The following is a 229021-nucleotide window of genomic DNA, read 5'->3' on the forward strand; positions in this document are numbered from 1 at the left end:
TTTTTTTGCTGCATTCTGATACCCCCGTGTTGGGGTGTGGCTTTTGTGATGCCAGTTTTGGTGTCGTTTTTGTTAGGTCAGATTTTCTCTGATTGTGAATTCGCCTTCTTTGGGAGGGGTTTTTGTTTGGAGAGTTTGATCCTGGCTCAGGACGAACGCTGGCGGCGTGCTTAACACATGCAAGTCGAACGGTAAGGCCTTTCGGGGTACACGAGTGGCGAACGGGTGAGTAACACGTGGGTGATCTGCCCTGCACTTTGGGATAAGCCTGGGAAACTGGGTCTAATACCGAATACACCCTTCTGGCTGCATGGTCTGGGAGGGGAAAGCTTTTGCGGTGTGGGATGGGCCCGCGGCCTATCAGCTTGTTGGTGGGGTGATGGCCTACCAAGGCGACGACGGGTAGCCGGCCTGAGAGGGTGACCGGCCACACTGGGACTGAGATACGGCCCAGACTCCTACGGGAGGCAGCAGTGGGGAATATTGCACAATGGGCGCAAGCCTGATGCAGCGACGCCGCGTGAGGGATGACGGCCTTCGGGTTGTAAACCTCTTTCAATAGGGACGAAGCGCAAGTGACGGTACCTATAGAAGAAGGACCGGCCAACTACGTGCCAGCAGCCGCGGTAATACGTAGGGTCCGAGCGTTGTCCGGAATTACTGGGCGTAAAGAGCTCGTAGGTGGTTTGTCGCGTTGTTCGTGAAAACCAGAGGCTTAACCTCTGGCGTGCGGGCGATACGGGCAGACTGGAGTACTGCAGGGGAGACTGGAATTCCTGGTGTAGCGGTGGAATGCGCAGATATCAGGAGGAACACCGGTGGCGAAGGCGGGTCTCTGGGCAGTAACTGACGCTGAGGAGCGAAAGCGTGGGGAGCGAACAGGATTAGATACCCTGGTAGTCCACGCCGTAAACGGTGGGTACTAGGTGTGGGTTTCCTTCCTTGGGATCCGTGCCGTAGCTAACGCATTAAGTACCCCGCCTGGGGAGTACGGCCGCAAGGCTAAAACTCAAAGGAATTGACGGGGGCCCGCACAAGCGGCGGAGCATGTGGATTAATTCGATGCAACGCGAAGAACCTTACCTGGGTTTGACATGCACAGGACGTCGGCAGAGATGTCGGTTCCCTTGTGGCCTGTGTGCAGGTGGTGCATGGCTGTCGTCAGCTCGTGTCGTGAGATGTTGGGTTAAGTCCCGCAACGAGCGCAACCCTTGTCTCATGTTGCCAGCACGTTATGGTGGGGACTCGTGAGAGACTGCCGGGGTCAACTCGGAGGAAGGTGGGGATGACGTCAAGTCATCATGCCCCTTATGTCCAGGGCTTCACACATGCTACAATGGCCGGTACAAAGGGCTGCGATGCCGTGAGGTGGAGCGAATCCTTTCAAAGCCGGTCTCAGTTCGGATCGGGGTCTGCAACTCGACCCCGTGAAGTCGGAGTCGCTAGTAATCGCAGATCAGCAACGCTGCGGTGAATACGTTCCCGGGCCTTGTACACACCGCCCGTCACGTCATGAAAGTCGGTAACACCCGAAGCCGGTGGCCTAACCCCTTGTGGGAGGGAGCCGTCGAAGGTGGGATCGGCGATTGGGACGAAGTCGTAACAAGGTAGCCGTACCGGAAGGTGCGGCTGGATCACCTCCTTTCTAAGGAGCACCACGAGTATCAGGCCCGCCCACATCGTGTGGGGGTTCGGTGTTCTGGTCGATTCGTTGGATGGCCTTTTGCCTGTAGTGGGTGGGGGTCTGGTGCATGACAAGCAAAGTAGCCGGAGACGGGGAGTTCCCTGTGGGGGCTTTTCTGGTGCTGCCAAACACACTGTTGGGCTTTGAGACAACAAGCCTGTGCCTCGGTTTGCGGGGTGGCCTCGCGGTGGTGGGGTCGGCGTGTTGTTGCCTCACTTTGGTGGTGGGGTGTGGTGTTTGATTTGTGGATAGTGGTTGCGAGCATCTAGCACGCATGCGAGCGTTCCTGGCCGGGGTCTTTGGACTGTGGTGGGGGGTTTGTGTGGGTGTTGATGTGCAATTTCTTTTGATATTGGTTTTGTGTTTGTAAGTGTTTAAGGGCGCATGGTGGATGCCTTGGCACTGGGAGCCGATGAAGGACGTAGGAGGCTGCGATAAGCCTCGGGGAGCTGCCAACCGAGCGTTGATCCGAGGATGTCCGAATGGGGAAACCCGGCACGAGTGATGTCGTGTCACCCAACGCTGAATGTATAGGCGTTGGGGGGGAACGCGGGGAAGTGAAACATCTCAGTACCCGTAGGAAGAGAAAACAAAAGTGATTCCGTTAGTAGTGGCGAGCGAACGCGGAGGATGGCTAAACCGTGCTCATGTGATACCCGGCAGGGGTTGTGGGTGCGGTGTTGTGGGGTGTGTCTTCTCAGATCTGCCGGTCTGGGCGTCAGTGAGAAAAGAATGTGTTAGTCGAAGTGGTCTGGGATGGCCTGCCGTAGTGGGTGAGAGCCCCGTAGACGAAAACGTGTTCTCTGTCGTGACATGTCCCCGAGTAGCAGCGGGCCCGTGAAATCTGCTGTGAATCTGCCGGGACCATCCGGTAAGCCTGAATACTTCCCAGTGACCGATAGCGGATTAGTACCGTGAGGGAATGGTGAAAAGTACCCCGGGAGGGGAGTGAAATAGTACCTGAAACCGTGTGCCTACAATCCGTCAGAGCCCTCGCTTGCGTGGGGTGATGGCGTGCCTTTTGAAGAATGAGCCTGCGAGTCAGGGACATGTCGCGAGGTTAACCCGGGTGGGGTAGCCGTAGCGAAAGCGAGTCTGAATAGGGCGTATCCACACAGGAGTGTGTGGTGTAGTGGTGTGTTCTGGACCCGAAGCGGAGTGATCTACCCATGGCCAGGGTGAAGCGCGGGTAAGACCGCGTGGAGGCCCGAACCCACTTAGGTTGAAGACTGAGGGGATGAGTTGTGGGTAGGGGTGAAAGGCCAATCAAACTCCGTGATAGCTGGTTCTCCCCGAAATGCATTTAGGTGCAGCGTTGCGTGTTTCTTACTGGAGGTAGAGCTACTGGATGGCCGATGGGCCCCACAGGGTTACTGACGTCAGCCAAACTCCGAATGCCGGTAAGTCTAAGAGCGCAGCAGTGAGACGGCGGGGGATAAGCTCCGTTCGTCGAGAGGGAAACAGCCCAGATCGCCGGCTAAGGCCCCTAAGCGTGTGCTAAGTGGAAAAGGATGTGCAGTCGCAGAGACAACCAGGAGGTTGGCTTAGAAGCAGCCACCCTTGAAAGAGTGCGTAATAGCTCACTGGTCAAGTGATTGTGCGCCGATAATGTAGCGGGGCTCAAGCACACCGCCGAAGCCGCGGCAACGACCTTGTGTCGTTGGGTAGGGGAGCGTCCTGCATCCAGTGAAGCCGCCGAGTGATCGAGTGGTGGAGGGTGTGGGAGTGAGAATGCAGGCATGAGTAGCGATAAGGCAAGTGAGAACCTTGCCCGCCGAAAGACCAAGGGTTCCTGGGGCAGGCCAGTCCGCCCAGGGTGAGTCGGGACCTAAGGCGAGGCCGACAGGCGTAGTCGATGGACAACGGGTTGATATTCCCGTACCCGTGTGTGGGCGTCCCTGATGAATCTATTCTGCTAACCGCCCAAATGGTCGGTGAGTGTTCCCTTCGGGGGCCACCGCTGGCTGGCTGCGCGGGACCCGGGTGGGTAGTAGTCAAGCGATGGGGTGACGCAGGTAGGTAGCCGTACCAGTCAGTGGTAATACTGGGGTAAACCTGTAGGACGAGATATAGGCAAATCCGTATCTCATATGTCTGAGAGGTGATGCATAGCCGAGTGAGGCGAATTCGGTGATCCTCTGCTGCCAAGAAAAGCCTCTAGCGAGCACACACATGGCCCGTACCCCAAACCAACACAGGTGGTCAGGTAGAGAATACCAAGGCGTACGAGTGAACTATGGTTAAGGAACTCGGCAAAATACCCCCGTAACTTCGGGAGAAGGGGGACCTCCTACTGTCATCACCCTTGCGGTGGGCAGCGGTGGGGGGTGGCACAAACCAGTGAGAAGCGACTGTTTACTAAAAACACAGGTCCGTGCGAAGTCGCAAGACGATGTATACGGACTGACGCCTGCCCGGTGCTGGAAGGTTAAGAGGACCCGTTAACCCTTGGGTGAAGCGGAGAATTTAAGCCCCAGTAAACGGCGGTGGTAACTATAACCATCCTAAGGTAGCGAAATTCCTTGTCGGGTAAGTTCCGACCTGCACGAATGGCGTAACGACTTCTCAACTGTCTCAACCATAGACTCGGCGAAATTGCACTACGAGTAAAGATGCTCGTTACGCGCGGCAGGACGAAAAGACCCCGGGACCTTCACTATAGCTTGGTATTGGCGTTCGGTTCGGTTTGTGTAGGATAGGTGGGAGACTGTGAAACTCACACGCCAGTGTGGGTGGAGTCGTTGTTGAAATACCACTCTGATCGTATTGGACTTCTAACCTCGGACCGTATATCCGGTCCAGGGACAGTGCCTGGTGGGTAGTTTAACTGGGGCGGTTGCCTCCTAAAATGTAACGGAGGCGCCCAAAGGTTCCCTCAACCTGGACGGCAATCAGGTGTTGAGTGCAAGTGCACAAGGGAGCTTGACTGCGAGACGTACATGTCGAGCAGGGACGAAAGTCGGGACTAGTGATCCGGCACCCCCGAGTGGAAGGGGTGTCGCTCAACGGATAAAAGGTACCCCGGGGATAACAGGCTGATCTTCCCCAAGAGTCCATATCGACGGGATGGTTTGGCACCTCGATGTCGGCTCGTCGCATCCTGGGGCTGGAGCAGGTCCCAAGGGTTGGGCTGTTCGCCCATTAAAGCGGCACGCGAGCTGGGTTTAGAACGTCGTGAGACAGTTCGGTCTCTATCCGCCGCGCGCGTCAGAAGCTTGAGGAAACCTGTCCCTAGTACGAGAGGACCGGGACGGACGAACCTCTGGTACACCAGTTGTCCCACCAGGGGCACCGCTGGATAGCCACGTTCGGACAGGATAACCGCTGAAAGCATCTAAGCGGGAAACCTTCTCCAAGACCAGGCTTCTCACCCTTTTAGAGGGATAAGGCCCCCCGCAGACCACGGGATCGATAGACCAGACCTACACGCACCGCAAGGTGTTCAGGGAACTGGCACTAACCGGCCGAAAACTTACAACAACCAATCAACACCAACGGTTGAAAGAGACGCACACGCCCGCAACCACACCACAACCACACCCCACCACCAAAACACAGATTCACACTCACAAACGAGTGAATAAAGTTACGGCGGCCATAGCGGCAGGGAAACGCCCGGTCCCATCCCGAACCCGGAAGCTAAGCCTACCAGCGCCGATGATACTACCCAACAGGGTGGAAAAGTAGGACACCGCCGAACACAAATTGATGGAACGCCCCCCGAGCAATCGGGGGGCGTTCCTCTTTTGTCTCGCTTTTATCTTGTTCTCTCTTTCTATTTGGTGCCCGCTATCCGAATTGCACATTGCGCATTCCGAATTCGAAGTCCGAATTGTGGCCCTCTCGCCGCTGGCCGTATCATTTACGGGTGGTCGATGACAGGCAAGGCAAATCCGGCGGGCGTCCGCCGCGGCGTCCCGCAGGGGCCGGCGGCGGGAACCGTGATCGCCGCGGTGCCAACCCGCCGCATCGATCGGGCCCCGGCCGAGCCCGACCGGCGCAGCCGCAACCCGCCGGTGACGGTGACGCCACACACGCAAGGCCAAGCGGTCCGGCCATCCCGCCGACCATCGAGGCCAAGCAGCTCTCGCCCGAAATCCGTGGTGAGCTATCGACTTTGGACCGCACTACCGCTGACATGGTGGCCCGCCACCTGGTGGCTGCCGGTGAGCTGCTCGACGAGGATCCGCAGGCGGCTCTCGAACACGCTCAGGCCGCCCGGGCCCGTTCGGGGCGCATCGCCGCGGTGCGCGAGGCCGTTGGTATCGCGGCCTACCAGTGCGGTGACTGGGCGCAGGCCCTTTCCGAATTTCGGGCGGCCCGCCGAATGGGCAGTAAATCTCAGCTCCTGCCGCTGATCGCCGATTGCGAACGCGGTGTCGGGCGCCCCGAGCGTGCCGTCGAACTTGCCCGCAGCCCGGAGGCTGCCCAGCTCACCGGTGACGACGCCGACGAGATGCGGATCGTCGCCGCCGGTGCGCGCGCCGATTTGGGCCAGCTGGAACAAGCCCTCGCCGTGCTGTCCAGCCCCCAGCCGGATCCCAGCCGCACTGGCTCCACCGCCGCCCGGCTGTTCTACGCCTATGCCGACACATTGCTCGCTCTTGGCCGCAGCGATGACGCGCTTCAGTGGTTCCTCCACGCTGCCGCGGCCGACATCGACGGCGTCACCGATGCCGAAGACCGGGTCGGCGAGCTGGCCTGACGTGACCACCCTTGCGCAGCAACATGATTGCCTGCTGCTCGATCTCGACGGCACGGTGTTTCGGGGCCAGGAGCCGACTGCGGGGGCCGTCGGTGCACTGGAGTCCGCCGCAGCGCCCCGAAAGCTGTTCGTCACCAACAATGCGTCCCGGGCCGCCGAGGAGGTCGCCGAGCATCTTCGTGAACTCGGCTTCAGCGCCGATGCGGCGGATGTGGTGACCAGCGCGCAGAGCGCGGCGGGTCTGCTCGCGCACCAGTTGCCGGCGGGCGCCAAGGTCCTGATCGTCGGCACCGATGCGCTTGCCGACGAGATCTCGGCCGTCGGACTGGAGCCGGTGCGGACGTTCGACGACGATCCCGTCGCCGTCGTGCAGGGGCACTCGACCGCCACCGGATGGCCGGATCTGGCCGAGGCCGCGCTGGCCATCCGGGCCGGTGCTGTGTGGGTGGCGGCCAATGTCGACCGCACACTGCCCACCGAGCGAGGTCTGTTGCCCGGCAACGGGTCGATGGTTGCCGCCCTGCGCACCGCCACCGATGCCGAACCGCAGGTGGCCGGGAAACCAGCACCCGCCCTGATGCGGGATGCTTTGGCGCGGGGCACGTTTCGTTCGCCGCTGGTGATCGGCGACCGCCTGGACACCGACATCGCCGGTGCCAGCGCGGCCGAGCTGCCCAGTCTGATGGTGCTGTGCGGGGTCAGCACCGCCGCGGAGGCGGTCCACGCCGCGCCGCGCGAACGGCCCACCTACATCGGCGCCGATCTTCGCGATCTGCACACCCCGTCGGACGATCTCGCCGTGGCCGAACACCCGGCCTGGCGGGTCGAGGTATCCGAGGACACCGTCACGATCACGGCCACCGGCGCAGACCCCGGACCCGACGGACTCTCGATCGTGCGTGCCGCCGCGCACGCCGTGTGGTCGCTGAGCCGCGGCGCCGCGGTTCGGGCAGGCGACCACACCGCCCGCGCCGCGCTGCAGCGTTGGTCGCTGCTCAGCACCGACGATCCTCGCTGACGGGAAGTCGAGTCGGCCAAAATGATGTCGTCGACATCGCCGGTGCTGGTCCATGCGCAGGACGGCGGATCGACTAGCGTGAACGGCGAGATGAACACCGATCCCGCACAGATCCGCGCCGCCGTCGATGCCGCGCTGGCCGATCTTCCCAGCGTCGACCCTGGCGACGTCGACGTCGACATCGACGCGGTGGGACGCCGGCTCGAAGAAGCGCACCAGATCTTGGTGGATGCGCTGGAATCGGTGGAGAAGGGCTGAGTTCCCCCATGACGCGGCGTGCCCGGGTTGATGCTGAGCTGGTCCGTCGTGGACTGGCCCGATCGCGCCAGCAGGCGGCCGAACTGATCGATGCGGGCCGAGTGAGCATCGACGGCATGCGGGCGGTCAAACCGGCCACGGCGGTGTCGATCACCGCCAACCTGACCGTCGAGGCCGGCGACGAGCGCACCTGGGTCTCCCGTGGTGCACACAAGCTGATTGGCGCCCTGGACACCTTCGGTGTCGACCCAGAGGGACGGCGCTGCCTGGACGCCGGAGCGTCGACCGGTGGTTTCACCGAGGTGCTGTTGGACCGCGGCGCTGCCGAGGTGGTGGCCGTCGACGTCGGCTACGGGCAGCTGGCCTGGTCGCTGCGCTCGGATCCCCGGGTGACGGTCATCGAACGGACCAACGTCCGAGACCTCCGCCCGGACGCTATCGGCGGACCCGTCGGCCTCGTGGTCGCCGACTTGTCGTTCATCTCGCTGGCCACCGTGTTGTCCGCGCTGACCGCCTGCGCGACAACCGACGCCGATATCGTTCCCATGGTGAAACCACAGTTCGAAGTCGGCCGCGAGCAGGTCGGCTCCGGCGGTGTGGTGTCCGATCCGGACCTGCGGGCCAGCGCGGTACTGGGCGTGGCCGCCCGCGCCGAAACCCTAGGGTGGCAGACCGTCGGAGTCACCGCGAGCCCGCTTCCCGGGCCGTCGGGCAATGTCGAATACTTTCTCCTGCTGCGCGCCGACACCGGACGCGGGCTGCACGGAGACGAACTGGACGCCGCGGTGCGCCGCGCCGTCGCGGAAGGACCGCAATGACTGGTGAGCGGGTGATCCTGCTCGTCGTACACACCGGCCGTGACGTGGCAACAGAGACCGCACGACGGGTCGAGAAAGTGTTGGGCGACAACGGCATCGGGCTACGTGTGCTCTCCGCCGAGGCCGTCGACCGCGGCGCCACGCGGCTGGACCCCGCCGACATCCGGTCTCGCGGCGTCGATGTCGAGGTCGTCGACGCCGAAGCCAACGCCGCCGTCGGGTGCGAACTGGTGCTGGTGCTCGGCGGTGACGGCACCTTCCTGCGCGCGGCCGAGCTGGCCCGCAACGCCGATATCCCGGTGCTGGGGATCAACCTCGGACGCATCGGCTTCCTGGCCGAGGCCGAAGCCGAGGCCCTCGACGCCGTCCTCGAACACGTCATCGCCCGCGACTACCGCATCGAGCATCGGATGACGTTGGACATCGCTGTGCGCGTCGACGGGCAGGTGGTCTCCCGCGGCTGGGCGCTCAACGAAGCAAGCCTGGAGAAGGGCGCCCGGCTCGGCGTGATCGGTGTGGTTCTGGAGATCGACGGCAGGCCGGTGTCGGCGTTCGGCTGCGACGGCGTGCTGGTGTCCAGCCCCACCGGGTCCACCGCCTACGCCTTTTCCGCAGGCGGCCCGGTGGTGTGGCCGGACCTGGAGGCCATCATCGTGGTGCCCAACAATGCCCACGCGTTGTTCGCCCGCCCGATGGTGACCAGCCCGCACGCCCTCATCGCTATCGAGATCGACGCCGACAGCCACGAGGCGCCGGTGTTCTGCGACGGACGACGGGAGATGCGGGTGCCCGCCGGTGGTCGCCTCGAGGTGACCAAGTGCACGACGCCGCTGAAGTGGGTGCGGCTGGACAGCGCACCGTTCACCGATCGCCTGGTCCGCAAGTTCCGCCTGCCGGTCACCGGCTGGCGAGGGCAGTGAGCCGGCGATGCTGGCTGAGATCCGGATCGAATCGCTGGGTGCGATCAAGGCGGCGACCGCCGAGTTCGACCGTGGGCTGACCGTCCTGACCGGAGAGACCGGCACCGGCAAGACCATGGTCGTGACCGGGCTGCATCTACTGGGCGGAGCGCGCGCCGACGCCACCCGGGTGCGCTCCGGCGCGAACCGCGCCGTGGCCGAAGGCCGGTTCGTCACCGCCGAACTCGACGCGGCCACGGCCGCCCGGATCGACGAGATACTGGACTCCTCGGGCGCCGAGCGCGACGACGACGGCAGCATCATCGCGCTGCGTACCGTCAGTCGCGACGGACCGTCGCGGGCCTACCTGGGCGGGCGCAGCGTGCCGGCGAAGTCGCTGAGCACGTTCACCGCAGAGCTGCTGACCCTGCATGGGCAGAACGACCAGCTGCGGCTGATGCGCCCGGAGGAACAGCGAGCCGCACTCGACCGCTTCGCCGGTGTCGACGCCAAGCTGGAGCGCTACAAAAAGGTCCGCGACCAATGGCTGCTGGCCCGCCGCGACCTTGTCGACCGCACGAACCGTGCCCGCGAGCTGGCCCAAGAAGCCGACCAGTTGAAGTTCGCGCTGGCCGAGATCGACGGCGTTGATCCCGCACCCGGGGAAGACCAGGCATTGGTGGCCGACATCCGCCGGCTCTCCGAGCTGGACGCGCTGCGTGAGGCGGTCGCCGGCGCCCGCAGCGCCCTGTCGGCCGCCGTCGACGACCTCTCCGGCGGTGAGCCGCAGTCGGCGACGGACACCCTCGGCCGGGCGGTGTCGCTGCTGGAATCCACGGACGATTCTGCGCTCGCCGCCCTGGCCCGCCAGCTCGCCGACGCGCTCACCGTCGTCGGTGACGTCGCTCGCGAACTCGGCGACTTCCTTGGCGACCTGCCCGAGGATGCCAGCGCGTTGGAAGCGAAGTTGGCTCGGCAGGGCGAGCTGCGCAGTCTCACTCGTAAGTACGCCGCCGATGTCGACGGGGTGCTCGCGTGGGCACGACAGTCCAGGGCGCGGCTGGAGCAGCTCGACGTCTCCGAGGATGCGCTGAGCGGGCTAGCCCGCCGCGTCGACGAGCTGGCCGCGCAGGTGGCCGCCGCCGCCCTGGAGTTGTCCAAGCTCAGGACGAAAGCGGCCAAGGGACTGGCCAAAGCGATTACCGCCGAACTCAACGGGTTGGCGATGGCGCAGGCGGACTTCGCGGTGCAGGTTTCGGCGATGCCGGCCCGCGACGACGACAGCGCCCCGCTGCGGCTGCCGTCCGGGGAGACGGTGCACGCCGGTGCCGACGGCATCGACCTGGTCGAGTTCGGGTTCACCGCGCATCGCGGCAGCGACGTGCTGCCGCTGAACAAGAGCGCGTCCGGCGGCGAGCTCTCGCGCGTCATGCTCGCCCTGGAGGTGGTGCTCGCTGCCTCGGCCGAGGGCACCACGATGGTGTTCGATGAGGTCGACGCCGGGGTGGGCGGCCGGGCCGCGGTGCAGATCGGCCGCCGGTTGGCCAGGCTGGCCCGCACCCATCAGGTCATCGTCGTCACCCACCTGCCGCAGGTGGCCGCCTACGCCGACAGCCATCTGGTCGTCGACAGCACGGGTACCGGCGCCAGCGAGGTGCGGCGGCTGGACAACGAACAACGGGTCGCCGAGCTGGCTCGCATGCTGGCCGGGCTGGGGGAGTCCGACACCGGCCGCGCCCATGCCCGCGAGCTGTTGGCGGCCGCGCAGGAGGACCGGGCGGGCTGAGAGCCCGGTCAGGTCCGGCGCAGGTAGGCCCCGATCAGCGGTGCGCTGGCCAGCACGATGAGCAGCCGCAACATCTGGGCCGCCGCGACGAAGCCGACGTCGCCGCCGGTCGCCGCGGACACGCCGAGTACCCCGTAGATGCCGCCGGGCGTGGTCGCCAGGTAGGCGTCCAATGGCGAGGCGTCGGTGGTGACGGTCAGCACCCAGCCCAGCCCGGCGCACGCCAACAGGGTCACCACGACCGTCAGCAGCGCCGTCGGCAGCATCCGGCCGATGGCCCGCACGCTCGCCGCGGTGAACTTCAGGCCCACCTGCACCCCGATCACCAGGTAACCCAGTGCCTCGATGGCCGGTGGCACCGCGGCGTGCTCCAAGAACGGCAGCAGTTTCATCAGCGCCGCCACCAGCAAAGGGCCGAGGATCGCCGCCGCCGGCAGCCGCAACCGCCGGCCCGCCAGCAGGCCGCCGACGACGGCGCTGACCGCGAACGGCACGTCGACCCACCAGTTCGTGCCGGTGCCCGCCAGTGCGACACCGTCGGAGCGCACCCCGAACACCAACGTGACGACGAGTGGCATCGTGACCAGCACGACGAGCAGCCGCAGGTACTGCAGCACCGCGACGACGCGCGCGTCGGCGCCCAGGTCGTCGGCCATCGCGGTCAGGCCCGCGGCGCCGCCAGCCACCGAGGCGAACGTTGCCGTCACCGGGGTGGCCCCACGACGGATCAGCAAACGCCCCACCAGCACGCTGACGATCAGTGAGAAGCACGAGACGCCGACGACGACCAGCCACCGGGGTCCGAGGGTGCCCAGGCCACGCCAGTCCATAGACGCGCCCACGATGACACCGATCACCGCCTGTCCCGCCTGAAACCAGGAGTCGGGCAGCCGCAGCGGAGCCTGCGGCCGCATCAGCGCGTAGACCAGCGCGCCGACCAGCCCACCGAACAGCAGTGGCGTGGGCAACCGTGCGACCGCGAACAGCGACGATACCGCCGCGACCATCACGATCAGCACAAGCCAGCGGCGCATGGCGCACAACGGTAAGGCCCGAACGACCGCGCCGCACGCCGAGACTCCGCCTGATCTGTCCCTCTGTCCCGAATGATGTAACAAGGGTGAGAACCTTCCGCCCGATACCGTAAAAAGCCAGTTACAGAGGGCTTTTCAGGCTCACGGTCTTCCTAGGCTGACGGCCATGGCACCACACACGCAGCCGCCGGCGACGGCCCAGCCCGACCGCACAGGCGTCACGCTGATCCGGGGTGCCTGGGTGCTGGCGCCGGAGCCGATCCGCGACGGGGCCGTGGCGATCGTCGGTGACCGCATCGGCGCACTGGGCCGCTACACCGATCTGGCCGCCGCATACCCCGACGCCGCGCAGCACGGCTCGGCCTACGACATCGTCGGCCCCGGCTTCGTCAACACCCACGGCCATTTCTCCGAAGGCCTGATCACCGGCATCGCCAGCGACTTCACGCTGTGGGAGTGGCTGCACGCCCTGATCGAGCCGGTGGACCCGCACCTGGACCGCCGCACGGCGTACCTAGGCACGATGGTCGCCGGTATTCAGATGCTGCGCAGCGGCGTCACCACCGCCAACGACATGTTCGTCTGCGCGCCCAACGGCAACCCGGCGTCCCCGGGCGTGGTCGACGCCCTCGACGAACTCGGGCTGCGCGGCGTGGTGTCATTCGGCGCCGGAGACCTGGCGGGTGCGTCGATCGCTGCGCAATTCGACGAGCACGAGGCGCTGCGAGAGGCCGCCGCGGCGAGCCGGCTGTGCACCTTCCGGGTCGGCATCGGCGCGCTCGGCGGGCAGTCCGACGAGATGTTCGCCCGCTCAATCGATTACGCCGTCGGCGGCGGCCACGGCGTGCACATCCACGTCCAGGAGGTCCGCGAGGAGGTCACCGCCACGTTCGCCCGTACCGGGCGCACCGTCGTCGCGCACTGCGCCCATGAGGGGCTTTTCGCTGCGCCCACATTGGCGGCGCACTGCGTCTGGGTGGACCGCAACGACCGCCGCATCCTGGCCGAACACCGCGTCGGGGTGGCCCACAACCCGGTCTCGAACATGATCCTGGCCAGCGGGGTCGCGCCGGTGGCCGAGATGCGCGAGCTGGGCATCGACGTCGGCATCGGGGTCGACGGCCCCGCCTCCAACGATTCGCAGGACTTCCTGCAGGCGATGAAGTCGGCGGCGCTGCTGGCGCGCGTGCACCACCGGCAGGCCACCGCGATGAGCGCCCACGAGGCGTGGGAGATGGGGACCATCGGCGGGGCTCGAGCGCTGCGGATGGACGACGAGATCGGCTCGCTGGAGGTGGGGAAGAAGGCCGACATAGTGGTCCTCGACGGGCTCGGCCCCACACTGGCCAACGTCCACGACCCTTATCAGGCGGTGGTGTTCGTGGCGGGTAGCCGGGAGGTCAGCGAGGTCTGGGTGGACGGCGTTCCCAGCGTGCTCGGCGGGGACGTGGTGCGGGTCGAGCCCGCCGAGATCGCCGCGCTGTCCCGGCCGGCGGCGGCCGATCTGGTCGCCCGGGCTGGGCTCGGGCACCTCTCGGTACTGGCGGAGGCCTGATGGACGTCACACCCGGTGTCGAGGAGGTGCACCAGCGGCTGCTGGACCGCATCCTGACCGGCTACTACCCGGTGGGTTCGCGGTTGCCGTCCTGCCGCGCGCTGGCCGCCGAGTTCGGGTCCAACTCCTCGACCGTCGACCGCGCCATCGGCCGGCTAGCCAACGGCGGACGGGTGCGGACCATCCCGCGGCGCGGCAACTTCGTGCAGGAGGTGCAGGAGGCGACCGTCGACGCGCGCAGTGCGGTGGCCGCTCAACTCGACGAGGTGCTGCTGCGAGCGCGCCGGCTCGGCTTCTCCGGCGCAGACCTGACCACGATGGTCCGGGTGGCGCTCGAGCGGGTCGACGCGATGCGCCGCATCGCCGTCGTCGAGTGCAATCCGCGCGATCTGCGCCAGGTGCAGGAACTCGTGCAGCGCGCGATCGACGTCGAGGTGCAGCCGGTGCTGCTCTCCGAGGCTGCCGGCCGGCTGCTGGACCTGGAGTTCGACGCCGTCGCGGTGCCGATCTTCCATCTCAACGACGTGGCCGGGCTGGTCCGCGATATCGACCAGGTGATCGACCTCAACCTGGTCGCCTCGCCGGCGGCGCTGCGTCAGCTGATCGCGGTGCGCAACGAGGAGCGCCTGGTTGTGGCGGCCCCCAGCGCCCGCGGCGTGCAGTGGATGACCGCTCTTGTCGGACAGTACTTTCCGGGCGAGATCGGCGGTGTGGAGATCGGCAAGGACGACGTCGCCCTGCTCGACGGGGCGCCGGTGCTCGTGGTCAATAACGCCGCTCAACTGCCGCCGGACATCGGCGAGCGGGTCGGCAGGCTGATCGCCATCGAGTGGGAACTCGACGGGCGGTTCACCACCGCGCTGCGCGCCCGCGTCGAGAACGCGATCCGCGAGCGCGCCGCCGTCGGGCGGTCCGCGTCGTGAAGCTGACCATCGGGCTGTCGCCGTCGGCGCGCACCCGTTCGCTGGCCGACGGCCGCGTCGGGGTCGACGGTGTCGAACCGGAGATCACCGTCATGGAGGTGCAGGCGCTGTTCAACCTGCAGCTGACGGCGCACCCGTTCGACGTGTGCGAGTTCCCGATCGTCACCTACCTGCGAGGCCTGGAACGGTCCGGGCAGTACCTGGCGGTGCCGGTGTTCCCGTCCCGGCACTTCCGGCTGTCGTGCATATTTCTGGGCGCGGACAGCACCGCCGAGGCGCCGGCCGATCTCGCCGGCGCCCGCATCGGGGTCTCGGTGTTCGACATGGCCGCCGCGGTGTGGCTGCGCGGCATCCTGCACGACCACCATGGCCTGGACCGGTTCGCCCCGACCTATGTCATCGGCGGTCTGGAGCAGGCCCGCATCGGGGACGAACATCCCCAGTTCTACCCGCCGGGATTCAGCTTCGAGCACCGCAGCGACGCCGGGCTCGCGCAGCTGCTCGCCAAAGGCGAGATCGATGCGCTGGTGACCGCCCGGGCCCCGTCGACCTGGCCCGGTGACGGGGTGCGCCGGTTGTTCGACCAACCCCGGTCCGCCGAGTTGGACTACTTCCGGCAGACCGGCATCTTCCCGGCCATGCATGTGCTGGCGGTCAAACGCGAAATCGCCGAACGCAATCCCGGCCTGCCGGTCGCGCTGTACCGCGCCTTCGACGCCGCGCAGAAGACGGCCCGCGACGACCTGTTCGACTCCGCTGCGCTCGACACCGTATTGCCTTGGCAGCTCGAAGAACTCCTCGAGACGGAGCGGGCCCTGGGGGCGGGTTATTGGGCCGCGGGGCTGTCGGCCAACCGCCGGATGCTGGAGCGGATCATCGACTACACGCTGGCGGACGGCCTGATCGCGACGGCTTTCGCCCCTGAGGACCTCTTCGCCGGCCCCGGGCAGGCCGACATCCTCACCACCTGATCCACCACCTGAGTAAGGAGACACCCCATGCGATCCGGTGCCGACTACGTGCGCGCCCTTGACGACGGGCGCTGCGTGTATGTCAACGGCGACAAGGTGACCAGCGTTGCCTGCCACCCTGCGTTCGCCGGTGTGGTCGCGACGATGGCGGCCGTCTACGACGCCTCGTGCACCGAGGGCTCGGCTCTGGTGGACCCCGACACCGGTCGGCTGGCGATCTTCACCTGCCCGCGGACCCGCGAGCAGCACGACCTGCGCCGGACGGCGCTCGAGGAGTGGAGCGCGCTGACGCATGGCTTCATCGGCCGCGGGCCCGACCACGTTGCCGGCCTGCTGGCCGGGTTCTCCTCCCGCCCAGAGCTTTTCGATACCGAACGGCACAAGCTCGGCCGTAGCGTGCAGTGCTACCACCACTACGCGGCCGCGCGTGGCCTGTGGATCACCAACTCGATCGTCCCGCCACAGGCCAACCCGCACGACCCGACCAGTCGGGTGCAGCCGGTTCGGCTGGTCGAGGAGACCGACGAGGGCATCATCGTCGACGGTGCCCAGATGCTGGGCACCGGCGCCGCGGTGGCGGACGCGATCTTCGTCACCAGCGTCCGGCCGCTGGCCCCCGACGAGACCGCCCGAGCGGTTTCGTTTGTGGTACCGGTCGCAGCGCCCGGCCTGAAGTTGTTGTGTCGCAGGCCCTATGCGACGGCAGGGGAGCAGTTCGACTACCCGCTGAGCGCCCGGTTCGACGAGACCGACTCCATGGTGGTGTTCGACCGCGTGCTGGTGCCGTGGTCGAGTGTGTTCGCCGCCGGCGACGTCTCGGTGGTCAACAGCCAGTTCTTCGGCACCGCCGCCCATCAGATCGGTAACCTGCAGTCGATCATCCGGCTCACCGCCAAGCTGCGCTTCGTCACCGGGGTGGCCAGTCTGATCGTCAAGGCCAACGGCCGCGATACCGACCCGGCGATCAAGGGACAGCTCGCCGAACTGGCTACGGTGCAGACGGTCTCGGAGGCTTTGACCCACGCCACGCACACCCACGCCGAGCCCGACGAATTCGGAGTGTACCGCCCGGCAGGCAAGTACCTCTACGCAGCGTTGGGCATGCAGACCGAGGTCTACCCGAAGGCCATCAGGCTGCTCGGCGAGCTCGCGGGCGGCGGTGTGATCCAAGTGCCCTCGTCGGTGCTGGATCTGCACGACCCCGAGCAGGTGGCAGCGATGGAGGTGGTGATGGGCTCGGACCGGCTTCCGGTGACCGAGAGGGTCAAGCTGTTCAAGCTGGCCTGGGATCTGGTCGGCTCGGAGTTCGCCGGCCGCCACGTGCAGTACGAGCGGTTCTACTCGGGCGCGCCGGCGGTGGTGCGGGCGCAGGCGCACCGCTTCTATCCGTTCGCCGATGCCGAGGCCCTCGTCGGCGACTTCCTGGCGTCCTACAGCGCATGACCGGTCCGACCATCGACCTCGCCGCTGCGCTGGCCCCCACCGGGTTGGTCGGTGTGGCGCCGACCGGGCGAGGTAGCTGCGACGGCATCCGGGTGGCGGTCAAGGATCTGTTCGACATCGCAGGAACCGTTACGGCAGCGGGCAATCCGACGCTGGCCGATGGCCCCGCAGCGACGCGGCACGCGGCGGCGGTGGCGGCGCTGTTGTCGGCCGGGGCGACTGTCGTGGCCAAGACTGCCACCGACGAGCTCGCGATGGGGATGTTCGGCGTCAACGCCCACTACGGCACACCGCCCAACCCGACCGCACCCGATCGGGTGCCCGGCGGGTCGAGCAGCGGCTCGGCAAGCCTGGTGGCCGCCGATCAGGCCGACCTGGGTCTGGGCACCGACACTGGCGGTTCGATCCGGGTGCCCGCCGCGTTCTGCGGGCTGGCCGGCCTGCGTACCACTCACGGGCGTATCGACACAGCGGGGGTGCGGGCGATGGCGCCGGGGTTCGACACGGTCGGGCTAATGGCAGCCGAAACAGGCGTCTTGACAAGGGCTTTCGGCGCACTGGCTGCCCCAAGAGCGCCGCGCCGCATCGCGAAGCTGGTGCTGCTCACCGATCCGGTCGCACTGGCATCGGCCGGCGCGGCGACCCGCACCCGGGCGGTCGCGGCCGACTGGTCACAGCGTCTGGGTCTGCCGCTGCACACCGCAGCCCTGCCCGATGGCGCCGACCTGGTGGACGTGTTCTGGCCGCTGATGAGCGCGCAGCTGTGGGCCACCAACGGCGCCTGGATGATGGGGGCGCAGCCGGTGCTCGGGACGGGCATCGCCGAGCGGATCCACGCCGCCGGCAACGTGACCGAGGCCGAGATCGAGGCCGCCGAAGCGCGGCGCACCCGATTCCGCGAGCGCCTCGACGCGCTACTCGCCGGTGCCGTGGCGGTGCTGCCTACCACGATGGACGCCGCCCCCGCACGCACCGCCGACCACGCCGCGCTGATGGCCTACCGTGACCGCAACCTGGCGTTCGTGGTGCCTGCGTCGCTGGCCGGCGCGCCGCAGCTGACCCTGCCGCAGGGCACGGTCATCGACCCGGCCACCGGCACCGAGGCGCCGGTCGGGGTCTCGCTGCTCGGGCTGCCCGGTGACGACGAGCTGCTGCTGTCGCTGGCGGAGGCACTGCGATGACCGAGCGCCGCGCCCCGGCGCCGTTCGCGCTGAGTACCGACGCGCGCCGGCTGACCGCCCCGTCCGGAGCGACGGTCGTGGTCAATGTCGTGGTCAACATCGAGCATTGGACGCTGGACGCGCCGATGCCCCGGGCCGCACTGCCCGCCCCGCACGGGGTATCGGTGGTGCCCGACGTGGCCAACCACTCGTGGGTGCTCTACGGCCTGCGCGTGGGACTGCCGCGCCTGGCCGCCGCACTCGCGCCGCTGGGCTCCGCGGTCACCGTCGCATTGAACGCCGACGTGATCGACCACTACCCGCAGGTTGCCGACCTGATCGAGGAGCGCGGCTGGGAGGTGGTGGCGCACGGGCTGCGGCAGCGCTCGATCCAGTCCTACGATGCCGAGGAACCCGTTGTCGCCGAGGCGGTTTCGCGGATCCGTCAGCGGTTCGGCAGCGACGGGTGGCCGCGTGGCTGGCTGAGCCCCGGGATGAACCAGACCGACGACTCGCTGCGGATCATGCGCGAGCACGGCCTGGAGTTCAACCACGACTGGATGATCGATGACCGGCCGGTGTGGTTGAGCACGGCGGCCGGCCCGATCCTGGGGCTGCCGTACACGCTGACCCTCAACGACGTCACCACCTACCAGATCGGGCTGCAAGCCGACGGGGCGCTGGCCGACCGCACGCTGCGCAGCCTGCAGCGACACCGCGCCGAAGGCGCGCTCAACCCGGTGGTCATGCCGATCGGGCTGCACCCGCACATCGTCGGGGTGGCGCACCGCATCGGTGAGATCGAGCAGGTCGTGGCGGCCGTCGTGGACGCACCGGATGTCGTGGCGATGACGTCCTCGCAGATCCACGACTGGTACGTCGATCAGGTGCCGGCACCATGACCGTTGCGTTGCGGCCGTGGACTGGGGAGGCCGACGACTACCTGGCCGGGACGGCCCGGCTGCTCGCCGAACTGGAGCCGAGGGTGCGGGCGTTCAGCCACGTCGATCTCGACGGCGCCCGGGCGGACGCCGGCCGGGCCGACGGCCCACTGGCCGGCATGCCGATCGCGGTCAAGGAGATCATCGACGTTGCCGGGATGCCGGTCACGCTCGGCTCGACGGTGTTCACCGGCCGCATCGCCACCCGGGACGCCGAGGCCGTCGCCCGGCTGCGGCGAGCCGGCGCCGTCGTCGTCGGCATGACCACCACCACGCCGTTCGCCTGCGGCACCACCACCGACACCGACAACCCGCACCGGCCGGGCCACACCCCGGGCGGCAGCTCGGCGGGCTCGGCGGCCGCCGTGGGCGCCGGCATGCTGCCGGTGGCGCTGGCCAGCCAGAGCCAGGCCTCCACGCTCCGGCCCGCATCGTATTGCGGCGCATGGGGTTTCAAACCGTCTCACCTGCGGTTTCCGCGGGAGGGTATGCACCTGCTGGCCGGCATCCTCGACGACCTCGGCCTGATCGCCGCCTCCGTTGATGACCTGACCGCGGTGTTCGGTGTGCTGGCCGAACCGCCCGCTGCGCCCCTCACCCCGCGGCGTCCGCTGCGGGTCGGGCGGCTGCGACTCGACGACGGCGGGCTGCCGCGGGCAGCCACCGTCGCCGCCCTCGACGATCTGCTGGGCCGGCTGGGTGCACCTGAGGTCACCGTCGAGGCCGACACCCCGGCGCTGGCCGAGATGGACTGGCTGCTCGCCGGATCCGGACACACCTGCTTCGACCTGTTCGCCGGGCAGAGTGCCACCCGGCTGGCCCACTACGCCGCCGCCGGCGAGCCCGACCCGCGGCTGCGCGAAATGGTCACCCACGCCGCCGAACTCGGTGCAGATGGCGTGGCCCGCGCCCTGGCGCACCGTGACCGGTTGCGCGATGCGTGGGCGGGCCTGGCCGACCACTACGACGTGCTGGTGGCGCTGGCCACCACCAACCCCGCCCCGGTCGGTCACGCCAGCACCGGCTGCCGCCGACTGCCCGCCACCTCGTCGCTGCTCGGCATCCCCGCCCTGACGGCGCCGTGGCTGACGGTCGACGGCCTGCCGCAAGGCGTGCAACTTCTCGGTTTCGAGGGCCGCGACGAGGATTTGCTCGCCGCCGCCCGGGTTCTAACTCTGACAGGAGTGAACGCATGACGGCACTGGACGACCTGAACGAACGGGTTCGCCGGGAACTGGACCTGACCGGCTACCCGCGGCCGCAGTGGTTGACCCCGCGGCACCGTGACGGCGAGCCCGTGGTCGACGTCCTGATCGTGGGCGGTGGCCAGGCCGGGTTGACGGTAGCCTTCGCGCTCAAACGGCGCGCCATCATCAACACGATGATCCTGGAATCCGCACCCGCCGGCTCGGAGGGGCCGTGGACCACGTACGCGGCCATGCACACCCTGCGCACCCCCAAAGGCCTGACCGGTCCGGATCAGGGGCTGCCCGCGCTCACCCCGGAATCCTGGTATTGCGCCGCCCATGGCGACGATGCTTGGGAGGAAATCGATTTCATCCCCAAGGAACACTGGCAGGACTATCTGCTCTGGTTCCGGCAGGTGACGCGGCCCAGGATGCGCAACGACATCGCCGTCAGCGGGATCCGCGACGCCGGCGACGGACTGCTGGAGGTCAGCCACACCGGCGGGCGCACGTTCGCGCGACGGGTGGTACTGGCCACCGGAATGGCGGGCAACGGCGAGTGGAGCGTGCCGCCGGTCATCCGCAACGCACTGCCGCCGCACCGCTACGTACATACTGGCGCACCGGTGGACTTCACCCGCTTCGCCGGCCAGCGGGTCGGGGTGCTGGGCGGCGGCGCGTCGGCGTTCGACTACGGCGCCAGCGCCCTGGAGCACGGCGCGGCCAGCGTCGACCTGTTCTACCGGCGGCCGCACGTTCCGCGGGTCAACCCGTTCCGCTGGATGGAGTTCTACGCCTTCGGCGCGCACTTCCCGGACCTGCCCGACGAGGACAAGTGGAAGTTCACCGTGCAGTTCACCCGCACCAATCAGCCTCCGCCGCAACAGACCTGGTACCGCTGCACCCGGTGGGACACCTTCGCCTGGCATACCGCGGCGGACTGGTCGAGGGTGAAAATGGACGGCGACGAGATCGTGGTGTACACCGGTGCCGGCGAGTTCCGGTTCGACGCGGTGATCAGTGGCACCGGCCCGAACGTGGACCTCACCGTACGGCCCGAACTGCGGGAACTGACACCACACGTCGCGCTGTGGGGGGATCGCTTCGCCGCCCCGGCCGGCTGGGAGGACGACGCCCTGATCCGCTACCCGTACCTCGGGCCGGGCTTCGAGTTCACCGAGCGCGATCCCGGAACGGCGCCGTGGCTGACGCGAGTGCACGACTTCGCCTATGGCGCAAGGCTCTCCATGGGTCTCAGCGGTAACATGAACTCGGGCTTGGCGGCCGGCGGCCGGCGGCTGGCCGAGGCGCTGTCGCGGGGCCTGTTCCTGGAGGACCGGCACCAGCTCTTCGCCGCCTATCAGGACTACGACGTCCCCGAACTGGTGGACCTGGGCCGGCCGACCGAGCGGGTGGGTATGACGTGACCCGTGATCTCGTCGGCTACGGCCGAAACCGCCCCGACCCGCGGTGGCCGGGCGGTGCCCGCCTGGCGGTCAACATCGCGGTCAACATCGAGGAGGGCGCGGAGGATGCTGTTGGCGACGGCGCTGCACGCAGCGAGGCGCCGCTGACCGACGCCGCGGACGCCGGTGCCGACGTGCCGGGCCGCGACCTGGCGGCCGAGTCGATGATGGCCTACGGCAGCCGGGTCGGCTTCTGGCGGGTGTACCGCCTGCTCGCCGAACGCGGTATGGTGGCGACCGCTTCAGCGTGTGCGGTTGCGCTGCAACGCAATCCGGCCATCGCCGTCGCAGCCCGCGAGGCCGGGTGGGACCTGCTTGGCCACGGCTACCGGTTCGCTAAGCACTACCTGCTCGCGCCCGACGAGGAACGCAGGCAGATCGAGCTGGCGCTGGCCTCGTTCGAACAGAGCTGGGGGTCCCGGCCGGCCGGCTGGTACTGCCGGTACGGACCGTCGCTACACACCCGCGAAATCCTGCTCGACACGGGCGGTTTCAGCTACGACTCGGATGCCTACGACGACGAGCTGCCGTACTGGACGCGGGTGGGGGAGCGGCCGCACCTGGTCATCCCGCACACGTTCTCCAACAACGACAACAAGTATGCGAAGGGCTGGTGGTCCACCAGCGACGACGCGTTCACCTACCTGCGCGACGCGTTCGACGTCCTCTACGCCGAGGGCGCGGCCATGCTGGTGGTGTCGGTGCACCCCCGGCTGTCCGGTCACCCGGCCCGCGCGGCCGGGCTGGCGCGGTTCCTCGACTACATGCTGGGCCACGACGAAGTCTGGGTGTGCACCCGCGCGGCGATCGCCGCGCACTGGCGCCGGACCCATCCCCATGACTGAGCGCCTGCTGTTGCACGGCGGGATCGTGTTGACCGGCCCCGGCTGGTGCCCCGAGCCCGCCGACCTGCTCATCGCCGCGGACGGCGGCATCGAGGCGGTCGAGGCGCCCGGGCACCTCGCCGGAGCCGACGCCGCGATCCGCGACATCACGGGCCGGCTGGTGATCCCGGGACTGGTCAACGCGCACACCCACTCCCACACCGCCCTGGCGCGCGGGGCGGCGCGGGCCTGGACGCTGGAGGCCTCGTTGCTCAACGGCGGGTGGATGGCCGCACCCCGCTGCGAGGAACTCGCTGAGCTGGCCGCTGTGCTGACCGCCACCGAGCTGATCGCCTCCGGCTGCACCGGCGCGTTCGATCTGCTGGCGCAGACCGGTGGTCCCGACCCGGCCGGCTGCTATGCCGCCGCCCGTGGCTACGCCCGGGCGGGGCTGCGCACCGTGCTCGCACCGATGGTGGCCGACCGCACCGTGCACGAAGCGATCTCCACGATCGGCGCGTGCTGCGGAATACCGCCGCCGGGCCCGCCCACAGCCGACATCCTCACCGCGTGCACCGCCTACGTCGAGGACTTCCCGGCGCTCGGAGATGTCACGCCGGCGCTGGCGCCGACCATCCCGGCGCACTGCTCCCCGGAGCTGACAGTCGGGCTGGCCGAGCTGGCCGCCCGGCACGGGCTGCGAGTGCACACCCATCTCGCCGAGTCCAAACCGCAGGCGCTGGCCGGCGCGTCGCGCTTCGGGCACTCGATCACCCGCGAACTGGCTCGCCTCGGGCTACTCGACGAACGGCTCACGGTGGCCCACGCCGTCTGGGTCGACGACCATGACATGCGGTTGCTGGCGGATGCCGGCGTGGTCGCGGTCACGGTGCCCGGCAGCAACCTGCGGCTGGGCTCGGGTGTGGCCGACACCAGCGGGCTGCTGGAGGCCGGGGTGCGGCTGGCGGTCGGCACCGACGGCGCCAACTCCGCCGACGCCTTCGACGCACTCGACGCGGTCCGGCTCACCGCGCTGCTCGCTCGGGTCAGCGAGCGGCCGGCCGAGCAGTGGCTGACCGTCGAGGAGGTCCTGGATGCCGCCACGGTCGGCGGCGCGGCAGCCTGCGGCTGGACCAACACCGGCCGGCTGGCCCCCGGTCAGCGCGCCGACCTCGTGCTGCTCGATCTCGGGGCGCGGGCCTTCCGGCCGCGCACCGACCTGGCTAACCAGCTGCTGACCGCGGCGCGCGCGGCCGACGTCACCGACGTCGCCATCGGCGGCCGGTTCGTCTACCGCGACGGCGCGTTCCCCGACGTCGACGTCGACGCGGCGCTGAACCGGTTCGACGAGCTGGCAACGGAATTCAGCGCCCGGGTGGCCCCGGCGCGGGCCGACGCCGACCGTCAGGCGACGGAGGCGGCGACCGCGCTGGCGCAGCTGCGCCGCGCGCCGTCGCCGGTGCGCCGCCTCATCGAGTGGCGATGAACACCCCGTGCGGACGCTGGTAGTCGCTCGACTCGTGCACGTCGGTCAAGCCGGCCGCGCGCAGCAACTCGATGAACTCCTCGGAGCGCCGGGCCCGGCCTGCGGTCTCCACTCGCATCATCAGGTCGAACATCGGGCCGAACGTGCCCGGCGGATCGCCGGGCAACTCGAATACCACCACCTGCCCGCCGGGGCGGCACAGCGCGGCTGACACCTGCAACACCGCCGCGCAGTCGGTGTCGTCGAGGTCGTGCAGCAGGTGCGACAGCAGCACCACGTCGTAGCCGCCCTCGGTGCCGGCTCGATCGGCGGCGCCCGACGCGAGCAGGTCCACCTCCCTCACGTCGACCATCTCGCCGACCCCGAACTCGGCGAGATGGTCGCGCGCCCATGCCGCGACGGGCGGCAGGTCGATCAAGGTCACCCGCGCGCCGGCAGCGGCCAGCGGTGCGGCATAGGAGCCTAGGCCGCCGCCGAGGTCGGCGATCTTGGCGCCCGGCCCCACTCCGGGTAGCCGGGTCAGATCGGGGCCGGTCTCGCGGGCGAGAACGATGAGCGCCCTGAGGAATTCGCGCACCTGGTCGGGGTCGGCGGCCAGCCGCGTCCGCCACGGGTCGAGCCGGGGCCGGCCGGTGCGCACGCTGTCGGCCAGCGACAGCCACGCGTTGGCGAAGAACGCCTCCTTCTCGGCGATCAGCCGCAGGTCGCCATCGGCGCGGAGCCGGCGCGCCACCGGTACCGCCTGATAGCGGCCGGAGTCGACGGTGAGCAAGCCCAGTCCGGTCAGTGCGTCCAGCAGGGCTCGGGTGGCCAGCGGTTCGGTGCCGAGTCGCTCGGTGACGGCATCGGCGGGCAGTGGCGCGTCGCCGAGCACGTCGAATACCCCGAGGCGGGCGGCCGCGGTCAGCGCCGCCGCCGGTTGGTAGCCGGTCATCGTGTCGATGACGTCGAACACGCCCAGGCTCATCTCGGTCCCTTTCGCATCGCGCGGTACGCCTTGAGGCCGGACCACAGGGTGCGCGCCTCCCGCGCCACGCCGTCCAGCCGGTCTCGGCGTCGCGTCCCCAGCACGGCCGCCGCGGCGGCGCTGCCCGACACACCGGACAGCCCGCCGCCGGGGTGCTGCCCGGCGCCGGTGAGGAACAGCCAGGGCAGCTCGGTCCGCATATCGGCGTGCCCGGGCGGGCGCCAGCCCAGCAGCTGGTCGAGGGTGTTGTCGAGGTGGTTCGGGTTGCCGTCGCCGCCGATGCGCGCCGCCCAGGTCAGTGGCCCGGACACCACGACGTCGACCAGCCCGACGCGTAGGTCTACGCCGAGCACCGAGCCCACCTGGTCGATCACCCGGTCGGCGGCCTCGCGTTCGCGCTCCGGGGTCCACGGGCCGTCGGCCCGGTGCAGCGGCACGATCGAGCTCATCCACACCGCGCTGCCGGTGACCCCCTCGGGCTGGCGGACCTGACCGACCATCGACCACGGTGATGACGGCAGCCGTCCGGCCAGCACGTCGGCGAACCCGCTGCGGACGTCCTGCGGTGTGGCCAGCGCGTACCAGACGGCGTCGGGGTCCTCCAGCGGCAGGGTGAGAGCCCGGTCGTGGACGACGGTGACGGTCAACTCGGCGATGTTGAAGTGTCCGCTGTGTAGCCCGCGGGCGATAGCGCGCATCGCCGGGGCGGGGTCGGTGAGCAGGGCGGCGGTGCGCGGCAACCCGATGGCCGAGACCACCGCGTCGGCGGTCAGTATCGTGCCGTCAGCGAGTTCAACTCGGCCGCAGCAGTTTCCGTCACTTGCCAGTGCGACGGCGGCGGCGCCGGTGCGCACCGTGGCGCCCGCCCGTTCGAGTGCGGCGACCAGCGCGTCTACCAGCGCCCGGGACCCGCCGGCGGGGCGGACGGCGGCGCCGCGATGCGCCGCGGGCAGCAGCAGCGCGAACAGGCCGCTGCCCGGCGCCCACGCCGGAACCTGCGCGTGCGCGGCCTGCAGGGCCATCGCCGCCCGGGTGTGCGGATCGGCGACGGCGGCCTCGAGCACCGTCTCGGCGGACTGCAGCAGCGTACGGAACAGTTCGTCACCGCCGGGCAGCGCCGCCAGCGCGGCCGCCACGTGAGTCAGCGTAGGGGCGCTGTCGAAGGTGTCTAGCAGCCTGAACAGGGCATCGGACAGTTCGACGAGGCGCTGGTAGGCGGGTCCGTCGTCACCCAGCGCCGCGACGGTGGCCGCGACGTCGGTGTAGAAGACGCGCCGCTGCCCGTCGCCGAACGCGACACCGGCCAGCACCAGATGCTCGCGGTAGCGCAGGGCGCGGTCGCCGAGGGCAGGGTCGTCGAGGCCGAGCTCGACGGCGACCGGGTACACGCCGCCGTGCTCGAACGCGCCGCGTTCGACCAGCACTCCGGACGGGTGCCGTTCGGTCCACACGCAGCCGCCGGGTTCGGCGCCCTGTTCGACGACGGTGACGCGGCGCCCGGCCCGGGCCAGTCGCAACGCGACGATCAGCCCGTTGTGCCCACCGCCGACGACGACCACGTCGGACACAGCGCTCACCGGGACACCACGGAATGACCGGCGGCGACCAGCCCGGCCTTCACCCCGACCCGGTCGGCCAGCGGACGGCAGCGCACGATCTGGGCGGCCTCGTCGACGGTGGTGCAGCGGTGATCGGCCACCACCTGCACGCCGTCCACCCACACGTCGCGCACCGACCGCGGCGACGCGCCGTAGACCAGTTGGGCCACCGGGTCGTGCAGCACCGCGACGTCCACGGTGTCCTGCAGCAGCACCAGGTCGGCGCGTTTGCCCGGCTCCAGCGACCCGATCAGGTGGTCCAGGCCCAGCGCCCGCGCGCCGTCGATGGTGGCCATCGTCAGCACGTCGAGCGCATCGATCACCAGTGCGTCGAGGTGGTGGACCTTCTGCAGCAGGGCCGCCGTCTTGACGGCCTGCAGCATGTCCTGGCTGTCGTTGGAGGCGGCGCCGTCGGTGCCGATGCCGACGGGTACGCCGGCCGCCCGCAGCCGCGGCACCGGGCAGACGCCCGAGGCCAGGATCATGTTGGCGACCGGGTTGTGGGCGATCGCGGCACCGTGTCGGGCGAAGGTGGCGATGTCGGCCTCGGTCAGCCACACGCCGTGCCCGGCGATGAGCGGCCGTTCGAACAGCCCGGCCCGCTCGGAGTGCTCCACGGTGCGGTGCCCCCAGCGGTGCCGGGCGGTGGTCAGCTCCTCACGCACCTCGGCCAGGTGGGTGTGCACACTCCAGCCGGCGCCGCGGCACTGTTCCACCCCGGCCGCGAGCAGTTCGTCACTCTGCCCGAGCAGGGTGCCGACGCCGTAGCGGAAGTCCACCAGCGGCGCGGCCGCGGCGTGCGCGGCCAGGTCGTGCTGTTCGGCGAGCACGTCGTCGATCACCTCGGCGGCCGTCACCGTGGTGCTGCGCTCGAGCAGCGGCAGATCCTCGGCCCCGTAGGCGACCACGCCGCGCATCCCGGCCCGGGTCAGCCCGTCGACCACACCGAGACTGGCCCGCGAGCCGATGTTGGTGTGGCAGAACATGTCGTTGACGGTGGTGACCCCGGACAGCAGCATCTCGACGGCGCGCAGTGCGGTGCCCTCGGCGGCGTCCTCGCGGGTCAGCACCATGCCCAGCGGCGCGACCACCCCGTCTGCCCACTCGAACAGCGACAGCTCCGAGCCCATCCCGGTGGCCAGCGATTCCGACAGATGGGTGTGGGTCGAGATCAGTCCCGGGATCACCAGCCCGGTGCCGTCGCCGTGCACCGGCAGGTCCGGCTGAGCGGCGGCCAGGGCGGCGTAGCCGCCGACCGCGACGATGGCGCCGTCGCGCACGTGCACCGCTGCGTCGGCGAGCACGCCGTCCAGATGAGCGCCGGGGGTGCGGTCGCGCTCGGCGGGTGCGGGCAGGCCGGCCATCGACAGCACGTAGCGGCCACGGACCAGGAACTCGGTCACGACGCCACCTCGGCGAGCACGGTGCGCAGCACGCCGATGAAGGTGTCGATCTCGGCGTCGCTGATGACCAGCGGGGGCATGATCCGCACCGTGCCCGACTGGTTGAGCACCGAGCCGACCAGCACCCCGTGCTGTTGCATCCGCGCCACCAGCGGGTTGGCGTCCACGGACAGCTCGATCGCGCACCACAGGCCCCTGCCGCGGATGTCGATGAGCAGACCGGGAAACTCGTCGCCCACCGCGCTGAGCCCGCCGCGCAGGTAGGCGCCGGCCTCCACGACACGGTCGAGCAGGCCGTCGGCGATGATGTCGAACGCGGCGATGCCGGCTGCGCACGCCACCGGGTTGCCGCCCATGGTGGTCAGGTGGGACAGCGGAGGGTCGACGAAGGTCGCGAACAGTTCCGCCGAGGCGAGCACCGCCCCGAGCGGCAATCCGCCGCCGACGGCCTTGGCCATCGTGATGATGTCGGGACGCACATCCACATGTTGGTGGGCGAACCACTTGCCGGAGCGGCCCATGCCGCCCTGCACCTCGTCGACGATCAGCAGCGCTCCGGCGGCGTCGCACAACCCGCGCAGCCCGGGCAGGAAGTCGTCGGACGGCACCCGGATCCCGCCCTCGCCCTGGATGGGTTCGACGATCACCGCCGCGGTGCGCTCGTCGATGGCTGCCGCGGCGGCGGTCAGGTCGTCGTAGGGGACGAAGACCACCTCCTCGAGCAGGGGTTCGAACGGGAGGCGCCACTCCTCGCGCCAGCTGACCGACAGGGCGCCCAGCGTGCGGCCGTGGTAGGCGCGTTCGAACGCTACGAACTTGGGCCGGCCGGTGTGCTTGCGGGCGAGTTTCAGTGCGCACTCGCTGGATTCGGCGCCCGACGACGTCAGGTACGCCATGTCGAAGCCGTCACCGGCTGCGCCGGTGAGCCGTTCGACGAGCTCGACCTGTTCGGGGACCACGAACCGGCCGTAGACGTTGACGTGGGCGTAGCGGGCGGCCTGTTCCTGGATCGCCGCGACCACCTTCGGGTGGCAGTGCCCGACGTTGGCGACGCCGATGCCGGAGGTCATGTCGAGGTAGCTGCGGCCGTCGGCGGTGGTGACGGTGCAGCCGCGGGCCTGCGCGACCACGAACTCCTTTCGGCCCGGCACGGTTTGGGACAAGTGGGCGACGAAGCGGTCCCGATAGGACTCGATCTCGCGGCTGGACATGGTGGGGTTCAACGGATCTCCTGGTTGGATGTGAGGGGTCGCGGGGCGCGGCCCATCACGTCCGCGGGCAGCCGGCCGGGACCGTCCCGGCTGGCCGCAGGCCCCGCAGTGCTATGAAGCGGGTCCGGGTGAGTTCGCCGAGCGTCCAGCCCAGGCCTTCTCGTCCGCTGCCGGCGAGGTCGACGCCGCCGAACGGGACGATCGGCGGCCGATAGTTGTTGGTGCCATTGACCACGACGCCGCCGAAGTCGAGCCGGGAGGCCATCGCCACCGCGGCCGGCCAATCGGCGGAGAACACCGCGGCGGTCAACCGCAGCCGGGTGGCGTTGGCCAGGGCCAGCGCCTCGGCGTCGGAGTCGACGGCGGTGACCGGGAACACCGGGCCGAAGATCTCGTCGTCGTGCAGCACTGCGGCCGCGGCGGGCACGTCGGCCAGCACGGTCGGGGCGCACCAGGCGCCGTCGGGCGGGCTTCCGAGCAGCCGGGTGGCGCCGTCGTCGACCGCGCGGATCACCTGTTGTTCGACGCGGGCCGCCGCGGCGTCGTCGATGAGCGGCCCCAGGCGGGCGCCGTCGGCCAGCGGGTCCTGGGGGGTGATTTCGCCGAGCGCGGCGACCAGCCGGTCGGTGAGCTCGGTGGCCACTGAACGATGTGCGATAAGCCTTTTCGTGGCCGCGCAGGCCTGCCCGTTCATCAGCAGCCGGCCGCGCAGTGTCTCGGAGACCACTAGGTCCAGGTCGGCGTCGGCGCGCACGATGGCCGCGCCGTTGCCACCGAGTTCCAGGTGCAGCGGCCGCAGCAGGTGGGCGGTGGATTGGGCCACCGACACCCCGGCGCCGACCGACCCGGTCAGCGACACCGCGTCGACGCCGGCGGCGCAGCACAGCGCGGCGGAGGTCGGTGTGTCGGCGTCGACGTACTGCAGCACCCCGGACGGCAGGTGGCGGGCCAGCACGTGGAGGGCGGCCTGGGTGGCCAGTGGGTTCTGCGGCGGCAGTTTGACGATCGCGACGTTGCCCGCGGCCAGCGCGGCGGCGGCCTTCTCCATCGTCAGTTCGATGGGGAAGTTGAACGGGATGACGGCTACCACGACGCCCAGCGGGACCTGCTCGACGAAGGTGAGGTCGCGTTCGCCGCCGGGCAGCGCGCCGGTGGGGGCCAGCGCGCCCGCCAGCATGCGGCCCAGTTCGGCGTTGCGGCGTAGCAGCGCGATCGCGCCCATGACCTCGTGGCGGGCCTGCGGCAGGATCTTGCCGGACTCGCGGGCATGAGATAGCGCGAGTTCTTCTGCACTGCGGGCCACTTCGTCGGCGGCGGCGTCCAGTAGGGCGGCCCGCTGGTGTGGTGCCGCGGCAGCCCAGGCGGGGTAGGCGGCCCGTGCCGCGGCCACCACCGACTCGACGTCGTCGAGCGCCAGTGCGGTGATCTCACCGACCGGCTCGCCGCTTCCCGCCGCGCGTACGGTGCGCGGGGTCAGGGTCACAGCCGGGCCGCCTCGGCAGCTAGCCGCGCCACCAGTGCCGCAGTCAGCTCTGGCAGCCCCAGCGGGGTGTCGTGGCCGTCGCCGCGGGCATAGACGGCCCGAATCGAGTGGCCCTCCACGCGACGTCCTTCGCGGTGAAGTCGTTCGGCGAGTTCGCCTTTGGCCTGGGCGATCTGCTCCCGGGTGGGCAGGATGTCGACCACACCGGGCACGGCGTCGAGCGCGCCGCGCAGCTTGACCGCCCCCCGGACCCCGCGCCGCGAAGTGGGCAGTCCGTCGTCGGCGCGGAAGGCGGCGTCGGCCAGGAAGCTGCGGTGCGTCAGGCCGGGGGAGACCCATGCCAGCAGCGTCTGGTAGGCCGGGGCAATCCGGGCGAGCACCACGCCCAGCCCGTCGGCCATCGCGTTGTGCATCTCCGCATACGCCTGCCGCTCGGCCGGACCCCACGTCCAGGTCCCGTCCGAGTGGGGCGTGGCGGTGCAGTCGTGGCGTTCCGGAGACACGGAGCTGCTCCGGTTTTCGAACATGCCCGGGTCGTCGTAGGAGGTGGCCGGGGACTGCGCGCCGCGGAACGTCATGGTCAGCTCGTAAGGCACCAGCACCAGCGGCTCGGAGATCACGAACCGGTCCAGGACAACGCCGTCACGTAGCAGGGGTGCGACGTTGAGCACGTCGGGATCCGCCCCGTCGTCGAGCACGTCGAGCAGTTCGGCCGGGCCGTCGTACCGGCGCGACGGGCGCCAGCCGGCAGCCAGCAGCGCGCTGTTGACGGCGCGGTGCTCACGGCTTGTGGCGTACGGCTTGTACTTGGTGCACGGCAGCAGCAACCCCAGTCGGCCGCGGGTGCCCGGCATCGGCATGGGCTCCCAGTCGTGCTGGACGTAGGCCAGCCACTCGGCGACCCGCTCGTGGCGCAGCGCGTCGACATTGGCCTGCGGCGAGTAGAACCGCATCGTCGGGTCGAGCGCGAACGGCGGGCGGATCTTGCGTTGGGAGGACGCCAGCCGGTTGCGGGGATGCAGCGCGTCGGCATCCGGGCCGGCCAGCGTGGCGGTGTCTGTCACCGTCAGCCGCCCATCTTGATCGAGGTGTCGAGGAACTCGTTGGTGACCAGGGTGTCCGGGGTGACGCCGGAGAGGTCCGTGGTGCTGTATTTGCCCACGATGTCGATCAGCGTCTGCACGCGGTTCTTGTCGAAGCTGCCCATCACACCGTCGGCACCGTTGGCGAAGATACCGTCGGCGACGGCGGTCTTGTGCGCGTACTCGGCGCCCGCGGCGCTGTACACCCAGCCGGTGTTGTACTCGCCGACTAGCTTGACGATCAAGGCGTTGGTGGCCGTCGGATTCTTGATGTAGTCGATCTGGGCCTGCTGCAGGATCGGCACCAGCTTCTTGAGGCAGTCGCCCTTGGCCTTGATGTCGTCGGTGCGCACGGTTAGCGCCTGGAAGTACTCCGGGTAGCCGGCATCGGCCACCAGTTCGCCCACCACTGGCTTGCCCCAGTCGGCGATCTCGTACTGATACATGAACGGTTCGGCGGTGATGAAGCCGGCCTCGGCAAGTTTGCCCTTGGCGGCCACGAACATTCCCGGTTTGTTCTGGTCGCTGCGGTCGATCTGTTTGGCGTCGAGTTGTCCCGAGCCAACGAGGTAGTCGACCCACATGTTCTCCTCCGGACCCACCGACACCGTCGCGCCGGTGGCCTTGAGGTCGCTGATCTTCTTGGCCGCCGGGTAGGTCTGCGGATCCCAGTAGATGGCGTACGGGCTCTTCTCCATGGTGGCCAGCACCGCGGTCACCGGGGTGTCCTTCTCGGCGATCATGTACTCGGTGGTGCGGCCATAGCCGAACAAGATGTCACGGTCCTGGTACAGCAAGGACTGCGCCGCCTGATAGCCGACCGACGGCCCGCCGATGCGGATCTCGACATTGACCCCGGTCGGCTTGCCCGCCGCCATCAGCGGGCCGGACACCGACTTGCGGTTCTTGTCGATCGTGTACTTGTCGCCCAGAAGCGCGTACACGCCGCCGTGTTCGGCCTCGGGTTCCCAGTCGGTCTGGATCACCACGGTCTGCGGGCAGACGCCGGATAGCGCACCCTCGGCGGCGGCCGGTGCCGCAGTGCCCTTGTCGGCGCCCTTGCCACCCCCGCAGGCAGCTAGGCCGACGGACGCGACGAGCAGGGCGCCGGTGATGGCGATGGACCGCCGGAGTCCGGATGTGCGCATTGATGTTCCCTTCCAGGAGTCGGCCGCAGCTCGGTGCAAACGCCGTGCACGGCAATGGGGATAGTGACGAGCGCGGGCGTCGTTGCATCGCGGTCGGACGGGTGTCGGGCCCCTAGGGCGCTCCCCAAGCAGGTGACCATCTACCGACGATTCGGCGACCGAGGCCGCCGAAGAACCAGAAGGCGACGACGCCGAGCAGGCAGGCCGTGAAGACGGTGGCCAGCATCGCTGCAGACTGCAGTCGGGAGCTGTACCGGGCCAGCAGCATCCCCAACCCGATCTCGCCCCGCCCGAAGAAGTAGTCGCCGACCGTCGCGCCGACCACCGCCAGTCCCGCCGCGCTCTGTAGGCCGACGAAGACCTCCGGCAACGCCGAGGGGATCTGCAGCTTCAGCAGGCGGGTCAATGGGCGGGCACCGGCCAGGGTGAACAGGTCGTGCAGGCCGCGGTCCGCGCCGAGCAGGCCCTGCAGCGGATTGATGATGAGGGGGAACAGCGCGATGATCACGACGACGAGGACGCGCGCGAACAACTCGAAGCCGAACCAGAAGCCGATCACCGGGACGATGGCCAGGATCGGGACCGTCTGCAGCAGGATGACCCACGGGTACAGCGAGCGTTCGACCCATTTGGCCTGTGCCATGGCGACCGCCAGCACGCCACCGATCACGATCGCGGCGAGCAGCCCGATGACCGCCACCCGCGCCGACACCCACAGGGCGCTGATGATGTCCGCACGGGTCCCGGCGTCCAGCAGGCCCTTGGCGACGACCTCGTGCGGCGGGGGCAGCAGGAACTTCTCGGTGCTGTCGAGGACGAAGTAGCTCACCGCGTACCAGGCGAGGACTACGAGGACCAGCAGGGCCAGCGGCGGCCCGACCAGCGTCACGATCCGGCGTGCGGTCACGACGCCTCCGCCAGCGCCTTGGCCACCCGTCCGGCGAGCTCGGCGAACTCGGGCTGGTAGCGCAGCTCCAGGCCGCGGGGCAACTCGAAGGGCACGGTGAACTCGTCGACGATGCGGCCGGGCCGGGCCGACATCACCACAACGCGGGTGGACAGGAAGACCGCCTCCTCGACGGAATGGGTGATGAATAGTCCGGCGAAGGAGTGCTCGAGGAACAGCCCCTGGAGCACCAGGTTGAGCCGGCCGCGGGTGATCTCGTCGAGGGCTCCGAACGGCTCGTCGAACAGGAACACCTCGGGCTTGAGCACCAGCGAGCGGGCCAGGCTGGCCCGCATCTTCATCCCGCCGGACAGCTGGCGCGGCAGGTGGTCGGCGAACTCGGTGAGGCCGACGGTGGCCAGCGCGGCGTCCACCTCGTCGGCGATCTGGGCGCGGCTGCGGCCCTGCAGTTCGGCGAGCAGGCCCACGTTGCGGCGCACCGTGCGCCACGGCATCAGCGTCGCATCCTGGAAGACGTAGCCGATGCTATCGGTGGCGAACTCGACAGAACCCGAGCTCGGCTCGTCGAGCTTGGACGCCAGGCGTAGCAATGTGGATTTGCCGCAACCCGACGGCCCGATGACCGAGACGAATTCGCCACGCTCGACCGCCAGATCACAGGGCGCCAGCGCCTCGACCGATCCGAACGTACGACTCACGCGGTAGAACTCCACCAGTGGGCGTGGTGCATTCGGCATGCAGCCGAGGCTAAGGGACCAATTACGCAGGCACGGGCTGGTTTACGACCAATTTACGGCGGTCCCGCAGATGTTCTCAGCTCTGTTACAAACAGGGGGACAGGGGGACACAGATGCGGCTGCGGCGGTGTCCGGTGTCACCTCGAACCGCGATTGTCGGCGGCGTCTCAGGCAGCGGCACCGGACTTTGCCTCCTGCTCGTAACGCGGCCTCGCGTCGCTGGCGGGGGCGTCCGGAATCTACCGCGGCCGCAGGATCCGGGCGTGTCCGAACCGTGTTACCACTGTGACGCGGTGTGACTTGTGTGGCTGGTGTTACGGCGCGCCTCCGCGGATTATCGCGCTCGCGCCGACAGAATCGGCCCATGAAGATGTCAGCGCTTCTCTCGCGTAATACCGGTGCACGGCCAGGCGTCGTGGGACCTGCCCGCGTCGACCGGGACATCGACCGTCTGCTGCGCCGGGTCGGCCCGGGTGACATCGTGGTCCTCGACATTCTCGACCTGGACCGGATGACCGCAGACGCGCTCGTCGACGCCGGAATCGCCGGCGTGGTCAACGCCTCGCCCTCGATCTCCGGCCGGTACCCGAACCTGGGCCCGGAGGTGTTGGTGGCCAACAACATCACCTTGATCGACAGCGCGGGTCCCGAAATCTTCAAGAAGATCAAGGACGGCGCGAAGATCCGCCTGCACAACGGCGGAGTGTATGCCGGTGATCGCCGCCTGGTCCACGGTGTGGAGCGCAGCGACGAAGAGATCGCCGACCTGATGCACGACGCCAAGACCGGTCTGGTGGCGCATTTGGAAGCGTTCGCGGGCAACACCATCGAGTTCATCCGCAGCGAGAGCCCGTTGCTGATCGACGGAATCGGCATCCCCGATATCGACGTCGACGTCTACCGCCGCCACGTGGTGGTGGTCTCCGACGGCCCCGGCGCCGAGGAAGACCTCAAGGCGCTCAAGCCGTTCATCAAGGAATATCAGCCGGTGCTGGTCGGTGTCGGCGGCGGCGCCGACATCCTGCAGAAGGGCGGCTACCGTCCGCAGCTGATCGTCGGTAATCCCGACCAGATGAGCGCCGAGGTGCTCAAGAGCGGCGCCCAGGTGGTCCTTCCGGCCGACGCCGACGGGCATGCCAGCGGCCTGGAACGCATTCAGGATCTCGGCATCGGCGCCATGACCTTCCCGGCAGCCGGTTCGGCCGCCGACCTCGCGTTACTGCTGGTCGACCACCACGGCGCCGCCCTGATCGTCACCGCGGGGCACTCGGCCAACATCGAGGACTTCTTCGACCGCTCCCGCCAGCAGAGCACCCCCTCGACCTTCCTGACCCGCCTCAAGGTCGGTGAGAAGCTGGTCGACGCCAAAGCCGTTGCCACGCTGTATCGCAACCACATCTCCGGCGGTGCCATCGCCATGCTGATTTTGGCGGTGCTGATCGCGATCATCGCCGCGCTGTGGGTCTCGCGGGCCGACACCTTCGTCATCGACTGGATCGTGACCTACTGGAACCGCGTGACGCTGTGGGTGCAGAGCTGGGTGACCTAGCGGGCGGTCACTCGCCGACTGAGGTTCGGCGCTCGCGGGACCCGAGTCAGAAAGGCTCATTGCTGTGATTTCGCTACGCCACCATGCCATTTCGTTGGCCGCGGTTTTCCTTGCCCTGGCGGTCGGGGTGTTCCTGGGCTCCGGCGTGCTGTCGGACACGCTGCTGTCCGGTCTGCGCACCGAGAAGCAGGATCTCAACAAGCAGATCACCGTGCTCACCGACCAGCGCAACGCGTTGAACGAAAAGCTTTCTGCTGCCAATGATTTCGACACCCAGATGTCCGGGCGGATGGTGCGTGACGCGCTGTCGGGCAAGTCGGTGGTGCTGTTTCGCACCCCCGACGCCGATGGCGACGACGTCGAGGCGATGAGCAGGATCATCGGGGCGGCCGGCGGCACTGTGACCGGGACGGTCGCGCTGACCCAGGAGTTCGTAGACGCCAACTCTGCGGAGAAGCTGCGCTCGGTGGTCAACTCCTCGATCGTGCCGGCCGGGGCGCAACTGAGCACCACGCTGGTCGACCAGGGCTCCCAAGCCGGAGATCTGCTCGGCATCGCCCTGCTGATCAACCGCAATCCACAGACCAGACCCGCCGACGACACCCAGCGCGACACCGTGCTAGCCGCGCTGCGCGACACCGGCTTTTTGACCTATTCCGGTGACCGCATCGGCGCGGCCGACACCGCCGTCGTCGTCACCGGGGGAGCGTTGGGCGACGACGCCGGCAACCAGGGCTCCACGGTTGCCCGCTTTGCCGCCGGGATGGCACCGCACGGGTCGGGAACGGTGCTGGCTGGACGGGACGGCTCGGCCACCGGAACCTCGGCGGTGGCGGTGGCCCGCGCTGATGCCGGCATGGCCGCCGACGTCACCACCGTCGACAACATCAACGCAGAATCGGGGCGCGTCACCGCTGTGCTGGCCCTGCAGAGTCTGATCAACGGCGGCGTCCCCGGGAAGTTCGGCATCGGCCCCGGGGCGGCGTCGGTCACCGTTCCCCAGTGACCGCGGCGGTAACCCAGGGGTAACGCAGGCCACTGGCGTGTTAGCACCGCCTTGTCGGCGTCGGTGTTAGGGTGAGATTCCGTGGGTCGGCAGGCCCCAGCTAGTTCACAGCGATCCCCTGCCCGTCGTCACGGAGGCCGCTCTTGCCACCACTGCGTAAGCATCCGCAGACCGCTACCAAGCATCTCTTCGTCAGCGGTGGAGTCGTGTCCTCGCTCGGCAAGGGTCTCACCGCAAGCAGTCTCGGTCAGTTGCTGACCGCGCGCGGCCTGCAGGTGACCATGCAGAAGCTCGACCCCTACCTCAACGTCGACCCGGGAACGATGAATCCGTTCCAGCACGGCGAGGTCTTCGTCACCGAGGATGGCGCCGAGACCGACCTCGACGTCGGCCACTACGAACGCTTCCTGGACCGCAACCTGTCCGGTTCGGCGAATGTGACCACCGGTCAGGTGTATTCGCAGGTGATCGCCAAGGAACGCCGCGGTGAGTACCTCGGCGACACCGTTCAGGTGATTCCGCACATCACCGACGAGATCAAGCGCCGCATCATGGCGATGGCCGAGCCCGACGCTCGCGGCAACCGGCCCGACGTGGTCATCACCGAGATCGGCGGCACCGTCGGTGACATCGAGTCGTTGCCCTTCCTGGAGGCTGCCCGGCAGGTCCGTCATGAAGTCGGTCGGGACAACTGCTTTTTCCTGCACGTGTCGCTTGTCCCGTATCTGGCGCCTTCGGGTGAGCTCAAGACCAAACCGACTCAGCACTCGGTGGCCGCGCTGCGCAGCATCGGCATCAGCCCGGACGCGCTGATCCTGCGCTGCGATCGCGACGTACCCGAGCCGTTGAAGAACAAGATCGCGCTGATGTGCGACGTCGACATCGACGGCGTGATCTCCACTCCCGACGCGCCGTCGATCTACGACATCCCCAAGGTTCTGCACCGCGAGGAACTCGACGCCTACGTGGTCCGCCGGCTGTCGCTGCCGTTCCGTGACGTCGACTGGACCCAGTGGAACGACCTGCTACGCCGCGTGCACGAGCCCAAGGAGACGGTGCGAATCGCCCTGGTGGGCAAGTACGTCGACCTCTCCGATGCCTACCTGTCGGTGGCCGAGGCGCTGCGGGCCGGCGGCTTCGCGCACCGGGCCAAGGTGGAGATGCGCTGGGTGGCCTCCGACGATTGCGAGACCGACAGCGGTGCGGCCGCCGTTCTCGACGACGTGCACGCGGTGCTGATCCCCGGCGGGTTCGGCATCCGCGGTATCGAAGGCAAGATCGGCGCCATCCGGTACGCCCGTCAGCGAGGGCTACCGGTGCTCGGGTTGTGCCTGGGCTTGCAGTGCATCGTGATCGAGGCTGCACGCTCGGTCGGATTGGACGATGCGAACTCGGCCGAATTCGACCCGGGCACAGCGGATCCGGTGATCTCGACGATGGCCGACCAGCGCGACGCGGTCGCCGGCGATGCCGATCTGGGCGGAACCATGCGCCTGGGCGCCTACCCGGCGACGTTGGAAGCGGGATCGATTGTGGCCGAGGCCTATCAGTCCACCCACGTCTCGGAGCGCCACCGGCACCGCTACGAGGTGAACAACGTCTACCGCGACAAGATCGCCGAGAGCGGGTTGCGCTTCTCGGGAACCTCGCCCGACGGTCATCTGGTCGAGTTCGTCGAGTACCCCCGCGAGGTGCATCCGTTCCTGGTGGGCACGCAGGCCCACCCCGAACTGAAGAGCCGGCCCACCCGTCCGCACCCGTTGTTCGTGGCGTTCGTGGGTGCGGCGATCGACTACAAGGCGGCCGAACGCCTGCCGGTGGAGATCCCCGAGCAGCACACTAACGGCACCGACGGCTCCGACGGCCAGGGACATTCGGACACCGCGGCCCCGCCGCTGGCCGAGCAGGTTCCAGAGCATTCAGCCCGTGGCTGACCACGACTTCGCGACTGTTTCCTCTGAAAGCGTCTACCGCGGCAACATTCTCGCGCTGCGGGTCGACCAAGTCCGGATGCCCGGCGGCAACACCGCGACCCGTGAGGTCATCGAGCACTACGGTGCGGTGGCCGTCGCCGCGGTCGACGACAGCGGCCGGGTGGCGCTGGTCTACCAATACCGTCATCCACTCGGCCATCGGCTCTGGGAGTTGCCCGCCGGCCTGCTCGACGAAGCGGGGGAGGATCCCGCTGTGGCCGCCGCCCGAGAACTACGCGAAGAGATCGGCTGGACCGCGCGGGACTGGTGTGTGTTGGTGGACCTCGCGTCGTCGCCGGGATTCAGCGACGAGGTGGTGCGGGTGTACCTGGCCCGTGGCCTCGAGCACGTCGGACGCCCCGCCGCCGAGGATGAAGAAGCCGACCTGACGGTGCACTGGGTCGACCTCGACGACGCCGTCGGGCAGGTGATGGCCGGCGAGATCGTGAATTCGACATCGGCTGCGGGCGTGCTTGCCGCGCACGCCGTCATCGTGAACGGCCGCGATACGCGCCCCGTCGACGCGCCCTGGCCCGACCGGCCGACGGCGCTGGCCGCGCACAAGGCGCCGTCGTGACGATCGTCCCCGATCGATCCGCTCCTGACGTCGAGTCGGCCCTCGGCGGGCAGGTGCAGGGCTACCTCGACCACCTCACCATCGAACGCGGGGTGGCCGCCAACACCATCAGCTCCTACCGGCGCGATCTGCGCCGCTACGTCGAGCACCTGGCCGCCCGCGGTATCGCCGACCTCTGCGACGTCAGCGAGAGCGACGTCAGCGACTTCCTGGTGGCCCTGCGCCGCGGCGACCCGGACACCGGCGCGGTGCCGTTGTCGGCGGTGTCGGCCGCCCGCAGCTTGATCGCGGTGCGCGGCTTCCACCGGTTCGCCGCGGCGGAGGGCATCATCGGAGCCGACGTCGCCCGCGCCGTGAAGCCGCCTACCCCGAGCCGGCGGCTGCCCAAGAGCCTGACCCTCGACGAGGTTCTGGCGCTGCTCGAGGGTGCCGGCGGCGACAGCCCCTCGGACGGTCCGCTGACCCTGCGCAACCGGGCGCTGCTGGAGCTGCTCTATTCGACCGGTGCCCGCATCTCGGAGGCGGTCGGCCTGGACGTCGACGACGTCGACACCGAGGCCCGCTCGGTGCTGCTGCGCGGCAAGGGCGGCAAGCAGCGGCTCGTACCCGTCGGACGCCCCGCCATCGCGGCGTTGGACGCCTACCTGGTCCGCGGCCGTCCCGAACTCGTCCAACGCGGCCGCGGCACGCCGAAGATCTTCCTCAACGCGCGTGGCGGGCAGCTCTCGCGGCAGAGCGCGTGGCAGGTACTGCAGGACGCCGCCGAACGCGCCGGGATCACCGCGGCGGTGTCGCCACACACGCTGCGGCACTCGTTCGCCACTCATCTGCTCGACGGCGGAGCCGACGTCCGGGTGGTCCAGGAGCTGCTCGGGCATGCGTCGGTGACCACGACGCAGATCTACACCCTGGTCACGGTGCATGCGCTGCGCGAGGTGTGGGCCGGCGCCCATCCGCGCGCATGATGTCGCGGGTCTGCCATTCGCCGGGCCGACACACCGTTAGACTTTCGCGGATGTTCGCCACGCCGCCGATTCGCCTGACCACGGGGGGCACGGCGTGACCGACGAGCCAGACGGCGACACGCCGATCGGTCTCACCGGCCGCCCGCCCCGGCCCATTCCCGAACCACAACCCCTGACCTCTCACGGTCCGGCCGTCGTCATCTCGATGTGCAACCAGAAGGGCGGCGTCGGCAAAACCACGTCCACGATCAACCTGGGCGCTGCGCTGGCCGAGTATGGCCGCCGGGTACTGCTGGTCGACCTGGACCCGCAGGGCGCGCTCTCGGCGGGCCTCGGCGTCCCGCATTACGAGCTGGCATCCACCGTCCACAACCTCATGGTCGAGCCGCGGGTGAGTATCGACGAGGTGCTGATCAACACCCGGGTCAAGAACCTGGATCTGGTGCCCAGCAACATCGACCTGTCGGCCGCCGAGATCCAATTGGTCAACGAGGTCGGTCGGGAACAGACCCTGGCCCGCGCCCTGCATCCGGTGCTCGACCGCTATGACTACGTCCTCATCGACTGCCAGCCCTCGCTGGGCCTGCTGACGGTGAACGCACTGGCCTGCTCCGACGGGGTGATCATCCCGACCGAATGCGAGTACTTCTCGCTGCGCGGTCTGGCGTTGCTCACCGACACCGTGGACAAGGTGCGCGATCGGCTCAACCCGCGGCTGACCATCAGCGGCATCCTGATCACCCGATTCGACACCCGCACCGTCAACGCCCGCGAGGTCATGGCCCGGGTGCTGGAGCGCTTCGGCGACCTGGTCTTCGATACCGTCGTCACCCGCACCGTGCGTTTCCCCGAGACCAGCGTCGCCGGCGAACCCATCACCACGTGGGCTCCGAAATCGCTTGGCGCGCAGGCATACCGATCGCTGGCCCGTGAGGTCATCGACCGCTTCGGCAAGTGACCGCCGAGCCGGTGCCCGAAAAGGGCTTCCGTGTCAGGCTGACCAACTTCGAGGGTCCCTTCGACCTGCTGCTGCAGCTGATCTTCGCCCACCGCCTCGACGTGACCGAGGTGGCGCTGCACACGGTGACCGACGAATTCATCGCCTACACCCGCCAGATCGGTCCCCAACTGGAGCTGGACGAGACCACCACGTTCTTGGTGATCGCCGCCACGCTGCTCGATCTCAAGGCTGCCCGGTTGCTGCCCTCGGGCGAGGTCCACGACGAGGAGGACCTGGCCCTGCTGGAGGTGCGCGACCTGTTGTTCGCGCGGCTGCTGCAGTACCGGGCGTTCAAGCACGTCGCGGAGATGTTCGCCGAGCTGGAGGCCGCCGCGTTGCGCAGCTACCCCCGGGCGGTCGCGTTGGAGGATCGGTTCGCCGACCTGCTGCCCGAGGTCATGCTCGGTGTCGACGCCGCCAGCCTCGCCCAGATCGCGGCCGCCGCGTTCACCCCGCGACCGGTGCCCACCGTCGGTACCGAACACCTGCACGCATCGCGGGTGTCGGTGCCCGAACAGGCGGAGCGGCTGCTGGCCTATCTCGAGCAGCGCGGGGTGGGGCACTGGGCATCGTTCAAAGAACTCGTCTCCGACTGCGACGAGCCGATCCAGATCGTCGGGCGCTTCCTGGCGCTGCTCGAACTGTATCGGGCCAGGGCGGTAGCATTCGAGCAGGCAGAACCACTTGGTGTGCTCCAGGTTTCATGGACCGGAGACCGGTTGGTGAACGAAGAGCTCGTCAGAGCCGAGTGGGAAGAAGAGCAGAACCAACCATGACCGACGAAGTACCCGACGTGGACCCCGGGCCGGACCTGGGTCTCGACGTCGCCTCCGCCGAGCCCGACGCCCAGTTGGAGGAAGCCCCGCTCGAGGACGCCGAACTCACCCGGATCCTGGAGGCGTTGTTGCTGGTCGTCGACAGCCCGGTCAACGCCCAGGCGCTGGCCTCGGCGACGGAGCAGCCGGTGGAGCGGATCACCGCCACCCTGGAGGCGATGGCCGCCGATCTGGCGCACCGCGACAGCGGCATCGACCTGCGCGAGGCAGGGGGCGGCTGGCGGATGTACACCCGGTCGCGGTTTGCGCCGTACGTGGAGCGGCTGCTGCTGGACGGGACGCGGTCCAAGCTGACCAGGGCGGCGCTGGAAACCTTGGCGGTGGTGGCCTACCGTCAGCCGGTGACCCGGGCGCGGGTCAGCGCCGTGCGCGGCGTCAATGTCGACGCGGTGATCCGCACCCTGGTGGCCCGCGGGCTGATCACCGAGGCGGGGACCGACGAGGATTCGGGTGCAACGACGTTCGCCACCACCGAGCTGTTCCTCGAGCGGCTCGGCTTGTCGTCGCTGACCGATCTGCCCGACATCGCGCCGTTGTTGCCTGACGTCGACGTGATCGACGACCTGAGCGAAAACTTGGACAGCGAGCCACGTTTCGCCAAACTCGCCGGCGGTCCCGCCGACGCGAAGCTCTCTTTCGATGTGGATACCGATGCCTGATAACGACGGAGTGCGGCTGCAGAAGGTCTTGTCGCAGGCCGGAGTCGCCTCCCGGCGAGTCGCCGAGCGAATGATCCTCGACGGCCGCGTGGAGATCGACGGCCATGTGGTCACCGAGTTGGGTACCCGGGTCGATCCCGAGAACGCCGACATCCGGGTGGACGGGTCGCGGATCATCGTCGACGACACCATGATGTATCTGGCGATCAACAAGCCGATCGGCATGCACTCGACGATGTCCGACGACAAGGGTCGGCCCTGCGTTGGCGATCTGGTGGAACACCGGGTCCGCGGCAACAAGCGGCTGTTCCACGTCGGGCGCCTCGACGCCGACACCGAGGGCCTGCTGCTGTTGACCAACGACGGCGAGCTGGCCCACCGGTTGATGCATCCGTCCTATGAAGTGCCCAAGACCTATCTGGCGACGGTAACCGGTTCGGTGCCAAGAGGTTTGGGTAAGACGCTGCGTGCCGGCATCGAGTTGGACGACGGCCCGGCCAAGGTCGACGACTTCGCGGTGGTCGACGCGGTTCCGGGCAAGACGCTGGTGCGGGTAACCCTGCACGAGGGCCGCAAGCGGATCGTGCGCAGGCTGCTGGCGGCGGCGGGTTTCCCGGTGGAAGCCCTGGTGCGCACCAACATCGGCGAGGTGACGCTGGGCGACCAGCGGCCGGGCAGCATCCGCGTGCTCAGCCGGAAGGAAGTCGGCGAACTGTACAAGGCGGTGGGTCTGTGATGAGCGGTGTGGTGGTCGCGGTCGACGGACCCGCGGGTACCGGAAAGTCCTCGGTGTCGCGAGGTTTGGCGCGCGCGTTGCGCGCCCGCTACCTCGACACGGGGGCGATGTACCGGATCGTCACGCTGTCGATGCTGCGCGACGGGGTGGACCTGGGCAATCCGAGCGCCATCGCTGCCGCCACCGACGTGCCCATGTCGGTGGGCTACGACCCCGACGCCGACGGCGCTTACCTTGGCGGTGAAGACGTTTCGGCAGAGATCCGCGGCGACGAGGTGACCCGCGCGGTCTCGGCGGTCTCGGCGGTCCCGCAGGTGCGAACCCGGCTGGTGACACTCCAGCGGGAGCTGGCCGCCGGCCCGGACAGCGTGGTCGTCGAAGGCCGCGACATCGGCACCGTCGTCCTGCCGGACGCCGATGTCAAGATCTTCCTGACCGCCTCCGCCGAGACCAGGGCCCGGCGACGCAACAACCAGAACATCGCCGCCGGGTTGGCCGACGATTACGAGACCGTGCTCGCCGACGTGCGACGGCGCGACCACCTGGACTCCACGCGCGCGGTGTCGCCGTTGCGGCCCGCCGACGATGCCCTCATCGTCGACACCAGCGAGATGTCCGAGGCCGAGGTGGTCGCCCATCTGCTGGACCTCGTCGAGCAGCGAAGCGGAGCGGTGCGATGAGCGAAGACGGCACCTGGTCGGACGAAGGCGACTGGGAACTCGGCGAGGAATTCCTCGACGGTGAGGACGCGGAGTCCTACGCCCCGCCGCCGGTGGTGGCGATCGTCGGGCGGCCCAACGTCGGCAAGTCGACCCTGGTCAACCGGATCCTGGGCCGGCGCGAGGCCGTCGTGCAGGATCTGCCCGGGGTGACCCGCGACCGGGTCTCCTACGACGCGTCGTGGACCGGGCGGCGCTTCGTCGTGCAGGACACCGGCGGTTGGGAACCCGACGCCAAGGGTCTGCAGCAGCTGGTCGCCGAGCAGGCATCGGTGGCGATGCAGACCGCCGACGCGATCGTGCTGGTGGTCGACGCCACCGTCGGCGCAACGTCCGGCGACGAAGCGGCGGTACGGATCCTGCGCCGCTCGGGCAAGCCGGTCTTCCTGGCCGCAAACAAGGTGGACAACGAGAAGGGTGAGGCCGACGCGGCCGCACTGTGGTCGCTGGGGCTCGGGGAGCCGCATCCCATCAGCGCCATGCACGGCCGTGGGGTTGCCGACCTGCTCGACGAGGTGGTCGCCGCGCTGCCCGCGGCCTCGGAGGTCGCTGCACGGCCCGGCGGTCCGCGCCGGGTGGCGCTGGTGGGCAAACCCAACGTCGGCAAGAGTTCGCTGCTGAACCGGCTGGCGGGTGCTGAGCGTTCTGTGGTCCACGACGTGGCGGGCACCACCGTCGACCCGGTGGACTCGATGATCGAATTGGGCGGCAAGACATGGCGATTCGTCGACACCGCCGGTCTGCGCCGCCGCGTTGCGCAGGCCAGTGGCCACGAGTTCTACGCCTCGGTGCGCACGCACAGCGCGATCGACGCCGCCGAGGTGGTGATCGTGCTGATCGACGCATCGCAGCCGCTGACCGAGCAGGACCAGCGAGTGCTGACGATGGTGATCGAGGCGGGCCGGGCGCTGGTGCTGGCGTTCAACAAGTGGGACCTGGTCGACGAGGATCGCCGCTACGTACTGGAGCGCGAGATCGACCGCGAGCTCGCGCAGCTGCAGTGGGCGCCGCGGGTGAACATCTCGGCGATGACCGGGCGCGCGGTGCAGAAGCTGGTCCCGGCGATGGAGACCGCGCTGGCGTCGTGGGACGCCCGGATTTCGACCGGGCAGCTCAACAACTGGCTCAAGGAAGTCGTCGCCGCCACGCCGCCGCCGGTGCGCGGCGGCAAGCAGCCGCGGATCCTGTTTGCCACCCAGGCGACCGCCCGTCCGCCGACGTTCGTGCTGTTCACCAGCGGTTTCCTGGAAGCCGGGTATCGGCGCTTCCTGGAGCGGCGCTTACGGGAGACGTTCGGGTTCGAGGGCACTCCGATCCGGATCAACGTGCGCGTGCGCGAGAAGCGCAAGCTCAAGCCGCGCTGAATCGGGCTGTTCGGAGCCGTTGGACGGCTGTCACACAGTAGATTGCCAGGCATGGAGTTTGCTGCGTCATCGCTGCCCGCTCGGCGAGTGGTCTACGGGGTTGCCGGTCTGCTGATCGCCCTCGCGCCCGCGGTCGCCGTTTTCGCTGACCTGTCCGGCGCCGCACCGCGGGTGCTGGCCTGCGAGGAGACCGACACCGAGGACAGCTTCTCGATGGACTGCGCACCGGCGGTGGTTCCGGACGTCAGTGACAATCTGACCGAGGCCGAGGTGGCCGAACCGGGGTGGAACGGGGGCAACCACAGCGGTGGGGGCGGTGGCGGCGGAGGCCACGGCGGTCGCTGACGCTCAGCTGCGCCAGGCCCGTCTGCCGTAGCTGTCGAGGTGAACGACATCCTCGACGGGTCTGCGGGTGGTGGGCCCGTAGCGTCCGCGCGGCCAGCCCAGTGGCACCACGCAGACCGGGGTGACCGACAACGGTAGGCCCAGGATCTTGCGGGCCGAGGTGACGCTCCACAGCGGCAGCGTGATCAGCGATGCGCCCAGACCCATCGCTCTGGCCGCAAGCAGCAGGTTCTGCACGCTGGGGTAGATCGAGCCGAAGAACGACGATTCGGCGACGAACGGCGACGGGAAGTAGGGCGGCCGCATGCCGCCGCGCAGGCACGGCACCACTAGCGCCGGGATCTCGCCGAAGTGGTCGACCTGCCACTGCACGGCGCGCAGGATCTTCTCCATCGACTCGTCGCCGGCGGCCATCCGCTTGCCGAGGCCGCCGTAAAGCGACCACGCCTGCCGGTAACGCTTGCCGAGCTGGTCTTTGACCCGCTGGTCCTTGACGACGATGAACTCCCAGTTCTGCCCGTTGGATCCGGTGGGTGCCCGCAACGCCAGTTCGATGCATCTAAGGATGACCGTGTCGTCGACCGGGTCGGGCTTTACCCGCCGGATGGCCCGCTGGGTCATCATCGCCTCGAGCAGCGGCATGCTCAGGCCGGCCAGCGCGTCGTCCGTGGTGGGTGGTTGTGTCATAGCTTCCGAGGCTAGGGCGCGGTGCACGGTGCCGTGGGGGTGTTGCGTAAGTAGTTGTAGGCGAGCAGTTTTCGGGTTGGTGCGCCCGCAGCGTCGAGGGGTTGAGCCGGCCAGATAGGGTTCCGTGGTGCCCGTTTCCCACATGATCGTCATCGTCTTGGCCGGGATGGGGGCGGGGGCGATCAACTCCCTGGTGGGCTCGGGCACGTTGATCACGTTCCCGACGCTGGTGGCGTTGGGGTATCCGCCGGTCACGTCGACGATGTCGAACGCGATCGGTCTGGTGGCCGGCGGGGTGTCCGGGACGTGGGGGTATCGCAAGGAGCTCGGCGGGCAGTGGGACCGGCTGCGCTGGCAGATCCCGGCGTCGCTGGTGGGAGCGGCGATCGGGGCGTTCCTGCTGCTGCACCTGCCGGAGAAGGTGTTCACCCGGGTGGTGCCGGTGCTGCTGGTCGGTGCGCTCGTGCTGGTGGTGATCGGACCGCGTATCCAGGCCTACGCCCGCCGGCGTGCCGAGTCCACCGGGCGCTCCATCGAGCACGTGTCACCCAGGCGGATGGCGCTGCTGGTCGCGGGAACGTTCGCGGTCGGGATCTACGGCGGGTACTTCACCGCGGCGCAGGGGATCCTGCTGATCGGGGTGATGGGCGCGCTGCTGCCCGAGGACATGCAGCGGATGAACGCGGCCAAGAACCTGCTGTCATTGCTGGTCAACATCGTCGCGGCGGTCGGCTACACGGTGGTGGCGTTCGACCGCGTCAGTTGGGCGGCGGCCGGCCTGATCGCGGCCGGTTCGCTGGTCGGCGGGTTCCTGGGGGCCCACTACGGGCGGCGCTTGTCGCCGAATGTGCTGCGCGCGGTGATCGTGGTGGTGGGCCTGATCGGGCTCTACCGGCTGTTGATGGTGTGACGGACGTGCCGATTCGGGTTCCCGGCGGGGGCTACGGTAGGCTTTCGATCTGCTGCCGGGGGATCCCGGACAGCGCCGCGGGCTGTGGCGCAGCTTGGTAGCGCACTTGACTGGGGGTCAAGTGGTCGCAGGTTCAAATCCTGTCAGCCCGACAATCGAAGGCCAGCTATGACACTATGTCTGGCTGGCCTTATTTTTGCTATGGCAAGAGCAAACGCGGCCGTCCCAGAGTCATCCCAGCGAGCGCGCGCGACACGGCGCCGCCCAACAGTTAGCCGGAGGGCTGGTTCGATCCGGTTATGTGCGAGGATCGGCGCGACATAGCCAGTTCGGAATCGGGGGCCAATGAGCGATCCCATGCAGATAACACGGCTGATTGAGCGCGTACTGCGCGGGGAGATCCGTGTGCCAGGTTTTCAGCGCGATTTTGTATGGGAGCCTGACAGGGCTGCACTGCTCATGGACAGCATCTACAAAGAATATCCCTTTGGGTCGATCTTGCTTTGGCGGACTCGCAACCAGCTAAAGACGGAGAAAAAGTTAGGAACGTTCGAGCTACCTGAACCGGAGGCCGATTATCCAATTGACTACGTGCTCGATGGCCAGCAGCGGATCACTTCAATTTTCTCGACGTTCCAGACAGCTTTGCCATCGTCCGACGAAAATCCAGAGGTCTGGCTCCCTATTTACTATGACTTCGGAGCAAAGGCTGACGCCCAAGACTCCCAGTTTCAGGCTTTACCAAAAGACCAAGTAGATGCGACACGGCATTTTCCTCTGTCGGTGTTTTTTGATCCGGTAGAATTTGCCGCCAAGCAACGCGAGTACAAACTTACTGACGACCAGCTGCGCGAAATCGTGACGGTTCAGTCGAAGTTTTCCGGGGTGCTTATACCCGTTGAAACATTCTCGGGCGAAGACCGGGCAAGTGTCGCCATTGTCTTCGAGCGGGTCAATAGGCAGGGCGTACAGCTCGACACCTTCCAACTCTTAACTGCGTGGACTTGGAGCGAAGAATTCGATCTTCAGGAGAAGTTTAAGAATTTGGCTGAACGATTTGAGTCGTTCGGATTCGAAGACGTTGGAACTGACAACGATTTGATGTTGAAGTGTGCCGCAACCGTCCTGCGAGGCGACCCGTCACCCACTGCGCTCATCGACATCAACGGTGCTGAGGTTAGGGACAAGTTCGATGTAATAGTCAAAGCACTTGATCGGACCGTCGATTTTCTCCGAGACGAACTTCAAGTACGGCACTTGAAATTTCTGCCCTACGCGGGTCTACTCATCCCGCTTTGCGCTTATTTCTCACGGAAGCAGTCGACTGGGTATAGCGAAACTGACAGCATGGTCCTGAAACGCTGGTTCTGGAGAACTGTCTTTACGCACCGCTACAGCGGCAATCCTTCTCGGAACATCAAACGTGATGTGCTGGCGGCAATTGAATTACGCGAGGAAAACCAAGTAACTCTAGATAAAATCGATGGCGAGATCGGGACATCGTTCTATCTCGACAACGCATTCAACAACCGGACGGTTGCAACACGCGCGTTCATTCTCCAAATTGCGGCGCATGGCCCGCGGTCGTTCATTAGTGGCAAAAATATTACCCTGGACGACGTGCTTTCGGAGCCAAACCGCCGAGAGTACCACCATTGTTTTCCAAGGGCGTTTATAGGAAAAGCCAAGTCGCCGTTTGATGCCGATGTGAGCTGCCTTGCTAACTTCGCATTCTTGAACCGATCAGAGAATCGTGAAATTTCTGACAAGGCGCCGTCGCTGTATCGAGAAATGATGGCGAACAATGTGGACGAAATCCTGGCTTCTCAGGTCATTCATCCGAGTCTCTTTGACGATGAGTTTAACGAGTTTGTTAGAGCGCGCGCGACCATGCTGATGTCCGACGCGGCTAACCTAATGGATCTTAGTAATTAGGCGATCTCTAGTTGCCGAAACTCATCGACGCACTCGGCGCGCAGCTTTGACCTGTCTCCGGTAGCCGCTGGTGAGCGCTTTCGCTTCGGCGCGAGCAGACCGGGGAATCGAACGACGGCGTGTTCATCACCGAAGTCGGGAACGCTGAATGCGCGAAGACTGCGAAGCTTGGCGTGATCGGCTTTCGCTCGCGCTACGTGAGCGCGCTCGATGCGTCGGCGCGCTGGCGCGGTGCGAGTCCGGCTCGACGGTCGGGACCGGATAGTGCCCTTTGGGGTGGTGGACTTCGGATCGGCGTGGTCTCACGCGTTTGTGATCAACGAGTCGTGGTGAATGCTAGGCGATTTGGCGTTGTTCGGCGAGGGGTTCGGCGGCAGCGTGTTTGGTGGCGATAACTTTGCGCGGTTCAGCCATGGATACCTCGGACAGGTAGCGGCGGGTGACCTGCCATTCGTCGTGGGCTTCAATGACCACGGCTGTGGCCAGCCGCAGGAACGCGGCCGGGTTGGGGAAGATCTCCACGACATCGGCGCGGCGTTTGATCGCCTTGTTCAGGCGCTCGATCAGGTTGTTCGACCAGATCTTCTGCCAATCGGTTCGCGGGAACGCGGTGAGCGCCAGCACGTCGGTTTTGGCCTCGTCCATCATGGCGGCCACTTTCGGGAAACTGGCTAAGAGCGTGTCAGCGACCTGATCCCACTGTGCGGCGACATCGGCGGGGTCGGTATGGGCGAAGATCGTCTTGACCGCGGCAGTGGCCGCCGGTGCGTGCTTGGCTGCGACCACACCGTGCAGGTTGCGCATGAAATGGACCCGACAGCGCTGCCAGGACGAACCGGCGAACTGCTGGGCGACGGCGGCTTTCAAGCCGGCATGGAGTCTCGTAAGTCATAGCCCAGCACAAGGCTGGTCGCAGGAACATTCGCCGAGTTCGGAACGCCGTACTCGGTCAGAGGTTCGAACCTGGGTGACGAAACCCATGTGGCACATCGATTCGCTGAAAACGTCTGTTGCACAGCGTGTTTGACGGATCGGGAGACCTATGGCCAAAGAGGGTCAGTTCCTCTTGTTCGATTGACCCCGCAACGTCGCGATGCCGTACTTGGCCGAAGTCAGTGCTGTTCACTCCACGGGTTCAGGCACGTGAGGCCCAGTGGTTCGAAGTGCCGGGTGTTGCGGGTGACGACGATCTTGCCGGCCGCCTGGGCGACGGCCGCGATCATCGCGTCGTCGTAGGGTGCGTGCTCCGGCACTCGGTAGGCGGCGAGGATGCGGGCCGCGGGCAGGTCGAATGCGAGTGTGCGGCCGGTAAATATCCGCAGCACCTTGTCCTCGAACCAGCGGCGCAGATGTTCACCCTGGGGTGGATCGCTACGTTCCTTGGCGATCACGCCACGCTCGATTTCGGCCACTGTTGTCGCCGTCACGAACTGTTCGGATGCGGGGACTGAATCTGCCCATCTGGCGACGGCTGGGTGGCGTCCCGGCACGCGCAAGGCGGACACTGCGTTGGTGTCCAGCACGTAGGTCACAGGTCTGCGGTTCGGGCGCGCAGGCCGAGGCGTTGTGGCTCGAAGTCGATGTCGTGACCGGAATCGGCGGCGAGCAGTACTGACATCGGGACGTCTTCGCCCGATAGTCCCGCCGTCAGGATCGCGCGGGCTTCGGCTTCGAGGGAGTGGTGATGGCGTGCGGCTCGGGCGCGCAATGCCGCCTTGGTTCCCTCGGGAAGATTGCGGATCAAGATCTGCTCCATAGATACCTCCGATATCACGCAAATGATATCAGTCAAACTCCGATCGGGATGCTGACCGAAGCAGCCTTACAACCTCATCTGGTGCCGACGATTCTGCGCGGGCAACAAGCCCTTACGCGCCAGCGTGTCGAGCAGTTCCGCCGCAGCCCGCAACGTTGCGCCGTGACCCGCCGAGCTGAGCTCTCCGTTCTCCGCTCGGGTGGTCAGAACCTCAAGGATTGTGCGGCAGGCCCGGGGCGACGCCGCCACAATTCGTGCCGCTTCCGCCGGGGTTGGCGGAGGTGGCGGCTTCGTTTCGTACCGCACACGTTCGACGATCCGCTCGACGGGTTTCTCCACCGTTTCGATCCGAACGGCGATTGCGCCGTTGGCAGCTGCGCGGCGCTCCTCGTAGGCGGCTCGTCGGCAGCGCTGAGAGCACCATCGCGCGGGTCTGCCGGCCTTCTGTGAGCCGGACGGCGGCCGCAGGTCGGTGCCGCAGCGGGGACACTTTCGCGAAGTCACGCGGCCAGTCTACTTTCGTACGGACGAAATGACGTTATCGTTTCGTGACCTGTATGCACTAGGTGTGATGGTCCAAGGAGCCAGAAGTAAAGAGGGGTGGGGGTAAGGCAGCAAGTGTCGTGTGTGGGTGAAGGCTGCAGTGTCCGGATGGAGGTTGCATTGGAGATTGCAGTGTCCGACTAAAGGTTGCAGTGGGGTGCGAGTCGCTACGGGGCCGCGGTGGCTTAGTCGGGAAGCATGTTTGTCGTCACGGCGGTGCCGGCTGCGGCGGCCTGGATGGTGACCGAGACGCGGAGTGTTGAGGTCGACTGGGTGACCGCCGACGGCGAGCGACAGCGACTTGCCTTTGACGCGGCCGGGGGCGTGGGGTTCGAAGGTGGGCTGCCGGTGCGGCGGTTCACGCCCTGAAAGGGGCAGCGGCACTTGGGTGGCCGATGGTGGTGCGCGACCACCGGCGGCCACGTCGGGTTCGAGTCGTGGCTGGAGCGCGACCACGTGATGCTGCTGGATTTCGACCCGCAGGTGGTCGGCGTTGCGGCGCAACCGTTCTGGCTGTCCTGGCCGAATGAGGCAGGGGTGCCGACCTCGCACGCGCCGGACTTCTTCGCTCGCCGGGCGGACGGCAGTGCGCTGGTGATCGACTGTCGGCCGCTCGAGCGACGCCGTGCGCAAGACATGGCCAAGTTCGCCGCGACGGGCCAGGTGTGCGACCGGCTGGGTTGGGAGTATCGGCTGGTGGCTGGATTGGACCCGGTGCTGCTGGGCAATTTGCGTTGGCTGTCCGGCTATCGCCACCCACGCCACGACGTCCCGGCGGTCGCCGCGTCGCTGCTACAGGCGTTCGCTACTGGGGATCTCCTGAATCGGCCGCCGGCATCGGCGGCCGAACTCGAACAGCGGTGGACCGAGCACGGTCTGCCGCTGCCCCGTTCGGCCGGTAAGGACGAGTTGGTCGCGGTCCGCGGCTTCCTGCGGGCCTGGCGGGCGCTGGTCGACGCCGGCACGGACGAGGACCGCGCCACTGTGCTCAACGACCTGCTGCGCCGATACACCGAACGAGCCTCGGTCTCGCACCATGAGCAGACGGGCTGGCATCTGCACTTTCGCGATGTCGACGACGGGTTCGCCGCGACCCTCACGGGCGCAACGACGGCTGCCGCGGCGCACTTTCTCACCGCGCGCGGTATGCGTCGCTTCCGCGTGTGCGCTCGGGCTGACTGCGACAACGCGTTCGTCGACTTCACCCGCCCCGGGACCCAGAGATACTGCCGACACAACTGTGCCAATCGCGATGCGGTGCGCAGGCACCGCATCGCGAGGCGTGCTCAGTCGGGCAGGTTGCCGTAGGTCCTGTCGATCCGGAACAGGTACAGCACGCACCCCTCGTCACGCATCGTCTGTTCGAACTCCGTTTCGGTCAATTCGATCTCGACCCCGTTGTCACCATGCCAGGCCAGCAACCCCTCGGGCCGATTCTCGCGCACCCTCATGAAAGCGACGATGTCGGCTGGAGTTGTTGGCGTGTCCAGTATTTCGACCGTCGTCTCGACACAGAGCCAGGTTGGCCCGGGCGCGTCGTAGAACAGCGTCGCGCGGGGGTCGCGGCGCAGTCGTTGGGTGCGGACTTTGTGGCGGTGCCCGACGCTCAGCAGTCGGCCATCGACAACGGCGGGCTCCATCTTGGCGACCTTGGGCCGCCCGTCGGTCCCGACGGTGATCATCGCCGCGACGTTGTGCTCGCTCAGGAATTCGTCGACCTCCATCAGATTTCGCCTCCCATGTCCGCGCCGGTCTGTGCGCGGTACCTCGCGGCCGTCCGCTCCAGATCCGCCGCACCGTCGGCATGGCGCTCCCGGTTGGCCAGCACGACCGCGCGCGTCGCCGTGATCCGGCGCTGCTCGTAGTTGCGCAACCCACCCACCGGATCGGCCGCCACGCACTCGGCCAGGGCCGCGGCATCGACGACGGTCTGCGACGCCCCGTTGGCGCCCACCGGATACATCGGATGAGCTGCATCACCGAGGAGCGTGACCTTGCCGCTGCCCCATGAGGACAGTGGCTGGCGATCCACCATCGGGAACTGCAGCACCGTCTCGGTGTCGGTGATCAGTGTGCCCGGGTCCAACCAGCCCAGCTGCCAGTTGGATACCCGCTCGGCAACCTGGCCGCGGTCGACAGGCGCATCCCAACGGAACGTCTCGACCGGAAGCCCCGGCGACGTCTCCCGAACGAGCAGGACCCAGTTGGTGCGGCCCGAGGTCAGTGGATATGCGATGAGTTCGTCGCCGTTGTCGGCCTTGACGTTGACCATGGTGCGGCCGTCCAGCAGCGGGGTGTTCGTGGCGAGGCCACGATACATCCGTACACCCGACCACAACAGCGGATCGGCTGCGGGCGGATGGAGCTTGGCGCGCACCGCGGAGTGGATGCCATCGGCACCCACCAGGACGTCGGCCGGCATATCGCCCTGGCTGGTGGTCACGACAAGACCCGCTGTGCCGTCGGTGAAATCGGTGACCCTGGTACCGGTTCGAACGGCATCGAAGCCCAACCGGTCGGCGACCGTGTGCAGCAGCAACGCCTGCAGGTCGCCGCGGTGCACCGAGCACTGGGGGAACCCGTACCCACCCGCCGTACCGAGATCCTCGCGGAACAACAACCGGCCGAAGCTGTCGTGGAAAGCCAGACTGCTCGGCCTCGTCGAGATCCGGTCGAGCTGCTCGCCGAGTTCGAGCCGGTGCAACTCGCGTACCGCGTGGGGGAGCAGGTTGATGCCCAACCCACCGGCCGCAGATCCGACACCGATTCGACCGCGCGTGCCCGGATGTCGTACCGATGCAACGCCAATAGTGTTGTCAGTCCCCCGATTCCAGCTCCGGCAACCAAGACGTTCGGCACGGCTGTGTCACGCATCGACGTTCCTCTTCACCCGGGCCGCGGGCATCGCCGCGAACAGCGCGGGGGCGGTCAGAATGGCAAGGCCGAGAGTCACCCAACGGGCCGCCGCCAGTCGATCACCATGGCCGATCTGGAGAAGAATGCCGGCCACCGCGGAGGCCAGGGTGAACGCGATCAATTGGGTGGTGCTCAGGGCAGCTGCCGCTTTGGCGCCCTCGTATTCATCGGTGGAGCTGGCCATGGCCGCCACGTTGAGATGGGGAAACGCCAGCCCGATGCCGACCCCCGCCAACACCAGCATCGCGATCCACGCAACAATGCGTCCGCTGCTGGGGGCGGTGTGCAGGAGCAGGCCGAACCCGGCCAGTCCGGCGGTGAGCAGGATCGGCGACCACCGGATCACCGCCGCGGTGCGGTGTCCTGGAATCGACGTGCTGAAGAGCTGTGCCACGACCCACCCCATCGACAGCACTGCTCCCAACAGGCCTGCCGTCAGAGGGTTCAGTCCCGCCAACTCTTGTCCGAACAGTGGGATGAAGTTCTCGACCATCACCCCGGCGCACAGTCCGGCAACAGTCAGATACACCCACTTGAGGCGGTTACCCCGCATATAAGTCAGTCTCGGCAGGACGCCGGAGGAATGCCGGGCATCGAGTACGAGGAACACCACCAGCAACAGGGCACCGACCAGGACCACGATGGCCATCCACCCTCCCGAGACGGTGGTCGACGCGCTCAGCGCGGCAGCGGCAGCGCCCAATGCAAACACCGGGGCCGCCGGGATTCCCGAGTGATGCCCGGCTGGACCCTGCCCGCTCAGGGCACGGGCGGCCAGTGCAGCCAGGATCACGGCGAGTGCCGCGAGTGCAGCGAAACCAATTCGCCAGGAGGAGAACTCGGCGAACAGACCACCGAGTGACGGACCGACCAACGTGCCGACACCGAACATCGCCGAGATCAGCCCGGTCGCCCGCGTCCAGAGTCGCGCTGGCAGCGCCACCCGAATCACGGCGTAGCCCAGTCCGGTCAGCATTCCCGCGCCAATGCCCTGAACGATCCGACCCGCGACGAACAGTGCCATCACCGGGCTCACCGCACTGAGCACGGTCCCCAGCGCGAACAGTCCGAAAGCCAGGACATAGGACGGTGCCGGGCCCCGGCTGGTCAAGGTGGGACCCACGACGAGGGTCGCAATGACCGCGCTGATGAGATAGCCGGTATATGACCACGCGTAGTAGTGCATCGCCCCGATGCTCTTGACTACCGACGGCATGAGGGCGGCGGTGAAGTACAGGTTCATCGCGTAGAGACCGATGCCGCCCGCCAGGACGACGACCGCCAGAACATGGGGACGGCCGAACAGCTCTCGCCAGTGTGGCGGGGTTTCGGATTCGATTGCGTCGTTGTGCATGCGGGTACGCTAGAACTTAAAGCGTTGTTGAAGTCAAGATGGGAGCACCGAATGCCCTTCGCGCCCACCGACATGCTTACCGTCGGCGAGGTCGCGCACCGCAGCGGCATCGCAACCAGCGCGGTCAGGTTCTACGAGGACCAGGGACTGATCAGCTCCGTGCGCACCACCGGCAACCAACGCAGATATCCCCGGCACGTGTTGCGCCGGATCAGCATCATCCTGGCGGCCCGACGTTTCGGCATCACGCTGGCCGAGGTCGCCGAGGTGTTCGAGGGGCTGCCTGACAACAGGATGCCCAGCAAGCGGGACTGGACCCGGATCTCACGCCGCTGGCACGCCCAGCTGGAAGCCCGCCGGCGCGAAATTGAGAAGCTTGAGGACGAGTTGACGGGCTGCATCGGCTGCGGATGCCTCTCCCTGGCCACGTGCCGCATCGTCAACCCCGGAGACGAACTGTCCGAACTCGGGCCCGGGCCGCGACGACTCATTCCGCCCGACGCCGAATGAGGCTGGATACGGCCGAAACACCTCACCTTCCGTCGCAACGCGTCTTTGGGAATCAGTGAGGTGGTCACCTCGGTGGTGCCGATGCGCACCTGCGCGGGGATGACACCCCAGCCGTAGGTCAGCTCACCGTGGTGAGCGTGCAGGAACTCATCGACATGGGCGGGTGTGGCGACGAAGAAATACGGTGCAGGGCCTCGCCACTGAAACACCTCGGCCTCAAATTCCCAGTCCACAGCGATCACGCTAACGCCGCCGCAGCTTCAGCGCCCGCGAAACCAGGCAGCACCGCGGCGCGGCTCCGGGGTGAGCGGTTGGCGCCCGGCTGCCCGGCGAAGATCCGCTTTCATGTCGGTCGGTGTCGCTACAGTTCCGGCGCATGGGGGCTGGGTCTGTGCTCGAGTGGCTGTTGGATTCCGATCCGGCATTGCGCTGGCAAGTTGAGCGTGACCTCGTGGGCGAACCCGCTGGGATTTGGCAAGCTACGCGGGCACGGACCGCGACCGAAGGCTTTGGCGCGCGGCTTCTCGCGCACCAGGATCCGGATGGCCAATGGGCGGGTGGGGGCGTTCTTCCCGTCAGACTTCGACTTCGACGGTCCCGAGGCTGCAGATGGTGCCGGTCGGCCCTGGACTGCGACGACGTGGACACTCAACTCACTGCGGGAATGGGGCGTCGATTCCAACGCCCTTCGTAAGCGCCGTACCGTCGAGCTGCTCGCCGAGAACAGTCATTGGGAGTACGAAGGCCTACCGTATTGGAGCGGCGAGGTCGACTGCTGTATCAACGCCTGGACTGTCGCCAACGGGGTGTGGCTGGGTGCGGATATCGCCGGCATCATCGACTGGTTCATCGAACATCAGATGTCTGAAGGCGGCTGGAACTGCGACTGGGTCGAAGGCTCGACCCGATCATCATTTCACTCGACGTTCAATTCGCTAAAGGGCTTGCTTGCCTACGACATTGCGACCGGAGGGACCGACGAGACCCGAGCCGCCCGCCGCTCAGGTGAGGAGTACCTGTTACAGCGCGGACTCTTCCGCCGTCTCTCGACGAGCGACCCAGTGGCCCCATGGGTGTACAACTTCGCCTACCCGTTTCGCTGGTCCTACAACGTCCTCAACGCAGCCGACTACTTTAGCCAGGCCTCAAAGATTGACGGCACCCCACCGGATCGGCGCATGGCTGATGCGATCGAGGTCATCCGCGCTGCAAAGCAATCGGACGGCACATGGCTGCAAGGCGATCGGCACCCCGGACGGGTGTGGTTCCAGGTCGAACTAGCAGCGGGACAGCCGTCGAAGTGGCTTACTCTATTCGCGACACGAGTACTGGAGTGGTGGGATCCGCGAGCGTCCCCACTGAATCCACGCTGACCGCCTTCAGGTGACGCGTTGCGATCCGTGTACTAACTCAGCATCGGCCGGTGGGCGCGTCGATCGACTCGGCCTCGGCGGCAACATCATCGAAACCGGCACCGACTCCTTGCACCCGGCCCAGACCCGCGCCAAGGGCAGATCCGTCCTGACCGACAAGGGTTGAAACCTCTGTCCGCAGCCCGTAGCGTCAGCACGGGTTCGATGTGACCCGCCGTCCGCGCCGAGACATCGGTGAGGTGAATACATCGCAAGATCGGTCACCACCACACTCGTCTACGAGCCTTGGTGCCTGAACATTTCAGCAACGCGGGCACTGGATTGCACATCGGGCACCGGAAACGTAGGTGAAGTGATGGATCTGACCCTTGGCGACGCCAAACGCGCCGCACGCATACTCCGCGACCAACTACCCGCCGCCGATCTCACACACTCCAGAGCGTTGGAGATCGTGGCGCAACAACTAGGGTTTCGCGACTGGAACACCGCATCCGCGCGGCTACGTGAACGCCAAGGCATGAGCGCCCCGGTACCCGTGCTCCGCAGCCTCGCCGAGGCCCGCGCCCGCGAGTTTTACATCGACTACTTGCACTTCAGCATCGAGTGGGAGCACCGCTTCGATTACGCACAAACCGTCCTCTACATGCGTTTGCGTCGCGACCAATTCGTTCTTGACCTGTCCGAACACCACGGCGACGGCACTCCGGGCTCGACCGTATGGGTACCGGTCAGTGACATCGCTGCGCTACATGGTGAGCTCCACGCCACAGGGTACGACCGCATGAATCCCGCCATCGATTTCGACTCACCAGGCGGACCCACCATGGAAGTCATCGACCCGTTCTCCAACACGATCCGCTTCTGCCAAACCACCCCCGAGGACCGGTAGTCGCTTCGGCCCCAGCGACGCCCTCGACGTTCGGATCTGACTGCGCAACGCGGATCAACTTTCAGAACTGCATGTGTTTTCAGAACTGCATATGACCGTCAGCCCACCGAAAATGCAAGGTACTTCGGGACGCACCCGAGCGGAATGTCGCGGACGACCTTGCAAAACTCGGCAACCTTCAGGGCTTGACTGCAACGTTCAACGAGATCGGACAGTGATGACCTCCGACGAAGGGGCGGACGAGAACAATCCAAGGTGGTCGATAAGGCATTTGTGGCAGCCGAACTTGCCGAGTGCTGCCAGGGATGGACGGGAACTCGTGTCGACGGCGCACTGGTGCGTCATGACGACCGCTATCGCCGTCCTCGCGTGGCTGCCGACCGCGATCAGAGTTTCCGGCCATGAGGAGTTTCGTAATGCCAGCTCCCCCGATGGCGATCCTGCCCGAGCCGAGTTGCGGATCAGAGGCCCCTCTTGCTTGCGGCCGCTGCGTCCGACAACGTCGCGTTCGGCGTGCCCGCGTCGACAGTTCGCTCGGTCCGCGTGCCCGGCTGTAGAGGTGAGCCAGTCGTTCGGGCCTTAACACGGCCGGAGGACGCCGTCGTTGTCGTAGATGGCGTGCAGGACACCTTCGCGGCGCTTATTCAGGGCGACCTTGACCGTTCCGGGCCTGTCGAAGTTTGGTGACCACAGCGTTGCGGTGCCGCGGCTGTCCTCGTTGATGCGTAGCCACTCGCCGGGTGTCGGCGTCTCGCCGTCCCACTTGACATCCTCTACGGCTAGCAGCCCGACTTTCAAAAACCCGCTCCGAGCAGCGTCGGAGCGGGTTTCTTGTTTTTGCGGTCCGGCAACCCGCCAGACGTCCTCGTACGGGAGCACATCCGGCGTATCCCGCGTATCCTGCGTAGAGGAGGTGGTCGCCGTGTTGGAGGTTCTGCTGGTCGACTCGTCCAAGGTTGACGAGGTCGAGCAGACGCTGCGCGCCAAGGGGATCGACATCGTTGCCCTCCGCGGCGCCGGTGCGGCAGATGGCGGCGCCGCCACCGCCGATCGGCGTCGGCTGCGGGACACTGTGGCCGCAGTTGTCGGGCAAGCAGATGACGCCGAACTCGATCGGCTGCGTTCGGCAGTCGTCGCCGGGCCCGATGACGGACTCGACGAACGGTTCTGGGGTCCGGCGCCGGAATCGGAGGTCGCCTCGCACGCGGTGTTCGACGATCTGGCCGACCAGTTCGCGGCGCGTCGCGCACTTGCCGCCCAGAGCATGAGCCGCGATCAGGTGGCCGAGCTTCTGGGGGTGGCGCCTCAGAGCATCACCACCAAACTTGCCGCGCGGAAACTGGTGGGGTTCAAGGCCGGTCGCGAATGGCGCCTGCCGGTGTGGCAGTTCGACCCCGACAACCCCTCCGGCGTCCTGCCCGGTCTGGATGCCCTGCAGGAGGTGTTCCCCGGCGGTGTCGTCAGCCTCTCTCGGTGGATGCAGCGCGACAACCCGGAATTCGGCGGTCGAACGCCGCGCAGTGAGATCGCTCGCAGTGGTAATGCCGCCGCGGTGATCGCCGCGGCCCGGGCGTTGACCGCCGCTGCGTGGTAAGGCAACTCGATCCGCCCAAACGTCCACTGCCGTACGCCGATTTCCGCTGGGCCTGGGCACCGCCACAAGGGCAACAGAGGTGGCAATGGTGCCGGGTCTACCACGAAGGCGCTCACACCCCCGACGGTGTGACGTTCCGCCGGTACGGCCCGCTGTACCGGTTGGATCATCACCACCAGGCTGACCCGCCCGCCGACGACCCGACGGGCCGGCGGGTGCTCTACGTCGGGCAGGACTTGGCGACTTCGGCGTGTGAAGTGTTCGGCGAGGCGGGTGTTGCCGCGATTTGCCCCCGCTACCGGGTGGCAGTGCTGGCCCCCACCAGCGCGCTGGCACTGTTCGATCTGACCGCACCGGGCGCCGCGCTGGCCATCGGCGCGTTGCCGTCCCTGGCCACCGGCAACGAGCCCCGTTCACTGACCCAGCAGTGGGCGCGCGCCATCTTCGAGGATCAGCCCTCTGGGCCGCAGGTGTGTGGTGTGCGTTATCGCACCGCCTACAACTTCGGGTACGCGGCGGCGTTGTGGGACTGCGACGACCGTGTGGACGCCGTGCGTGACAATTTCGGCGCAGTACAGGATTTCGCCCTCGGCGATCCCCGCGTGCTGTTGCGGCTGCAAGTGGCACTGCGAGAGCGTCGGATCGCGGTCACGACGATACCGGCGGGCCAATGCCCGGCATGTCAGCGACCCTGACCACCGGCCGCGGACACCGCCGCGCGTGCCCTCACGCTGTCGCGAACGGATCGAAGAAGGAGACGCTGCCGAACCCGGCTGAAGCGTCGTACGTCGACCAGGTGGGAATGGCGCCGAGTGGTGTCAGGATCTTGAAGGTGACTTTGTCGCCCGATGCCGAACGCACATCGGCGTAGTAGGTGCCGAACCCGGTGTTGCCGAAGTAGGTGTAGCTGAACATCGAGCCCACCGGCGGAACATCGCCGGCGTCGGTTCCGGCGGTGCCGCTGGTGACCTTGGTGACCAGGATTGCTTGACTGTAGGTGCCGTACATGTCCAGCTGGGTCGACACGTCGGCGTCGAAACTTCCCTGCTGAATGCCCGCCGCGTCATAGATGCCGAACTGCTGATAGCCCTGAAGTTGAATCTCCCTGGGCGGCAAACCATTCACGCCACTGGGCACCAGATCAGAGGTGGGCAGGAAACTGAAGCCGCCGGGGGCCGGCAGTCGCTTGACGGGGGGTAGCGCCGACGCGTCGAGAAGATTCAGCGGGAAGGTGCCGATGTTCGACACCTTGCCGTCGTTCACCAGGATCGTCGAGACCTTGTCCCCGAACTGAGAAGGCAGCGACGAGTACACGGCGTAGGTGTGGCCGTTGGCCTCGTACATGACGTTGAACACCGAACCCACCGGCGGAACGTCGCCGGCGGCTGTCCCGGCGGTTCCAGCGGTGACCTTGGTGACCAGTATTGCCTCGGTCGTGACGCCCATGACGTCTGCGGTGGGGGTGAGAACACCTTCGAAACTTCCCACCGTGTTGCCCGCCGCGTCACGGACTTCGAAGACCTCACGGGCCTGAACCGTGGTGTAGTAGGGCAGGAATCCGCTTGTCCCGACGTATGTTTCGCCGGCGGGATCGGCCGGAACGATGCTGTATCCGTTACCGAGGTCGACTGGCCTGTTGTCGACCGTGTGGTCGGCGATACCCTTGGCCGCGTCGAAGGTGAACGGAATCGGGATGTCGCCCAAGGGCGTCAGAATCTTGAACGTGACGATGTCCTTGGTCGACGACGGTATGGCGGAGTAGGACCAGCCGAACCCACCGATCAGGTCGAACCTCGAGATCAGCGAACCGACCGGCGGAACCTGACCTGGTCCGGTGCCGACGTTGGCGCCGTCGTTCGAGGTGACCAGGAGTTCGACGTACTTACTGCCTAGGTTGAACGGACTACCGGTACTGACCAGGGTGCCGAAGCTTCCCAGGCTCGCGTTGGTCACGGGATCCACAACGCTGTATTGCTGCTGCCCCTGAACCAACGTCGGTCCACCGGGCCAGAACGTCCACGGCCCGTAGAACGAGGTGACCACTTCAGTCGAGCTGGGCACCAGGTTGTAACCGTTGAAGGGCAGCGTCTGGTTCAGCGTCGACACGGTCGGACCCACGTGGACAGCGATCGACACCGCGCGAAACGCCGCCTGTGCGATGCCGACCAGCGAAGAGGCAACGGCCGTCCAGATCTCCGAAGGGGATACTTTCGGCTTCAGTGCATAGGGGTCCACCGCCGCGATCTGGGGCGCCGTCACCGAAGTGGCCGACACCGAAGTGGCCGTCGCCGACGCGACGGCAACCGACGCGGTGACGGCTTCTGTCCGGGCGCCGTTGAGCGCCTTTGCCGATGCCCGCGCGCGAGAAGACAGTGTCGCCGTGGTGCTCGGTGACGAGGGGATCGCCGCCTCCGCGGTGTCGGCACTGGAGCCTGTCGAGTCCGCTGTCGGCGCGTCAACTGTTCTGGCCACGGCGCTGGGTGCACTGCCCCGCGAATTCTGCTTTCCGGTCACGGTGCGGGTGGCGCTTCGAGCCGATCGCGCGTGCGTGGGGCCGTGAGCGGGTGAGCTGCTCGCCGAGGTCCCCGATGACTCCGTCGATCCGGAGTCGGCGGAGGCGATCGCGCAGCCGGCGAACGCCACGGTTCCCACCCCGAGGGCGACCGCGAGGCCACCCACCCGACCGATCCACATTGACGCCCGGTGTGAAGTACTCATGGCTCGACACCACTCTTTCAGTTCAGCCAGTACGGTCCGGGAGGCCATAAGCCTCATACACATATTGGAGGTCGGTTCGGATGCGTTCGGGATCGAGGCCGAACTGGTCGGGGGAGTGCTCGTGACGACTCTTGTAGGCGCGTTGGCGTTCGGCCTGTAGCCGCACCTCTTCGCGGAACTGCGCCGTGGGTTCGATTTCGATGAAGTCGAGAATCCGCTCGATCGTCGGTTCGAGGTTGTGCAGCAGGTCGGTGTAGCGCACGACGCAGAGATTGCGTTCCGGGATGAGGCCGGTCGTCTGTGCCTCGTGGAACGTGCCGAGCATGGCGCAGGAAGCCTGGTAGAGGTTTTCGATCCAGCGTTCCTGGTCCTCTTTGCGGGTGCGGTTCCACACGTCGTAGCCGTTCTCCAGCACCCCGGCCAGCAGCGACATACCGGACGGAATGACCTCGACCGGGTCGCGGATGATGTAGACGAGTTTGCAATCCGGGTAGCGCTGCAGCACTTCCGGCAGCCGGAAGGCCAGCATGCTTGTTTTCGCCAGGATGCGGTTGCGTCGTTTGTAGAACAGGTTCCGCCGCCAGCAGGCCTCGTAATACCGGAAGAAGCGTTGTCGTTCGTGGTCGGTCACGTCGACGATGCCGAAACTGTGCTGGGACAGTTCGCTGCCCCAGTTGTCCTGCCAGGCAAGGAAATAAGCCCAGGAGAACGGGCCGTCGAGGGTGCGGAAGAACCACGCCACGTCGTCGGTCTCGATGCCCCGCAGACTGGTGTCGTGTACGTCGGAGGCGTGGTAGCGGGCTGGAGAGAGCCGGTCCATGCGGGGGACGATGCGCCCGAGCAGCTTTCGCGCCGTGATGGCGGGGAAGAGCATCTCCCACAGCTCGAAGGAGGCCATGCCGCCCGCACCGAGCAACAACCGGTGCAGGAAAGTGGTACCGCTGCGCGGATTGCCGACGACGAAGATCGGCCGATCGATCGGCTGCGTGCGGTGGCGCGGGTAGACGAGATGATCCATGCCCAGGGTCACCGCCGAAATGGCTTGGCGCACTTGCAGAAGAAGAAACGCGCCGATCGGACGCACCCTGAACCCGAAGGTCTGGCTGATGACCCGGTAGAGCCGCAGGTAGTGGCTCACCGGTCCGCCCATACCGCAGCGGCCCCGACGATGGTGAAGCCGGCGGCGGCGCTGGCCAGGATCATCCTGTCGCCGGCGTGCACCGAACCTTGTTTGAGGCGGTAATCCAACGCCAGCGCCCACGAGGTACTGGCGGTATTACCGAACAAGGCGTGCGTGACGATTCCGGCCTGCGGCCGTGCACCGAGGCCGTTCAGCACCTGTTCCACCATCGACTCGCTGGGTTGGTGAAACACGTAGTGATCGACGTCCTCCGGCACCCATCCGACACCGGACAACAGGCGCCGCATTTCGCCCGGGACGTGGACGCCGAGCGCGAACAGTTCGGTGGACCTGGACACGAAGTGGCCGTCCACCGGCGCCCGGCACAGGTCATAGTGTTCGGACAGTGTCTTGTGCTGCAGCGCCAACACCCGCGCGCCGCCCGCGGGCAGGAGGTCCCGGGTGACCAGCAGGGCTGCGGCGGCGTTACCGAGTGTCAGTCCGGCCACCTCGACTGACACGTCGTCGATGGTCTGGAAGTCGTAGCTGACCCGGTCTCGGGTGATTTCCCCGGCGCAGATGAGTGCCGTGTCGATGTCGTCGTGCAGGGCGAAGTAGCCGGCGACAACGTGGAGCGCTTCGAGCAGGCCGGCGCAGGCGCAGGTGACGTCCATGGCATGCAGGGGGGTCGCGCCGAGCCGGCCGGCGACCTCGGTGGCGGTGGCGGGCTCGAAAGCGTCGCGGGCAATTCCGCCGTAGACCAGTAGGTCGATGTCGCCGGCCGCCACGCCGTTCTGTTCGAGGCAGGCGGCCGCTGCGCGCGCGGCGAACTCCCCGGGGGACACGGTGGCGTCCTCTTCGAGGTACCGCATCTTGCTGTTACATCGGTCGAAGGCATATCGGATAGCGAGCTCGATGGGCGCCCAGTCGGCGCTGGTGCCCCGAAACGAGTCACGGACCCGGGTTATCAACTCCTCGTTGTCCACTGCGGTATCCGGAAGCACCACCGCGGGCCTCGAGAGATGCAGTCGAGGAATCGTCATGAGGGCGAACCGTCCTTGCTCTTGGTCGGGTGCTTCCCGCATCAGATTAATGGGAACAGGCCGTCACCACGTGGCCCTTCGCATACCGCCGTCACCCTCGTGTCGATCGGCCGGTCAGGGCATCTGTGGGTTCACCCAGCCCCGTCCATGACCACGACGTCGGCCAGCGATTGCGGCCGGTGCCGGGCGATGTGGTCGTCTTCTTGGGCCGCCCATTGCTCCCAGTGGCCGTCGAAGATGGCGCCGTCGCGCAGCAGGGCCCGCCGCTTACGCACCGCCGCGGGGCATTCGACCCACACGCCGAGATCGGCCAGCGCGCGGCTGGCGGTGGTGAGGGCGCCCGCGCCTTCGATGATGACCCGCGCATCGGCATCGACGGTGTGCCATTCGGCCGGTTCTGACGTCGCCCAGTCCCACCGCCGCCACCGGCCGGGGCGTCCCGCCCGGCGCGGTTCGAGCAACCAGCGCCGGGCGTGCTCACTACCGGCGCGCAACCCATCCCAGCCCGGATAGATGTCGTCGAGATGGACCAGCACGCTGCCCGCCCAATCACTGTGCAGTTGCGTGGCCAGTGTGGTCTTGCCCGAGCCCGACCGTCCGTCGATCAGCACCGTGCGCGCGTCGACCCGGCGCAACTGGTCCGCAATATCAGGGCGTTGCAATGAAATTCCAGTGTCCGGCGGCGATCGACACGGTGATCGCCACCGCGGCGATCACCAGTCCCGCCGCGACGACTGCCCCGTCCCGCCACGTCAGCACTGACGGCCTTGCCCAGGTGCGCGTCGGATGGGCTCCCAATCCGCGAGCTTCCATCGCGGTCGCCAGCGTCGAGCCGCGCCGGATCGCCGACACCAGTAGCGCGAACGCCTGGCCGGCGGTGCGCCGAATCCGGGCGTGATCGCCGACGCCGCGTGCCCGGCGAGCGTGTCCGATCGTGCGCCAATCGTCGCCGAGCAGGCCGACCAGACGCAGACCCGCCAGCGCGCCGAGGACGAAACGAGCGGGCAGCCGGAGGATCTGCCCCAGCGCGTCGGCGAGATCCGTCGGATCGGTGTCGATGAACAGCGCAACCGACGGCAACGCGATGGCCAGCACCCGCAGGAATGTGGCCGCCGCCAACGTGATCGACCCGTCGCTGACAGTGACGAGCAGAAAGTGCCAGTGCACCGTGCCGCTGACCTGACCGTAGAGCAGGATGGTCACCGCAGTCAGCGTCGCAGCCAGAAGAAGGGCAGCACTGCGAGACAGCAACGGCCGCAGGGGTATCCGTAATACGACGATCAACACCAGTTCGAGCACCAGCGCCGTCGACGCCGACACCCAGTCCAGGCTGAGGATCAGGGCGACGGCGATCACCACGGCCGTGGCCAGCTTCGCCACCGGATTCAGCCGCGGCGCGGCGACGGCGACGGGGACGGGGACGACGGTCATGCTCGTCCGCCCGGCAGCTCGATGCGATGGTCGGCGAGCACGTCGATGAAGTCGCTGTCATGCGTGCTGGCCACCACTGCCACGCCGTCGTCGACCGCTTCGGCCATGATGCGCACGAGCTCTTCCCACGTGTTGCGGTCCTGGCCGAACGTCGGCTCGTCGAGCACCATGACGCGTGGCTTGGTGGCGAGCACGGTGGCCACCGACAGGCGGCGCTTCTCGCCGCCGGACAGCGTGTAAGGGTTGGCGTCGACGAGGTGTGACAGCCGCAGACGGCGCAGCAGATCGTCGGTCAGCTTCGAGATCTCGGCCGCGGGAAGCCGCAATGCGCTTGGCCCGAGTGCGATTTCGTCCCGCACCCGCCCGGTGAGGAATTGGTGCTCCGGGTCCTGGAAGACGCTGCCGATGCGGGTGAGCAGTTCGCGTGAACGCCAGCGGATCGGTTCGCGTTTGCGCCCACTGGGCGCGAGCGCCGCGGTGGCCGAGAGGCTGCCGTAGCGCGCGGGAAGCAGGCCGCCGAGGGTGAGGGCGAGAGTCGACTTTCCTGCACCGTTGGGTCCGGTGATGACAGTCGTCGCGCCCTGCGGAATCGTGAAATCGAGGGTGTGCGGCAACGGCGGGGCGGCTGGTTGCCCGATGCCCAGGCCAGCGGCCACCAGCGCGGTGTCTCCGTCAGGCTTCCGGTCGCGTTGCAACCGGGGCAGTGGATCGCCCGGCACCCAGATGCCGGCATGGGTGAGGCGATCACGTTCCCGGGAGATGGTCTCCGCAGCGGGGCCGTCGGCCGCGATCGCGCCGTCCTCGCCGAGCACGACGACCCGATCGACGACGGGCAGCCACACCGACGTTCGGTGTTCGATCACGACGAGCGTCGCACCGGTCCGGCGCACCACCGCAGCGACGGCGTCGCGCACCTCGGCCACGCCGGCCGGATCGAGGTTCGCGGTCGGCTCGTCGAGCAGGATCAGCCCGGGTGCCATCGCGAGGACACCGGCCAATGCCAGGCGCTGTTTCTGCCCGCCCGACAGCGCGGACGTACTGTGCTGCAGCGCAAGGTCCAGTCCGATCGCGGCCAACGACTCCCGGACCCGGGGCCAGATCTCGTCGCGGCTGACGCCGAAGTTCTCCATCCCGAAGGCGACATCGTCTCCGACACGGGGCAGGATCACCTGCGCGTCGGGATTCTGCAGCACCATGCCGATCCGGTGCCGCCGACGAGCCGGGGGAGCGCCGTCGACCAGCAATTCGCCGGTCTCCGAGCCGTCTTCACTGCCGCCCAACAGACCGGCCAACCCGTGCAACAGGGTGGACTTACCGGCTCCCGAGGGGCCCAGCAGCAACACCCGTTGTCCCGCCTCGATCGTGAGGTCCAGGCCGTCGATGGTGGGTCGCGCCCGCCCGGCGTGACGCCACCCCCATCCCCGCGCGGTGACCTCGGCCGCCGAGCCGGGTTGCGGCTGCCCGGTCACGACACGGTGCCGAGATCCTGACTCTGCCGACCGGATTCGAAGCGCGACAGGGCGCCGGTGCGGGCCAGCGCTCGGACCACCGCCCAGGACAGCAGCCCGGCGAGCAGGGCGCCGGAGACCACGCCGGCGACGGTGTAGATGGCGACGAAGGACGCTGCCGAGCCCGGATACCAGATGACGATGTCGTTGACGGCCATCGCAAGACCGGCGGCGGCACCGGCAAGCACCGCGACGGGCAGACCCCAGCGGCGGTAGAGGAAGATCGCGAAGACCAGCTCGGCAGCCAGGCCCTGCACCAGTCCGGACTCCAATGTCATTACCCCCCATTGGTTTCCGACCAGAGCGGACACCGTGGCGGCGACCATCTCGCCGTACACCGCCGCCCCCGGCTTACGGACGACCAGCGCGGTGAGCACACCGGCGAACAGCCAGCCCCCGCCGACAAGCGCATTCAACCCCGGCAGGGCCGCACCCAGTGGAGCGCTGATGGGGTTGGCGGCGACGTTCCACAACACGAACACCATGCCCGAGGCGACTGCCAATACGCTGGCCACCACAATGTCGATGACGCGCCAGCGGGGCACCTGGTGGGCGCCGCCGGTGTTTTCAGAAACGGACGACACACTCATTCTCTTCACTCCCTACGCCGGCATTACCCGGTCAGGTTCGTACGGTCGACGGACGAGCCGTCCTCTCAGCGCACCCGGTGTGCGCTCCCGTGTGGTTAGCGCCCTTCAATCTAGTGGCTGGCGCCTAGTGGCTGGCAGCCATCCAGGGTTACTGGCGTCCGACTGGTCTTTGCTGGTATCCATAAGCCAGCAGGTCTGAAGGGGGATGAGGTGTCGCTTCGGGTCAACATCGGTGATCTGACCGCTTCCGGTACCGCCGTCACCGGCCACGGCGAGGATGTGGCGAGCACCCATGCGGTGGCAGCCAGCCGGATCGACGCCGCCCAGGGCGGCTGGCAGGGCGCCTCGGCGCAGGCCATGACAGTGCTGGCCGAGAAGTGGGTGGCCACGACGAGTGCATTGGTGAACCGGTTGAGCGATCACGCCCAGGGCCTGCACGCCAGCGCCCTGGACTTCGTCGAGATGGAGCAGCGACACAGCCAAGCGCTGCAGGAGCCGGCAGCGGCCGCGAACGCGATCGCGGCACAGTCCGAACGCTGAGCTGTTGTGACCTTGACCGTCGCCGACATCGAGCGCTGGAACGCCGGGGACGTGCGTGAGGTGTTCCATGCCGCGAGCAGCCGGGCCCAGGCGATCAAGGATGCCGCCGACGGCCTGGCGAGGCTGCCCGCTTTCGAGACGTGGGGCGGTGAGGCGGCCGAGGCCGCCACCGACGCCATTAGCCAGACCCGCAAAGACCTCGACGCCCATGGCGAGGAGGCGCTGGTCGTCGCCAACGCCGCCCGCAGCGCCGCCGACAACATCGAGCGCATCAAATCCGAACTCGCGACGGTGAAGGCCGACGCCGAGTCGCTCGGGATGGAGATCGATCCGATAGCGGGCACCGTCGTGCCCGGGCCGACCGTCCGCAATCCGATGGAAGCCCAACTCAAACAGGCCCAGTTGCAGCCGCGGCTGGACACGATCGTGGCCGAGGCCAACCTCGTCGATATGGCACTGGCCAACGCCATCAACATGGCGAGCGGTACGACCGCGATTCCACCGTCGGGGCCGCACCCGGAGATCCCTGATCACCCGCCGCCGGATGACCCGAAACAGTTCGCCGAATACTGGCGAAGCCTGTCCAGGGATCAGAAGGACTACCTCTTCAGCCACGACCACAACATCGGCAACCACCCGGGCATGCCCGCCGGCGACGACCAGTACCCGGGCAGCGACCACTACAACCGGCTCCATCTCGCCGATCAGCTCTCCGATGCCGAGACCGCCCAGGCGCAGGCTGACGCGCTCAAGGCGCAACACCCGGACTGGGCCGACGGCCGCGGCGTCCCCGAGCCGAGCAGGCCGGGAGCGATCTTCGATGACCGGCTGAAATACGAAGCGTGGCAACGGCAATACGACGACACGCGCGCCCGCTCCAAGTACCTGCCGGATCTGCAGGCGGTGGACGCCACGGTGAAAGATCACCCCGAACGCAAACTGATGCTCCTGGACACCAGCAGCGGCCGGCAGGCTCGAGCGGCCGTCGCGGTCGGCGACCCGGATCGAGCCGATCACGTCTCGGTGACCACCCCCGGTCTCAACACCACCGTGCACGGTGCCGTCGAGGGGATGGCCAACGAAGCGGCACACCTGCGGCAGGAGGCGCTTCGGCAGCTCCAGGCCAACCCCGGTCACGCCCACGACACGGTGGCCACCGTGGCGTGGATCGGCTACGACGCCCCGCAGGTGTCCGGATGGGACGACCTGCGTGGGTCGGCAGCAGGAGGCTGGGAGGTCAGCCACGATGCGGTGGCCCGGGCCGGCGCGGTCGACCTGTCGAAGTTCTATGACGGCATCGCCGGCGCGCACGAGGGCGGTCCGGTCCACCTCACCGCGGTCGGCCACTCCTACGGTTCCCTGACCACCGGGCTGGCACTGCAAGAGCCCGGCAACCACAGCGTCGGCGATGCCATCCTCTACGGCTCACCCGGCATCGAAGCCTCGACACCTGCTGACCTGGGCCTGCAGTCCGGGCACGTCTTCACCATGGAGACACCGGACGACCCCATCCAGAATGTCTACGACCTACCGCCGTGGGCGCATGTCGCGGCGGCGACGCTACCGCCCCCGTTCCGGGACTTCGGTGAATCGATCATGCGGACGATGGATCTCTCCGGCGCCGGCAAGTTCGGCCCCAACCCGGCGACCAACCCGAACTTCGTCCACCTGGAAACCGGTGCCGTCAGCGTCCCCGACGGTGGGGGCGGCACACTGAATCTCGATGCCGCGCACGGCCACAGCGAATACCCACGATTCACCGACGACGGATTGCCCCGCACGACCAACTTCAATATCGCCGCCGTCATCGCCGGGCTCAGCGGCGACGCGGTCCGCCAGAGATAGAAAGCAGACGTATGAGGCTCCTCACCACCCGGCAGATCGCCAGGCTTCCGCTCTGCGGGGTGCTCGCCCTCATCGTTGCAACGACAGGATGTCACGTGGAACAGCCCTATGCCCCAACCCCGTCCACCGCGGCCGGCCAGGCACTCGACGAACTGAAATCGCTACCGCCCTTCGAGGCCACCAAAGCCCAACTGGAGGACGCGCTCACCAAGATCACTACTTTGGCAACCCAATACGTGCCTGGCGTTGTCTGGCAGAGCGCAGACAACGCCGAGGGGAGCAGCTGTTCGGCGCCCTATGAGCAGACCGGGGGCAAGGCGGCCTACCTCGCCAACCGGGTCGCCGAGAACGTCACCGTGAGCGAAAGCGACTGGGAAAGGCTGCTCGACATCGTCAAGAACGCGGCCACCGCGGTCGGCGCCGCCGAAGTCCAGGTCATGCAGGACCAGCCAGGCAGGCACGATGTGTGGTTCACCGGGCCCGCCGGCATGTTCGTGAAGTTCTCCTACAAGGGCAACATGGTCGTCTCCGCCTACACCGGTTGTCGATTGCCGTAGCGCCGAAGTGCGACCGGTCCGGCCGGGTGAACAGAATATGTCCTGCTCGCAACGATTAGTCGAGCCGTTCGGCGATTCGCCGCCACGGGGCGCGGCGCAACGGCTATGAATCAACGGTGAGCACTCACCACGTGAACCTGACCCCGCAGGAAACCTCGCTGATCGATCAGAGCGACGCTGCTGTTCTGGAGCGCCTGGACGAAAAGTCGCTGAAAGAACTGCAGACCCGGCTCCGGAACGCCCGCGAGAAGAACTTCAGTCTGTTGCGGCGCCAGGGCGCGGCCCGGGTGGAAGCCGAGGCGGCGCGGGGAGCCGCCCAGCCCGCCAACGAGAAGCGCGGTGAGAAGGTGGAGATCTTCGACGACGCGCTGGCGCGGGTGGCCGAGCGTCTCGCGGCTTTCGACACCGAGTAGCCGCGCCCTACTCGCTGGACTCGGCGTCATACCGGTTTGAGGCACGAGGCGATAGGCGGTCAGCGGGTCGCGCGCCCAACGGCGAGCGGACCGACGATCGGCGGCATCTCATACCATGTCGCCGAGGGGCGTCATACATGGAAACCACTGACGCGCAACGTATCCAGTGTGGTGTGCGGTTGCACACCCATCCACCGGCGAAGCCGGGCCGGGGCCGCACCAATGGGTCTTGCCGCGACGCCAGGAAGCGTGACGAGGAACGGACGTGTTCGATGGTGTCCACCCATGCGTCGGCGATCGGAAGATGCTCGGCACCTGCTGCGAAGGCGACGGTGGTGGCAGGGGAGCGCTTGGGCTCAGCGAATTGAGGCCAGGTGGTCCACCGTGTCTACCGGCAGGTCCCCGGCGACCAGCGCGCTCACCGTCATGTTGTTCAGGGTGATCTGGCCCTTGTGGTTGTCCAGGAACGCGGTGTCCGCGGCGTCGCGGCCGGTGGCTATCCGAACCAGTGCTTGACGTGGCGCCAACAGGGTCGCGTCCACCACACGCCACTGACCCTCGACAAATGCCTCGGCCACCGCGTGGAAATCCATCGGGTACAAGCCTGGTGCGTAGACCGACACCAATCGGGCCGGGATGTTCACCGCACGCAACAGTGCGACCACCAGGTGCGCGTAGTCGCGGCAAACGCCTTCACCGGCCAGGAGGGTCTCGACGGCCCCGTCGATGGGATCGCTCGAGCCGGGCACATAGTTCAGGCGGGTGCCGACCCAGGAGCTGACGTTCTCCAACAACGTGACGGGGTCGTCGGTCGCACCGAATTCGGTTGCGGCGAAACCGTAGAACTTGTCCGCCTCGGCGTATCGGCTGGGCCGCAGATACTTCGACAGGTCGTATTCGGTGACCGGTGCCGGATCGGTCTGGCCGATGACGGTGGCGGCGTAGCTGACGCTCAGTGTTCCCACCGCGGCGTCGAACTTGTGGATGCGGTTGCCGTGTTCACCGCTGATCTCCATGGCCTGGATGGGCTGCCCGTTCAGTACGAAGCTCAGCGATTCGGTCACGACGGTGTTTGGATGCGGGGCAATCGCGATCTGGAATTCCAGGGTGGTGGGCGCGGTGATCTCGACGTCGAGCTGGGCGCCCACTTCTCGTTTCATATCCGCAATGATGCGCCACGGGCCAGGCTTGTGCGCGGCGGTGCGTCCACCGCCGCCTCCGGGCTGACATGCAACACGCACTTCCCGTAGGCGGTGCCGCTCATCTGCGCGTCGGAGATGCGGACCACGCCGGTCACCCCATAGCCGCGCAGCGTGTTCGGGATCGGCAGCTGGCTCGACTCCGGTATGCCAGGTGCACCCTGGGGCCCGGCACTGCGCAGCACCAGAACGGATTCGGGTGTGACGTCGAGCTACGGATCAAGGGGGTGCACCAACGCGTTGGTCGAAGGCTTCGGGGCTCGACGTCGCACTCATCGGCAAGCTGTTGCAACAGCACGCAATTCGTTGGTGTTCTGCAGGATCGAGCTGCCGCCAAGGCGACGAACCGGTTGACGAAGACGCCCTGCGTGTAGGAGACGTCCAACAGCGCCTTGAGGTTTCTGAGGCGTTCGGCGCCGAAGTTAGGACCTAACCGAGCAGATGGCCATGGAGAGCAGGGGGATTCGGGCCAACGGGTGGTTGCAGCGCCGGCCGAGATCGCCGCGAAACTGCCCCGATTCAGGGCTACGCTTCGCCCTGGGCCAGCGATCAGCGGCAGCAATTGGGGTCGAGCACCACGCACAGCGCGGCGACGGCATCGCGGTGCGGGCGATGGTAGACGTTCATGCCGCGCCGGTCGGAGTCGACAAGGCCGGCTTTGCGCAACTGGCTCAGGTGGTGGCTGACGGTCGATTCGGACAGCCCGAGCACGGTGGCGAGCTCGCCGCTGTTCTGCTCGCCGTCCGGCGCGCTGAACAGCAGCGACATGATCTTGACCCGCATCGGATCGGCCAGCGCCTTCAGGCGCAGCGCCACGTGGAGGGCGTCGTCGTCGCTCATGGGTCCGGCCGCCACCGGGGCGCAGCAGACCGGAGCGGACATGTCGACCACCGGCAGCGTCTTGGGCACAACCGATATGGTGCCAGAATCTTGACATATATCCAAAAGGTCGCCATGCTGGGCCTGTGTAGTAATTCGATATATGTCTCACAAGTCGGAGGAACCATGTCACGAGCCCAACTCGCCCTCAACGTCGACGATCTCGACGAGGCGATCGCGTTCTACGCCAAGCTGTTCGGCACGCAACCGGCAAAGGTCAAACCCGGCTACGCCAACTTCGCGATCGCCGAGCCGCCGCTGAAGCTCGTCCTGCTGGAGAACCCCGGCAGGGGCGGCACCATCAACCATCTCGGGGTCGAGGTCGAATCCAGTGAGAAGGTGCACGCCGAGATCGCCCGGCTGGCCGGCGAGGGGCTGTTCACCGATGAGGAGATAGGCACCACGTGCTGCTTCGCCACCCAGGACAAGGTGTGGGTGACCGGGCCTGCTGGGGAGAAGTGGGAGGTCTATACGGTGCTGGGCGACTCCGATACCTTCGGCAGTAGTCCGCGGCATCTGGACGTGGATGCGGAGGCCGAGACCGAGAAGGGTGCGCCGTGCTGCTGATCGATCGCCCGGCCCGACGTTCACTCATTGTTCGCTTGCGTCCCAATTCGATGATTGTCAATATCAACGTATGTCGAATCTAGGGAGCGGTGACGGCGTCGACTGTTGCCCGGTGGCGCCGTTGGTGGCGGAACCGTTGAGCATCGCCGCGGCGACGGACATGGCGGCGAAGTTCAAGGCGTTGTCGGACCCGGTGCGGTTACGGCTGCTCAGTTCGGTGGCGAGCCATGCTGGCGGCGAAGCGTGCGTCTGCGACGTCTCGGCCGGCATGGCGGTGTCGCAGCCGACGATCTCGCATCACCTCAAAGTGCTGCGCGACGCCGGCCTGCTTACCTCGCAGCGGCGCGCGTCGTGGGTCTATTACGCGGTGGTTCCCGAAGCGCTGACCGCACTCTCGGTGGTGCTGAGCGCGGGTGCGGGTGCGATGCAGCCGGTCGGAGCGCCGGCATGACCGACACCACGGCGCGCGACGGCACCGCGGCGGTGGTCGGCAAGCTGTCCACACTCGACCGGTTCCTGCCGGTGTGGATCGGCATCGCGATGGCCGCCGGTCTGGTGCTGGGCCGGATGATCCCGGGCCTGGGTGACGTGCTCTCGGCCGTTCAAATCGACGGGATCTCGTTGCCGATCGCGCTCGGACTGCTGATCATGATGTACCCGGTGCTGGCCAAGGTCCGCTACGACCGCCTGGATTCGGTGACCGCCGATCGCAAGATGCTGATCAGTTCCCTGCTGCTCAACTGGCTGATCGGGCCGGCGTTGATGTTCGCGCTTGCCTGGCTGTTGCTGCCGGATCTGCCGGAGTACCGCACCGGCCTGATCATCGTTGGGCTGGCCCGCTGTATCGCCATGGTCATCATCTGGAATGACCTGGCTTGCGGTGACCGGGAAGCCGCCGCGGTGTTGGTGGCGCTGAACTCGGTGTTCCAGGTCGTCATGTTCGCGCTGCTCGGCTGGTTCTACCTCTCGATTCTGCCGGGCTGGCTCGGCCTGGCGACGACCACCATCGCCACCTCACCGTGGCAGATCGCCAAATCCGTGCTGATCTTCCTCGGCATTCCGCTGCTGGCAGGGTTCCTGACCCGACGCTACGGTGAAAAGGCAAGGGGGCGTTCCTGGTACGAGTCGACCTTCCTGCCGCGGATCGGCCCGTGGGCGCTCTACGGACTGCTGTTCACTATCGTCATCCTCTTTGCGCTGCAGGGCAGCCAGGTCACGTCGCATCCGTGGGACGTCGCGCGGATCGCCCTTCCGCTGCTGGCGTACTTCGCGATCATGTGGGGTGGCGGCTACCTGTTGGGGGCCGCCCTCGGTCTGGGATACGCGCGCACCACGACGCTGGCATTCACCGCGGCCGGCAACAATTTCGAGCTGGCGATCGCTGTCGCGATTGCCACCTACGGTGCCGCCTCCGGGCAGGCGCTGGCCGGAGTGGTGGGGCCGCTGATCGAAGTTCCGGTGCTGGTCGCATTGGTCTACGTGTCGCTGGCGCTGCGCAAGCGCTTCGCGCCCCAACGAAAGGCTAGGTAGCTCATGGGTTCTCGACCGTCAGTACTGTTCGTCTGCGTCCACAACGCCGGACGCTCCCAGATGGCCGCGGGATTCCTCGCGCACCTCGCCGGGGATGCCATCGAAGTCCGGTCGGCGGGAAGTGCTCCCGCGGCGAGTATCAATCCGGCAGCGGTGGCGGCCATGGCCGAGGTCGGCATCGACATCGCCGACCAGTCGCCGAAGATCCTCACCCCGGACACTGTCGAGTCCTCCGACGTGGTGATCACCATGGGCTGCGGGGACACCTGCCCGGTCTTCCCAGGCGTGCGCTATCGCGACTGGGCACTGCCCGACCCGGCCGGCATGGGAGTCGAGGCCGTTCGCCCGATCCGCGACGAGATCAGGACTCGGGTCGAAGCGCTCATCGCGGAGTTGATGCCCGCCGAGACCGCGTGACGACGAAACCTTCGGTGCTGTTCGTGTGCGTCGAGAACAGCGGCAAATCGCAGATGGCAGCGGCTTTGATGGCTAGCATCCGCGGCGACAAGATCGACGTGCGCTCCGCGGGCACTCATCCCGGCACATCGATCAACCTGCCCTCGGAGCAGTCCCTGCTGGAGGTTGGTGTCGACATCAGTGGGCAACACCCGAAGCCGAGAACTGGGACACCGACGAACCATCGTTGCGGGCAATCGACGGGCTCGATCGGATGCGTCTCATTCGCGACGATATCGCTGCCCGGGTGCAGGTTCTCGCCGAACGGTGCCGGCAGCCGACCGCGTTCACGGCCCTTTCATCAGGCAGCGCCGGTTAGACGAGAAACCCAGTCGTCGAGGTGATGTGGTCCGGGATATCGCCAGCGTAACTGCCGGTGCTCAGCGTTCCCGTTGGCTCGAACAACATCACCGAAGCGCCGTTCGACGACTCCGGGCGGTGCTCAGTCCCGCGGGGGACCACGAAGACGTCATGGCGCTCGAGGTGCACGACGCTGCCGGCCGACGACGAATCGCGGAGGTGGATGTCGAGGCTGCCTTCGAGCACAATGAACAACTCGTCGGTATCGGGGTGGGAATGCCAGACATAGCTACCCCCGACCTTGGCCAGGCGGACGTCCCAATCGTTGACCTGGGTGAGGATGCGTGGGCTCCAACATTCCTGGAAGGACCCCAGGACGGTGTCGATGTTTGTGCTCAGATTGGCCATTCGTTGATCATGCGGTCTTGCCCATCTGACCGAACAGTGCAAAGAATGACGCATGTCGCAACAATCCTCGCACCAACACGTCGTCGTCGCGTTGGTGGATGAGGGCTCGAATCCCTTCGAGCTCGCGTGTCTGACTGAGGTTCTCGGCATCAACCGTCCAGAGGTGGGCGGTCTGCTCTATGACTTCCAGATGTGCGCACGGAAGCCCGATGTGCTGATGCGGCAGGGCTTTTTCACCATGACGGGTATCGCAGACCTCACCGCGCTGGCGCACGCTGACACGGTGATCGTCCCCAACCGGCCAAACACGTCGACGCCCCATCACGTGGACGTCCTTGAGGCGATATCGCGTGCTCATGAGCGCGGGGCGCGAATGATAGGCATGTGTAGCGGTGCCTTCACCTTGGCAGAGGCAGGCGTGTTGGACGAACGCCGGGCCACGGTGCATTGGCAATGGACCGAAGAGTTCCGCACCCGGTATCCACGCGTGCGTGTTGACGAAACCGTCCTGTTCGTCGATGACGGCGACATTCTCACCTCCGCTGGCAGCGCTGCTGCGCTCGACCTCGCTCTCCATGTCGTACGTCGCGACCACGGCGCTGAGATCGCCGCGGCGGTCGCGCGCCGTCTTGTGTTCCCAGGGCATCGCCCCGGTGGGCAACGACAATTCATCGAACGCCCCATCCCGAAGGAACGCGAAAGCCCACTGGCCGAAGCCCTCGTCTGGGCAGAACAACACGCCACCGGGTCAATCTCGGTTGCGGACATCGCCTCACAAGCAGCGATGAGCCCTGCAACCCTGCACCGTCGTTTCCGGCACGAGCTGGGGTGCACGCCGAACCAATGGTTGACCAGCGTGCGTGTCGAGCATGCTCGCAGACTTCTCGAGCAGACCGACCTGTCGGTCGACCAGATCGCTCATCGAAGCGGCCTTGGAACTTCTGCCAACCTACGACATCGTCTCGCCGATCAGACCGGCCTTACTCCATCGGCCTACCGCCGTGCCTTCGCTCGATGATCGGCTCCTGTTGGGCTCGCTTCACCACCGAATCTGGTGCGATCACGGCGGAATCCTGTCCGGTAAGGAACGTCAACGTCTTGGCCAGCAACAGCTGGGCATGGGAGCTTCGCAACTCAGCGCGAAATAGGCTGCTAGGTGCGATATCTTGGGATCGACCGTCGGGATGGGCACTTTGAGCGCCTGTGGGAACAAGGGCGAAGAAGCGCCGTCGACCACCAACACGTCGCCGCCGAGTTCGACCGCACCGGCGACGACGGGTGGCAGTTCTCCGGCGCCGGTACCCACCGATAAGTCCGGGTCCGACGGCCATTCCGGGGAACAACTAGTTTCGCGAAATCGCGCTCAGCTCACCATGATCGACGGCAAGGTGCCGGGACGCGCGCCCGATGCCAGACCGGCGAAATACGCTCCCGACCACATCCACAGCCCGGCCTGTAGCCGCAGCGAGGCGCGGCCGACGGCCGCGTCGCCGTCGGCGTAGGCGGTCATCGCGGACAGCACCGCGGCCTTGCTTACCATCAGATAGGCGGAGCTCAGCTCGACGAGCGCGGTGTAGGTCGCCGGCGAGAAGCCCGCTCGGGCGAGTCCCTCCCAGACGAATCGGCCGGCGCCGGTGGCGCTTTGCAGCACCGTCGTCCACATCGCCATTTCGGCCCAGCCGAGATCGGTCGGTCCCGCCAGCTTGCTCAGCGCGCTGTCGTAGCGGGTGGCCAGTTCCAGCGGGAATGCCGTCGAACTGCAGGCGAGGAAGCCGCTGCACGACAACGTGTCCCGCATGGACGGCACGCCGGCAGGCGGATTGTCCAGCACCACATCCAGATAGCCGCGGTTGTACCCGTACAACGCCAGCAACACCGGAACAGCGGCGTGCGCCACCGCGGTGACTAGCCACGGGTTGCTCGTCGCGACCGTCGCCAACGTCCCCGTCGCCGCATCGAAGAGCCGGATGCCGATCGCCGACGGGGAGAGGTCGACCGTGGGTGCGGCGACCCGTGGGACTGTCCCCGCAGCGGCGCCGGTGCCGGTGAGGCTGTCACGCAACCAGATTCCGCCGAAGTAGCCCGACGCCGCCAGATTGCCGAGCAGTAGCCGCAATTCGGTGGGCTCGGCGGCGTTCTGCGCCAGTGCGTCGAGGCTCGCGACCGCCAGATCGCCGAAGAAGAACCGGGCACTGTCAACCGGGTTGCCGCCGGCGGCGAGGTATTTCTCGGCGAATCCGGCGATGAAACTTTCGGAGACGGTGAACGAGGCCCCGGTGACGACGGGCAGGTGCGGCAGCGTCACCGACACTGTTGGTGTCGGTGCGGGCGCGGTGACGGTGACGGTGTCAGCGCGGCCGGTACGCGCCGAGGGGGCGCGGTGGCCGATCGCGCGTGGCCGTGCGCCGGCATCGGTACCGGCTGGGCGGGAAGCCGGCGCTGCCGACGGGACCCGCGCTACGCGGCGCGGCCGGCTCGCCGTGGCGTGCGCGGAGCGTGCCGATGACGCCGACGGGCCTGCAGATCCCGAAGCCGGATCAGCCGAGGCGACCCCCTGTCCGGCGAGCAGGGCGGCCGCGGCGCCGAGCGTCAGCGCGATGCCCACGGCATAGCTCGACGTCCGCATCCCGCCTCCTGGGCAATTGGTAACAGTGCTATCTGCCAGCAGAGGCTAGCACTGCAGCAAATATTAGTGTCAGAGTTCAGTCGAATCGGTGCCTGGCGCAGCGGATCAGTACTCGCATACGTGACCGGTCGGCGCCCAGCTTCGAGCTCTACCGGTCTTCGCCGCCGGCCAGTTCCGCGCGGACCTCCACCACCGTCTCTGCGTCGCAGAGCCGCGCATCGTGGGCGAGCGCCGCGGCATCGGCCGGGTCGGCGACCAGATGCATCGGAATACCCTCGCCGCGAAGGCTTTCGGCATGTTCCCGGAGCCGGCTGTTGCGGTCGTCGTCCGGTGCGCCGACCTGGCGGATGAGGATCAGCGGGACGCGACCGGAAAACTCGCGGGCCATCTCCTCGTAGATCAGCGGGTCACGCTGGCCGCTGTCACCGATGAGCACGAAGCGCATCCGCGGATACGCCGTCATCAGCCGGCGCACCGCCGCACGCTTGTGCTCAGCGCCGCTGCGCCGCAGGTAGCGCTCGGTGGGCCCCCAGTCGGTGAGGAACATCGGTCCGTCCGGGAAACCGCGCACGCCGATGAACCGTTCCAGCATCGGATAGAACGACCAGCTTCCTGTCGAGACGTAGAAGAAGCCCGGCCGTGCCCGGCGATGACCGCTGCCCCTGGGAACGCCGCGGGCAAGCCCCCGATACAACGCCGACATGCCCGGAATCGCGGTGCGCTGCTCGGCCTCCCGCAACACGGTCCTGGCCACCATCGCCAATCCCTCGGTCAGGCCGGTGAGCAGGATGGTGTCATCGATGTCGGAGATCACCAGGAACGGCGCGTCCAGCGCCGGTTTGAGCACCGAACCGGTGCCGGTGATCGGTTCACCGTCGAGCAGCTGCGCGGCGACCGCTTCGACGGCATGCCAGCCCGCCCGGAGCTTTGGTACCGGCAGCGAAAAGGCGGCGAAGCCATGCGCGTCGGTCACCTCGGTCGCGCGGTGCGTGCCGATCCGCAGTTCGACCTCGGTCCCGACGATCGGCAACGCGGCGTGCCGGCGCAGGTTTCCCTGCGCGACCTCCCAATACGGGATGCGGCTGTCGCCGGGCAGTTCAGGGGCTTCGGCGACCCGGACGCGGACCTTGACCACGTCTGCGGCGACGTACCCGCGATAGACCAGCACCTGCACCCCGCGAAACGCGCCGGACTGCAGTTTGTGGTCACGCCGCCGCTCGGTCAGCTTGCCTTCCAGCCCGGCAATCGCCGCGGCCGCTTCGGCGCTGCGCATCTTCGCGGTCAGGTCCGCGGCGATCCGGCGGGGGAGTCGGGGCATGGCATCAGCATCCCAACGGCGGCTGCCGCAGACAACCGTCCTCCGATCGGTGGACGGCCGGTTCATCCGGCGCATCCCCCAACCACCCGATGCCGCGCGACCGCGGGAGTGGGCAGAGTCCACGGTGACAGCATCACCATCGGATCGGGAGGATCGTCATGACGACAGCGATCACGCGCAAGGGCTGGATCACCCGCTGGCTCGAGTCGGCCGGCCGGCTCAGCGGCGCCATGCCGCTGGCCCCGATCGACGCGGTGTACGGCGCCACGGCGTGGGCCTACATTCCGGCTGCCGAGGAGGGGCGCAGCAGCAGCGCTGGACAGCTGCCGATGGTGGCGGCCGGGCAACACGCCCTGGCGCGGTGCCTGCGTGACCCCGGCGGTCGGATCAGGCCAGTAGGGGGGCGATCGCCGAGCGGGGCACCAGCACCTGGGTGGCGCCGGCCGCCTCGGGCAGCAGCTCGCCCTGGCTGAAGTAGAAGATCACCCCGTCGTCGGTGATGGCGAAGTCCTGATAGTTGGCCGGATCGAGCCCAGCGGTCGGGTCGATCGCCACGTCCTGGCCGGTCTGCTTCTGCAGCTCGGCCAGGACGATGGGGAAGACCGCCTTGAGCGGGTCGGTGCCCGGCTGCCACAGCGAGTCGTAGGTGATGGCCTTGCGGTTGGTCTGGTCCCAGTTGAACGCCTTGTATTGGGTTTGCGGGTGGGCGCCACCGATGTCTTCGTAGGTCTGCAGCACCAGGGACTGCGTACTGCGGGGCGGCACCGCCGAGTCGTAGGAACTCGCGGTGATGTCGAGCTCGTAGGGCATGTCCCGCCGGCTCGAGCTCTCGGCGACGTTCAGGAAGCCATCGCGGGTCTGGCCGACGTAGGCGGCGACGGGCGTCAGGTCGGGATAGTCGCTCGGGAAGGCGATGCTGACCTGGTAGGCAGGGTCGGACACCGTGATCTGGCAGGTCTGGCCGGAATCGACGCCCTTGAGGTCGACGCAGTAATTCTTCGGGGCCGCCGCAGCGATGCCTGGGCAGCCGGCCAGCACGGCCGCCGCGACCAGCGCCGCCACTTTCAGCTTGGGCATCTGCGAGATTCCTCCGTTCGTCGCGGTGCCAGCGCACCGCACGCACCACCGAGGAAAACTCTAGCGACGTCCGCGCTGCCGCGATGACGGTGCGCGGCACCGGTCACCGCAGCGCGGCGCGGCCGCGGACGCGCCCCAGGACGACGAGCACCACCAGCGTCACGCACAGCAGCACCGTGGTGCAGGCTGCGGCCTGGAACGCCTGTCCGCGGTCGGTCAGGCCGAAGATCGCGACGGGCAGCGTCTTCCAGGTGGCGGGATAGACCATCACGGTGGCACCGAGCTCGCCCATCGACAGAGCCACCGCCAACCCGGCCGCGGCACCCAGCGCCGGTGTGAGCAGCGGCAGCGTGACCCGGACCAAGACCCGGGCCGGCGAGGCACCCAACGACTGGGCGGCGTGTCCGAACGCCGGGTTCAGCCGGTCCAGCGCGGCGCTCACTGCGCTGAACGCGAATGCCAGCACCAACACGAAATGGGCGAGGATGACGATCCAGCGGGTGCCGCCCAGGAGCAGTGGACGGGCGTTGAAGGTGATCAGCAGGCCCAGCCCGATCGCGACCGAGGGCACCGCGATCGGCAGATGGAAGATGGCGTCGGTCAGTCGGCTCAACCAGCGCGGGGCATCACGCGATGCGATGGCCGCCCAGCTGCCGAGCAGCAGCGCGAGGCCGCCTGCGACGAGGGCGGTCTGCAGGCTCACCGACAGGCTGGCGAGGTTCTCTCCGGACAGGGCCTGCCCGAACCGGGCGAAACCCAGGCCAGACGGCAGCGGCCCGTTCCACGAGCCGGCCAGCCCGGCGAGCACCACGGTTGTCAGCGGCGCGACGAAGACGACCGACACCACGAGGGCGAAAACGGCAAGGATGACGGCCCGGCTTCTCTTGTTCCACACCAACATCGGCTATCTCTCCGGACCGGTGCGGTTGGTCAGCCGGGCGAACATCAGCCGGTATGCCACGTAGAGCGACAGTGACAGGACGATCTGGACGGTCGCGATCACCGCCGCGCCGGGCAGGTCGAATGTCACGATTCCGCGCGTGTAGATCAGCACCGGAAGGGTCATCACGCCCTTGGCGCCGGTGAACAACACGATGCCGAACTCGTTGAGCGTCAACAACAACACCAGGCTGCCGCCTGCCGTCAACGCCGGCCACGCCTCCGGCATCACCACCGAGACCAGGACCCGTAAGGGCGAAGCGCCCAGACTTGCCGCGACGTCGAGCTGCTGGCGGGGCAACACCGCGAAGGCAGCCAGCAGCGGCCGTACCACGAACGGCGTGAAGAAGGTGACCTCGGCGGCGACGACGCCGGCCGGGGTATAGAGAAAATCCAGCGCCGGCGACCCGGTGAGCGAGGTGATGGCCGCGTTGACCGCGCCCGCGCTGCCGTAGAGAAACGTGAAGGCCAACGTGATCAGGAACGACGGCAACGCCAAGACCGTGTCGATCAGCCGGCCGACGAGCGCGGATCCGGGAAAAGGCACGAACGCTAACACGATTGCCAGGAAGGTGCCCAGAACGAGGCAGCCGGCCGTCGACGTGGCCGCGATCGCGATCGTTCGCCACAGCGCGGAGCGGAATGCCTGCGAGCCCAGCACCGACGTCCAGGTGCCCAGTCCCACACTGCCGTCGCGCAGTCTGGCCGACTCCAGGCAGACCCTCACCAGCGGATAGCCGGCGGCCACGAGCACCACGATCAGCGGCGGCAGCGTCCACAACACCGGGCGCACCCGCGGGGCCGGTTGCTGGACGGGCGTATCGGCGGCCGGCCCCGGGTGGTCGAGGATCGCCGTCATCGGCCGGCCTGCACCAGTACGCCGGCCGGCTGTGGGAATCGCAATCCCACCTCGGTGCCCACCGGATAGCCGGCTTGGCCGGCGGCATCGACTTCGATGAGCCGGTCAGGCAGCCCATTGACCGACACCACGACGCGCGTGGTCGCGCCGCGCCACACCGAGGCGGTCACGTTGGCGCGCAACGCCTCCGGATGCCCGAGGCCGACGATCTGCAGTGCGTGCGGACGGATGCACAGCAGTGCCGGCGAGCCGGGCGCCCAGTCCGTCCTGCCCACCGCCGGTTGCGGCGCCTCCGCGCTGACGGTCTTGTGGGCGATGCTGACCAATGCCGACGTGCCGATGACGCGACCGATGGTGCACGGGATCAGGTTGGCACCCCCGAGAAAGGCCGCGGTGAAACTGCTCGGCGGGCGCCTCCAGAGGTTTTCGGCGGTGTCGACGTCCATCAGCCGGGCGTCGTTCATCACCACGATGCGATCGGCCAGTGCCAGCGCCTCGGTCTGGTCGTGGGTGACGTACAACATCGCGGTGTCCGGCAGTGCGTGTTTGAGCTGCTGGAGCTCGGCGAGCATCGCCTGGCGCAGTTGGGCGTCCAGTGCGGCCAGCGGCTCGTCGAGCAGTAACACCCGGGGGCGGATCGCCAGTGCGCGGGCGATCGCCACCCGCTGCTGCTGGCCGCCGGAAAGCTCACGTGGCAAACGCTTTCCGAAGGCCGACATCCCGACCATGTCGAGCGCTTCGGCCACGCGGGGACCGATCTGGCTGCGCGGGACATGGTGTGACCGCAGCCCGAAGGCCACGTTCTCGGCGACCCGCAGGTGCGGGAACAGCGCATAGGACTGCAGCACCACGCCGATGCCGCGCTTGGCCGGTGGCAGGTCGGTCACGTCACGGCCCGCGAGCCGAACCCGGCCGGTGGTCGGGCGTACGAAACCGGCGAGCGCGTTGAGCGCGGTTGACTTGCCCGAACCGCTGGGACCCAGCAGCGCCACCGTCTCGCCGGCGGCGACCCGGAGGCTGAAGTCGGTCAGGGCGTGGGTCGTCGCCTTGCCGCGCCCGAAGGCCACCCCGACACGATCGAAGGTGATCGCCGGGGTGGCCGGAGTCGGTGCCGGCGTCTGCCGCGATGTGGCTGCCGCGCTGGGGGAGGAGCCGACGCCGATTTCGGTCACGGTCAGCTCCCGGTGGCTTTCTGGTAGGCGGCGACATCGGTGTCGAGGTCGGCGAGCACCGCGTTCCAGTCCGGGGTCCACATCTGCACTCCGTCGAGCAGCCCGGTCGGGGTGTTCCGATCCGCTGATCCGCCAGAGGCTTTCGCGATGGCGTCCTTCACCGGAATACCCAATGCGTCGGTGGCGACTGTTTTCTGCACGTCGTCGGAGATGAGGAAGGCCAGCAGCTTCTTGGCATCGTCGGCGTGCGGAGCGCCCTTGGTGACGCCGGCGACGTAAGGCAGGGCCACCGTGGTGCGGCTGTGGTCGGCCATTGCCGGGAAGAAGATGGTGAACGTTGACCCGTCGTCCTTGATGGAGCCCAGGTTCATCTGTACATCGCCATTGGCCACCAGCAGCTCACCGTTGCTCACCTTGGGCTGCAGCTTGCCGGTCGACGACGACGGCCCGACGTTGTTGGCTTGCAACTTGCCCAAATACTCCAGGGCCGCCGGCTTGCCCATCAGGTGTTGCAGCAGCACCAGCACGGCCGTACCGTCACCGGCCTGGCCGGGAGTCGAGTACTGCAGCTTGCCCTTGAATTCCGGCTTGAGCAGATCGTCCCAGGTCTCGGGTTGCGGGTTGGCGCCCGGGTTGGCGATGAAGCTCAGCGCGTTGTTGACGATCGGCAGATAGTCGCCGTCGGGTCCGACCAGTTCGGGCGCGATGCCGCTGGTGTCGGTGCCGCTGGGCTGCAGCAGACCGGACTTGTCTGCCTTCTGGATGAACGGCGGGAGGGTGACCAGCAGGTCGGCCTGCGGGTTGGACTGCTCCTTCTCCACCCGCGACACCACCTCGCCGGAGCCGGCCTCGACGACGTTGACGTTGATGCCGGTGTCCTTGGTGAACCTCGCGAATTGCGACTTGTACCAGGTGCCGAGCCCGTCGGCGCTGTAGACGGTCAGTGTGGTGCCACCCCCGGAGCCGGAGGTTCCGGTGCCCCCGCATGCGGTGGCCATGGTTGCGACGACGGCCATGGTGAGCGCCGCCAGGGTTTTACGAGTGTTCATGAGTACCTCTCGGGGTCAACGGGATTGCAGGACTAGGTCGGCGAACTCGGTCACTGTCGACACGATGTGGGTGGCGCCCGCGTCGCGCAGTTGTTGTTCCTCGTGGGCACCGGTGAGCGTGCCGGCCGCGATCGCGCAGCCAGCCCGAAGCGCACTGTCGACGTCGTTGCCGGTGTCACCGAGCGCGGCGACGTTGCCGACGCCGTCGATCTCCAGGCGCATCAGGGCGGTCAGGATCAGGTCCGGATAGGGACGGCCGCGCACACCCGCACCGGGCGCCAGGCTCAGATCGGCCAGGGACTGCCAGCCCAGCGCGGCCAGCAACTTCACCTGCGTGGCGGGGCTGAAGCCAGTGGTGAGCGCGACTTTCACCCCGGCACGGCGCAACTCCGCGACGGCCGCTGCGGCTCCGGGAATCGGGTGCGCGCCACCGTTCTCGATGAGTGTGTCGTAGGCGGTCTCGAAGGCACGGTTGGCCTGCTGGGCCCGCTGTTCGTCACCGAACAGGGCGCGGAACACCGCGATCTTCGACTGGCCCATGGTGTCGAGCACGTACTGGCGGGCATGTTCGCGATCCTGGCCGGCGGTGGGCAGACCTACCGCAGTGGCGGCGGCGTCGAACGCCTCGATCACCAGACCGCCGTCGGCCACGGTGGTTCCGGCCATGTCCAGGACGGCCAACTGAATCTCGTTGTTTACCATGGATTCCCTTCGGTTGACCGTCACAGCTCGACCAGGTCGGCGGTGTGTTCGGCGATGGCCGGCGCCAGCGTCATCCCGCGCCCACCCGGCCCGGTGATCACCCAGACGCCGTCACCGGCGTCGCGTCGGCACACCAGATCACCCGGATCGGTGCACTGGCTGTAGACGCCTGCCCAACGCTGCCGGATCGCCGGTAGCGGCCGGCCCAGGAATTCCTCCACCCGCCCCTGTAGGTAGGTATAGGGCTCCTCGTGCACGTCGAAGCCGAATGGCTCGGTGTATTCGTGGGTGTCGCCAATGGTCAACCCACCGTGCAACCGCTGCACGCACAACAGCTGCATGTGCTGGCGGTCGGCGACGGGGTGTTGAGGTTCATTGTCGCGCAGCGCATTCAGCGCCGAGCCGGCGAAGCCAGGGTAGTAGCGAAAGCTGTCACCGTCGGCGATCGCGGTGGTGAGCGCTTCCCCGAGCGACTCGGTCTGCATCATCTGCAGGCGCACCCGTCGCACCGGAAGCTCGCCGGCAACCTCGCGGGTCAGCCCGCCGTGGGCGGCACCGGGGCACAACAGCACCAGGTCGCCCTCGTAGCTGCGGTCGCGGTCATCGCGCACCACACCGCCGTCGACGCTTCGAGCCTCGGTCCCCGGCACGAACGTGTAGCGCCCGCTGTCGGCGAGGTACGCGCGGATCGCGGGCAATGCCTGGCGGGACTCGACCACACCATCGTGCGAACAGTGCAGGGCGGCAAGGAATGTGCCCCGCAGCGCAGGATTGAGCGCTCGAACTGACTCGGGGTCAAGGACTCGGAAGCCCCGCCGACCCGCGTCGGACCGCTCGGCGACCTGCTCGGCGACGGCGACTTCGCGAGGTGTGCGCAGCAGGGTCAGCGATCCGGCCGGGCGGAAGCCCACCCCGGGCACCTGCCGGCCGATGTGCTCCCACAGCTCGCGGGCGCGCAGTGCGGCCTCGAGTTCGTGCGTGGCACGCCCCGACACCCACACCAGACCGAAGTTGCGCACGGTGGCGCCCCTGGCCTCGGTCTCGCGTTCCAGCTGGACGACCGTGTGACCGCGGGACACCGCGTGCCAGGCGTGCGCGGTGCCCAGCACGCCGCCGCCCACGATCGTCACCCGCATGGCGCTGAGGTTTCACCCCCCGACCGACGGTGGGCCAACCGCGCGGTTCTACCGGCCTGAACAGAAGATTAACGATTGGTATAGACCAATTCAGGGTAGGATTTTCGGTGTGATTGACACCGAGGAGTGTGCGGTGATCGCCGAGACGGCGGCCTTATTGCGGTCGCTGCGCGGGGTCTGGGACGAGGATGCCGTCGACGATCTCGACCATGCGCTGCAGGCTGCCGCTCGTGCTGTCGACGACGGTGCCGACGACGAACTGGTGCTGGCCGCAGCGCTGCACGATCTGGCGCACAGCCCGTTGTGCGACTCGCCTGATCGCGACCGTCACGACGTGGCCGCCCGCGGCTGGCTGACCCCGCGCTTCGGTGCGCGAGTGGGCTGGCTGGCCGGCGCGCACGTGGCGGCCAAGCGCTACCTGGCGGCCACCGAACCCGGCTACGCCGAGACGCTGTCCCCGACGTCGGTGGTGTCGTTGACGGCGCAGGGTGGCGCTGGGGTCGAGGAGGACCTGACCGCCCACCGTTGGTGGCCGGCCGCGGTGCGGTTGCGCCGCTACGACGACGCCGCGAAAGTCCCCGGGGCGGCGGCGATGAGCATCGACGAGGTGCTGCTGATCGCCGAGCGGGTGCTGCGGCGGCGATGAGCAAGGCACACCAGGTCCGCACCGGGCTGGACCAACTGCTCGCCGATCTGGTCGAAGGTGACCCGGTGCCCGCCGAACGGGACCTGGCCACCCGCTTCGGGGTGGCTCGCGAGACGGTGCGCCAGGCCTTGCACGAATTGCTGCTGGAAGGTCGGATCCAGCGCCGTGGCCGAGGCACGGTGGTCGCCAAACCCAAGCTGACGCAACCACTGTCGCTGCGGTCCTATACCGAGGGTGCCGAACGAATGGGGCGTAAGCCGGGCCGCATCCTGGTGTCGTGGGAAGACATCGAGGCCACCGCGGAACTGGCAGCCGGGCTGGACATCAGACCGGGGGAGCTCGTCATGCACCTGGAGCGAATCCTGCTGGCCGACAACGAACGCATCGGCTTGGAGAGCACCTACCTGCCGTCGTTTCGGTTCGCCGGACTGTATACCACCTTCGATCCGCAGACCTCGCTGTATGCGGCGATCCGCGCCACCGGCGTGCATTTCGCGTCCGCCGAGGAGATCATCGAAACCATCCTGGCCACTCCCAGGGAAGCCGGGCTGTTGCTGACCACTACGGCGATGCCGATGCTGCATCTGCGCCGGCGTTCGCTGGACGCCGAGGGCAAGCCCATCGAGATGGTGCGGGCGCTGTATCGCGGCGACCGGGTCGCTTTCCAGACGGTGTTGGTCGACAACTAGTCAACGGCGCCAGAGGTCGAATCGGTCACGGCCGGGCCGGAATCCGGCGGCCTCGACGATGTCCACCGCCACGTCGAACCGGCTTCCCACCGAGTACGGGTCGTGGGCGTCGCTGCCGAACGAGACCGCGTCGCCGCCGGCCTGCCACCACCAGCGCACGAGATCGACCGAGGCCAGGGGACTTCGGGTGTTGATCTCCAGTGCCCGGCCGGACCCGGCGAGGGCGCGAAAGACGGTGCGGTAGCCGTCCTCGAAGTCGTGCTCGCGGTAGTCCCCGGCCCGGTCCGGCCAGTACCGGCGTGCGTAGTCACAGTGCGCGAGGATGCCGAACACCGACGAACTCTCCACCAGGGTCAGCAGTTCGGCGAAATAGCGGTCCATCAGTTCAGCGGCATCGAGGTCGCCGAACAGGGTGCGGTCGACAAAGCGCAGCACGCCGTCGTGCTCGATGGCGTGCAGACTGCCCAATACCCGGTCGAAATCGCCCGACGTCAGCACGGCAGCAACGCTTTCGGAGAACAGGTGTGGTTCACCCGCTTCGATTCCGGACATGATCCGCAGTTGCGGGAACCTCTCTCGGCAGCGCGCCAGATCGGCCGAGTAGCCGGCCACGTCGAACGGTTGTACCCCGGGCCGTGGCCCGACGGCAGGGCCCCGGTGATGGCCGGCGTCGTCGTGGTTCCAGCCGGTGAAGTCGACGTGTTCGGTGAACGCCAGCCCCGGTAGCCCGAGTTCGACGGCGCGGGCGCACGCCAGCTCCATCCTCGAAGTTCCCGGTGTGTCCCAGGACCAGCGGGTGTGCACGTGATTGTCGGTGGGCAGCACAGGTTTCCTCACATGCTCAGCAGGGATTCGATCCAGCCGCGGGCGAAGTACAGCACGAAGCCGGCCGCGACGATCCACAACAGCGGGCGGATCTCGCGGGCCTTGCCAGCCGCCGAGCGCACCACGACCCACACCACGAAGCCGACGCCGATGCCGTTGGCGATCGAATAGCTGAACGGCATCACCGCGACCGTGAGCACGACCGGCAGGGCGACGGAGAACTCGGTGATGTCGACGTGGCGCAGCTGGGAGAACATCATCGTGCCGACGATCACTAGCGCGGCGGCGGCCACCTCGGTCGGCACTATCTGTGCCAGCGGGCCGACGAACATCGCGGCCAGGAACAGTGCGCCGGTGACGAGGTTGGCCAGCCCGGTGCGGGCGCCCTCCTCGATGCCCGCGCCGGACTCGATGAACACGGTGTTCGACGACGCCGACGTCGCTCCGCCGACCACCGCGCCGGCACCTTCGAGGATCAGCGCCGACCGCAGTCGCGGGAAGTTGCCCTGGGCGTCGGCCAGCCCGGCTTCGCGCAACAATCCGGTGAATGTCCCCATCGCGTCGAAGAAGTTCGCGAACACCAATGTGAACACCAGCATCGTCGCGGCCAGGATCCCGATGCGCCCGAAGCTGTCGAAACTGAACGCGCCCACCAGGGACAGGTCGGGCAGCGCGAACGGCGAGCCGGACAACGTCGGCACCGACAACGTCCACCCGCCGGGGTGCTGGGCCGCCGACCCGAGGTGCCAGATCGCCTCGATGACGACCGCTACGAGGGTGCCGGCCACCAATCCGATGAGGATACCGCCACGCACCTGCTGGACCACCAGGGCGCCGGTGACAAGCAGGGTGAACACAAACACCACCGTGGGGATGGCGCTGATCGACCCATGACCGCCCCCGCCGAGGCCTACCGGCGGCGATGCCAGCCCGGTGACCGCCAGCGCGACGATGATCAGTCCGTTGACGACCACCAGCCCCATTGCTTCGGGCCAGCTGACCGTGCCGACCACGGTGGTGGCCAGGAACGAGTTGATGCCCAGCCCGGCGGCGAAGGCGAACGGAAGTCGCGCGACGACTCCGAACAGGATGGTCATCACACCTGCGGCCAGCGAGGTGGTGGCGGAGACCTCGGTGAAGCCCAGTTTCTGGCCGGTGACGTCGGCGGCGCCGGACAGGATGATCGGATTGAGGACCACGATGTAGGCCATCGCGATGAACGTCACTACGCCGCCACGAACCTCGGCCCCGATGGACGACCCGCGGGCCGTGATCTCGAAGAAACGATCGAGACGATTCACGCCTGGAACCCTACGGGCCCCCTCGTCACTGCGAGGAGGCCCGGCCTAGTCGGATGGCGATGTCACGGCCGATCAATCCCGCCACGCCGTTGGGGCCGGGCGCCCACGGGTACCCGACGCTGTTGGCGATGTGATCGGGGCTGACGTCCGTGCCGTGGTAAGCGATCCCGGCGCCGGCCATGGCGAGGATCGCGGCGACGCCGATGACGAATCCGGCGCGCCGTGTCGATTGTGCGGTGACGTCCATCGTGGTCACTTTCCTTTGTGGAGAATGGGTTTCGGCGGGGATGGGATTCAGAACCAGATCATTGCTCTTCGTTCCGAGCGGGCCCGCCTGCCGGGTGCTGCGGGCATGTGTCGACTATCGCCGTGCGCAATGGCCGTCGGTATCGGTAAATGAGCCCGTGCGGTGGATGGTCGTGCCTCCTGCGATCGGAGGATGCCAGCGGCGACCGCCCACGGGTCACCGCTCGGCGCACCAATCCGTACCGTGGGTGTTATTGCGCGTTTCAATGCGGTGACGCTCTGGCAATACTCACTCCAGGCCGGTCGAGACTCTTGTGAAGGGGATACATGTCAGAGGCGGTAGATCTGGGTCCCGACGAGCAGGTCCCCGACGATCAGGTGAATGAGCCGACCGAGATCACGTTCGACGAGCATCTGCACCCGGCGCGTCCTCGGGCGCTGCGGTTCCGGCCGCGCGTCAAGACACCGTTCACCCGCCGATCGCCGGCCCAGGACGGGCTGCCGAGGGGCACCAATCCGGCGTACGTGTCGTGGCTGGTCTCCCAGTCGATGCTGGCCGACGCCAACCAGATCAGCCAGCAGTTCTCCGGTCAGGGCTCGATGTGGCAGAACCCCTACGCGACCCCCAGCCCGCGCGGGGCGGTCGACACCGCCTCGGTATGGTTCACCGCGTATCCGGTGTCGCTGATCACCCGCGCCAACGAGTCGTTCCTGCAGGCGATGGCCGACGAGGATATGTGGAAGGCGTTCTCCGAGATCGGGATCGAGGCCATCCACACGGGGCCGGTGAAACGCGCAGGCGGCATCTCCGGATGGGATCAAACCCCCAGCGTCGACGGGCATTTCGATCGCATCAGCACCCAGATCGACCCGGTCTTCGGCACCGAGGACGAGTTCCGTCACATGTGCGGTACGGCCAACTGGTACGGCGGCACCATCATCGACGACGTCGTACCCGGCCATACCGGCAAGGGCGCCGACTTCCGCCTCGCCGAGATGAAGTACGCGGACTATCCGGGCATCTACCACATGGTGGAGATCGATCCGCGGGACTGGGAGCACTTGCCCGTGGTGCCCGACGGCGCCGATTCGGTCAACATCGACCCGGCCACCGAGGAGTGGCTGGACAAGGCCGGCTACATCATCGGCCGTCTGCAACGCGTGATCTTCTACGCCGAGGGTGTCAAGGAGACCAACTGGAGTGTCACCCGGCCGGTCACCGGCATCGACGGAGTCGAGCGCCGCTGGGTCTACCTGCACTACTTCAAGGACGGCCAGCCGTCGATCAACTGGCTGGATCCGTCGTTCGCCGGGATGCGGCTGGTGATCGGTGACGCACTGCATTCCCTGACCGACCTGGGTACCGGTGGGTTGCGCCTGGATGCCAACGGCTTCCTCGGCGCCGAGAAGAGCGCAGCCGAGGACAGTTCGGCGTGGTCCGAGGGACATCCGCTGTCCGAGGCGGCCAACCACCTGATCGCGAGCATGGTGCGCAAGGTCGGTGGCTTCACCTTCCAGGAGCTCAATCTGACCATCGATGACATCCGTCAGATCGGGGAGGCCGGCGCCGACCTGTCCTACGACTTCGTCAACAGGCCCGCCTATCAGCACGCGCTTGCCACCGCCGACACCGAGTTCCTGCGATTGACCCTGCGCACCACCCTGGAATTGGGTGTGGATCCGGCGTCGCTGGTGCACGCGCTCCAGAACCACGACGAGTTGACCTATGAGTTGGTGCACTGGTCGACGGGGCACTGCGACGACATCTACACCTACAAGGGCGAGGAGATCACCGGTGGAGCGCTCGGTGAGAGTGTCCGTCAGGACCTGATCGACAAGCTCACCGGCGACAACGCGCCGTACAACCTGGTTTTCACGACCAACGGCATCGCCTGCACAACGGCCACGATCGTGGCGGCCATCCTCGGGTTCGACGATCTCGACGAGATCTCCGATGCCGAGGATATCGACCGGATCCGCCGGGCCCACCTGTTGCTGGCGATGTTCAATGCGCTGCAGCCGGGCGTCTTCGCATTGTCGGGCTGGGACCTGTGCGGGATGCTGACGCTGGCGCCGTCAGAGGTCGCGCCACTGCTGCGCGGCGGGGACACCCGCTGGATCCACCGGGCCGCCCACGACCTGATGGGAGTCAATCCGTCGGCGAACCAGTCGTCAGCTGGAATGCCAAGGGGTCGAAGCCTTTACGGATCGATTCCGGAGCAACTCGGCGACGAGACGAGCTTCCTGCGGCAGCTGCAGGCGATCTTGCGGGTGCGGTCCTACTACGGGATCGCCACCAGCCGGCAGGTCGACATTCCGGAGGTGTCGCATCGCGGCATGCTGGTCCTGGTCCACCAGCTCGCCGACGAGGGCAAGTTCCAGCTCACCGTCTTGAACTTCGCCAACGAGGTCGTCGCAGGCACGGTGCGCTCCGAGGCGTTGCCGCCGGGCGCCTGCGTCTCGGATATGTTCACCGGCAAGTCTTTCGCCCGCGTCGACGACCTGCACAGCTTCGGGGTCGAGATGCCGCCCCACCACGGCATGTCCCTGCTGGTCGAATCGGCGGCCGACGGTGAGGAGCCGTGCGGGGACGTGGCCGAACGCTGATCCCGTCGCCGGAACCGGACTCAGGCGGGTGTTGCCGTCACCGGGATGGTGACCGTGCCCTGGCAGGCGCCGCTGTCGATGGTGGTCGTGAAGGTGCCGGCCAGCGAGCCGTCGGACTGGGGTGCGTAGGTGGTCACCGAATTCGCCGGGTCGTAGGTGATGGTGCCGTCGGGCAGCGTGCAGTCCCAGCGCCAGCTGTTCGACCGCGTCCACTGCGACCCGGTCCACTGAAACGTCGTGGTCTGCGCGACGTTGTCCTTCGGGGTCGGGCCGTCGAGCACCGAGGCCACGCAGGTGCCCGAGGAGCAGTCCGTCGTGATCTTGTACGACGCGGTATAGGGCATCTCCTGTTGTCCCGCGGCAATACTCGTGCCGGACTTCTGGTCGGTGTGGAAGGTGATCTTGTACCACCCGCCCCAGAACGCCTCGTCGGCGTGTGCCGGTGCGGCGCTCAGCAGGGTAGCCACGGCCAGCGCGGCGGCGGGCAGGCAGCGGTAGCGACTCATACAGTGATTACCGCGTCGGAAGTGACAGTTGTTACACAGCGGGGCCGCGTTTCAGGGCGCCTTCCCTGCCGAGCAGACACAAACTTATAGTTTGCAGCCGCGATTTCTATAAGTTTGTGTCTGCTCGCGGCCGGGGTGAATGGGGGGCTCAACCGAAGTACTGCTCACTGCCGGTGGGATAGCCGCCGCCGTCGGTGGCGATGTGCACGTGGGTGTAGTGGTTGGCGTCGTCGCCGCCGAGGTTCGGCATGAGTGACGCTTTCCCGTTGTGTGAGTAGATGATTCGACGCCAGATCACATGGTTGATCGACAGCCGGTCGGCGTTGGCGAGGACGAAAGCGGCGATCCGGTCGCCGAGTTCCTTGCCCGCGGGTGACCGATAGTCCGGGATCATCACGTCGATGGCCAGCCCCATCGGATGCCACTTGAGCGGATCCGGTCGAACTCCGCCAATGCTGTGGATCTCGGGGAAGTACGCGCTGATCAGCCGCTCGGCCAGAATTGTCTTGATCTGCAGGCCGCGTTCCGGGGCCAATCCCGCCGGCAGGGCGCGTAACGAGCTGCGGTGGACCGCGCTGCGGCTGGCCGCGAGGTCGGCCTGGGTCAGCACGGTGTAGTGCGCGGCGATCTGGGTGGCGGGGAGCTCCTGGGCGGCGGCGACCAGTTCCGCGCAGCAGGCGGTGCCGTCGGGAGTGAGTCGACTGGGCGGGCCGCCGGTGCTGGCAGTGAGAACGGCGGCCACCGGCAGAGCAGCGAGCACGGCCACGGCGACCGACCAGCGGCGCCGGGGCTTGGCTAACCGATGCTTGCCCACGCATGGCACTCTACCTGGACCGATCCGGCGCTAGCGCGTCCTTCGCTATCCTCTGATCGGCCGCGCGACGGCCCTGGCGCGAGCTCCGGCGTGGCTGTGTGGTTGCTGAACGGACATTGTGACAGATTTGACCGCGCCGGTCGCTCGGTATCGAAACAGGCGCCTGAACTGCATGTTCATCTTCCGTTCACCGAACCGAACTCATTCCGATACCGTAGGGCTTTCGGTTCGCTCTGCCGGCGTCCGGGTGCGCGCCACGGCATGCGGCTATTTCTTGAAGCGCCCGGCGAAACCTCGCAGCGGGAGGTCCGAACTGGTCAGAAGTCCCGGCGGGGCGGCCACCACCGACGCGATCGCGTTGAGGGCGGGCAAACCGGTGACCGTCATCCCGATGGACGCGAAGGACGTCGGATCGGACAGGTCGACGCCCGGCTTCGGGAAGATCATGTGCTTGTTGTAGACGTACGGGTCACCGCTGATCTGGGTGATGTAGCAGCCCTTGATGTCCCAGCTCGGGTCGGTGTGCGGCGTCATCTGCCACTCCAGGTGTGTCTCCACCTTCGGAACCCCGCCGATCATGCCCTGGTACTTGAGATAGTTCCCGCCCAGGGAGCCCTTGGGCAGCTGATACCAGCCGAGGTCGACATCCTTTGTGCAGGCGCCTAGTTCGTAGCTGAAGGTGACCTCGTCGAGTTCCAGGCCGAAACAGTCGGCCATCATCAGCACGCTGTCGGCGAAGACGCGGGTGTACTTCTCGAGCATGCCGGGGAGCGCTGGATCGTCCACCGGCAGTCCGTAACCGACCTCTTTCCAGGTGTCGGCGGAGTGATGGCACGACACGTCGACGGACTCGATGGTGGTCACGTTCTCGATCTCGGCGACATCGGCCGAACACACCACGCCCAGAATCTGATTGAGCCCGGGGTTCATCCCCGTGCCGTAGAACGTCGAACCGCCCTTGAGGCAGGCCTCCTGCAGCAGCTCGGAAACCTTCTTGCCGGAATGGTGTGGGTGGTTGGTGTCACGATGCCACCCGGTGATCCAGTCGGCGGTGGTCACCACGTTGATACCGGCCTCGAGCACGGCGACGTAGAGGTCCTCGTCGGGGAACACGCCGTGGAACGTGACCACGTCCGGCCGCGCGGCGATGATCTCTTCGACGGATCCGGTCGCCGCGACGCCGATCGGTGCGAGCCCGGCGATCTCGCCGGCGTCCCGACCGATCTTCTCCGGGGAGTAGCAATGCAGGCCTACCAGCTCCAGATCGGAACGGTTGGCGATCCGCTTGATCATTTCGGTGCCGACATTGCCGGTCGCGACCTGGAACACTCGAATCGGTTTCTGCGCTGACACTTTGGGTTCTCCTTAGCGTTCTTCGGCCACGGCGGGGGATCGTCGCTCGGCATCGTCGGGGTAGAACTGCTTGGCCCACCGGCGGATTGCGGTGAAGCCTTCGAATTCCGCGGTCGCCAGTGCCGGCCGGTCGGTATAGCGCTGATGACGCCAGATCTCGATGTCGGCGGCGAACTGGTCGATCACCATCTGGGCGAACTGCTGTGCCTTGGCCTCGGCCCTGGGGCTGTCGTCGCCCGGGATGCGGCCGATGTAGACCATGAAGCGGACGTCGGATGTGCGGTCGTCGACCGGAGTTACCGCCGAGATGGTGCGGTTGTCCACCATGCCCCAGCTCTTCGTCACCGCGACGCCGAGGCCTCCGTTGATGGCCTCGACCCCGCTGTTCACGTCGTCGATGACCTGACCCTCGTCACCTTCGAATGTGATGGTGAAGTCGACGTAGGAGACCGGCTGGTCGAATTCGTGGCGGGTGAACAGCGGAACGATCGGGGTCTGGTGCACGTACTTGAAATGCGCGAAATCGACGCCGTTTTCGAGTACGTACTGCGGGTGCAGTTCGAGCTGGGTGCGGTAGAGGCGCGCCTGCGGGTAGTAGTCGGCTGCGCTGCTGCCGTCGCCGAAGTCGGCGAAGATGTCCGGTACGTCGAAGAACGGCTCGCGGCCCTCGCTGTCGAACCAGATGTACGCCGACGCATTGCGTTCGGTGACCGGATAGGTCGGGATGCGGCGCCCGCGATTGGGCCGGTCCTGATACGGGATGCAGACATTGCGCCCCTCGTGATTCCACTGCCAGCCGTGGAAGGGGCACTGGATGACTTCACCGACCACCTGGCCGCCGTAACCGAGGTGCGCACCGAGGTGCTCGCAGTAGGCGTCCATCACCGTCAGGGCGCCCGAGTGCGCGCGCCAGGCGACCATGTCCCGGCCGAAGTACGTCATCCGGTGGACGCCGCCCAACGCGATCTCGTCGGACCAGGCGACCTGGAACCAGCCGGTAGGCGTCATCGACAGGGATGGCTTGGCCATGCCCGCGAGTCTAGAAATGCTTCATAGAGGTGTCAATGAAATGCTCCCACCCGGCTAGGATCGCCCTGTGGCGGAGGCGGACAGCGCGCGACGGCGGCCGAACCGGCGTGGTTCGGCGACGCGGGAAAGCCTGCTCGAAGCCGCGCTCACCGCGCTGGCGTCCGGTGATCCCGGTGCGGTGTCGGCCAACCGCATCGCCAAGGAAATCGGCGCCACGTGGGGAACTGTGCAGTACCAGTTCGGGGATACCGACGGGTTCTGGGCCGCGGTGCTGCGCCGCACCGCCGAACGGCGTGCCAGTATGTTCGCCGCGCCGGACACCTCGGCCGGTCTGCGCGAGCGGGTTGCCGCCATCATCGACACGCTGTACGACGGGCTGACCAACCGGGACTCGCGGGCGATCGAGAACCTACGCGCCGTGCTGCCGCGCGATTACGCCGAACTCGAGCGGTCGTATCCGCAGACCGCCGCCGAGCTGTTCTCCTGGGGCCAGGGTTGGCAGGCCACCTGCCAGACGGCGTTCGCCGACCTCAACGTGGACCCGCACCGCGTGCGCGAAGTCGCCTCGCTGATTCCGGGTGCCATGCGGGGGATCGCCTCGGAGAAACAGCTCGGCACTTATTCCGATCTCGACGAGGCCCGCCGCGGTCTGACCAACGCCATCGTGGCCTACCTCGACGACAGCCGTGACGTCTAGGTGCGGCGATCTGGAGGAAATGCTCGGCACCGCGCGATGGGCGGATCCCAGGGCAGCTCAGTCCGCCTTGGTGATCAGCCGCTTGAGCGCCGCATGGTCGGGTTCGAGCAATTCGGCGATGCGCGACTGGTTGACATCGGCGACGATGATCTCACCGACATCCTTGTGTACATCGCTGAAGATGCCGTGCGCCTTCATCTTGTCGGCCTGGTAGATGTTGTCCTCCGTGGGCGTCACGTAGTAGACCGCATCGGCCTTGAACCGGTGCACCATCCACAGGTGGATGACCGTCATCAACCGCTTCTGCCGGAGCTTCTCGGCGTAGGTGTTCTGGTCGCGTACCTGAAGGATGCTGCGGCCGTGCCGGTCCTTGATCGGATCGAACACCACGTCGGCCAGCTTCTCGCCGTCGGCGTCGCCGTAGATGCCCAACTCGAGCACATCGGACCCGGCCCGGCGCGGCCGCAGGGTGACCCGCAGCTTCTCGCCGAGCTGATAATGCTCGCTCCACAGCGCAAGCCACTCCTCGAGCACCTTCTTCGGCACCTCGGTCTGCACCAGGTGCTGGTGTTGTGTCGAGCCCTTGCCCATCGACTTCGTGGTGGCGGTGCGGCCCGAGGACGCCGCCAGCGCCGCATCGCTGCGTGGACCGCCGACCAGAGTTTGTGGTGTGCGATAAGGGGATTCGACCAGGCGCATCTTGCGTTGCAGCCGGGCCAGCGCCAGCATGCCGTCCTGGCGTAGCGCGGTGGCGAACTCCTCGGCCGCCACACCGTCGATCTGGTGGCCGCCGTAGGTCATGAAGTTGAAGACGAACCCCATTTTGCCCAGCTCTTCGGGGAAGGCCCGCATCTCCTCGTCGCTCATGCCGGTGGTGTCCCAGTTGAACGACGGCGAGAGGTTGTAGGCCAGCATCTTGTCCGGGTAGACCGCGTGCACGGCCTCGGCGAACTCGCGCGCATCGGCCAGGTCGGCGGTCTTGGTCTCCATCCACAGCAGGTCGGCGAACGGCGCTGCTGCAAGCGATTTCGCGATCGCATAGGGAATGCCACCACGAACCTGGTAGTAGCCCTCGGGGGTCTTGGCGCGCTCGGGGTCCCACGGCGCGTCGACACCCAATTCCCGGGCCTTCTCACGGGCGGCGTACAGCGATGCCGTCTTGGCGAATGCCCGCCATTCGGCCACGCTCATCTCCAGCGGCTCACCCTCGCTCTCGCGGAAGGCCACCAGCTCGGCCACCGCGTCGCCGTAGGTGTCCAACCCCGCATCGTCTCGCCAGGCATCGACGAATCGGGACTCGACCTTGTCGAACAGGGCATCCAGCGAGGGTTCGCGGCCGTCGCTCCAGGCGGCTGCCTGCTCGGCGATCGCCTCGAAGATCCCCTGGCGTTGCAGCCACGCGTCGGCGGCGGCGTACTCGCCCTCTGGCAGCGCGTACAACAGATGACCGTTGAGTTCGGTGACGCCCGCCTGGTGGAAGCGGCGCACCATTGCCAGGAAGCAGGCCTTGTACGGCGGCACCTTGAGATTGGTCGCCCCGAGCAGGAATGGCTGGTCGCGTTCGTCGGCACGGCTGTCGATGAGGTTGGCGGCCTCGGCGTCGGTGCGGGCGACGATGATGCCGGGCACTCCCATGATGTCGAGCTGGAAGCGTGCGGTGTTGAGTCGCTTGAGCTGCTCGTCGGAGGGCACCAGCACCTTGCCGCCCTGATGTCCGCACTTCTTGGTGCCCGGGCGCTGGTCCTCGATGTGGTAACCGGGGACTCCTGCCTCGACGAAACGACGAATCAGGTTGCGCACGTGTGGATCTCCGCCATGGCCGGTGTCGGCGTCGGCGATGATGAAGGGCCGGTAGTCCACCGCCGGCGTAGCGGCGCGCTGTTCGGGGGTCATCTGCAGGCGCAGATACTGCTGGTTGCGGTCCGCGGTCAACAGGGCGCGCACCAACCCGGCCGCTTCATCCGGGACCTGGCTGAGCGGGTAACTGGCAAGGTCGGGGCCGGGGTCTTCGGTGGTCGACCCCTTTGCCGAGGTTGCCCAGCCGCCGAGGTAGATGCCCTCGATACCCATCCGCTTCATGGTGACCGCTTGGCCGGGGGAGTACGGGCCAAAGGTGGTGATGCTCTTATTGGCCGCGAACAGCTCCCGCAGGCGCTTGTGGAACGCGGTGGCCGCCTCGCGTGCGACGGTGTGGTCGTTGGTGATCGTGCCGCGCTGTTCGACGACCTGTCGGGCGGTGTAGAGCCGGGTGATGCCCTCGAACCGCGCGCTGTCGAAGTAGCGCTGGGTATCGGCAACCTCACGCTCAAACGGCGACTGGGTCTGAGGGTCCGCTTCGATGGTGGACATGTGGTCTCACGCTCCTCGCTGAGCCGGTTTCCGCACAGGCGCTGTTCCCCCGGGCGGCGACTTCGATTATCCCGACTCCACCGCCAACTGGAGTGGCTTTGGTATCACTGGGCGACGGCGCGGCCCGTAACGGCGCCACGCATTTCACACCGACCGCGCCCGCAACCTGCGTGCGTCATTCGCTCAGCAAATTCACCCTGGTTCGATGCCCGCCGGCAACGGCCGTCGCGGTCGGAGTCGGCGCCGTGGTCCGGAACATGCTGGTGAACAATAGGATTCGTCTGCCAATAGATGTGCCACCATATTGACGCGGTCGCATTTTCATATTCCGCAACTGCGCTAATGGCGAATCGCGGGACGTGCGCACGCGGCCTTTGGAGTCATCAGGTACATTCCTGTGGTCTGTTTCACTGGCCCGGGAACCGTGTGACAGAGCCCATTCGCTTCGGGTCGGGGAGGAGGCGACATGCTCGGCGGTCGGACACGTTGGACAAGTCGGACACGTTGGACAAGGGGTGGCCCCAGTCATCGGGTCGTGCGGGTGGGTCGGTGAGCGAGCGCGACCGGCCGCCTCGCAAGATCGCGGGCGTGGTCTTCCTCGCTGTGCTGATCTCGGTGGTGGGCCTGATCTATCTCCAGTTTCGTGGTGATCTGTCAACCCGGGCCGCGTTGACGGTGCTCTCCGGCCGCGGGGGCCTGGTGATGGACCCTGGTTCCAAAGTGACCTACAACGGCGTGATCGTCGGCCGAGTCGCCGACGTCGTTGCGGCCGAACGAGACGGTGCCACCATCGCGCGGCTCACGCTCTATGTAGATCCCCGGTACCTGTCCCGGATGCCGGCCAACGTGAACGCCGACATCAAGGCCTCCACCGTGTTCGGCAACAAGTACGTGGCCCTGACGGTCCCCGAGAACCCGTCGTCGGCGCGCCTGACGTCGGCCGACGTCATCCAAGCCGGAACGGTGACCACCGAGTTCAACACCCTGTTCGAAACCATCACCTCGATCGCGGAAAAGGTCGACCCGATCAAACTCAACGTGACGCTGTCGGCGACCGCACAAGCGTTGAGCGGACTCGGCACCAAGTTCGGCAGGTCGATCGTCAACGGCAACTCGGTGCTCGACGACGTCAACCCGCAGATGCCGCAGATCCGTGCGGATGTCTCGCGGTTCTCCGACCTCGCCGACGTCTACATCAAAGCCGGCCCCGATCTGTGGGATGCACTCGACCATGCCGTCACCACCGCGCATTCCTTCAACGCGAAGCAGAACGACATCGACGCGGCCTTGCTCGCCTCGATCGGGTTCGGCAACACCGGCGCGGACGTCTTGGGCCAGGGCAGTCCCTACCTGGTGCGTGGCCTGTCCGATCTGGTACCCAGCACCCGCCTGCTGGACAAGTACAGCCCCGAGTTGTACTGCAGCTTGCGAAATCTCGCGCAGGTGGCGCCGGCGGCGTTGGATGCCTTTGGCGGCAACGGCTATTCGCTGAACACCATGACCGAGATCCTCGGCGCGCCGAACCCCTACGTCTATCCCGACAACTTGCCGAGGACCAACGGACGCGGCGGGCCGGGCGGAGCGCCGGGCTGTTGGCAGACGATCGACCGCAATTTCTGGCCGGCGCCCTACCTGGTAGTCGACGACGGCGCATCGATCGCTCCGTACAACCACTTCGAACTCGGCCAGCCGCTGCTCACCGAATACGTGTGGGGACGCCAGGTCGGCGAGAACACCATCAACCCCTGATCGGAACCCGATCTAGGCGGGCTGCGGCGCGGAATCGGGCGCGGGGGATACATCGGCGACCGGCATGACGTCGCCGGCCGGCGCGGGCTGTTGGTCGACAGGCGACTCGGGCGCCGGCGGCGCGTCGGCCGCGTCGACGAAGGCCGGGCCGTCGGGCGGCGGGGGAGGCGCGGCGTCGGGTGCCGGTGGCGCGAGCGGGTCCTGCATCTCGTCCGCCTGCATGGGTAGGTACATGTGGTGGGTGAACTGCGGTTGGAAGGCTCCGCCGCCGCCGACCCGCACGCCGCCGCCTTCTCCGCTGGACACCGCGGTGCCGTCGGGCAGTGTGACGGCGGTGTGGCGGCCGTTCCAGCCGATCACCAGGGAGTTGGGGGCGGTTCCGTAGTGGAAGCCACGGGCCAGCAGGGCCGCCTCTTCGTTGCCGGTGTGGAACCTGCTGCCGAAAGCGGGCCTGCCGGTGGCCACATTGGACACCCAGGACGCCAGGCCCGAACAGTCCGTGCCGGCCGGAGAATCTCCGCCTGGGATGTACGGCGTGCCTGACACCTGAGAGATCAGCGTCATCAACGTCGCAAGTGCAAACATGACCTCGAAAGTAACAATCAACGAGTGCGCATACCAAAGTCTGTGCTTTCCATCACGTTTCGCGAATTTGTATGGCGCATACGACAAAAACTCCAGGAAACCAGTGCGCATTCGCGCTAAGCATCTTTGCGCAGAAAGCGAAATAAGTTGGAAACAACCAGATTTCGTAACTTTGGGCGCTGGAAGCGGTCGTAGGCGCTTTCTCGGGCGCGTTGGCCGACGCGGGTGATTCGTGACATGGCCGAGACTGCTTGATCGATCAAGATGCGCTCGAACCGCCGCCGGGCCGTGACACGCGAAAGGTGCGGTTTCGTCCGCCCGCGAGGGCGTTGTATCGACGAAACCGCACCTGAAAGCGCGATACCGAGGCCGAAAATCAGCCCTCGGCGCGGACCTGGTCTTTGACGGCAGGCACGATCGGGGGTGCGCTTCGCCAGTTGGGCAGGCCGTCCTCCTCGAGCCCCACCGGGTAACCGTTCTCGTGGACCTGAGCCCAGTGCGAATGATTGAGCTGATGCAGCGTGAAGCAGGCGTTCAGGGCGTTGTAGAAGCCCATGTTGTCCATGGTCTGGTTGACCGCCTCCTTGGCCAGTAGCGCGGCCATGGTCGGTACCTCGGCGATTCGGCGGGCGAACGCCAGTGTCTTCTCGGCCAGTTCGGCCTCGGGGAACACCTTCGAGACCATGCCTAGCTGGTAGGCCTCGTCGACCGTCAGTGCGTCACCGGTGAGCATCAGTTCTTTGGTCTTACGCGGTCCGAACTCCCACGGGTGAGCGAAGTACTCCACGCCGCACATGCCCAGCCGGGTGCCCACCACATCGGCGAAGCGGGTGTTCTCGGCGGCCACGATCAGATCGCACGCCCACATGAGCATCAACGCCGCGGCATACACGTCACCGTGGACCTGCGCGACGGTGATCTTGCGCAGGTCACGCCAGCGCCGGGTGTTGGTGAAGTAGTGGTGCCACTCCTGCAGCATGAGTTTCTCGGCACCTTCTCGAGTGCCCCCGTTCACCTGGTAGCTCGGGTGCTGGCCGGGGCCGGGGGTGAACTCCTCCCGCGACGCCGCCGAACCCAGATCGTGGCCGGAGGAGAACATCGGCCCCATGCCACCAAGGATGACCACGCGGACGGTGTCGTCGGCCTCGGCCCGCAGGAATGCCTCGTCCAACTCGACCAGCAGGCCGCGGTTCTGCGCATTGCGGGCGTCAGGCCGGTTCAGCATGATCCGCGCGATGCGCCCTTCATCGAGCTCTTCATAGGTGATGAAGCGGTAATCTCCAGACATAGCGGCATTCTATGCAGACGAGAATGTGGTTACCCGCGCCGGGCGCGCAACTCGCGCTCGATGACGGGGTTACGCCCCGGCCCGTGCGGTGGAGCAGGGGCTAGCATCGGCGTTCATGCGGGTGCTGGTCCAGCGGGTCACGTCGGCGTCGGTGACGGTGGGCGGTGCGGTCGTCGGCGCGATCCTGCCGCAGGGCCAGGGTCTGCTTGCCCTGGTCGGCGTCACCCACACCGACACCGAGGTCGTCGCTCTTCGCATGGCCGAAAAGCTCTGGCAGCTGCGGATTCTCGATGACGAGAAGTCGGCCGCCGATATCGGCGCACCGATCCTGGTGGTCAGTCAGTTCACTCTCTACGCCAACACGGTAAAGGGACGCAGGCCGACCTGGAACGCGGCGGCGCCGGGACCGGTCGCCGAACCACTGGTCACAACACTCGTCGACACCCTGCGCGAGTTGGGCGCGCCGGTGCAGACCGGTTTGTTCGGGGCCGATATGCAGGTGGAACTGGTCAACGACGGCCCGGTCACGGTGCTGCTGGAACTGTGAGCCCCAGCGCCCGCAGCGGGCGGCTGGCCGTCTCACGCACCGTCAGCACGGTGAGCAAAGACACCACCGCGGCAACCGCGACGTAAATGCCTGCGGCGTAATCGTTACCGGTTCGGGCGCTGAGCAGCGTGACGATGTAGGGCGTGGTGCCGCCGAACACCGCCACCGAGACGTTGTAGCCGACCGACAGTCCGCTGTAGCGCACTCGGGTGGCGAACAACTCCGCGGCCGCGACCAGAGACACCGAGACGAACACTGCCTCGACGGCGGCCAGCAGGCAGTGCGCCAGGATAGCGGTGACCAACGACCCCGAATTCAACAGCAGGAAAGCCGGATAGGCGAGCACCGCGAACCCGGCCGCGCCGGTGATCAGCAGTGGGCGGCGCCCGATCCGGTCCGACAGCGCGCCCAGCGGCAGGATCAGGATCAGCGCGACGACACTAGCCATGGTGATCGACACGAACGACGCGGTCTTGGAGAAGTGCAGCGTCTTGATGAAATACGTTGGCAGATAAGTAAACACCACGTAGAAGCCGACGTTGTGGATGATCATCAGGCCGATCACCTGCAGGATCGGCACCCATGCCGTGGTGACGGCTTCTTTCAGCGGTGACGCGGCGACCCGGTCGGCCTCGGACAGTTCGGCGAACGCCGGGGTGTCCTCCAGCCGAACACGGATGTAGAGCCCTACCAGGCCCAGCGGCCCGGCCAGCAGGAATGGGATGCGCCAGCCATAGGCCTCCATGGCGCCGCTGGGCAGCAGCGTCTGCAACAGGGTCACGGTGATCGAGCCGAGTAGGAAGCCCAGGACGGCCGACCAGACCAGGAACGCGACCACCAGCCCGCGCCTACGGTCGGTGGCGAACTCGGCCAGATAGCAAGCCCCGCCGCCGTACTCGCCTCCGGCGGAGAAGCCCTGCAGACAGCGCAGCACCAGCAGTCCGATCGGTGAGAGCACCCCAGCCGCGGCGTAGGTGGGCAGCAGGCCGATCGCCAAGGTCGAGCCCGACATGAGCAGGATCACCAGGGCTAGCACCCGCTGGCGGCCGATCCGGTCGCCGAGCGGGCCGAAGAACAGACCGCCGAGCGGGCGCATGAAGAACGCGGCGGCGAAGATGGCGAAGGTGTTGAGCAGCGCGGCGGTCTCGTTGCCGGGCGGGAAGAACTTCACCGAGATGATGGTGGCGAGGAAGCCGTAGATTGCGAAGTCGTACCACTCCACGGCGTTGCCGATCGCCGCGCCGGTGATGACCCGGCGCAGCGGCGAGGTGTTCGTGTTCTGTTGATCGGTCGGCACTCTGGTGTTCTCCCGGGGCGGTCGGCGTCAGGAAGCACGATAGCGCCGATGCCGGGATCGCGCGGCCGCCCGTTGCTAACCGAACTGCTTAGATGGCGACCGTGTAACCAGCTGTGCGGGCGGAACTTTCGTCGAGGCTATGAGCTCAGCACCGGATCGACGAATCAATGGTGAGCCGACACTGGGTCGCCGGCGTCCGGACCCTCTGCACCGCGGACGCGACGATCGGCGACGGTTACTACGAGGCGATCGCGGACCTCGCCTGGCGCGCATCGCCAGCACTGAGCGTGCGCGGTCGGCGGCACGGGTGAGGCCGCCGACCGATTTGTTACCGGTCCGCGCCCTGGCATGCACCTCCGGCGTGAGAACGTAGAGCCCTATGCATACGCACAACTTCGTCACGTACGAGGAATTCGGTCGCCGATTCTTCGAGGTCGCGGTGACCGAGGAACGCGTGGCAGCGGCGCTCGCCCAGATCGCGGGTGACGAGTTCGAGATGGGACCGATGGCCCAGGGGCCCGCCGGCCTGGCCAGGGTGACCGCGAAGGTCAAGGTCCAACAGCCTGTCGCGCGGCGCACCGTCGGTGACACCCTCACCTTCAACCTGCGCATCCCGCTGGTCATCGAGTTGGTGGTGGACCTGCGCCTGGACAAGCAACGGTTCACGGTGGACGGCGACATCGTGCTGCGGGCGACCGCCCGCGCAGCCGAGCCGCTGCTGCTGGTCATCGACGTGGCCAAGCCCCGCCCGTCCGATATCGCCGTGCACGTGACCGCGAACTCGGTGCGCGGGGAGATCCTGCGCATCGTCGCCGGCGTCGACACCGAGATCCGGCGGTTTGTGGCCGCCTATGTGTCCGATGAGATCGACAGCCCGGGATCGCAGCAGGCCAAGGTCGTTGACGTCGCCGAAGCGGTGGCGTCAGCCTGGGACTGACGTCGCGGTAAACGGTCGGCTCCCCGCCGGGAAACAACTGCCGAACGGAAACTTTCGCGAATCTGGGTAATTGAGACCGATGACCCGGTTGAGTGGTGGGCGATGACCGCGACCGAACTCGAGCCGGAGGCACCGGCGCTCGATCCGGTGGACCGCCGTGCCCGACGGTTGACGCTGCTGCGCCGCGCCGCAGTCACCGTCTGGCTGTTAGTGATCGTAATCCGCACGGCAACAACCGGTTTGGTATTCAATCGCGAACTGCTTCTGGTGTACATCTGTACCGGACTGCTGGCCGCCAGCATCGGCAGGCGCCGGGTGCTGCTGATTGTGCGGGACTGGCTGCCGTTCGCGCTGGTGCTGATCGTCTACGACCTGAGCAGGGGAGCGGCGCATCTGGTCGGCACGCCCACCCAGTGGGTGTGGCAGCCCCAGGTGGACCGATGGATGTTCTTCGGCGCGGTACCCACGGTCTGGTTGCAGGAACACCTCAAGATGCCTTCCCCGCCGTGGTGGGAGGTGGTCATCAGCACCGTTTACATGTCGTTCTTCGTCCTGCCGTACGTCGTGGCCGGACTGCTCTGGCTGCGCGATCGCGAGGTGTGGAAAGCCTTCGCGAGCCGCTTCGTCGTGCTGTCCTTCGCGGCGCTGGTCGTCTACGTCGTCGTTCCCGCTGCCCCGCCCTGGGCGGCCGCGCGCTGTCACCCCGGGGACGTCACCGGCGGTCCCGCCGACCCGCCGTGCATGTTCCGGCCGGGGCCGGCGGCCGACGGCGGACTGCTGGGACCGGTGAACAGCCTGCATGCCGGTGCCCAGGACTTCGTGGAGCGGATCTCGAGCCGCGGATTTGCGACACTGCATCTCGACGTCGCCCGCGCCCTGCTCGACGAGGGGCAAGCGAGCGTGAACCTGGTCGCCGCCATCCCGTCGCTGCATGCGGGCCTGTCCGCCATGATCGCGGCGTTCCTGTGGGGCCGCGTCGGGCGGCGGTGGCGCCCACTGCTGGCGTCCTACGTACTGGTGATGGCCTTCACCCTGGTCTACGCTGCCGAGCACTACGTGATCGACATCCTGCTCGGTTGGCTCCTGGCGGCCGCCGTCTTACTGGCCCTGCAGCGGGTCGATGGTCGCCGCCGGGCGGCGTCGACTCACGTTGAGTTCTCTGCCGATCGCGCTGAGCTGGGCCAGGAAGTCTTCGACCCGGCTTCGTGGCACTTCGGCGCACCACTCGGGCAGGCTGCCGGTCAGGTGCAGGGTCCCCGGTCCGAACTCCAGACCCGTCAGGGTCAGTCCGCCGGCCGGCTCCGGTAGCCGCACTGCACGAGCCGGTACCCGGGCCGGCAGCCGCCAGCGGCGCCGTCCAATCCACAGCGCCCGCGGATGCAACCACAGCGTGGACCCGTCGAGTGTGACGTCGACCTCCACACCGCCGAGACCCGGCCGGCGCGCCCACCGCAGCCGGGCCACACCGTGGTCGTCGACCTGCCCCGACAGGAGGGGGACCACCTGACGGAACACCTCGTCGAAAACGTGGGTCGACACGTCCAGCGTCACATCCACCGGCGCGGCCACCAGCACCGGCGGCACCCCGGGGCGGAGATGGACATTGTGCAGGACCACCGTCGCACGCTCGAAATGCCTTTTATCCCAGTGGATGTCGACCGCGGTGAGGCGAACGTCGTCGAGCTGCCCGACCGCGAGCCGGCGGATGTCGAGACGGGATTCGAACTCGGTGACAGTTGCCGTGAGGTCACCGCTGTCCAGTCGGGCGGTGAGCGTGCGGCCCACCACCAGCCGCCGGACCGTCACGAACAGCGTGCGATACGCGACCGCCGCACCGGAACTCACCGGCGGCAGCGCAGCCGCCGTGGACCACACCGAAGACAGCAGCTCCAATGGCCGCAGAAGATCCCACCGGGTCGATCTGTGCGAACGCGCCATAGGGTTTCCCATCCTTCTCGGTCACCTCGGCGCGGCGCAACGGCTGGGGTGCGTTTGTGATTCCGGGCCGCGGGTATAGGCCCCCGATGACGTCGGTGGTGGTAGTGGGCAGCGGTTTCACCGGTTTCGAATGCGCGCGGCGGTTGCAGCGAACGCTTCGGAAGGCGGCGGCTCAGGTCCTGCCCGGGGTCCGCGCGGTGCGTGGCCGGGTGGAGACAGCTGACCTCACGGCGCACACGCTGATCTACACCACCCACGCCCGCGGCCGGCCGGCGCACCGTCGTGGTGGTCGGTGCGTCCTATTCCGGCACCGAACTGGCCGTGCAGCCGCGGGCGCTGGCCGACGCGGCCGCTGCCCAATCGGGCTTCGGCGCCGACCCGGTGAAATTCCTGCTGCTCGACGTGGCCGAGGAGGTCATGCCCGAGGTAAGTAAGAGACTGGGCAAGGCCGCGCGCGACGTGCTCATCGCCCGCGGCATCGACATGCGCCTCGGTGTCACGCTCAAGGAGGTCCACGCCGATCACGTTGTGCTCAGCGATGATTCGCGGGTGGATGCCCGTACGGCCGCATGGTTCACCGGCGTCACCGCCGCCCCGCTGATCGCGACGCTGGGACTGCCGACCGAGCGGGGCCGGCTCACAGTGCAGGCCGATCTGCAGGTGCCGGGGCACCCTGACGTCTTCGCCGCCGGAGACGCCGCCGCCGTTCCGGACCTGACCCAACCCGGCACGATCACCCCGCCCACCGCCCAGCACGCCACCCGCCAAGGCAAGACGCTGGCCCGCAACGTGGCCGCCAGCCTGGGCTACGGGTCGCCGGCGAAATACAAGCACCGCAACATGGGTCTGGTGGTAGACCTGGGACCGTGCCAAGCCGTCGCCAACCCGTTGGGCGTGCTGTCCGGATTCCCCGCCAAGGTCGTCACCCGCGCCTACCACCTCTAGGCGATTCCCCGCGCGGTCAACCGGTGGGCGGTGTCCCTGGCCCGATGCCCAAGGCGGACTGACCTACAGGTCCAGCCCCAGATGTTCGCCCTCGGCGGCGCGCGAGACGCACGTCAGCATCATCCCGGCAGCTCGTTCCGGGGCGGTCAACAGCGTATCCCGATGCTGCACAACACCATCGAGTACGCGGACCCGGCAGGTGCCGCAGAACCCCTGTTGACAGGAGTAAGGCGCGGACACGCCGCTGCGCTGCAGCGCAGCGAGCAGTGTCTCTTCAGCCGAAACCGACAGCGTGGTGCCAGTGGAGGCCATCGTCACGGTGAAGGCCGTGCCGTCGAGCACAGGCGGCGCGGCGAACCGCTCGAAGTGCAGCTCGACGTCGCGGCGGGCGGCCACGCGACGGCCCAGCGCGGTGAGCATCGGTGCGGGGCCGCAGGCGTAGATGCCGGTTCTGGTGATGTCCTCGCCGAGCAGTTCGTCGGCACCGGGCACACCGTGGACGTCGTCGGTGCGGATCTGCACCCGGTCACCGAACCTGCGCACCTCATCGACGAACGGCAGCGACGCCAGAGTGCGCCCGGCGTAGATCATCGACCAGTCGACGTTCATCCGCTCCGCCAGAGTCAGCATCGGCAGGATCGGGGTGATGCCGATCCCACCGGCGACGAACCGCAGCCGGCGCGCGGGCGAGCCGTACCCGGGCAGGGTCAGCGGGAACGCATTGCGGGGTCCACTGGTGTGCACCGCCGCGCCGAGGGGCAGGTCGTGCACCTCGATCGAGCCGCCGCCCCCGTCGGGAATGCGGCGAACAGCGATCCGGTAACTGGAGCGCAGGCCCGGTTCGCCGCACAGCGAGTACTGCCGGATCCGGCCGCTCGGCAGGTGGATGTCGAGGTGTGCGCCGGGCCGCCACGGCGGAAGCGGCCGCCGGTCCGGCGCGGCCAGAGTGAGGGCGACGACGTTTTGGTCGCGGGCGACGACGTCTTGGTCGCGGGCGACGACGTGGCGCTCCACGACCCGCAGGGTGTGCAAACCGGGTCGATCGGCCGGCATGACAGGTCGACGCACCGAGCCGCTCACCGCCCACATCCCGGTGATCGTCGCGTCGAGCAGGCCCAGCAGCACGTCGTGGCGGCGGCGGCCGGACGCGGTCGGCGGCCCGTCGAGCAGCCGCCGGCGCAGTCCCGTCACAGGTGCGCGGCCCGCGCGGCGGGCGAGCTCGCCAGGTAGGACACCGCCTGGGCGGTCGAGCCCACTTCCTCCGGGCGGTACCCGGGGCGGAAGTAGGTCAGTGTGGTCGTCCCGAACAGCGTGCGGTACTTGGGAAGCAGTCCGAGCCCGGAGTCAGTGGCCCGCATCCGCTGCATTTGCCACCAGCCCAGCGGCTGCTGGGGATCCTTGCGGCACAGATACCACGAGCCGCGCAGGAAGAACCCCGCCATCAGGGTCACCGCCAGCGTCATGGCCCGGATCCGGCTGAGGTAACTGTCGTGGAAGTACGCCGCCACGTCATGGGCGACGGAGCGGTGCTCCACCTCCTCGCTGCCATGCCAACGGAACACATCGACCATGGTCGGGTCGGCGCCGTGGTCGTCCCACGCGCAGTTCAGGGCGAAGTCGCCGAGCACCGCGGTGTAGTGCTCGACGGCCGCGATCAGCCACAGCCGGTCACACAGATGGTTGTGCCGGCGCCGCGGGTTCGAGGCTGTGCTGGGGGACAGGACCTGGCCGAACACGTAGTCGACCTGGCGAAGGATGGGCGCCGGGTCCACCCCGCGGGCGATCATGAAGTCCTGCAGGATTTGCTCGTGGGTGTCGGCGTGGGTGGCCTCCTGGCCGATGAATCCCCGCATGTCCTCGGCCAGCCGGGAATCCTTGACCAGGGGCAGCGCCTCGTTGTACGTCGCCACGAACCAGCGCTCGGCGGCGGGCAGCACCACATTGAGCAGGCCGATCATGTTCGAGGCGACAGGATGCCCCGGGATCCAGTGCAGCGGAACATCGGCGAGGTCGAACGCGACCTTGCGGGCATGGATCTGCACCGGTCCGGGATCGACGTCGTCACCGGTGCGGTCTTGTCGCAGCATTCCAGGAACCTCCCCAGTCCGCGGGCCCCGACTGCGCGGAAGTTTAGCTGAGCGGGTTAGCCGACCTGGGTGGGCGTGACCGTGACGACGCCCGGGGCGCCGGCGGTCGGACGGCTTCCGCCGTCGGAAGGAATGGCGGGTGTACCGGCCGTGGCCGGCCCGGACGGCGCCTCGGGTTGCGCGGCCGCGGTGCAGTTCAGCATCAGCGACATCTTGCCGCTGGCCAGGTACTTCTGGCTCTGCACCACACACTTGGCCTGTTGCACGTCGCTGCCGACCGATCCGCCGAAGACCGACGAGACGCCCTGAGCGTGCAGGATCGCCACCGCCTTGTAGTACGGCTCACCGAGAACGTTGAGCGTGCCACCGGCGTTGGGGTCGGCACTGCTGGATCCCATGCCGAGAGCGGCTGCGGCCGAGCCCGCGGCGAGTGCGCCGGCGGCCACCAGAATGAGCCTCTTCACTGCCAACCTCCGTTTGTGTATCCGGTCGAACATAGCGCAGGGAGCTTGGAGGCCGCCCAATGAACAGATCCCACCAGCCTCTGCGACCTCTATCGTCACGAGGACGTCGGGATGTTTCACCTCCTGGTGACCCGTCGACTGTGCCTTGGTGCACCCGACTGTGCGTCAGCGGCGACATCCGACCGGAAAACCCGCCGTGAAGGCACAGTCGGTCGAGACGCGCCCGGGGCTAACCGCCGTTGCCGCGCAGGATCTCCTCGGCGCACCGCAGCCTGGTGTGGCCGGTCTCCTGCATGCAGATCCGTACCGGCGACTCGTTCTCGACGGGCGGCGGCGCGGTCGGCGACGAGGTCAGCACCGGATTGGGGATCAAGTCCTGGTGCACCGACCACAGGTAGCGGTTGGTGTACTGCAGCTGGGTGCAGTAGGCCGTGGCGCCGTCCGCGGTGGTTCCGGTGGCGCCCGGCTCGGTGCAGTTGGCTCCGATCACCGCCGTCGGTGTCTGCTCGACGGTGACGACGTCGGTGTCGGTGGGCGCGGTGGTGCTGGTCGCCGCCGGGGTGGTTTGTGACGTGATGGGCGGTGGCGGAACGGCGCTGGTCGACACGGCCGAGGTCGAGGACCGCTCGTCCTGGGAGACGACCGTCTCGCCTCGGTCACGGCCGGCGAAGAAGGCCACCGCCACTCCCGCCACCAGCACCGCGAGCAGCACCGGGACCAAGACCTTGGCCCGCAGCCAGGGGGCGGTCGGCGGCCGCGGTTCTCCGCCGGCCGGTGTGCTGTCGGTGATCTGCGTGAGCCGGGTGGAGTCCGGGTCGGCGGGGCCGTCGCCGGAGAGCGGCATGGTGATGTGGTGGGCCAGCGCGCGGGCGAAATCCATGCACCGCTCGTAGCGGTCGGCCGGATTCTTCGACAGTGCCTTGCGCAGCGCCGGATCGAGGTTGGCCAGCTCGGGGCGACGGTCGGCCAGACTCGGCGGTGACGACGTCAGGTGCTGACTGATCACCACCGCCGGGTTCGAGTGCTGGAACGGTGGCGAGCCGGTCAGCAGGTGGTAGGCGGTCGCGGCCAGCGCGTACTGGTCGGCGCGGCCGTCCAGATCGCGTCCCATCAGTTGTTCGGGGGCGGCGTAGGACACGGTCCCAACCGTCATGTTGGTCTGGGTCAGGCCGCTGGCGTCGTTGTCCCAGCGGGCAATTCCGAAGTCCGCCAAGAGAATTCGCTCAGTGCCGGTCTGTTGGCGTGACACCAGGATGTTGGCGGGCTTGACATCGCGATGTAGTAGGTGCCGCTGATGGGCATAGTCGAGCGCCTCGGCCACGGCGGTGACGATGTTGAGCACCTCGCGCTGCGGCAGGCCGGTGGGATGACTCCGGAGCAGTTCGCCGGCATCGGTGCCGTCGACGTAGTCCATCGCGATCCACAGCTGCCCGTCGAACTCGCCGCGGTCGTGAACTCCCACGATGTGTGGGTTCCACAGCGTCGCGGCAATATCCGCCTCGCGTTCGAACCGCGCCCGGTACTCGTCGTCTCCGCTGACCGAGGCCGGTAGCACCTTGAGCGCATCGTGCCGGGGCAGCCGGGGATGCTGGGCGAGGTAGACCTCACCCATTCCCCCCGCACCCAGCAATCGCAGGATGGTGTAACCGGCGAATGTCTCGCCGTCGGCCAGCGGCATTTGCTGATCCTACAAACGCCGGGGCGGTCCGAGCCTCGGGGCGCGCTGGGTCAGCCCACCGAGATGCCCGCACCGTTGCGCCCGTCGGCCTCGGCGTAACGGGCCAGGTAGTCAGAACTTGCCTGCCGCAGGGCGACGATGACGTCGTCGGTCACGCCCAGCACCCGCAGACAGGCGTCGGCGACGTGATGAGGCAGCGCGGCGCTGTCGGGACGTGGCGGGTGCGCCCACATGTTCACCAGCGATTCGACTAGGCGGAAGGGCAGGTCGGCGGCGTCGTCGGCGATGCCGGTCCGGGCCAGGATCGTCCGACTCAACTCCAGATAGCCCAGTCGCAGCCGCTCGCGTTCGGTCCAGAACGTCGCCAGCCGCGCTTCACGCAGCTCGGGAAGCAAATAGAGCGCACCAAGATTCCAGCGCGAGGCCAGAAGTTGCGCACCATCGAAGACGGCCAGCGCATGCAGGCACTGATCGGGAGAGAACGCGGGTTCGGCGCGGCGCATCGCTGTCAGGAAGTCCAGAGTGGGGGTGACGGTCTGGTGCAACAGGGCCGAGAGCAGCTCGTCCTTGGTCTTGAAGTAGTGGTAGAGGGAGGCCTGCCGGATGCCGACCGCGTCGGCGATCGCGCGGGTGGAGGTGCTGGCATAACCGCGGGTGGTGAACAGTTCCGCCGCGGCGTCCAGAATCTCCTCCCGGGCGGTCGTGCCGGGCCTGCGCCGTTCGGTCAAGCGCGGGCGCCCCGCCCGCGTCGTCGCCATGAGTTCGATCGTGACTGACACCACCTGGGAAAAGACAGCCCTCGGGCGTTTCTGTCACATGACAGAAACGCGCGACACGTAGCGGTTACGCGCCGTCTTGGATTGGTTACGCCAGCGACACCCACGGCGACACGAGGCCCGCAAAACTGTCAATCGACAGGCTGATGGCTCACCGCAGAGCGCATCCTCGCGACCTTCTCACCTCACGGGAGACCCTCGATGGCGAGCGCCGCAAGTGTTGCGCTGCGACCCGACGCCCCGGCGGCGACGCCGGAGGGCGACGTCGTCGCCGCGGTCGACGATCTGTGCGTCACCTTCCGCCGCAACGGCAAGGATCTACACGCCCTGCGTGGCGTGTCGCTGCGCATCACCCCCGGCGAAATCATCGGGCTGGTGGGCGAATCGGGTTCGGGCAAGAGCGTGCTGGGATTCAGCATGCTCGGCCTGCTCGGGCCGGCCGCCAAGACCGGTGGCAGCGTCGAGGTCTGCGGGACCGACATGCTCACCGGCGCCGCCAAGCAGATGCGCAAAGTCCGCCGCCTCGACCTCGGCGCGGTGTTCCAGGACCCGATGACGTCGCTGAACCCGACGATGCGCATCGGCAAGCAGGTCGAAGAAGTGGCCGGCAGCAGCGAAGAGGCGCTCAAACTGCTTACCGCCGTAGGTATTCCGGAACCGGAACGACGGATGCGGGCCTATCCGCACGAACTGTCCGGCGGGTTGCGCCAGCGGGTGATGATCGCCATCGCCGTGGCGGGCGACCCGGAACTGATCATCGCCGACGAACCGACCACCGCGCTCGACGTGACAGTGCAGGCGCAGGTACTCGCACTGTTGCAGCGGCTGCGCGCTGAGATCGGGTGCAGCATCGTGCTGATCACTCACGATCTGGGTGTCGCGGCTCAGATTGCCGACCGTATCGCGGTGCTCTATGCCGGCCGGATTGCCGAAATCGGGCCCACGGCCGATGTTCTCGCCAATCCGGCGCACCCCTACACCTACGGCCTGTTGCGGTCGCGACTCACCCTGGATACCGCCAGGGACCGTCCGCTGGTCGCCATGGCCGGCCAGGTCCCCAGCCCGACGTCCCCGTTGTCGGGTTGCGCATTCGTGCCGCGATGCGAATTGTCGCGACCGGCATGTTCGGTCACCCCACCGGATCCTGTGCCCGTCGCGATGGGCCGCGTCAGCGCGTGCATCCTGCCTCCCGAGGAGATGAGGACCGAGCTCGACGGGGTGGTCGCCGCCGTGACCGAGCCGTTCGAGGTCAAACCAGAAGCCACCGCCGCGCAGCCGGCCGCCGTCGACGTCCGCGCGGTGACCAAATCTTTCACCGTGCGGCGTCGCTGGCTGGACCGATCGGGGACGCCGCAGGGCAAACTCCAGGCCCTGCGCGGGGTGTCCCTGACCGTCGCGCACGGCGAATCGGTCGCCCTGGTCGGCGAAAGCGGCTCCGGCAAATCCACCCTGCTGCGCATCATCGCCGGATTGGAGCAACCCACCTCCGGTCAGGTCGACCTCGCCGGAAATCAGCGCCCGCAGATGGTGTTTCAGGACGCCGGCGCGTCGCTGACTCCATGGTTGTCGGTCGGTGAGCTGATCGGCGAGCGGCTGCGCTCCACCAGAATGTCGCGCTCGGAGCGCAGAGATGCCGTCGCGGCGGTGCTCGAGCGCGTCGGGTTGCCCCAGGAGATCGTGAAGTCGAGAGCCGCCCAGCTCTCCGGGGGACAGCGCCAGCGGGTTTCGTTGGCGCGGGCCACCGTCATCCCGCCGCAGGTGCTGCTGTGCGACGAGCCCACCAGCGCGCTGGACGTGTCGCTGGCCGCCTCGGTGCTCAACCTGATCGGTGAGCTGCGCCGGGGCCTGGACATGTCGGTGGTCTTCGTGACCCACGACCTGTCGGTGGCCCGGGTGGTGGCCGACCGGATCGCCGTGATGTACCTGGGCCGGATCGTCGAGATCGGACCCGCCGAAGACGTCATCGGCCGCCCGACCCACCCGTATACCCAAGCACTGGTCGACGCGATTCCCGACCTGGGCCGGGAATGCCGGGTGCTGGCCGGAGAACCGGCCAGCCCGCTGTCGCCGCCGACCGGCTGCGCCTTCCATCCGCGCTGCCCCATCGCCATCGACACCTGCGGTGACACCGAGCTCGACGTACGCCTGGAAGGCATCCCGGGCAGCCCGCACCAGGTCGCCTGTATCGAGCGGAAGGCGCGCTGATGGCCATCGCGATACCGGCACAGGGACTGCTGCGCAGCCGCGAGAAGCGGATGGCGGCACTGCCTACCGACCGCGCCATGGTGCTCAACTGGCTTGGCGTTTCGCTGATCCTGCTGGTGACCCTGGTCGCGGTCGCCGTGCCGGTACTGGCCCCGCACGATCCGCTGATCCCGGTTGGCATGCCGCTCCAGGCGCCGGGCAAGAACGGCTTTCTGCTCGGCACCGACAGCGTCGGGCGCGACATCTTGAGCCGGGTGCTCTACGGCGTGCGCTCCAGCTGGTTCGCGGCGTTGGTGGTGGTCGCGATCGGGCTGTTCATCGGAGGTCTCGTCGGGCTGATCGCCGGGGCGGCAGGCGGCTGGTTCGACGCCACCCTGATGCGCATCACCGACGGCTTCCTGTCCCTGCCCGCACCGGTTCTGGCGATCGCGGTCGTCGCCGCTCTCGGGCCCGGCTTCGTCCACACCCTGATCGCCGTGTCGATCGTGTGGTGGCCGTTCTACGCCAGGCTTGTCCGCGGTGAGGTCGCCCGGTTAAAGGCCCGCCCGCACATCGAGGCGGCTCGCCTCTCGGGCGTCGGCCGGATGAGACTGGCGCTGCGCCATCTGCTGCCCGGCGCGGTGCCCAATGCCGTGGTGGCCGCCAGCCTCGACATCGGCACGCTGATCCTGACCCTGGCGGCGTTGTCCTTTCTCGGGCTCGGCCAGTCGGCGCCGGCGCCGGAACTCGGTGCCGACGCCGCTCGCAACCTGAGCTACTTCCTTCAGCAGTGGTGGGTTCCGGTGATGCCCGGGCTCGGGGTCCTGGTCCTGGCCTTGATCGGCAACATTGCCGGCGACAGCCTGCGCAACCTGATGAAGACGAACTAGGAGAGCGTCGGTGCGAACCTTCATAGCCTCGCGACTCGCGGCGACCGTCGCGATCCTGGTCTCGTTGACCGCGGTCATGTTTGTGCTGCAGAAGATCTCACCGCTGGACCCGGTCAAGGCGCAGATGGGTGCGCAGGCCTCGGCCAGTGCGGTCGCTGCCCGCCGAGCAGCACTGGGCCTCGACCAGCCGATCGTCACCCAGTTCTGGAACTACCTGACCGGCGCCGTGCGGGGTGACCTCGGAACCTCCTACCGGACACGGCATGCGGTGGCCTCCGACCTCGGGTCGTTCTTCCCGGCCACCCTCGAACTCGCGCTCTACGGAATGGGTCTGGCGTTGCTACTGGCGGTGCTGCTGGCGTTCAGCACAACGCTGAAGTGGCGGGGATCCGCGGTGCTGCGGGGCGTGCTGTTCACCGGCGCCTCGGCACCGATGTTCCTGCTGGGCATCCTCGGGATCATCGTGTTCTACCAGCAGCTCGGCTGGGTGCCGGCCAACGGCCGAATCGGAATCAGCAACCCGCCTACCGGCCCGACCGGCCTGCTCACCGTCGACGGTCTGCTGAACGGCCGGTTCGACGTGTTCGCCGACGCGCTGCACCACCTGATCCTGCCCGCTCTGGTGATCGCGCTGGGGCCCGCTGTCGCGATCGGGCGGGTGCTGCGGTCGAGTCTGCTGTCGGACATGAACAGCGACTACGCGCGAACTGCGCGGGCAAAAGGGTTGTCGGAGAGCCGGATTGTGGCCGGCCACGTGCTGCGCAACTGTGTCGGATCGGCGCTGTCGATGACCGGCCTGCAGGTGGGGCTGATGTTCTCCGGGGTGCTCGTGGTCGAACAGGTCTTCGGCTGGCCCGGCATCGGGCAGTACATCGCCCAGAGCATCCCGGTGGCCGACTTCCCCGCGATCGCCGGCGTGACGCTGATGCTCGGCGCGCTCTACGTCTTCATCAACACGGCCGTGGATCTTCTCCAGGCCGCTGCAGACCCCCGCATCGCAGTAACAGGAGGATAGCTTAGGTGCCGAAACAACCACTGATCGTGGGCAATCCGGTTCTGGTCGTCGTCGACATGCAGGAGAGCGGCGGCATGCCCGCCGACGAGATGGGCATTGCACACATGCCCGGCTACGACGGCCGGATCGAGGTGGCCGAACGGTTGATCGCCACCGCCCGCGACGCGGGGATCCCCATCGTGTTTTTCCAGGAAGTCCACCGACCCAGCGGCATCGACTTCGGGCGTGAACTCGACGGCGCCGAAGGGGTGCACTGCGTCGACGGCCGGCCCGGCACTCCGCTGCACCCGCGGCTGTTGCCCGACTTCGACGGGCCCAATCACGAGTTCCACATCGTCAAGCGGCGCTACTCCGGTTTCATCGGAACGGAATTCGAGATCGTGTTGTCCGGACTGAAGGCCTCGACGTTGATTCTCGTCGGGGGCCTGACCAATGTCTGCGTGCACTACACCTTCGCCGACGCCCACCAGCGTGACTTCTACGTCCGCGTGGTGTCCGATGGTGTCGGCGGCTCGTCTGTAGCCGCGCACGAAGCTGCTCTGGAAGCCATGGAATACCTGCAGTCCGGTGCGGTGCGCACTAGCGACGAGGTGCTCGCCGCCTTTGCCGAAGATCGCCGTCCAAGCGGCTCCGGCGCTTCTCTGTCCACCCCCGTACTCGAAGGAGCCGCTCGATGAAGAAACTCCGTATCCTCCTGGCCGTCGGCGCGGCAACGGCATTGACCGTGACCGCCTGTGGTGGTTCCAATTCGGGTGGTAGCAGCACCCCGAACGCGGCCCCGACCGACAAGGTGCTGCACCTGTCGTTCCTGCAGGATCCGGGGCAGCCGCCGGACCCCGACATCTACTACGCCGGACAGGGCCTGCTGCTGACGACCAACACCTATGAGGGCCTGCTGGACTACAAGGGCGGCACCGACAAGCCGGAACTGGAGCCGCTGCTGGCCACCGAGTGGACGGCCTCGCCGGACAACAAGGTCTACACCTTCAAGCTGCGGGAGGGCGTCAAGTTCCACGACGGCACCCCGTTCACCTCGGCTGCGGTCAAGGCGTCCTTCGACCGGCGGGCCGCGGTGAACCAGGGACCCGCTTATATGGTCACCGACGTCGATTCGGTCACCACCCAGGGCGATTACGGGGTCACCATCACCCTCAAGGCACCCAACTCCGCGTTCCTGGACTATCTGGCGTGCCCCTATGGGCCGCGGATGCTCAGCCCGGAGGGCCTGAAGGCGAACGCGGGCAACGACAATGCGCAGGCGTACCTGACCACCCATGACCTGGGTACCGGGCCTTACACGCTGACCGCCGCCGAGGTCGGGTCGAAGTACGAACTCACGTCTTTCCCGGATTACTGGGGCACCAAGCCCTACTTCGAAAAGGTGGAGCTTCCCGTCATCACCGACGTGTCGGCGCAGCAGTTGCAGTTCAACAACGGTCAGCTCGCCGCGATCCTGCACGACCTGCCGTCCTCGGCGGTGCAGTCCTACCTGGACAACAAGTCATTCGCGAACTACTCGCTGCCGACGATGATGTCGAACTTCGTCTACATCAACCCGAAGAAGGGCATGATGACCGACGCCAAGAACCGCAACGCCGTGATGCAGGCCATCGACACCGATGAGCTGGTCAAACAGACCTACTTCGGCCGCGGCAAGAAGGCCGAGCAGATCTACCCGCCGAACATGATGGCCCCCGAGTTCGGCAAGCAGTCGGTGACCCACGATCCGTCGGTCCTGTCCGGGATCGCCGCCGCGCTGCCGGCCGACCAGAAGACCATCACCATCGGCTACGACTCCTCCAACCCGGACAACCAGCTGATCAGCAACCTGGTGCAGACACAGCTGGCCGCGGCCGGCCTCAACGCCAAGGTTCAGGCCTATCCGACCTCGGAGATCTACGGCTGGGTCGGCACCGACGGCCAGTCGGCCCCGGAGATCATGACCTACCTCGGGTGGCCGGACGCGCCGTCGCCCTACACCTGGGGCCACATCTCCTGGGATGCCGACGGTGGCCTGAACTTCTTCGGCTGCTCGGCTCCCGCGGTCACCGAGGCGCTGGCCAAGGGTCTGCCCACCGGCGACGACGCCGACTTCTCGACTGCAGGAGAGGAAGCGGTCAAGACCGGCTGCTGGCTCAACATCGCCGACGTCAACGACTTCATGGTCGCCCAACCCTGGCTCAAGGGCATCGAGCAGGCACACGTCGTCACCAACCCGAACTCGCTGCGGCTGGCCGCGCTGTCGGTCGGATAGGCCGATGGCGGTGGGAGACGGCGGAGTTCGCCGGATCGTCCTGCTGACGCTGGGTTGGGAGGAATTGCCCAAGTCGGTGTCGGTGTACGGCTCGCCTCCGGAACTGCGCATGCGCGAACCGGTTCCGGGTGTGTTGCTCCAGACAGACGGAGGTTGGGTGCTGCTCGACACCGGGTTCAACACGGCGCTGATCCGGGATCCGGCGCTGTATCGGCGGTTCTTCCCGACCGTCGAGTACGTGCCGGTGCTGCCCGGCCCTGGGGAGCCGATCGAGGAGTCGCTGCACGATCTGGGTATCGACATCGACGACATCCACGTCGTGGCGCTGTCGCACCTGCACCATGACCATTCCGGCGGACTGAAGCTGTTCGCCGGGAAAGTCCCGGTGCATGCCCAGCGCCGCGAACTGGAGTACGGGCTGTCGAATCATCCTGAACCGGAACGCAATGCGATCGTGCGGATCGATTTCGACGATCCCAACATCGACTGGGTGCTGGCCGACGGTGAGGCGCAGATCGCTCCGGGGATCACCGCGGTGCCGACCTACGGGCACACCCCCGGGCACCAGAGTTTCGTGGTCGACCTCGACGAGAGTGTCGGCGGCGGGGGCTTCGTGTTCGCGTTCGACGCCGCCGACCTGACCGAGAACATCGAGCACGAGTTGCCGATCGGCGGGTTCATCGACGTCGACCCGGCCGAGACCGTGGAGCCGATCCGCCGCCTCAAGAAGCTCGCGACTGACAAGGGGTACGAACTGGTGCCCGGCCACGACCCGCACGTCTGGCCGGAGTTGACCCAGCGGCTCGACGAGCGGTTCGGCCCGCTGCTGCCCCGGTGAGCGCACCGGCCGTCGGGCACGTCATTCGCGCCCCGCGCGCGGTGGTCGACGGCGCGGTGCGCCCCGCCTCAGTTGGGTTCGCGGACGGACTGATCCGGCTTGTGGGACAGATCGACGACGTCTACACCGGTGCTGGTGAAACCGTTCTCGGTCCCGATGTGGTGCTGCTGCCGGGCTTGGTGGACACCCACGTGCACATCGACGATCCGGGCACCGACTGGGAGGGATTTGCCAGCGCCACCGCAGCGGCCCTGGCCGGCGGTATCAGCACCGTCGTCGACATGCCGCTGGACAGCGCCCCGGTGACGACGACGGCGGGCGCGCTGGCGGTGAAGAAAGCTGCCGCCGAGGGCGCATGCCATATCGACGTCGGCTTCTGGGGTGGTGTCGTGCCCGCGAACCTGTCGTCGTTCGGCGATCTGACCGCAGCCGGGGTGCTCGGGTTCAAGTGCTTCCTGTCCGAATCCGGCAACCCCGACTTCCCGCCGCTGAGTCCGGAGCAGTTCCGCGCGGCGATGGAAGTGGTGGCCGACCTGGACTCGGTGATGCTGGTCCACGCCGAGAGCGCCCGGGTGCTCGCCGGATGTCCGCCGCCGGCGGGCGCCGACTACGGGGCGTTCCTGCGCTCCCGTCCGGACGCCGTCGAGGAGGACGCGGTGCGGATCGTGCTGGACGCGGTCGCCGAGACCGGCGCCCGCGCGCACATCGTGCACGTCTCCAGCGCCGAGGTGCTGCCCTTGCTCGCCGCGGCCAAACGTGACGGTCTGCCGGTGAGCGCCGAAACCTGCCCGCATTACCTGACGTTCGCCGCCGAGGACATCGCCGACGGTGACACCGCCTTCGCCTCCTGCCCGCCGATCCGCGGTGCCGACAACCGCGACCGATTGTGGGCGGCGCTGGCCGACGGCACCCTGGACATGGTGGTCTCCGATCACTCGCCGTGTGCACCGGTGCTCAAGGATCTGCTCGGCGGCGACTTCGGCCGCGCATTCGGCGGGATCAGCTCGCTGCAGATCGCGTTGCCCGCGTTGTGGACACGGGCCCGCGCCGCCGGGTTCGGGCTGGCCGACGTCTGCCGGTGGATGGCCGCCGCCCCGGCGGCGCTGGCCGGCCTGGCCGACCGCGGGTCGATCGCGGTGGGCCGGCGTGCCGATTTCTGCGTCTTCGACCCGGAAGCCCGTTGGCAGGTGCGCGGCGCGGAACTGTTGCACCGCCATCCGATCACACCGTACGAGGGGCTCACTCTGGCCGGGGCAGTGCGCCAGATGTGGCGCGGCGGTCACATCGCGCACGCCGACGCCCTCGGCTGCTTGTTGTCCGGACCGACCCCCACAAGGGAGGCGGTATGAAAATCCTGGTGCTCAATCCGAACACCTCGGTGACGATGAGCGCGGAGATCGACGCCGCCGCCCGCGCCGCTGCAGCACCGGGCACCGATATCGTCACCGCCCAACCGGCTTTTGGGGCCGTCGCCATCGACTCGGCGGCGGAGAGCTACCTGTCCGCGGTGGGCGTGATGGATGTCGTCGCCACCCGGCTGCAGGCGGGGGAGTTCGACGCGGACGCGGTGGTGCTGGCCGGCTTCGGTGAACACGGTAAGGACGCCTTGCAGGAGATGCTCGACGTTCCGGTGCTCGACATCGCCGAGTCCGCCGCACACGTCGCCCACCTGATCGGCAGGCGGTTCTCGGTGGTGACCACCCTGGCCCGTTCCATTGCCCCCATCGAGGACCGGTTGCTGCTGGCCGGACTGGCCGCGCACTGTGTCTCGGTCCGGGCCTGCGGGCTGGGCACCGCCGAGGTGGACGCCGACCCCGACGGGGCGATCGCGGCGATCGTCGCCGAAGCCGAACGCGCGGTGCGCCTCGACGGCGCCGACGTGATCTGTCTGGGCTGTGCGGGGATGGCCGGTGTCACCGCCGCGATCTCAGCGGCACTCGGGGTGCCGGCGGTCGACGGGGTGGCCGCCGCGGTGGGGCTGGCTCAGATGCTGGTCGGGCTCGGGCTGTCCACCAGCAAGACCGGTGCCTACGCCGCCGGTCCCGACAACGCCCGCAGCCATTGGCCGTTGTCGGCGGCCCTGAGCGGAGCACCGCGATGATGCCCGAGCGTGACGCCGGACTGGACCTCGCCTGCCGTGCCGTCGGCGGCAGCGTGGTCGCCGCCAGTGACGAGTCGTTCGGATTCAAGGAACTGCTCATCGAGGCGGCCGAACCGGCCTTCGTGCCGGGCACTTTCGATCTACGCGGCGAAGTGGTGGACGGCTGGGAGACCCGTAGGCACGCGCCCGCGGGGGACTGGGCCATCGTCCGGCTCGGTGTGCCCGGGCGGGTGCGCAGCATCGACGTCGACACCCGATTCTTCACCGGGAACCATCCGACCGGGGCCACGCTGTACGGCGCGACCCTGACCGGCGCCGAGGACCCCTGCGCTCCCGATGTCGGATGGCAGCCGCTCGTCGCCACCACACCGCTGAAAGCCGACGCTCACAATCTCTTTGCCGTGACCGACCACCGGCGCTACACCCACGTGAAACTGGTGATCGCCTCCGACGGAGGGGTCGCGCGGCTGCGGGTGTACGGCGATCCGGTGCCCGACCCGGCACTGTGGGCGGGCGTCACCGTCGAGGTGTCGGGGATCGAGCAGGGCGGGCGCGTCGAACACTGCTCGGACACCTTCTACTCCGACGCCCGGGCACTGATCGCGGCCGACCGCCCGCACAACATGGGCGCCGGTTGGGAAGCCAGGCGCCGCCGCGACATCGGGCCGGACACCCACGATGCGGTGACGATCTCGTTCCTCACACCGACCGATTTGGACCGTATCGAGATCGACACGTCGTACTTCGTGTTCAACGCCTCGCGGGAGGTGTGCGTGCGCGGCACACGCGACTGCCCCAGCCCCGGACGGCAATGGTGGGCACTGGAATTCGGTGAGATCGTCCTGCCCCGGACGCGTCTTCTCCCCGACGCCCGGCAGGTTTACGCCGTGGCGGTGGAGGGCATCACCGCCATCAAGGTGCAGGCCTACCCGGACGGCGGGATCGCGAGGGTGCGGGCGCTGGGCCGCCCAACCGAGGCCGGCCTGGCCGAGTTGCGCAGCCGATGGGACGCGGCGCGATGACACCCACGATCGCCGGCTGCACCGGGCTGTGGCGGCGCACCCTGCTGGTCGAGGCCGACGGGTCCCGCGACACCGGTACCACGGTGGTGTGGCTGCAGGGGATTTCGGTCTTCGCCGACGTGCGCGGCGCGGGCGAGGGATTCGCGGGCCGGCTCGGTCAACAAGGTGAGGTCTTCGAATGGACCAGGCTGGTCGATCTTCAGCCGCCCGGCCCACCCGACGCGGGACGGATGCACTGGGACGGCGACACTCTGGTGGAGATCGGCGTACACGCCGACTACACCGAACACTGGCAACGCGACCCCGGGGCGAACGGGCCCTGCTGGGGTCTGATTCTGGCCGCGCAGGATGCGTCCGCAATCCTGCTCGTCGTCGGCGACCGGTTCGGCTGGGCCTGTCAACGGCCCGGCGCGTCGGAGGTCTCGCTGGGCATGATCAGCGGGAGCGATTGGCGGATAACCGATTCCACGGACAGCGGCCGGGTCGGCGCAACGCTACAGCCCACCCGGTCGACGGCAGGACAGGTCAGCGTCGACGACACATCATGGCTCATCGAGGAAAGCGAAGGAAGCGTGACATTGTGAGTGAGGCGAGTGGGGCGACATCGTTTCAGACGGTGCCCATCATCGACATCAGCGGCCTTCGGTCGGCCGATCGCGGCGAGCGGGAGCGGGTCGCCGGTGAACTGGGCGCGGCCGCACGCGATGTCGGCTTCTTCTACGTCTCCGGCACGACGGTCAGCGACGAGCTGTTCGGCCGGCTGCTGGAGGCCACCAAACAGTTTTTCGCCCTGCCCATGGACGAGAAGATGAAGTCCTACATCGGCCTGTCCAGCTGCCACCGCGGGTACGTGCCGGTCGGGGAGGAAGGTCTCTACGGCGACAAGACCGACCTCAAGGAGGCCTTCGACACCGCACTGGACCTGCCCGCCGACGACCCCGACCATCTGGCGGGCAACCCGATGCTCGGACCCAACGTGTGGCCGACGTTGCCCGGCTTCGCCGCGACGGTCACCGAGTACTACCAGGCGGTGCTCGGCCTGGGCCACGATCTGTTGTGGGCGTTCGCCGTAGCGCTGGGCGAGGACCCCGACATCTTCAGCCGCCACGCCACCAAGACACCCAGCCAGCTGCGCCTGATCTACTACCCGTACAACCCGGACGCCCACGATGTCCAGGGCATCGGCGCGCACACCGACTACGAGTGCTTCACGCTACTGAAGCCGACCGCGCCCGGGCTCGAGGTGCTCAACGGGGCCGGGGAATGGATCGACGTCCCACCGATCCCCGGCACGTTCGTCGTGAATGTCGGTGACCTGCTGGAGCTGTGGACCAATGGCGCCTTCGTCGCCACCTCCCACCGGGTGCGCAAGGTCAAGGAGGAGCGCTACTCGTTCCCGCTGTTCTTCAACGTCGACTACCACACCGTGGTGCAGCCGCTGCCGCAGTTCGCCTCCGCCGACGGACCCTTGCGGGCACCGCTGGTGGCCGGGGAGCACCTGTTCGCCCAAACGGCGCAGACGTTCGCCTATCTGCGTTCCCGGTTGGCCAGCGGGGAGCTGGTGCTGCCGGAAGGGTCGCTGGAAACCGGCAGCTTCGGACAGCAGGCATTGCAGTCCCGGAATTGACCCCGGCCATCCGCGGGCTAGCGGCCCCAGCGTTTCTCGGGGTCGGTCAAGAACCGCTCGGGGTGGTGATAGGTGTTGGTTCCGTCACCGAACATAGGCAGTTGCGGTGGCGGAATCCATTGGGTATCGCCATTGGGGAGTTTTCGGGTGGTCCAGCCGCCCGTTTCGACGAGTTGGTTGTCGTGTGCGCAGGCGAATGTCAGGTCGTCGATGTTGGTGGCGCCGCCGTCGGACCAGTCTTTGGTGGCATGGTGAACCTGCACGTTGTAACCGGGAACGGTGCAGCCCGGGGCTGTGCAACCGCGATCCTTGGCGTGCAACACAATCCGTTGGTCGGCTGAGGCCAGGCGTTTGGTACGGCCGAGCCACAGCGCCTGGCCGGTGACCCCGTCGAACACGGTCAGATAGTGGTAGGAATGGCGCGAGAGCCGGATCACGTCGGAGATCGGCAGTACGCTGCCGCCGCCGGTGATGCCGTGTCCGGTTTTGTCTTGCAGCTCTTGCAAGGTGGTGGAGACGATCACCGTGACCGGTAGCCCGTTGTGCTGCCCCAGCTTCGGGTCGCCGAGCTTGCTGCGCAACATGGCCATCAACGCGTCGTGCTGGCGTTGGCCGATGGTGCGGGTGTCGGACTCGGCTTGGGCCGGGGCGGGTTCGGTGTCGGTGACCGCGGTTTGGTCGGCGGGATTGCACACGCCCGGTGCGGCGTACTTGGCGAACACCGCTTCGAGATAGGCGCGCAGTTCGGGGGTGGCCCACAGCCGGGCCTCGCTCATACCGTCTGGTTGTTGGCGGCCGAGGATGAAGCCGCGCTTGCGATTTCGGTCCTCGTCGCTGAACTGGCCGTCGGGGTTGATCTTCAGCGCGAGCATGTCGGCCAGCTTGCGCAACTGGTCGGGACGTAGCAGGACCGCGTGCTCGGCCAGGAAGGACTCGGCCTCCTGGCGAACGTCCGGGGTGACGTCGACGGGCAGTTCGGCCAGGAACCGCTGGATGACGCGCAGATGTTCACGATCCAGGCGGCCATCACGCCAGGCCTCCGCAGTGGCGGGCTGGCGCGGCGGCAGAGGTTCGCCGGTCAGGGTGGTGCGCGGGCTGAGCGGGTCGGCGACCAGGGCGCGGCGGCGGGCCTCGGTCGGGGTGATGCGCAGCCAATCAGCGAGTACCTTGTGGGCGGCCCCGCCGAGCTCGCTGACATCGCGCTGATGCAATTCGTGGCTGACCTCGTGGCGGATGACGTCGTGATGGCGGGCCGCTTTCTCGGTACGGGCTGCCACGTCGAGCAGATCGGCGGCGGCGAGCCCGGACAGATCGACCTTGGCCAGGGTGCTCAACGCGGCGTCGATCACGTCGAGTGCCTCACCCACCTCGATCGAAAGCATGTTCGAATCGTATCTCCACCCACTGACAAATCGGTGTGATGTCTCAGGACATCGGTGACGGTTCGGGTGGTCGTGGTGGTGACAGTTCTGGCTCAGAGTTCGGGTGGTGGCTGTCAATGAACCTATCGTTCCTGTCGTGCGTCTGGCGATCACTCACTGGCCCGATGACGCGCCCCGCGGGGCAGTCTCGACGTTCTGCGTCGAACACGGCATCTCCCGAAAATCGTTTTATGTGTTGAAGATGCGCGCAATGGGCCTAGATCCGGTGCCCTCGGTCGCCTCGTTGGCCCGCATCTTCCGCCAGGTAGGCGAGGCCAGGGCCGAACCAGAGAAAATGCCCCGGTCGGCGTGGTGGCGGTTCATCTATCCGGCGCCGAATGCATGCTGGCAACTCGACGCCACCGAGTACGTGCTGATTCGCGGGCGCAGGTGCGTTATCTTTCAGCTCATCGACGACAGCTCATCGACGACCACTCCCGCTACGCGGTCGCCTCCGACCTTGCCTGGTCGTAAACCGCCGAGGCTGCGATCGCGGTGTTCGACAAAGCCGTTGCCGCCCATGGCGTGCCGCAAAGACTGCTGTCCGACAACACGTCAAGACCGACGAAAACGTCGCCGATGTCCTGATACACCACACCACCGATAGGACTGGCCCCCCTAGCGGCGATCCCGCTCCTACCGCAGCCGGCGGGCCGCGCGTGTCTCGATGGCGTCGATCGTCAACGCCCGGCGCCGCAGCAGCCACCCGGACCCGGCGCGCAGGTATTCGTCGTCGTAGCGCAGGTACCACACCAGATCGGCAACGCCATCCTGGCGCCGGCTCCAATGATGCGCCGTCGCCGCGATACGGCCGTGCAGGACATCGGGATCCGACCCGGGGGAGCAGACCTCCGAGCCGATGCTGTGCTGCGTGCGTCCCACCCCCGTCGCTCCGGCCAGCGCAGCGCCGATGGCGTCCGGACCGCGGTGGCTGCGCACCGGGTCGAGCCTGTCCGGCGGCTCGGGGAGCGTCAATTCTCCGTCGGGAGCGAACAATGCGACAACGGCCGTGACATCGCGGTCGTCGATCCCGGCAGCGTAACGGTGCACCAATTCCGACACCGCCAGCCGATCCGGCACGGAAATGCTCACGGCTGCAAGCCAAGTCGTTCGGCGCACGCCGACAACATGTCACGGGCCTCGTCGATGTCGGTCACCGGCGGCATGGCCAGCACCAACCGGTCGGCACCCGCCTGCGCCAACCGCCCGGCGCGTTCGGCGTCGATCTTGGTCACCAGGTGTCCGAGCGAGACTTCGAGGGCGTCGGGGTCGCGGCCGTTGTCCTCGGCCGTGCGTCGCATCAGCGCCAGCAGCGCCGCGAGATCCGCACCCGCCACTCCCAGCGGCTGGAGCCCGTCACCGAGTCGTCCGGCTCGCCGCGCAGCGGCCCTGCTGTGACCGCCGATGTGGACCGGCAACCGCTGGTCGGCAATAGGTTTCGGATAACACATCGCGTCGTCGAAATCGAAGAAGTCGCCGTGGTGGCTCACCCCGCCGGGGTGCTCGGCCCACAGCGCTCGCAACACCCGCAGCTGCTCGTCGGCGCGACGCCCACGGCTGTCGAAATCCACCCCGCAGGCTTGCACCTCCTCGCGCAGCCAGCCGACGCCGACGCACAGTCTCAGCCGCCCGCCGGACAGCGCATCCACCGTCGCCGCCCGCTTCGCCAGCACGACCGGGTGGTGATTGGGCAACACCAATACCCCGGTCGCCAGCCCCAGCGTGCTGGTCTGCCCGGCCAGGAACGCCAACAGGTCCAGCGGGTCGGGCACCACGCAGTCCGCGGCAAGTTCCACCCGCCCGGACGGGTCGTAGGGATAGACACTGCGGTAGCGGGTCATTAGCACGGTGTGCTCGACGGCCACAATCGATTCGAACCCGCATGCTTCGAGATGTCGGGCGAACGCGGCCATCCATGCCGGGTCGGCGGTGACTCCGGCCGCGACGGGGGCGATGACGGCGACCTTCACGCGTGCAGGCTAACCCGCCGGATCCGGGTCGCCTTCACCTCGTCCCACCAGATGAGTCATCAGCTGATCGAGGAACGGCAGCTGGCTCTTGAGCAACTTGCGCCGTGCCTGCGCGACGGGAAACCAGCCGACGCGGTCCAGTTCGGGGAACTCCCGCAGCCGCCCGGATCCCCTCGGCCACTCCAGCGTGAACGTGTTGCTGTGGGCGTCCGCGGTATCCAGGTCGGCCGCGACGGCGAACACTGTCACCACCTTGCCGCCGGCCTGCCTCACCGGGGCGAGCTCGGTTCGCGGGCCCGCGGGCAGGGGACAGCCCAGCTCCTCGGCGAACTCGCGCTGAGCCGCCTCCCACGGGTCGTCGGCAATGTCGTACTCGCCCTTGGGAATTGACCAAGCGCCGTCGTCCTTGCGCGCCCAGAACGGGCCGCCGGGGTGCCCGATCAGAACCTCCACCACGTCGTCGCGGATCCGGTGCAGCAGAACCCCGGCGCTCAGCGTCGGCATCGGCTACTCCGGCTGCTGTGCGGTCGCGTCGCGTAACAACGCCGCCAGCGCCTGCGCCCGCGGACTGGCCAACACATCCTCCAGCAGCAGCGGGGTCCCATCCGGACCGGTCAGCGGAACCCGCCAGTTCGGATACTCGTTGGTGGTGCCGGGCTGGTTCTGCGTGCGGCGGTCACCGACCGCGTCGGTGAGTGCCAGCGCCAGCAGCCGCGACGGTGTGCGCGCCAGATAGCCGTACAGGCCGAGGATGATCGCCTCCTCGTCGGCGTCGGACACCAGCAGCCCGGCCCGGCGCAACTCGGCCATCCAGGCTTCCTGCTCGGCGCGGTCGTCGGCCAGCTCGTCTTCCGCGGAGCGGGTGAGCAGCCCCAGTCGATGGCGCAGTCGCACATGCTCCCCGGCCAGATACCCAGGGGTCGGCGGCAGGTCGTGGGTGGTCACCGACGACAGGCACAGTTCCCGCCAGCGCTCGGCCTCCAGCGGTCCGCCGTGTCCGTCCCGATCGAGTTCGAACCACAGGATCGAGGTGCCCAACACGCCTCGCGCGTGCAGGTAGTGCCGCACCCAGGGCTCGACCGTGCCCAGATCTTCACCGACGACGACCGCGCCGGCCCGGTGTGCTTCCAGCGCGACGATCCCGATCATCGCGTCGTGGTTGTAGCGCACGTAGGTGCCCTCGGTCGGCGAGGCACCCCGCGGAATCCACCACAGCCGGAACAATCCGATGATGTGGTCGATGCGTACTCCGCCACCGTGACGCAGGATGGCTTCGATGAGGGCCCGGAAGGGTTGGTAGCCAAGCTCTTCAAGCTGATCGGGTCGCCACGGTGGCTGTGACCAGTTCTGGCCCAGCTGGTTGAACTCGTCCGGCGGTGCGCCGGCGGTGACGCCGAGGGCCAGCACATCCTGCAACGCCCAGGCGTCGGCGCCGTCCGGGTGCACGCCGACAGCCAGGTCGTGCATGATGCCCAACGCCATCCCGGTGCGCACCGCCTGGGACTGGGTCGCCGCCAGCTGGTCGTCGAGTTGCCACTGCAGCCAGCGATGGAAATCGACCGCGGAGGCGTGCCGGGCGACGAAGTCGGCCACCTCCGGATTGGCCGGATGCTGCAGCGACGACGGCCACTGATGCCAATCGGCACCGTACTTCTCGGCCAGCGCGCACCAGGTGGCGAAGTCGTCCAACGCCCGGCCCTCACGCTCCTTGTAGGCGTCGAAGGCCAACTGGCGCCCCGCCGAGCGGGGCACCCGGTAGACCATCTTCAGCGCGGTGCGTTTGGCCGCCCACACCGCGTCGCGGTCGATCCCGTCGAACTTGCGCGCCCGGGACTGGATGTCGGCGCGCAACTTCCAGACCCGGCCCCGCTTGGGCAGATAGGAGAACTCGGCGACGGCTTCGACCCGCAGGTACAGCGGATTGGTGAACCGCCGCGAGGTGGGCAGGTACGGGGAGGGCTCCATCGGTTTCGTCGGCGCGGCAGCGTGCAGCGGATTGACCAGCACGTAGCCGGCGCCGTGCTGGGCTCCGGCCCACACCGCCAGGTCGGTCAGATCACTCAGATCGCCAATACCCCAAGAATTCTCGGACCGGACGCTGTAGATCTGGGTAGCCAAGCCCCAGGTGCGGCCGGCACCGATCCGTTCGGGCATCCCGAGCCGGCCCGGCGTGACGATCAGCGCAGTGCTGGTCTCCCGTCCGCCTGAACTCAGGTGCACGCGGTGATAGCCCAGCGGCAGGTCGGGCGGCAGGACGAACGTCGCCTCGCCGACCAGGCGGCCGCCGAGGTCGAACGGCGGGGTGAAGTTGTCGGCCTGCCGCACACCGGTGCGCACCGAACCGTCCTCGAGCCGAACCCATACGTGGGCAGGATCGCCGTGGTCGACGTGCACCCAAAACGACGTCTCCTGATCGGAGCGCCCGACGATCACCGGCGGCAACGAGCGCGTCCAGTGTCGGCGGTCGTTGTCGGCGAGCGCTTCGGCGCGGCCCTGTTCGCCGGACGCGTCGACACCCAGGGCCGCTAGCACCGCGATCAGCGTGGCTTCGGCGACGACCACGTGCCGGCCGGTCCAATCGTGGTAGTCGGTGGCCACGCCGAAGCGGCGGGCAAGGTCGGACAGCGACGGGTCCGGCTCGGTCATGGGTGACATCTTGCTTGGTTACGCCCGATCTCGTGCGGTGGACGTCGCGGCAGCGGCTGCCGGGGCACGATCGACGGCCCAGGGCCTCGCGTAACCTCGCCCCCCATGGGGGGTTACGGGCTTGCAGTGGTCAATCGGCGGGCCCGGATCGCGACGGCCGGATTGTTCCTGACCAACGGCGCGCTGTTCGCCAACCTGTTGCCGCGCTACCCGGAGATCAAGGCCGACCTCGGCCTGTCCAACACTGCTTTCGGGTTGGCGGTGGCGGCGTTCCCGGCGGGCGCGTTGCTGAGCGGGTTGACCGCGGCCGCGCTGATCCGCCGGTTCCGCTCCTCGGTGGTGGCCGTCACGACCAGCGTGCTGATCGCGGTGTTCACCGTCGCGGCGGGCGTGGCGCCGAACGGGATGGCGCTGGCGCTGGCGCTGTTCTGCGCTGGTGCCGCCGACTCGGTGACCGACGTCGCCCAGAACGTGCACGGGCTGCGACTCCAGCGCAACTACGGCCGATTCATCATCAACTCGCTGCACGCGGTCTGGTCCTCGGGTGCGGTGCTGGGTGGGTTGATGGGGGCGGCCGCGATCTATCTCGGCATTCCGCGCGGCATACAACTATGCGCCTCGGGTCTGCTGTTCAGCGCGCTCTGCCTGATCGGATACCGGTTCCTGCTGGCGGGCCCCGACCACGACGTTGCCCCACCGCACCGTGACGGCGGCGTCGTCCCGCGTCCGGGCCGGGTGGTCTACCTGGTCTTCGCGGCGCTGGTGGCGATCGCGATCGCCGGCTCCGTCGTCGAAGACGCCGGTAGTTCCTGGGCCACGCTGTACCTGCACAACTCGCTGGCCGCACCCGGTGCCATCGCGGCGCTCGGGTACGTCGCGGTCGTCGGATTCCAGTTCGTCGGCCGGATCATCGGCGACCGGATGGTCGACCGGTTCGGGCAGCGCGCGGTGGCTCGCAGCGGCGGGGTCATCATCGCCGTGGGCATGGGCGCCGCCTTGGCCCTGCCGAGCGTGCCGGCGACGATCGCCGGCTTCGCGGCGGCCGGCTTCGGATCGGCAACACTGATACCGGCGGCCATGCACGCCGCCGACGAGTTGCCGGGGTTGCGACCCGGGACCGGCCTGACGGTGTTGACCTGGCTGATGCGGCTCGGCTCTCTGGCCTCGCCCATCGTGGTGGGTGCGATCGCTGACGCGGTGTCGTTGCGGGCCGGTCTGCTCACCGTGCCCGTTGCCGGGCTGGCGACGCTCGTGCTCGCCCGGGTGCTCAGCCCGCGGAGCCGGTCAGTTCGATCGTGAGGACGCCGGCGATGATCAGCGCGATACCACCAATCATGAGCAGTGTCAGCGGCTCGGCGAACAACACCCGGGCGATCACCGCGACCAGGGCCACCCCGGCCGCCGACCACACGCCGTAGGCGATGCCGACGGGCATTCCCAGCGACAGCGTCACCGACAGCAGGGTGAACGCCGCAACATAGCCGATGACGATCGGCGCGATCCACACCTTCTTGCGGAAACCGTCGGACGCGCGCAGCGACATCGTCGCGAACACCTCGACGAGGATCGCGCCGGTCAGCGTCAACCACATCATGACGGGGATTCCTCGCCCGCCCGGTGTCGCGAACCAAACTCGACCATGAGCACCCCGGCGATGATCAGGCCGATGCCGACGACGATCGGCATGGTGAACGGGTCACCGAAGATCGCCGCCGCCAACACCGCCGTCGCGGCGGTCCCCAGCGCTCCCCAGATGCCGTAGGCCACACCGACCGGCATGCCCGCGCGCAGCACCATCGTCAGGAAGTAGAACGACGCCACGTATCCGGTGACCACGACGGCCAGCCACCCCGGATGGTCCTGTGCCGCGCGCAACGACAGCGTGCCGCTGACCTCGGTGCCGATGGCGGCAAGCAGCAGGGCCCACTTGCGCACCCAGGCACCTCCATCGGCTTCGATAGGCCCGACCAGGATATCGGGGCTGTGGTCGGGGCCATACTCGCCCTGCCGCGGTGACCGAGTTGACCGCGGCTGTCGTGTTCACAGCCGCTACCCGTCGGTAACGTGAACAGGTAGCGCAAGGGAGAACGATGACAGCGGACGCGAACATTCGGCAAGTCGTGGACCGGCCCGTGGTGGAGACCGGGTATGGACCGTTGCGTGGCGTGGACGACGGCAGGGTGAAGACCTGGAAGGGCATTCGCTACGCCGCCGCTCCGGTCGGTGATCTGCGCTGGCGGGCGCCGGCGCCGCCCCAGCCGTGGACCGATGTCCTCGACGCCACCGAGTTCGGCCCGGTCAGCCCACAGCCGCGCAGCCCGATCCCGATGGGCCTGGGCACCCGCACCGACGAGGACTGCCTGTTTCTGAACATCTGGGCGCCCTCGACGGCCCCTGACACCTCGAAGGACCCTGACACCTCGAAGACCGCTGGCCTCAAGCCGGTGATGGTGTGGGTGCACGGCGGGGCGTACATCTTCGGCTCGGGCAGCCAACCGCTCTACGACGGCACGGTGCTGGCCGACGAGTCCGACGTCGTCGTGGTCACCATCAACTACCGCCTCGGCGCGCTGGGCTTCCTGGACTTCTCGGCCGCCGGGTTCGACACGAACGTCGCCCTGCGCGACGTGCTCGCGGCATTGCGCTGGGTGCGCGAGAACATCGCCGGCTTCGGTGGCGACCCGGACCGGGTGACATTGTTCGGCGAGTCCGCGGGTGCCGGGATCGTCACGACGCTGCTCGCCGTGCCGGAAGCCGCCGGTCTGTTCTCCCGGGCCATCGCGCAGAGCTCACCGGCCACCTCGGTCTATGACCGCAGTCGGGCCGCTGCGGTGGCCGAACTCTTTCTCGAGCGGCTGGGCATGACCGCCCAGGAGGCCCACCGCGCTCCGGTCCAGGTACTTGTCGACGCCGCCGCGCAGGTCTTCGACCATGTGCCGTCGGCAACCCCGGGGCGGCTGGCGTTCGCGCCCACCGTCGACGGTGAGTTGGTGCCGGACTACCCGGTGACCCTCGCCCGGGCCGGTAAGACGCATCCGGTACCGCTGTTGATCGGTACCAACAAGGACGAGGCGGCGCTGTTCCGGTTCATGCGCTCGCCGTTGATGCCGATCGCCCCCAAGACGATTCGTGCCATGTTCGACGAGATCGCCAACGACCAGCCCGGCCTGCAACTGCCCTCCGAGCAGCAAATCGGCTCGGTGTACCCGGCCCGGCGCGCCCGTGTCCGCTCGCTGGGGATGGCCAGTGACGTCGGATTCCGGATGCCCACGGTGTGGTTCGTCGAGGGGCACAGTGCGGTGGCGCCGGTTTTCCTGTACCGATTCGACTGGGCGACACCGGTTTTCAAGCTGATCCGGCTCGGTGCCGCGCACGCCACGGAATTGATCTACGTGTGGGGGAACCTGATCTCCGGGTCCCGCGACGTCACCTTCAAGCTCGGCGGGTTGAAGACCGGCGAGGCGGTCTCTCGGCGGATGCGTACCCGCTGGGCCAACTTCGCCGCCGATGCCACCCCGGCCGGCCCCGCCGGCGAACCGCGGTGGCGGCCCTACCGGGCCGAGGACCGGGCCACCCTGGTGATCGATCGGTGCGACGAACTGGTCGAGGATCTGGACCGTCCGGTCCGGCAGGCCTGGGGTGATCAGGTGCTCAGCTTCCGCTGATCGGGCGTACTGACACCGTGTCCAACAGTGCCGGCCGTTCGGGTTACACTCGCCCGCGGGAGGTGCCACGGTGGACCGAATCGGAGAACTGCTGTCGGTTCTCCCGCCGCAGATGCGCGAACCTGTGCTGTTCGCGGTCCCGTTCTTCCTGCTGCTGCTGACCATCGAATGGACCGCCGCTCGCAGGCTCGAACGCGTGATCGGCCCCCAAGCCCCAGCCCAAGCCCAAGCCCAAGCCCCAGCCCAAGCCTCAGCGGCAGCCCAAGCCTCAGCGGCAGCCCAAGCCGAAGCGGATCGTCCGGGTGCCGGGGCCTATTTCGCCCGTGACGCCTGGGCGTCGATTTCGATGGGCCTGGTTTCGGTCGCGACCATGGGCTTCTGGAAGTTCCTCGCGCTGCTGGGCTATGCCGCGCTCTACGCCTACGTCGCCCCGTGGCACCTGTCCGCCACCGCCTGGTACACCTGGGTGATCGCCATCGTCGGCGTCGACGTGTTGTTCTACTTCTATCACCGCATCGCCCACCGGGTTCGGCTGATCTGGGCCACCCATCAGGCCCATCACTCCAGCCGCTACTTCAACTTCGCCACCGCGCTGCGCCAGAAGTGGAACAACAGCGGTGAGATCATCATGTGGATTCCCTTGCCGCTGTTGGGTGTTCCGCCGTGGATGGTGTTCATCAGTTTCTCGATCAGCCTGATCTACCAATTCTGGATCCACACCGAGCGCATTGGCACGCTGCCCCGGCCGTTCGAATTCGTCTTCAATACTCCTTCGCATCACCGGGTACACCACGGCATGGATCCGGAATACCTGGACAAGAACTACGGCGGCATCTTCATCATCTGGGATCGGCTGTTCGGGACTTTCCAGCCGGAGCTGTTCCGCCCGCACTACGGGCTGACCAAGCCGGTGAACACGTTCAACATCTGGAAGCTGGAGACCCGCGAGTACGTGGCGATCGCCCGCGACGTACGCGCGGCCACCCGCTGGCGCGACCGGCTCGGGTACGTCTTCGGCCCGCCCGGCTGGGCACCCACCGCCGCCGCGAAATCCACTACCGTTGCCAACGCATAGTCAACAGTGCTGCCGTCACCGAGGATGGAGCCCATGGAGGTCAAAGAAGTCCTGCTGCCCGGCGTCGGGCTGCGCTATGAATTCGACAATGCCGACGGCAACCGCATCGGCGTTATCGCCCGGCGCAGCGGGGATTTCGAAGTCGTCATCTACGGTGCCGCCGACCCCGATCAAGCCCGCCCGGTGTTCCGGCTGACCGACGAGGAAGCCGAGGCGCTGGCCCAGATCCTGGGGGCCCCGCGGCTGGTGGAACGCTTCGCCGACCTCACCAAGGAGGTGCCCGGCCTGGACGCCGGCCAGGTGGAGATTGTCTCGACCTCGCCGTTCGTCGACCGGCCGCTGGGCGACACCAAGGCGCGGACACGCACCGGCGCGTCGATCGTGGCGATCGTGCGCGACGAGGAGGTGCTGGCCTCACCGGGACCCGCGGAGGTGTTGCGCGCGCGTGACGTCCTCGTGGTGATCGGCACCGAGGACGGCATCGCGCGCGTCCGGCAAATCGTCGACCAAGGCTGACCGGAGTGGCCGTGTCGGTGGCGCTGCTCCTCGAACTCGGCGTCATCCTCACGGTCCTGACGATCCTGGGCACCGCAGCGCGCCGGTTCGCGCTGTCGCCGATCCCGCTGTATCTGCTGGCCGGGCTGGCGCTGGGCAACGGCGGTATCGCGCCGGTGCCGGCGGCGGGGCAGTTCGTGTCCACCGGCGCCTCGATCGGTGTCGTGCTACTGCTGCTCACCCTGGGCTTGGAGTTCTCGATCGGTGAGTTCGCGGCGAGCATGCGCCGGCACCTACCGTCGGCGGGTGTCGACCTGGTCCTCAACGCCACTCCGGGCGCGGCCGCGGGGTGGCTGCTGGGCCTCGACTTCGTCGGCATCCTGGCGATGGCCGGCATCACCTTCATCTCCTCGTCGGGGGTGATCGCCCGGCTGCTCAACGACCTCGGCCGGCTGGGCAACCGGGAAACACCGGCGGTGTTGTCGGTGTTGGTGCTCGAGGACTTCGCGATGGCGGCCTACCTGCCGCTGCTGGCCGTATTGGCGGCCGGCGGCACCTGGTGGCAGGCGCTGCTGTGGATGGGCATCGCCATCGTGGGGCTGAGCGCGGCGTTCGCGGCGTCCTACCGATGGGGCCATCACGTCGGGCGGCTGATCGCCCACCCGGACAACGAGCAATTGCTGTTGCGCATCCTCGGGCTGACGTTGATCGTGGCCGCCGTGGCCGAACACCTGCACGCGTCGGCGGCGGTGGGGGCGTTCCTGGTCGGGCTGACGCTGACGGGGGAAACCGCCGACCGGGCCCGTGCCGTGCTGACTCCGCTACGCGACCTGTTCGCGGCGGTCTTCTTTCTCGGCATCGGGCTGGCGGTCAACCCCGTCGACCTGATTCCGATGCTGCCGGTTGCAGTGGTGCTGGCTGTGGTCACCGCCGCCACGAAGGTGGCCACCGGCGCGTACGCCGCGCGCCGCGACGGCGTGGCCCGCCCCGGCCAACTGCGGGCCGGCACTGCGCTGATCGCGCGCGGCGAGTTCTCCCTGATCATCATCGGTCTGGTGGGCAGCACAGTCGGCGTGATCGGTTCGGTGGCCACGCCCTATGTCTTCGTGCTGGCCATCCTCGGCCCGCTGCTCGCCCGGTTCGCCAAGTAGCGCCCGCCGCTCGTGGCACCATGGCCGAGTGCAGACCGTTTTCGATCGCAATGTCGACCCCGACCTGATCGCCCGGGCGCTGGGTTCCGCCACGTTCGGCTCGATGTGGCTGGACATTCCCCGGCCCGACTACCCGTCGTTGACCGGCGGATTGGGCGCCGACCTGCTGGTCGTCGGGGGTGGGTATGCCGGGTTGTGGACAGCGCTGCACGCGACGCAACGCAACCCCGGCGCGCGGGTCGTGCTGATCGAGGCCGAGCGGGTCGGATGGGCGGCATCGGGGCGCAACGGCGGATTCGTCGAGGCCAGCATCACCCACGGTGCGGAGAACGGGAAATCGCGCTGGCCCACCGAATTCGACCAGCTCGAGAAGCTGGGCCTGGCCAACCTCGACGGCATGCAGGCCGATATCGAGTCCTACGGCATGGCGGTGGACTGGGAACGCACCGGGATGCTGACGGTGGCCACTGAACCGCATCAGGTCGACTGGCTGCGCGAGGGCGCCGAGGACGGGCACAGCCGCTTCCTTGACCGGGAGGCGGTGCGCGCCGAAGTGGCCTCGCCGACGTATCTGGCGGGACTGTTCGCCCCGGACACCTGCGCAATCGTCCACCCTGCCCGGTTGGTCTTCGAGCTGGCGCGTGCCTGCACCGAGGCCGGGGTACAGATCTTCGAGCACACCGCGGCGACGTCCGTCGAACGGGAGGGCCGCGCGGTGCAGGTGAACACCCGCGGCGGAGTGATCAGCGCCGACCAGGTGGTACTGGCCACGAACGTCTTTCCGAGCCTGCTCAAACGCAATCGGCTGCACACCGTGCCGGTCTACGACTACGTGCTGGCCACCGAGCCGCTCAGCGACGAGCAGCTCGAGCGCATTGGCTGGCGTTCGCGCCCGGGCATCGGTGACAGTGCCAACCAGTTCCACTATTACCGGCTCTCTGCCGACAACCGGATCGTCTGGGGCGGGTACGACGCCGTCTACCACTTCGGGCGCCGGGTCGACGCGATGTACGAGGACCGGCCCCAGACCTACCGCCGACTGGCCGCGCACTTCTTCATCACCTTCCCGCAGCTCGAGGACGTCCGGTTCAGCCATCGCTGGGCCGGCGCCATCGACACCAACACCCGGTTCTGCGCACACTGGGGACTGGCCGGTCGCGGTCGCATCGCCTACGTCAACGGGTTCACCGGGCTGGGCGTGGGAGCGGCGCGGTTCGCCGCCGACGTGTGCCTGGACCTGCTCGACGGGCAACCGACCGAGCGCACCGAGCTGGAGATGGTCAACCGCAAGCCGCTGCCATTCCCGCCGGAACCGGTGGCCAGCATCGGAATTCAGGCCACCCGCTGGTCGCTGGACCGTGCCGACCACAACGCTGGGCAGCGCAACATCTTCCTTCGTGCGCTGGACCGGTTGGGGCTGGGCTTCGATTCCTGAATTCTTGGCCTCGCGTTGACCACAACCGGCGCCGTGTCGACCTCCGGTGGCTAGGCGCACCACGCGCACCAATGACGGGCGCGCCTGGTCCTCGAGTACCGAGAACGACGCGCCGCCGCCGGCTGAGATCGCGGCCGCGGGCTGCATCGCCAACCCGGATCTGATTCACCCGGGCCAGGTCGTCACCATTCCCTGACCAAGTCCTGCGGGGACGACGCGGGTAGGCAATAGTGCGTTGGTAACGATTGGACATCGATACCGATACATAGTCGACACACTATTGCGACCGCGTCGTTGACGGGTCGCCGACCGATCGGGGTGTAGGGTGGCTCGCTTACTCGTTCGTTGCGTCATCGCCGCAGGTGCCGCCGTGGCTATGTTCTCGACCGGTGCCCCGCTAGCCCAGGCCGCGCCCGGTGTGGTGGTCTCTCCCGGGATGGAGATTCGCCAGGCCAGCAACGTCTGCACCCTCGGTTATGTCGACCCGGTCGCCCGGGTCGCCTATTCCGCCGGGCACTGCCGGGGCGACGGGCCGGTGACCGACCGGGACGGCCACTTTATCGGCATGGTCGCGACGTCCCAGGACAACACCCCCGACGGGGCCGTCGTGCGCACCGACCAGGTGATCTCCGACTACGAGACGATCGCTCTGGGCGCCGACGTCGCCGTCAACAACATCCTGCCCGGCGGTCGCCAGCTGGTCGCCGACACCGCGCCGCCGATGACGGCCGGCCAGCCGGTCTGCCACTTCGGCGTGGTCACCGGCGAGAGCTGCGGTTCGATCGAGCGGGTCAACAACGGCTGGTTCACCATGGAGAACGGTGTGGTCAGCCAGAAGGGCGATTCGGGGGGCCCGGTGTACATGCCGGTCGACAACAACAAAGCCGTGATCATCGGGCTGTTCAACAGCACCTGGGGCAACCTGCCCGCGGCCGTGTCGTGGGTCGCCACCACCCAACAGGCCGGTCAGGGCGCCGGCGTGGTCAGCGTGGCCACCGCCCAAGACGCCAGCGCGAACTAAGTCGCCAGCGCGAACACCGGGATCGTCGGTGCCGCGGTGCGAAGCTCGTCGGCATCGGATTGCGGCGTCAGGCCGCCGATATGGCCCTTGACCTCCCAATACCACCGGTCCAGATAGCACTTCAGTAGCGCGGGCTTGGCGTCGTCGGCAACCTCGGTCAAGCGGGCTGTCGTGCGCCGCCACCGCGGTCCGAGTTCCACTACTCCGGCGGCGCGGGCGTTGCGAGCCCACTGGGTGTTCCCGCGCGGCGAGACCAGGTAGTCGACACCGTCCACCGGTAACACGTTGACCACCACGGTGCGAACGGCGCCGGTCTTGCGACCGCGGACCCGCAGTGCTCGGGTGCCGGCGATGCTGATCCCCGCCTCGGCCAGGCGCCGAATCACGGCGTTGAAACCGCGAGCGGCAGCGTTGGGACGGTCATAGCGAGAGGTCATATTCGTCTCCTCGAATGATTTTGAGAGCACTGCTCTCTATTGAGAGTGGCACCACGCCGGCCGGAAATCAAGAGCACTGATCTCGAATGTGCCACACTCGGCGGGTGGGCAAGCGCCAGGAGAGCCGGCAGCGCATCGAGGCGCAGATCATCGAACTGGGCCGGCGCCAGCTGGCCGGCGAGGGAGCGGCCGGCCTGTCGGTGCGTGCGATCGCGCGCGAGCTGGGCATGGCGTCCTCGGCGGTCTACCGCTACGTCGCCAGCCGCGACGAGCTGCTGACCCTGCTTCTGGTCGATGCCTACTCCGAGCTCGCCGACGCCGTCGACGACGCGCGAAAGCGCTGCACGGGCGACTGGCGCGCCGATGTCGCAGCGATCGCGCGCGCCATGCGGCGCTGGGCGCTGGACCGGCCGGCCTCCTGGGCATTGCTCTACGGCAGCCCGGTGCCCGGCTATCACGCGCCGGCCGAGTTGACCACCGGCCCAGGTACCCGCGTGGTCGGCGCGCTCTTCGGAGCGGTGGCCACCGGAGTGGCCGTGGGTGCTATCGCGCCTACCAAAGATCCTGTAGCGCAGGGGATTTCGGATGACCTCGTGCGGCTGCGCAAGGAGTTCGACTTTCCCGGCGACGACGCGGTGATGATCAGGTGCACGGCGGCATGGGCCATCATGGTGGGGGCGATCAGCCTGGAGGTCTTTGGCCAGTACGGAGTGGACACCTTCACCGACACCGGCGCGATCTTTGACGAACAGGTGCGGCTGGCCATCGCCCTGCTGGCCGCGGAACCATCGAACTAGAACACGTTCTAGCCACCTCGGCGGTGCGGGGATATCCTCGAAGCCGATGACCAATCAGACACCTGTCCAGATTGCCTGGGTGACCCGCGATCTCGGTGCCACCGAAGCCGCGCTGACCACGCTGCTCGGGGCCAAGAAGTGGGTACGGATGCCCGACGTGCACTTCGGTCCCGAGACCTGCGAGTACCGCGGCGCGGCGGCCGACCACCACGCGGACATCTCGCTGAGCTACGCCGGCGACACTCAACTCGAGGTGATCGCGCCGACCCGCGGGACGAGCATCTACGCCGAGTTCCTGGCCGAGAGCGGCCCTGGTCTGCACCACATCTGCCTCGAGGCAGCCAGCGCCGACGACTTCGACGCCACCGTCGCTGCGGCAGCGCCCACCGCGCCCATCGTCGCCAAGGGCGTCATGCCCGGTGGCATGAAATTCGCCTACCTGTCCGCGGCCGCGGCCGGGGTGCCCTACCTGGAGATCGCCTACGTCCCGGCCGAGATCCGGGCGTTCTTCGACTACGTGAAACAGGAGCAGCAATGAGTGGCCTCGACATCCCCACGGCGGTCAACGCATCCGGCGTCAGTGAGTGGTCCGACGACGTCGACGTGGTGGTGATCGGATTCGGCATCGGTGGCGGCTGTGCTGCGGTCAGTGCCGCGGCGGCCGGAGCCCGGGTGCTGGTGCTCGAACGTGCCGCCGTCGCCGGCGGCACCACCGCGATGGCCGGGGGGCATTTCTACCTCGGCGGCGGCACCGCCGTGCAGCAGGCCACCGGCCACAGCGACAGCGTCGAGGAAATGTACAAATACCTCGTGGCGGTGTCACGTGAACCCGAGCACGACAAGATCCGCGCCTACTGCGAGGGCAGTGTCGAGCACTTCAATTGGCTCGAGGAACTCGGGATCGCCTTCGAACGCAGCTACTACCCGCACAAGGCGGTCATCCAGCCCAACACCGAAGGGCTGATGTTCACCGGCAACGAGAAGGTCTGGCCCTACAAGAACATGGCCGTACCCGCGCCGCGCGGGCACAAGGTGCCGGTTCCGGGCGACACCCAGGGTGCGGCCATGGTGATCGACCTGTTGCTCAAGCGGGCAGCCGAACTGGGCGTGCAAATCCGTTACGAGACCGGTGCGACGAACCTGGTGGTCGACGACTCCGCCGGTGCGGTGGTGGGTGTGTCATGGCGGCGCTTCACCGACACCGGTGCTATCCGTGCCAAGGCGGTGGTGATCGCGGCGGGCGGTTTCGTGATGAACCCCGACATGGTGGCGGCCTTCACCCCCAAGCTCGCCGAGAAGCCGTTCGTGCTGGGCAACACCTACGACGACGGCCTCGGCATCCGCCTGGGCGAGTCGGTCGGCGGGGCCACCAAGCACATGGACCAGGTCTTCATCACCGCGCCGGTCTACCCGCCGTCGATCCTGTTGACGGGCATCATCGTCAACAAGGAGGGCAAGCGGTTCGTCACCGAGGACTCCTACCATTCGCGCACTTCGGGTTTCGTGATGGATCAGCCCGACAGTGCGGCGTATCTGATCGTCGACGAGGCGCACATGCAACGCCCGGAGATCCCGCTGATCACCTTCATCGACGGTTGGGAGACCGTCGAGGAGATGGAAGCCGCGCTCGGCATCCCGGCCGGCAACCTCGTCGAGACCCTGAACCGTTACAACGAGCACGCCGCCAAGGGCGAGGACCCCGACTTTCACAAGCAGCCGGAATTCCTTGCTCCGCAGGACAAGGGCCCATGGGGTGCCTTCGATCTGACCCTCGGCAAGGCGATGTATTCGGGATTCACCGTGGGCGGCCTGGCCACCGACGTCGACGGCGAGGTGCTGCGCGCAGACGGCAGCGTGATCCGCGGTCTCTACGCGGCGGGTGCCTGCGCGTCGAACATCGCCCAGGACGGCAAGGGCTACGCCAGCGGCACCCAGTTGGGCGAGGGCTCGTTCTTCGGTCGGCGTGCCGGCACGCACGCCGCCGCGACCGCAGCCACCGCGAAAAGCTAAGCGCCGCTGGGCTGCAACTCCCAGCGGCCGTCGCCGAGCAATCGCAGGTGTTGCTCGTGGTGTTGCTCGACGCTGCTTCGGTGGGTGACGGAGACGACCACGCTGCGCGGCAGCCGGCGGCGTAGCAGACGGTAGAGGGCGAACTCCTGGCCTTCGTCGACCGCCGAGGTGGCTTCGTCGAGGAAGACCGCCTTGGGCTTGGTCAGCAGCACTCGGGCGAACGCGATGCGCTGCTGCTCACCGGGGGAGAGCACCTTGGCCCAGTCGGCGGTCTCGTCGAGCCGGGCGGCCAGGTGACCCAACGCCACGTCGTCGAGCGCGCCGGCCAATGCCGCGTTGGTGACCTGCTGCTCCTGCGCCGGATAGGCGAGCACCGCGCGCAGGTCGCCGAGCGGCACGTAGGGGTTCTGCGAAAGGAACATGACATCACCGGCGTCGTCGCGGCCGGGGCGGCGCAGCATCCCGGAACTGTACGGCCACAGCCGGGCGATGCTGCGCAACAAGGTGGTTCGCCCGCAACCCGAGGGTCCGGTGATCACCAACGACTCACCGGGAGCCAGCCGCAGGTTCAGAGCATCCACCAGATGCTTCCCGTCGGGCCGGTGGACCTCGAGATCGCGCAGTTCCACGGCGCCGTCGGTGCTGGGTTCGGCGGCCAGGCGTGGTAGCGCCCGGGCCCTCTCGTTGGCGTCGACCAGGCCATCGAGGCGGATGATGGTGGCACGGTAGGCAGCGAAGGAGTCGTAGACGCTGCGGAAGAAGGCCAGCGAGTCGTGGATGTTGAGAAAGGCGCTCGACGACTGGCTGACGTCACCGAAGCTGATCTGCCCGGAGAACAACCGAGGCGCCTGAACCACCAGCGGCAGCGGGGTGATCAGCTGGCTCATGGTCTGGTTCCACCCCAGCAGGAACAGGCTGCGCGCCACGAACGCGCGGTAGTTGGCGATGATCGCCGCGAACCGGGATTGCAGGATGCCACGTTCGGCCTGCTCGCCGCGGTAGAAGCCGATCGCCTCGGCGGCGTCGCGCAGCCGCACCAGCGCGTAACGGAACGCAGCGTTGGTCAGCTCGTTGCGAAAACTCAACAGGATCAACGGCTTTCCGATCCAGAATGCGATCACGGTGGCGGCGGCGACGTAGAGCAGCACCAGCCAGAACAGTGCATGGCCCAGGGTGAAGCCGAAGAACGTCAGCGGTCCGGACAGGCCCCACAGAATCGGGGTGAACGACACCACCGACACCAGTGAGTTGATCGCACCGAACAACAACGTGGTGGACGTCCCCACAGTCGGCGAATTCTGTTCGGCACCAGTGCACGTGGTGAACACGTCGATGTCCATCTGGATGCGCTGGTCGGGATTGTCGACGGGATCGTCGAGAAAGCGGCCCCGGTAGTAGGCCTGATCGTCGAGCCAGTCGCCGGTGAGCCGGTCGGTCAGCCACACCCGCCAGCGAATGATGAAGCGCTGCATCAGGTAGATGTCGACGATCTGACGGGTGATGTACACACCGGCGATCAACGCGAAGGTGACGATGGCCAACCAGAAGCCACGCACCCCCGAGTCTCGCACTGCCTCGTTGCCCGCACCCGCCCCCTCGAACGCCACCTGCAGCGACGAGTAGAGGTCATTGCTGTAGTAGCTCAGCAGGACGTCGAGGCGTACTGCGATCATCGTCGAGAACAGCAGAACACCCAGCCAGAGCCAGACGCGCAGGCTGGCCCGACCGCGGAAGTACCCGCCGGTCACCCGCCAGAACTGGCGGCCCCACGTGGTGTAGCGGGCCAGCAGCACCAGCACGATCAGCGAGAGCACCGCACTGATCGACCACGCCTTGGCGGCCCACAACAGCGAGTGCGGGATCTCATTGCTCCAGTCCAGGGACGGCTTGAACATCTGCACCGGCGAAGCATTTCAGCAACGCGGTACGCCCTGGGCTTGATTCACCGCACGTGGCGCTCAGACCGTCGCCGGCTCGTCCCCGTCGACAGTGCCCAGCCGCCACTCGCCCTCGCCGAGCAGTTGCAGGTGCTTGACGTGGTGCTGCTCGACGGTGCTGCGGTGGCTGACGCTGATCAGAATGGTGTCCGGCAGTTCGGTACGCACCAGGTCGTAGAGCGCGAACTCCAGTCCCTCGTCCAGCGCCGAGGTGGCCTCGTCGAGGAAGACCGCCTGCGGCTTGGTCAGCAGCACCCGGGCGAACGCGATGCGCTGCTGCTCGCCCGGCGAGAGCACCTTGGCCCAGTCCTGGACCTCGTTGAGCCGGATGGTCAGGTGCGACAGCGCGACCTGAGTCAGTGCGCGTTGCAGCTCGTCGTCGGTGACCGCGCCGGACTTCGACGGGTAGGACACCACCGACCGCAGGTCACCCAGTGGTACGTAGGGCATCTGAGACAGGAACATCGTGGCGTTGTCCTCGAGCGGGCGGCACAACGTGCCCGAGGTGTAGGGCCACAACTGGGCCAGGCTGCGCAGCAGCGTGGTCTTTCCCGCGCCCGACGGGCCGGTGATGACCAGCGTCTCGCCCGGCTCCAGGCGAAGGTCGATGGGATCGACCAATTGGCTGCCGCTGGGGGTGCGGACTTCCACGGCCTTCAACTCGACGGAACCGTCATGGCTGGCAACGGTGTTCAGCTTGGGCAGCTCGCGTGCCTCGGAGTTGGTCTCCACCAGTCCGTGCAGACGGATGATGGCTGCCCGGTAGCTGGCGAACGAGTCGTAGGAGTTGCGGAAGAACGACAGCGAGTTGTGGATGCTGCCGAAGGCGCTCGAGGACTGGGTCACGTCGCCGAGGTCGATCTGGCCGGCGAACAACCGCGGCGCCTGGATGACCAGCGGCAGCGGGTTGATGATCTGGCTCATCGACAGGTTCCAGCCGGTCAGGGCGATCGTGCGGTTGACATACCGGCGGTAGTTGGCGATGACCGCGGCGAACTTGGTGCGCAGCAGGCCACGCTCGGCGTCCTCGCCGCGGTAGAAGCCCACTGCCTCCGCGGCGTCGCGCAGGCGCACCAGCGCATAACGGAACACGGCGTTGGTCAGCTCGTTGCGGAAGCTCAACCGGATCAGCGGGTGGCCGATCCAGAACGCGATGATCGTCGCGAAGGTGACGTAGACCAGCACCACCCAGAACAGCGCATGGCCCAGGGTGACACCGGCCACGGTGAGCGGACCGGACAGGTTCCACAGGATCACGGTGAACGAAACCACCGTCACCAGCGAGTTGATCGCACCGAACAGCAGCATGTTCGAGCTGCCGATCATCGGCTGGTTCTGCGAGGCGCCGACTCCGGTGGTGAAGATGTCGACGTCCTGCTGGATGCGTTGGTCGGGGTTGTCGATGTCGGCGTCGGTGAACCGCGTGCGGTAGTAGGCGTGATCGTTGAGCCAGTCGCAGGTGAGCCGGTCGGTGAGCCACACCCGCCAGCGGATGATGAAGCGCTGGGTCAGGTAAATATCGAGCATCGCCAGGCTGATGTAGGTCGTTGCCAGGATGCAGAAGACGATGATGGCCTGCCAGAAGCCGGTGATGCCGGACTGGCGCATCGACTCGTTGCCGCTGCCGGTGCCCTGGAACGCCACCTGCAGCGACGTATAGAGGTCGTTGCTGTAGTAGCTCAGCAGCACGTCGATCCGGACCGACATGATCGTCGACAGCAGCAGCACGCCGATCCAGACCCAGATTCTGATGCTCTGCCGGCCCTTGAAGTACTCGCCGGTGATCCGCCAGTACTGGCGCCCCCACACCGTGAAGCGGGCCAAGAGCACCAGCACGATGAGGCTCAGCACCGCACTGATCGCCCACGCTTTGGAAATCCAGATCAGGGACGGCACGAGTTCGTGCCCCCAGTCCATGGACGGTTTGAATGACTCCAAAGCGTTCTCCTCGTAGGGCGGCGTCGGATGCGACGACCGGTCCGGTGGCTTTCCCGGCGAACCTACCCCGCTCTCCCGGGTCAGGCGTGTGTCCATGCCGCATGGCTAGCCAAATGTCAGCATCCTGCGGGGGCGCGCATTCGTGCCAGGCGAGCCGTCGACAGGCGAGGCAACGCGTGGGCGCGGCTCGGCGCACATCCGAACTCCGACCGGCCTCGGTGGCATTGCCGTGCCCCGCCGGTACGGTTGAGCCGTGGCGAAAACTCGCAAGAACAGCGCAGCCGGTCAGGGTCGCGTCAGCCGTGGGTTCTGGCGTCTGCTCGGCGCCAATACCGACAAGGTTAAAGCCGAGTCGATGGCCGAGGTGGAGGCCTCGGCCGAGTTCGACGACAAGGCCAAGGGCCTCGACGACGAGCAGCTGCGCAAGGCCGCCAAGCTGCTGGAGCTCGGCGAACTCGCATCGTCACCGGACGTTCCGCAATTCCTCGCGATCGCCCGCGAGGCCGCCGAACGAACGACATCGCTACGCCCGTTTGACGTCCAGCTGCTCGGCGCCCTGCGGATGCTCGCCGGCGACGTCATCGAGATGGCCACCGGTGAGGGCAAGACGCTGTCGGGCGCCATCGCCGCCGCCGGCTACGCCCTCGGTGGACGCAACGTGCACGTCGTCACCATCAACGACTACCTGGCCCGGCGCGACGCCGAGTGGATGGCACCGCTCATCGAGGCGATGGGGCTGACGGTCGGCTGGATCACCGCTGAGTCGACGGCCGAGGAACGCCGCGCCGCCTACCAGTGCGACGTCACGTACGCCTCGGTCAACGAGATCGGCTTCGACGTGCTGCGCGACCAGCTAGTCACCGACGTCGCCGACCTGGTGTCGCCCAACCCCGACGTCGCGCTGATCGACGAGGCCGACTCGGTGCTCGTCGACGAGGCGCTGGTGCCGCTGGTGCTGGCCGGAACCACCCATCGGGAGACCCCCAAAGTGGAAGTGGTGCGGCTGGTGGGCGAACTCACCGCCGGACAGGACTACGACACCGACGCCGACAGCCGCAACGTGCACCTGACCGAGACCGGCGCCAAGAAGATCGAGGCGGCCCTCGGTGGCATCGACCTCTACTCCGAGGAGCACGTCACCACCACACTCACCGAGGTCAACGTCGCCCTGCACGCGCATGTGCTGCTGCAGCGCGACGTGCACTACATCGTCCGCGACGGCGCGGTGCAGCTGATCAACTCCTCACGCGGGCGGATCGCCACCCTGCAGCGCTGGCCGGACGGACTGCAGGCGGCAGTCGAAGCCAAGGAGGGTATCGAAACCACCGAGACCGGCGAGGTCCTCGACACCATCACCGTGCAGGCGCTGATCAACCGCTATCCGACGGTGTGCGGTATGACCGGTACCGCGCTGGCCGCCGGCGAACAGCTGCGCCAGTTCTACAAGCTGGGGGTATCGCCGATCCCGCCGAACACCCCCAACATCCGCGAGGACGAACCCGACCGGGTGTACATCACCGCGGCGGCCAAGATCGAGGCGATCATGGAGCACATCGTCGAGGTGCACGCCACCGGCCAGCCGATCCTGGTCGGCACCCACGACGTCGCCGAATCCGAGGAACTGCACGAGCGGCTGCTGCGCCGCGGGGTGCCCGCCGTCGTGCTCAACGCCAAGAACGACGAGGAAGAGGCCGTCGTCATCGCCGAAGCCGGCAAACTCGGCGCGGTGACGGTGTCCACCCAGATGGCCGGCCGCGGTACTGACATCCGTCTGGGCGGTTCCGAGGAAATCGATCACGACAAAGTCGCCGAACTCGGCGGGCTGCACGTCATCGGCACCGGCAGGCACCGCACCGAGCGGCTGGACAACCAGCTGCGGGGGCGCGCCGGCCGCCAGGGCGATCCCGGCTCGTCGGTGTTCTTCGCCAGCTGGGAGGACGACGTCGTCACCGCCCACGTGGAGGCCGCCAAGCTGCCCACCGAGTGCGACGACAGCGGGCGGATCGTCAGCCCGAAGGCGACCACGCTGCTCGATCACGCCCAGCGGGTCGCCGAGGGCCGACTGCTCGACGTGCACGCCAATACCTGGCGGTACAACCAGTTGATCGCCCAGCAGCGCGCCATCATCGTCGAGCGCCGCAACACCCTGCTGAGCACCGCGGCGGCCCGGGAAGAAATCGCGGAGCTGTCACCCGAGCGCTATGAGTCGCTGGCCGAGACGGTTTCCGAGGAGCGGTTGGAGAAGATCTGCCGCGACATCATGCTGTTCCACCTCGACCGCGGCTGGGCCGACCACCTGGCCTACCTGGCCGACATCCGGGAGAGCATCCACCTGCGCGCGCTGGGCCGGCAGAACCCGCTCGACGAGTTCCACCGGATGGCCGTCGACGCATTCGCCCACCTGGCGGCCGACGCCATCGAGGCGGCCCAGCAGACCTTCGAAACCGCCAACGTGGTCGACGAGGAACAGGGCCTGGACCTGTCCAAGCTGGCGCGGCCCACCTCGACGTGGACCTACATGGTTCACGACAACCCGCTCAACGACGACACCCTGTCGGCGCTGAGCCTGCCCGGGGTCTTCCGCTAGCAGCGGCCGGATCCGAGGCGCGATTGTGGGGGCTATGCACGGATTTTGCGGAATCCACGTGCATAGCGCGCACAGTCGGCGCGCTAGGTTCTGGTCATGACACAGCAGGGCCGCGATCGTGTGCTGACGATCCCCAACGTCCTGTCCGTGATCCGGCTGGTGCTGCTGCCGGTGTTCCTGTACCTGCTGCTGGTCACCCACGCCTACGCCCTCGCGGTCGCCATCCTGATGTTCAGCGGATTCTCCGACTGGGCCGACGGCAAGATCGCCCGCCTGGTGGACAACCAGTCGTCGCGGCTGGGGGAGCTGCTCGATCCGCTGGTCGACCGGGTCTACATGCTGGCGGTGCCGGTCGGTCTGGGCGTGGCCGGCATCGTGCCGTGGTGGGTGGTGGCGACGCTGATCGGTCGTGACGTCCTGCTGGCCGCGACCCTGCCGGCGCTGCGTTCCCGCGGGTTGACCGCGCTGCCGGTCACCTACATCGGCAAGGCGGCGACGTTCGCGCTGATGTCCGGGTTCCCCCTGGTGCTGCTGGGCCAGTGGGACGCGACGTGGAGCCGGGTCATCGGTGCGTGCGGATGGGGTTTCGTCGGCTGGGGACTCGGGATGTACCTCTGGTCGGCGGTGCTCTATCTGCTCCAGGTGCGGCTGGTGATTCGCACGCTGCCCAAAGTTCGCACGCTGCCCAAAGTAGGACTCGACCGCGATGCCCGCGCCTCCTGATCCCGCGCTGGGCGGCTACGACCCCCGCGCCGGCCTGCGCGCCGACCAGCAGCGGGCGGAGCGGATTCCGCTGCCGTCCCTGCTGCGCTCGCTGCTCACCGAGCATCTCGATCCCGGCTACGCCGCCGCGGCCGCCGAGCGCCGAAAAGGCGGCAGGTCGCGGCGTCGGGCCGCCGACCGGGCCTGGCAGGCGCTGGCGGCGTTGCTCATCACCGTCGTATTCGCCGCCGCGGTGGCGCAGGCCCGTTCCACCGCACCCGGCGTGAGCGCCGCCCAGCAGGTCCTGACGGCCAGCGTGCGTTCGGCCGAGGGCACCACCGATCGGCTGACCGAGCGCCGCAACGAGCTGGCCGGCGAGGTCGACGATATCCAGCGCCGCCAATTGCGTGACGACGCGACCGGCCAGCGGTTGCTCACCGGTCTCGACGCGCTGAGCCTGGCCGCTGCGACCACCGCCGTCATCGGACCCGGTCTGTCGATCACGGTCACCGATCCGGGAATGGGCCGCGACCTCACCGACGTCTCCAAGGAGCGGGTTGCCGGCAGCCGGCAGATCATCCTGGACCGCGACCTGCAGGTGGTGGTCAACGCGCTGTGGGCCAGTGGGGCCGAGGCCATCTCGGTCGCTGGGGTCCGGATGGGTCCCAATGCGACGATCCGGCAGGCGGGCGGCGCGATCTTGGTCGACAACCATCCGGTCAGCAGTCCGTACACCATCCTCGCGATCGGGCCACCGAACACCATGCGGGACACGTTCGACCACAGCAGCGGTCTGCATCGGCTGCGACTGCTGGAGGCGTCCTACGGCGTGGGGGTCAGCGTCAGTGGGGGCGACGGCCTGTCGGTGCCCGCGGGCAGCGCGCGGGAGATTAAATTTGCCAAGCAGATCGGGCCGTGATCTCCCGGGAGCAACGCTGCCCCGGGAGGATCGACGATGAGGAAATGAGCCGGCATACATGATCGGAATCGCCGCACTGCTTGTCGGCATCGTGCTGGGCCTGGTGTTCCACCCGAGCGTGCCCGACGTCATCCAGCCCTACCTGCCGATCGCCGTCGTCGCCGCGCTGGACGCGGTCTTCGGCGGGTTGCGCGCCTACCTTGAGAAGATCTTCGACGCGAAGGTGTTCGTCGTCTCGTTCGTCTTCAACGTCCTGGTCGCCGCCCTGATCGTCTACGTGGGCGATCAGCTGGGCGTCGGCACCCAGCTCTCCACGGCGATCATCGTCGTGCTCGGCATCCGGATCTTCGGCAATGCGGCCGCACTGCGGCGTCGGCTGTTCGGCGCCTGATATGGCCGAGGGGGACCAGCACGACGACGCGACCGACATGACCGGGGAGTCCGGACGGCACGAGGCGGCCGGCGAGCCGCCGGCCCGGCGCCGCCGCAGCCAGCTGATGTTCGGAGTGCTCGGTGTGCTGCTGTGCCTGGTGCTCGGTGTGGCCATAGCCACTCAGGCCCGCCAGACCGAATCCGGGGACGCCCTGACCACCGCGCGTCCGGCCGACCTGCTGGTGCTCCTCGGTTCGTTGCAGCAGCGCGAGGCCGCGCTGAACACCGAGGTGGCCGATCTGCAGCGCAATCTGGCGGCCATGCAGGCCGCCGGCAACAGCGACCAGGCCGCCATCCAGAACGCACAGGCCCGGCTCGCGGCGCTGTCGATCATGATCGGCACGGTGGCGGCCACCGGACCGGGCGTCACCATCACCATCGCCGACCCCGGGCCCGGGGTGGCACCCGAGACGATGCTCGACGTCATCAACGAACTGCGCGCCGCCGGCGCCGAGGCGATGGAGATCCGCTCCGGAGCCAAGGCGGTGCGAATTGGGGTCGACAGCTGGGTGATCGGCAGCCCCGGAGCGCTGATCATCGACTCCCAGACGCTGAGCCCCCCGTATTCTGTTCTCGCCATTGGGGATCCACCCACCCTCGCGGCGGCGATGAACATTCCGGGCGGCGCCGTCGACAGCGTGGAACGCGTCGGCGGCCGGATGACCGTCGCGCAGTCCGACCGGGTGGACATCACCACCTTGCGGCAACCGAAAGCACGCCAATACGCTCAGCCCGTCAAATGAGCGCCCGACACCGACCCGACACCGAGGAGCACTGTGAGCGAAATCCCAGCCGACCTGCGCTACACCGCCGAGCACGAGTGGGTTCGTCGCACCGGTGACGACACCGTGCGGGTCGGCATCACCGATTTCGCGCAGTCCTCGCTCGGCGACGTCGTGTACGTGCAGCTGCCCGACATCGGCACCGACGTCACGGCAGGTGAGTCCTTCGGTGAGGTGGAGTCGACCAAGTCGGTCTCGGACCTCTACGCTCCGGTGTCGGCCAAAGTGATTGCCGTCAACGACGATCTGGAGGCCAATCCGGGTCTGGTGAACTCCGACCCCTACGGTCAGGGGTGGTTGTTGGAGTTGCAGGTCGACGGCGATACCCTCGAACAGGGGTTGGCGGCGTTGCTGGACGCCGACGCCTATCAGGGCACAGTGACCGAATGAACTTGTTAGGGTGCCTGCCAGCCGTCGATCCGACGGTGGTGGACACAGCGACGACCACCGCGCGGTACGGTCGACGTAAGTGATTTGTGAGGCGGACGGGCGCCTTGTGCGGGTACCCCGCCAAGTATCGCCACGGCAGCCAGTGAGGAGCAGCGGGTGACGGACAAGGACCAGAACTCCGGGAGCGACCAGGCATCTGACGAAGTCACCGTGGAGACGACGTCCGTCTTCCGCGCCGACTTCCTCAACGAGCTGGACGCTCCGGCGAGCTCGAGCGGCGAGACCACGGTGTCCGGGGTGGAGGGACTACCGATCGGCTCGGCGCTGCTGGTCGTCAAGCGGGGACCGAATGCCGGCTCGCGGTTCCTCCTGGACCAGCCGACCACGTCGGCCGGGCGTCATCCCGATTCCGACATCTTCCTCGACGACGTCACCGTCAGCCGCCGGCACGCCGAGTTCCGGTTGGACGGCAACGAGTTCCAGGTGGTCGACGTCGGCAGCCTCAACGGCACCTACGTCAACCGTGAACCGGTCGACTCGGCCACGCTGGCCAACGGCGACGAGGTCCAGATCGGCAAGTTCCGCTTGGTGTTCCTGACTGGTCCCAAGCCGTCCGACGACGAAGGCGGCCCGGGAAGCTAGTGACCGCCCCCGATACTCCCGCGCTTGCCGGGATGTCTATCGGAGCGGTCCTGGACCTGCTACGACCGGACTTCCCGGACGTGACGATCTCCAAGATCCGATTCTTGGAAGCCGAGGGTCTCGTCACGCCCCAGCGCAGTGGATCGGGGTATCGGCGGTTCACCGCCTACGATTGTGCCCGGTTGCGGTTCATCCTGACCGCGCAGCGTGACCATTACCTGCCGCTGAAGGTGATCAAGGCGCAGCTGGATGGGTTACCTGACGGCGAGTTGCCGCAGCCCGGATCGTCTTATGCCGGACCGCGATTGGTGCCGGTGTCCGACCCGGGTCCGGACGGTGTGGCGGCGGTGGCCCCCACCCAGGTGCGGCTCAGCCGTGAGGACGTACTGGTGCGTTCAGGAGTGGGCGACGATCTGCTGAGCGCGCTGTGCAAAGCCGGGGTCATCACCACCGGGCCGGGCGGGCTCTTCGACGAGCATTCGGTGGTCATCGCGCAGTGCGCCGGTGCGCTCGCCGACTACGGCGTCGAGCCCCGTCACCTGCGGGCATTTCGCTCGGCGGCCGATCGGCAGTCCGACCTGATCGCCCAGATCGCCGGCCCGGTGGGCAAGGCCGACAAGACCGGCGCGCGTGATCGCGCCGACGATCTGGCCAGGGAAGTGGCGGCACTGGCGATCACCTTGCACACGTCGCTGATCAAGTCCGCTGTACGAGACGTTCTCGACCGCTGAGGACTAGACTCCGAATGACTGCGTCGGTAGTTCTGCAGTCACGCGGTCGGAACTCGGACGCGGCGCCACAACGAGCGCGGAGGTCAGACACAGATGGGTGAGGTTCGTGTGGTCGGCATTCGTGTCGAGCAGCCCCAGAACCAGCCGGTTCTGCTGCTGCGGGAGTCCGACGGTGACCGCTACCTACCCATCTGGATCGGTCAGTCTGAGGCCACGGCGATCGCCCTGGAACAGCAGGGAGTCGAGCCGGCGCGGCCGTTGACGCACGACCTGATCCGAGATGTCATTGCCGCCCTTGGGCATTCACTCAAGGAGGTCCGGATCGTCGACCTGCAGGAAGGCACCTTCTACGCCGACCTCGTGTTCGACCGCGACATCAAGGTGTCGGCGCGTCCGTCGGATTCCGTGGCGATCGCGCTGCGGATGGGGGTGCCGATCTATGTGGAGGAGGCGGTGCTGGCTGAGGCCGGGCTGCTGATCCCCGACGAGAGCGACGACCAATCGGGCGGTGCTGTCCGCGAGGACGAGGTGGAGAAGTTCAAGGAGTTTCTCGACAGCGTCTCCCCGGACGATTTCAAGGCCACCTGAGCGGGTATCCGGGCCACGGGCGACCAAGATCACGGATGCGTCTCACTTGCCCGCAGGCGGTTCGACACGCGCATCGGATGCCGCCGAGCATGCCTGCGGGCGGCCATACTTTGATGGCGACGACGAGCACGATTGCCCGTCGACAAGCGTATGCTCATAGGACTCGGGACTAGGGCAAACGCGGTTGGTGGAGCAGTCAGCGGGCCACTAGGTTCGAACGGCGAGAGGAAGCATCGTGGGCGAGCAGCCACGTCAGGGACAGCTGGACCTTGCTGACACGACGACTGGTTCGGGGTCTGGATCTTTCGAGGCGGACGCACCCGCCGGCGCGCCGGTAGGCGAGCCCGTCCAGGCCGGTCTGTTCCCCGACAACTCAGTGCCTGACGAACTCGTCGGCTACCGCGGTCCCAGCGCCTGCCAGATCGCCGGAATCACCTACCGCCAGTTGGACTACTGGGCCCGCACCTCGCTGGTGGTGCCCTCGATCCGCGGCGCCGCCGGCTCGGGTAGCCAGCGGCTGTATTCCTTCAAGGACATTCTGGTCCTCAAGATCGTCAAGCGGCTGCTCGACACCGGCATCTCCCTGCACAACATCCGGGTCGCCGTCGACCACCTGCGTCAGCGCGGCGTGCAGGACCTCGCCAACATCACGCTGTTCTCCGACGGCACAACGGTGTACGAGTGCACCTCGGCCGAAGAGGTCGTCGACCTGCTCCAGGGCGGCCAGGGTGTGTTCGGCATCGCGGTCAGCGGCGCGATGCGTGAGCTGTCCGGCGCCATCTCGGACTTCCCCGGCGAACGCGCCGACGGCGGCGAATCGATCGCCTCGCCCGAGGACGAGCTCGCCTCCCGGCGCAAGAGCCGCGACCGCAAGATCGGCTGAACCCCGCTTTCTCCTGCGCGAGCAGACGCAGAAGCCCCGAACACCCCCGGTGTGTCGGGGCGGTTTGCGTCTGGTGGGCTTTTCGTCGCACACCACCGCTAGAATCGACACTGCATCGCCCTCGCGCGGGAGAGTTTCGTGGCAGCCAGTCACGGACGCCGAAGGAGCAACACCTCTCCGTCAACCTCTCAGGCACCCGGACCGCGCGTGGCCACGATGCCTCTGGAAAGCGGTGGCCGTATGGTCACCCGCCCATGGGGAAAGGCCCGCACCGCGTTAGTTGGTGCCGCCGAATCTCTCAGGCGCCCGGTCGGGTGGACGACAGAGGGGGAGGACGCCGGTGACGGCCGCCGCCGCCCGAGTCAGGAGCCAGCCCATGTCCGACCACACCCAGCCGCTCTTTGCCGATCGGCACATCGGCCCTGATTCCGTCGCGGTCGCCACCATGCTCGACGTGATCGGCGTCGCCTCCCTCGACGAGTTGGCCGGAAAGGCACTGCCCGCGGGCATCCTCGACGCGCTGCGCTCCGACGGGGTGGCTCCCGGCCTGGATCAGCTGCCTGCCGCCGTCGGTGAGCACGAGGCGCTGGCCGAACTGCGCGCGCTGGCCGATGCCAACACGATCGCGGTCTCGATGATCGGGCAGGGCTACTACGACACACTGACCCCGCCGGTCCTGCTGCGCAACATCCTGGAAAACCCCGCCTGGTACACCGCGTATACGCCGTATCAGCCCGAGATCAGTCAGGGCCGGCTCGAGGCGCTGCTGAATTTCCAGACCATGATCGCCGACCTCACCGCGCTGGAGGTGGCCAACGCCTCGATGCTTGACGAGGGCACCGCGGCCGCCGAGGCGATGACGCTGATGCACCGCGCATCGCGTGGCTCGTCCAACCGGCTGGCGGTCGACGCGGATCTGTTCACCCAGACCGCCGCGATCCTGGCTACCCGTGCCGAGCCGCTCGGCATCGAGATCGTCACCGCCGATTTGCGGGGCGGCCTTCCCGAGGGTGAGTTCTTCGGTGTTGTCACCCAGCTGCCCGGGGCCAGCGGCCGGGTCACGGACTGGTCCAAGTTGGTCGAGCAGGCCCACGAGCGCGGGGCGCTGATCGCGCTCGGCGCCGACCTGTTGGCGCTGACGTTGATCGCCCCGCCCGGTGAGATCGGCGCCGACGTGGCCTTCGGCAGCGCGCAAAGGTTCGGTGTGCCAATGGGATTCGGTGGCCCGCACGCCGGCTACCTGGCGGTGCACGCCAAGCATGCCCGGCAGCTGCCCGGCCGGCTGGTGGGGGTGTCGGTCGATACCGACGGCGCCAAGGCGTACCGGCTCTCGCTGCAGACCCGCGAACAGCACATCCGCCGCGACAAGGCCACTTCCAACATCTGCACCGCGCAGGTGCTGCTGGCGATCATGGCCGCGATGTACGCCAGCTACCACGGCCCGGACGGCCTGAGCGGCATCGCGCGGCGGGTGCACGGCCACGCCCGGTCGCTGGCCGCCGGCCTGGGTGCCGCGGGTGGCGAGGTCGTGTACGACACGTTCTTCGACACCGTGCTGGTACACGTGCCGGACCGGGCCGAGCAGGTAGCGGCCGAGGCCAAGAGTCGCGGCGTCAACCTCTGGCTCGTCGACGCCGACCACGTGTCGGTCAGCTGCGACGAGGCCACCACCGCCGACCATGTGGCGCTGGTGCTCGAAGCTTTTGGTGCCGCAGCGGCGGCGACATCGGATACCGCGTCGCCCGCCGGCGACTATGCCGGCCCTGAGATCGCCTCGCGGACAACCAAATTCCTTACGCACCCGGCGTTCCATCGGTACCGTACCGAGACCGAGATGATGCGTTACCTGCGGAGCCTGGCGGACAAGGACATCGCACTGGACCGCAGTATGATCCCGCTGGGCTCGTGCACCATGAAGCTCAACGCGGCCGCGGAGATGGAGTCGATCACCTGGCCGGAGTTCGGCCGCCAACACCCGTTCGCCCCGGCCGGGGACACCCCGGGACTGCGCAGGCTGATCGCCGACCTGCAGGACTGGCTGACCGGTGTCACCGGCTACGACTCGATTTCGTTGCAGCCCAACGCCGGATCGCAGGGTGAGTACGCCGGGTTGCTCGCGATCCGCTCCTACCATGCCGAACGGGGTGAAGGCCACCGCGAGGTGTGCCTGATCCCCTCGAGTGCGCACGGCACCAACGCGGCCTCGGCAGCGATGGTGGGCATGCGGGTGGTCGTGGTCGCCTGCCGGGAGAACGGTGACGTCGACCTTGACGATCTGCGCGCGAAGGTCGCCGAGCACGCCGAGCGGCTGGCCGCGCTGATGGTGACCTACCCCTCGACGCACGGGGTGTTCGAGCACGACATCGCCGACATCTGCGCGGCGGTCCACGATGCCGGCGGCCAGGTTTATGTCGACGGCGCCAACCTGAACGCGCTGGTCGGTCTGGCCCGGCCGGGCAGGTTCGGCGGCGACGTCAGCCATCTGAATCTGCACAAAACGTTCTGCATCCCGCACGGCGGCGGCGGCCCGGGTGTCGGCCCGGTGGCGGTTCGCTCCCATCTGGCGCCGTTCCTGCCGGGACACCCGTTGGCGCCCGAACTGCCGCACGGGCACGTGGTGTCCGCCGCGCCGTACGGTTCGGCGTCGATCCTGCCGATCACGTGGGCTTACATCCGGATGATGGGTGCCGACGGGTTACGGCGCGCGACGCTGACGGCGATCGCGTCGGCCAACTACATCGCTCGCCGGCTCGACGAGTACTACCCGGTGCTCTACACCGGTGAGAACGGCATGGTCGCCCACGAGTGCATCCTGGATCTGCGCGGAATCACCAAGGCGACCGGAGTGACCGTCGACGATGTCGCCAAGCGCTTGGCGGACTTCGGTTTCCACGCACCGACCATGAGCTTCCCGGTAGCGGGCACCCTGATGGTGGAGCCCACCGAGAGCGAGAGCCTGGCCGAGGTGGACGCGTTCTGCGAGGCGATGATCGCGATTCGCGCCGAGATCGACAAGGTGGGCTCGGGGGAGTGGCCCGTTGACGACAACCCGCTGCACAATGCCCCGCACACCGCCGAGTGTCTGCTGGTCGACGAGTGGACCCACCCGTACACCCGGGAGCAGGCGGCCTACCCGCTGGGCAAGGGATACCGACCCAAGGTGTGGCCCCCGGTGCGGCGCATCGACGGCGCCTACGGCGATCGCAACCTGGTGTGCTCGTGCCCGCCGGTGGAGGCGTTCGCCTAGCGGCCGTGCGGGGGCTCCGCGCTGCGCGCTAGCCATTGGGTACCAGCGCCGTCCGGCTGAACAGACCGTCCTGTGCAGCGGCGTAGGCGACGGCCTCGTTGACTTCGGCCAGCTCGAATGTCGTGACGCTCTGGTAGCCGATGTCCAGCACACCTGAGCGGATCATCGCGATCATGTGCTGATTGGCCGCTCGCGGGTACATCCACTGCCCGCGCAGGGTGATCGAGTTGCGCATCAGCCAGGGATACGGCAGCGCCAGGTCATCGCCGCCCGCCATGCCGACGCCACCCATCAGAACCACTCGTCCATTGGGTCGGACGGCCATCGCGGCCGCCCGCACGGGCGTAGTGCTTGCCGCCGGTGGCAGAAGATCGATCACGGCGTCGATCGGAGCGGGTGCCGCGCGCTGAATCGCCAGCCGATCGGCCTCGACATCACCGCTGAGTCGCACCGGTCGGACCCGCGGTCCGAAGAGCTCACCGAGCCGTACGAGTGCGGCGTGATTGCGGCCTGGGCAGACGACGACGGCCGCGCCGATCGCCAGCGCGACCGCGACGGCCGCGCTGCCGAAGTTCCCGGTGGCGCCGCTGACGACCACCGTCTCGCCGGCCCGAAGCTCGATGGCGAGCAGCCCGCCGTAGGGGACCAGCAGCACGCCCAACGCCGCAGCCAGTGCGGGCACATGCGCTGGGTCCTGGTCACCGAGGGGCACGGCGTTCTCGGTGGGGACGGCCATCCGCTGCGCGAACGGACCGTCGTGGAAATACTGGGACAGCCGCAGGCCACCCTCGCCGCTCGAACTCCAGCCCTGCAACGTGATGTCGGGAGACATTACGTCGTCACGCGACCGCACCATGGGATCGCACCACACCAGTTCGCCCGGTTCCAGCCTGGTCGCGTCGGGCCCGACGGCCAGGACGCGCCCGACACCGCCGACGCCGGAGATCACCGGCGGCACCAACGGATAACGCCGGTGGCCGCTGAACACCTCGGCGGCATAGGGCGCGATGCCGGTCGCCAGCACCTCGACCAGCACCTCACCGGTACCGAATCGGGGTTCGTCAACCTCTTTGACCACCAACGGCTTCCCGAATTCTTCCAACACTGCTGCGAGCATGATCGTCTCTCCCGTCGTTCGTACTGCCGATGGGGTCAACAGCCATCTGTGTGCTCGCCATGCCATGCGCAGCACGATGCTTTGGCATATGGGGTATGACATATAAGCATGGAGCTGTCCTTGACGGGCTTGCGCGTTCTGTGTGCCGTCGCCGAACGTGGGAGCTTCACGGCGGCCGCGTCGGCGCTGGGCTACACCCAGTCGGCGATCTCTCGACAGGTCGCCGCGCTCGAACGCGAATCCGGGGCGGAGCTTTTCCAACGACGGGTCAGCGGGGCTCGGTTGACGCCCGAGGGTTCGGTATTGCTGCGCCATGCGCGGGTCATACTGGATGAAATTGACTGTGCTGCAGCAGAGCTCGATGCATCTCGATATGTAGAGCATGTCTCAGCCGGCGTCTTTGTGAGCGCCGGCGCACTGATCTTGCCCGCGATGCTGCGATGGTTGCGTGAGCGGCGACCCGACGTCCGGCTGACGACGAGGGACGGGGCCAGTCCCGTTCTGGTGCGCGCCGTCCGCGGCGGCACCCTAGACGTGGCACTGATCGCATCACGGGCCACCCAGCACACCCCGCACGATGGTCTGGCGCCGTTGGTCACCGAGTCGATCGGCGAATCCGTGCTGATGGTGGCGGCCTCGACGACCGGCCGATTCGCCGGTCGCAGCCAGGTGAGCACCGCCGAACTGGCGGGCGTCGACTGGATCGCCAGCCCGTCTTCGCCCGGCGAGCCGACCATGGGTGTCTGGCCCGGACTACCGGGCAGGCCCCGCGTCACCCACGTCGCGAGGGACTGGCTGACCAAGCTGCAGTTGGTCGCCGCGGACTGCGGCGTCACCACCGTGCCACCGGCCATGGCCGAGGTGCTGCCGTCAGGAGTTCAGCTGATGCAGGTTGATGCGCCCGAGGCACGGCGGAGGCTGCTCCTGGTGCGGCGAGCCGGGCCGCCGACGGAAGCGGTGACCGCGGTGATCGAAGCAATCCGGGCGGCCTTCCCGCGGTGACCAAGCCCGCGTGTCAAGCCTACGGCGATCCGGTACCGTCAGCCCTGTGCTGCCCGCCGGTGTTCGCCAATGGCAAGAGGGCGGCCGGATGCTGTCCACCAGCGCAGGCCAGATCTTCGTGCGCTCGCATCCCGGCCCCGTCAATTCCTCCGACCCCGCTGTCCTGCTGCTGCACGGGTTTCCGTCCAGCTCCTACGACTTCCGCGGCGTGGTCGACCGCCTGGGTGACCGGGCCTGGCTGACGCTGGATTTCCTCGGGTTCGGTCTGTCCGACAAGCCCCGACCGCACCGCTACAGCCTGCTGGAGCAGGCCGACATCGTGCAGTCGGTGGTCGCCGACGTCGACCCCGGCCCGGTGGTGCTGCTGGCCCACGACATGGGCACCTCGGTGGCAACCGAGCTGCTGGCCCGCGACCTGTCCGGCTCGTTGCCGTTCGAGCTGCACCGGGCCGTGCTCACCAATGGCAGTGTGATGATCGAACGGGCCAGCCTGCGGCCCAGCCAGAAGATCCTGCGCGGCCCGCTCGGGCCGGCCTTCGCGCGGCTGACCAACGAGCGCGGCTTCCTGCGCGGCTTCGCCAAGCTGTTCAGCCCAGGGCATCCGCTGTCCGAGCAGGAGGCCCAGGCGCAGTGGGCGCTGCTGGCCCGCGACGACGGCCACCGCATCCTGCACCTGCTGTGCGCCTACCTCAACGAACGGGTGCGCTTCGCCCCGCGCTGGCACGGCGCCGTTCGCGATTGGGACAAGCCGCTCGGATTCCTGTGGGCCACGGGCGATCCCGTCGCCACCACCGAGGTGCTCGCCGGATTACGTGAGTTGCGGCCGGCTGCCGAGGTGATCGAGTTGCCCGGCATCGGTCACTACCCGCAGATCGAGGTGCCCGACGAATTCACCGCCGGCGCCAAGACGCTGCTACAGCTCGACTAGGACAGCATCGAGGTGACGGCGGTGGCCAGATCCGGGGAATCCGACGTTGGGACACTCTGATATGTGCCGCCCGTCGTCTGGGCGACCGCTTCCCACGTCGCCCGGTCGGAATCGTCGCCGAGGTCGATGACGTTGATGGCCACCGGCTTGGCCGGATCGACCGCCGACTTCACATACGCCTGGAGCCCGGGTCCGTCCAGGCTCTGGTCGGTATGCGGACCTCGGGTGATCACCAGTACCGAATTGGCCTGGCCTTCGCGGAAATTGGCCAACGCGTCGGCGTAGACCAGGCGCAGCGTGGTGAACGACACCGCACCGCTGCCCGACGGCGACAAGCCGTCGAGCGTGCTCGTCAGCGCCGCCGAGCGGGGTTGGCCACCGAGCTGGTCGGACAGCGGACCCATCGGCACCGCCGAGCGACCCTCGACCCCGTTGAACGTCCACAGCCCGACCGCCGCGTTCGGCGGCAGCGCACCGATCCGATTGCCAAGGGCGCCGACCACATTGGCCAGCCGCGGCTTGCCGCCGTCGTCCCCGGACATCGCCTGGTCGAGCATGATCGTGGTCACCGATCCGGTCGCCGGGGTGGACACCGCGGCGGCGAGGGTGGCGCGCACCGAGTCGTCGCCGATCGACAGCGGGGTGCCCAGCTGCGGGAAGCTGACGACGTCGTTGGCCGGCGGGGTGGTGCCCTCGGCGCGGAATCCGGCCTTGGCGAGTTCGGCGAGCTGCTCGGGCTTACGCATGAACCGGGCGAACTCGCTGGCCGCGCTCACCTGCTCCTCGGACAGCCACTTTCCGGCGAGCAGCACGGTGGGGTAGTCGGCCGTGGCGACTGGTCCCGACGGCAGCCACTCCGTGACGGTGGTCTTGGCGTCCGGGATCGACGCCGCCCGGCTGAACAGTTGCTGTTCGGTGGTCGCCACCGCATGCACCGGCGCGGCAGCGGGATCGCCGCCGTCCAGCAAGGATTTCCACGCCGTGTCGGTGGTGTTGTCCGACAGTTTGGGCTGCCCGGCAACCAGGGCGTTGACCGCGCCCAGACCGGCGGTGGCTGGGGCGTCCTGCGGAGCCGCGGCCGCCGCGACCGCCTCGGCGGTCAGGTAGGTGGCATCGGCATCGTCGACGGTGGGCAGCGCCAGGCGCAGCGATCCCCAGCCGGGCAGGTTCAACCCGTCCAGTGCGGTCGGGTTGGACTGCAGGCCGGGCAGATCGCCCCAGCTCTGCTCGGCCAGCGCATCGCGAAGCTGTGGGCGTACCGCGAGCACCACCGGCGAGGTGACCAGCGTGCGGGCGTCACTGACGACCTCCTTGCCGGCCGCGGATTGCAGCCGGGCGGCCGCGATCGAGCTGGCCGGGATCCACAGTGCCGGACGCTGACCGAGGTCGCCCGGCCAGTTCGACACGAAGCCGTCGACGACGCGGTCCGAATCAGCCGCTGTGACAACCATTTTCACACAGCGGTCACCAACCGGGGTGGCGACGGCGTTGAACCCGTCGGCGAACTTGGTGACGGCCGGCGCGATGGACGGGTCGGCCACCACCGCCACGTCAGTGGTTCCGGCCAGGCATTTCTGAGCCGCCTCCGTCGAGCGGTGGGATAGGACATCTCCGAAGAAACGCCACAGGATCACCCCACCGACGATCACCACGACGGTGATCAGGGCGGTGATCACGCCGATGCTCACCCCGCGGCGGCCGCCCTGGCTGCGGTGTCCGCCGTCCGCGGCCCGCCGGCGGCGCCCACCCTGGTTGGGTATTCGCAGACCGGCCGTCGCGAACGCGGTGGTCTCGGCCTCGGCGGGGTCGTCGGCGTACTCGGGATCCTCGTACTCGGAGTCCTCATAGTCGGAGTAGTCATAGTCGGAGTCCTCGTACTCGGAGCCCTGGTAGTCACCGTCCGGGTACTCGGCGTCTTCGTGGTACTCGGCATCGTCGTAGTCGGCAGGCTCGTCCGGTACGCCGTCGGAATCCTCGGGACCGGGTTTGCTGTGCCTGCCCATGGCGGTGCCTAATCCTCTTTCGTCGAACGGTCGTGCGGTGCGTGCGCTGGATTCCGCACGAGTCTAGCGATCGGCCGATGTGGCGCCGGTCCGCGCCGAACCGTGCGCCGGTCAGGCGCCGGTGCTGGCCTTGTACTCCCGGCGGCGCCGGTGCAGGATCGGCTCGGTGTAGCCGTTGGGCTGCGCGGTACCGGCCAGGATCAGCTCCTGAGCCGCCTGGAAGGCGATGCTGTTGTCGGGGTCTGGTGCCATCGGCTTGAAGTCGGGGTCCGACGCGTTCTGCGCGTCGACCACCGCAGCCATCCGCCGCAGGCTCTCCTTGACGTCGTCTTCGGTGATGACGCCGTGCCGCAACCAGTTGGCCAGCAGCTGGCTGGAGATTCGCAGGGTGGCGCGGTCCTCCATCAACGCGACGTCGTGGATGTCGGGGACCTTCGAGCAACCGACGCCGGCGTCGATCCAGCGCACCACGTAGCCCAGGATCGACTGGCAGTTGTTGTCGACCTCCTCGTGGATCTCCTCCGGAGACCACGCCAGCTCCTTGGCGAGCGGGATCGTCAGCAGCTCGTCCTTGGTGGTGCGGGTCTTACCGGCCAGCTCCTTGTGCACCTCGTAGACGTCCACGTAGTGGTAGTGCATGGCATGCAGGGTCGCCGCTGTCGGCGAGGGGACCCATGCCGTGGTGGCGCCGGACTTGGGCTGCCCGATCTTCTGGGCGACCATGTCGGCCATCAGATCCGTCATCGCCCACATGCCCTTGCCGATCTGGGCCTTGCCGGAGAACCCGGTGGCCAGTCCGACGTCGACGTTCTGGTCCTCGTAGGCCAGGATCCAGGGCTGGGTCTTCATCGCGCCCTTGCGGATCATCGGGCCGGCTTCCATCGAGGTGTGGATCTCGTCACCGGTGCGGTCCAGGAAGCCGGTGTTGATGAACGCCACCCGGTCGGCGGCCGCCTTGACGCAGGCCTTGAGGTTGGCCGAGGTGCGGCGCTCCTCGTCCATGATGCCGACCTTGATGGTGTTCTGCGGCAGGCCCAGCACGTCTTCGACGCGGCTGAACAGCTCGCAGGTGAACGCGACCTCGTCGGGGCCGTGCATCTTGGGCTTGACGATGTAGATCGAGCCGGTGCGGCTGTTCTGATACGGGCTGCCGTCCTCGGACTTGAGTCCGTGCATGGCGATGAGACTGGTGAACAGGGCGTCCTGGATGCCCTCGGGCACCTCGGCCCCGTCGGCGCCGTCCGCGTCGAAAACGATGGCGTCGTTGGTCATCAGGTGACCGACGTTGCGGACGAACATCAGGCTGCGCCCGGGCAGGGTGAGCTCACCGTCGTCGGGGGTCTTGTAGGTGCGGTCGTCGTTGAGCACCCGGGTGAAGGACTTGCCGCCCTTGCTGACCTCTTCGGACAGGTCACCCTTGTTCAGGCCCAGCCAGTTGCGGTAGCCCAGCACCTTGTCGTCGGCGTCGACGGCGGCCACCGAGTCCTCGAAGTCCATGATCGTGGTGATCGCAGATTCCAGCACGACGTCCTTGATGCCGGCGGCATCGGTGGACCCGATGGGCGACTCCGGGTCGATCAGGATCTCGATGTGCAGCCCGTGGTTGACCAGCAGCACCGACCAAGCGGGTTCGCCGAGTTCACCGGAGTAGCCGATGAACTTCTCCGGGCTCGCCAGCCCGGTGCTCTCTTCGCCCTGCGCGATCTGCAGCGCGCCATCGGCCACGCTGATGCCGCTGGCGTCGGCCCACGAGCCCGACTCCAGCGGAACGGCCTTGTCGAGGAACTCGCGCGCGTAGGCGATGACCTTGTCGCCGCGGACGGGGTTATATCCGCCGCCGGACCCGGTGCCCGGCTCGGCGCCGTCCTCGCTGTCGATCACGTCGGTGCCGTACAGCGCGTCGTACAGCGAACCCCAGCGTGCGTTGGCGGCATTGAGGGCGAAGCGGGCGTTGAGGATCGGGACCACCAACTGAGGACCGGCGGTCGTGGTGATCTCGGCGTCGACACCGGAGGTGGTGATGGTGAAGTCGGCCGGCTCGGGCAGTAGATAGCCGATGTCGGTGAGGAACTGCCGGTACTCGCCGGGGTCGATCCCGCCGATGATGCGCTGGCGGTGCCACTTGTCGATCTGCGCCTGCAGTTCGTCGCGGCGGGCGAGCAGATCCTGGTTCTGCGGGGTGAGGTCGGTGACGACCTTGTCCACTCCTGCCCAGAAGCTGTCTGGGTCCAACCCGGTGCCGGGTAACGCCTCGTTGGTGATGAAGTCGTACAACGCCTGCGCCACACGCAGGTTGCCCACGGGCACGCGATCGGTCATGTGTCCCTCCCTCACGACAATCAATTCATCTTACCCGCAGGTAGGGACCTCTCCGACAAAGCGTCGTAGGCCCGTGCGCCCGAACTGGGGCTCAGCAGGCGCTCGCAGCGGGCCAGCAGCGCCTGCCGCAGTGGCCGGGCGCGTTCGCTGACAACGCCCTGGCGGCGTACGTATTCCGCACGTCCGGCGGGTTCTTCCACCGCGATCGGCTCGAATCCGAAGGCGCGCAGATCATAAGGGCTGGCCCGCATGTCGAGTTCGCGGGCCTCTGCTGCCAGCTCGAGGCAGTCAACCAGGAGCTCCGAGTCCACCAGCGGTCCGAGTTTGTAGCACCACTTGTAGAGGTCCATGTTGGCGTGCAGGCAGCCGGGTTGCTCCCAGTCGATCTGCGCGGCGCGTTCGGGCACCCCGTGGTTGAGGGGGGCGGCCGCCGCGGTGAAGAACCGGTAGGCGTCGTAGTGGGTGCAGCGCAACGGCATCGCCTCGACGACGGCATCGGTGCCCGCGCCACCCAGGCGCAGCGGCACTCGGCCGTGGCGCACGGCGTCGGTGCGGTACACCATCGCCCATTCGTGCATCCCGAAGCAGCCGAGCTGAGGTGCCCGCCCGGCGGTGGCGTGCAGCAGACGTGCCACGAACCGCACGGTGCCCAGCCGGCAGCGCAGGTAATCGGCGCCCACGGTCACTCCGTTGTCGGTGCGCACATAGCCAGTGCGGTCCAGGTATTCGTCGGCCACCCCACCCGCGAGCACCACGCCGTGACCGGGGTGCCACACTCGCAGCCGGCGGGGCCGAAGGCTGTAGTAGGTGAACAGGAAGTCCCACACCGGGTGGGCTTCGCCGCGGCCGGCGCGGCGGACGTGCGGTTCGGTGAACCTGGCGACCCGGTCGCGATGCGCTGCGGCGCGGGCGGTCCAGTCCTGCGGGGCGAGCACGCGGGGGGCACCGTCAAGCACGGTGCATCCCGTCGCGGACGGTGCCGACCAGATCCTCCACCAGGTCCTCGAGAGCGACCATCGCGCACACGCCGCCGTCGGCAGCCGTCACCGACGCGAGGTGGCTGTTGTTGCGGCGCAGCAGTGACAACGCATCGGGCAGCGGCATGTCGGCGGCCACCCGGGGCAGCGGGCGCACCAGCGAGATGTCCACCACCGAGTCGGGCCGGTCGATCTGGGACAGCACGTCCTTAATGTGCAGATAGCCGAGCACGGATCCGTCGGAGCCCGTCACCGGAAAGCGGCTGTAGCCGGTCTCGGTGAGCGCCTTCTCGACCTCGCGGACCGTCGGCCCCAGGCCCGGCCCGGCCACCGGCACGGCGCGGATCTGGCTCAGCGGCACCGCGACGTCGTTGACCACCCGGTTGCGGATCTGCAGGGCCCGAGTCAGCCGAGTGTGCTCCTCGGGGTCCAGCAGCCCCTCCGAGCGGGACTCGGCGATCATCTCGGCCAGCTCGACGGTGGACACCGTCACCTCGAGTTCGTCGCGGACCTCGACGCCGAACATCTTCAGCGTCACATTGGCGGCCCAGTTGTAGAACGCGATGAAGGGCCGCGCGACCCGCACATAGGCCAGATAGAACGGCACCACCAGCATCGCCGTCTTTTCCGGCCCGGCGATCGCGATGTTCTTGGGAACCATCTCGCCGAGCAGCACGTGCAGCGTCACGACCACGGCCAGAGCCACCAGGAACGACACCGTGTGCAGCACGGCATCGGGCACACCGAGCAGGCCGAACGGCTTTTCCAGCAGGTGCGCGACGGCGGGCTCGCCGACCCGGCCCAGCAGGATCGAACAGACCGTGATGCCCAGCTGCGCGCCGGCCAGCATCAGCGAGAGTTGCTCGCCGGCCCGCAGCACCGTGACCGCACTCTTCTTGCCCTGCTCGGCCAGCGTCTCCAACCGGTCCCGGCGAGCCGAGATCAGGGCGAACTCCGAGCCCACGAAGAACGCGTTGGCCAGCAGCAGGGCCAGGGTCAGCAGCACGCCGAAGATGTCGCTACCCATCAGCGGTCCTCGCGGTCGGGTCGCGGCGCCCGAGTTCGGTCAGCACCAGCTTGTCGATGCGCCGGCCGTCCATTTCGACCACCGTGGCCAGCCAGTGCACCGGATCGTCGATGGGCCCGTCGGGATCGAAAGCCGTCAGCTCGACGGACTCGCCCGGTTCGGGAATGTGGCCCAGCCGTTCCAGCACCAGCCCGCCGATCGTCTCGTATTCGCCTTCCGGGGCGCGGAATCCGGTCGCCTCGGCCACCTCGTCGATGCGCAGCAGTCCGGTCACCCGCCAGCCCGGACCGGTTCGCTGCACGTCCGGGGTCGAGTCGTCGTGTTCGTCGCGGACGTCACCGACGATCTCCTCGATCAGGTCCTCGACGGTCACCATGCCCGCGGTACCGCCGTACTCGTCGACCACCATGGCGGTCTGCAGGCCGTGCGAGCGGACCTGGGCCATCAGCGCATCGCCGTCCAGACTGGCCGGCACCGTGGGCACCGGGATCGCCAGGGCCCGAAGCCGTGTCGTGGCCCGCTTCTCCGGTGGCTGCGCAAAAACCTGCTTGACGTGCACGATCCCGATGGTCTCGTCGAGATCTCCCTCGACGACCGGGAATCGGGAGAAGCCGGTGTCGTCGGCCGCGGCGACGAGGTCGGCGACGGTGTCGTCGGCCTGCAGCACCTCGATCTCGGTGCGCGGCGTCATGAATTCCTCAGCGATGCGGGAGCCGAACTGCAGCGACCGGTTGACCAGCGCGGCGGTGACCGGATCGAGTGAGCCGTGTTCAGCCGAGCTGCGCACCAGCGAGCCCAGCTCCTCGGGCGATCGGGCCGAGCGCAGTTCCTCGGCGGGTTCGATGCCGAGCCGGCGCAGGATCCAGTTGGCGCTGCCATTGGTCGCCTTGATCGCCGGGGTCATCAGGGTGGAGAACGCCAGCTGGAAACCGGCCGTGGCCCGCGCCGTGGGGACCGCCCTGGACACCGCCAGGTTCTTGGGCACGAGCTCGCCGAAGACCATGGATAACGACGTCGCGATCAGGATCGCCAGTGCCAGTGAGATTCCCGGCACCGCGCTGGCCGGGACGTGTACCGCCACCAGCACCGGGTCGAGCAGCCGGGCCAGGACGGGTTCGGCGAGGTAACCGGTGGCCAGCGTCGTGATCGAGATGCCCAGCTGGGCGCCGGAGAGTTGGAAAGACAGGCTGCGGTGTGCCCGCTGGACGAACGCGTCGGCGCGGTCGCCGGTGCGGGCATTGGAATCGACAGTGCTGCGTTCCAGGGCGGTCAGGGAGAACTCGGCGGCGACGAACAGCGCGGTACCCAAGGTCAGGACCGCGATCGCCAACAGGCTCAACAGGGTGACGAGGACGCTCACCGGGTTCCCACCCGACTCCGTGCGGTCATGCTGCCGGGCCGTGCGCCCGGCTGACTAGTGGAAGGTTCGGCCTCGGCCTCATCGGCGGGCCGCTCGGCCGGGGCAGCCCGCTCCGCGGGGGCCTCGACGGGTGCCTGCGGCACGGGATCCCTTTCCTCGCTGGTGGCGCAACAGCCCCTATGGTAGCGGCTCGGCGGGTGCGATCGGGGTCACCAGCCCGTCGGCAGCGGGTGCCCTTCGGCGAATCCGGCGGCTGACTGAACTCCCAGTACCACCCGTTCGTGCAGCTCGGGCAGGCTCGCCGCACCTACATAGGTGCAGGTGCTGCGGACCCCGGAGGTGATGTGGTCCAGCAGGTCCTCCACACCGCCCCGGGCGGGATCCAGCGCCATCCGCGAGGTCGAGATGCCCTCTTCGAACAACGCTTTTCGGGCCCGGTCGAACGCGCTGTCGGCGCTGGTGCGTGCGGCCACTGCTCGTTTGGAGGCCATGCCGTAGCTCTCCTTGTAGGGCCGCTTGTCCCGGTCGAACATCAGGTCGCCGGGCGACTCGTAGGTGCCGGCGAACCAGGAGCCGATCATCACGTTCGACGCGCCCGCCGCCAGCGCCAGGGCCACGTCGCGGGGGTGGCGCACCCCGCCGTCGGCCCACACATGGCCACCGAGTTCCCTTGCCGCCGTTGAACATTCGAGCACGGCGGAGAATTGGGGACGGCCGACGCCGGTCATCATCCGGGTGGTGCACATGGCGCCGGGGCCGACCCCGACCTTGACGATGTTGGCGCCCGCACCGATCAGGTCGCGGGTCCCCTCGGCGGAGACGACGTTGCCCGCGGCAAGTGGGATCCCGAGGTCGAGCGAGGCCACCGCCTTGATCGCCTCGAGCATCTTGAGTTGGTGGCCGTGAGCGGTGTCGACGACCAGGACGTCCACGCCGGCGTCGGCCAGGGCCTGCGCCTTGGCGGCCACGTCACCGTTGATGCCGACCGCTGCGGCGATGCGCAGCCTGCCCTTGGGGTCGACGGCGGGGGTGTAGATGCCGGCCCGGATCGCACCGATGCGGGTGAGCACTCCGGCCAGCGTGCCGTCGGTCTCGGTGAGCACGGCCACATCCACGGGGGCGTGCTCGAGCAGTCCGAAGATCTGCTTGGGCTCGGTGTGCACCGCAGCGGTGACGAAGTCGGTGACGGCGATGTCGCCCACTCTGGCGAACCGGTCGACGCCCGCGGTGGCGGCCTCGGTGACCAGCCCGATGGGCCGGCCCTCTAAGACCACGACGGCCGCGCCGTGGGCGCGCTTGTGGATAAGGGCCACGGCGTCGGACACCGAGTCCTGCGGGCCGAGCACCACCGGGGTGTCGGCCACCAGGTCGCGGCTCTTGACGAAGTCGACGGTCTGTTTGACCGCGTCGATCGGCAGGTCCTGGGGGAGCACGACGATGCCACCGCGGCGGGCCACGGTCTCTGCCATCCGCCGTCCGGCGACCGCGGTCATATTGGCCACCACGACGGGGATCGTGGTGCCGGTGCCGTCGGAGGTGGACAGGTCGACGTCGAAGCGGGACGCGACGTCCGAGCGGCTGGGGACGATGAAGATGTCGTCGTAGGTCAGGTCGTACGGGGGCCGATGGCCGTCGAGAAAACGCACGTACCTCAGCCTACTTCCTGGCGAGGTGGGGGTACCTCCCGCTTGCGGGGGGCGATCAGGCCTGCACCTCGCTGCGGTCGCCGCTCCACAGGGTATGGAATCGCGCGGCCGGGTCGGAGTCGGTGCGGCCGTAGGTGTGCGCGCCGAAGAAGTCACGCAGGCCCTGCGTCAGGGCCGCGGGCAGTCGCTCGGTGCGCAGTGCGTCGTAGTAGGACAGCGCCGAGGCGAAGCCGGGGACCGGGATGCCCAGTTGGGTCGCGGTCACCACGACGCGGCGCCAGCTGTCGATGCCGGCCTCGACGGCGTCGCGGAAGTACGGCGCCGAGATCAGCGTGGCCAGCTGCGGGTCCTGGTCGAACGCTTCCTTGATCCGGTTGAGGAACTTGGCCCGGATGATGCAGCCGCCGCGCCAGATGGTGGCCATGTCGCCGGGCGTGATGTCCCAGTTGTACTCGGCGCTGCCGGCCTGGATCTGGTTGAAGCCCTGGGCGTAGGCGATGATCTTCGACGCGTAAAGTGCCTTGCTCACATCATCGATGAATTGTGTTGCATCGCTGGGCTTTTCGCCCAGATCTCCGGAGGCCAGGCCGGTCGTGGCCTTGCGCTGGGCCACGGACCCCGACAGCGCGCGAGCGAACACCGCCTCGGCGATACCGGTCACCGGCACCCCGAGGTCCAGGGCCGACTTGACCGTCCAGCGGCCGGTGCCCTTCTGCTCGGCCTCGTCGAGGATGACGTCGACCAGCGGCTTACCGGTCGTGGCGTCGATCTGCTTGAGCACCTCGGCGGTGATCTCGATCAGATAGCTGTCCAGGTCACCGTTGTTCCACTCGGCGAAGATCTCGGCGATCTCGGGTGCGGTTTTGCCCAGGCCGTCGCGCAGCAGCTGATAGGCCTCACCGATCAACTGCATGTCGGAATACTCGATGCCGTTGTGCACCATCTTGACGAAGTGGCCGGCGCCGTCCGGGCCGATGTGCGTGCAGCACGGCACGCCGTCGACGTGCGCGGAGATCTCCTCGAGCAGCGGGCCCAGCGACTTGTAGGACTCGGCGGGACCACCCGGCATGATCGACGGCCCGTTGAGCGCCCCTTCCTCGCCACCGGAGATGCCGGCTCCGACGAAGTGCAGGCCGCGCTCGCGCACGGCCTTCTCGCGGCGGATGGTGTCGGTGTAGAGGGCGTTGCCGCCGTCGATGATGATGTCGCCGGGCTCGAAGACCTCGCACAGTTCGTCGATCACCGCGTCGGTCGGATCGCCGGCCTTGACCATGATCAGTGCGCGGCGAGGTCGCTCCAGCGCTGCGGCGAACTCGGCCATCGTCTCGGTGCGCACGAAGTTGCCCTCCGAGCCGTGCTGCTCCAGCAGTGCGTCGGTCTTGGCGACCGAGCGGTTATGCAGGGCGACGGTGTAGCCGTGGTGGGCGAAGTTGCGGGCGATGTTGGAGCCCATCACCGCCAATCCGGTGACGCCGATCTGCGCTGTGCCGTTCGTGCTGTCCGTCGGTGAGCTCATCGGGCGCCTTTCAGTTGTCAATGCCGGTTGTCAATGCCAGTTTATGAATGCCAGTTATGAATGTTGTTGCGGCACAGATTCTTCTAGAAGAAAAACAACCGGTGCAGCTCGGTCAGCCACGGCACCGCCACCGCCACCGTGGGAACCACCAGCACCGCCGCCGCGGCCACGTAGGCGCCGAGCGCCAACCACCGGCTGTTGGGCCGGCCACAGAGCCGGCGCACCCGGATCAGGGTAGTGGGCCCGCCGGCTGCCAGCGCGCCCGAAGGGGTATGCCCCGACGCGCAGGCGACGAGGGCGCGGGCCAGGGGAGTGGGTCCGGCGGTGCGCACCGCAGCGTCGTCGGCCAGCATCTCGACGAGCAGCCGCACCGCCGCCAGGGCGCTGCCGCTGCGGACGAAGCGGGGAAATGCGGTGTGCACGGCGACGAACGCCTCGAGCACCAAGTCGTGGCGGGCGCGCAGGTGGGCGCGTTCGTGGCCGAGGATCGCGACGAGCTCGGCCTCGGTCAGCGCCGAGAGCGTGCCTTCACTGAGTACGACGCGGCTCCGTACCCCGGGCAGGCAGTAGGCGATGGGCTCGGGGACGTGCAACACCCGCAGCCCGTGGATGCCGTATCGGCAGTCGCCGAGCAGATCGACGACCATCCGGTGATGGGCCCGCCGACGCCGGGTCGCGACGGCCACCTGCACACCGGCGATCACCATCCGGGCGCCGATCAGCAGCGTCAGGCCGAACACCAGGACGTAGGCGATCCACAGCGGCCAGCCCAGGATCTCGATCTCGCTGGTGACCGTGGCGGTGGGGCGGCCGTCAGGGCCGGGGGCGAACAGCCTGCTGGCGATCGCCAGCCCCGCGCTGAACGCCGAGAGCACCGCCGCCACCGCGATCGACTGCCACAACACAATCGCCGCACGTGGCGCCCGCGTCGGCCACGACGCCCGCGCCAGCACTGCCGGCACCGGGCCGACCAGCATCAAGGCGAGAAGGGTGAAGGCCAGCGCGGACACCCACCCATTTTCCCTTAGGCGTCGGGCGCGCCGCCAGTGGGCCAGGTTGAACGTTGTTTTGCTTCCAGCTCGGCGAGCGCACGGCGTAACGCGTCCGCCTCGTCGACACCGACCCGCTCGACGAAGTGCACCAGCGCGGACTGCCGGCTGCCCGAATCGGAGACCTGGTCGAGGGCATCGACCATCAGTCCGGCGACCAACTCGTCGCGGCCGTGGACCGGCGCGTATTGATGCGCGCGGTCGTCGCGGATCTGCGAGACCAGGTTCTTGCGGGCCAGTCGCTGCAGCACCGTCATGACGGTGGTGTACGCCAGATCGCGCTCTGCGCAGAGGGCCTCGTGGACCTGACGAACCGTGAGTGGCTCCCCAGCGGCCCACAGATGGTCCATCACCGCGCGTTCAAGTTCGCCGAGACGAGTCAACTTGGCCATTTCCGTTTCATCTCCGTTGCAGTGAGTCAAGGGTACTCCCGGTTACTACCGCGCGTCGTACCTAAGTTGTTGGGTTAACTCCGGTGACCCGCGCGGTGTTCCCCGTCGGCCGCGCCGCGACCCGAAGGAGCAGGTCAAACGGCACCATCGTGGAGAACTGTGATGGTCTTCACATAAGGCAAGGCTGTACTGATCACCACCTCTTCTGGTTAGGCTAACCTAACTCTAGCGAGGAGGTGTTGTGACCACAGCCGTGGTGGACCCGTTGATCAGCAGCATGACGATTCGCCAACTGCTGCCTTTGCACGAATCCAGTCGTCGGCTGCGACGGCTGAGCCCGGAATCCCCCCGGGTGCACGGCGTCGCGGTGATGGGTGACCTGTCGCGGCGGCGGTGGTGGTCACTGGAATCGGTGACGACGACCAACCGGCTCACCGCGATGTTCGAGGCGTCCACCGCCGAACTCGGTAATCGTCGGGCCGTCGCCCAGCAGCTGGCTGCCACGTTCGCCCACGCTGTGGTGGGCCGGGTGGTGACGCTGCTTGTGCTCGAAGGCCGCGCCTGGGATGCCGGTCCGGGCAATCTCTGGATGCACGTCGACTCCGAGGGGGCGATCGACTGGGCGGCGGTGGTAGACCCGACGCTGCGGGTCCTGCCCGACGATCCGGCGACGACCGGAGTCGTACGGTTGCCCAACGAACCGGCGCTGGCGACATGGACTGCGCACCGTTGCCATCGCTCGCTCGAGCCCATCTTCGAGGGCTTGCACCAGCTCAGCCGGGGAGCTCTCACGTCGGCGGCGATGTGGCAGATGGTTGGCTCCGCCGTCGTCATCACCGCTACCCAGGTGCCGCTGATGACGGGCAGTGGAGAGTTGACCTGCATGCGTCGCGGGCAGGCCGTCCTCGATGCGTTCCATGGGTTTGGCCTGCCGGTGCGGGCCCTGGGCCGGACGGGGACGTGACTCTTTTGTCGGGACGTAGCTTGTCGGGACGTAGCTGTTGCTACTTAGGCAAGCCTTGCCTATTCTAACTACATCCGAACGAACGGACCGCGCCGGAGTCCTGTGGGCTGCAGAGACCCCCGGTCCATCCCAGGGACGGGCCCCGCATGGTGATGTTGCGGGGCCCGTCCTTCTTCCTGTGCCGCCGCGGTGTAGACACAGATGCGTGCAATCAGACTCGTCGCCGGCCGAACAGGTCGACTTCGCGGCCCCATTCGACGCCCTGATCGGCCTGGAATTCACCGAACTGACGCCCGACGGCGCCAGGGCGCACCTGCCCGTCGCCCCCAAGCTGCTGCAGCCGATAGGCATCGTGCACGGCGGCGTCTACTGCTCGATGATCGAATCGATTGCCAGCACGGCGGCCTATGTGTGGCTCCAGGCCAACGGCGGCGGCAACGTCGTCGGTGTGAACAACAACACCGACTTCCTGCGCGCCATTTCCGCGGGCACCGTCCACGGGGTCGCCGAGCCGCTGCACCGCGGCCGTCGCCAGCAGCTGTGGGTGGTGACCATCCGCGACGACGACGACCGCCTGATCGCCCGCGGTCAGGTGCGGCTGCAGAACCTCGAAGCCGCGCCGCCGCAGCGGTAGGCCGCTGATGCCGACCTGCTGATCGCGCGCGGGCGTGGCAGGATCGCCCACTATGCGATTGTCCCCGCATGAAACCGACCGGCTGCTCATCTCGTATGCCGCTGACCTCGCCCGCCGGCGACAGGCCCGCGGGCTGCGGCTCAACCACCCGGAGGCCGTCGCGCTGATCACCGACCACGTCCTGGAGGGGGCCAGGGACGGCCGCACCGTGGCCGAACTGATGGTCAGCGGACGCGACGTGCTCAGCCGCGACGACGTCATGGACGGCGTGCCCGAGATGCTGCACGACGTCCAGGTGGAGGCCACCTTCCCGGACGGCACCAAACTGGTCACCGTCCACCACCCCATCCCATGAGGCGCTGGAGCACCCGATGATCCCCGGAGAAGTCTTCCTCGCCGACGGTGCCATCGAGATCAACGCCGGCGCGACCAGGCTGGAGCTGGAGATCGTCAACACCGGCGACCGGCCGGTGCAGGTCGGCAGTCACGTCCATCTGCCCCAGGCCAACGCCGCGTTGTCCTTCGACCGCTCGGCTGCACACGGCCACCGCTTCGACATTCCGGCCGGCACCGCGATCCGGTTCGAACCTGGTGTGGTCCAACGGGTCTCACTGGTGCCGCTGGGTGGATCGCGGGAGGTCCACGGTCTGAGTCTGAACCCGCCGGGAAAGTTGTGATGCCGATGAGCGCTTGCGCGAAGAGAGACGACCGATGAGCGAGTTGTCCCGGGCGCGGTACGCCGCACTCTTCGGACCGACCACCGGTGACCGGATCCGGCTGGCCGACACCGATCTGATCGTCGAGATCACCGAGGACCGCAGCGGCGGACCCGGCCTGGCCGGTGACGAGGCGGTGTTCGGCGGCGGCAAGGTGCTGCGGGAGTCGATGGGCCAGGGCCGGGCCACCCGCGCCGACGGCGCCCCCGACACGGTGATCACCGGTGCGGTGATCATCGACTACTGGGGAATCATCAAGGCCGACATCGGGATCCGGGACGGGCGCATCGTCGCCATCGGCAAGGCCGGCAACCCCGAGATCATGTCCGGTGTGCACCCCGATCTGGTGGTCGGCCCGTCGACGGAGATCATCGCAGGCAACGGCAGGATTCTCACCGCCGGCGCCGTCGACTGTCACGTGCACCTGATCTGCCCGCAGATCATGGAGGAGGCCATCGGCGCCGGCATCACCACCATCGTGGCCGGCGGCACCGGGCCCGCGGAAGGTTCCAAGGCCACCACCGTCACCCCCGGTGCCTGGCACCTGGCCCGCATGCTGGAATCGATGGACCACTGGCCGCTGAACGTCGCGCTGCTAGGCAAAGGGAACACCGTGTCCACCGAGGCCATGTGGGAGCAATTGCGGGCTGGCGCAGCTGGTTTCAAGCTGCACGAGGACTGGGGGACCACGCCGGCGGCCATCGACGCCTGCCTGACGGTCGCCGACGCCGCGGGTGTGCAGGCCAACATCCACACCGACACCCTCAATGAGGCCGGCTTCGTCGAGGACACCCTGGCCGCGATCAACGGCCGCAACATCCACGCCTATCACACCGAGGGCGCCGGCGGCGGCCATGCACCCGACATCATCACCGTGGCGTCCGAGCCCCACGTGCTGCCCAGTTCGACCAACCCCACCCGGCCGCACACCGTCAACACCCTCGACGAGCACCTGGACATGTTGATGGTGTGCCATCACCTCAACTCCAGCGTCCCCGAGGATCTGGCGTTCGCCGAGAGCCGGATCCGGCCCTCGACCATCGCCGCCGAGGACCTGCTGCACGACATCGGAGCAATCTCGATGATCGGCAGCGACGCGCAGGCGATGGGTCGCATCGGCGAGGTGGTGATGCGTACCTGGCAGACCGCGCACGTGATGAAGAAGCGGCGCGGCGCGCTCGACGGTGACGGTGCGGCCGACAACAACCGGGTGCGCCGTTACGTCGCCAAGTACACGATCTGCCCGGCCGTCGCGCACGGGATGGACCACGAGATCGGCTCGGTCGAGGTGGGCAAGATGGCCGACCTGGTGCTGTGGGAGCCGGCGTTCTTCGGGGTGCGCCCGCACGTGGTGGTCAAGGGCGGCATGATCGCCTGGGCGGCGATGGGCGACGCCAACGCCTCCATCCCGACTCCCCAGCCGGTGTTGCCGCGCCCGATGTTCGGAGCCGCACCCGCCGCCGCGGCGGCCACCTCGGTGCATTTCGTCGCCCCACAGGCCATTGAGGACGGACTGGCCGACCGGCTCGCGGTCAACCGCCGGCTGGTGCCGGTGGGCAACGTGCGCGCGATCGGCAAGGCCCAGATGCCGCTCAACGACGCCATGCCCCGCATCGAGGTCGACCCCGACACCTTCACCGTGCGCATCGACGGCGAGGTGTGGGCCGAGCAGCCCGCCACCGAGCTGCCGATGGCACAGCGCTACTTCCTGTTCTGACGACATTCCGATGTCTATAGATTCCCCGTCGCTTCGCTCGGCCTCGTCGCTGATCACCCTGCTGGTCTTGGCCGACTCCCGGCTACCCACCGGCGGGCACGTGCATTCCGGCGGTGTCGAGGAGGCCGTGACCAGCCGGCGGGTGGTCGACCTCAGCACGCTGGAGGCCTACCTGCGCCGTCGCATCCGGACCAGCGGCCTGGTGACCGCCTCGATCGCGGCGGCGGTGCACCGCGGTGAGCTGACCGAGCCCGTCGCCGACGCCGAGACCGACGCCCGCACACCGGCTCCCGCCGCAAGGCACGCCTCACGCGCGCAGGGGCGCGGATTGTTGCGGCTGGCGCGACGGGTCTGGCCGTCGGACACCTGGGATGCGCTCGGCGCCCGCCCGCACCTGGCCGTGGCGGCCGGCCGGGTCGGCGATGTGAGCGGGATACAGCCGGAGCAGACCGCCCTGTCGGTGGTATACACCACGATGAGCGGGACGGCTACCGCCGCGCAGCGCCTGCTGGCGCTCGACCCGGCCGATGTCGCGGCATTGACGTTCACCCTGGCGCCACTGTGCGAGCAGACCGCCCACGAGGCGCTCGCTGAGCCCGCCGACCTGTCCGATCCGCTGCTCGACGAGCTGGCCCAAAGCCACGCCCAGCGAGAGCGTCCGTTGTTCGTCTCCTGAAAGTAGTGGTATGCCTCCACATTTCCTCTCCGGCGAGTCTGCCGGCCAGCCGCACAGCCACGCCGATCGGCCCCGGCGGGTGCGTCAGCCGGGGGAACCGCTACGCATCGGTATCGGCGGCCCGGTGGGCTCCGGGAAGACCGCCCTAGTGGCCGCCCTGTGTCGGCAGCTGCGCGACGAGCTGTCGCTAGCGGTGCTCACCAATGACATCTACACCACCGAGGACGCCGACTTCCTCCGCCGGCACGCGGTGCTGCCCGACGACCGGATCGCGGCCGTGCAGACCGGCGGTTGCCCGCACACCGCGATCCGCGACGACATCACCGCCAACCTCGACGCCATCGACGACCTGATCGAGGGCCACTCCGCTCCGGCCGACCGGCTGGACCTGATCCTGGTCGAGTCCGGCGGGGACAATCTGACCGCGACGTTCTCCTCCGGACTGGTCGACGTGCAGATCTTCGTCGTCGACGTGGCCGGCGGGGACAAGGTGCCGCGCAAGGGTGGCCCGGGCGTGACGTTCTCGGATCTGTTGGTGGTCAACAAGACCGACCTGGCCCCACTGGTCGGCGCCGATCTGGACGTCATGCGCCGCGACGCCGCCAAGGTGCGTGAGGGCCGTCCGACGGTACTGATCTCCCTGACCGAGGACCCGGCCGCATCGCCGGTGCTGGCCTGGGTGCGCGAGCAACTGCGCGTCGACCAGCCGGCCTGAACCGCCCGTGCACTCCGATGTCCTCGTGGTGGCCCAGCCCGGACGGCTGCCCCGCATCGAGTGCCGCGGCGGCCTCGCCGCCCGCCGCACCGAGCCACAGACCGTCCACCTGGTGTCGGCGGCCGCGACGCCGCTGGGCGGGGACACCATCGCGATCCGAGTGATCGTGGAACCGGGTGCGCGGTTGCGGCTGCGCACCGCCGCCGCCACCGTCGTGCTGCCCGGCGCAGGCACCCGCGAATCGCGGTCCTGCTGGACCTTCGAGGTCGGCGGCGAGTTGGACGTCGACCCCGAGCCGACCGTCGTCGCCGCCGATGCCCGCCACCTCAGCCACGTGCGCGCGGCGCTGTCCGATACCGCCACCTTCCGGATCCGGGAACGGGTTCAGATTGGCAGAAGCGGTGAACAAGAAGGCTTTTGGAGTGGCACGGTCCACGCCGACGTGAATACCGGCCCACTGCTGCGGCATCGAGTCGAACTCGGCGCCGGCGCGGTCGCCGACGACGCATTGGGTCGGCCGCTAGCCATGGTGAGCGAACTGCGCTACCCGCAGGTCGAGGCGGGAGACGATGCCGCGGGCGTCACGCTGGCGCTGGCCGGCGGCGGTGCCCTGTCGACCTGGCAGGGTGACCGGCTCTACTCGTGACGGCCGGCGAGCATCAACACCAGCCGGGCCCCGCCCAGCGGGCTGGTCGTCAACGATGCTGTGCCGCCGTGCAATTCAGCTTGTTGGGCGACCAGTGCCAGGCCGAGCCCCGACCCGGAGCGTGACGCGGTCGAACCGCGGGAGAACCGTTCGAACACCGCAGCGCGCTCGTCTTCGGGTACCCCGCTGCCGTTGTCGTCGATGATGATCTGCACCCCGTCGGCGGAGCTGCTCACCGAGAGCTGAACCTCGGTGGCACCGCCGTGCTTGACCGCGTTGGCGATCGCGTTGTCGATGACCAGCCGCAGCCCGACCGGCAGGCCGACCATCAGCACCGCGGGGGAGGGTACCAGCGAGACCTTCAGGTCGGAATAGATCCGCTCGGCGTCGTGGGCGGCCCGGTCGAGCAGCTCGGTGACGTCGAACGGCACGAAGTCGTCGGCGGTCGTCAACTCGCCCTGAGCCAGGCGCTCCAGCGCGGTCAGCGTGGCTTCGATGCGGCTCTGGGTTCGGATGACGTCACCGATCACCTCGTCGCGCTGTTCGGCCGCCAGATCCAGCGTGGAGAGCACCTCGAGGTTGGTGCGCATGGCGGTCAGGGGCGTGCGTAACTCGTGGGAGGCCACCGCGGCGAAGTCCCGCGCCGACTCCAGTGCGGCCCGGGTGCGGGCCTGTTCGTCGCCGATTCGGGCCAGCATGCCTTCGACGGCTTCGGCGATCTCCACCGCCTCCTTGACCCCGCGCACCTGCACCTCGTCCGGGTTGGACTGGGCGTTGATGGCGCGGGCCTGTTGGGCCAACACTCGGAAGGGGTTGATCATGATCAACGAGATCAGCCACCCGACCACGATGGTTCCGGCGATCACGCCGGCACAGATCAACAACACCCGCACGTGCAGTTCGGCGATCCGGCGCTGCGTCTCGGCTACCGGGGCGCCCAGGGCGATCGACGCGCCGGCCACCGAAAACGTCCGCACCCGGTATTCGACGCCGTCGATGGTGGTGTTGGCGTAGCCGTTTCCCAGCGCGGGCAACACGATGCCGGCCGGCACCGACATGGCCGTCGGACCAACCCGCACGGTCCGCACCAGGTTGCCGTCCGGGGTGGGCGCACCCACCCCGCCCGGCGCGGAGGTGGTCAGCAGCGAGCTGAAGTCACCGAGACTGCTCACCGAATCGAGCCGGCGGTCGAGCTGACTGTACTGATCGTGGGTGACCCCGACCCACACCCAGGTGCCGAGGGTCAGCACCAGAATCACCACCGACAGGGCCGCGACGATGACGATGGTGCGCAGCGAGAGCATGCGCGTGGGCAGCCGCTGCAGCACGCGGTAGACGATCTCCTCGGGCTTCACGACCACGGCGCCACGCCTGTGCTCGGCGTGCCGAGCGCGCGGGGGTGGATCACGCCGACCACCTTAAGGCCCGCCTCGCGACGAGCGGTGTGGCCGCCGGTGTGACGGCCGGTCAGACCACCCCGGGTGCCAGCGGACGCTGCGGAATGCCGCAGCGGGCACGGAAATCGGTGGAGGGCTGACGGATACCGTCGAGATCCGCCCGCACCTGCGGGTTGGCGTCGAGATACTGCTGGGTCTGCGCGCCGATCTGACTCTTGGGCAACCCCTGCAGACCGGTGAAGAACGCGTTCACGTCGGGGTGGGTGAACAGATAGCTCGACATCGCCGCCGAGACTCCCGCCATGATTCCCGTCATGTCGGCGGTGGTGCAGTTGGGCGGCGGATCCGCTGCGGCCGGCCCGGCCATGACCAACGCTGCGGGTCCCGCCACACTCAGCATCACCGCACCGGCGCCGAACGCCACCGCAACTGCACGACGCACGGAACGACGTGATGTCATCGAGCCCCCTTGATTCGAATCTGTCTCCGCTGCTCATGCTAGGGCAGCAGGTGGGCGAACACAGCGATTTCGGCTGCGCCCACCGGCAATCGCCGGCGCGCGCAGCGCGATCAGGACGCGGCCTTCTCGTCCTCGACGGTGGCCGCTATCTCCTCGAGTTGCTCGATGCGGGTGCGCGCATAGGCCTGCTGCTCGGTGATCGTGAGCTGACCGCGTTGGCTGCCGATGAACGTGCTGATCCACGACAGCGAGGTGGTCAGCCTGGCCTTGAACCCGACCATGTAGATCAGGTGCAGGAAAAGCCAGGCCAGCCATGCGAAGAAGCCACTGAATTCGATCTTGCCGATCTTGGCCACGGCCGAGTACCGCGACACCGTCGCCATCGAGCCCTTGTCGAAGTACTGGAACGGCTCGCGCGTCGCGGGGTCGGCGCCCTTGAGCTCGGCCTTGATCAGCTTGGCCGCGTACTTGGCGCCCTGGATGGCGCCCTGGGCCATGCCCGGCACGCCTTCGACGGCGGCCATGTCGCCCACGACGAAGACGTTCGGGTGACCGGGCACCGTCAGGTCGGGCAGCACCTTGACCCGGCCGGCGCGGTCGATCTCGGCGCCGGACTGGTCGGCGATGATCTTGCCCAGCGGGCTGGCCGAAACGCCGGCCGACCACACCTTGGTCGCGCACTCGATCCGGTCGGTGCTGCCGTCGCCGCGCTTGACGGTGATGCCGTTGCGGTCGACGTCGGTGACCATGGCCCCGAGCTGGATCTCCACGCCCAGCTTCTCCAGCCGCGCCGCGGCCTTCTGGCCCAGCTTCTCACCCATCGGCGGCAGGACGGCCGGGGCGGCGTCGAGCAGGATCACCCGCGCCCGGGTCGAGTCGATGTGGCGGAAGGCGCCCTTGAGGGTGTGGTCGGCAAGTTCGGCGATCTGCCCGGCCATCTCCACGCCGGTCGGTCCGGCGCCGACCACGACGAACGTCAGCAGCTTCTGGCGACGGACCGGGTCACTAGAGCGCTCGGCCTGCTCGAAGGCGCCCAGGATGCGGCCGCGCAGTTCCAGGGCGTCGTCGATGGTCTTCATGCCGGGGGCCCACTCGGCGAAGTGGTCGTTGCCGAAGTAGGACTGACCCGCGCCGGCGGCCACGATGAGCGAGTCGTAGGGCGTGCGGTAGGTGTGGCCGAGCAGGATTGAGTCGATCGTCTTGTTGTGCAGGTCGATATTGGTGACCTCGCCGAGCAGCACCTGGCAGTTCTGCTGATTGCGCAGGACCACGCGGGTCGGCGGCGCGATCTCGCCCTCGGAGATGATGCCCGTCGCGACCTGGTACAGCAGCGGCTGGAACAGGTGGTGGGTGGTTTTGGCGATGAGCTTGATGTCGACGTCGGCCCGCTTCAGGCTCTTGGCGGCATTGAGCCCGCCGAAGCCGGATCCGATGATGACGACCTTGTGCTTATCCGATGGGGTGGCACCGGGGTGGGTCATTTTCGCTCCTCAACGACATGCACAGGACGACCTCTACGGTAGTCGCCCGCGCCGCGGACGTCTCCCGTCGGCCCCCTGACGGACGACGTGATGTGGGCCACCGGCCCGGGGGATCACCCGGCCAGTACCGGGCGCAGTGTCTCGGCGACGGCGGTGAGCCGGCCTGGGTGGTAGCCGTCGATGCTGGTCACTGGGCTGAGGATGACCCCGTCGACGCCGGTGTCGAGGATCTTGGTTTTGACCTGCTCGGCGATCTGCTCGGGGCTGCCGAAGACGGCCTGCTGGCGGAAATCTTTCGGGATCAAGTCCGCGGTGACGTTCTCATCGATGACCGCGAGGGCGAGCACGCTGGTCTCCAGGGTGCCCGGGTCGCGGCCGATCTCCTCGCAGCGCCGCTTGACCACGTCGACCTTGTGGGTCAGCTCGTTGAAGCCGGCGATGATGTTGAGGTGGTCGAAGTAGCGGGCCGCCAGCGGGATCGTCTTCTTCTCGCCGCTGCCGCCGATCATCAGCGGGATGTGGTCGCGGAACCGGGGATTGGCGAAGGCCTGCTGGGTGCGGTAGTAGGTGCCGTCCACGGTGACCTGCTCGCCGCGCAGCATCGGCAGAATGATCTCCAGCGCCTCGTCGAGCTTGTTGAACCGGTCGGTGAAGGTGCCGAACTCAAACCCCAGCGAGTCGTGTTCCAGCTCGAACCAGCCGGTGCCGATGCCGAGGATGGCCCGGCCCTGGCTGATCACGTCCAAAGTGGTGATGGCCTTGGCCAGCAAAGTCGGGTTGCGGTAGGTGTTGCCGGTGACCAGCGTGCCGAGCTGGACGTTCTGTGTCGCGGCGGCCAGCGCGCCCAGCGCGGTGTAGGCCTCTAACATCGGCTGGTCGGGGGTGCCGAGCCCGGGCAGTTGGTAGAAGTGATCCATCAGAAACACCGAGTCGAACCCGGCTTCCTCGGCCTCCCGCGCCTGGGCGATCACCGTCGGAAACAGCTCGGCCACACCGGTCCCGTAGGAGAAGTTAGGTATCTGAAGACCAAGGCGAATAGTCACCCCGTCGACATTAACCGTCGTCGGCGAACTCCAGGTGAATCGACGTCGGTAGTCGGGTCAGCCGAAGTTGGCCAGCGCGCCGCGGGCCACGTGCAGGGTCTGCCCGGTGATGTGTCGGGCCGCGGGTGTGGTCAGGAACAGCGCCAACCGGGTGATCTCGGCGGCCACCGACGGAGGAGTGCTCGACAGTCCGTCGTAGGTCGGCTCCGCGCCGCGTCCGCAGGCGACGGTGTTGATGGTGATGCCGCGCGTGCCGAAGTAATCGGACTGTCCCGCAGTCCAATTGGACAGCGCGGCTTTCATCGCAGCCTCGGCTCCGCCGTCGCGCGGGCTATCCGGGACGACGGTCACGATGGACCCGCCGGAGCGTAGATGGTCGCCGATGTTCTGGACCAACAGCACGGCCGAGAGCACGGTGGCGTCCAGCGCGCTGCGCCAGGCGTTGGCCGTGTCGGGCACCGTGTAGGTGCGCGGATCGCCGCCGGCCCAGGCCGGGGCCGGCACGTGGACGATGGTGTCGAGGTGGTGCGGGAAATCGGTGCGCGTCTCGGCCAGCGCGGCCGGGTCGGTGGTGTCGCACACGATGGCGTCGATGTCGAGTTCCTTGGCGGCGACCTCGAGATCGTCGCGGCGCGCGCCGCTGATGATGACCCGGTGGCCGGCATCGCGGAAGCCCTCCGCAATGGTGCGACCCAGTTCGGTGTCCCCGCCGGTGACCAGCACGTCCATCGCCTTTGACCTCCTCGTGCCACGCCCTGGGCGAGATCCCAGTCGTGTTGGCGTCGATTGAAGAAAAATGTTACTGGACAGTAGCTAGAAGGTGCTAATGCGGTGACGACACGATCCGGACACGACACAAGGTTTCGCCCTAGGGTGTGACGGGTGAGGCGTGCCGCGGGCAGGACTGCGCCGCCGCTGCCGCGCTGGCTGTACGTCCCGGCGGGCGTTGGCGCGGCGTTCGTGGTGTTGCCCCTGATAGGAATGGCCGCCAAAGTCGACTGGACGCGCTTCGCAGCGTTGGTCACCAGTCCGGCTTCGCAGGCGGCGCTGCTGTTGAGCCTGCGAACCGCCGCCGCCAGCACCGCGCTGTGCCTGCTCCTGGGTGTGCCGATGGCGCTGGTGCTGGCCCGCAACGACGGCCGGCTGGTCCGCAGCCTGCGTCCGCTGATCCTGTTGCCGTTGGTGCTGCCGCCGGTGGTCGGTGGTATCGCGCTGCTGTATGCGTTCGGTCGGCTGGGCCTGATTGGCCACTACCTAGAGGCCGCCGGGGTCCGCATCGCGTTCACCACGACGGCGGTGGTACTCGCCCAGACGTTCGTCTCGCTGCCTTTCCTGGTGATCGCACTGGAGGGAGCCGCCCGTACGGCCGGTTCGGACTACGAGGTGGTGGCCGCGACGCTGGGTGCCCGGCCCGCCGTCGTGTGGTGGCGGGTGACCCTGCCGCTGCTGGCGCCTGGCCTGGTGTCGGGTGCGGTGCTGGCATTCGCCCGCGCGCTGGGGGAGTTCGGCGCGACGCTGACATTCGCCGGCTCGCGCCAAGGCGTGACCCGGACGTTGCCGCTGGAGATCTATCTGCAACGCGAGAGTGACCCGGCTGCCGCGGTCGCCCTGTCACTGCTGCTCGTGGTCGTGGCCGCGGTCGTGGTGCTGGGGCTTGGCACCCGGCGGTTGTCCGGCTGGAGCGGCGGGTGAGCCGGCGTGGCTGAGCTGCACTTCGCCGCCACGGTCGCCGACCGCGGGTTCGACGTGGCGTTCGATGTCGAGGCGGGCGAGGTGCTGGCGGTGTTGGGCCCCAACGGGGCCGGCAAGTCCACCACGCTGCACGCGATCGCGGGCCTGTTGCGACCCGACACCGGCGTGGTGCGAGTGGGCGGGCGGCCGCTCACCGACGTGGCTGGGGGCGTCCATGTGCCCACCTATGACCGGCGCGTCGGCCTGCTGTTGCAGGATCCGCTGCTGTTTCCCCATCTGAGCGTGCAGGGCAATGTTGAGTTCGCGGCCCGCACCCGGGGCGCCGGGCGGCGCGCGGCCCGCCGCGACGCCGAGGTCCGGCTGGCCGAGGTGGGCCTGGCCGAGTTCGCCGGGCGCCGGCCCGCTCAGCTCTCCGGCGGGCAGGCGCAGCGCGTCGCCATCGCGCGCGCACTGGCCGCCGAACCGGAGGTGCTGCTGCTCGACGAGCCGCTGGCCGGCCTCGACGTCGCAGTCGCGGCGTCGGTGCGGGCACTGCTGCGGGGGGCGGCGACGACGGGTGGCCGCGCAACCGTGCTGGTCACCCACGACCTGCTCGACGTACTGACGCTGGCCGATCGGGTGATGGTGCTCGATGGCGGTGCCGTCGCCGAGATCGGGCCGGTCAGGGAGATCCTCGCCGCGCCGCGCAGCCTGTTCGGTGCCCGGATCGCCGGGGTCAACGTCGTCCGCGGTCGGCGCGCCGGTGATGATGCCGTGCGCGCCGCCGACGGCATGGTGTGGCACGGCATCCGGGCGCAGGAACTCGCCGGCGACGCCGCACTGGCGGTCTTCACCCCGGCCGCGGTCGCGGTGTACCGGGACTTGCCGCACGGCAGCCCCCGCAACAGCGTCCCGGTCGTCGTCGCCGAGCTCGACGCGGACGGGGCACGGGTCCGGGTGCGGGCGGAGGAACAGTCCGACGGCGCGCCGGGGTTAGCGGCGGACATCACCGCCGAGTCGGCGGCGGCGCTGCGGCTGGGTGTGGGCGAGCGGGTGTGGTTCACGGTGAAGGCCCAGGAGGTTGCGGTGCATCCCGCCGAGCGCCCGGCTGTGGACTCGCTGGGAACCTGACCGCCCAACCCGTTCGCGAGTCGCCGCGGGACTAGCGGCCGACCTGGGCTTTCTGCGACTTTTGTGAGCTCGTCACAGCGTGGGCCGGTGCCACATCGTGAGCAGGCCACACTTGCGTCACGGCTGTAACACGGTAGGTTCATCGCCATGACACAGCCGGCCCCGATTTCGCGACGCCCGGGCCTGTGGACGGCGTTTGCGGTCACTGCGGTGACCGCCGTCAGCGCCGTCACGATCGCCCTGCCGTCGAACTCCGCGAGCGCGGATCCTGCGGCGCCGACGCCCACGACGGCGGCACCCGCCGCCCCGGCCGCGCCACCGGCAACCGAGGTCCCCGCCCCGCCAGCCGACCCGAACGCCCCGCCGGCCGCCCCGCCGCCCGCGGACCCGAACGCGCCGCCGGCCGATCCGAACGCCCCGCCGCCACCACCGGCACCGGAGCCCGGACGCGTCGACAACGAGGCAGGCGGGTTCAGCTACCTGTTGCCAGCCGGCTGGACCGTCTCGGACGCCTCGCGACTCAACTACGGTCAGGCGCTGCTGAGCAAGCAGACCGCGCCGGCCGAGAACGGCCAGCCCGCCCCCACCGCCAACGACACCAGCGTCATCCTCGGTCGGCTGGACCTGAAGCTGTTCGCCGGCGCCGAACAGGACAACGGCAAGGCCGCGATCCGGTTGGCGTCGGACATGGGTGAGTTCTTCATGCCGTTCCCCGGTGTGCGGATCAACCAGCAGAGCGGGGCCCTGCAGGCCGGTGACATGCCGGGCAGCTTCGCCTCCTACGACGTCAAGTTCACCGACACCACCAAGCCCAACGGGCAGATCTGGGCGGGCGTCGTCGGCACCGTCGTTCCCAACGCCCCCAAGGACCAGCGCAACCAGCGCTGGTTCGTGGTGTGGCTCGGCACCGCCAAGGATCCGATCGACCCGGCCGCGGCGAAGGCGCTGGCCGAGTCCATCCGTCCGTACAGCCCGCCGCCGCCACCGCCGCCGGCGGAACCGGATCCCAATGCGCCGGCTACCGACGCCCCGCCGCCGCCGACGGCGGGTGGCCGTATTCCGCTCGGCGTGCCCGTCCCGGTGGAGACGCCCGTTCCCGGAATGACGCCCGGCCAATAACAGATCGTGGCCGTTCGGATCGGTCAATCGTTACCGCAGAGCGGTATACCAAGGGGATGACGGCTCCGCAACGACGCGGGCCGGTGACTCGGAGGAGACCGTGATGGACATGTTGGCAACGACCGAGATCCTCGCCCGTTCGACGACGTTTACCAGCGTCGGCTGGATTGGTTACATCATCATCGGGGCGATCGCCGGCTGGATCGCCGGCAAGCTGGTCAAGGGCAGCGGCTCGGGGATCCTGATGAACATCGTCATCGGCGTGATCGGCGCCCTCATCGGTGGGTTCCTACTCAGCTTCTTCCTGGACACCGCGGCGGGCGGTTGGTGGTTCACCCTGTTCACCGCCGTCTTGGGCTCGGTGATCCTGTTGTGGATCCTCAGCAAGGTCCGGCGCGCCTAGCCCGATCCGCCCAGCGGTGCGCCGTCGAGGCGCACCGCCACGTCCGAGAGCGGCCGGCGCGGGGTCGCCGGTAGCGGGTCGGCGTTGAGCGCCGCCCAGCCGATCCGCAGCAGCATCTGCGGAAAACCGTCGCCGCCGAGCAGTTTCGTGCGTACCTCGTCGCGGGTGGCGGCGATCTCGAGCGGCTCGGTGAGCGGACAGCCGGCCAGCCCGAGCGCCGTGGCGGTCAGCAGCACCACCCCGGTGGCCTCACCCGCGCGCAACTGTGCCTGCGGATCGTCGGTCGCCGTCGAGAGCACCAACACCACGCCCGCGTCGTCGCGAGCCTCCACCCCGCTGGGCTGGTCCAGCACCGGGTTGGCGAACACCCGTGCCGAGAACGTGCTCTCGCGCCCGGACGGCGGGGTGTTGCGTGCCGGTACTCCCGCCGGTGTGCCGTGGCGACCACTCCACATCGACAACTCGGCAAGGTAGGCCGGGTCGCTGATGTGCTCGCGCACCGCATGGGAGACCACCTGCGCCAGTTCGCCGACCTCCTCGACCCGGCGCAGCATGACTCCCGATCGGGCGGCCCGGGCCGCCATCAGCGCGATGTCACCGCCGGGGACCGGCCACGAGGAGAACCACCGCCGGTCGGTGCGCCGGCGCGGGATCGCCGCCGCGAGTGCGATGTCCTGCTCGGCGAGTCCCGGGGCCAGAATCCGCACGCTGGCGAGGTGATCGGGCTCGGCGGGGTTGGGGAAGCGGTGTACCTCGCTAGTCCAGCCGAGCGCGGACAGTGCGACGGTGAAATGCTGCAGCGCGACACCGCAACTGAGCATCAGGTCGCGGCGCGCGGGGTCGATATGGGGGAGGTGCCGGGCGGGGTCGGCGTAGAGATGCACACTCTCCTCGCCGACGCGCCAGCGCCAGGGCTGGGAATTGTGGACCGAGGGTGCGCGGACCGCCAATGCCAGCGCCGCCTCGACGGTCGCCCGGTCGGGAAGTTCCCGCCCGATAGCCATATCCACATTCGGGTCGATGTTCATGTCCGCTCCTGCCCACTGCCAGTGCCGACTTCACCTTCACAGCGAAATCCCGGCTGGCACAGGCTCCGAAGGACCCCGATCGAGTGTCTTTGGTCCTTTGCCGACACAGGTGCCGACGCGGGACCGACGCCGGCGATGCACGATGGGTGGATGGCAGGACAACCGAGAACGATGCGTGCCTGGCGGGTACGCCGCCCCGGGCCCATGGCAAGCCATCCGCTGGAGCTCGAGGCCGCAGCGCCCATTTCGCGGCCCGGAGCCGGGGAACTGTTGGTGGCGGTCCGGGCCTGCGGCGTGTGCCGCACCGATCTGCATGTCTGCGAAGGGGATTTGGCGGTGCACCGGCGCCGGGTCACACCCGGCCACGAGGTGGTCGGCGAGGTCGTCGCCGTCGGACCGGCGACCGGTGCCGAGTTCACCGTGGGGGATCGGGTCGGGATCGCCTGGCTGCGACACACGTGCGGGCGGTGTCGGTACTGCCGTCGCGGCGCGGAGAACCTGTGCCCGGATTCTCGGTACACCGGCTGGGACGCCGACGGTGGTTACGCCGAGTTCGCCACGGTGCCCGCCGATTTCGCACACCACCTGCCCGACGGCTACAGCGACACCGAGCTGGCGCCGCTGCTGTGCGCGGGCATCATCGGTTACCGTTCACTGCTGCGCGCGGAGCTTCCCGCCGGCGGCCGGCTGGGCCTATACGGGTTCGGCGGCAGCGCCCACATCACCGCGCAGGTCGCGCTCGCCCAGGGCGCTGAGGTGCACGTTATGACCCGCGGCGCCGCGGCGCAGGAGCTGGCGTTGGCATTGGGCGCGGCCTCGGCGCAGGGCGCAGCCGACCCGCCGCCGGTCAAGCTCGACGCGGCGATCCTGTTCGCGCCGGTCGGCGATTTGGTGCTGCCGGCGCTCGAAGCGCTCGACCGGGGTGGCACGCTGGCGATCGCGGGCATCCACCTCAGCGACATCCCGGTGCTGAACTATCAGCGACACCTGTTCCAGGAGCGTCAGATTCGCTCGGTGACGTCGAACACCCGTGCCGATGCCCGCGAGTTCCTGGCGTTCGCCGGGCAACACCACATCGAGGTGACCACACCGCAGTATCGGCTGGATCACGCCGACCGCGCGCTGAGCGACCTGGCCGGCGGCCGCATCGCCGGGGCGGCGGTGTTGCTGCCCTGAGCGATCAGAGCGCGGCGAGCACGCCGCGCAGTTCGGCCGCCAGGCTGCCGCGGTCTTGGCGGTAGAGCGGTCCGGTTCCGTCGGAGAGCAGCATCCGTAGGCGCGCGACGCCGCGGGCCCGGACCGGGCGGGGCGAGTGCAGCAGCAGGGTGATGTCGTCGACCACGTCGCGGCAGCGCGCCAGCCGCTCGGGATGAGCGGGGATGCGTGGCGGCAGACCCGGGCCAGTGCGGTCCCTGTCGAACAGTGCCTGGCGCAGCGAGCGGGCCAGTGCCTCCCGTTCTTCGACCGACGTCAGCCGCGTCATGTGCACCGCGAGGGGTGTGCCCGCCATCGGCACGATGCCCGCTTCGACGTCCCGATCGAGGCGTCCGGCGAACATCTTGGCGCGCCATCGGGTCGCGACGGTCGCGGGTTCGGAGACGTCGGGCGACACACTGCTGGCGCGGGCGCCCGATGGCCGGATACCGGTGCGGCGGGTGTTACCGTGGGATTCGTTGTGCCCCATGGGCTTTTCCTGTTCCGAGCCGGCCTCGTCGCCGACTCTAATGACCAATGATGAAGCTACACCGGTCATGCGTGACTAGTCAAATTGCTTCACCGGTCATTTCGCTCTAGGCTGGTCCCATGATCCAGGCCCCTGTGCAGTGGCCCGGCGACGCCGACGCCAAACCGGCACCGGAGCCGCTTGCCCTGGTGCAGGCGCTGGTCAACACCATCGACCTGGAATCAGGGTTGGACCGACTGGCGCAGCCGCCGGATGCCGAGCCGTGGTTGCGGGCCCACGGTCTGCTGCCCGCCGGTCACGATGTCGGCGCGGACGATCTGCGCACCATCCGCGAGGTTCGGGAGGCATTGCGCGCCATGCTGGTGCACAATGCCGGCGGCGGCGCGCCTACACCCGAGCAGCTGCGGCCGCTGCGCCGCGTCGCGCAGGCGAGCAGCGCCCGGGTCCACCTCGGCGCGGACGGCGCGGTCCGTGTCGCGGCCGATACCGACGGCGATTCCCTCGACGCGCGGCTGCTCGGGCTACTGCTGGTGGTGTCGGAGGCGCAGCGCGACGGCACCTGGGGACTGTTGAAGGCCTGCCACAACGACGACTGCCGGTGGGCCTTCTACGACCGGTCCCGCAATCACGGCGGCACCTGGTGCGACATGGCGAGCTGCGGCAACAAGCTCAAGAACCGGGAGTTCCGGGCCCGCCGAAACCGGCGCTGACCCCCGGGCGCTCAGGTGGACAGGTGCCAGACCAGCGCGGCGGCCAGGGCGCCCAGACCGTTCAGCGACCAGTGCAGCGCGATCGGCGCGATCAGGCTGCCACTGCGCCGACGCAGCCAGGTGAACACGAAACCGGCGGCGCCGGTGGCCACCACCGCCATCGCCACCCCGGCGACCATGCCGAACACACCGCCGCCGAACATCCGGGTGAAGCCGACGTTGCTGCTGGTCAGGCCAAGTGAGGTGGCGATGTGCCACAGGCCGAACAGCAGCGACCCGGCGGCCGCGACCCCGCGGAACCCCCAGGCCCGGTCCAGTGCGCCGTGCAGTACGCCGCGGAAGGCGAGTTCTTCGGGGATGACGGTCTGCAGCGGGATGATGATCATCGACGCCAGCAGCGCCCCGGAGAGCGTGGCGTAGTGGTTGTTCAGGAACATCGGGCGGGTCCAGGGCAGTAGCGCCCCGACCGCGATCACCGTGAGCACCAGCAGCACAGCGCCCGCCGCGTAGAGCGCACCCGATCGCCAGTGCTCGCGACCCAGGCCCAGTTCGGCCCAGCCCAGTCCGCGAGAACGCACCAGCACCAGAAGGCCGACGGCGGCGGCGGGCACCACCGCGACGTTGGCCCACGGCGTGGTGAAGTGGGCGATCAGGTTGGTGATGGCCAGCACCACCACGACGACGCCGATGTCGACGTACGCACGGAAGTGATGCAGGGCGGCCAACTGGGCCACCGGGGCCGACGGCACAGCGACATCGGCCGCGGTGAGACGTGATGGCGCGACCGCCGCGCTGAAATCAGACATTTGCTACCAGTGTACGCGCGCGCCGGATCTACTCGTTGTCCCCGCCGGTGGCGGCAACGGCGTCTACCGACGAGGCGACGCCCGTCCCGTCCGCCCCCTTTGCCCCCGGCCACACCCAGTCCCGCACCTCCGGCAGGTCGTCGCCGTGGGCGCGGGTGTATTCCCGTGCCGCCAGCCGCTGGTCGACCATCTGCTGGCGCAGGGTCGCGCACGTGGAACCGAGGCCAGGGACGCGGTCGATGACGTCGATGACGAGGTGGTAGCGGTCCAGGTCGTTGAGCATCACCATGTCGAAGGGCGTGGTGGTGGTGCCCTCCTCCTTATAGCCGCGGACATGGATGCGGCTGTCGTTGCTGCGCCGGTAGGTCAGCCGATGGATCAGCCAGGGATAGCCGTGGTAGGCGAAGATGACCGGCTTGTCGGGCGTGAAGATCATGTCGAATTCCCGGCTGGACAGCCCGTGCGGGTGCTCGGTGTCATCCTGCAGTCGCATCAGGTCCACGACGTTGACGAAGCGCACCTTCAGCTCGGGCAGGTGGCGGCGCAGCAGGTCGGCGGCCGCCAGTGCCTCCAGGGTCGGTACGTCACCGGCCGCGGCGAGCACGACGTCGGGGTCTTCGCCGAGGGTCTCGGTGCCGGCCCACTCCCAGATCCCCAGCCCGCGGGTGCAGTGCGCGATCGCCTGCTCCATAGTCAGGAAGGTGGGGTGCGGTTGTTTGCCCGCGACGACGACATTCACGTACTGGCGCGAGCGCAGGCAGTGGTCGTAGGTGGACAACAGGGTGTTGGCATCCGGCGGTAGGTAGACCCGTACCACGTTGGCGCTCTTGTTCACGACGTGGTCGATGAACCCCGGATCCTGGTGGGAGAAGCCGTTGTGGTCCTGGCGCCAGACGTGGCTGGACAGAAGGTAGTTGAGGCTGGCGATCGGGCGCCGCCAGGCGATGTGGTCGGTGACCTTCAGCCACTTGGCGTGCTGGTTGAACATCGAGTCGATGATGTGGATGAACGCTTCGTAGCAGTTGAACAGGCCGTGCCGGCCGCTCAGCAGGTAACCCTCCAGCCAGCCCTGGCACTGATGTTCGGACAACATCTCCACCACGCGGCCGGCTCGCGCCAGGTGCTCGTCGACCTCCGGCGAGAGGAACTCGGCGTCCCACTGTTTGTCGGTGACGTCGAAGACGGCCTGCAGGCGGTTGGACGCGGTCTCGTCGGGTCCGAAGATGCGGAAGTTGTCCGGGTTGAGCCGGATCACCTCGGTGAGCCACTGCCCGAGCACTCGAGTCGCCTCGGCGATCGTCGCGCCGGGCGCGGGGACGTCGACGGCGAAGTTCCGGAAGTCCGGCAGCCGCAGGTCCTTGAGCAGCAGGCCGCCGTTGGTGTGCGGGTTGTCGCTCATCCGCAGCTGCCCCGCCGGCGCCAGGGCGGCGATGTCCGGGTCGAGCCTGCCGTCGGCGTCGAACAATTCCTCGGCGCGGTAGGACGCCAGCCAGTCGGCCAGCACCTGCAGGTGTTCGGGGGTGTCGCGGGCGCTGGCCAGCGGCACCTGGTGGGCCCGCCACGAGCCGGTGGTCTTCTTGCCGTCGATGTAGGCCGGGCCGGTCCAGCCCTTGGGGGTGCGGAACACGATCATTGGCCAGGCCGGCCGCGCCTCGTCGTCGGCGCGGGCCTTGATGGCGGCGATCTCGTCGAGCACCTCGTCGAGCAGGACCGCGAAGCGCCGGTGAGCATCGGCATGGTCGGCGGCACCGCCAGGCCCCTCGGAGTCGGCGACCTCGAAGAAGTAGGGCTTGTGGCCGTAGCCGAGCATCAGGCTCCGCAGCTCGTCCTCGGGTATGCGGGCCAGCACAGTGGGGTTGGCGATCTTGTAACCGTTGAGGTGAAGGATCGGCAGCACGACGCCGTCGCGCGCCGAGTTGACGAACTTGTTGGAATGCCAGCTGGTCGCCAGCGCACCGGTCTCGGCTTCGCCGTCGCCGACGACGGCCACCACCAGCAGGTCCGGGTTGTCGAAGGCCGCGCCGTACGCGTGCGACAGCGCATAGCCGAGTTCGCCGCCCTCGTGGATTGAGCCCGGCGTCTCCGGGGCGACGTGCGACGGGATGCCGCCGGGAAACGAGAACTGCCGGAACAGCCGGCGCAGTCCTTCGGTGTCCGGGGTGATGTCGGGGTAGGTCTCGCTGTAGGTGCCGTCGAGGTAGGCGTTGGCCACCAGTCCTGGACCGCCGTGGCCCGGGCCGGTGACGTAGATCGTGGGCTGGCTGCGCTCGGCGATTGCCCGGTTGAGATGGGCGTAGAGGAAGTTCAGGCCCGGCGTGGTGCCCCAGTGTCCGAGCAGTCTCGGTTTGACGTCCGCACGGGACAGCGGCGTGCGCAACAGCGGGTTGTCCAGCAAGTAGATCTGGCCGACGGACAGATAGTTGGCTGCCCGCCACCACCCGTCGAGGCGGGCAATGGTTTGCTCGCTCACCGGTTCGTCGTGCGATGGTCGCCAGGCAACAGTCGGTGTGGAGTCCATAGGGCCCATCAAACCCCGATTCGGCGGACTGTGCCGGTGCGCACACCGTTTGTTAACGCACGCTTACCTGCGCCGAGAGCTATGCCGCTGCTCTACTACGCTGACCGGCGTGCTGAGCTTCGTCGCGACGCAATCGGATGCGTCTCACTGCATTGATGACACGTGGCAGTCGCCGGGGGTGAGCGCATGAGGGCCGGCGAGCCGTTGCTCGCCTCGGTGCGGGTGCTGGATCTGTGTGACGGCGACGGCGACGCGGTGACCCGGCTGCTGGCCGACCTGGGCGCCGAGGTCATCAAGGTCGAATGCCCCGGTGGTGCCGCGGCTCGCGCCGCACTGCCGCTTCTGGCCGGGGTGAGCATCCCGTTCGCCTTGCACAATGCCAACAAGCACAGCACCGTGTTGGACCCTGCTGACGAGGCCGACCGCGCGCGGTTCTTCGAGTTGGCCGCCGGTGCCGACATAGTCGTCGACAGCGGAATCCCTGGTCAGTCCGCGGCATTCGGGACGTCGTGCGCGGAACTGGCCGACCGGTTCGATCACCTGGTGACGTTGTCGGTCACCGACTTCGGTAGGCAGGGCGCGCGGGCATCCTGGCAGGCCACCGACGCCGTGTTGTACGCGATGTCCACCGCGTTGTCGCGGTCGGGTCCAGCGGTCGGCACCCCGGTGTTACCGCCGGACGGCATCGCCTCGGCCACTGCGTCGGTCCAGGCGGCGTGGGCGGTGCTGGTCGCGTATTTCCACCGGTTACGCTGTGGCGCCGGCGATTACATCGATTTCTCGCGGTTCGACGCGGTTCTGTTGGCGCTGGATCCGCCGTTCGGCACCCAGGGGCAGGCGGCGACGGCCCGCAACACCGCCGAGAAGTGGCGCGGACGGCCGAGGAACCAGGATGCCTACCCGATCTTCCCGTGCCGTGACGGCTATGTGCGCATCTGTGTGCTGGCGCCGCGGCAGTGGCGGGGGCTGCGGGCATGGCTGGGGGAGCCCGAAGAGTTCCAGGATCCGCGCTTCGATTCGATCGTGGCGCGGATGAAGGCCTTTGGCCAGCTGAGCGAGTTGATCGCGGCGCTGTTCGCCGAGCAGACGATGGCCCAGCTGGTCGCCGAGGGACAGGCGCACGGCGTGCCGATCGCGGCGGTGTTGACCCCGTCGGAGGCATTGGAGTCCGAACACCTGACCGCTGTCGGTGCGTTGACCGACACCGAGTTGGCACCCGGTGTCACCGCGCGGGTCCCGGTCGGTTACTGGGTTGTCGACGGCGTGCATGTTGGCTACCGCACCCCGGCGCCCCGTCTGGGTAGCAGCGAAAGTCATTGGCAAACACCGCATTTCGAGTCAGACCCGACGGGGCCGATCGAGCGTGCGCCGCTGGCGGGCATCCGGATCCTGGATCTGGGTGTGATCGTGGCGGGCGGGGAGTTGAGTCGGTTGTTCGCCGACCTGGGCGCCGAGGTCATCAAGATCGAGAGCGCGTCCTACCCCGACGGGCTGCGGCAGAAGCGCGAGCACCAGCAGATCAGTGAGTCGTTCGCGCGGGCGCACCGCAACAACCTGGGACTGGGCCTGGAACTGCGCAGTACGGCCGGCACCGCGGTCTTTGGCCGGCTGGTCGGCGCGTCGGACGCCGTGTTCGCGAATTTCAAGCCCGGAACCCTTGCCGCGCTGGGCTTTTCTTACGAACGGCTGCGGGAGATCAACCCGGGCCTGGTGCTGGCCGAGAGCAGTGCGTTCGGCGACACCGGTCCGTGGAGCAAGCACATGGGGTACGGACCGCTGGTGCGTGCAGGCATCGGGGTGAGCCGGTTGTGGACGTCACCCGAGCCGCCGCCGCCCACCGCGCGGCATGCCTTCTACGACGCCACCACGATCTTCCCCGATCACGTCGTCGGCCGGATCAGCGCCATCGGCGCCCTGGCCGCGCTGATCCGCCGGCAGCGCCTCGGCGTGGGCGCCCGCTTGCACGTCTCGCAGGCCGAAGCCGCAATCAACCAGCTCGACACCCTCTACGTGACGCTGGCCGCGGTGGCGCACGGGGCCGACCGCGTCGAGGCCGACCACACCGTTCACCGGGTGCTGGCGTGCGCCGGCGACGACGAGTGGTGCGTGGTGTCGATCCGGTCCGACGCGGATCGCGCTCAGATCGCCACGGCGATCGGCCAGGCGGGGACGGCACCGGATGCCCTCGATTCGGCGCTGGCCGAGTGGGCGCGCTCGCAGGCTCCGGACCAGGCGGCAGCCGTGCTGCAGGCCGCCGGCGTACCGGCCGGGCCGATGTACCGCCCCGACGAGGTGTACCACGACCCGCAGGTGCGGGCACGACATGTGCTCACCGACATGACACATCCGTTGTTGCCCGAGCCGTTGCCTGCCGAGGCCGGCCCGGCGTCCTACCGCACCATCGCGCCGGTGCCGCAACGTCCCGCGCCGCTGCCCGGCGCCGACACCCGCCAGGTCTGCGCGGAGGTGCTGGGCATGGACACCGGCGAGATCGACCAGCTGCTCGCCGACGGAGTGCTGTTCGGCGCCGAGGAGAGAACAGGAGTGGACGCATGACCGCTGGGGCGCGATTCTTCATCGACGGACGTTTCCGCGGCGCCGAGCACACCGAGCCGGTGCTCGAAGCGGCCACCGGGGAGTTGCTGGGCAACGGGGCCAGCGCCACCGAGTCCGACATCGACGCCGCGGTGGCCGCGGCCCGAGCCGCACTGCCCGATTGGCAGTCCGCCTCGCCGGATCACCGCGCAGAGTCGCTTGTCGCGTTCGCGGCGGCACTTGAGAAGCGGGCGCGGACCACCGACGAACTGGTAACCCGGGAGAACGGCATGCCGATGTCGTTGTCGCGCGGCGCCAACGGCCGTTTCCCGGCGGCGCTGGTCCGCTACTACGCGCAGCTGATCACCCAGACCGCCATCGAGGAGATCCGTCCGAGCATGATCGGGCACACGATCGTACGGCGCGAGGCCGTCGGGGTGGTCGCCGCGATCGTGCCGTGGAACTATCCGCAGGCGCTGGCCGCGTTCAAACTGGCGCCGGCGTTGGCCGCCGGGTGCACGGTGGTGCTCAAGGCTGCGCCCGAAACAGCGCTGGACGCACTGATTTTCGCTGAGGCGGCCGAGGAGGCCGGACTGCCGCCGGGGGTGCTCAACGTGGTGCCCGGCGGGGCACCGGTCGGCGCCTACCTCGTCGCGCATCCCGGGGTAGACAAGGTCACCTTCACCGGGTCGACCGTCGCCGGCCGCCTCATCGGCGAGGTCTGCGGCCGGCTGTTGCGTCCGGTCACCCTTGAGCTGGGCGGCAAGTCCGCGGCGATCATCCTCGACGACGCCGACTTGGACGCCACGATGAAGGGCCTGCGCAACGCCTCGTTCGTCAACAACGGCCAGACCTGCCACCTGAGCTCACGGATCCTCGCGCCGCGGTCGCGATACGACGAGGTGCTCTCGGCGCTGGCCGACATGGTCGACGGACTCACCGTGGGCGACCCGCTGGACCCGTCGACCGACATCGGGCCGCTGGTCAGCTCCCGCCAACGCGATCGCGTCCTTGGCTACATCGAAGCTGGCAAGGTCAGCGGCGCCAGACTCCTTGTCGGCGGGTCGGTTCCGCAAGACCAGTCGCGCGGCTGGTTCGTGTCCCCGACGGTGTTCGCCGATGTGGACAACGCCGACCGAATCGCCCAGGAGGAGATCTTCGGCCCGGTGCTGGCGGTCATTCCCTATGACGGCGACGAGGAGGCGATCGCGCTGGCCAACGACAGCGACTTCGGGCTGGCAGGCACGGTGTGGTCCACCGACGACGAGCGCGCCACCGAGGTGGCCCGCGCGGTGCGCACCGGCACCGTCGGCGTCAACGACTATCAATTGGACTTCCGCGCGCCGTTCGGAGGGGTGAAGTCCAGTGGCATCGGCCGCGAGCTGGGGCCGGAGGGCCTTGAGGCCTTCTTCGCGCTGAAGTCGATCTACCGGGTCGGACCCGCGGCGGGCTAAGCCCGACCCGCGCCGCCGAGCGGCCAGTTACGCTGCGCAGTTACGCTCTGCCTGAGCGGTTTTCGCGCATCGTAACTGGCCGGCCGGCGGACGTCGGACAGGGGTTTAGCCGCCGGTGCCGATGCAGCCGACGCCGTTGATGCAGCCGCCACCGCCGCCGGGGCCGCCGCCGCCGCTACCCACGCCGGGGATGGATCCACTGCCGCCGCCGGGGCCGCCGCTGCCGGTCGGGCCACCGGGGATGCTGCCGCCACCACCACCGGGGCCGCCGCTGCCGGTCGGGCCACCGGGGATGCTGCCGCCGCCACCGTTGGCGTCACCGCCACCGGTCACTCCGCCGGGCGCGGTCGTGGTGTCACCGCTGGTGGGGCTGGTGGTGACCGTCACCTCGGTCGACGACGAGGTCGTGGTCGACGATGTCGGCGAAGTGGAACTGCTCTCCGAACCGCCGCTGTCGCTGCTTCCGCAGCCCACAGCCATCGTCAGCAGCGCGGCGCCACCGACCAGCGTCATCGCGGTTCTGGAAATTCGTCGTCTCGATCCGAGAGGCATCCGGCCCTCACTTCCTTGTTAGGGGACATCTCCAGATACCCAGCCCCGGCCCGGCCGAATCCTGCGACGAACCTGCTCTCCCACCGCTACGGCCGGCGGGCGGTCCCGGCTTGCCCTAGTCCCGCGCGAACGCCGCCGCGGCCTCCCGCTCGAGGTCGAGATACTGGTCCGGGCCGATGTCCACGGCTACCCCAAGGATCCGGCCACCGCTGAACGGGAATCCCGGCGGATAGGACCGGCTCACCGGATCGGCGCTGTCGTAGCCGACGCACAGTCCGTCGCCGCACAGCGTGAACGGGCCGATCTGGGCCCGCATCGGACCTTCGGCGACGACCTGCTCGCCCACATACAGTTTCGCTGTCCCCAGCGATTCCATGTGCTCGCCGGCGCCCTCGCGAACGAATTCGGCGCCGAGGGTCAGCTGGCCGGGTTCCAGCTCCGGGGAGACGAAGGTCTGCTCCGGCTTGATGCCGAGGAAGTTGTAGACGTAGTGCAGCTTGCGGTCCTTGATGAACAGGGTGTGCCCACCGAACCGGGAACCGTGGGCGAAGATGACCCCCTCGGACTCCGGGGTCACCTCCACGTCGGCGACAATCTTGTAGGAGCGACCGCGGATGTTCACCGCCGTCGACTCGGGCACGGGTGCGGTCTCTGGGTAGTAGATGTAGCGGGAGCGCGGCGGCTCACCTTGGGGCCGCACATCTCCGATCTGTTCGACGGCAGGACGATCATCCAGTGGCAGAACGAAATTCGCCTCCGCCTCCTCGAACCACGCGTCGATGAGTTCTTGCAGTTTCTCCGGGTGTTGCGCGGCGAGGTTGCGGGACTCGGCCCGGTCGGAGTCGACGTGGTAGAGCTCCCAGACGTCTTTGTCGAAATGGCCCTTACCGCTGATCGGTGCGTGCAGCGCGGCGGCCTTCCAGCCGTCCTGCCAGATGCCGCGGGTGCCCAGCATCGAAAAGTACTGGCGCTTCTTGGTGGTCGGGGCGTGGGCGTCGTCGAAGCTGTAGCGCATCGACACCCCGTTGAGCGGGTACTGCTCCACCCCGCGGTACACCGTAGGCATCTCCAGCCCGACGGCTTCCAGAATGGTCGGCACGATGTCGGTGCTGTGGTGGTACTGGTGGCGCATCTCGCCCTTGGCCTTGATCCCGTTGGGCCAGTGGACGACCAGCGGATCACAGGTGCCGCCGGCGAACTGCGCGTAGCGCTTGAACATCTGGAACGGCGTGGAGAAGGCCACCGCCCAGCCGGTGGGGTAGTGGTTGTAGGTTTCCGGGCTGCCGAGTTCGTCGAAGTAGGACATGTTCTCCTCCAGGCTGTCGGGATAGCCGTTGAAGAACTTGTTCTCGTTGACCGATCCGTTGGGGGTGCCCTCACCGGAGGCGCCGTTGTCGGCGCAGTACAGGATCAGGGTGTTGTCCAGCTGGCCGGTGCGCTCCAGGAAGTCGACGATGCGCCCGACCTGGACGTCGGTGTACTCGGAGAAGGCCGCGAACACCTCGGCCATCCGGCAGAACAGTTTCTTCTCCTCGTCGTTGAGCTCGGCCCAGGGCCGCACGTAGTCGGCCTCGTTGGCGACGTCGGCCGGCATCGGGTTCAGCGGCGTCAACTCGGTGCCTTCGGGCACCACACCGCGCTCGATCATCCGGGCCAGCACCCACTCGCGGTAGGCCTCGTAGCCGTCGTCGAACACGCCCTTGTACTTGTCGATGTAGTCCTGTGGCGCATGGTGCGGGGCGTGGTTGGCGCCGGGGCAGAACCACATGAACCACGGCTTGGACGGAGCCGAGGACCGCAGGTCGCGCAGCATCCGAATCGCCTGGTCGGCAAGGTCTTTGGACAGGTGGTAGCCCTCTTCGGGGGTGTAGGGCGGTTCGATGGCGTGGTTGTCCTCGATGAGGTCCGGGTACCACTGGTTGGTCTCGCCGCCGAGGAAGCCGTAGAACCGGTCGAAGCCCTTCGACAGCGGCCACTCCGATTTGCTGCCGCCCGGGGACAGGTCCTCCACCGGTACGTTGTGGTTCTTGCCGAGCCACATCGTGGCGAAACCGTTGTCCTGCAATACCTGTCCGATGGTGGCGCACTCGGCGGGTAGCCGGCCGGCCGCCCCTGGGAAGCCCATCGACCCTTCGGTGATCGACGCGCAGCGGTTCACGTGGTGGTTGCGCCCGGTCAAGAAGGTCGACCGCGTCGGCGAGCACAGTGCGGTGGTGTGCCACTGGGTGTAGGTGACGCCGTTGTCGGCCAGCCGGTCGAGGGTCGGCATGCTGATCCGGCCGCCGTAGGGCGACCAGGCCGCCTGACCGGTGTCGTCGTAGAGGACGATCAGGACGTTGGGCGCGCCTTCGGGTGCTTTCTTGAGCTGATAGGGCGTCCAGTCCGGGACCGAATCTCGAATGTCTAGCTTGATGACGCCCTTGAATGGCTCGGCCATGCTTGTCCTCCCGGTATCGGCGGCACCTTGCTCGGCCGCGGTCCGGTCATGGTTGCACCGGCTGCGGCGTGGCGCAGACGAACGTGGAGTCCGTCATCGGTGGACTATACGTGTGCAGCCGTGTCGCGCTGGGGGGTTGGGTGGCAGCGGCGGCACGGGGGGACCCGGCGGCGCCGACGGCACCGCGGGGGAACGGAAATTCACCAACCGCAGCGCGATTCAGTCCAGCGAAGCCCAGAAGTCGGCCAGGGCCTGCGCCCCGCGGGCCGGGTCGTCCAGCATCCACCAGTGGCCGAGGCCGTCGAGTACTTCGGTGCGGGCACCGGCCCGGTCCGCGGCGCGCCGACGGTTGTCGTGGACGCCGATGAACGCATCCGCGGTGGCCAACAGCGACAGTCCCGGCCGTGCGGCGGCGTTGGCCAGCGACTGCCCGGCCTCGGCCATCGCGGGCTGGGCGGCCGACCGGTAGAGCGCGAGGATGGCGCGGCCCATCTGCTCGTCCTGCGCGGCAGCGAGATCGGCGGCGATGGCATCGGGAATCCCCAAGCCGGTCATCTGTGCGACACGGTCTTCGAACGATCCTTCGACCATCGCGGCGATGGCCTCTTCGCCGGCCCCGGAGGTCTGCCACACCTGGGCCAGGTCGTGCCAGACGTAGTCCGGGTCGAACAACCCCACGACGTCACTGGCCCAGCTGCGGACCAGCTCCGGGCGCTGCATCACCAGGTTGACCACATGGCCGCCGCCCCAGTCGTGCCCCACCAGGTCCACGGGATTGTCGAAGCGTTCCAACTCCGCGGCCAGCCAGTCCCGATAAGCCAGGAAGGTCGCGGGGAAGTCCTCGGGCAGCGGCGCGCCGAATCCGGGCGGGGAGAGCCGCACCACGTCGCCGCGACCGAGCGCCTCCACCAGGGGGCCCCAGATCACCTCGGTCTCCGGATTGCCGTGCACCAGAACTACCGTCATGGGGACATCATGGCACCCGCTCGGGCGAGCACCGCAGCGGCCGCCAGCCCGGCGCCGGCACCACCGATGCTAGGTTTTGACAGGCGTCAAAACGCCGTCAGCGACTACGGAAGGGCCCCCGATGGATCCTCGGACTCCGGTACTTGTCGGTGTCGGACAGGTCAACGAACGGGACGACGCGCCGGAGATCGGACCTGTCGACCTGATGGCCGCCGCCGCCCGGGAAGCCGCCGACGCGCGGGTGCTGGCGGCGGTCGACGCGGTCCGGGTGGTCAACCTGCTGTCGTGGCGCTACCGCGACCCTGGGCTGCTGCTAGCCGAACGGATCGGCGCCACGGACGCTTCGACCTTCTACACCGGGGTCGGTGGCAACACCCCCCAGTCCCTGGTCAATCAGGCTTGCCTGGACATCCAGGCCGGGCGCAACGACGTTGTGTTGCTGGCCGGCGGGGAGACCTGGCGGACCCGCAGTCGGATGAAGGCGAAGGGCGTCCGGCCCGACTGGACCCGCCAGGACGACAGCGTCGCGGTGCCGCCCGGGGCCGAGGACGTCCCGATGGCCGGCCCGGCCGAAGAGCGCATCGGCCTGCTACTGCCTTCGCACGTCTACCCGCTGTTCGAGCAGTCGCTGCGCATCGCCGCCGGCGAGGGCAGCGACGAGCACCGGCGCCGCATCGGAGCGTTGTGGGCCCGATTCAGCGAGGTCGCGGCCGACAATCCGCACGCCTGGAGTTCCGAGGCGTTGTCCGCCGAACAGATCTGGCAGGCGGGCCCCGAGAATCGGATGATCAGCTGGCCCTATCCGAAGCTGATGAATTCCAACAACATGGTCAACCAGGCCGCGGTGGTCATCGTGTGTTCGGCCCAGAAGGCCACCGAGCTGCAGGTTCCGCGCGATCAGTGGGTTTTTCCGCATTCCGGCACCGACTCGCACGACACCTACGCCGTGGCGGAACGCGCCGATCTGCACCGGTCGCCGGCGATCAGGATTGCCGGGCGCCGGGCGCTCGAACTCGCCGGTATCGGCATCGACGACGTCGACTACGTCGACGTCTATTCCTGCTTCCCGTCGGCGGTGCAGGTCGCGGCCAACGAGCTCGGCTTGCCCACCGACGACCCGCTGCGCGCGCTGACCGTGACCGGCGGACTGACCTTTGCCGGTGGTCCATGGAACAACTACGTCATGCACTCCATCGCGACGATGGCCGAGCTGCTGCGGCGCAATCCGCAGGCCCGCGGTCTGATCACCGCCAACGGCGGTTACTTGACCAAGCACAGCTTCGGGGTCTACAGCGCCACCCCGCCGGCCACCGACTTCCGCTGGGAGGACGTCCAGCGCGCGGTCGATGCCGAACCCACCCGCACGGCGCTGGTCTCCTGGGACGGTGAGGGCACCGTCGAGTCGTGGACCACACCGTTCGACCGGGACGGGCAGCCGCAGAAGGCGTTCCTGGCGGTGCGCACCCCGGACGATTCGCGCACGCTGGCCGTCATCGAGGACCCGGCCGACACCGCGGCGACGGTGCGCGACGACATCGCGGGCGCCAAGGTCCGGGTGGGTGCCGACGGCCGCGCCACCCTGTGCTGACGGTGTCGGGCAACCGCTCAAAAGGTCGATAATTCGGCCCGGACCTGCTTACTCTCGTCGAAGGAGACGGGGGAAGTAGGGCACGGCATGCGGATCTTGCTCACCGAGGTGACCGGGGAGCTGGGACGTGCCCTGGCCGGTGGGCTGCTGGCCGCTGGCCACGACGTCCAGGGCCTGGCGCAGTACCCACACCGCGATCTCGACGCCGGTGTGGACCTCATCATCGCTGCCCCCGAACATCCGGTGCTCTACCGGTTGGCCGACCGGGCCGACGCGGTCGTGGTGCTGCCGCGCGAGGGCTCCGGCGGACCGCGCCCCGGGGAGGTCGTGCGGGTCTGCGACGCCGCCGCGCGCGGCGGCGCCCGGGTGGTCTTCCCATCGCTGTCGCTGCTCGACCCGCGGTGGTGGCAGCCGGCCGAGGATCTTGTCGCCACCGGCTGGGCGCCGAATCTGGTGGTGCGCATCGCCGCGCCGGTCGGCCGGCAGGCCGACGCACTGGTGTGCCGGACAGTCGCGGCCCTGCTCGATCCCGAACTGACCGGTGCACTGCATCTTCTGCACGTCGACGACCTGATCCGATTCCTGGTCACCGCGGCGGTCACCGACCGCACCGGGGTCGTCGAGCTGGCCAGCGCCGACACCGCCACCGTGGTCTCGGTGCGCCGCACCCTCAATGGAGTCGATCCGCGGCCCCGCGCCCGCGGTGTCGCGGGCTGGCCGCAGCCCAGCCCGGCAATCGACCTGTCGGCGCTGCGCACCCAGTGGCGTTTCGACTGCGGCTGGGATGCCGCCGCCGCGATGGCCGACACCGCCCGGGGGCTCGAGGGCCGCCGGATCACGGCGACCGGCGCTGTCGCGGTGGCCGGGCGGATAGCGATGCCGACCGCGGTAGTGCCACCGACGGGCGGTGCACATCTGGTCACCGCCGCACGCGACGGCGCCGAAGGAGAGTTCGACGACCGGATCGATCCGCGGTTCCCGGTGTTCCTGGCAGCGGGCTCCGCGGGTTTCGGCGGAATGCGCGGGCCGTTGACGCCGATGTCGCTGGACCTGCACCTGGGCGGGTTGCGGGGAGCGGCCCGGTCGGTGGCGCGGCTGCTGGATCTACGGGCGGCGGTGGCCGAAGAATGGGACAGCCGGCTGGTGGCGGTGTTCGGCCACCGGGCCTACCTGAATGCCTCGGTCCTGGCTGCGGCCGAACCGCGATTACCCGAACGTGTGGCGGCGCTGTCCCGCCGGCTGCGCGGCGCTACCGACTCGCCTCGAACCGGTTCCGGGCTGTTCGCCGCAGCCGGGGGCGCGATGTCGGTGTCGCGGCTACTGCCTGCGGCGCGGATGTACGCGCGGAATCTGCGGGACTACCAGGATGCCGCCGAGGCGCACTGGCGCGATACCGCCGCGCTGTCGGAGTTGCGGGACGCGCAACTCGATGCTCGAATACGTCTGTTACGCAACCGAATTCACCAGGGATGGGTGCTCAGTGCGCAGGCGCTGGTGCTGGCCGAGGTGGCGCCGGCCCAGCTGAGCCAAGTCGGCGGCGCCATCGACAGCCGTGCGGAGATCGACTCGCTGGCAAGGGTGCTGCGCGCCCACCCGTATGTGCAGACCGCCTTCGACGCCGGGGACATGGCATCGGCGCGCACCGCCGCACCGATGTTCGCCCGGACATTCGACGCGGCGCTGTCGCACCTCGGTCACCGGGGGCCCGGCGCCGCCGAACTCGCGACACCGGTCTTCGGCGACCGGCCCGACATCCTGCTCGCCGCGGCCCGCCGGAACACCGGGTTGCCCTCAGATGCCGAGCGCACCGGTGACGCCGGGGACACGGCCGGCTTGAGCGCCGCCGGCCTGGCCTACGACACGACCCTGCGCTTCACCCATCAACTACGGCTCGCCGTCAGGGAATTGGGCCGCCGGCTGGTCGCCGAGGACAAGCTCGGTGCGGTCGACGACATCTTCTTGTTGGCCGTGGAGGAAGCGTTGGCCGTACCGCCCGACGCCCGGTTGCGCGTCAAGCGCCGGACCGCCGAACGGGACCGGCTGCAGACGGTGGAACTTCCGCCGGTCGTCGACGGCGGCTGGGCGCCGACGACAGGACCGCCGGCGGCGGCGGTGGGCGAGGAGTTATCCGGCCGCGGTGCGGTCGCCGGGGTGGCGGAAGGGACGGTCATGGTCGTGTTGTCGGCCGACGACGCGCACCTGCAGGCCGGCGATATCGCCGTGATCGCCGGAGCGGGACTGGACTGGGTCACGCTGCTTGGGGCGCCCGGCGCGGTGATCGCCGATGGCGCCGTCGGCACGACTGCCGGACTCGCCGTGCCAGTGGTGACCCATGTTCAGGACGCGGAATGCAGGCTGCACACCGGGATGCGGGTCCGCGTCGACGGGGCGGCGGGACGGGTCAGTGTTCTCGACACGGCGCTGATCGTGGCGCGGTCCGGTGGCTGACCGACCCCGGTATACCGTGACCGGGTGATGTGGCGGGCGATCGCGGCGCGGGCGGTGCTGTGGTGGGCGCTGATCGTGGGTTCGGCCGTCGTCGCCACCGCACTGCTGGGACACAGCGGGCCCGTGACGGCCAAGGGCTGGGCGCTCGGTGTGTGGGTCGGCGGCTATGTGGCGCAGTTCGTGGTGTTCCTGGCAATCGCCCGGCGCTCGCCGCGGCCGGTGCCGCTCGGCTGGGCGATCGCCTCGATTGTGCCGTGGGCAGCCGACTGGACGGCCCCGCTGTCGCTGTGGTGGTTGGCGCTCTGGTCGGGTCTGATCCTGGCCTATGCGGCCCGGCTGGTGGCCGCGGTATCGCGGGTGGATCGGCTGCGCGCGGCCGGGGTGCCCGCCACCGCCGTGATACTGGGCGTCGTCCGGCCGACGTTCACCGCGGTGGCCAGCAAGGATGCCGCCCGCCGGGTGGTGCGGCTCCGCGTCGAAAGACCCGACGGCGCAGCACCTTACGAGGCGCGGCTGGCTGCCACGTTTGCGCTCGGGGAGATTCCCGAACCCGACGACCGGGTCGCGGTCCGCCTCGATCCCGACCGCCCGGAGCTGGTGGAGCTGATCGAGGACGCGCCGATCGTCCGGGCATGCCCGCCGCCTGTCGACCTCGCCCCAGCGGTCGCCGAACAGTTGCGCCGGCTCACCACCATGCGGGACCGGGGCGATCTGACCGATGCGGAGTTCGCGACGGCACGGCGCCGGCTGTTCGAATCCTGATACTCGCCGATCCGATCGGCCCACCACCGCAGGTCGGCCGCGCTGTAGCTGCCCGCATGGATCGGGGCGGTGTCGACCGGGTGTGCCAACCCTCGAACGTGGCCTACTTGGGCCAGCGGCCAAACCGAGCTATTTCGCGGGCAACGACTTGGCCTGCGCTAGTCCGCGGGCGACCCAGATCCGCAACTGGCGCGCAGTGCGGATGCCCTCGTCGTCGACACGGATCCAGCCGCGGGTCTCGCGGCCGGCCATGACCATCGGTGCGACGTGTGCGCCAGCCAGCAGCGCGGCGGTCTCCTCGATGGGCACCCGCACCATCAGGCCGCCCTTGCCGCTGACGACCACCGCCAGGTTGCCGCCGATCAGGAAAGCGAGCCCGCCGAACATGCGTTTCTCGTCGACCCCGCGTTCGGTGGCGAGCAGTTCGCGCACTCGGTTCGCCAGATCCTCGTCGTAGGCCATGACGAAACGGTAATACGCCCAGCAGACACAGAATTACCCCGATCCGGCCGAATCGGGGTAATTCTGTGTCTGGTCGCCGGTCAGGCAGCGACCGTAGCCAACTCGGCGGCCGGCTCCAGGGCCTGAGCCACGATGTCGGCGACATCGGTCATCGGCTTCACGGTCAACGCCTCGAGCACCTCGGCCGGGACATCGTCCAGATCGGGCTCGTTGCGCTGCGGGATGAAAACCGTTGCCAGCCCGGCCCGTTGGGCCGCGAGCAGTTTCTGCTTGACTCCGCCGATGGGCAGCACCCGGCCGTTGAGCGTGACCTCGCCGGTCATCCCGACATCCGAGCGCACCTGCCGCCCGGTGGCCATCGAGACCAGCGCAGTCACCATGGTCACACCGGCGGACGGCCCGTCCTTGGGCACCGCGCCGGCCGGCACGTGCACGTGGATCTTGCGGTTCAGCGCCGCGGGATCCACACCCAGCTGCTCGGCATGGCTGCGCACGTAGGACAGCGCGATCTGCGCGGATTCCTTCATCACGTCACCGAGCTGACCGGTCAAGATCAGAGCCGGCTCACCGGTCCCAGCCGACTCCACCGAGCCGGCCTCGATGTAGAGCACGTCGCCGCCCAGGCCCGTCACCGCCAGCCCGGTGGCGACACCCGGCACCGCGGTGCGTTCCGCGGATTCCGGGGTGAACCGCGGACGGCCCAGGTAGCCCACCAGATCCGGCTCGTCGATGATCAGCGCTTGCGGATCGTCGGCCAGTTTGGTGGTCGCCTTACGCAGCGCCTTGGCCAGCAGCCGCTCGAACTGCCGCACGCCGGGTTCGCGGGTGTAGTCCGCGGCGATCTTGCGCAACGCCGCGTCGGTGACCGTCACCTCCTCGTCGGTCAGCGCCGCGCGGTCGCGCTCCCGGGGCAGCAGGTACTCGCGGGCGATCGCCACCTTGTCGTCCTCGGTGTAGCCGTCGATCGACACCAGCTCCATCCGGTCCAGCAGGGCCGAGGGGATGTTCTCGATCACGTTGGCAGTGGCCAGGAACACCACATCGGATAGGTCCAGATCCAGGTCCAGGTAGTGGTCCCGGAACGTGTGGTTCTGCGCTGGATCCAAGACCTCCAATAGGGCAGCCGACGGGTCCCCGCGGTAGTCCGAGCCGACCTTGTCGATCTCGTCGAGCAGCACGACCGGGTTCATCGAACCGGCCTCGCCGATCGCGCGGACGATCCGGCCCGGCAGGGCGCCGACGTAGGTGCGCCGGTGGCCGCGGATCTCCGCCTCGTCGCGCACACCGCCGAGGGCGACGCGCACGAACTTGCGGCCCAGTGCCCGGGCCACGCTCTCACCCAGCGACGTCTTGCCGACGCCGGGGGGGCCGGCCAGCACCATGACGGCACCCGAGCCGCGACCGCCCACCACCTGCAGGCCGCGCTGCGCGCGGCGGGTCCGAACGGCCAGGTACTCCACGATGCGGTCCTTGACGTCGTCGAGGCCGTGATGGTCGGCGTCGAGGATCTCCCGGGCCGCCTTCAGGTCGGTAGAGTCGTCGGTGCGGGTGTTCCACGGTAGGTCCAGGACGGTGTCCAGCCAGGTGCGGATCCAGCCGCCTTCCGGGCTCTGCTCACTGGAGCGTTCCAGCTTGCCGACTTCGCGTAGCGCCGCTTGGCGGACGTTGTCCGGCAGGTCGGCCGCCTCGATTCTGGACCGGTAGTCATCTGAACCGTCTGGCTCGTCCTCGCCGAGTTCCTTGCGGATGGCGGCCAGCTGTTGACGCAGCAGGAATTCCTTCTGCGTCTTCTCCATGCCCTCGCGGACGTCCTGGGAGATCTTGTCGCTGACCTCCACCTCGGCGAGGTGTTCGGCGGTCCAGTCGATCAACAGACGGAGGCGGGCGGCCACGTCCTCGGTCTCCAGCAGCTGACGCCTTTGGACGTCGGTGAGGTACGACGCGTAACCGGCGGTGTCGGCCAAGGCGGCCGGATCGGCGATCTTGTTGACCACGTCGACGATCTGCCAGGCCTCGCGGCGCTGCAGCATAGCCAGCAGCAGCTTCTTGTATTCCGCGGCAAGCGCCTTGGTGTCCTCGTCTGCCTCGACCGCTGCTATTTCCTCGACCTCGACCCACAGTGCCGCTCCCGGCCCGGTGGTTCCGGATCCGATGTGGGCGCGGCTCTCACCGCGCACGATAGCGGCGGCGCCGCCGCCGGGAATGCGGCCTACCTGCACGATCGACGCGATGACGCCGTGGGTGGGGTAGCGATCGTCTAAGCGTGGCGCGATCAGGAGCTTGCCGGTCGGGGTGGCCTGAGCTGCGTCCACTGCCGCGCGGGCGGCGTCGTCGAGTTCGATCGGCACCACCATTCCGGGCAGCACGATCGGCTCACTGATGAATAAGACGGGCACAGATGTGGCTTCAGCCATCAATCCTCCAAAGTTCAGTCTGGTTGGCTCAACCCTGGGGGTGGTGGCTTTGTTCCCTCACGCGTGTTCGCTGTCAGCGTGCCGCCTCGTGGTCGGGGCCGCACAAAACAGCGAGCCTGCCGCCGGGGGTTGGCGACAGGCTCGCTGGGGCGTGCGGCTTGGATCAGCCGGCGGTGGGGGTGGCCCCCAGCGTGCGCTGAATGTCGGGGATCATCTGCTGGAGCTGCTGGCCCCAGTAACCCCAGCTGTGCGTGCCGTTGGCCGGGAAGTTGAACACGCCGTTGCGTCCACCGGCGGCCAGGTAGTTGTCCATGAAGGTCTTGTTGGTCCGCAACGTGAAGCCCTCCAGGAACTGCGCGGCCATCAGGTTGCCGCCACCGCCGGAGGTGTCCAGATCCGACGGCGTGCCGGTGCCGCAGTAGATCCAGATCCGGGTGTTGTTGGCGACCAGCTGGTTGATGTTGACCATCGGATCGTTACGCCGCCAGGCCGGATCCGACGACGGGCCCCACATGCTCTGTGCGTTGTATCCGCCGGCGTCGTTCATCGCCAGCCCGATCAGCATCGGCCACCACCCCTCCGAGGGGTTCAGGAAGCCCGACAGCGATGCTGCGTAGGGGTAGCGCTGCGGGTAGTAGATCGCGTAGGTCAGTGAGGCGCTACCGGCCATCGACAGCCCGACGACCGCATTGCCGTTCGGGTCGACCCCGTAGTTGGCTGCCAGATACTCGGGCAGCTCCTTGTTCATGAACGTTTCCCACTTGTAGGTGTAGTTCTGGCCGTTGCCCTGCGACGGCTGGTACCAGTCGGTGTAGAAGCTCGACTGGCCGCCGACCGGCATGACCGTCGACAGACCCGAGCCGTACAGCCACTCGAAGGCCGGGGTGTTGATGTCCCAGCCGTTGTAGTCGTCCTGTGCGCGCAGGCCGTCGAGCAGGTACACCGCGTGCGGGCCCCCACCCTGGAACTGGATTCGGATGTTGCGGCCCATCGCGGCCGACGGGACATCGAGGTAGAGAACCGGAAGTCCCGGCTTGGAGAAGGCGGCCGCAGTCGCCGACCCGCCGACAACGCCGATTACGCCGGGCAGAAAGAGTGCGGCCACGAAGGCTGCGGCCACGCGGCGCAACCATGTGCCTCGCATCAATTCGACGATCTTCATGACGGAAACCATCACCTTTCGTACGCGTTTCACAACCGGAGAAGTGCTGTGTGCCGGTAGCTAATCACGCACGCAAGGCGCGACTCGGTACGCGCGGCGGTGCGCCAAGTCGCGGTTCGCTAACGATCAGGAGACGCACCGGACTCGGGAGTTGGCTCACACCAAGGATTTTGAGCACCGCTTCGATAACGGGACGGTCACGCGCAGGCAACGATACCGTTGAGGTATGGATGACCCCTTCGATCTGCAGCGATTCGTCGACGCGCAGGACGGCGTCTATGGGCAGGTGCGGGCCGAACTGCGCACCGGCGCCAAGCGCACCCATTGGATCTGGTTCATCTTCCCGCAACTTGCCGATCTCGGAAATAGCTCTACTGCAAAGCATTTCGGCATCACATCGCTGGCGGAGGCGCAGTCCTACTTGGCCCATTCGGTGCTCGGGCCGCGGCTGCGGGAATGCGCACGGCTGGCGAGCGCGATCGAGGGCCGCTCGGCCGAGGATGTCTTCGGCTGGCCCGACACCCTGAAGGTGCGCTCGTCGATGACCCTGTTCGCCCAGGCCACCGACGACGACGCCGACTTTGTCGCGGTGCTGGACAGGTTCTACGACGGACAGCCCGACGCGCGCACGCTGGAGCTTCTCTAGCCGCTCGAGCGCAGGATCAGCCAGCCCTGGGGCGGGACGACGACCTCGGTCACGGACTCCTGCGGCGGCGCGCCGGTACCGCCGACCAGTTGTGCCGGGCGTCCGAGCAGTTCGGCCACCGGCAGCCGCAGCGGCGCATCGTCGATGTTGAGTGCGACCACAAGTGCGTCGTCACCGCTGCGGGTCTGGTAGCAGTAGCCGCGGTTATCGAGCTGCAGCGCAGTCGTTTTCGCCTTGTAGAGCCATGGGTTACGCCGGCGTAGCCCGATCAGGTACTGGTGCAGGTTCCATGTCTCGCGTCCGGCGTCGTCCAGCGGCACGGGCGGCGTGCCGAACTCCGGGCGTACCGCGTCGTCACCACCGGCGCGATCCTCCTTCACGCCGCGGTATCCGAGCTCGTCACCGGCGTACACCGTGGGGACGCCGCCGGTGGTCAACAGCAGCACCAGGGCGTGCGCCACCTGTTCGGCGCGTTCGAGCTTGCTGGCGATCCGGGTCACATCGTGATTGCCGACGAACGTCATCGGCGCAAAGCGGGACAGAAAGTCGTTGTGGCGCTGCAATGCCCAGTCCAGCTCGTGGAAGTTGCCGTCGTTGAGGCTGCTCCAAATGGCCTTCCACAACTCGTACTGCGTCACCGAGTCGACACCGGAACCGTCGACGAAGGCGGTGTAGTCGCCGTGGATGACCTCGGCGACGAACCATGCGTCGGGATGCGCCTGGCGCACCCGGGGCAACACCTGGGCCCAGAAGATTTCCGGGACCGCGTAGGCGGCGTCCAACCGCCATCCGTCGGCGCCGCGGTCCAGCCAGTGCTTCATCACGTCCACGACGTAGTCGACGACGGCCGGGTTGGTGTGGTTGAGCGTCACCAGTTCGCCGTGGCCCTCGAAGGTGTGGAAGCGTCCCGGGCGCCCCCGAAACCAGCCCGCCGATTCCGCGTCACCGTCGTCCACGGCCCGCCGGTACCTCGCGAAATCGGTTCCCACATGGTTGAACACACCGTCGAGCAGCACCCGCAGTCCGCGCCGGTGCGCTTGGGTGACGAACTCGTCGAAGTCGGCGTCGTCACCGAGACGGGGGTCGATGCGGAGGTGGTCGGTGGTGTCGTAGCCGTGGGTGCGTGAAGCGAACACCGGACCGAGGGCAATTCCGGAGGTGCCCAGTTCGACGGCGTGGTCGAGCCAGTCGACGATGCGGCTCAGCCGGTGTTCTTGCGGGCCGGGCGGTGGGTCGGCGGGAAACGCGCCGACGAAACCCAGCGGGTAGACGTGCCACCAAATGGCGTGACGCACCCAGTCCGGTGTGCTCATGGCCGGAACCGCACTGCGTAGAGGGCCATCATCTCGTCGCGGTACTGCGGTGCGGGTCCGTCGACGACCAACTGTGGGGCGACCGCGGTGATCGGCAGGGTCGCGACCGGTGGGGGCGGGGCGTGCCACTCGGACAGCCACTGGGCGAGCTGTTGGCCGGAAGCAGCAAACACGATGCGCCCCAACCCGACCCAAGCGTGGGCGGCAGCGCACATCGGGCAGTGCTCTCCGGAGGTGTAGACGGTGGCGTTGGATCGCTGCTCGGGGGAGAGGTTGCCCACCGACCAGCGCGCGATGGCCAGCTCGGGATGGGCGGTGGCGTCACCGCCGGCGACGTGGTTGTGGTCCTCGAACAGGACCCGGCCCTCGGCGTCGACGAGGATCGAGCCGAACGGTTCGTCACCGGATTCGAGGGCCGCGCGGGCGAGCTCGACGCAACGACCGAGCCGTTGGATGTCCACGTCGCTGAGCGCCACGCTGTCTCACTCTACGCAGGCGGCGCCGGAGCCCCGAGACGGCGCAGCAACCGCGCCGGGTCCAGCGCAGCGGCCGTTCGCCCACGGGCCATCGGGTAGCAGGCCAGCCCGACGAAGACCGCGCACAGGTGTCCGACCTGGGTGAACATCGGGTGGGCGACGAACACCGCGACGACCGCGCAGCCGATGATCGTCAGCAGGTACAGCCACCGCCAGGGGCGCACGACGCGGTAACCCAGCAGGGCGGCCACCCCGACGACGAAGTAGCTGACCCCGATGTCGCGGGCGTTGAGATACCTGGGGGAGACGGCGGCCTCCTGGATCTGCCAGTACAGGAAGCCCTCGCTGAGATAGGTCGCGGCGACGTGGGCGATCAGTCCGGCCACCACGAACCGTAGTGAGCCCAGCCAGTGTTCGGCCGGGGCCAGCACCAGGCAGAAGACCAGTAGATAGGGCCACCAGATGAAGCCGTCGATCCACAGCAGGCTGGTGATCAGCACCCGGATCGGTTCCGACGCCAGGTGGTGCAGGTTGGTCGAGTCCTTGCGCAACAGCGCGAACAGATGCCAGCGGGGCAGCAGATGCTGAACCGCCGTGGTCGAGAACAACACCGTCAGCCAGACGAACGTCACCGGCGCGCTGCCGACATAGGCCGCGACCCGCTGACCCCAGGTGTGCCGCTGCTCGGGATGTAACGGCCCCGCCGACCCATCGTGCACCCGTCGACTTTACGTCGGGTCGGGCCTCAGTCGCTGCAGCAGCTCTTCTCGAACACCTCCAGCCGGCACGCGCACGAGGCCAGGATCGGCACGTCGGCGCGAGCCTTGGCCAGCTCGAGCTGCCGGCCGATGATGATGGCCTCGGCGTCGCGGCCGAGGCGCTGCAGGCACTCGTGGTAGCCGTGCAGGCTCCACACATTGCCGGGATGCTGGCACGGCCGGCTCAGGGTCGGGTCCAAGCCGAGGTCGGCGGCATACACCGCGGCGGCCTGCTCGACGTGCCCCTGCTCGAGCAGCAGCGCCCCGTAGGCGTGCCGGGTGGGCTGCATCCAGCCCCAGGGTTCGTCGTAGGGCAGTGCGTCGTCCAGCGCGATAGCCTTCCGCAGGTGGTCGAACGCCTCGTCGAAATTGCCTTCGCGGTAGGCGATCTCGCCGTCGAGCATGGCCGCCGCCACCGCGAGGATGTCACGGCTGGTGTTGTTGAACAGGTAGCGCGACTCCGGCACCCGGGCATAGGCCTCGACGAATGCCTGGCGTTCGGCTGCGGCCTGTGCCAGCTGACCTTTGGCGGCGTGCGCGACACCGCGCCCGTAGTGAATGGTCGCCGTTGTGCTGCAATATAGTTCGCGATCGTGCGGCAGCGGCTCGGCGATCAGCTCGTCCCAGCGGCCGAACCGGATCAGCACGTGCACCCGCAGCGGGACGAAAGCCTCGAGCCAGTCGGCCATCGGCGGAGATTCGATGGACAACAACTCTGGGGTGAGCTGCCCGGACAGTTCGGCGGCGGCCTGCAGGGCGATCTGCGACTGCCCGGCGAACATCGCCGAGTAGACCACGAAATGCAGATCGTGCGCCCGATACAGCGAGTAGAAGTTCAGCGGGCCGGCATGTGCGACGAAGCGCCGGTCGGCGGCCACCGCGGCGTGGTTGGCCAGCACCGAATCCCGGTAGTTCCCGCACAGGACGTCGATGTGGGACGGCATGTGCTGCAGATGGCCGGCGTCGGGCACCAGCCCGCGCAGCAGGTCGGCGGCCGGCAGCGCGTCCTCGGGGTGAGCCGACATCTCCATCGCATGGATGTAGAGGTGCAGGATGCCAGGATGGGCGCGCCCGGCCGGCATGGTCAGCGCATGGTCGAGCAGGCGTTTGGCCTCCACCACTCGCGAGCCCGCTGCTGGTTCCCCGGTTGTGGTGTCCCACAACGCCCATGCCGTCAGGTTCACCAGCGCGTCGACCGTCAACGCCAGCACGTCGACGTCGTCGGGGTAGGCCTGCGCCAGTTCGGCCATCGCGTCGGCGTAGGCGGCGTGCCCCGCCGAGAGTGCCTCGGCGTCGTCGGGGTCGTCGGTGGGGAAGCGGGTCGCCAGCGCCGCGATCAGGTCGCGCTCGACCACGCTGGCCCGGCTGTTGGCGGCCAGCTGCAACTCCATCCGGGCCCGGGCCAGGGAGGCGGCCAGATCGACGGGATCGAAGGCGTCCCAGGCCTTGTTGTAGTTGGGTCCAATCGCATACGCGATGCCCCAGCGGGCGATCGCCATGTCGGCGTCGAGTGCCAGGGCGCGCTCGAAGCACGCGATGGCCTCTTCGTGGTTGAAGGCGTACGCCCACACCAGGCCGCGGTCGAACCAGACCCGGGCCTGCGGCGAGGGCGAGTCGACCGCACGGCGGTAGTCGCCGAGGTCGTAGTAGGGCTCGGTGTCTGCGCTCAGGACCGCCATGCTGCACACCCTAGGTCAGGGGGGCGGCTCGGGATAGCGATGCAACCGGGAAGAGCGAAAGGGCGGCACCGATGTCCCAGCCGCGAGCAGACACAAACTTATAGAAATTCGGGCCGAAATCCATAAGTTTGTGTCTGCTCGCGGGGGAGGGCGGGTCAGTGGCCGGCGACGATGTCGGACTCGTAGACGGTGACCGGCTCCTTGGCCGCCGGCAGCAGTGAGTACGCCAGGCACACCACTGCGAAGAACAGATAGCCAAGGGCGACTTGCGGATTGGCCGCCCAGCCGATTTGCGGGGCGTGGATCAGTCCGATGAACGACAGCGCCGCGGCCACCACTGACGCCAGCGCGGCGTAGCGGAACTTCTTCTCCAGGATGAAGGTCACCATGGTGCCCAGCAGCAATCCGACCAGGATCGCGCCCTCGCCGAGGGTCTGCAGCCCGTCGTAGACCACCCCGGCGCCGCCGAGGGCGTCCATGCCGACCTCGGTCGCCGACGTGCCGGCGGCGTTGAGTGCGTTGTCGATCAGGCCGCTGGCCCACTGCGCCAGGTTGGGCAGCAACGCGGCGACCACCGCGACCGCGTGCAGCCGCGGCACCGCCTGGAAGGCCTGTGCCCCGATCAGCAGGCCGATGTAGAGCAGGATCGGCACGATCGCCGGGACCGGCAGTAGCGCGGCGAGTACGCCGAAAAGACCCAGGAAGCACAGCAATCCGATGACCACACCGCTGGCCAGTGAGTAACCGGCGCGCCCGCCGGCGTCCTTCCAGCCGGGGTGGCCGATGTACACCGCCGGCGGGAACGGCGAGCCGAATGCCGAACCGATGACCGCTCCGGCTCCGTCGGCCAGCAGCACACTGCGCAAGTTGTAGTTGTCTCCTGCTGCGGCAGCGCTTTCGACGTTGCTCATCGCCTCGGTGAAGTTGTAGACGCCCAGGGGGATCGCGGTGCCCAACAGCGGAGCCAGGTGCGCCAGGCCGGAGAACAGCAGATCCAGGCGCAGATCCGGGATGCCGACCGCGATATCGGAGACGGCCTGGCTGACGTCGGGTGCCGACATGAACCCGCCGATCCAGCCGATCGCGGTGCCGACGAGCAGCGCCACCAGGCCGACCGGGATGTTGCCCGGCAGCTTCACGTCGGTGAAGAAGCCGATCAGGATGATGGCGAGCACCGGGAGGCCGATCCAGGCCGCCTCCCACATCTGGGCGGCCGGGCGCATCGAGATGAACGTGATGGAGATGCCGGCCAGGGTGCCCAGCATCGCCGCGCGCGGGGTCAGCTTGCGGATGTAGGGCCCGACGAATCCGCCGATGATGACGATGACGCCGATCATGAAGGCCCACGCCAACCCGGACTGCCAGGCCTGGACCGGATCCTTGGTGGCCAGGTACACCGGCAGCATCACCACGAAGACCACGATGAACATGTGCGGGACGCTGGGTCCGTAGGGCAGCGCGGTGACGTCATCGCGGTTCTCCCGGCGTGCCAGCCGCCGCGCGAGGAATGTGTAGTAGAGATTGCCTAGCACCAGCGCTACCCCGAGGGCGGGCAGCACTGTGCCCAGCACGTCGTCGGCGGGCAGCTTGACCACGCCGATCATCAGGGTGGTCAGGGTCAGGACGTTGACCAGGATGTTGAAGCCCAACCCGAAGAACGCGTTGAGATCACCCCGGGTCCACCAGGCGAGCTTGACCTCACTCGGTGGCGGAGGGGCGGCGGGCGGATCGGTGACGTCGGTGCTCATGCACGGCCTCCTGAGACGGTCGGGACAGCGGCGCGGCCCGAGCCGATCTCGTCCGTCGCTAAATGGTGATTGTCGACGCCTCGGTTCCAATCAGAATGCGTCTGTGTGTCGATCGTGTTAGCCGCACGCCGGGACCATGGTTCGACACCGTCGCGGCCCCGTGTTGTAGTGCTGTGGTGCTGGAATTCACCGTCGAGGACCTGTCCGCCGACGACATCGCACGGCTGCGTGCCGTCTACGAGCCGCTGGCCGAATCGGTTCGCGAACTGATCGACGCGACCATCCGCACCGAGGCCGACGCCCAGACGGTCGCGGCGGTCAAGGCCGATGTCGACGCGGCGGTCGCCCGGCTGCGCGCCCGTCAGATCGACGGGGCGTTCGGCGTGCGGCGCACCACCTCCGGGGAGAGCCTGGGGTGGGGCAACGCCGTCATCGGGGTGCGCAACCCGCTCGCCCCGCCGCTGGACGTCCACCGAGACCCCGACGGTCGGCGGTGGGCCGACTTCCACCTCGGCGCCGCCTACGAGGGACCGCCAGGGCACGTCCACGGCGGAGTGTCGGCCCTGATCCTCGACCATGTGCTCGGTGAGGCCGCGAGCCCGGACTCCAAACCCCGGTTCACCGGCAGCATCACCGTGCGGTACCTACGGGCGACCCCGCTTGGTCCGTTGCATGCCGAAGCGGCGATCACCCGGGTCGACGGTGTGAAAACGTTTTGTGCCGGCCATATCTCGGATGCCGAGGGCATCACCGTGGAGGCCGAGGGCGTCTTCATCACGCCGCGCTGGCTGCGCGACTAGGGCTACTGCTTGCCCATGGCGAGTTTGAGTCGATCGGCCGCCGTGATCAGGTGGTCGTGGCTGTCCTGCCCAATGTCGATCTGCACCCAGTCGATCCGCCCGGTGAAGGCATTGCCGGTCGGCCCGTAGTCCGGGGACGCCGGTGAACCCGTGTCACGCCCGACGTCGCAGGCCTCGTCGGCGGAAAATCCCATCGGGATGGTGATTTCGACGCGCCCGGTGCCGACGGGTTTTCCGTCGTGGTAGAGGGTGACCGTGCCGCCCTTGGCCAGCCCGCCGCCGTCATAGGCGAATTCCATCCGTACCTGATGCTTGCCGGCGGGCAGCCGCTTGCTCGCGGTGGCGAAGAAATGCTGGATGCCGAAGAAGTTGTAGCAATACTTCAGTCGTCCTTCGTGCACATAGAGCGCCCAGCCGCCGACCTGCCCGCCCTGGGTGCAGATGACCCCGGATGCACCGCCTTTGGGCACGACGACGTCGGCGGTCACCGAATGCGACTTGTTCTTGATGTTCAGTACGCAGCCTTCGCTGACCCGCATGCCGTCATAGAGAAGCTGGCTGGTGCCATGGATCAGCTGGGGACGGCCCGCGATGTCGGGGTTGATCCGCTCGAAAGACCGATCGTCGAGCGGCACCACGTTGTGCTTCACCGCCTCGATGAGCCAAAGTCGTTGCATCTCAGTCAACTTTTGCGGCATCTCGGCCACCAGGTTGTGTGCCTGGCTCCAGTCGTCGGGACCGTAGAGTTCCCAGACGTCGTCGTCGAACGGCGGCGGTGTGTCGGCCCTCCACGGGGTGCGGTGCTTGGTGCATGCTGTCCACCCGTTGTGGTAGATGCCACGGTTGCCCATGATCTCGAAATACTGCACGAGGTGTGATTCCGCCGCGGCCTCGTCGCGCAGCGTCGGCAACATACTCACACCTTCCAGCGGAGCCTGCTGGATTCCGTTGACGCTCAATGGTGCCGGGATACCGGTAGCCTCCAGGATCGTGGGGGCCACGTCGATAACATGGTGGAACTGGTTACGGGTCGATCCGGTGTCGGCCAGTCCGTTGGGCCAGTGCACGATGGTGCCGTTGCGGGTGCCGCCCCAGTGCGAGGCGACTTGCTTGGTCCACTGGTACGGCGTGCACAGCGCGTGCGCCCAGCCCACTGCGTAGTGGTTGTAGGCCGCCGGGGTGCCGAAGTCGTCGAGCTTGGACAGCAGGAATTCGGAGGTCTCGATGCCGGCCATTCCGTTGAGCACCGCCATCTCGTTGAAGCAGCCGATCGGCGTGCCTTCCGCGGACGCACCGTTGTCGCCGATGATGTAGTAGATCAGGGTGTCGCCCAGCACGCCGAGCTCGTCGATGGCGTCGACCACCCGGCCGATCTCGTGGTCGGTCTGCTCCAGGAAGCCGGCATAGATCTCCATCTGCCGGGCCAGAACGGGTTTGAGTTCGGCGGGCATGTCGTCCCAGGCTGGAATTTCGTCGTGGCGCGCAGTCAGTTCGGCGGTCTCGGGAATTACGCCGAGCTTCTTCTGGCGAGCGAAGATCTTCTCCCGCAGTACATCCCAACCCCGGTCGAACTTCCCACGGTACTTGTCCGACCACTGCTGCGGCACGTGGTGCGGGGCGTGGGTGGCGCCGGGAGCGAAGTACATGAAGAACGGTTTGTCCGGCATCAGCGCCTTCTGCTGGCGCACCCAGGTGATGGCGTGGTCGGCGAGGTCCTCGGTCAGGGTGTATCCCTCTTCGGGTGTGCGCGGCGGCTCCACCGGCGTGGTGCCCTCGTACAGACCCGGGTAGTACTGATTGGCCTCACCGCCGACGAACCCGTAGAAGTATTCGAATCCCGATCCGGTGGGCCATTGGTGGAAGGGCCCGACGGGGGAGACCTCCCACACCGGCACCTCGTGGCACTTGCCGAATTGTGCGGTCGAGTAGCCGTTGAGCTTGAGGGTCTCGGCGAGCGGCGCCTTGTCCTTGGGCCGGACGCTGCTGTTGCCGGGCGCCGAGGTGGCCATCTCGGTGATGGCGCCCATGCCCACCGAGTGGTGGTTGCGCCCGGTAAGCAGGGCCTGGCGAGTCGGCGAGCACAGCGCGGTGGTGTGGAACCGATTGAGCTTCAAGCCGTTCCCGGCGAGGCGTTCGGCAACCGGCGTAGTGCACGGACCGCCGAACGCCGAGGACGCCGCGAAGCCGACATCGTCGATGAGCACGATCAGAACGTTGGGTGCTCCGGCCGGCGGGCGCAGGGCGGTAATCGGCGGATAGCTGGTGTCAGGATCCTTGGCGTCGTAGGTGGTCACGCCGACGTGCGCGGAATCCGGGATGGGCAGGATGTCGCGGCGCTGAACGGAGCCGGGCAAACCGGCGGGCGCCGGCGCAGCTGGCGTGCTCTTGGCGGCCGATCCGGCCTTTTTCGCAGCGGGTTTGGCCGACTTCGCCATCGGTCCTCCTAGACGCGAGGGAACACTTCTCGATTAGAAGCGGGCACAGCCTACGCCCGAGTCCTGGCAGCCGAGCGGGTTCGACACAGTTCACGGCGGCCGCGCCGGGGAGTAGGTTCCCAGCAATGGAGAAGGTGATTGTCACACTGCGTGCCCGCACCGCCGATGACGCGTGGGCCGAGCAGCTCCGCGGGCCGGCGGCCCGGCAACTGCTGGATCTGGGCCTGCCCGGTGTGACCGTCAACGTCCGCGACCGTGATGTGCGGGATTCGCTGATGACGCTGACGACGCTGGATCCGCCGGTGCAGGCGCTGGTGAGCATCTGGACGCAGCAGTACTACGGCGATCAGGTCATCATGGCGCTGGACCTGCTGGGCCACTATGCCGAGGAGATCGCCGCGTATCTGGTCACCGAATCGGCGCCGCTGCCGCCGCCGGCATCCCTGCCCGGTGAGCGGACGCCCGGGTTGGCCAACATGGCCCTGCTGCGCCGCCCGGCCGAGATGGACGAGCCCACCTGGCTGGCCCGCTGGCACGGCAACCACACCCCGGTGGCGATCGCCACCCAGGCGACCTTCGCCTACGTCCAGAACTACGTGGTACGCGCGCTCACCGAAGACGCCCCGGTGATCAGCGCGATCGTCGAGGAGCACTTTCCCATCGAGGCGGTGGGCAGCCTGCACGCCTTCTTCGGCGCCGCCGACGACGCGGACCTGCGCGACCGGATGGAGCAGATGGTCGCCAGCACAGCGGCATTCGGGGCAAACGTCGACATCGACGCGGTGCCCACCAGCCGCTACGTCTATCGCAGTCCGTTCACTGGCGCGCTACAGGAGGCGCCGGCATGACCAGCCTGGCCGACGCCGTCGCGTTGGCCGGCTCCGACCAGGGGCTGGCGGTGGTCGCCACACTGCGCGCCGACCAGACCATCCAGGCCACACTGGTCAATGCCGGGCTGATGGCGCATCCGGCCACCGGCGACCCGGTGCTCGCCTTTGTCACCTACGGGCGGGTCAAGCTGGGCAACCTGCGCGCCCGGCCGGCGGTGGCGGTGACGTTCCGGGCGGGCTGGCAATGGGCGACCGTCGAGGGCACCGCCGAACTGGCCGGTCCGCACGATGCCGCCGCCTGGCTCGACGGGCCGGACCGGCTGCGGCTGCTGCTGCGTGAGGTGTTCGCCGCATGCGGTGGCACGCACGACAATTGGGCCGAGTACGACCGAGTGATGGCCGAGCAGGGCCGTACCGCGGTCCTGGTGACGCCCACCCGGGTGTACAGCAACGGATAGTCCCACCTGGCGGGCTCGGGGACCCCGTTGCACGGGGCGACCCGGATACCCTCCAGCGGTGACGCTGATCATCGACGACGCGAACCGGGTCCGGACGCTGACCTTCAACCGCCCCGACGCGCTCAACGCCTTCAACGAGGCGCTCTATGACGCCACCACCGAGGCGCTGCTGGCCGCGGCCGAGGACCCGGAGGTTGCCGTCGTCCTGCTCACCGGCGCCGGCCGGGCGTTCAGCGCAGGCCAGGACCTCGGCGATATGCAGGCCCGCATCACCGACCCCGACTTCGCGGCGGGCACGCACGGATTCCCCGGCATGATCGAGGCGCTGACCCGGTTCCCCAAGCCATTGATCTGTGCGGTCAACGGTGTCGGCCTGGGTATCGGCACCACCATCCTGGGCTACGCCGATCTGGCTTTCATGTCGACCGGCGCGCGGCTCAAATGCCCGTTCACCAGCCTGGGTGTCGCGCCGGAGGCGGCGTCGTCCTATCTGTTGCCGCAACTGATCGGCAGGCAGAACGCGGCCTGGCTGCTGATGTCCTCGGAGTGGGTCGACGCCACCGAGGCGTTGCGGATGGGCCTTGTCTGGCGGGTGTGCGAACCGGAGGAGCTGATGGCAGAGGCGCGTAGGCACGCCGAAGTCCTTGCCTCACGGCCTATTCCGAGCCTCATTGCGGTCAAGCAGACGATGGTGGAACCCACCCGTGCCGAGATTGCCGCGGCGGCTGCCCGGGAATACGCCTTCTTCGAAGAGCTGATGGGCGCCGCGGCCAACGCCGAGGCGCTGGCCGACTTTCACCGCGGCCGGTCCTAGCTCAGCCGGCTAGCGCCGGTCGGAGCGGGCGTGGGCGATGCCGGCGGCAGGCCACACCGGCCGAGCACTGCCGGCACGGCTGTTGGCCCACGGCGGCGAAGTGTGCCTCGATGATGGCCCGCACGGTATGCCGGCACCGGCCGCAATCGCGCCCCGCGCCGCAGGCAGCCGCAACCTGCCGCGATGTGCAGGCTCCGCCGGCGACCGCGTCGGTGACCGCCTGGCTGGTGGCACCGGCGCACAGGCACACATACATTCAGCGGTTCCCTCTCAGCCCAGGAGTGCGTCGCACGTCGTGCACTTGTTAGTGGAGACTAACCTTAGTTAGGCCTACCTACAACACTCCGGCGCAACAATCTGCGGTGAGGTCGGCCCGACGGTGGACTAGGGTTGTCCTTGCAGCTGTTAGCCGGCTTCAATCAGCCCGTTGCCCGCCGACCTGGGGTAGGAGACGTCATGCAAGGTGATCCGGAAGTTCTGCGACTGCTCAACGAGCAGCTCACGAGTGAGCTGACGGCGATCAACCAGTACTTTCTGCACTCCAAGATGCAGGACAACTGGGGCTTCACCGAACTGGCGAAGCACACGCGCGAGGAATCGTTCGACGAGATGCGCCACGCCGAGGCCATCACCGACCGCATCCTGCTGCTCGACGGCCTGCCCAACTACCAGCGGCTGGGTTCCCTGCGTGTCGGGCAGACCCTGCGCGAGCAATTCGAGAGCGACCTGGCGATCGAGTACGAAGTGGTCACCCGCCTCAAGCCGGCCATCATCGTGTGCCGCGAGAAGCAAGACTCGACGACGGCGGTCCTGTTCGAGGGCATCGTCGCCGACGAAGAGCAGCACATCGACTACCTGGAAACGCAGCTCGAGCTGATGGACAAGCTGGGCGTGGAGCTCTACTCCGCGCAGTGCGTGTCCCGCCCGCCGAGCTGATCCGGCGGTAGCCCGAATTCGCGGGCGCCGAAAAACTAGAACGTGTTCCAGATTCGCACGGTGCGGCGTACCATCGCGCCATGAGCCGAATCGGGAACTTCGCTGAAGACGACATCGCCGGCTGGATCGTCAAGTCCCCGGACATCGGAACGGCGATGGCGGGCTTCAGTAGTGCGGTTTACAGCGACAAGAATCGCCTCTCGATGCGGGTGCGCGAGCTGGCTCGCGCGGTGATCGCCCACGACAACGAATGCGTCTTGTGCCAGAACACCCGCGACGCAGACGGTCCCGCCGCCGGCGTCGACGAGGAGCTCTACGAGCACGCGCTGGAGTGGCAGACCTGGCCGGGCTACAGCGAGCAGGAGCGGATCGCCGCCGAGTTCGCCCACCGGTTCGGCACCGACCACGTGAACCTCAAGTACGACGAGGACTTCTG

The 229021-nt window shown here is 68.0% G+C and carries 209 protein-coding genes, 1 tRNA gene, 3 rRNA genes, 9 pseudogenes and 3 riboswitches (1 of these 225 cut by a window edge); of the genes and pseudogenes, 124 read left to right on the top strand and 98 right to left on the bottom strand.

Translation table 11 applies throughout. The features are described from left to right. Window positions 1-123: 123 nt before the first annotated feature. From ACXDF8_RS06220 to recN, 9 genes are all read left to right on the top strand, one after another. Window positions 124-1645, top strand: a 16S ribosomal RNA gene (locus tag ACXDF8_RS06220). Between the two features lie 403 nt (window positions 1646-2048). After that, a 23S ribosomal RNA gene (locus tag ACXDF8_RS06225) occupies window positions 2049-5164 on the top strand. A 107-nt stretch (window positions 5165-5271) separates the two neighbouring features. Then, window positions 5272-5384, top strand: a 5S ribosomal RNA gene (rrf, locus tag ACXDF8_RS06230). Together the 16S, 23S and 5S rRNA genes form the textbook arrangement of a ribosomal RNA operon. Before the next feature lie 168 nt (window positions 5385-5552). Beyond that, window positions 5553-6389, top strand: a complete 837-nt coding sequence (locus ACXDF8_RS06235) for a tetratricopeptide repeat protein (RefSeq protein ID WP_457222387.1) — start codon at window positions 5553-5555, stop codon at window positions 6387-6389. Window position 6390: 1 nt separating this feature from the next. Next, window positions 6391-7407 (top strand): HAD-IIA family hydrolase, encoded by a 1017-nt coding sequence (locus ACXDF8_RS06240; RefSeq protein WP_457222388.1) that lies wholly within the window; start codon window positions 6391-6393, stop codon window positions 7405-7407. Between the two features lie 21 nt (window positions 7408-7428). Further along, window positions 7429-7665 carry a hypothetical protein gene (locus ACXDF8_RS06245; RefSeq protein ID WP_457222389.1) on the top strand — a complete coding sequence of 79 codons (237 nt, stop codon included), beginning with the start codon at window positions 7429-7431 and terminating at the stop codon, window positions 7663-7665. Window positions 7666-7673: 8 nt separating this feature from the next. Next, window positions 7674-8483 carry a TlyA family RNA methyltransferase gene (locus ACXDF8_RS06250; protein WP_457222390.1) on the top strand — a complete coding sequence of 270 codons (810 nt, stop codon included), beginning with the start codon at window positions 7674-7676 and terminating at the stop codon, window positions 8481-8483. Then, the gene (locus ACXDF8_RS06255; protein WP_457222391.1) at window positions 8480-9403 is read left to right on the top strand and encodes an NAD kinase; all 924 of its coding nucleotides are present in this window, start codon (window positions 8480-8482) and stop codon (window positions 9401-9403) included. Before ACXDF8_RS06250 ends, ACXDF8_RS06255 begins: the two co-directional genes overlap by 4 nt. 7 nt (window positions 9404-9410) lie before the next feature. Then, the gene (gene recN, locus ACXDF8_RS06260; protein WP_457222392.1) at window positions 9411-11168 is read left to right on the top strand and encodes a DNA repair protein RecN; all 1758 of its coding nucleotides are present in this window, start codon (window positions 9411-9413) and stop codon (window positions 11166-11168) included. 8 nt (window positions 11169-11176) lie between these two features. On the opposite strand, the gene ACXDF8_RS06265 is transcribed toward recN, so the two are convergent. Continuing rightward, window positions 11177-12202, bottom strand: a complete 1026-nt coding sequence (locus ACXDF8_RS06265) for an AbrB family protein (protein WP_457222393.1) — start codon at window positions 12200-12202, stop codon at window positions 11177-11179. Between the two features lie 166 nt (window positions 12203-12368). Between ACXDF8_RS06265 and ACXDF8_RS06270 the strand changes: the two genes are divergently transcribed. From ACXDF8_RS06270 to ACXDF8_RS06315, 10 genes are read left to right on the top strand one after another with little or no spacing between them, the layout of a single operon-like run. Then, window positions 12369-13757, top strand: coding sequence for an amidohydrolase family protein (locus ACXDF8_RS06270; protein ID WP_457222394.1), 1389 nt, complete (start codon window positions 12369-12371; stop codon window positions 13755-13757). After that, window positions 13757-14680: a GntR family transcriptional regulator gene (locus ACXDF8_RS06275; RefSeq protein ID WP_457222395.1), complete on the top strand. Its 924-nt coding sequence runs from the start codon at window positions 13757-13759 to the stop codon at window positions 14678-14680. Before ACXDF8_RS06270 ends, ACXDF8_RS06275 begins: the two co-directional genes overlap by 1 nt. Continuing rightward, window positions 14677-15651 carry a substrate-binding domain-containing protein gene (locus ACXDF8_RS06280; RefSeq protein WP_457222396.1) on the top strand — a complete coding sequence of 325 codons (975 nt, stop codon included), beginning with the start codon at window positions 14677-14679 and terminating at the stop codon, window positions 15649-15651. The genes ACXDF8_RS06275 and ACXDF8_RS06280 overlap by 4 nt, the downstream gene beginning before the upstream one ends. 27 nt (window positions 15652-15678) lie before the next feature. Beyond that, the gene (locus ACXDF8_RS06285; protein ID WP_457222397.1) at window positions 15679-17094 is read left to right on the top strand and encodes a 4-hydroxyphenylacetate 3-hydroxylase family protein; all 1416 of its coding nucleotides are present in this window, start codon (window positions 15679-15681) and stop codon (window positions 17092-17094) included. Continuing rightward, window positions 17091-18275 (top strand): amidase family protein, encoded by a 1185-nt coding sequence (locus ACXDF8_RS06290; protein ID WP_457222398.1) that lies wholly within the window; start codon window positions 17091-17093, stop codon window positions 18273-18275. Before ACXDF8_RS06285 ends, ACXDF8_RS06290 begins: the two co-directional genes overlap by 4 nt. Beyond that, window positions 18272-19156, top strand: a complete 885-nt coding sequence (locus ACXDF8_RS06295; RefSeq protein ID WP_457222399.1) for a polysaccharide deacetylase family protein — start codon at window positions 18272-18274, stop codon at window positions 19154-19156. Before ACXDF8_RS06290 ends, ACXDF8_RS06295 begins: the two co-directional genes overlap by 4 nt. Continuing rightward, window positions 19153-20391, top strand: a complete 1239-nt coding sequence (locus ACXDF8_RS06300) for an amidase (protein WP_457222400.1) — start codon at window positions 19153-19155, stop codon at window positions 20389-20391. Before ACXDF8_RS06295 ends, ACXDF8_RS06300 begins: the two co-directional genes overlap by 4 nt. Then, a complete protein-coding gene (locus tag ACXDF8_RS06305; protein ID WP_457222401.1) occupies window positions 20388-21809 on the top strand; it encodes an FAD/NAD(P)-binding protein in 1422 nt (473 codons plus the stop codon). The genes ACXDF8_RS06300 and ACXDF8_RS06305 overlap by 4 nt, the downstream gene beginning before the upstream one ends. Beyond that, the gene (locus ACXDF8_RS06310; RefSeq protein WP_457222402.1) at window positions 21806-22693 is read left to right on the top strand and encodes a polysaccharide deacetylase family protein; all 888 of its coding nucleotides are present in this window, start codon (window positions 21806-21808) and stop codon (window positions 22691-22693) included. The genes ACXDF8_RS06305 and ACXDF8_RS06310 overlap by 4 nt, the downstream gene beginning before the upstream one ends. Beyond that, window positions 22686-24158 (top strand): amidohydrolase family protein, encoded by a 1473-nt coding sequence (locus tag ACXDF8_RS06315; protein WP_457222403.1) that lies wholly within the window; start codon window positions 22686-22688, stop codon window positions 24156-24158. Before ACXDF8_RS06310 ends, ACXDF8_RS06315 begins: the two co-directional genes overlap by 8 nt. Here the strand turns inward: ACXDF8_RS06315 and ACXDF8_RS06320 are convergent. The 9 genes from ACXDF8_RS06320 to ACXDF8_RS06360 all read right to left on the bottom strand — a co-directional run bounded on the left by ACXDF8_RS06320 (window position 24142) and on the right by ACXDF8_RS06360 (window position 34694). Next, window positions 24142-25125: a methyltransferase gene (locus ACXDF8_RS06320; RefSeq protein ID WP_457222404.1), complete on the bottom strand. Its 984-nt coding sequence runs from the start codon at window positions 25123-25125 to the stop codon at window positions 24142-24144. The genes ACXDF8_RS06315 and ACXDF8_RS06320 overlap by 17 nt on opposite strands. After that, window positions 25122-26702 (bottom strand): phytoene desaturase family protein, encoded by a 1581-nt coding sequence (locus tag ACXDF8_RS06325; protein WP_457222405.1) that lies wholly within the window; start codon window positions 26700-26702, stop codon window positions 25122-25124. Before ACXDF8_RS06325 ends, ACXDF8_RS06320 begins: the two co-directional genes overlap by 4 nt. Further along, a complete protein-coding gene (locus tag ACXDF8_RS06330; protein WP_457222406.1) occupies window positions 26699-28126 on the bottom strand; it encodes an amidohydrolase family protein in 1428 nt (475 codons plus the stop codon). Before ACXDF8_RS06330 ends, ACXDF8_RS06325 begins: the two co-directional genes overlap by 4 nt. Further along, entirely contained in the window at window positions 28123-29349 is a 1227-nt protein-coding gene (locus ACXDF8_RS06335; protein WP_457222407.1) for an aspartate aminotransferase family protein, read from the bottom strand. Before ACXDF8_RS06335 ends, ACXDF8_RS06330 begins: the two co-directional genes overlap by 4 nt. A 43-nt stretch (window positions 29350-29392) precedes the next feature. Further along, window positions 29393-30820 carry an aldehyde dehydrogenase family protein gene (locus tag ACXDF8_RS06340; RefSeq protein WP_457222408.1) on the bottom strand — a complete coding sequence of 476 codons (1428 nt, stop codon included), beginning with the start codon at window positions 30818-30820 and terminating at the stop codon, window positions 29393-29395. Beyond that, entirely contained in the window at window positions 30817-31884 is a 1068-nt protein-coding gene (locus ACXDF8_RS06345; protein WP_457222409.1) for a hypothetical protein, read from the bottom strand. The genes ACXDF8_RS06340 and ACXDF8_RS06345 overlap by 4 nt, the downstream gene beginning before the upstream one ends. A 2-nt stretch (window positions 31885-31886) precedes the next feature. Next, on the bottom strand, window positions 31887-33050 hold the full coding sequence (locus ACXDF8_RS06350) for an ABC transporter substrate-binding protein (protein WP_457222410.1): 1164 nt from the start codon (window positions 33048-33050) through the stop codon (window positions 31887-31889). A gap of 112 nt (window positions 33051-33162) precedes the next feature. Further along, complete coding sequence (locus ACXDF8_RS06355) at window positions 33163-33957, bottom strand: ABC transporter permease (RefSeq protein WP_457222411.1); 795 nt, start codon at window positions 33955-33957, stop codon at window positions 33163-33165. Then, window positions 33954-34694 carry an ABC transporter ATP-binding protein gene (locus ACXDF8_RS06360; protein WP_457222412.1) on the bottom strand — a complete coding sequence of 247 codons (741 nt, stop codon included), beginning with the start codon at window positions 34692-34694 and terminating at the stop codon, window positions 33954-33956. Before ACXDF8_RS06360 ends, ACXDF8_RS06355 begins: the two co-directional genes overlap by 4 nt. A 364-nt stretch (window positions 34695-35058) precedes the next feature. Between ACXDF8_RS06360 and steA the strand changes: the two genes are divergently transcribed. The 12 genes from steA to ACXDF8_RS06420 all read left to right on the top strand — a co-directional run bounded on the left by steA (window position 35059) and on the right by ACXDF8_RS06420 (window position 46423). Beyond that, window positions 35059-36243, top strand: coding sequence for a putative cytokinetic ring protein SteA (gene steA / locus ACXDF8_RS06365; protein WP_457222413.1), 1185 nt, complete (start codon window positions 35059-35061; stop codon window positions 36241-36243). Between the two features lie 64 nt (window positions 36244-36307). After that, window positions 36308-37249 (top strand): copper transporter, encoded by a 942-nt coding sequence (locus ACXDF8_RS06370; RefSeq protein WP_457222414.1) that lies wholly within the window; start codon window positions 36308-36310, stop codon window positions 37247-37249. Between the two features lie 152 nt (window positions 37250-37401). Further along, window positions 37402-39183: a CTP synthase gene (locus ACXDF8_RS06375; RefSeq protein ID WP_457222700.1), complete on the top strand. Its 1782-nt coding sequence runs from the start codon at window positions 37402-37404 to the stop codon at window positions 39181-39183. Beyond that, window positions 39176-39799 carry an NUDIX domain-containing protein gene (locus ACXDF8_RS06380; protein WP_457222415.1) on the top strand — a complete coding sequence of 208 codons (624 nt, stop codon included), beginning with the start codon at window positions 39176-39178 and terminating at the stop codon, window positions 39797-39799. The genes ACXDF8_RS06375 and ACXDF8_RS06380 overlap by 8 nt, the downstream gene beginning before the upstream one ends. Next, entirely contained in the window at window positions 39796-40764 is a 969-nt protein-coding gene (gene xerD / locus ACXDF8_RS06385) for a site-specific tyrosine recombinase XerD (RefSeq protein WP_457222416.1), read from the top strand. Before ACXDF8_RS06380 ends, xerD begins: the two co-directional genes overlap by 4 nt. Before the next feature lie 94 nt (window positions 40765-40858). Beyond that, complete coding sequence (locus tag ACXDF8_RS06390; RefSeq protein WP_457222417.1) at window positions 40859-41722, top strand: ParA family protein; 864 nt, start codon at window positions 40859-40861, stop codon at window positions 41720-41722. Continuing rightward, window positions 41719-42540 carry a segregation/condensation protein A gene (locus ACXDF8_RS06395; protein WP_457222418.1) on the top strand — a complete coding sequence of 274 codons (822 nt, stop codon included), beginning with the start codon at window positions 41719-41721 and terminating at the stop codon, window positions 42538-42540. The genes ACXDF8_RS06390 and ACXDF8_RS06395 overlap by 4 nt, the downstream gene beginning before the upstream one ends. Then, window positions 42537-43259, top strand: a complete 723-nt coding sequence (gene scpB / locus ACXDF8_RS06400) for an SMC-Scp complex subunit ScpB (RefSeq protein WP_457222419.1) — start codon at window positions 42537-42539, stop codon at window positions 43257-43259. The genes ACXDF8_RS06395 and scpB overlap by 4 nt, the downstream gene beginning before the upstream one ends. After that, window positions 43252-43995 (top strand): pseudouridine synthase, encoded by a 744-nt coding sequence (locus ACXDF8_RS06405; RefSeq protein ID WP_457222420.1) that lies wholly within the window; start codon window positions 43252-43254, stop codon window positions 43993-43995. Before scpB ends, ACXDF8_RS06405 begins: the two co-directional genes overlap by 8 nt. Then, on the top strand, window positions 43995-44675 hold the full coding sequence (cmk, locus tag ACXDF8_RS06410; protein WP_457222421.1) for a (d)CMP kinase: 681 nt from the start codon (window positions 43995-43997) through the stop codon (window positions 44673-44675). Before ACXDF8_RS06405 ends, cmk begins: the two co-directional genes overlap by 1 nt. Then, window positions 44672-46078, top strand: coding sequence for a ribosome biogenesis GTPase Der (der, locus tag ACXDF8_RS06415; protein WP_457222422.1), 1407 nt, complete (start codon window positions 44672-44674; stop codon window positions 46076-46078). The genes cmk and der overlap by 4 nt, the downstream gene beginning before the upstream one ends. 51 nt (window positions 46079-46129) lie before the next feature. Beyond that, window positions 46130-46423, top strand: coding sequence for a hypothetical protein (locus ACXDF8_RS06420; RefSeq protein WP_457222423.1), 294 nt, complete (start codon window positions 46130-46132; stop codon window positions 46421-46423). Between the two features lie 3 nt (window positions 46424-46426). On the opposite strand, the gene ACXDF8_RS06425 is transcribed toward ACXDF8_RS06420, so the two are convergent. Then, window positions 46427-47110 carry a nitroreductase family protein gene (locus ACXDF8_RS06425; RefSeq protein WP_457222424.1) on the bottom strand — a complete coding sequence of 228 codons (684 nt, stop codon included), beginning with the start codon at window positions 47108-47110 and terminating at the stop codon, window positions 46427-46429. A 142-nt stretch (window positions 47111-47252) separates the two neighbouring features. Between ACXDF8_RS06425 and ACXDF8_RS06430 the strand changes: the two genes are divergently transcribed. From ACXDF8_RS06430 to ACXDF8_RS06440, 3 genes are all read left to right on the top strand, one after another. Next, a complete protein-coding gene (locus tag ACXDF8_RS06430; protein ID WP_457222701.1) occupies window positions 47253-48020 on the top strand; it encodes a sulfite exporter TauE/SafE family protein in 768 nt (255 codons plus the stop codon). Between the two features lie 78 nt (window positions 48021-48098). After that, window positions 48099-48172, top strand: a tRNA-Pro gene (locus ACXDF8_RS06435). Between the two features lie 193 nt (window positions 48173-48365). Next, window positions 48366-49955 (top strand): GmrSD restriction endonuclease domain-containing protein, encoded by a 1590-nt coding sequence (locus ACXDF8_RS06440; protein WP_457222425.1) that lies wholly within the window; start codon window positions 48366-48368, stop codon window positions 49953-49955. 336 nt (window positions 49956-50291) lie between these two features. Here the strand turns inward: ACXDF8_RS06440 and ACXDF8_RS06445 are convergent. The 3 genes and pseudogenes from ACXDF8_RS06445 to ACXDF8_RS06455 all read right to left on the bottom strand — a co-directional run. Beyond that, window positions 50292-50831: pseudogene (locus ACXDF8_RS06445) on the bottom strand (transposase); the annotation flags it as partial. 236 nt (window positions 50832-51067) lie between these two features. Then, window positions 51068-51487, bottom strand: a complete 420-nt coding sequence (locus tag ACXDF8_RS06450; RefSeq protein ID WP_457222426.1) for a PIN domain-containing protein — start codon at window positions 51485-51487, stop codon at window positions 51068-51070. Next, a complete protein-coding gene (locus ACXDF8_RS06455) occupies window positions 51484-51699 on the bottom strand; it encodes a FitA-like ribbon-helix-helix domain-containing protein (RefSeq protein WP_457222702.1) in 216 nt (71 codons plus the stop codon). The genes ACXDF8_RS06450 and ACXDF8_RS06455 overlap by 4 nt, the downstream gene beginning before the upstream one ends. 753 nt (window positions 51700-52452) lie before the next feature. On the opposite strand from ACXDF8_RS06455, the gene ACXDF8_RS06460 reads away from it, so the two are divergent. The 3 genes and pseudogenes from ACXDF8_RS06460 (at window position 52453) to ACXDF8_RS06470 (ending at window position 53562) form a co-directional block, all read left to right on the top strand. Then, window positions 52453-52623 (top strand): hypothetical protein, encoded by a 171-nt coding sequence (locus tag ACXDF8_RS06460; RefSeq protein ID WP_457222427.1) that lies wholly within the window; start codon window positions 52453-52455, stop codon window positions 52621-52623. 12 nt (window positions 52624-52635) lie between these two features. Continuing rightward, window positions 52636-53064: pseudogene (locus tag ACXDF8_RS06465) on the top strand (TnsA-like heteromeric transposase endonuclease subunit); the annotation flags it as partial. A 336-nt stretch (window positions 53065-53400) separates the two neighbouring features. After that, a complete protein-coding gene (locus ACXDF8_RS06470) occupies window positions 53401-53562 on the top strand; it encodes a CGNR zinc finger domain-containing protein (RefSeq protein WP_457222703.1) in 162 nt (53 codons plus the stop codon). Here ACXDF8_RS06470 and ACXDF8_RS06475 read toward each other — a convergent pair. The 3 genes and pseudogenes from ACXDF8_RS06475 to ACXDF8_RS06485 all read right to left on the bottom strand — a co-directional run bounded on the left by ACXDF8_RS06475 (window position 53541) and on the right by ACXDF8_RS06485 (window position 56524). Next, window positions 53541-53978, bottom strand: coding sequence for a pyridoxamine 5'-phosphate oxidase family protein (locus tag ACXDF8_RS06475; RefSeq protein WP_457222428.1), 438 nt, complete (start codon window positions 53976-53978; stop codon window positions 53541-53543). The genes ACXDF8_RS06470 and ACXDF8_RS06475 overlap by 22 nt on opposite strands. Beyond that, a pseudogene (locus ACXDF8_RS06480) lies at window positions 53978-55128 on the bottom strand (FAD-dependent monooxygenase). Before ACXDF8_RS06480 ends, ACXDF8_RS06475 begins: the two are co-directional and overlap by 1 nt. Continuing rightward, a complete protein-coding gene (locus ACXDF8_RS06485; protein WP_457222429.1) occupies window positions 55121-56524 on the bottom strand; it encodes an MFS transporter in 1404 nt (467 codons plus the stop codon). Before ACXDF8_RS06485 ends, ACXDF8_RS06480 begins: the two are co-directional and overlap by 8 nt. 51 nt (window positions 56525-56575) lie before the next feature. Between ACXDF8_RS06485 and soxR the strand changes: the two genes are divergently transcribed. Further along, entirely contained in the window at window positions 56576-57034 is a 459-nt protein-coding gene (soxR, locus tag ACXDF8_RS06490; RefSeq protein WP_457222430.1) for a redox-sensitive transcriptional activator SoxR, read from the top strand. Between the two features lie 101 nt (window positions 57035-57135). Here soxR and ACXDF8_RS06495 read toward each other — a convergent pair. Further along, window positions 57136-57276: pseudogene (locus tag ACXDF8_RS06495) on the bottom strand (DUF1905 domain-containing protein); the annotation flags it as partial. A 1486-nt stretch (window positions 57277-58762) separates the two neighbouring features. On the opposite strand from ACXDF8_RS06495, the gene ACXDF8_RS06500 reads away from it, so the two are divergent. After that, entirely contained in the window at window positions 58763-59296 is a 534-nt protein-coding gene (locus ACXDF8_RS06500) for a glyoxalase superfamily protein (RefSeq protein ID WP_457222431.1), read from the top strand. A gap of 579 nt (window positions 59297-59875) precedes the next feature. On the opposite strand, the gene ACXDF8_RS06505 is transcribed toward ACXDF8_RS06500, so the two are convergent. Next, on the bottom strand, window positions 59876-60094 hold the full coding sequence (locus ACXDF8_RS06505) for a hypothetical protein (protein WP_457222432.1): 219 nt from the start codon (window positions 60092-60094) through the stop codon (window positions 59876-59878). Window positions 60095-60218: 124 nt separating this feature from the next. On the opposite strand from ACXDF8_RS06505, the gene ACXDF8_RS06510 reads away from it, so the two are divergent. Continuing rightward, window positions 60219-60890, top strand: coding sequence for an antitoxin Xre/MbcA/ParS toxin-binding domain-containing protein (locus ACXDF8_RS06510; protein WP_457222433.1), 672 nt, complete (start codon window positions 60219-60221; stop codon window positions 60888-60890). Window positions 60891-61018: 128 nt separating this feature from the next. Then, window positions 61019-61585, top strand: a complete 567-nt coding sequence (locus ACXDF8_RS06515; RefSeq protein ID WP_457222434.1) for an RES family NAD+ phosphorylase — start codon at window positions 61019-61021, stop codon at window positions 61583-61585. 31 nt (window positions 61586-61616) lie between these two features. Here ACXDF8_RS06515 and ACXDF8_RS06520 read toward each other — a convergent pair whose 3' ends face one another. Beyond that, entirely contained in the window at window positions 61617-63149 is a 1533-nt protein-coding gene (locus ACXDF8_RS06520; protein WP_457222435.1) for a hypothetical protein, read from the bottom strand. A 4-nt stretch (window positions 63150-63153) separates the two neighbouring features. Here ACXDF8_RS06520 and ACXDF8_RS06525 point away from each other — a divergent pair, with 4 nt between their 5' ends. Further along, window positions 63154-63450, top strand: coding sequence for a hypothetical protein (locus ACXDF8_RS06525; protein WP_457222436.1), 297 nt, complete (start codon window positions 63154-63156; stop codon window positions 63448-63450). 180 nt (window positions 63451-63630) lie between these two features. Here the strand turns inward: ACXDF8_RS06525 and ACXDF8_RS06530 are convergent, their stop codons facing one another. The 6 genes from ACXDF8_RS06530 to ACXDF8_RS06555 all read right to left on the bottom strand — a co-directional run bounded on the left by ACXDF8_RS06530 (window position 63631) and on the right by ACXDF8_RS06555 (window position 69300). Further along, complete coding sequence (locus ACXDF8_RS06530) at window positions 63631-64746, bottom strand: sulfotransferase family protein (protein ID WP_457222437.1); 1116 nt, start codon at window positions 64744-64746, stop codon at window positions 63631-63633. Then, on the bottom strand, window positions 64743-65771 hold the full coding sequence (locus tag ACXDF8_RS06535; protein ID WP_457222438.1) for a 3-oxoacyl-ACP synthase III family protein: 1029 nt from the start codon (window positions 65769-65771) through the stop codon (window positions 64743-64745). Before ACXDF8_RS06535 ends, ACXDF8_RS06530 begins: the two co-directional genes overlap by 4 nt. 131 nt (window positions 65772-65902) lie before the next feature. Continuing rightward, the gene (locus ACXDF8_RS06540) at window positions 65903-66433 is read right to left on the bottom strand and encodes a nucleoside/nucleotide kinase family protein (RefSeq protein WP_457222439.1); all 531 of its coding nucleotides are present in this window, start codon (window positions 66431-66433) and stop codon (window positions 65903-65905) included. Then, entirely contained in the window at window positions 66420-67202 is a 783-nt protein-coding gene (locus ACXDF8_RS06545) for an energy-coupling factor transporter transmembrane component T family protein (protein WP_457222440.1), read from the bottom strand. Before ACXDF8_RS06545 ends, ACXDF8_RS06540 begins: the two co-directional genes overlap by 14 nt. Continuing rightward, window positions 67199-68671, bottom strand: a complete 1473-nt coding sequence (locus tag ACXDF8_RS06550) for an ABC transporter ATP-binding protein (protein WP_457222441.1) — start codon at window positions 68669-68671, stop codon at window positions 67199-67201. Before ACXDF8_RS06550 ends, ACXDF8_RS06545 begins: the two co-directional genes overlap by 4 nt. Next, window positions 68668-69300: an ECF transporter S component gene (locus ACXDF8_RS06555; protein WP_457222442.1), complete on the bottom strand. Its 633-nt coding sequence runs from the start codon at window positions 69298-69300 to the stop codon at window positions 68668-68670. Before ACXDF8_RS06555 ends, ACXDF8_RS06550 begins: the two co-directional genes overlap by 4 nt. Next, window positions 69293-69401, bottom strand: a riboswitch (TPP riboswitch). (Overlaps the previous gene by 8 nt.) Window positions 69402-69510: 109 nt before the next feature. Here ACXDF8_RS06555 and ACXDF8_RS06560 point away from each other — a divergent pair. The 4 genes from ACXDF8_RS06560 (at window position 69511) to ACXDF8_RS06575 (ending at window position 72655) form a co-directional block, all read left to right on the top strand. After that, complete coding sequence (locus tag ACXDF8_RS06560) at window positions 69511-69840, top strand: WXG100 family type VII secretion target (protein WP_457222443.1); 330 nt, start codon at window positions 69511-69513, stop codon at window positions 69838-69840. Between the two features lie 6 nt (window positions 69841-69846). Further along, window positions 69847-71685: an alpha/beta hydrolase gene (locus ACXDF8_RS06565; RefSeq protein WP_457222444.1), complete on the top strand. Its 1839-nt coding sequence runs from the start codon at window positions 69847-69849 to the stop codon at window positions 71683-71685. An 11-nt stretch (window positions 71686-71696) separates the two neighbouring features. Then, window positions 71697-72242: an LppA family lipoprotein gene (locus ACXDF8_RS06570; protein WP_457222445.1), complete on the top strand. Its 546-nt coding sequence runs from the start codon at window positions 71697-71699 to the stop codon at window positions 72240-72242. A 131-nt stretch (window positions 72243-72373) separates the two neighbouring features. Further along, the gene (locus tag ACXDF8_RS06575; RefSeq protein WP_457222446.1) at window positions 72374-72655 is read left to right on the top strand and encodes a hypothetical protein; all 282 of its coding nucleotides are present in this window, start codon (window positions 72374-72376) and stop codon (window positions 72653-72655) included. Window positions 72656-73011: 356 nt separating this feature from the next. Here ACXDF8_RS06575 and ACXDF8_RS06580 read toward each other — a convergent pair whose 3' ends face one another. The 3 genes and pseudogenes from ACXDF8_RS06580 to ACXDF8_RS06590 form a co-directional block, all read right to left on the bottom strand. Further along, on the bottom strand, window positions 73012-73815 hold the full coding sequence (locus tag ACXDF8_RS06580; protein WP_457222447.1) for a transglutaminase-like domain-containing protein: 804 nt from the start codon (window positions 73813-73815) through the stop codon (window positions 73012-73014). Continuing rightward, window positions 73812-74051 (bottom strand): annotated as a pseudogene (locus ACXDF8_RS06585) (hypothetical protein); the annotation flags it as partial. The gene ACXDF8_RS06580 and the pseudogene ACXDF8_RS06585, both read right to left, overlap by 4 nt. 352 nt (window positions 74052-74403) lie before the next feature. After that, window positions 74404-74763 (bottom strand): Rv2640c family ArsR-like transcriptional regulator, encoded by a 360-nt coding sequence (locus tag ACXDF8_RS06590; protein WP_457222448.1) that lies wholly within the window; start codon window positions 74761-74763, stop codon window positions 74404-74406. A 96-nt stretch (window positions 74764-74859) separates the two neighbouring features. Here ACXDF8_RS06590 and ACXDF8_RS06595 point away from each other — a divergent pair, with 96 nt between their 5' ends. The 5 genes and pseudogenes from ACXDF8_RS06595 (at window position 74860) to ACXDF8_RS06615 (ending at window position 77605) form a co-directional block, all read left to right on the top strand. Beyond that, on the top strand, window positions 74860-75300 hold the full coding sequence (locus ACXDF8_RS06595; RefSeq protein WP_457222449.1) for an ArsI/CadI family heavy metal resistance metalloenzyme: 441 nt from the start codon (window positions 74860-74862) through the stop codon (window positions 75298-75300). A gap of 70 nt (window positions 75301-75370) precedes the next feature. Further along, entirely contained in the window at window positions 75371-75751 is a 381-nt protein-coding gene (locus tag ACXDF8_RS06600) for an ArsR/SmtB family transcription factor (protein ID WP_457222450.1), read from the top strand. Further along, window positions 75748-76830 carry an ACR3 family arsenite efflux transporter gene (arsB, locus tag ACXDF8_RS06605; RefSeq protein ID WP_457222451.1) on the top strand — a complete coding sequence of 361 codons (1083 nt, stop codon included), beginning with the start codon at window positions 75748-75750 and terminating at the stop codon, window positions 76828-76830. Before ACXDF8_RS06600 ends, arsB begins: the two co-directional genes overlap by 4 nt. 3 nt (window positions 76831-76833) lie before the next feature. Beyond that, window positions 76834-77247, top strand: a complete 414-nt coding sequence (locus ACXDF8_RS06610; RefSeq protein ID WP_457222452.1) for an arsenate reductase ArsC — start codon at window positions 76834-76836, stop codon at window positions 77245-77247. 53 nt (window positions 77248-77300) lie between these two features. Continuing rightward, window positions 77301-77605 (top strand): annotated as a pseudogene (locus tag ACXDF8_RS06615) (arsenate-mycothiol transferase ArsC). On the opposite strand, the gene ACXDF8_RS06620 reads toward ACXDF8_RS06615, so the two are convergent. Further along, on the bottom strand, window positions 77602-77994 hold the full coding sequence (locus ACXDF8_RS06620) for a cupin domain-containing protein (RefSeq protein WP_457222453.1): 393 nt from the start codon (window positions 77992-77994) through the stop codon (window positions 77602-77604). The pseudogene ACXDF8_RS06615 and the gene ACXDF8_RS06620 sit on opposite strands and share 4 nt — an antisense overlap. Window positions 77995-78046: 52 nt before the next feature. On the opposite strand from ACXDF8_RS06620, the gene ACXDF8_RS06625 reads away from it, so the two are divergent. Beyond that, window positions 78047-79012, top strand: a complete 966-nt coding sequence (locus ACXDF8_RS06625; protein ID WP_457222454.1) for a GlxA family transcriptional regulator — start codon at window positions 78047-78049, stop codon at window positions 79010-79012. A 345-nt stretch (window positions 79013-79357) separates the two neighbouring features. On the opposite strand, the gene ACXDF8_RS06630 is transcribed toward ACXDF8_RS06625, so the two are convergent. The 10 genes from ACXDF8_RS06630 to ACXDF8_RS06675 form a co-directional block, all read right to left on the bottom strand. Continuing rightward, the gene (locus ACXDF8_RS06630; RefSeq protein WP_457222455.1) at window positions 79358-80620 is read right to left on the bottom strand and encodes a hypothetical protein; all 1263 of its coding nucleotides are present in this window, start codon (window positions 80618-80620) and stop codon (window positions 79358-79360) included. A 148-nt stretch (window positions 80621-80768) separates the two neighbouring features. Next, on the bottom strand, window positions 80769-81938 hold the full coding sequence (locus ACXDF8_RS06635) for a phosphatase domain-containing protein (RefSeq protein ID WP_457222456.1): 1170 nt from the start codon (window positions 81936-81938) through the stop codon (window positions 80769-80771). A gap of 133 nt (window positions 81939-82071) precedes the next feature. Further along, the gene (locus tag ACXDF8_RS06640) at window positions 82072-82206 is read right to left on the bottom strand and encodes a hypothetical protein (RefSeq protein WP_457222457.1); all 135 of its coding nucleotides are present in this window, start codon (window positions 82204-82206) and stop codon (window positions 82072-82074) included. A gap of 119 nt (window positions 82207-82325) precedes the next feature. Continuing rightward, window positions 82326-83015 carry an esterase gene (locus tag ACXDF8_RS06645; RefSeq protein ID WP_457222458.1) on the bottom strand — a complete coding sequence of 230 codons (690 nt, stop codon included), beginning with the start codon at window positions 83013-83015 and terminating at the stop codon, window positions 82326-82328. 103 nt (window positions 83016-83118) lie between these two features. Next, on the bottom strand, window positions 83119-83916 hold the full coding sequence (locus ACXDF8_RS06650) for an ABC transporter permease (protein WP_457222459.1): 798 nt from the start codon (window positions 83914-83916) through the stop codon (window positions 83119-83121). A 3-nt stretch (window positions 83917-83919) separates the two neighbouring features. Beyond that, on the bottom strand, window positions 83920-84813 hold the full coding sequence (locus ACXDF8_RS06655; protein WP_457222460.1) for a 2-aminoethylphosphonate ABC transporter permease subunit: 894 nt from the start codon (window positions 84811-84813) through the stop codon (window positions 83920-83922). Continuing rightward, window positions 84810-85976, bottom strand: a complete 1167-nt coding sequence (locus ACXDF8_RS06660) for an ABC transporter ATP-binding protein (RefSeq protein WP_457222704.1) — start codon at window positions 85974-85976, stop codon at window positions 84810-84812. Before ACXDF8_RS06660 ends, ACXDF8_RS06655 begins: the two co-directional genes overlap by 4 nt. A gap of 11 nt (window positions 85977-85987) precedes the next feature. Further along, entirely contained in the window at window positions 85988-87034 is a 1047-nt protein-coding gene (locus tag ACXDF8_RS06665; RefSeq protein ID WP_457222461.1) for a 2-aminoethylphosphonate ABC transporter substrate-binding protein, read from the bottom strand. A gap of 15 nt (window positions 87035-87049) precedes the next feature. Continuing rightward, entirely contained in the window at window positions 87050-87736 is a 687-nt protein-coding gene (locus ACXDF8_RS06670; RefSeq protein WP_457222462.1) for a phosphonatase-like hydrolase, read from the bottom strand. Window positions 87737-87756: 20 nt separating this feature from the next. Continuing rightward, entirely contained in the window at window positions 87757-88872 is a 1116-nt protein-coding gene (locus tag ACXDF8_RS06675) for a TIGR03364 family FAD-dependent oxidoreductase (protein WP_457222463.1), read from the bottom strand. Window positions 88873-88981: 109 nt separating this feature from the next. Between ACXDF8_RS06675 and ACXDF8_RS06680 the strand changes: the two genes are divergently transcribed. Together ACXDF8_RS06680 and ACXDF8_RS06685 are read left to right on the top strand one after the other, a co-directional pair. Beyond that, on the top strand, window positions 88982-89518 hold the full coding sequence (locus tag ACXDF8_RS06680; protein ID WP_457222464.1) for an HD family phosphohydrolase: 537 nt from the start codon (window positions 88982-88984) through the stop codon (window positions 89516-89518). Next, window positions 89515-90207, top strand: a complete 693-nt coding sequence (locus tag ACXDF8_RS06685) for a GntR family transcriptional regulator (RefSeq protein ID WP_457222465.1) — start codon at window positions 89515-89517, stop codon at window positions 90205-90207. Before ACXDF8_RS06680 ends, ACXDF8_RS06685 begins: the two co-directional genes overlap by 4 nt. On the opposite strand, the gene ACXDF8_RS06690 is transcribed toward ACXDF8_RS06685, so the two are convergent. Genes ACXDF8_RS06690 through ACXDF8_RS06700 form a run of 3 tightly spaced genes read right to left on the bottom strand, consistent with a single transcriptional unit; the run spans window position 90208 to window position 92580 of the window. Further along, the gene (locus ACXDF8_RS06690; RefSeq protein ID WP_457222466.1) at window positions 90208-91044 is read right to left on the bottom strand and encodes a PHP domain-containing protein; all 837 of its coding nucleotides are present in this window, start codon (window positions 91042-91044) and stop codon (window positions 90208-90210) included. It lies immediately after the preceding gene. Beyond that, a complete protein-coding gene (locus tag ACXDF8_RS06695) occupies window positions 91041-92333 on the bottom strand; it encodes an NCS2 family permease (RefSeq protein WP_457222467.1) in 1293 nt (430 codons plus the stop codon). Before ACXDF8_RS06695 ends, ACXDF8_RS06690 begins: the two co-directional genes overlap by 4 nt. A gap of 25 nt (window positions 92334-92358) precedes the next feature. After that, window positions 92359-92580: a hypothetical protein gene (locus ACXDF8_RS06700; RefSeq protein ID WP_457222468.1), complete on the bottom strand. Its 222-nt coding sequence runs from the start codon at window positions 92578-92580 to the stop codon at window positions 92359-92361. Between the two features lie 326 nt (window positions 92581-92906). Here ACXDF8_RS06700 and treS point away from each other — a divergent pair, with 326 nt between their 5' ends. Continuing rightward, window positions 92907-95186 carry a maltose alpha-D-glucosyltransferase gene (gene treS / locus ACXDF8_RS06705; RefSeq protein ID WP_457222469.1) on the top strand — a complete coding sequence of 760 codons (2280 nt, stop codon included), beginning with the start codon at window positions 92907-92909 and terminating at the stop codon, window positions 95184-95186. A gap of 20 nt (window positions 95187-95206) precedes the next feature. Here treS and ACXDF8_RS06710 read toward each other — a convergent pair whose 3' ends face one another. The 4 genes from ACXDF8_RS06710 to ACXDF8_RS06725 form a co-directional block, all read right to left on the bottom strand. Beyond that, on the bottom strand, window positions 95207-95692 hold the full coding sequence (locus ACXDF8_RS06710; protein ID WP_457222470.1) for an Rv2253 family sensor-like surface protein: 486 nt from the start codon (window positions 95690-95692) through the stop codon (window positions 95207-95209). Between the two features lie 148 nt (window positions 95693-95840). Next, complete coding sequence (locus ACXDF8_RS06715; protein WP_457222471.1) at window positions 95841-96506, bottom strand: VldE C-terminal domain-containing protein; 666 nt, start codon at window positions 96504-96506, stop codon at window positions 95841-95843. A 267-nt stretch (window positions 96507-96773) separates the two neighbouring features. Continuing rightward, window positions 96774-97859, bottom strand: coding sequence for an NAD(P)H-dependent amine dehydrogenase family protein (locus ACXDF8_RS06720; RefSeq protein ID WP_457222472.1), 1086 nt, complete (start codon window positions 97857-97859; stop codon window positions 96774-96776). 12 nt (window positions 97860-97871) lie between these two features. Next, on the bottom strand, window positions 97872-98888 hold the full coding sequence (locus ACXDF8_RS06725) for a Rieske 2Fe-2S domain-containing protein (RefSeq protein WP_457222473.1): 1017 nt from the start codon (window positions 98886-98888) through the stop codon (window positions 97872-97874). 67 nt (window positions 98889-98955) lie between these two features. Between ACXDF8_RS06725 and ACXDF8_RS06730 the strand changes: the two genes are divergently transcribed. Beyond that, window positions 98956-99585, top strand: a complete 630-nt coding sequence (locus ACXDF8_RS06730) for a TetR/AcrR family transcriptional regulator (RefSeq protein WP_457222474.1) — start codon at window positions 98956-98958, stop codon at window positions 99583-99585. Window positions 99586-99642: 57 nt separating this feature from the next. Here ACXDF8_RS06730 and aceA read toward each other — a convergent pair whose 3' ends face one another. Continuing rightward, window positions 99643-101934, bottom strand: a complete 2292-nt coding sequence (aceA, locus tag ACXDF8_RS06735; RefSeq protein ID WP_457222475.1) for an isocitrate lyase ICL2 — start codon at window positions 101932-101934, stop codon at window positions 99643-99645. 549 nt (window positions 101935-102483) lie between these two features. Between aceA and ACXDF8_RS06740 the strand changes: the two genes are divergently transcribed. Continuing rightward, the gene (locus ACXDF8_RS06740) at window positions 102484-103683 is read left to right on the top strand and encodes an MCE family protein (protein WP_457222476.1); all 1200 of its coding nucleotides are present in this window, start codon (window positions 102484-102486) and stop codon (window positions 103681-103683) included. A 12-nt stretch (window positions 103684-103695) separates the two neighbouring features. Here ACXDF8_RS06740 and ACXDF8_RS06745 read toward each other — a convergent pair whose 3' ends face one another. Continuing rightward, a complete protein-coding gene (locus ACXDF8_RS06745) occupies window positions 103696-104268 on the bottom strand; it encodes a peptidoglycan endopeptidase (RefSeq protein ID WP_457222477.1) in 573 nt (190 codons plus the stop codon). A gap of 376 nt (window positions 104269-104644) precedes the next feature. Beyond that, the gene (locus tag ACXDF8_RS06750) at window positions 104645-105556 is read right to left on the bottom strand and encodes an enoyl-CoA hydratase (protein WP_457222478.1); all 912 of its coding nucleotides are present in this window, start codon (window positions 105554-105556) and stop codon (window positions 104645-104647) included. A 115-nt stretch (window positions 105557-105671) separates the two neighbouring features. Between ACXDF8_RS06750 and dtd the strand changes: the two genes are divergently transcribed. After that, window positions 105672-106103: a D-aminoacyl-tRNA deacylase gene (dtd, locus tag ACXDF8_RS06755; RefSeq protein WP_457222479.1), complete on the top strand. Its 432-nt coding sequence runs from the start codon at window positions 105672-105674 to the stop codon at window positions 106101-106103. Here dtd and ACXDF8_RS06760 read toward each other — a convergent pair. Beyond that, complete coding sequence (locus tag ACXDF8_RS06760) at window positions 106081-107400, bottom strand: MFS transporter (RefSeq protein ID WP_457222480.1); 1320 nt, start codon at window positions 107398-107400, stop codon at window positions 106081-106083. The two genes, dtd and ACXDF8_RS06760, sit on opposite strands and share 23 nt — an antisense overlap. A 379-nt stretch (window positions 107401-107779) precedes the next feature. Here ACXDF8_RS06760 and ACXDF8_RS06765 point away from each other — a divergent pair, with 379 nt between their 5' ends. The 3 genes and pseudogenes from ACXDF8_RS06765 to ACXDF8_RS06775 form a co-directional block, all read left to right on the top strand. Further along, window positions 107780-108337 carry a hypothetical protein gene (locus tag ACXDF8_RS06765; RefSeq protein WP_457222481.1) on the top strand — a complete coding sequence of 186 codons (558 nt, stop codon included), beginning with the start codon at window positions 107780-107782 and terminating at the stop codon, window positions 108335-108337. Window positions 108338-108439: 102 nt separating this feature from the next. Further along, window positions 108440-109645, top strand: a complete 1206-nt coding sequence (locus tag ACXDF8_RS06770; protein ID WP_457222482.1) for a phosphatase PAP2 family protein — start codon at window positions 108440-108442, stop codon at window positions 109643-109645. Between the two features lie 716 nt (window positions 109646-110361). Beyond that, window positions 110362-111217, top strand: a pseudogene (locus tag ACXDF8_RS06775) (NAD(P)/FAD-dependent oxidoreductase); the annotation flags it as partial. Between the two features lie 66 nt (window positions 111218-111283). Here the strand turns inward: ACXDF8_RS06775 and ACXDF8_RS06780 are convergent. The 5 genes from ACXDF8_RS06780 to ACXDF8_RS06800 form a co-directional block, all read right to left on the bottom strand. Continuing rightward, window positions 111284-112411 carry a PDR/VanB family oxidoreductase gene (locus ACXDF8_RS06780; protein ID WP_457222483.1) on the bottom strand — a complete coding sequence of 376 codons (1128 nt, stop codon included), beginning with the start codon at window positions 112409-112411 and terminating at the stop codon, window positions 111284-111286. Further along, window positions 112408-113307: a metal-dependent hydrolase gene (locus ACXDF8_RS06785; protein ID WP_457222484.1), complete on the bottom strand. Its 900-nt coding sequence runs from the start codon at window positions 113305-113307 to the stop codon at window positions 112408-112410. The genes ACXDF8_RS06780 and ACXDF8_RS06785 overlap by 4 nt, the downstream gene beginning before the upstream one ends. 56 nt (window positions 113308-113363) lie before the next feature. After that, window positions 113364-113771: a hypothetical protein gene (locus tag ACXDF8_RS06790; RefSeq protein ID WP_457222485.1), complete on the bottom strand. Its 408-nt coding sequence runs from the start codon at window positions 113769-113771 to the stop codon at window positions 113364-113366. 229 nt (window positions 113772-114000) lie between these two features. Then, entirely contained in the window at window positions 114001-115449 is a 1449-nt protein-coding gene (locus tag ACXDF8_RS06795) for a serine/threonine-protein kinase (protein WP_457222486.1), read from the bottom strand. A gap of 50 nt (window positions 115450-115499) precedes the next feature. Further along, a complete protein-coding gene (locus tag ACXDF8_RS06800) occupies window positions 115500-116207 on the bottom strand; it encodes a TetR/AcrR family transcriptional regulator (protein WP_457222487.1) in 708 nt (235 codons plus the stop codon). Between the two features lie 219 nt (window positions 116208-116426). Between ACXDF8_RS06800 and ACXDF8_RS06805 the strand changes: the two genes are divergently transcribed. Genes ACXDF8_RS06805 through ACXDF8_RS06855 form a run of 11 tightly spaced genes read left to right on the top strand, consistent with a single transcriptional unit; the run spans window position 116427 to window position 128156 of the window. Next, a complete protein-coding gene (locus ACXDF8_RS06805; protein WP_457222488.1) occupies window positions 116427-118430 on the top strand; it encodes a dipeptide ABC transporter ATP-binding protein in 2004 nt (667 codons plus the stop codon). Further along, on the top strand, window positions 118430-119299 hold the full coding sequence (locus ACXDF8_RS06810; protein ID WP_457222489.1) for an ABC transporter permease: 870 nt from the start codon (window positions 118430-118432) through the stop codon (window positions 119297-119299). Before ACXDF8_RS06805 ends, ACXDF8_RS06810 begins: the two co-directional genes overlap by 1 nt. A gap of 10 nt (window positions 119300-119309) precedes the next feature. Then, window positions 119310-120314 carry an ABC transporter permease gene (locus tag ACXDF8_RS06815; protein WP_457222490.1) on the top strand — a complete coding sequence of 335 codons (1005 nt, stop codon included), beginning with the start codon at window positions 119310-119312 and terminating at the stop codon, window positions 120312-120314. A 5-nt stretch (window positions 120315-120319) separates the two neighbouring features. Next, window positions 120320-120991, top strand: a complete 672-nt coding sequence (locus ACXDF8_RS06820; RefSeq protein ID WP_457222491.1) for a cysteine hydrolase family protein — start codon at window positions 120320-120322, stop codon at window positions 120989-120991. Next, the gene (locus ACXDF8_RS06825; protein ID WP_457222492.1) at window positions 120988-122568 is read left to right on the top strand and encodes an ABC transporter substrate-binding protein; all 1581 of its coding nucleotides are present in this window, start codon (window positions 120988-120990) and stop codon (window positions 122566-122568) included. Before ACXDF8_RS06820 ends, ACXDF8_RS06825 begins: the two co-directional genes overlap by 4 nt. 4 nt (window positions 122569-122572) lie before the next feature. Beyond that, complete coding sequence (locus ACXDF8_RS06830) at window positions 122573-123406, top strand: N-acyl homoserine lactonase family protein (protein WP_457222493.1); 834 nt, start codon at window positions 122573-122575, stop codon at window positions 123404-123406. Next, window positions 123403-124755, top strand: coding sequence for an allantoinase AllB (gene allB, locus ACXDF8_RS06835; protein WP_457222494.1), 1353 nt, complete (start codon window positions 123403-123405; stop codon window positions 124753-124755). Before ACXDF8_RS06830 ends, allB begins: the two co-directional genes overlap by 4 nt. Beyond that, window positions 124752-125507, top strand: a complete 756-nt coding sequence (locus ACXDF8_RS06840; protein WP_457222495.1) for an aspartate/glutamate racemase family protein — start codon at window positions 124752-124754, stop codon at window positions 125505-125507. The genes allB and ACXDF8_RS06840 overlap by 4 nt, the downstream gene beginning before the upstream one ends. Continuing rightward, window positions 125504-126529, top strand: a complete 1026-nt coding sequence (gene alc / locus ACXDF8_RS06845) for an allantoicase (protein ID WP_457222496.1) — start codon at window positions 125504-125506, stop codon at window positions 126527-126529. The genes ACXDF8_RS06840 and alc overlap by 4 nt, the downstream gene beginning before the upstream one ends. After that, window positions 126526-127113 (top strand): hypothetical protein, encoded by a 588-nt coding sequence (locus tag ACXDF8_RS06850; RefSeq protein WP_457222497.1) that lies wholly within the window; start codon window positions 126526-126528, stop codon window positions 127111-127113. Before alc ends, ACXDF8_RS06850 begins: the two co-directional genes overlap by 4 nt. Further along, window positions 127074-128156 (top strand): isopenicillin N synthase family dioxygenase, encoded by a 1083-nt coding sequence (locus ACXDF8_RS06855; RefSeq protein WP_457222498.1) that lies wholly within the window; start codon window positions 127074-127076, stop codon window positions 128154-128156. Before ACXDF8_RS06850 ends, ACXDF8_RS06855 begins: the two co-directional genes overlap by 40 nt. Before the next feature lie 17 nt (window positions 128157-128173). On the opposite strand, the gene ACXDF8_RS06860 is transcribed toward ACXDF8_RS06855, so the two are convergent. Further along, window positions 128174-129538, bottom strand: a complete 1365-nt coding sequence (locus ACXDF8_RS06860; RefSeq protein ID WP_457222499.1) for an HNH endonuclease signature motif containing protein — start codon at window positions 129536-129538, stop codon at window positions 128174-128176. A gap of 103 nt (window positions 129539-129641) precedes the next feature. Between ACXDF8_RS06860 and ACXDF8_RS06865 the strand changes: the two are divergent. Beyond that, a pseudogene (locus ACXDF8_RS06865) lies at window positions 129642-130129 on the top strand (DDE-type integrase/transposase/recombinase); the annotation flags it as partial. Between the two features lie 84 nt (window positions 130130-130213). Here ACXDF8_RS06865 and ACXDF8_RS06870 read toward each other — a convergent pair. The 4 genes from ACXDF8_RS06870 to malQ are packed head-to-tail and all read right to left on the bottom strand — an operon-like array spanning window position 130214 to window position 134193. Further along, window positions 130214-130669 carry a nuclear transport factor 2 family protein gene (locus ACXDF8_RS06870; protein ID WP_457222500.1) on the bottom strand — a complete coding sequence of 152 codons (456 nt, stop codon included), beginning with the start codon at window positions 130667-130669 and terminating at the stop codon, window positions 130214-130216. After that, the gene (locus ACXDF8_RS06875) at window positions 130666-131547 is read right to left on the bottom strand and encodes an LLM class F420-dependent oxidoreductase (protein WP_457222501.1); all 882 of its coding nucleotides are present in this window, start codon (window positions 131545-131547) and stop codon (window positions 130666-130668) included. The genes ACXDF8_RS06870 and ACXDF8_RS06875 overlap by 4 nt, the downstream gene beginning before the upstream one ends. A gap of 9 nt (window positions 131548-131556) precedes the next feature. Continuing rightward, window positions 131557-132051, bottom strand: coding sequence for an NUDIX hydrolase (locus ACXDF8_RS06880; RefSeq protein WP_457222502.1), 495 nt, complete (start codon window positions 132049-132051; stop codon window positions 131557-131559). Between the two features lie 3 nt (window positions 132052-132054). Continuing rightward, the gene (malQ, locus tag ACXDF8_RS06885; RefSeq protein WP_457222503.1) at window positions 132055-134193 is read right to left on the bottom strand and encodes a 4-alpha-glucanotransferase; all 2139 of its coding nucleotides are present in this window, start codon (window positions 134191-134193) and stop codon (window positions 132055-132057) included. A 105-nt stretch (window positions 134194-134298) separates the two neighbouring features. Here malQ and ACXDF8_RS06890 point away from each other — a divergent pair, with 105 nt between their 5' ends. Then, window positions 134299-135492: an MFS transporter gene (locus tag ACXDF8_RS06890; protein ID WP_457222504.1), complete on the top strand. Its 1194-nt coding sequence runs from the start codon at window positions 134299-134301 to the stop codon at window positions 135490-135492. Here ACXDF8_RS06890 and ACXDF8_RS06895 read toward each other — a convergent pair. Further along, a complete protein-coding gene (locus ACXDF8_RS06895; RefSeq protein WP_457222705.1) occupies window positions 135461-135784 on the bottom strand; it encodes a DMT family transporter in 324 nt (107 codons plus the stop codon). The two genes, ACXDF8_RS06890 and ACXDF8_RS06895, sit on opposite strands and share 32 nt — an antisense overlap. Next, window positions 135784-136128 carry a DMT family transporter gene (locus tag ACXDF8_RS06900; RefSeq protein WP_457222505.1) on the bottom strand — a complete coding sequence of 115 codons (345 nt, stop codon included), beginning with the start codon at window positions 136126-136128 and terminating at the stop codon, window positions 135784-135786. Before ACXDF8_RS06900 ends, ACXDF8_RS06895 begins: the two co-directional genes overlap by 1 nt. 155 nt (window positions 136129-136283) lie before the next feature. Here ACXDF8_RS06900 and ACXDF8_RS06905 point away from each other — a divergent pair, with 155 nt between their 5' ends. The 7 genes from ACXDF8_RS06905 (at window position 136284) to ACXDF8_RS06935 (ending at window position 143035) form a co-directional block, all read left to right on the top strand. Next, entirely contained in the window at window positions 136284-137858 is a 1575-nt protein-coding gene (locus ACXDF8_RS06905; RefSeq protein WP_457222506.1) for a carboxylesterase/lipase family protein, read from the top strand. A gap of 112 nt (window positions 137859-137970) precedes the next feature. Next, window positions 137971-138933 carry a sterol desaturase family protein gene (locus tag ACXDF8_RS06910; protein ID WP_457222706.1) on the top strand — a complete coding sequence of 321 codons (963 nt, stop codon included), beginning with the start codon at window positions 137971-137973 and terminating at the stop codon, window positions 138931-138933. A gap of 33 nt (window positions 138934-138966) precedes the next feature. Next, window positions 138967-139449 (top strand): cation:proton antiporter regulatory subunit, encoded by a 483-nt coding sequence (locus ACXDF8_RS06915; RefSeq protein WP_457222507.1) that lies wholly within the window; start codon window positions 138967-138969, stop codon window positions 139447-139449. A 5-nt stretch (window positions 139450-139454) separates the two neighbouring features. Beyond that, window positions 139455-140579, top strand: coding sequence for a cation:proton antiporter (locus ACXDF8_RS06920; protein ID WP_457222508.1), 1125 nt, complete (start codon window positions 139455-139457; stop codon window positions 140577-140579). A gap of 28 nt (window positions 140580-140607) precedes the next feature. Next, window positions 140608-142014 carry an NAD(P)/FAD-dependent oxidoreductase gene (locus ACXDF8_RS06925; RefSeq protein ID WP_457222509.1) on the top strand — a complete coding sequence of 469 codons (1407 nt, stop codon included), beginning with the start codon at window positions 140608-140610 and terminating at the stop codon, window positions 142012-142014. Window positions 142015-142060: 46 nt separating this feature from the next. Next, on the top strand, window positions 142061-142210 hold the full coding sequence (locus ACXDF8_RS06930) for a hypothetical protein (protein WP_457222510.1): 150 nt from the start codon (window positions 142061-142063) through the stop codon (window positions 142208-142210). A 180-nt stretch (window positions 142211-142390) separates the two neighbouring features. Then, the gene (locus tag ACXDF8_RS06935; RefSeq protein ID WP_457222707.1) at window positions 142391-143035 is read left to right on the top strand and encodes an Rv1815 family serine proteinase; all 645 of its coding nucleotides are present in this window, start codon (window positions 142391-142393) and stop codon (window positions 143033-143035) included. Here the strand turns inward: ACXDF8_RS06935 and ACXDF8_RS06940 are convergent. Continuing rightward, a complete protein-coding gene (locus ACXDF8_RS06940; protein ID WP_457222511.1) occupies window positions 143032-143472 on the bottom strand; it encodes a nitroreductase/quinone reductase family protein in 441 nt (146 codons plus the stop codon). The two genes, ACXDF8_RS06935 and ACXDF8_RS06940, sit on opposite strands and share 4 nt — an antisense overlap. A 104-nt stretch (window positions 143473-143576) precedes the next feature. Here ACXDF8_RS06940 and ACXDF8_RS06945 point away from each other — a divergent pair, with 104 nt between their 5' ends. The 3 genes from ACXDF8_RS06945 to ACXDF8_RS06955 are packed head-to-tail and all read left to right on the top strand — an operon-like array spanning window position 143577 to window position 146279. Then, window positions 143577-144269: a TetR/AcrR family transcriptional regulator gene (locus tag ACXDF8_RS06945; RefSeq protein ID WP_457222512.1), complete on the top strand. Its 693-nt coding sequence runs from the start codon at window positions 143577-143579 to the stop codon at window positions 144267-144269. A 46-nt stretch (window positions 144270-144315) separates the two neighbouring features. After that, window positions 144316-144807 carry a VOC family protein gene (locus ACXDF8_RS06950; protein ID WP_457222513.1) on the top strand — a complete coding sequence of 164 codons (492 nt, stop codon included), beginning with the start codon at window positions 144316-144318 and terminating at the stop codon, window positions 144805-144807. Beyond that, entirely contained in the window at window positions 144804-146279 is a 1476-nt protein-coding gene (locus ACXDF8_RS06955; protein WP_457222514.1) for an FAD-binding protein, read from the top strand. The genes ACXDF8_RS06950 and ACXDF8_RS06955 overlap by 4 nt, the downstream gene beginning before the upstream one ends. Here the strand turns inward: ACXDF8_RS06955 and ACXDF8_RS06960 are convergent. Both ACXDF8_RS06960 and ACXDF8_RS06965 read right to left on the bottom strand, forming a co-directional pair. Further along, window positions 146276-148180 (bottom strand): ABC transporter ATP-binding protein/permease, encoded by a 1905-nt coding sequence (locus ACXDF8_RS06960; RefSeq protein ID WP_457222515.1) that lies wholly within the window; start codon window positions 148178-148180, stop codon window positions 146276-146278. The genes ACXDF8_RS06955 and ACXDF8_RS06960 overlap by 4 nt on opposite strands. 57 nt (window positions 148181-148237) lie before the next feature. Further along, entirely contained in the window at window positions 148238-150154 is a 1917-nt protein-coding gene (locus ACXDF8_RS06965; protein WP_457222708.1) for an ABC transporter ATP-binding protein/permease, read from the bottom strand. Window positions 150155-150407: 253 nt separating this feature from the next. Between ACXDF8_RS06965 and secA2 the strand changes: the two genes are divergently transcribed. The 11 genes from secA2 to gcvP all read left to right on the top strand — a co-directional run bounded on the left by secA2 (window position 150408) and on the right by gcvP (window position 162057). After that, the gene (secA2, locus tag ACXDF8_RS06970) at window positions 150408-152741 is read left to right on the top strand and encodes an accessory Sec system translocase SecA2 (RefSeq protein WP_457222516.1); all 2334 of its coding nucleotides are present in this window, start codon (window positions 150408-150410) and stop codon (window positions 152739-152741) included. Window positions 152742-152837: 96 nt separating this feature from the next. Continuing rightward, the gene (locus ACXDF8_RS06975; RefSeq protein WP_457222517.1) at window positions 152838-153464 is read left to right on the top strand and encodes a CDP-alcohol phosphatidyltransferase family protein; all 627 of its coding nucleotides are present in this window, start codon (window positions 152838-152840) and stop codon (window positions 153462-153464) included. After that, window positions 153448-154362: a DUF881 domain-containing protein gene (locus ACXDF8_RS06980; protein WP_457222518.1), complete on the top strand. Its 915-nt coding sequence runs from the start codon at window positions 153448-153450 to the stop codon at window positions 154360-154362. The genes ACXDF8_RS06975 and ACXDF8_RS06980 overlap by 17 nt, the downstream gene beginning before the upstream one ends. Before the next feature lie 58 nt (window positions 154363-154420). Beyond that, the gene (locus ACXDF8_RS06985; protein ID WP_457222519.1) at window positions 154421-154753 is read left to right on the top strand and encodes a small basic family protein; all 333 of its coding nucleotides are present in this window, start codon (window positions 154421-154423) and stop codon (window positions 154751-154753) included. A gap of 37 nt (window positions 154754-154790) precedes the next feature. Then, window positions 154791-155537, top strand: a complete 747-nt coding sequence (locus tag ACXDF8_RS06990) for a DUF881 domain-containing protein (RefSeq protein ID WP_457222709.1) — start codon at window positions 154791-154793, stop codon at window positions 155535-155537. A gap of 33 nt (window positions 155538-155570) precedes the next feature. After that, window positions 155571-155966, top strand: a complete 396-nt coding sequence (gene gcvH, locus ACXDF8_RS06995; RefSeq protein WP_457222520.1) for a glycine cleavage system protein GcvH — start codon at window positions 155571-155573, stop codon at window positions 155964-155966. Between the two features lie 156 nt (window positions 155967-156122). Continuing rightward, the gene (gene garA / locus ACXDF8_RS07000) at window positions 156123-156608 is read left to right on the top strand and encodes a glycogen accumulation regulator GarA (RefSeq protein WP_457222521.1); all 486 of its coding nucleotides are present in this window, start codon (window positions 156123-156125) and stop codon (window positions 156606-156608) included. Further along, complete coding sequence (gene ftsR, locus ACXDF8_RS07005; RefSeq protein WP_457222522.1) at window positions 156608-157339, top strand: transcriptional regulator FtsR; 732 nt, start codon at window positions 156608-156610, stop codon at window positions 157337-157339. Before garA ends, ftsR begins: the two co-directional genes overlap by 1 nt. A gap of 93 nt (window positions 157340-157432) precedes the next feature. Beyond that, the gene (locus ACXDF8_RS07010; RefSeq protein WP_457222523.1) at window positions 157433-157927 is read left to right on the top strand and encodes a bifunctional nuclease family protein; all 495 of its coding nucleotides are present in this window, start codon (window positions 157433-157435) and stop codon (window positions 157925-157927) included. Window positions 157928-158162: 235 nt separating this feature from the next. Next, on the top strand, window positions 158163-158810 hold the full coding sequence (locus ACXDF8_RS07015; protein ID WP_457222524.1) for a MerR family transcriptional regulator: 648 nt from the start codon (window positions 158163-158165) through the stop codon (window positions 158808-158810). A gap of 116 nt (window positions 158811-158926) precedes the next feature. Further along, a riboswitch (glycine riboswitch) is annotated at window positions 158927-159024 on the top strand. After that, window positions 159025-159145, top strand: a riboswitch (glycine riboswitch). Between the two features lie 41 nt (window positions 159146-159186). Then, window positions 159187-162057: an aminomethyl-transferring glycine dehydrogenase gene (gene gcvP, locus ACXDF8_RS07020; protein WP_457222525.1), complete on the top strand. Its 2871-nt coding sequence runs from the start codon at window positions 159187-159189 to the stop codon at window positions 162055-162057. Window positions 162058-162085: 28 nt separating this feature from the next. On the opposite strand, the gene ACXDF8_RS07025 is transcribed toward gcvP, so the two are convergent. After that, entirely contained in the window at window positions 162086-163174 is a 1089-nt protein-coding gene (locus tag ACXDF8_RS07025) for an alcohol dehydrogenase catalytic domain-containing protein (protein ID WP_457222526.1), read from the bottom strand. 108 nt (window positions 163175-163282) lie between these two features. Here ACXDF8_RS07025 and ACXDF8_RS07030 point away from each other — a divergent pair, with 108 nt between their 5' ends. Both ACXDF8_RS07030 and ACXDF8_RS07035 read left to right on the top strand, forming a co-directional pair. Then, the gene (locus tag ACXDF8_RS07030) at window positions 163283-164176 is read left to right on the top strand and encodes a LysR family transcriptional regulator (RefSeq protein ID WP_457222527.1); all 894 of its coding nucleotides are present in this window, start codon (window positions 163283-163285) and stop codon (window positions 164174-164176) included. A 46-nt stretch (window positions 164177-164222) separates the two neighbouring features. Further along, window positions 164223-165104, top strand: coding sequence for an alpha/beta fold hydrolase (locus ACXDF8_RS07035; RefSeq protein ID WP_457222528.1), 882 nt, complete (start codon window positions 164223-164225; stop codon window positions 165102-165104). Here ACXDF8_RS07035 and ACXDF8_RS07040 read toward each other — a convergent pair. The 9 genes from ACXDF8_RS07040 to ACXDF8_RS07080 all read right to left on the bottom strand — a co-directional run bounded on the left by ACXDF8_RS07040 (window position 165101) and on the right by ACXDF8_RS07080 (window position 177393). Next, complete coding sequence (locus ACXDF8_RS07040; protein ID WP_457222529.1) at window positions 165101-167107, bottom strand: substrate-binding domain-containing protein; 2007 nt, start codon at window positions 167105-167107, stop codon at window positions 165101-165103. The two genes, ACXDF8_RS07035 and ACXDF8_RS07040, sit on opposite strands and share 4 nt — an antisense overlap. A gap of 111 nt (window positions 167108-167218) precedes the next feature. Continuing rightward, the gene (locus tag ACXDF8_RS07045; protein ID WP_457222530.1) at window positions 167219-169426 is read right to left on the bottom strand and encodes a malate synthase G; all 2208 of its coding nucleotides are present in this window, start codon (window positions 169424-169426) and stop codon (window positions 167219-167221) included. A gap of 20 nt (window positions 169427-169446) precedes the next feature. Further along, complete coding sequence (locus ACXDF8_RS07050) at window positions 169447-170382, bottom strand: 3-methyladenine DNA glycosylase (RefSeq protein WP_457222531.1); 936 nt, start codon at window positions 170380-170382, stop codon at window positions 169447-169449. After that, on the bottom strand, window positions 170375-171430 hold the full coding sequence (locus ACXDF8_RS07055; protein WP_457222532.1) for a hemolysin family protein: 1056 nt from the start codon (window positions 171428-171430) through the stop codon (window positions 170375-170377). Before ACXDF8_RS07055 ends, ACXDF8_RS07050 begins: the two co-directional genes overlap by 8 nt. Continuing rightward, on the bottom strand, window positions 171423-172790 hold the full coding sequence (locus ACXDF8_RS07060; RefSeq protein WP_457222533.1) for a hemolysin family protein: 1368 nt from the start codon (window positions 172788-172790) through the stop codon (window positions 171423-171425). The genes ACXDF8_RS07055 and ACXDF8_RS07060 overlap by 8 nt, the downstream gene beginning before the upstream one ends. A 209-nt stretch (window positions 172791-172999) precedes the next feature. Then, window positions 173000-174436, bottom strand: a complete 1437-nt coding sequence (locus tag ACXDF8_RS07065) for a GuaB1 family IMP dehydrogenase-related protein (protein ID WP_457222534.1) — start codon at window positions 174434-174436, stop codon at window positions 173000-173002. Window positions 174437-174491: 55 nt separating this feature from the next. Beyond that, window positions 174492-175952 carry an NADP-dependent phosphogluconate dehydrogenase gene (gndA, locus tag ACXDF8_RS07070; protein ID WP_457222535.1) on the bottom strand — a complete coding sequence of 487 codons (1461 nt, stop codon included), beginning with the start codon at window positions 175950-175952 and terminating at the stop codon, window positions 174492-174494. Window positions 175953-176035: 83 nt separating this feature from the next. Beyond that, complete coding sequence (locus ACXDF8_RS07075) at window positions 176036-176962, bottom strand: M56 family metallopeptidase (RefSeq protein WP_457222536.1); 927 nt, start codon at window positions 176960-176962, stop codon at window positions 176036-176038. Between the two features lie 14 nt (window positions 176963-176976). Beyond that, window positions 176977-177393, bottom strand: coding sequence for a BlaI/MecI/CopY family transcriptional regulator (locus ACXDF8_RS07080; protein WP_457222537.1), 417 nt, complete (start codon window positions 177391-177393; stop codon window positions 176977-176979). A 241-nt stretch (window positions 177394-177634) separates the two neighbouring features. Between ACXDF8_RS07080 and ACXDF8_RS07085 the strand changes: the two genes are divergently transcribed. From ACXDF8_RS07085 to ACXDF8_RS07120, 8 genes are all read left to right on the top strand, one after another. Beyond that, a complete protein-coding gene (locus ACXDF8_RS07085) occupies window positions 177635-178357 on the top strand; it encodes an iron reductase (protein WP_457222538.1) in 723 nt (240 codons plus the stop codon). 205 nt (window positions 178358-178562) lie between these two features. Continuing rightward, window positions 178563-178991: a PaaI family thioesterase gene (locus tag ACXDF8_RS07090; protein ID WP_457222539.1), complete on the top strand. Its 429-nt coding sequence runs from the start codon at window positions 178563-178565 to the stop codon at window positions 178989-178991. A gap of 52 nt (window positions 178992-179043) precedes the next feature. Further along, the gene (locus tag ACXDF8_RS07095) at window positions 179044-179346 is read left to right on the top strand and encodes an urease subunit gamma (RefSeq protein ID WP_457222540.1); all 303 of its coding nucleotides are present in this window, start codon (window positions 179044-179046) and stop codon (window positions 179344-179346) included. 16 nt (window positions 179347-179362) lie between these two features. Further along, window positions 179363-179668 (top strand): urease subunit beta, encoded by a 306-nt coding sequence (locus ACXDF8_RS07100; protein ID WP_457222541.1) that lies wholly within the window; start codon window positions 179363-179365, stop codon window positions 179666-179668. A gap of 34 nt (window positions 179669-179702) precedes the next feature. Then, window positions 179703-181424 (top strand): urease subunit alpha, encoded by a 1722-nt coding sequence (locus ACXDF8_RS07105; RefSeq protein ID WP_457222542.1) that lies wholly within the window; start codon window positions 179703-179705, stop codon window positions 181422-181424. A 10-nt stretch (window positions 181425-181434) separates the two neighbouring features. After that, complete coding sequence (locus tag ACXDF8_RS07110) at window positions 181435-182100, top strand: urease accessory protein UreF (protein WP_457222543.1); 666 nt, start codon at window positions 181435-181437, stop codon at window positions 182098-182100. Between the two features lie 10 nt (window positions 182101-182110). Beyond that, window positions 182111-182815 (top strand): urease accessory protein UreG, encoded by a 705-nt coding sequence (ureG, locus tag ACXDF8_RS07115; RefSeq protein ID WP_457222544.1) that lies wholly within the window; start codon window positions 182111-182113, stop codon window positions 182813-182815. Window positions 182816-182822: 7 nt separating this feature from the next. Then, window positions 182823-183461: an urease accessory protein UreD gene (locus tag ACXDF8_RS07120; protein ID WP_457222545.1), complete on the top strand. Its 639-nt coding sequence runs from the start codon at window positions 182823-182825 to the stop codon at window positions 183459-183461. Here ACXDF8_RS07120 and ACXDF8_RS07125 read toward each other — a convergent pair. The 5 genes from ACXDF8_RS07125 to ACXDF8_RS07145 form a co-directional block, all read right to left on the bottom strand. Then, a complete protein-coding gene (locus ACXDF8_RS07125; RefSeq protein ID WP_457222710.1) occupies window positions 183452-184765 on the bottom strand; it encodes a sensor histidine kinase in 1314 nt (437 codons plus the stop codon). The two genes, ACXDF8_RS07120 and ACXDF8_RS07125, sit on opposite strands and share 10 nt — an antisense overlap. 163 nt (window positions 184766-184928) lie before the next feature. Then, window positions 184929-185318 carry a heme-binding protein gene (locus tag ACXDF8_RS07130; protein ID WP_457222546.1) on the bottom strand — a complete coding sequence of 130 codons (390 nt, stop codon included), beginning with the start codon at window positions 185316-185318 and terminating at the stop codon, window positions 184929-184931. 110 nt (window positions 185319-185428) lie between these two features. Further along, entirely contained in the window at window positions 185429-186799 is a 1371-nt protein-coding gene (locus ACXDF8_RS07135) for a type II NADH:quinone oxidoreductase Ndh (RefSeq protein WP_457222547.1), read from the bottom strand. 113 nt (window positions 186800-186912) lie between these two features. Continuing rightward, on the bottom strand, window positions 186913-187842 hold the full coding sequence (locus ACXDF8_RS07140) for an LLM class F420-dependent oxidoreductase (RefSeq protein WP_457222548.1): 930 nt from the start codon (window positions 187840-187842) through the stop codon (window positions 186913-186915). Between the two features lie 57 nt (window positions 187843-187899). Next, window positions 187900-188571, bottom strand: a complete 672-nt coding sequence (locus tag ACXDF8_RS07145) for an SDR family oxidoreductase (RefSeq protein WP_457222549.1) — start codon at window positions 188569-188571, stop codon at window positions 187900-187902. 153 nt (window positions 188572-188724) lie between these two features. On the opposite strand from ACXDF8_RS07145, the gene ACXDF8_RS07150 reads away from it, so the two are divergent. From ACXDF8_RS07150 to ACXDF8_RS07165, 4 genes are all read left to right on the top strand, one after another. Further along, window positions 188725-189534 (top strand): ABC transporter permease, encoded by an 810-nt coding sequence (locus ACXDF8_RS07150; protein ID WP_457222550.1) that lies wholly within the window; start codon window positions 188725-188727, stop codon window positions 189532-189534. 6 nt (window positions 189535-189540) lie between these two features. Beyond that, window positions 189541-190644 (top strand): sulfate/molybdate ABC transporter ATP-binding protein, encoded by a 1104-nt coding sequence (locus tag ACXDF8_RS07155; protein ID WP_457222551.1) that lies wholly within the window; start codon window positions 189541-189543, stop codon window positions 190642-190644. Window positions 190645-190791: 147 nt separating this feature from the next. Continuing rightward, window positions 190792-191763: an APA family fibronectin-binding glycoprotein gene (locus tag ACXDF8_RS07160; RefSeq protein ID WP_457222552.1), complete on the top strand. Its 972-nt coding sequence runs from the start codon at window positions 190792-190794 to the stop codon at window positions 191761-191763. Between the two features lie 103 nt (window positions 191764-191866). Continuing rightward, window positions 191867-192166, top strand: coding sequence for a GlsB/YeaQ/YmgE family stress response membrane protein (locus ACXDF8_RS07165; RefSeq protein WP_457222553.1), 300 nt, complete (start codon window positions 191867-191869; stop codon window positions 192164-192166). Here the strand turns inward: ACXDF8_RS07165 and ACXDF8_RS07170 are convergent. Continuing rightward, window positions 192163-193194: an Acg family FMN-binding oxidoreductase gene (locus tag ACXDF8_RS07170; protein ID WP_457222554.1), complete on the bottom strand. Its 1032-nt coding sequence runs from the start codon at window positions 193192-193194 to the stop codon at window positions 192163-192165. The two genes, ACXDF8_RS07165 and ACXDF8_RS07170, sit on opposite strands and share 4 nt — an antisense overlap. A 150-nt stretch (window positions 193195-193344) precedes the next feature. Here ACXDF8_RS07170 and ACXDF8_RS07175 point away from each other — a divergent pair, with 150 nt between their 5' ends. Next, window positions 193345-194370 carry a zinc-binding alcohol dehydrogenase family protein gene (locus ACXDF8_RS07175; protein ID WP_457222555.1) on the top strand — a complete coding sequence of 342 codons (1026 nt, stop codon included), beginning with the start codon at window positions 193345-193347 and terminating at the stop codon, window positions 194368-194370. 4 nt (window positions 194371-194374) lie between these two features. Here the strand turns inward: ACXDF8_RS07175 and ACXDF8_RS07180 are convergent, their stop codons facing one another. Then, a complete protein-coding gene (locus ACXDF8_RS07180) occupies window positions 194375-194878 on the bottom strand; it encodes a hypothetical protein (RefSeq protein ID WP_457222556.1) in 504 nt (167 codons plus the stop codon). 119 nt (window positions 194879-194997) lie between these two features. Between ACXDF8_RS07180 and ACXDF8_RS07185 the strand changes: the two genes are divergently transcribed. After that, entirely contained in the window at window positions 194998-195588 is a 591-nt protein-coding gene (locus ACXDF8_RS07185) for a CGNR zinc finger domain-containing protein (protein ID WP_457222557.1), read from the top strand. Between the two features lie 11 nt (window positions 195589-195599). On the opposite strand, the gene ACXDF8_RS07190 is transcribed toward ACXDF8_RS07185, so the two are convergent. After that, on the bottom strand, window positions 195600-196394 hold the full coding sequence (locus ACXDF8_RS07190) for a CPBP family intramembrane glutamic endopeptidase (protein WP_457222558.1): 795 nt from the start codon (window positions 196392-196394) through the stop codon (window positions 195600-195602). A 28-nt stretch (window positions 196395-196422) separates the two neighbouring features. Next, entirely contained in the window at window positions 196423-198912 is a 2490-nt protein-coding gene (locus tag ACXDF8_RS07195) for a phosphoketolase family protein (protein WP_457222559.1), read from the bottom strand. Window positions 198913-199098: 186 nt separating this feature from the next. On the opposite strand from ACXDF8_RS07195, the gene ACXDF8_RS07200 reads away from it, so the two are divergent. Together ACXDF8_RS07200 and ACXDF8_RS07205 are read left to right on the top strand one after the other, a co-directional pair. Continuing rightward, window positions 199099-201468: a CaiB/BaiF CoA-transferase family protein gene (locus ACXDF8_RS07200; protein WP_457222560.1), complete on the top strand. Its 2370-nt coding sequence runs from the start codon at window positions 199099-199101 to the stop codon at window positions 201466-201468. Then, window positions 201465-202901: an aldehyde dehydrogenase gene (locus ACXDF8_RS07205; RefSeq protein WP_457222561.1), complete on the top strand. Its 1437-nt coding sequence runs from the start codon at window positions 201465-201467 to the stop codon at window positions 202899-202901. Before ACXDF8_RS07200 ends, ACXDF8_RS07205 begins: the two co-directional genes overlap by 4 nt. Window positions 202902-203006: 105 nt before the next feature. On the opposite strand, the gene ACXDF8_RS07210 is transcribed toward ACXDF8_RS07205, so the two are convergent. Continuing rightward, window positions 203007-203288, bottom strand: coding sequence for a hypothetical protein (locus tag ACXDF8_RS07210; RefSeq protein WP_457222562.1), 282 nt, complete (start codon window positions 203286-203288; stop codon window positions 203007-203009). Between ACXDF8_RS07210 and ACXDF8_RS07215 the strand changes: the two genes are divergently transcribed. After that, window positions 203275-203475, top strand: a complete 201-nt coding sequence (locus tag ACXDF8_RS07215) for a hypothetical protein (protein ID WP_457222563.1) — start codon at window positions 203275-203277, stop codon at window positions 203473-203475. The genes ACXDF8_RS07210 and ACXDF8_RS07215 overlap by 14 nt on opposite strands. A 93-nt stretch (window positions 203476-203568) precedes the next feature. Here ACXDF8_RS07215 and ACXDF8_RS07220 read toward each other — a convergent pair whose 3' ends face one another. Then, the gene (locus tag ACXDF8_RS07220) at window positions 203569-205890 is read right to left on the bottom strand and encodes an arylsulfatase (RefSeq protein WP_457222564.1); all 2322 of its coding nucleotides are present in this window, start codon (window positions 205888-205890) and stop codon (window positions 203569-203571) included. 219 nt (window positions 205891-206109) lie between these two features. Further along, on the bottom strand, window positions 206110-206856 hold the full coding sequence (locus tag ACXDF8_RS07225; protein ID WP_457222565.1) for an alpha/beta fold hydrolase: 747 nt from the start codon (window positions 206854-206856) through the stop codon (window positions 206110-206112). A gap of 121 nt (window positions 206857-206977) precedes the next feature. On the opposite strand from ACXDF8_RS07225, the gene ACXDF8_RS07230 reads away from it, so the two are divergent. From ACXDF8_RS07230 to ACXDF8_RS07240, 3 genes are all read left to right on the top strand, one after another. Beyond that, window positions 206978-208444, top strand: a complete 1467-nt coding sequence (locus tag ACXDF8_RS07230; RefSeq protein WP_457222566.1) for an acetyl-CoA acetyltransferase — start codon at window positions 206978-206980, stop codon at window positions 208442-208444. A gap of 87 nt (window positions 208445-208531) precedes the next feature. Further along, window positions 208532-210892, top strand: a complete 2361-nt coding sequence (locus ACXDF8_RS07235; RefSeq protein WP_457222567.1) for a hypothetical protein — start codon at window positions 208532-208534, stop codon at window positions 210890-210892. Window positions 210893-210916: 24 nt separating this feature from the next. After that, on the top strand, window positions 210917-211654 hold the full coding sequence (locus tag ACXDF8_RS07240) for an SHOCT domain-containing protein (RefSeq protein ID WP_457222568.1): 738 nt from the start codon (window positions 210917-210919) through the stop codon (window positions 211652-211654). Window positions 211655-211783: 129 nt separating this feature from the next. On the opposite strand, the gene ACXDF8_RS07245 is transcribed toward ACXDF8_RS07240, so the two are convergent. From ACXDF8_RS07245 to ACXDF8_RS07255, 3 genes are all read right to left on the bottom strand, one after another. After that, a complete protein-coding gene (locus ACXDF8_RS07245; RefSeq protein WP_457222569.1) occupies window positions 211784-212116 on the bottom strand; it encodes a TfoX/Sxy family protein in 333 nt (110 codons plus the stop codon). Window positions 212117-212196: 80 nt separating this feature from the next. After that, window positions 212197-214530 (bottom strand): endopeptidase La, encoded by a 2334-nt coding sequence (gene lon, locus ACXDF8_RS07250; RefSeq protein WP_457222570.1) that lies wholly within the window; start codon window positions 214528-214530, stop codon window positions 212197-212199. 163 nt (window positions 214531-214693) lie between these two features. After that, window positions 214694-215692 carry an esterase family protein gene (locus ACXDF8_RS07255; protein WP_457222571.1) on the bottom strand — a complete coding sequence of 333 codons (999 nt, stop codon included), beginning with the start codon at window positions 215690-215692 and terminating at the stop codon, window positions 214694-214696. A gap of 226 nt (window positions 215693-215918) precedes the next feature. Here ACXDF8_RS07255 and ACXDF8_RS07260 point away from each other — a divergent pair, with 226 nt between their 5' ends. Then, window positions 215919-216338, top strand: coding sequence for a DUF1810 domain-containing protein (locus ACXDF8_RS07260; RefSeq protein WP_457222572.1), 420 nt, complete (start codon window positions 215919-215921; stop codon window positions 216336-216338). Here the strand turns inward: ACXDF8_RS07260 and ACXDF8_RS07265 are convergent. The 5 genes from ACXDF8_RS07265 to ACXDF8_RS07285 all read right to left on the bottom strand — a co-directional run bounded on the left by ACXDF8_RS07265 (window position 216335) and on the right by ACXDF8_RS07285 (window position 222312). Continuing rightward, window positions 216335-217651: an alpha-amylase family protein gene (locus ACXDF8_RS07265; protein ID WP_457222573.1), complete on the bottom strand. Its 1317-nt coding sequence runs from the start codon at window positions 217649-217651 to the stop codon at window positions 216335-216337. The genes ACXDF8_RS07260 and ACXDF8_RS07265 overlap by 4 nt on opposite strands. Beyond that, window positions 217648-218127: a nucleoside deaminase gene (locus tag ACXDF8_RS07270; RefSeq protein ID WP_457222574.1), complete on the bottom strand. Its 480-nt coding sequence runs from the start codon at window positions 218125-218127 to the stop codon at window positions 217648-217650. The genes ACXDF8_RS07265 and ACXDF8_RS07270 overlap by 4 nt, the downstream gene beginning before the upstream one ends. Before the next feature lie 11 nt (window positions 218128-218138). Beyond that, entirely contained in the window at window positions 218139-218846 is a 708-nt protein-coding gene (locus ACXDF8_RS07275; protein WP_457222575.1) for a rhomboid-like protein, read from the bottom strand. 26 nt (window positions 218847-218872) lie between these two features. Then, window positions 218873-220564 carry a tetratricopeptide repeat protein gene (locus tag ACXDF8_RS07280; RefSeq protein ID WP_457222576.1) on the bottom strand — a complete coding sequence of 564 codons (1692 nt, stop codon included), beginning with the start codon at window positions 220562-220564 and terminating at the stop codon, window positions 218873-218875. Between the two features lie 155 nt (window positions 220565-220719). Next, entirely contained in the window at window positions 220720-222312 is a 1593-nt protein-coding gene (locus tag ACXDF8_RS07285; protein ID WP_457222577.1) for a SulP family inorganic anion transporter, read from the bottom strand. Between the two features lie 176 nt (window positions 222313-222488). On the opposite strand from ACXDF8_RS07285, the gene ACXDF8_RS07290 reads away from it, so the two are divergent. Then, window positions 222489-223112 carry a PaaI family thioesterase gene (locus ACXDF8_RS07290; protein WP_457222578.1) on the top strand — a complete coding sequence of 208 codons (624 nt, stop codon included), beginning with the start codon at window positions 222489-222491 and terminating at the stop codon, window positions 223110-223112. Window positions 223113-223114: 2 nt separating this feature from the next. Here ACXDF8_RS07290 and ACXDF8_RS07295 read toward each other — a convergent pair whose 3' ends face one another. Further along, the gene (locus tag ACXDF8_RS07295; protein WP_457222579.1) at window positions 223115-225547 is read right to left on the bottom strand and encodes an arylsulfatase; all 2433 of its coding nucleotides are present in this window, start codon (window positions 225545-225547) and stop codon (window positions 223115-223117) included. 125 nt (window positions 225548-225672) lie between these two features. Here ACXDF8_RS07295 and ACXDF8_RS07300 point away from each other — a divergent pair, with 125 nt between their 5' ends. Genes ACXDF8_RS07300 through ACXDF8_RS07310 form a run of 3 tightly spaced genes read left to right on the top strand, consistent with a single transcriptional unit; the run spans window position 225673 to window position 227649 of the window. Next, the gene (locus ACXDF8_RS07300) at window positions 225673-226395 is read left to right on the top strand and encodes an EthD domain-containing protein (RefSeq protein ID WP_457222580.1); all 723 of its coding nucleotides are present in this window, start codon (window positions 225673-225675) and stop codon (window positions 226393-226395) included. Next, window positions 226392-226835: a TIGR03618 family F420-dependent PPOX class oxidoreductase gene (locus ACXDF8_RS07305; RefSeq protein ID WP_457222581.1), complete on the top strand. Its 444-nt coding sequence runs from the start codon at window positions 226392-226394 to the stop codon at window positions 226833-226835. The genes ACXDF8_RS07300 and ACXDF8_RS07305 overlap by 4 nt, the downstream gene beginning before the upstream one ends. 58 nt (window positions 226836-226893) lie before the next feature. Next, window positions 226894-227649: an enoyl-CoA hydratase/isomerase family protein gene (locus tag ACXDF8_RS07310; protein WP_457222582.1), complete on the top strand. Its 756-nt coding sequence runs from the start codon at window positions 226894-226896 to the stop codon at window positions 227647-227649. 103 nt (window positions 227650-227752) lie between these two features. Here the strand turns inward: ACXDF8_RS07310 and ACXDF8_RS07315 are convergent. Beyond that, window positions 227753-227905: pseudogene (locus ACXDF8_RS07315) on the bottom strand ((2Fe-2S)-binding protein); the annotation flags it as partial. Window positions 227906-228105: 200 nt separating this feature from the next. On the opposite strand from ACXDF8_RS07315, the gene bfr reads away from it, so the two are divergent. Together bfr and ACXDF8_RS07325 are read left to right on the top strand one after the other, a co-directional pair. Then, entirely contained in the window at window positions 228106-228585 is a 480-nt protein-coding gene (gene bfr, locus ACXDF8_RS07320; RefSeq protein ID WP_457222583.1) for a bacterioferritin, read from the top strand. Between the two features lie 80 nt (window positions 228586-228665). After that, a protein-coding gene (locus ACXDF8_RS07325; RefSeq protein WP_457222584.1) for a carboxymuconolactone decarboxylase family protein crosses the window boundary here: on the top strand, window positions 228666-229021 show its 5' portion. Its footprint extends 142 nt past the window's final position; 356 of the gene's 498 nt are visible here — the first part of the coding sequence; its start codon is at window positions 228666-228668; its stop codon lies off the right edge, out of view.

It is taken from the genome of Mycolicibacterium sp. CBM1 (assembly GCF_054073305.1).

Bases quoted from the DNA above. Each gene is read 5' to 3' on its own strand.
- ACXDF8_RS06245 (WP_457222389.1), top strand. From the start codon at position 7,429: ATGATGTCGTCGACATCGCCGGTGCTGGTCCATGCGCAGGACGGCGGA.
- ACXDF8_RS06250 (WP_457222390.1), top strand. From the start codon at position 7,674: ATGACGCGGCGTGCCCGGGTTGATGCTGAGCTGGTCCGTCGTGGACTG.
- ACXDF8_RS06255 (WP_457222391.1), top strand. From the start codon at position 8,480: ATGACTGGTGAGCGGGTGATCCTGCTCGTCGTACACACCGGCCGTGAC.
- recN (WP_457222392.1), top strand. From the start codon at position 9,411: ATGCTGGCTGAGATCCGGATCGAATCGCTGGGTGCGATCAAGGCGGCG.
- ACXDF8_RS06265 (WP_457222393.1), bottom strand. From the start codon at position 12,202: ATGCGCCGCTGGCTTGTGCTGATCGTGATGGTCGCGGCGGTATCGTCG.
- ACXDF8_RS06270 (WP_457222394.1), top strand. From the start codon at position 12,369: ATGGCACCACACACGCAGCCGCCGGCGACGGCCCAGCCCGACCGCACA.
- ACXDF8_RS06275 (WP_457222395.1), top strand. From the start codon at position 13,757: ATGGACGTCACACCCGGTGTCGAGGAGGTGCACCAGCGGCTGCTGGAC.
- ACXDF8_RS06285 (WP_457222397.1), top strand. From the start codon at position 15,679: ATGCGATCCGGTGCCGACTACGTGCGCGCCCTTGACGACGGGCGCTGC.
- ACXDF8_RS06290 (WP_457222398.1), top strand. From the start codon at position 17,091: ATGACCGGTCCGACCATCGACCTCGCCGCTGCGCTGGCCCCCACCGGG.
- ACXDF8_RS06295 (WP_457222399.1), top strand. From the start codon at position 18,272: ATGACCGAGCGCCGCGCCCCGGCGCCGTTCGCGCTGAGTACCGACGCG.
- ACXDF8_RS06300 (WP_457222400.1), top strand. From the start codon at position 19,153: ATGACCGTTGCGTTGCGGCCGTGGACTGGGGAGGCCGACGACTACCTG.
- ACXDF8_RS06305 (WP_457222401.1), top strand. From the start codon at position 20,388: ATGACGGCACTGGACGACCTGAACGAACGGGTTCGCCGGGAACTGGAC.
- ACXDF8_RS06315 (WP_457222403.1), top strand. From the start codon at position 22,686: ATGACTGAGCGCCTGCTGTTGCACGGCGGGATCGTGTTGACCGGCCCC.
- ACXDF8_RS06320 (WP_457222404.1), bottom strand. From the start codon at position 25,125: ATGAGCCTGGGCGTGTTCGACGTCATCGACACGATGACCGGCTACCAA.
- ACXDF8_RS06350 (WP_457222410.1), bottom strand. From the start codon at position 33,050: ATGCGCACATCCGGACTCCGGCGGTCCATCGCCATCACCGGCGCCCTG.
- ACXDF8_RS06360 (WP_457222412.1), bottom strand. From the start codon at position 34,694: ATGCCGAATGCACCACGCCCACTGGTGGAGTTCTACCGCGTGAGTCGT.
- steA (WP_457222413.1), top strand. From the start codon at position 35,059: ATGAAGATGTCAGCGCTTCTCTCGCGTAATACCGGTGCACGGCCAGGC.
- scpB (WP_457222419.1), top strand. From the start codon at position 42,537: ATGACCGACGAAGTACCCGACGTGGACCCCGGGCCGGACCTGGGTCTC.
- ACXDF8_RS06405 (WP_457222420.1), top strand. From the start codon at position 43,252: ATGCCTGATAACGACGGAGTGCGGCTGCAGAAGGTCTTGTCGCAGGCC.
- cmk (WP_457222421.1), top strand. From the start codon at position 43,995: ATGAGCGGTGTGGTGGTCGCGGTCGACGGACCCGCGGGTACCGGAAAG.
- der (WP_457222422.1), top strand. From the start codon at position 44,672: ATGAGCGAAGACGGCACCTGGTCGGACGAAGGCGACTGGGAACTCGGC.
- ACXDF8_RS06420 (WP_457222423.1), top strand. From the start codon at position 46,130: ATGGAGTTTGCTGCGTCATCGCTGCCCGCTCGGCGAGTGGTCTACGGG.
- ACXDF8_RS06425 (WP_457222424.1), bottom strand. From the start codon at position 47,110: ATGACACAACCACCCACCACGGACGACGCGCTGGCCGGCCTGAGCATG.
- ACXDF8_RS06430 (WP_457222701.1), top strand. From the start codon at position 47,253: ATGATCGTCATCGTCTTGGCCGGGATGGGGGCGGGGGCGATCAACTCC.
- ACXDF8_RS06440 (WP_457222425.1), top strand. From the start codon at position 48,366: ATGAGCGATCCCATGCAGATAACACGGCTGATTGAGCGCGTACTGCGC.
- ACXDF8_RS06460 (WP_457222427.1), top strand. From the start codon at position 52,453: ATGTTTGTCGTCACGGCGGTGCCGGCTGCGGCGGCCTGGATGGTGACC.
- ACXDF8_RS06470 (WP_457222703.1), top strand. From the start codon at position 53,401: ATGCGTCGCTTCCGCGTGTGCGCTCGGGCTGACTGCGACAACGCGTTC.
- ACXDF8_RS06475 (WP_457222428.1), bottom strand. From the start codon at position 53,978: ATGGAGGTCGACGAATTCCTGAGCGAGCACAACGTCGCGGCGATGATC.
- ACXDF8_RS06485 (WP_457222429.1), bottom strand. From the start codon at position 56,524: ATGCACAACGACGCAATCGAATCCGAAACCCCGCCACACTGGCGAGAG.
- soxR (WP_457222430.1), top strand. From the start codon at position 56,576: ATGCCCTTCGCGCCCACCGACATGCTTACCGTCGGCGAGGTCGCGCAC.
- ACXDF8_RS06500 (WP_457222431.1), top strand. From the start codon at position 58,763: ATGGATCTGACCCTTGGCGACGCCAAACGCGCCGCACGCATACTCCGC.
- ACXDF8_RS06535 (WP_457222438.1), bottom strand. From the start codon at position 65,771: ATGACGATTCCTCGACTGCATCTCTCGAGGCCCGCGGTGGTGCTTCCG.
- ACXDF8_RS06545 (WP_457222440.1), bottom strand. From the start codon at position 67,202: ATGACCGTCGTCCCCGTCCCCGTCGCCGTCGCCGCGCCGCGGCTGAAT.
- ACXDF8_RS06555 (WP_457222442.1), bottom strand. From the start codon at position 69,300: ATGAGTGTGTCGTCCGTTTCTGAAAACACCGGCGGCGCCCACCAGGTG.
- ACXDF8_RS06570 (WP_457222445.1), top strand. From the start codon at position 71,697: ATGAGGCTCCTCACCACCCGGCAGATCGCCAGGCTTCCGCTCTGCGGG.
- ACXDF8_RS06580 (WP_457222447.1), bottom strand. From the start codon at position 73,815: ATGAAACGAGAAGTGGGCGCCCAGCTCGACGTCGAGATCACCGCGCCC.
- ACXDF8_RS06595 (WP_457222449.1), top strand. From the start codon at position 74,860: ATGTCACGAGCCCAACTCGCCCTCAACGTCGACGATCTCGACGAGGCG.
- ACXDF8_RS06600 (WP_457222450.1), top strand. From the start codon at position 75,371: ATGTCGAATCTAGGGAGCGGTGACGGCGTCGACTGTTGCCCGGTGGCG.
- arsB (WP_457222451.1), top strand. From the start codon at position 75,748: ATGACCGACACCACGGCGCGCGACGGCACCGCGGCGGTGGTCGGCAAG.
- ACXDF8_RS06610 (WP_457222452.1), top strand. From the start codon at position 76,834: ATGGGTTCTCGACCGTCAGTACTGTTCGTCTGCGTCCACAACGCCGGA.
- ACXDF8_RS06620 (WP_457222453.1), bottom strand. From the start codon at position 77,994: ATGGCCAATCTGAGCACAAACATCGACACCGTCCTGGGGTCCTTCCAG.
- ACXDF8_RS06625 (WP_457222454.1), top strand. From the start codon at position 78,047: ATGTCGCAACAATCCTCGCACCAACACGTCGTCGTCGCGTTGGTGGAT.
- ACXDF8_RS06630 (WP_457222455.1), bottom strand. From the start codon at position 80,620: ATGCGGACGTCGAGCTATGCCGTGGGCATCGCGCTGACGCTCGGCGCC.
- ACXDF8_RS06635 (WP_457222456.1), bottom strand. From the start codon at position 81,938: ATGCCCCGACTCCCCCGCCGGATCGCCGCGGACCTGACCGCGAAGATG.
- ACXDF8_RS06645 (WP_457222458.1), bottom strand. From the start codon at position 83,015: ATGCCCAAGCTGAAAGTGGCGGCGCTGGTCGCGGCGGCCGTGCTGGCC.
- ACXDF8_RS06650 (WP_457222459.1), bottom strand. From the start codon at position 83,916: ATGTTGGTGTGGAACAAGAGAAGCCGGGCCGTCATCCTTGCCGTTTTC.
- ACXDF8_RS06655 (WP_457222460.1), bottom strand. From the start codon at position 84,813: ATGACGGCGATCCTCGACCACCCGGGGCCGGCCGCCGATACGCCCGTC.
- ACXDF8_RS06665 (WP_457222461.1), bottom strand. From the start codon at position 87,034: ATGAACACTCGTAAAACCCTGGCGGCGCTCACCATGGCCGTCGTCGCA.
- ACXDF8_RS06670 (WP_457222462.1), bottom strand. From the start codon at position 87,736: ATGGTAAACAACGAGATTCAGTTGGCCGTCCTGGACATGGCCGGAACC.
- ACXDF8_RS06675 (WP_457222463.1), bottom strand. From the start codon at position 88,872: ATGCGGGTGACGATCGTGGGCGGCGGCGTGCTGGGCACCGCGCACGCC.
- ACXDF8_RS06685 (WP_457222465.1), top strand. From the start codon at position 89,515: ATGAGCAAGGCACACCAGGTCCGCACCGGGCTGGACCAACTGCTCGCC.
- ACXDF8_RS06700 (WP_457222468.1), bottom strand. From the start codon at position 92,580: ATGGACGTCACCGCACAATCGACACGGCGCGCCGGATTCGTCATCGGC.
- treS (WP_457222469.1), top strand. From the start codon at position 92,907: ATGTCAGAGGCGGTAGATCTGGGTCCCGACGAGCAGGTCCCCGACGAT.
- ACXDF8_RS06710 (WP_457222470.1), bottom strand. From the start codon at position 95,692: ATGAGTCGCTACCGCTGCCTGCCCGCCGCCGCGCTGGCCGTGGCTACC.
- ACXDF8_RS06725 (WP_457222473.1), bottom strand. From the start codon at position 98,888: ATGGCCAAGCCATCCCTGTCGATGACGCCTACCGGCTGGTTCCAGGTC.
- aceA (WP_457222475.1), bottom strand. From the start codon at position 101,934: ATGTCCACCATCGAAGCGGACCCTCAGACCCAGTCGCCGTTTGAGCGT.
- ACXDF8_RS06745 (WP_457222477.1), bottom strand. From the start codon at position 104,268: ATGTTTGCACTTGCGACGTTGATGACGCTGATCTCTCAGGTGTCAGGC.
- ACXDF8_RS06750 (WP_457222478.1), bottom strand. From the start codon at position 105,556: ATGTCTGGAGATTACCGCTTCATCACCTATGAAGAGCTCGATGAAGGG.
- dtd (WP_457222479.1), top strand. From the start codon at position 105,672: ATGCGGGTGCTGGTCCAGCGGGTCACGTCGGCGTCGGTGACGGTGGGC.
- ACXDF8_RS06765 (WP_457222481.1), top strand. From the start codon at position 107,780: ATGCATACGCACAACTTCGTCACGTACGAGGAATTCGGTCGCCGATTC.
- ACXDF8_RS06770 (WP_457222482.1), top strand. From the start codon at position 108,440: ATGACCGCGACCGAACTCGAGCCGGAGGCACCGGCGCTCGATCCGGTG.
- ACXDF8_RS06785 (WP_457222484.1), bottom strand. From the start codon at position 113,307: ATGCTGCGACAAGACCGCACCGGTGACGACGTCGATCCCGGACCGGTG.
- ACXDF8_RS06795 (WP_457222486.1), bottom strand. From the start codon at position 115,449: ATGCCGCTGGCCGACGGCGAGACATTCGCCGGTTACACCATCCTGCGA.
- ACXDF8_RS06800 (WP_457222487.1), bottom strand. From the start codon at position 116,207: ATGGCGACGACGCGGGCGGGGCGCCCGCGCTTGACCGAACGGCGCAGG.
- ACXDF8_RS06805 (WP_457222488.1), top strand. From the start codon at position 116,427: ATGGCGAGCGCCGCAAGTGTTGCGCTGCGACCCGACGCCCCGGCGGCG.
- ACXDF8_RS06810 (WP_457222489.1), top strand. From the start codon at position 118,430: ATGGCCATCGCGATACCGGCACAGGGACTGCTGCGCAGCCGCGAGAAG.
- ACXDF8_RS06825 (WP_457222492.1), top strand. From the start codon at position 120,988: ATGAAGAAACTCCGTATCCTCCTGGCCGTCGGCGCGGCAACGGCATTG.
- ACXDF8_RS06830 (WP_457222493.1), top strand. From the start codon at position 122,573: ATGGCGGTGGGAGACGGCGGAGTTCGCCGGATCGTCCTGCTGACGCTG.
- ACXDF8_RS06840 (WP_457222495.1), top strand. From the start codon at position 124,752: ATGAAAATCCTGGTGCTCAATCCGAACACCTCGGTGACGATGAGCGCG.
- alc (WP_457222496.1), top strand. From the start codon at position 125,504: ATGATGCCCGAGCGTGACGCCGGACTGGACCTCGCCTGCCGTGCCGTC.
- ACXDF8_RS06850 (WP_457222497.1), top strand. From the start codon at position 126,526: ATGACACCCACGATCGCCGGCTGCACCGGGCTGTGGCGGCGCACCCTG.
- ACXDF8_RS06855 (WP_457222498.1), top strand. From the start codon at position 127,074: ATGGCTCATCGAGGAAAGCGAAGGAAGCGTGACATTGTGAGTGAGGCG.
- ACXDF8_RS06860 (WP_457222499.1), bottom strand. From the start codon at position 129,538: ATGCTTTCGATCGAGGTGGGTGAGGCACTCGACGTGATCGACGCCGCG.
- ACXDF8_RS06880 (WP_457222502.1), bottom strand. From the start codon at position 132,051: ATGCCGACGCTGAGCGCCGGGGTTCTGCTGCACCGGATCCGCGACGAC.
- malQ (WP_457222503.1), bottom strand. From the start codon at position 134,193: ATGACCGAGCCGGACCCGTCGCTGTCCGACCTTGCCCGCCGCTTCGGC.
- ACXDF8_RS06890 (WP_457222504.1), top strand. From the start codon at position 134,299: ATGGGGGGTTACGGGCTTGCAGTGGTCAATCGGCGGGCCCGGATCGCG.
- ACXDF8_RS06895 (WP_457222705.1), bottom strand. From the start codon at position 135,784: ATGTGGTTGACGCTGACCGGCGCGATCCTCGTCGAGGTGTTCGCGACG.
- ACXDF8_RS06905 (WP_457222506.1), top strand. From the start codon at position 136,284: ATGACAGCGGACGCGAACATTCGGCAAGTCGTGGACCGGCCCGTGGTG.
- ACXDF8_RS06910 (WP_457222706.1), top strand. From the start codon at position 137,971: ATGCGCGAACCTGTGCTGTTCGCGGTCCCGTTCTTCCTGCTGCTGCTG.
- ACXDF8_RS06915 (WP_457222507.1), top strand. From the start codon at position 138,967: ATGGAGGTCAAAGAAGTCCTGCTGCCCGGCGTCGGGCTGCGCTATGAA.
- ACXDF8_RS06935 (WP_457222707.1), top strand. From the start codon at position 142,391: ATGTTCTCGACCGGTGCCCCGCTAGCCCAGGCCGCGCCCGGTGTGGTG.
- ACXDF8_RS06940 (WP_457222511.1), bottom strand. From the start codon at position 143,472: ATGACCTCTCGCTATGACCGTCCCAACGCTGCCGCTCGCGGTTTCAAC.
- ACXDF8_RS06950 (WP_457222513.1), top strand. From the start codon at position 144,316: ATGACCAATCAGACACCTGTCCAGATTGCCTGGGTGACCCGCGATCTC.
- ACXDF8_RS06955 (WP_457222514.1), top strand. From the start codon at position 144,804: ATGAGTGGCCTCGACATCCCCACGGCGGTCAACGCATCCGGCGTCAGT.
- ACXDF8_RS06975 (WP_457222517.1), top strand. From the start codon at position 152,838: ATGACACAGCAGGGCCGCGATCGTGTGCTGACGATCCCCAACGTCCTG.
- ACXDF8_RS06980 (WP_457222518.1), top strand. From the start codon at position 153,448: ATGCCCGCGCCTCCTGATCCCGCGCTGGGCGGCTACGACCCCCGCGCC.
- ACXDF8_RS06985 (WP_457222519.1), top strand. From the start codon at position 154,421: ATGATCGGAATCGCCGCACTGCTTGTCGGCATCGTGCTGGGCCTGGTG.
- ACXDF8_RS06990 (WP_457222709.1), top strand. From the start codon at position 154,791: ATGACCGGGGAGTCCGGACGGCACGAGGCGGCCGGCGAGCCGCCGGCC.
- ACXDF8_RS07010 (WP_457222523.1), top strand. From the start codon at position 157,433: ATGGGTGAGGTTCGTGTGGTCGGCATTCGTGTCGAGCAGCCCCAGAAC.
- gcvP (WP_457222525.1), top strand. From the start codon at position 159,187: ATGTCCGACCACACCCAGCCGCTCTTTGCCGATCGGCACATCGGCCCT.
- ACXDF8_RS07025 (WP_457222526.1), bottom strand. From the start codon at position 163,174: ATGCTCGCAGCAGTGTTGGAAGAATTCGGGAAGCCGTTGGTGGTCAAA.
- ACXDF8_RS07030 (WP_457222527.1), top strand. From the start codon at position 163,283: ATGGAGCTGTCCTTGACGGGCTTGCGCGTTCTGTGTGCCGTCGCCGAA.
- ACXDF8_RS07040 (WP_457222529.1), bottom strand. From the start codon at position 167,107: ATGGGCAGGCACAGCAAACCCGGTCCCGAGGATTCCGACGGCGTACCG.
- ACXDF8_RS07045 (WP_457222530.1), bottom strand. From the start codon at position 169,426: ATGACCGATCGCGTGCCCGTGGGCAACCTGCGTGTGGCGCAGGCGTTG.
- ACXDF8_RS07055 (WP_457222532.1), bottom strand. From the start codon at position 171,430: ATGGGTAGCGACATCTTCGGCGTGCTGCTGACCCTGGCCCTGCTGCTG.
- gndA (WP_457222535.1), bottom strand. From the start codon at position 175,952: ATGAGCTCACCGACGGACAGCACGAACGGCACAGCGCAGATCGGCGTC.
- ACXDF8_RS07080 (WP_457222537.1), bottom strand. From the start codon at position 177,393: ATGGCCAAGTTGACTCGTCTCGGCGAACTTGAACGCGCGGTGATGGAC.
- ACXDF8_RS07095 (WP_457222540.1), top strand. From the start codon at position 179,044: ATGCGATTGTCCCCGCATGAAACCGACCGGCTGCTCATCTCGTATGCC.
- ACXDF8_RS07100 (WP_457222541.1), top strand. From the start codon at position 179,363: ATGATCCCCGGAGAAGTCTTCCTCGCCGACGGTGCCATCGAGATCAAC.
- ACXDF8_RS07105 (WP_457222542.1), top strand. From the start codon at position 179,703: ATGAGCGAGTTGTCCCGGGCGCGGTACGCCGCACTCTTCGGACCGACC.
- ACXDF8_RS07110 (WP_457222543.1), top strand. From the start codon at position 181,435: ATGTCTATAGATTCCCCGTCGCTTCGCTCGGCCTCGTCGCTGATCACC.
- ureG (WP_457222544.1), top strand. From the start codon at position 182,111: ATGCCTCCACATTTCCTCTCCGGCGAGTCTGCCGGCCAGCCGCACAGC.
- ACXDF8_RS07125 (WP_457222710.1), bottom strand. From the start codon at position 184,765: ATGCTCTCGCTGCGCACCATCGTCATCGTCGCGGCCCTGTCGGTGGTG.
- ACXDF8_RS07130 (WP_457222546.1), bottom strand. From the start codon at position 185,318: ATGACATCACGTCGTTCCGTGCGTCGTGCAGTTGCGGTGGCGTTCGGC.
- ACXDF8_RS07135 (WP_457222547.1), bottom strand. From the start codon at position 186,799: ATGACCCACCCCGGTGCCACCCCATCGGATAAGCACAAGGTCGTCATC.
- ACXDF8_RS07145 (WP_457222549.1), bottom strand. From the start codon at position 188,571: ATGGACGTGCTGGTCACCGGCGGGGACACCGAACTGGGTCGCACCATT.
- ACXDF8_RS07160 (WP_457222552.1), top strand. From the start codon at position 190,792: ATGACACAGCCGGCCCCGATTTCGCGACGCCCGGGCCTGTGGACGGCG.
- ACXDF8_RS07165 (WP_457222553.1), top strand. From the start codon at position 191,867: ATGGACATGTTGGCAACGACCGAGATCCTCGCCCGTTCGACGACGTTT.
- ACXDF8_RS07170 (WP_457222554.1), bottom strand. From the start codon at position 193,194: ATGAACATCGACCCGAATGTGGATATGGCTATCGGGCGGGAACTTCCC.
- ACXDF8_RS07175 (WP_457222555.1), top strand. From the start codon at position 193,345: ATGGCAGGACAACCGAGAACGATGCGTGCCTGGCGGGTACGCCGCCCC.
- ACXDF8_RS07180 (WP_457222556.1), bottom strand. From the start codon at position 194,878: ATGGGGCACAACGAATCCCACGGTAACACCCGCCGCACCGGTATCCGG.
- ACXDF8_RS07185 (WP_457222557.1), top strand. From the start codon at position 194,998: ATGATCCAGGCCCCTGTGCAGTGGCCCGGCGACGCCGACGCCAAACCG.
- ACXDF8_RS07190 (WP_457222558.1), bottom strand. From the start codon at position 196,394: ATGTCTGATTTCAGCGCGGCGGTCGCGCCATCACGTCTCACCGCGGCC.
- ACXDF8_RS07195 (WP_457222559.1), bottom strand. From the start codon at position 198,912: ATGGACTCCACACCGACTGTTGCCTGGCGACCATCGCACGACGAACCG.
- ACXDF8_RS07200 (WP_457222560.1), top strand. From the start codon at position 199,099: ATGAGGGCCGGCGAGCCGTTGCTCGCCTCGGTGCGGGTGCTGGATCTG.
- ACXDF8_RS07205 (WP_457222561.1), top strand. From the start codon at position 201,465: ATGACCGCTGGGGCGCGATTCTTCATCGACGGACGTTTCCGCGGCGCC.
- ACXDF8_RS07220 (WP_457222564.1), bottom strand. From the start codon at position 205,890: ATGGCCGAGCCATTCAAGGGCGTCATCAAGCTAGACATTCGAGATTCG.
- ACXDF8_RS07225 (WP_457222565.1), bottom strand. From the start codon at position 206,856: ATGACGGTAGTTCTGGTGCACGGCAATCCGGAGACCGAGGTGATCTGG.
- ACXDF8_RS07230 (WP_457222566.1), top strand. From the start codon at position 206,978: ATGGATCCTCGGACTCCGGTACTTGTCGGTGTCGGACAGGTCAACGAA.
- ACXDF8_RS07235 (WP_457222567.1), top strand. From the start codon at position 208,532: ATGCGGATCTTGCTCACCGAGGTGACCGGGGAGCTGGGACGTGCCCTG.
- ACXDF8_RS07245 (WP_457222569.1), bottom strand. From the start codon at position 212,116: ATGGCCTACGACGAGGATCTGGCGAACCGAGTGCGCGAACTGCTCGCC.
- lon (WP_457222570.1), bottom strand. From the start codon at position 214,530: ATGGCTGAAGCCACATCTGTGCCCGTCTTATTCATCAGTGAGCCGATC.
- ACXDF8_RS07255 (WP_457222571.1), bottom strand. From the start codon at position 215,692: ATGAAGATCGTCGAATTGATGCGAGGCACATGGTTGCGCCGCGTGGCC.
- ACXDF8_RS07260 (WP_457222572.1), top strand. From the start codon at position 215,919: ATGGATGACCCCTTCGATCTGCAGCGATTCGTCGACGCGCAGGACGGC.
- ACXDF8_RS07265 (WP_457222573.1), bottom strand. From the start codon at position 217,651: ATGAGCACACCGGACTGGGTGCGTCACGCCATTTGGTGGCACGTCTAC.
- ACXDF8_RS07280 (WP_457222576.1), bottom strand. From the start codon at position 220,564: ATGGCGGTCCTGAGCGCAGACACCGAGCCCTACTACGACCTCGGCGAC.
- ACXDF8_RS07285 (WP_457222577.1), bottom strand. From the start codon at position 222,312: ATGAGCACCGACGTCACCGATCCGCCCGCCGCCCCTCCGCCACCGAGT.
- ACXDF8_RS07295 (WP_457222579.1), bottom strand. From the start codon at position 225,547: ATGGCGAAGTCGGCCAAACCCGCTGCGAAAAAGGCCGGATCGGCCGCC.
- ACXDF8_RS07300 (WP_457222580.1), top strand. From the start codon at position 225,673: ATGGAGAAGGTGATTGTCACACTGCGTGCCCGCACCGCCGATGACGCG.
- ACXDF8_RS07305 (WP_457222581.1), top strand. From the start codon at position 226,392: ATGACCAGCCTGGCCGACGCCGTCGCGTTGGCCGGCTCCGACCAGGGG.
- bfr (WP_457222583.1), top strand. From the start codon at position 228,106: ATGCAAGGTGATCCGGAAGTTCTGCGACTGCTCAACGAGCAGCTCACG.